Annotated in this window: 174 protein-coding genes, 1 tRNA gene and 9 pseudogenes; 80 read left to right on the forward strand and 104 right to left on the reverse strand. The window is 71.4% G+C overall.

Annotated elements, in window-relative coordinates; translation table 11 throughout:
- Window positions 1–24: 24 nt before the first annotated feature.
- Together ACFZBT_RS12630 and ACFZBT_RS12635 are read right to left on the reverse strand one after the other, a co-directional pair.
- Complete coding sequence (locus tag ACFZBT_RS12630) at window positions 25–1,005, reverse strand: LLM class flavin-dependent oxidoreductase (protein ID WP_391101923.1); 981 nt, start codon at window positions 1,003–1,005, stop codon at window positions 25–27.
- A gap of 49 nt (window positions 1,006–1,054) precedes the next feature.
- Window positions 1,055–1,399 carry a hypothetical protein gene (locus tag ACFZBT_RS12635; RefSeq protein ID WP_391101926.1) on the reverse strand — a complete coding sequence of 115 codons (345 nt, stop codon included), beginning with the start codon at window positions 1,397–1,399 and terminating at the stop codon, window positions 1,055–1,057.
- A 302-nt stretch (window positions 1,400–1,701) separates the two neighbouring features.
- Between ACFZBT_RS12635 and ACFZBT_RS12640 the strand changes: the two genes are divergently transcribed.
- A complete protein-coding gene (locus tag ACFZBT_RS12640; protein ID WP_391101928.1) occupies window positions 1,702–2,706 on the forward strand; it encodes a LuxR C-terminal-related transcriptional regulator in 1,005 nt (334 codons plus the stop codon).
- 99 nt (window positions 2,707–2,805) lie between these two features.
- On the opposite strand, the gene ACFZBT_RS12645 is transcribed toward ACFZBT_RS12640, so the two are convergent.
- Window positions 2,806–3,333 (reverse strand): YbjN domain-containing protein, encoded by a 528-nt coding sequence (locus ACFZBT_RS12645; protein WP_391101930.1) that lies wholly within the window; start codon window positions 3,331–3,333, stop codon window positions 2,806–2,808.
- Between the two features lie 159 nt (window positions 3,334–3,492).
- On the opposite strand from ACFZBT_RS12645, the gene ACFZBT_RS12650 reads away from it, so the two are divergent.
- Entirely contained in the window at window positions 3,493–3,972 is a 480-nt protein-coding gene (locus ACFZBT_RS12650) for a hypothetical protein (protein WP_391101933.1), read from the forward strand.
- A gap of 18 nt (window positions 3,973–3,990) precedes the next feature.
- On the opposite strand, the gene clpB is transcribed toward ACFZBT_RS12650, so the two are convergent.
- On the reverse strand, window positions 3,991–6,588 hold the full coding sequence (gene clpB, locus ACFZBT_RS12655; RefSeq protein WP_391101936.1) for an ATP-dependent chaperone ClpB: 2,598 nt from the start codon (window positions 6,586–6,588) through the stop codon (window positions 3,991–3,993).
- 137 nt (window positions 6,589–6,725) lie between these two features.
- Here clpB and ACFZBT_RS12660 point away from each other — a divergent pair, with 137 nt between their 5' ends.
- On the forward strand, window positions 6,726–7,142 hold the full coding sequence (locus ACFZBT_RS12660; RefSeq protein ID WP_391101938.1) for a TIGR03618 family F420-dependent PPOX class oxidoreductase: 417 nt from the start codon (window positions 6,726–6,728) through the stop codon (window positions 7,140–7,142).
- 189 nt (window positions 7,143–7,331) lie between these two features.
- On the opposite strand, the gene ACFZBT_RS12665 is transcribed toward ACFZBT_RS12660, so the two are convergent.
- Together ACFZBT_RS12665 and ACFZBT_RS12670 are read right to left on the reverse strand one after the other, a co-directional pair.
- Window positions 7,332–7,667 carry a hypothetical protein gene (locus ACFZBT_RS12665; protein ID WP_184594372.1) on the reverse strand — a complete coding sequence of 112 codons (336 nt, stop codon included), beginning with the start codon at window positions 7,665–7,667 and terminating at the stop codon, window positions 7,332–7,334.
- Window positions 7,668–7,669: 2 nt separating this feature from the next.
- On the reverse strand, window positions 7,670–7,852 hold the full coding sequence (locus ACFZBT_RS12670) for a hypothetical protein (protein ID WP_391102329.1): 183 nt from the start codon (window positions 7,850–7,852) through the stop codon (window positions 7,670–7,672).
- A 182-nt stretch (window positions 7,853–8,034) separates the two neighbouring features.
- On the opposite strand from ACFZBT_RS12670, the gene ACFZBT_RS12675 reads away from it, so the two are divergent.
- Window positions 8,035–8,979 (forward strand): helix-turn-helix transcriptional regulator, encoded by a 945-nt coding sequence (locus ACFZBT_RS12675; protein ID WP_391101940.1) that lies wholly within the window; start codon window positions 8,035–8,037, stop codon window positions 8,977–8,979.
- A 27-nt stretch (window positions 8,980–9,006) separates the two neighbouring features.
- Here the strand turns inward: ACFZBT_RS12675 and ACFZBT_RS12680 are convergent, their stop codons facing one another.
- The 7 genes from ACFZBT_RS12680 to ACFZBT_RS12710 all read right to left on the reverse strand — a co-directional run bounded on the left by ACFZBT_RS12680 (window position 9,007) and on the right by ACFZBT_RS12710 (window position 16,938).
- Window positions 9,007–10,044 (reverse strand): LuxR C-terminal-related transcriptional regulator, encoded by a 1,038-nt coding sequence (locus tag ACFZBT_RS12680; protein WP_391101942.1) that lies wholly within the window; start codon window positions 10,042–10,044, stop codon window positions 9,007–9,009.
- Between the two features lie 196 nt (window positions 10,045–10,240).
- On the reverse strand, window positions 10,241–11,350 hold the full coding sequence (locus ACFZBT_RS12685; protein WP_391101945.1) for a substrate-binding domain-containing protein: 1,110 nt from the start codon (window positions 11,348–11,350) through the stop codon (window positions 10,241–10,243).
- 276 nt (window positions 11,351–11,626) lie between these two features.
- The gene (locus ACFZBT_RS12690) at window positions 11,627–12,079 is read right to left on the reverse strand and encodes a heat shock protein transcriptional repressor HspR (protein ID WP_391101948.1); all 453 of its coding nucleotides are present in this window, start codon (window positions 12,077–12,079) and stop codon (window positions 11,627–11,629) included.
- Between the two features lie 5 nt (window positions 12,080–12,084).
- Window positions 12,085–13,272 (reverse strand): molecular chaperone DnaJ, encoded by a 1,188-nt coding sequence (gene dnaJ, locus ACFZBT_RS12695; protein WP_391101951.1) that lies wholly within the window; start codon window positions 13,270–13,272, stop codon window positions 12,085–12,087.
- Window positions 13,273–13,308: 36 nt separating this feature from the next.
- Window positions 13,309–13,959 (reverse strand): nucleotide exchange factor GrpE, encoded by a 651-nt coding sequence (gene grpE, locus ACFZBT_RS12700; RefSeq protein ID WP_391101954.1) that lies wholly within the window; start codon window positions 13,957–13,959, stop codon window positions 13,309–13,311.
- Complete coding sequence (dnaK, locus tag ACFZBT_RS12705) at window positions 13,956–15,806, reverse strand: molecular chaperone DnaK (protein ID WP_391101957.1); 1,851 nt, start codon at window positions 15,804–15,806, stop codon at window positions 13,956–13,958. The genes grpE and dnaK overlap by 4 nt, the downstream gene beginning before the upstream one ends.
- A gap of 94 nt (window positions 15,807–15,900) precedes the next feature.
- Window positions 15,901–16,938, reverse strand: coding sequence for an MraY family glycosyltransferase (locus tag ACFZBT_RS12710; RefSeq protein WP_391101959.1), 1,038 nt, complete (start codon window positions 16,936–16,938; stop codon window positions 15,901–15,903).
- A gap of 275 nt (window positions 16,939–17,213) precedes the next feature.
- Here ACFZBT_RS12710 and ACFZBT_RS12715 point away from each other — a divergent pair, with 275 nt between their 5' ends.
- The 4 genes and pseudogenes from ACFZBT_RS12715 to ACFZBT_RS12730 all read left to right on the forward strand — a co-directional run.
- Entirely contained in the window at window positions 17,214–19,544 is a 2,331-nt protein-coding gene (locus ACFZBT_RS12715; RefSeq protein ID WP_391101962.1) for a heterodisulfide reductase-related iron-sulfur binding cluster, read from the forward strand.
- Window positions 19,545–19,692: 148 nt separating this feature from the next.
- A complete protein-coding gene (locus ACFZBT_RS12720) occupies window positions 19,693–19,914 on the forward strand; it encodes a type II toxin-antitoxin system VapB family antitoxin (protein ID WP_391101964.1) in 222 nt (73 codons plus the stop codon).
- The gene (locus ACFZBT_RS12725) at window positions 19,911–20,321 is read left to right on the forward strand and encodes a PIN domain-containing protein (protein WP_391101966.1); all 411 of its coding nucleotides are present in this window, start codon (window positions 19,911–19,913) and stop codon (window positions 20,319–20,321) included. Before ACFZBT_RS12720 ends, ACFZBT_RS12725 begins: the two co-directional genes overlap by 4 nt.
- A 12-nt stretch (window positions 20,322–20,333) precedes the next feature.
- Window positions 20,334–20,570: pseudogene (locus ACFZBT_RS12730) on the forward strand (UTRA domain-containing protein); the annotation flags it as partial.
- On the opposite strand, the gene ACFZBT_RS12735 reads toward ACFZBT_RS12730, so the two are convergent.
- Window positions 20,537–21,010: a GNAT family N-acetyltransferase gene (locus ACFZBT_RS12735; protein ID WP_391101968.1), complete on the reverse strand. Its 474-nt coding sequence runs from the start codon at window positions 21,008–21,010 to the stop codon at window positions 20,537–20,539. The pseudogene ACFZBT_RS12730 and the gene ACFZBT_RS12735 overlap by 34 nt on opposite strands.
- 173 nt (window positions 21,011–21,183) lie before the next feature.
- Between ACFZBT_RS12735 and ACFZBT_RS12740 the strand changes: the two genes are divergently transcribed.
- Window positions 21,184–21,867 (forward strand): DUF1524 domain-containing protein, encoded by a 684-nt coding sequence (locus tag ACFZBT_RS12740; protein ID WP_391101971.1) that lies wholly within the window; start codon window positions 21,184–21,186, stop codon window positions 21,865–21,867.
- A 66-nt stretch (window positions 21,868–21,933) separates the two neighbouring features.
- On the opposite strand, the gene ACFZBT_RS12745 is transcribed toward ACFZBT_RS12740, so the two are convergent.
- The gene (locus ACFZBT_RS12745) at window positions 21,934–23,022 is read right to left on the reverse strand and encodes a type II CAAX prenyl endopeptidase Rce1 family protein (RefSeq protein WP_391101973.1); all 1,089 of its coding nucleotides are present in this window, start codon (window positions 23,020–23,022) and stop codon (window positions 21,934–21,936) included.
- Window positions 23,023–23,436: 414 nt separating this feature from the next.
- Between ACFZBT_RS12745 and ACFZBT_RS12750 the strand changes: the two genes are divergently transcribed.
- From ACFZBT_RS12750 to ACFZBT_RS12775, 6 genes are all read left to right on the forward strand, one after another.
- On the forward strand, window positions 23,437–24,222 hold the full coding sequence (locus ACFZBT_RS12750) for a hypothetical protein (protein WP_391101975.1): 786 nt from the start codon (window positions 23,437–23,439) through the stop codon (window positions 24,220–24,222).
- Window positions 24,223–24,520: 298 nt separating this feature from the next.
- Window positions 24,521–25,927, forward strand: coding sequence for an FG-GAP-like repeat-containing protein (locus tag ACFZBT_RS12755; RefSeq protein ID WP_391101977.1), 1,407 nt, complete (start codon window positions 24,521–24,523; stop codon window positions 25,925–25,927).
- A gap of 35 nt (window positions 25,928–25,962) precedes the next feature.
- Window positions 25,963–27,384, forward strand: coding sequence for an FG-GAP-like repeat-containing protein (locus tag ACFZBT_RS12760; RefSeq protein ID WP_391101979.1), 1,422 nt, complete (start codon window positions 25,963–25,965; stop codon window positions 27,382–27,384).
- 86 nt (window positions 27,385–27,470) lie between these two features.
- Window positions 27,471–28,919, forward strand: coding sequence for an FG-GAP-like repeat-containing protein (locus ACFZBT_RS12765; RefSeq protein WP_391101982.1), 1,449 nt, complete (start codon window positions 27,471–27,473; stop codon window positions 28,917–28,919).
- A gap of 57 nt (window positions 28,920–28,976) precedes the next feature.
- On the forward strand, window positions 28,977–30,410 hold the full coding sequence (locus ACFZBT_RS12770; RefSeq protein ID WP_391101984.1) for an FG-GAP-like repeat-containing protein: 1,434 nt from the start codon (window positions 28,977–28,979) through the stop codon (window positions 30,408–30,410).
- A gap of 148 nt (window positions 30,411–30,558) precedes the next feature.
- Entirely contained in the window at window positions 30,559–31,599 is a 1,041-nt protein-coding gene (locus ACFZBT_RS12775; RefSeq protein ID WP_391101986.1) for a YIP1 family protein, read from the forward strand.
- Window positions 31,600–31,694: 95 nt separating this feature from the next.
- On the opposite strand, the gene ACFZBT_RS12780 is transcribed toward ACFZBT_RS12775, so the two are convergent.
- Both ACFZBT_RS12780 and dcd read right to left on the reverse strand, forming a co-directional pair.
- Window positions 31,695–32,183, reverse strand: a complete 489-nt coding sequence (locus ACFZBT_RS12780; protein ID WP_391101989.1) for a phosphoribosyltransferase family protein — start codon at window positions 32,181–32,183, stop codon at window positions 31,695–31,697.
- An 11-nt stretch (window positions 32,184–32,194) separates the two neighbouring features.
- A complete protein-coding gene (dcd, locus tag ACFZBT_RS12785; RefSeq protein WP_391101992.1) occupies window positions 32,195–32,770 on the reverse strand; it encodes a dCTP deaminase in 576 nt (191 codons plus the stop codon).
- 550 nt (window positions 32,771–33,320) lie between these two features.
- Between dcd and ACFZBT_RS12790 the strand changes: the two genes are divergently transcribed.
- The 4 genes and pseudogenes from ACFZBT_RS12790 to ACFZBT_RS12805 all read left to right on the forward strand — a co-directional run bounded on the left by ACFZBT_RS12790 (window position 33,321) and on the right by ACFZBT_RS12805 (window position 37,655).
- A tRNA-Gly gene (locus ACFZBT_RS12790) sits at window positions 33,321–33,394 on the forward strand.
- A 253-nt stretch (window positions 33,395–33,647) separates the two neighbouring features.
- A pseudogene (locus ACFZBT_RS12795) lies at window positions 33,648–34,496 on the forward strand (relaxase/mobilization nuclease domain-containing protein); the annotation flags it as partial.
- A gap of 743 nt (window positions 34,497–35,239) precedes the next feature.
- Window positions 35,240–36,355: a DUF5937 family protein gene (locus ACFZBT_RS12800; protein ID WP_391101995.1), complete on the forward strand. Its 1,116-nt coding sequence runs from the start codon at window positions 35,240–35,242 to the stop codon at window positions 36,353–36,355.
- A 52-nt stretch (window positions 36,356–36,407) separates the two neighbouring features.
- Window positions 36,408–37,655, forward strand: a complete 1,248-nt coding sequence (locus tag ACFZBT_RS12805) for an MFS transporter (RefSeq protein ID WP_391101997.1) — start codon at window positions 36,408–36,410, stop codon at window positions 37,653–37,655.
- Window positions 37,656–37,961: 306 nt separating this feature from the next.
- Here ACFZBT_RS12805 and ACFZBT_RS12810 read toward each other — a convergent pair whose 3' ends face one another.
- Window positions 37,962–39,098 (reverse strand): histidine kinase, encoded by a 1,137-nt coding sequence (locus tag ACFZBT_RS12810; protein ID WP_391102000.1) that lies wholly within the window; start codon window positions 39,096–39,098, stop codon window positions 37,962–37,964.
- On the reverse strand, window positions 39,095–39,775 hold the full coding sequence (locus tag ACFZBT_RS12815; protein WP_391102003.1) for a response regulator: 681 nt from the start codon (window positions 39,773–39,775) through the stop codon (window positions 39,095–39,097). The genes ACFZBT_RS12810 and ACFZBT_RS12815 overlap by 4 nt, the downstream gene beginning before the upstream one ends.
- Before the next feature lie 326 nt (window positions 39,776–40,101).
- On the opposite strand from ACFZBT_RS12815, the gene ACFZBT_RS12820 reads away from it, so the two are divergent.
- A complete protein-coding gene (locus ACFZBT_RS12820) occupies window positions 40,102–40,629 on the forward strand; it encodes a hypothetical protein (RefSeq protein ID WP_391102005.1) in 528 nt (175 codons plus the stop codon).
- A gap of 141 nt (window positions 40,630–40,770) precedes the next feature.
- Window positions 40,771–42,054, forward strand: coding sequence for a DUF418 domain-containing protein (locus tag ACFZBT_RS12825; RefSeq protein ID WP_391102008.1), 1,284 nt, complete (start codon window positions 40,771–40,773; stop codon window positions 42,052–42,054).
- 406 nt (window positions 42,055–42,460) lie between these two features.
- Here ACFZBT_RS12825 and ACFZBT_RS12830 read toward each other — a convergent pair whose 3' ends face one another.
- The 11 genes and pseudogenes from ACFZBT_RS12830 to ACFZBT_RS12880 all read right to left on the reverse strand — a co-directional run bounded on the left by ACFZBT_RS12830 (window position 42,461) and on the right by ACFZBT_RS12880 (window position 51,367).
- Window positions 42,461–42,718: a hypothetical protein gene (locus ACFZBT_RS12830; RefSeq protein WP_391102011.1), complete on the reverse strand. Its 258-nt coding sequence runs from the start codon at window positions 42,716–42,718 to the stop codon at window positions 42,461–42,463.
- Window positions 42,719–43,083: 365 nt separating this feature from the next.
- Window positions 43,084–44,889: an ABC transporter transmembrane domain-containing protein gene (locus ACFZBT_RS12835; RefSeq protein ID WP_391102014.1), complete on the reverse strand. Its 1,806-nt coding sequence runs from the start codon at window positions 44,887–44,889 to the stop codon at window positions 43,084–43,086.
- 151 nt (window positions 44,890–45,040) lie between these two features.
- Window positions 45,041–45,223 (reverse strand): hypothetical protein, encoded by a 183-nt coding sequence (locus ACFZBT_RS12840; protein ID WP_391102016.1) that lies wholly within the window; start codon window positions 45,221–45,223, stop codon window positions 45,041–45,043.
- A 102-nt stretch (window positions 45,224–45,325) separates the two neighbouring features.
- Window positions 45,326–45,631, reverse strand: coding sequence for a hypothetical protein (locus ACFZBT_RS12845; protein ID WP_391102018.1), 306 nt, complete (start codon window positions 45,629–45,631; stop codon window positions 45,326–45,328).
- A gap of 293 nt (window positions 45,632–45,924) precedes the next feature.
- Window positions 45,925–46,323 carry a PIN domain-containing protein gene (locus ACFZBT_RS12850; RefSeq protein WP_391102020.1) on the reverse strand — a complete coding sequence of 133 codons (399 nt, stop codon included), beginning with the start codon at window positions 46,321–46,323 and terminating at the stop codon, window positions 45,925–45,927.
- Window positions 46,320–46,601 carry a hypothetical protein gene (locus ACFZBT_RS12855; RefSeq protein WP_360346029.1) on the reverse strand — a complete coding sequence of 94 codons (282 nt, stop codon included), beginning with the start codon at window positions 46,599–46,601 and terminating at the stop codon, window positions 46,320–46,322. The genes ACFZBT_RS12850 and ACFZBT_RS12855 overlap by 4 nt, the downstream gene beginning before the upstream one ends.
- A gap of 640 nt (window positions 46,602–47,241) precedes the next feature.
- Window positions 47,242–47,592, reverse strand: a complete 351-nt coding sequence (locus ACFZBT_RS12860; protein WP_391102022.1) for a helix-turn-helix domain-containing protein — start codon at window positions 47,590–47,592, stop codon at window positions 47,242–47,244.
- Between the two features lie 9 nt (window positions 47,593–47,601).
- Entirely contained in the window at window positions 47,602–48,054 is a 453-nt protein-coding gene (locus ACFZBT_RS12865; protein ID WP_391102024.1) for a type II toxin-antitoxin system RelE/ParE family toxin, read from the reverse strand.
- 758 nt (window positions 48,055–48,812) lie between these two features.
- Window positions 48,813–49,044: pseudogene (locus tag ACFZBT_RS12870) on the reverse strand (hypothetical protein); the annotation flags it as partial.
- A gap of 248 nt (window positions 49,045–49,292) precedes the next feature.
- Window positions 49,293–50,945, reverse strand: a complete 1,653-nt coding sequence (locus tag ACFZBT_RS12875; protein WP_391102027.1) for a caspase family protein — start codon at window positions 50,943–50,945, stop codon at window positions 49,293–49,295.
- Window positions 50,942–51,367, reverse strand: coding sequence for a hypothetical protein (locus ACFZBT_RS12880; RefSeq protein WP_391102331.1), 426 nt, complete (start codon window positions 51,365–51,367; stop codon window positions 50,942–50,944). The genes ACFZBT_RS12875 and ACFZBT_RS12880 overlap by 4 nt, the downstream gene beginning before the upstream one ends.
- Before the next feature lie 121 nt (window positions 51,368–51,488).
- On the opposite strand from ACFZBT_RS12880, the gene ACFZBT_RS12885 reads away from it, so the two are divergent.
- Complete coding sequence (locus tag ACFZBT_RS12885; protein WP_391102029.1) at window positions 51,489–51,665, forward strand: hypothetical protein; 177 nt, start codon at window positions 51,489–51,491, stop codon at window positions 51,663–51,665.
- A gap of 46 nt (window positions 51,666–51,711) precedes the next feature.
- On the forward strand, window positions 51,712–52,179 hold the full coding sequence (locus ACFZBT_RS12890; RefSeq protein WP_391102031.1) for a DUF5990 family protein: 468 nt from the start codon (window positions 51,712–51,714) through the stop codon (window positions 52,177–52,179).
- Between the two features lie 298 nt (window positions 52,180–52,477).
- On the opposite strand, the gene ACFZBT_RS12895 is transcribed toward ACFZBT_RS12890, so the two are convergent.
- From ACFZBT_RS12895 to ACFZBT_RS12910, 4 genes are all read right to left on the reverse strand, one after another.
- A complete protein-coding gene (locus tag ACFZBT_RS12895) occupies window positions 52,478–53,236 on the reverse strand; it encodes an SDR family oxidoreductase (protein ID WP_391102034.1) in 759 nt (252 codons plus the stop codon).
- A gap of 27 nt (window positions 53,237–53,263) precedes the next feature.
- Window positions 53,264–54,610: an MFS transporter gene (locus ACFZBT_RS12900; RefSeq protein WP_391102036.1), complete on the reverse strand. Its 1,347-nt coding sequence runs from the start codon at window positions 54,608–54,610 to the stop codon at window positions 53,264–53,266.
- A 97-nt stretch (window positions 54,611–54,707) separates the two neighbouring features.
- The gene (locus tag ACFZBT_RS12905) at window positions 54,708–55,292 is read right to left on the reverse strand and encodes a TetR family transcriptional regulator (RefSeq protein WP_391102039.1); all 585 of its coding nucleotides are present in this window, start codon (window positions 55,290–55,292) and stop codon (window positions 54,708–54,710) included.
- Between the two features lie 539 nt (window positions 55,293–55,831).
- The gene (locus ACFZBT_RS12910; protein WP_391102041.1) at window positions 55,832–56,710 is read right to left on the reverse strand and encodes an alpha/beta fold hydrolase; all 879 of its coding nucleotides are present in this window, start codon (window positions 56,708–56,710) and stop codon (window positions 55,832–55,834) included.
- A gap of 271 nt (window positions 56,711–56,981) precedes the next feature.
- Here ACFZBT_RS12910 and ACFZBT_RS12915 point away from each other — a divergent pair, with 271 nt between their 5' ends.
- The 4 genes from ACFZBT_RS12915 (at window position 56,982) to ACFZBT_RS12930 (ending at window position 60,663) form a co-directional block, all read left to right on the forward strand.
- A complete protein-coding gene (locus ACFZBT_RS12915) occupies window positions 56,982–57,551 on the forward strand; it encodes a TetR family transcriptional regulator (protein WP_391102043.1) in 570 nt (189 codons plus the stop codon).
- 348 nt (window positions 57,552–57,899) lie between these two features.
- Window positions 57,900–59,024, forward strand: coding sequence for a 4Fe-4S binding protein (locus tag ACFZBT_RS12920; protein WP_391102045.1), 1,125 nt, complete (start codon window positions 57,900–57,902; stop codon window positions 59,022–59,024).
- A gap of 119 nt (window positions 59,025–59,143) precedes the next feature.
- Entirely contained in the window at window positions 59,144–59,713 is a 570-nt protein-coding gene (locus ACFZBT_RS12925) for a TetR family transcriptional regulator (protein WP_391102047.1), read from the forward strand.
- Window positions 59,714–60,309: 596 nt separating this feature from the next.
- The gene (locus ACFZBT_RS12930; RefSeq protein ID WP_391102049.1) at window positions 60,310–60,663 is read left to right on the forward strand and encodes a MerR family transcriptional regulator; all 354 of its coding nucleotides are present in this window, start codon (window positions 60,310–60,312) and stop codon (window positions 60,661–60,663) included.
- 403 nt (window positions 60,664–61,066) lie between these two features.
- Here the strand turns inward: ACFZBT_RS12930 and ACFZBT_RS12935 are convergent, their stop codons facing one another.
- From ACFZBT_RS12935 to ACFZBT_RS12970, 8 genes and pseudogenes are all read right to left on the reverse strand, one after another.
- Entirely contained in the window at window positions 61,067–61,324 is a 258-nt protein-coding gene (locus tag ACFZBT_RS12935; protein ID WP_391102052.1) for an ATP-binding protein, read from the reverse strand.
- Window positions 61,325–61,334: 10 nt separating this feature from the next.
- A pseudogene (locus ACFZBT_RS12940) lies at window positions 61,335–61,682 on the reverse strand (histidine kinase); the annotation flags it as partial.
- Between the two features lie 2 nt (window positions 61,683–61,684).
- Complete coding sequence (locus tag ACFZBT_RS12945; RefSeq protein WP_391102055.1) at window positions 61,685–62,368, reverse strand: response regulator; 684 nt, start codon at window positions 62,366–62,368, stop codon at window positions 61,685–61,687.
- Between the two features lie 89 nt (window positions 62,369–62,457).
- Window positions 62,458–63,093, reverse strand: a complete 636-nt coding sequence (locus ACFZBT_RS12950; protein WP_391102058.1) for a potassium-transporting ATPase subunit C — start codon at window positions 63,091–63,093, stop codon at window positions 62,458–62,460.
- A 5-nt stretch (window positions 63,094–63,098) separates the two neighbouring features.
- On the reverse strand, window positions 63,099–65,222 hold the full coding sequence (kdpB, locus tag ACFZBT_RS12955) for a potassium-transporting ATPase subunit KdpB (protein WP_391102061.1): 2,124 nt from the start codon (window positions 65,220–65,222) through the stop codon (window positions 63,099–63,101).
- Window positions 65,219–66,883, reverse strand: a complete 1,665-nt coding sequence (gene kdpA, locus ACFZBT_RS12960) for a potassium-transporting ATPase subunit KdpA (RefSeq protein ID WP_391102064.1) — start codon at window positions 66,881–66,883, stop codon at window positions 65,219–65,221. Before kdpA ends, kdpB begins: the two co-directional genes overlap by 4 nt.
- An 8-nt stretch (window positions 66,884–66,891) precedes the next feature.
- On the reverse strand, window positions 66,892–66,981 hold the full coding sequence (gene kdpF / locus ACFZBT_RS12965) for a K(+)-transporting ATPase subunit F (protein WP_009326374.1): 90 nt from the start codon (window positions 66,979–66,981) through the stop codon (window positions 66,892–66,894).
- Window positions 66,982–67,286: 305 nt separating this feature from the next.
- Window positions 67,287–67,544, reverse strand: a pseudogene (locus ACFZBT_RS12970) (amino acid permease); the annotation flags it as partial.
- Between the two features lie 154 nt (window positions 67,545–67,698).
- Here ACFZBT_RS12970 and ACFZBT_RS12975 point away from each other — a divergent pair.
- Window positions 67,699–67,997: pseudogene (locus tag ACFZBT_RS12975) on the forward strand (cytochrome P450); the annotation flags it as partial.
- 104 nt (window positions 67,998–68,101) lie between these two features.
- Here ACFZBT_RS12975 and ACFZBT_RS12980 read toward each other — a convergent pair.
- Window positions 68,102–68,857, reverse strand: coding sequence for a helix-turn-helix domain-containing protein (locus ACFZBT_RS12980; RefSeq protein WP_391102068.1), 756 nt, complete (start codon window positions 68,855–68,857; stop codon window positions 68,102–68,104).
- Between the two features lie 224 nt (window positions 68,858–69,081).
- On the opposite strand from ACFZBT_RS12980, the gene ACFZBT_RS12985 reads away from it, so the two are divergent.
- Genes ACFZBT_RS12985 through ACFZBT_RS12995 form a run of 3 tightly spaced genes read left to right on the forward strand, consistent with a single transcriptional unit; the run spans window position 69,082 to window position 71,563 of the window.
- Complete coding sequence (locus ACFZBT_RS12985) at window positions 69,082–69,753, forward strand: DUF4097 family beta strand repeat-containing protein (RefSeq protein WP_391102070.1); 672 nt, start codon at window positions 69,082–69,084, stop codon at window positions 69,751–69,753.
- Between the two features lie 17 nt (window positions 69,754–69,770).
- Window positions 69,771–70,775, forward strand: a complete 1,005-nt coding sequence (locus ACFZBT_RS12990) for an ATP-binding cassette domain-containing protein (protein WP_391102072.1) — start codon at window positions 69,771–69,773, stop codon at window positions 70,773–70,775.
- Window positions 70,772–71,563: an ABC transporter permease gene (locus ACFZBT_RS12995; RefSeq protein ID WP_391102074.1), complete on the forward strand. Its 792-nt coding sequence runs from the start codon at window positions 70,772–70,774 to the stop codon at window positions 71,561–71,563. The genes ACFZBT_RS12990 and ACFZBT_RS12995 overlap by 4 nt, the downstream gene beginning before the upstream one ends.
- Here ACFZBT_RS12995 and ACFZBT_RS13000 read toward each other — a convergent pair.
- Window positions 71,544–71,678, reverse strand: a complete 135-nt coding sequence (locus tag ACFZBT_RS13000) for a hypothetical protein (protein ID WP_391102077.1) — start codon at window positions 71,676–71,678, stop codon at window positions 71,544–71,546. The genes ACFZBT_RS12995 and ACFZBT_RS13000 overlap by 20 nt on opposite strands.
- Window positions 71,679–71,722: 44 nt before the next feature.
- Here ACFZBT_RS13000 and ACFZBT_RS13005 point away from each other — a divergent pair, with 44 nt between their 5' ends.
- Complete coding sequence (locus ACFZBT_RS13005; RefSeq protein ID WP_391102080.1) at window positions 71,723–72,058, forward strand: metalloregulator ArsR/SmtB family transcription factor; 336 nt, start codon at window positions 71,723–71,725, stop codon at window positions 72,056–72,058.
- A complete protein-coding gene (locus ACFZBT_RS13010) occupies window positions 72,058–72,795 on the forward strand; it encodes a cation transporter (RefSeq protein WP_391102082.1) in 738 nt (245 codons plus the stop codon). The genes ACFZBT_RS13005 and ACFZBT_RS13010 overlap by 1 nt, the downstream gene beginning before the upstream one ends.
- Window positions 72,796–72,925: 130 nt before the next feature.
- On the opposite strand, the gene ACFZBT_RS13015 is transcribed toward ACFZBT_RS13010, so the two are convergent.
- The 6 genes from ACFZBT_RS13015 to ACFZBT_RS13040 form a co-directional block, all read right to left on the reverse strand.
- Window positions 72,926–73,618, reverse strand: a complete 693-nt coding sequence (locus ACFZBT_RS13015; RefSeq protein ID WP_391102084.1) for a hypothetical protein — start codon at window positions 73,616–73,618, stop codon at window positions 72,926–72,928.
- A gap of 114 nt (window positions 73,619–73,732) precedes the next feature.
- Window positions 73,733–74,194 (reverse strand): ATP-binding protein, encoded by a 462-nt coding sequence (locus tag ACFZBT_RS13020; RefSeq protein WP_391102086.1) that lies wholly within the window; start codon window positions 74,192–74,194, stop codon window positions 73,733–73,735.
- Window positions 74,195–74,256: 62 nt separating this feature from the next.
- Window positions 74,257–75,105 carry a SigB/SigF/SigG family RNA polymerase sigma factor gene (locus ACFZBT_RS13025; protein WP_391102088.1) on the reverse strand — a complete coding sequence of 283 codons (849 nt, stop codon included), beginning with the start codon at window positions 75,103–75,105 and terminating at the stop codon, window positions 74,257–74,259.
- Between the two features lie 123 nt (window positions 75,106–75,228).
- On the reverse strand, window positions 75,229–75,606 hold the full coding sequence (locus ACFZBT_RS13030; RefSeq protein ID WP_391102091.1) for an STAS domain-containing protein: 378 nt from the start codon (window positions 75,604–75,606) through the stop codon (window positions 75,229–75,231).
- Between the two features lie 22 nt (window positions 75,607–75,628).
- Window positions 75,629–76,738, reverse strand: a complete 1,110-nt coding sequence (locus ACFZBT_RS13035) for a cobalamin-dependent protein (protein WP_391102093.1) — start codon at window positions 76,736–76,738, stop codon at window positions 75,629–75,631.
- Window positions 76,735–78,351, reverse strand: coding sequence for a SpoIIE family protein phosphatase (locus ACFZBT_RS13040; RefSeq protein ID WP_391102096.1), 1,617 nt, complete (start codon window positions 78,349–78,351; stop codon window positions 76,735–76,737). Before ACFZBT_RS13040 ends, ACFZBT_RS13035 begins: the two co-directional genes overlap by 4 nt.
- Before the next feature lie 290 nt (window positions 78,352–78,641).
- Here ACFZBT_RS13040 and ACFZBT_RS13045 point away from each other — a divergent pair, with 290 nt between their 5' ends.
- Window positions 78,642–79,415 (forward strand): polysaccharide deacetylase family protein, encoded by a 774-nt coding sequence (locus ACFZBT_RS13045; RefSeq protein WP_391102098.1) that lies wholly within the window; start codon window positions 78,642–78,644, stop codon window positions 79,413–79,415.
- A gap of 143 nt (window positions 79,416–79,558) precedes the next feature.
- Window positions 79,559–79,912: a hypothetical protein gene (locus tag ACFZBT_RS13050; protein ID WP_391102100.1), complete on the forward strand. Its 354-nt coding sequence runs from the start codon at window positions 79,559–79,561 to the stop codon at window positions 79,910–79,912.
- Window positions 79,913–79,979: 67 nt separating this feature from the next.
- Here the strand turns inward: ACFZBT_RS13050 and ACFZBT_RS13055 are convergent, their stop codons facing one another.
- A complete protein-coding gene (locus ACFZBT_RS13055; RefSeq protein ID WP_391102102.1) occupies window positions 79,980–80,276 on the reverse strand; it encodes a GYD domain-containing protein in 297 nt (98 codons plus the stop codon).
- Window positions 80,277–80,515: 239 nt separating this feature from the next.
- Between ACFZBT_RS13055 and ACFZBT_RS13060 the strand changes: the two are divergent.
- Together ACFZBT_RS13060 and ACFZBT_RS13065 are read left to right on the forward strand one after the other, a co-directional pair.
- Window positions 80,516–80,851, forward strand: a pseudogene (locus ACFZBT_RS13060) (IS607 family transposase); the annotation flags it as partial.
- 648 nt (window positions 80,852–81,499) lie between these two features.
- Complete coding sequence (locus tag ACFZBT_RS13065) at window positions 81,500–81,703, forward strand: hypothetical protein (RefSeq protein WP_391102104.1); 204 nt, start codon at window positions 81,500–81,502, stop codon at window positions 81,701–81,703.
- An 83-nt stretch (window positions 81,704–81,786) separates the two neighbouring features.
- Here the strand turns inward: ACFZBT_RS13065 and ACFZBT_RS13070 are convergent, their stop codons facing one another.
- From ACFZBT_RS13070 to ACFZBT_RS13080, 3 genes are all read right to left on the reverse strand, one after another.
- Window positions 81,787–82,470, reverse strand: a complete 684-nt coding sequence (locus ACFZBT_RS13070; protein WP_391102106.1) for a DUF4232 domain-containing protein — start codon at window positions 82,468–82,470, stop codon at window positions 81,787–81,789.
- Between the two features lie 145 nt (window positions 82,471–82,615).
- The gene (locus tag ACFZBT_RS13075; RefSeq protein ID WP_391102108.1) at window positions 82,616–83,521 is read right to left on the reverse strand and encodes a YhjD/YihY/BrkB family envelope integrity protein; all 906 of its coding nucleotides are present in this window, start codon (window positions 83,519–83,521) and stop codon (window positions 82,616–82,618) included.
- 309 nt (window positions 83,522–83,830) lie between these two features.
- On the reverse strand, window positions 83,831–84,151 hold the full coding sequence (locus ACFZBT_RS13080; protein WP_391102111.1) for a hypothetical protein: 321 nt from the start codon (window positions 84,149–84,151) through the stop codon (window positions 83,831–83,833).
- Window positions 84,152–84,202: 51 nt separating this feature from the next.
- Between ACFZBT_RS13080 and ACFZBT_RS13085 the strand changes: the two genes are divergently transcribed.
- From ACFZBT_RS13085 to ACFZBT_RS13105, 5 genes are read left to right on the forward strand one after another with little or no spacing between them, the layout of a single operon-like run.
- Window positions 84,203–85,495, forward strand: coding sequence for an FAD-dependent oxidoreductase (locus ACFZBT_RS13085; protein ID WP_391102113.1), 1,293 nt, complete (start codon window positions 84,203–84,205; stop codon window positions 85,493–85,495).
- Window positions 85,489–86,274, forward strand: coding sequence for a DUF1365 family protein (locus tag ACFZBT_RS13090; protein WP_391102115.1), 786 nt, complete (start codon window positions 85,489–85,491; stop codon window positions 86,272–86,274). Before ACFZBT_RS13085 ends, ACFZBT_RS13090 begins: the two co-directional genes overlap by 7 nt.
- Window positions 86,271–87,608 (forward strand): class I SAM-dependent methyltransferase, encoded by a 1,338-nt coding sequence (locus ACFZBT_RS13095; RefSeq protein ID WP_391102117.1) that lies wholly within the window; start codon window positions 86,271–86,273, stop codon window positions 87,606–87,608. Before ACFZBT_RS13090 ends, ACFZBT_RS13095 begins: the two co-directional genes overlap by 4 nt.
- Entirely contained in the window at window positions 87,605–88,918 is a 1,314-nt protein-coding gene (locus ACFZBT_RS13100; RefSeq protein ID WP_391102119.1) for a class I SAM-dependent methyltransferase, read from the forward strand. The genes ACFZBT_RS13095 and ACFZBT_RS13100 overlap by 4 nt, the downstream gene beginning before the upstream one ends.
- Entirely contained in the window at window positions 88,915–89,712 is a 798-nt protein-coding gene (locus ACFZBT_RS13105) for a DUF1295 domain-containing protein (RefSeq protein ID WP_391102121.1), read from the forward strand. The genes ACFZBT_RS13100 and ACFZBT_RS13105 overlap by 4 nt, the downstream gene beginning before the upstream one ends.
- Window positions 89,713–89,771: 59 nt before the next feature.
- Here the strand turns inward: ACFZBT_RS13105 and ACFZBT_RS13110 are convergent, their stop codons facing one another.
- Entirely contained in the window at window positions 89,772–89,915 is a 144-nt protein-coding gene (locus tag ACFZBT_RS13110; RefSeq protein ID WP_391102123.1) for a hypothetical protein, read from the reverse strand.
- 96 nt (window positions 89,916–90,011) lie between these two features.
- Here ACFZBT_RS13110 and ACFZBT_RS13115 point away from each other — a divergent pair, with 96 nt between their 5' ends.
- Window positions 90,012–90,680: an alpha/beta fold hydrolase gene (locus ACFZBT_RS13115; RefSeq protein ID WP_391102125.1), complete on the forward strand. Its 669-nt coding sequence runs from the start codon at window positions 90,012–90,014 to the stop codon at window positions 90,678–90,680.
- Window positions 90,681–90,701: 21 nt separating this feature from the next.
- Here ACFZBT_RS13115 and ACFZBT_RS13120 read toward each other — a convergent pair whose 3' ends face one another.
- On the reverse strand, window positions 90,702–91,982 hold the full coding sequence (locus ACFZBT_RS13120) for an MFS transporter (RefSeq protein WP_391102128.1): 1,281 nt from the start codon (window positions 91,980–91,982) through the stop codon (window positions 90,702–90,704).
- Window positions 91,983–92,117: 135 nt separating this feature from the next.
- Window positions 92,118–93,191 (reverse strand): saccharopine dehydrogenase NADP-binding domain-containing protein, encoded by a 1,074-nt coding sequence (locus ACFZBT_RS13125; protein WP_391102130.1) that lies wholly within the window; start codon window positions 93,189–93,191, stop codon window positions 92,118–92,120.
- 166 nt (window positions 93,192–93,357) lie between these two features.
- Here ACFZBT_RS13125 and ACFZBT_RS13130 point away from each other — a divergent pair, with 166 nt between their 5' ends.
- Both ACFZBT_RS13130 and ACFZBT_RS13135 read left to right on the forward strand, forming a co-directional pair.
- Window positions 93,358–94,314 (forward strand): helix-turn-helix domain-containing protein, encoded by a 957-nt coding sequence (locus ACFZBT_RS13130; protein ID WP_391102133.1) that lies wholly within the window; start codon window positions 93,358–93,360, stop codon window positions 94,312–94,314.
- A 77-nt stretch (window positions 94,315–94,391) separates the two neighbouring features.
- Window positions 94,392–96,362 (forward strand): protein-arginine deiminase family protein, encoded by a 1,971-nt coding sequence (locus ACFZBT_RS13135; RefSeq protein WP_391102135.1) that lies wholly within the window; start codon window positions 94,392–94,394, stop codon window positions 96,360–96,362.
- A gap of 320 nt (window positions 96,363–96,682) precedes the next feature.
- On the opposite strand, the gene ACFZBT_RS13140 is transcribed toward ACFZBT_RS13135, so the two are convergent.
- The 4 genes from ACFZBT_RS13140 to ACFZBT_RS13155 all read right to left on the reverse strand — a co-directional run bounded on the left by ACFZBT_RS13140 (window position 96,683) and on the right by ACFZBT_RS13155 (window position 98,514).
- On the reverse strand, window positions 96,683–96,901 hold the full coding sequence (locus ACFZBT_RS13140) for a hypothetical protein (protein WP_391102137.1): 219 nt from the start codon (window positions 96,899–96,901) through the stop codon (window positions 96,683–96,685).
- Window positions 96,902–96,909: 8 nt separating this feature from the next.
- On the reverse strand, window positions 96,910–97,476 hold the full coding sequence (locus ACFZBT_RS13145) for a DUF5994 family protein (RefSeq protein WP_391102139.1): 567 nt from the start codon (window positions 97,474–97,476) through the stop codon (window positions 96,910–96,912).
- Window positions 97,477–97,624: 148 nt separating this feature from the next.
- Window positions 97,625–98,092: a DUF5994 family protein gene (locus tag ACFZBT_RS13150; protein WP_391102141.1), complete on the reverse strand. Its 468-nt coding sequence runs from the start codon at window positions 98,090–98,092 to the stop codon at window positions 97,625–97,627.
- 23 nt (window positions 98,093–98,115) lie between these two features.
- Window positions 98,116–98,514 carry a DUF5994 family protein gene (locus ACFZBT_RS13155; RefSeq protein WP_391102143.1) on the reverse strand — a complete coding sequence of 133 codons (399 nt, stop codon included), beginning with the start codon at window positions 98,512–98,514 and terminating at the stop codon, window positions 98,116–98,118.
- Window positions 98,515–98,832: 318 nt separating this feature from the next.
- Here ACFZBT_RS13155 and ACFZBT_RS13160 point away from each other — a divergent pair, with 318 nt between their 5' ends.
- Window positions 98,833–100,545 carry a SpoIIE family protein phosphatase gene (locus ACFZBT_RS13160; RefSeq protein WP_391102146.1) on the forward strand — a complete coding sequence of 571 codons (1,713 nt, stop codon included), beginning with the start codon at window positions 98,833–98,835 and terminating at the stop codon, window positions 100,543–100,545.
- Between the two features lie 23 nt (window positions 100,546–100,568).
- On the opposite strand, the gene ACFZBT_RS13165 is transcribed toward ACFZBT_RS13160, so the two are convergent.
- The 5 genes from ACFZBT_RS13165 to ACFZBT_RS13185 form a co-directional block, all read right to left on the reverse strand.
- Complete coding sequence (locus ACFZBT_RS13165) at window positions 100,569–101,246, reverse strand: hypothetical protein (protein ID WP_391102149.1); 678 nt, start codon at window positions 101,244–101,246, stop codon at window positions 100,569–100,571.
- A 168-nt stretch (window positions 101,247–101,414) separates the two neighbouring features.
- Window positions 101,415–101,597 (reverse strand): hypothetical protein, encoded by a 183-nt coding sequence (locus tag ACFZBT_RS13170; protein ID WP_391102151.1) that lies wholly within the window; start codon window positions 101,595–101,597, stop codon window positions 101,415–101,417.
- Between the two features lie 188 nt (window positions 101,598–101,785).
- Window positions 101,786–102,481 carry a DJ-1/PfpI family protein gene (locus ACFZBT_RS13175; RefSeq protein ID WP_391102153.1) on the reverse strand — a complete coding sequence of 232 codons (696 nt, stop codon included), beginning with the start codon at window positions 102,479–102,481 and terminating at the stop codon, window positions 101,786–101,788.
- Between the two features lie 294 nt (window positions 102,482–102,775).
- Complete coding sequence (locus ACFZBT_RS13180) at window positions 102,776–103,219, reverse strand: hypothetical protein (RefSeq protein WP_391102155.1); 444 nt, start codon at window positions 103,217–103,219, stop codon at window positions 102,776–102,778.
- Entirely contained in the window at window positions 103,216–103,830 is a 615-nt protein-coding gene (locus ACFZBT_RS13185; RefSeq protein ID WP_391102158.1) for a TetR family transcriptional regulator, read from the reverse strand. Before ACFZBT_RS13185 ends, ACFZBT_RS13180 begins: the two co-directional genes overlap by 4 nt.
- Before the next feature lie 109 nt (window positions 103,831–103,939).
- Here ACFZBT_RS13185 and ACFZBT_RS13190 point away from each other — a divergent pair, with 109 nt between their 5' ends.
- The gene (locus tag ACFZBT_RS13190; protein ID WP_391102160.1) at window positions 103,940–104,959 is read left to right on the forward strand and encodes an aldo/keto reductase; all 1,020 of its coding nucleotides are present in this window, start codon (window positions 103,940–103,942) and stop codon (window positions 104,957–104,959) included.
- Between the two features lie 133 nt (window positions 104,960–105,092).
- Here the strand turns inward: ACFZBT_RS13190 and ACFZBT_RS13195 are convergent, their stop codons facing one another.
- Complete coding sequence (locus ACFZBT_RS13195; RefSeq protein ID WP_391102163.1) at window positions 105,093–106,346, reverse strand: MFS transporter; 1,254 nt, start codon at window positions 106,344–106,346, stop codon at window positions 105,093–105,095.
- 97 nt (window positions 106,347–106,443) lie between these two features.
- Here ACFZBT_RS13195 and ACFZBT_RS13200 point away from each other — a divergent pair, with 97 nt between their 5' ends.
- Entirely contained in the window at window positions 106,444–106,827 is a 384-nt protein-coding gene (locus tag ACFZBT_RS13200; RefSeq protein WP_391102166.1) for an ArsR/SmtB family transcription factor, read from the forward strand.
- A gap of 77 nt (window positions 106,828–106,904) precedes the next feature.
- Here the strand turns inward: ACFZBT_RS13200 and ACFZBT_RS13205 are convergent, their stop codons facing one another.
- Together ACFZBT_RS13205 and ACFZBT_RS13210 are read right to left on the reverse strand one after the other, a co-directional pair.
- Window positions 106,905–109,286: an FtsX-like permease family protein gene (locus ACFZBT_RS13205; protein WP_391102168.1), complete on the reverse strand. Its 2,382-nt coding sequence runs from the start codon at window positions 109,284–109,286 to the stop codon at window positions 106,905–106,907.
- Window positions 109,283–110,059, reverse strand: a complete 777-nt coding sequence (locus tag ACFZBT_RS13210) for an ATP-binding cassette domain-containing protein (RefSeq protein ID WP_391102170.1) — start codon at window positions 110,057–110,059, stop codon at window positions 109,283–109,285. The genes ACFZBT_RS13205 and ACFZBT_RS13210 overlap by 4 nt, the downstream gene beginning before the upstream one ends.
- A gap of 111 nt (window positions 110,060–110,170) precedes the next feature.
- On the opposite strand from ACFZBT_RS13210, the gene ACFZBT_RS13215 reads away from it, so the two are divergent.
- The 6 genes from ACFZBT_RS13215 to ACFZBT_RS13240 all read left to right on the forward strand — a co-directional run bounded on the left by ACFZBT_RS13215 (window position 110,171) and on the right by ACFZBT_RS13240 (window position 115,557).
- Entirely contained in the window at window positions 110,171–111,343 is a 1,173-nt protein-coding gene (locus tag ACFZBT_RS13215) for a histidine kinase (protein ID WP_391102172.1), read from the forward strand.
- A complete protein-coding gene (locus ACFZBT_RS13220; protein ID WP_391102175.1) occupies window positions 111,322–111,981 on the forward strand; it encodes a response regulator in 660 nt (219 codons plus the stop codon). Before ACFZBT_RS13215 ends, ACFZBT_RS13220 begins: the two co-directional genes overlap by 22 nt.
- Window positions 111,982–112,054: 73 nt before the next feature.
- Window positions 112,055–112,375, forward strand: a complete 321-nt coding sequence (locus tag ACFZBT_RS13225; RefSeq protein ID WP_391102177.1) for a GYD domain-containing protein — start codon at window positions 112,055–112,057, stop codon at window positions 112,373–112,375.
- A 31-nt stretch (window positions 112,376–112,406) separates the two neighbouring features.
- Window positions 112,407–113,576, forward strand: coding sequence for a histidine kinase (locus ACFZBT_RS13230; protein WP_391102179.1), 1,170 nt, complete (start codon window positions 112,407–112,409; stop codon window positions 113,574–113,576).
- A complete protein-coding gene (locus tag ACFZBT_RS13235; RefSeq protein ID WP_391102181.1) occupies window positions 113,573–114,286 on the forward strand; it encodes a response regulator in 714 nt (237 codons plus the stop codon). Before ACFZBT_RS13230 ends, ACFZBT_RS13235 begins: the two co-directional genes overlap by 4 nt.
- 95 nt (window positions 114,287–114,381) lie before the next feature.
- Complete coding sequence (locus ACFZBT_RS13240) at window positions 114,382–115,557, forward strand: serine hydrolase (protein WP_391102183.1); 1,176 nt, start codon at window positions 114,382–114,384, stop codon at window positions 115,555–115,557.
- A gap of 10 nt (window positions 115,558–115,567) precedes the next feature.
- Here the strand turns inward: ACFZBT_RS13240 and ACFZBT_RS13245 are convergent, their stop codons facing one another.
- From ACFZBT_RS13245 to ACFZBT_RS13255, 3 genes are all read right to left on the reverse strand, one after another.
- The gene (locus ACFZBT_RS13245; RefSeq protein WP_391102185.1) at window positions 115,568–116,248 is read right to left on the reverse strand and encodes a response regulator; all 681 of its coding nucleotides are present in this window, start codon (window positions 116,246–116,248) and stop codon (window positions 115,568–115,570) included.
- Window positions 116,227–117,480, reverse strand: coding sequence for a histidine kinase (locus ACFZBT_RS13250; RefSeq protein ID WP_391102188.1), 1,254 nt, complete (start codon window positions 117,478–117,480; stop codon window positions 116,227–116,229). Before ACFZBT_RS13250 ends, ACFZBT_RS13245 begins: the two co-directional genes overlap by 22 nt.
- A gap of 107 nt (window positions 117,481–117,587) precedes the next feature.
- Complete coding sequence (locus tag ACFZBT_RS13255; protein WP_391102190.1) at window positions 117,588–119,798, reverse strand: MMPL family transporter; 2,211 nt, start codon at window positions 119,796–119,798, stop codon at window positions 117,588–117,590.
- Between the two features lie 349 nt (window positions 119,799–120,147).
- On the opposite strand from ACFZBT_RS13255, the gene ACFZBT_RS13260 reads away from it, so the two are divergent.
- Together ACFZBT_RS13260 and ACFZBT_RS13265 are read left to right on the forward strand one after the other, a co-directional pair.
- The gene (locus ACFZBT_RS13260) at window positions 120,148–120,351 is read left to right on the forward strand and encodes a cold-shock protein (protein ID WP_003991681.1); all 204 of its coding nucleotides are present in this window, start codon (window positions 120,148–120,150) and stop codon (window positions 120,349–120,351) included.
- Window positions 120,352–120,512: 161 nt separating this feature from the next.
- Window positions 120,513–121,946, forward strand: a complete 1,434-nt coding sequence (locus ACFZBT_RS13265; RefSeq protein WP_391102193.1) for a DEAD/DEAH box helicase — start codon at window positions 120,513–120,515, stop codon at window positions 121,944–121,946.
- A 131-nt stretch (window positions 121,947–122,077) separates the two neighbouring features.
- On the opposite strand, the gene ACFZBT_RS13270 is transcribed toward ACFZBT_RS13265, so the two are convergent.
- The 3 genes from ACFZBT_RS13270 to ACFZBT_RS13280 are packed head-to-tail and all read right to left on the reverse strand — an operon-like array spanning window position 122,078 to window position 126,308.
- Window positions 122,078–123,685: a PQQ-binding-like beta-propeller repeat protein gene (locus tag ACFZBT_RS13270; RefSeq protein WP_391102196.1), complete on the reverse strand. Its 1,608-nt coding sequence runs from the start codon at window positions 123,683–123,685 to the stop codon at window positions 122,078–122,080.
- Window positions 123,682–125,487 carry an FAD-dependent oxidoreductase gene (locus tag ACFZBT_RS13275; RefSeq protein WP_391102198.1) on the reverse strand — a complete coding sequence of 602 codons (1,806 nt, stop codon included), beginning with the start codon at window positions 125,485–125,487 and terminating at the stop codon, window positions 123,682–123,684. Before ACFZBT_RS13275 ends, ACFZBT_RS13270 begins: the two co-directional genes overlap by 4 nt.
- 50 nt (window positions 125,488–125,537) lie before the next feature.
- A complete protein-coding gene (locus ACFZBT_RS13280) occupies window positions 125,538–126,308 on the reverse strand; it encodes a glucose 1-dehydrogenase (RefSeq protein ID WP_391102200.1) in 771 nt (256 codons plus the stop codon).
- A 171-nt stretch (window positions 126,309–126,479) separates the two neighbouring features.
- On the opposite strand from ACFZBT_RS13280, the gene ACFZBT_RS13285 reads away from it, so the two are divergent.
- Together ACFZBT_RS13285 and ACFZBT_RS13290 are read left to right on the forward strand one after the other, a co-directional pair.
- The gene (locus ACFZBT_RS13285) at window positions 126,480–127,148 is read left to right on the forward strand and encodes a TetR family transcriptional regulator (RefSeq protein ID WP_391102203.1); all 669 of its coding nucleotides are present in this window, start codon (window positions 126,480–126,482) and stop codon (window positions 127,146–127,148) included.
- An 89-nt stretch (window positions 127,149–127,237) separates the two neighbouring features.
- Complete coding sequence (locus ACFZBT_RS13290; protein ID WP_391102206.1) at window positions 127,238–127,702, forward strand: nuclear transport factor 2 family protein; 465 nt, start codon at window positions 127,238–127,240, stop codon at window positions 127,700–127,702.
- A 285-nt stretch (window positions 127,703–127,987) separates the two neighbouring features.
- Here the strand turns inward: ACFZBT_RS13290 and ACFZBT_RS13295 are convergent, their stop codons facing one another.
- The gene (locus ACFZBT_RS13295; protein WP_391102209.1) at window positions 127,988–130,045 is read right to left on the reverse strand and encodes a glycoside hydrolase; all 2,058 of its coding nucleotides are present in this window, start codon (window positions 130,043–130,045) and stop codon (window positions 127,988–127,990) included.
- A gap of 299 nt (window positions 130,046–130,344) precedes the next feature.
- On the opposite strand from ACFZBT_RS13295, the gene ACFZBT_RS13300 reads away from it, so the two are divergent.
- Window positions 130,345–131,331, forward strand: coding sequence for a substrate-binding domain-containing protein (locus ACFZBT_RS13300; RefSeq protein ID WP_391102334.1), 987 nt, complete (start codon window positions 130,345–130,347; stop codon window positions 131,329–131,331).
- A 46-nt stretch (window positions 131,332–131,377) separates the two neighbouring features.
- On the opposite strand, the gene ACFZBT_RS13305 is transcribed toward ACFZBT_RS13300, so the two are convergent.
- The gene (locus tag ACFZBT_RS13305; protein ID WP_391102211.1) at window positions 131,378–131,743 is read right to left on the reverse strand and encodes an SgcJ/EcaC family oxidoreductase; all 366 of its coding nucleotides are present in this window, start codon (window positions 131,741–131,743) and stop codon (window positions 131,378–131,380) included.
- A 105-nt stretch (window positions 131,744–131,848) separates the two neighbouring features.
- Here ACFZBT_RS13305 and ACFZBT_RS13310 point away from each other — a divergent pair, with 105 nt between their 5' ends.
- Complete coding sequence (locus ACFZBT_RS13310) at window positions 131,849–132,757, forward strand: LysR substrate-binding domain-containing protein (protein ID WP_391102213.1); 909 nt, start codon at window positions 131,849–131,851, stop codon at window positions 132,755–132,757.
- 49 nt (window positions 132,758–132,806) lie between these two features.
- Here the strand turns inward: ACFZBT_RS13310 and ACFZBT_RS13315 are convergent.
- From ACFZBT_RS13315 to ACFZBT_RS13330, 4 genes and pseudogenes are all read right to left on the reverse strand, one after another.
- Window positions 132,807–133,286 (reverse strand): annotated as a pseudogene (locus ACFZBT_RS13315) (NAD-dependent epimerase/dehydratase family protein).
- Between the two features lie 89 nt (window positions 133,287–133,375).
- Window positions 133,376–134,230: a Scr1 family TA system antitoxin-like transcriptional regulator gene (locus ACFZBT_RS13320; protein WP_391102215.1), complete on the reverse strand. Its 855-nt coding sequence runs from the start codon at window positions 134,228–134,230 to the stop codon at window positions 133,376–133,378.
- 27 nt (window positions 134,231–134,257) lie between these two features.
- Entirely contained in the window at window positions 134,258–134,791 is a 534-nt protein-coding gene (locus ACFZBT_RS13325) for a DUF6879 family protein (RefSeq protein ID WP_391102217.1), read from the reverse strand.
- Window positions 134,757–135,023: a hypothetical protein gene (locus tag ACFZBT_RS13330; protein ID WP_391102219.1), complete on the reverse strand. Its 267-nt coding sequence runs from the start codon at window positions 135,021–135,023 to the stop codon at window positions 134,757–134,759. The genes ACFZBT_RS13325 and ACFZBT_RS13330 overlap by 35 nt, the downstream gene beginning before the upstream one ends.
- Before the next feature lie 195 nt (window positions 135,024–135,218).
- On the opposite strand from ACFZBT_RS13330, the gene ACFZBT_RS13335 reads away from it, so the two are divergent.
- Both ACFZBT_RS13335 and ACFZBT_RS13340 read left to right on the forward strand, forming a co-directional pair.
- Window positions 135,219–135,815, forward strand: coding sequence for a DUF6415 family natural product biosynthesis protein (locus ACFZBT_RS13335; RefSeq protein ID WP_391102222.1), 597 nt, complete (start codon window positions 135,219–135,221; stop codon window positions 135,813–135,815).
- The gene (locus ACFZBT_RS13340) at window positions 135,812–136,189 is read left to right on the forward strand and encodes a hypothetical protein (RefSeq protein WP_391102224.1); all 378 of its coding nucleotides are present in this window, start codon (window positions 135,812–135,814) and stop codon (window positions 136,187–136,189) included. Before ACFZBT_RS13335 ends, ACFZBT_RS13340 begins: the two co-directional genes overlap by 4 nt.
- 6 nt (window positions 136,190–136,195) lie before the next feature.
- Here the strand turns inward: ACFZBT_RS13340 and ACFZBT_RS13345 are convergent, their stop codons facing one another.
- Window positions 136,196–136,693 (reverse strand): MarR family transcriptional regulator, encoded by a 498-nt coding sequence (locus tag ACFZBT_RS13345; RefSeq protein WP_391102226.1) that lies wholly within the window; start codon window positions 136,691–136,693, stop codon window positions 136,196–136,198.
- Window positions 136,694–136,750: 57 nt separating this feature from the next.
- On the opposite strand from ACFZBT_RS13345, the gene pip reads away from it, so the two are divergent.
- Window positions 136,751–137,758 carry a prolyl aminopeptidase gene (pip, locus tag ACFZBT_RS13350; RefSeq protein ID WP_391102228.1) on the forward strand — a complete coding sequence of 336 codons (1,008 nt, stop codon included), beginning with the start codon at window positions 136,751–136,753 and terminating at the stop codon, window positions 137,756–137,758.
- Window positions 137,759–137,773: 15 nt separating this feature from the next.
- On the opposite strand, the gene ACFZBT_RS13355 is transcribed toward pip, so the two are convergent.
- On the reverse strand, window positions 137,774–139,117 hold the full coding sequence (locus ACFZBT_RS13355; protein WP_391102230.1) for a BTAD domain-containing putative transcriptional regulator: 1,344 nt from the start codon (window positions 139,115–139,117) through the stop codon (window positions 137,774–137,776).
- A gap of 52 nt (window positions 139,118–139,169) precedes the next feature.
- Window positions 139,170–139,880 carry an AAA family ATPase gene (locus ACFZBT_RS13360; protein WP_391102233.1) on the reverse strand — a complete coding sequence of 237 codons (711 nt, stop codon included), beginning with the start codon at window positions 139,878–139,880 and terminating at the stop codon, window positions 139,170–139,172.
- 148 nt (window positions 139,881–140,028) lie between these two features.
- On the opposite strand from ACFZBT_RS13360, the gene ACFZBT_RS13365 reads away from it, so the two are divergent.
- Window positions 140,029–140,535 (forward strand): hypothetical protein, encoded by a 507-nt coding sequence (locus ACFZBT_RS13365; RefSeq protein WP_391102236.1) that lies wholly within the window; start codon window positions 140,029–140,031, stop codon window positions 140,533–140,535.
- A gap of 77 nt (window positions 140,536–140,612) precedes the next feature.
- Here the strand turns inward: ACFZBT_RS13365 and ACFZBT_RS13370 are convergent, their stop codons facing one another.
- Window positions 140,613–141,161, reverse strand: coding sequence for a DUF1062 domain-containing protein (locus tag ACFZBT_RS13370; protein ID WP_391102238.1), 549 nt, complete (start codon window positions 141,159–141,161; stop codon window positions 140,613–140,615).
- Window positions 141,162–141,420: 259 nt separating this feature from the next.
- Here ACFZBT_RS13370 and ACFZBT_RS13375 point away from each other — a divergent pair, with 259 nt between their 5' ends.
- The 4 genes from ACFZBT_RS13375 (at window position 141,421) to ACFZBT_RS13390 (ending at window position 146,472) form a co-directional block, all read left to right on the forward strand.
- On the forward strand, window positions 141,421–142,308 hold the full coding sequence (locus tag ACFZBT_RS13375; protein WP_391102240.1) for an amidohydrolase family protein: 888 nt from the start codon (window positions 141,421–141,423) through the stop codon (window positions 142,306–142,308).
- Window positions 142,309–142,430: 122 nt separating this feature from the next.
- Window positions 142,431–144,629 (forward strand): MMPL family transporter, encoded by a 2,199-nt coding sequence (locus ACFZBT_RS13380; protein ID WP_391102243.1) that lies wholly within the window; start codon window positions 142,431–142,433, stop codon window positions 144,627–144,629.
- Between the two features lie 5 nt (window positions 144,630–144,634).
- Window positions 144,635–145,837, forward strand: coding sequence for a histidine kinase (locus ACFZBT_RS13385; protein WP_391102245.1), 1,203 nt, complete (start codon window positions 144,635–144,637; stop codon window positions 145,835–145,837).
- The gene (locus tag ACFZBT_RS13390) at window positions 145,834–146,472 is read left to right on the forward strand and encodes a response regulator (RefSeq protein ID WP_391102247.1); all 639 of its coding nucleotides are present in this window, start codon (window positions 145,834–145,836) and stop codon (window positions 146,470–146,472) included. The genes ACFZBT_RS13385 and ACFZBT_RS13390 overlap by 4 nt, the downstream gene beginning before the upstream one ends.
- Window positions 146,473–146,476: 4 nt before the next feature.
- Here ACFZBT_RS13390 and ACFZBT_RS13395 read toward each other — a convergent pair whose 3' ends face one another.
- From ACFZBT_RS13395 to ACFZBT_RS13410, 4 genes and pseudogenes are all read right to left on the reverse strand, one after another.
- On the reverse strand, window positions 146,477–147,745 hold the full coding sequence (locus ACFZBT_RS13395) for a VWA-like domain-containing protein (protein WP_391102250.1): 1,269 nt from the start codon (window positions 147,743–147,745) through the stop codon (window positions 146,477–146,479).
- Window positions 147,742–148,971 carry an AAA family ATPase gene (locus tag ACFZBT_RS13400; RefSeq protein ID WP_391102253.1) on the reverse strand — a complete coding sequence of 410 codons (1,230 nt, stop codon included), beginning with the start codon at window positions 148,969–148,971 and terminating at the stop codon, window positions 147,742–147,744. Before ACFZBT_RS13400 ends, ACFZBT_RS13395 begins: the two co-directional genes overlap by 4 nt.
- 48 nt (window positions 148,972–149,019) lie before the next feature.
- Window positions 149,020–150,366 (reverse strand): hypothetical protein, encoded by a 1,347-nt coding sequence (locus ACFZBT_RS13405; protein WP_391102255.1) that lies wholly within the window; start codon window positions 150,364–150,366, stop codon window positions 149,020–149,022.
- A gap of 109 nt (window positions 150,367–150,475) precedes the next feature.
- Window positions 150,476–150,713 (reverse strand): annotated as a pseudogene (locus ACFZBT_RS13410) (FAD-dependent oxidoreductase); the annotation flags it as partial.
- A gap of 273 nt (window positions 150,714–150,986) precedes the next feature.
- Between ACFZBT_RS13410 and ACFZBT_RS13415 the strand changes: the two are divergent.
- The 5 genes from ACFZBT_RS13415 (at window position 150,987) to ACFZBT_RS13435 (ending at window position 154,601) form a co-directional block, all read left to right on the forward strand.
- Entirely contained in the window at window positions 150,987–151,379 is a 393-nt protein-coding gene (locus tag ACFZBT_RS13415) for a sortase-dependent protein (protein WP_391102258.1), read from the forward strand.
- Window positions 151,376–151,999 (forward strand): class F sortase, encoded by a 624-nt coding sequence (locus ACFZBT_RS13420; protein WP_391102260.1) that lies wholly within the window; start codon window positions 151,376–151,378, stop codon window positions 151,997–151,999. The genes ACFZBT_RS13415 and ACFZBT_RS13420 overlap by 4 nt, the downstream gene beginning before the upstream one ends.
- Window positions 151,996–152,487, forward strand: coding sequence for a sigma-70 family RNA polymerase sigma factor (locus ACFZBT_RS13425; protein WP_391102262.1), 492 nt, complete (start codon window positions 151,996–151,998; stop codon window positions 152,485–152,487). Before ACFZBT_RS13420 ends, ACFZBT_RS13425 begins: the two co-directional genes overlap by 4 nt.
- Window positions 152,471–152,995, forward strand: a complete 525-nt coding sequence (locus ACFZBT_RS13430) for a hypothetical protein (protein ID WP_391102264.1) — start codon at window positions 152,471–152,473, stop codon at window positions 152,993–152,995. The genes ACFZBT_RS13425 and ACFZBT_RS13430 overlap by 17 nt, the downstream gene beginning before the upstream one ends.
- A gap of 187 nt (window positions 152,996–153,182) precedes the next feature.
- Window positions 153,183–154,601: an alpha/beta fold hydrolase gene (locus tag ACFZBT_RS13435; RefSeq protein ID WP_391102266.1), complete on the forward strand. Its 1,419-nt coding sequence runs from the start codon at window positions 153,183–153,185 to the stop codon at window positions 154,599–154,601.
- Here the strand turns inward: ACFZBT_RS13435 and ACFZBT_RS13440 are convergent.
- The 7 genes from ACFZBT_RS13440 to ACFZBT_RS13470 form a co-directional block, all read right to left on the reverse strand.
- Window positions 154,598–155,278 carry a DUF4328 domain-containing protein gene (locus tag ACFZBT_RS13440; RefSeq protein ID WP_391102336.1) on the reverse strand — a complete coding sequence of 227 codons (681 nt, stop codon included), beginning with the start codon at window positions 155,276–155,278 and terminating at the stop codon, window positions 154,598–154,600. The genes ACFZBT_RS13435 and ACFZBT_RS13440 overlap by 4 nt on opposite strands.
- Before the next feature lie 101 nt (window positions 155,279–155,379).
- Window positions 155,380–155,742, reverse strand: coding sequence for a DUF952 domain-containing protein (locus tag ACFZBT_RS13445; RefSeq protein WP_391102268.1), 363 nt, complete (start codon window positions 155,740–155,742; stop codon window positions 155,380–155,382).
- A 36-nt stretch (window positions 155,743–155,778) separates the two neighbouring features.
- Window positions 155,779–156,711: a class A beta-lactamase gene (gene bla / locus ACFZBT_RS13450; protein WP_391102339.1), complete on the reverse strand. Its 933-nt coding sequence runs from the start codon at window positions 156,709–156,711 to the stop codon at window positions 155,779–155,781.
- 100 nt (window positions 156,712–156,811) lie between these two features.
- Window positions 156,812–158,509: a penicillin-binding transpeptidase domain-containing protein gene (locus tag ACFZBT_RS13455; RefSeq protein WP_391102270.1), complete on the reverse strand. Its 1,698-nt coding sequence runs from the start codon at window positions 158,507–158,509 to the stop codon at window positions 156,812–156,814.
- A 148-nt stretch (window positions 158,510–158,657) separates the two neighbouring features.
- Entirely contained in the window at window positions 158,658–159,224 is a 567-nt protein-coding gene (locus tag ACFZBT_RS13460; RefSeq protein WP_391102273.1) for a TerB family tellurite resistance protein, read from the reverse strand.
- Between the two features lie 216 nt (window positions 159,225–159,440).
- A complete protein-coding gene (locus ACFZBT_RS13465; protein WP_391102275.1) occupies window positions 159,441–161,378 on the reverse strand; it encodes a hypothetical protein in 1,938 nt (645 codons plus the stop codon).
- Window positions 161,379–161,482: 104 nt separating this feature from the next.
- On the reverse strand, window positions 161,483–163,357 hold the full coding sequence (locus tag ACFZBT_RS13470; RefSeq protein ID WP_391102278.1) for an ABC transporter transmembrane domain-containing protein: 1,875 nt from the start codon (window positions 163,355–163,357) through the stop codon (window positions 161,483–161,485).
- Between the two features lie 74 nt (window positions 163,358–163,431).
- On the opposite strand from ACFZBT_RS13470, the gene ACFZBT_RS13475 reads away from it, so the two are divergent.
- A complete protein-coding gene (locus ACFZBT_RS13475) occupies window positions 163,432–164,007 on the forward strand; it encodes a TetR family transcriptional regulator (protein ID WP_391102280.1) in 576 nt (191 codons plus the stop codon).
- Window positions 164,008–164,233: 226 nt separating this feature from the next.
- Window positions 164,234–164,596 (forward strand): DUF1304 family protein, encoded by a 363-nt coding sequence (locus ACFZBT_RS13480; RefSeq protein ID WP_391102283.1) that lies wholly within the window; start codon window positions 164,234–164,236, stop codon window positions 164,594–164,596.
- Window positions 164,597–164,627: 31 nt separating this feature from the next.
- On the opposite strand, the gene ACFZBT_RS13485 is transcribed toward ACFZBT_RS13480, so the two are convergent.
- Window positions 164,628–165,038, reverse strand: coding sequence for a DUF5994 family protein (locus ACFZBT_RS13485; RefSeq protein ID WP_391102286.1), 411 nt, complete (start codon window positions 165,036–165,038; stop codon window positions 164,628–164,630).
- Between the two features lie 146 nt (window positions 165,039–165,184).
- Window positions 165,185–166,036, reverse strand: a complete 852-nt coding sequence (locus ACFZBT_RS13490; RefSeq protein WP_391102289.1) for a hypothetical protein — start codon at window positions 166,034–166,036, stop codon at window positions 165,185–165,187.
- Window positions 166,037–166,163: 127 nt separating this feature from the next.
- Between ACFZBT_RS13490 and ACFZBT_RS13495 the strand changes: the two genes are divergently transcribed.
- Both ACFZBT_RS13495 and ACFZBT_RS13500 read left to right on the forward strand, forming a co-directional pair.
- Window positions 166,164–166,538 carry a DUF6479 family protein gene (locus ACFZBT_RS13495; protein ID WP_391102292.1) on the forward strand — a complete coding sequence of 125 codons (375 nt, stop codon included), beginning with the start codon at window positions 166,164–166,166 and terminating at the stop codon, window positions 166,536–166,538.
- Between the two features lie 5 nt (window positions 166,539–166,543).
- Window positions 166,544–167,035, forward strand: a complete 492-nt coding sequence (locus tag ACFZBT_RS13500; protein ID WP_391102295.1) for a hypothetical protein — start codon at window positions 166,544–166,546, stop codon at window positions 167,033–167,035.
- Window positions 167,036–167,064: 29 nt separating this feature from the next.
- Here ACFZBT_RS13500 and ACFZBT_RS13505 read toward each other — a convergent pair whose 3' ends face one another.
- Window positions 167,065–167,343, reverse strand: coding sequence for a hypothetical protein (locus ACFZBT_RS13505; RefSeq protein WP_391102298.1), 279 nt, complete (start codon window positions 167,341–167,343; stop codon window positions 167,065–167,067).
- 265 nt (window positions 167,344–167,608) lie between these two features.
- On the opposite strand from ACFZBT_RS13505, the gene ACFZBT_RS13510 reads away from it, so the two are divergent.
- A complete protein-coding gene (locus ACFZBT_RS13510; protein ID WP_391102300.1) occupies window positions 167,609–168,565 on the forward strand; it encodes an LAETG motif-containing sortase-dependent surface protein in 957 nt (318 codons plus the stop codon).
- Between the two features lie 86 nt (window positions 168,566–168,651).
- On the opposite strand, the gene ACFZBT_RS13515 is transcribed toward ACFZBT_RS13510, so the two are convergent.
- From ACFZBT_RS13515 to ACFZBT_RS13525, 3 genes are all read right to left on the reverse strand, one after another.
- The gene (locus ACFZBT_RS13515; RefSeq protein WP_391102303.1) at window positions 168,652–170,160 is read right to left on the reverse strand and encodes an ATP-binding protein; all 1,509 of its coding nucleotides are present in this window, start codon (window positions 170,158–170,160) and stop codon (window positions 168,652–168,654) included.
- A gap of 185 nt (window positions 170,161–170,345) precedes the next feature.
- Entirely contained in the window at window positions 170,346–170,642 is a 297-nt protein-coding gene (locus tag ACFZBT_RS13520) for a DUF2975 domain-containing protein (RefSeq protein WP_391102305.1), read from the reverse strand.
- Window positions 170,643–170,911: 269 nt separating this feature from the next.
- On the reverse strand, window positions 170,912–171,868 hold the full coding sequence (locus tag ACFZBT_RS13525; protein ID WP_391102307.1) for a nucleoside hydrolase: 957 nt from the start codon (window positions 171,866–171,868) through the stop codon (window positions 170,912–170,914).
- A 178-nt stretch (window positions 171,869–172,046) separates the two neighbouring features.
- Here ACFZBT_RS13525 and ACFZBT_RS13530 point away from each other — a divergent pair, with 178 nt between their 5' ends.
- Window positions 172,047–172,604, forward strand: a complete 558-nt coding sequence (locus ACFZBT_RS13530) for a pyridoxamine 5'-phosphate oxidase family protein (protein WP_391102309.1) — start codon at window positions 172,047–172,049, stop codon at window positions 172,602–172,604.
- Window positions 172,605–172,608: 4 nt separating this feature from the next.
- On the opposite strand, the gene thrS is transcribed toward ACFZBT_RS13530, so the two are convergent.
- Window positions 172,609–173,838, reverse strand: a complete 1,230-nt coding sequence (thrS, locus tag ACFZBT_RS13535) for a threonine--tRNA ligase (protein WP_391102311.1) — start codon at window positions 173,836–173,838, stop codon at window positions 172,609–172,611.
- Between the two features lie 379 nt (window positions 173,839–174,217).
- Here thrS and ACFZBT_RS13540 point away from each other — a divergent pair, with 379 nt between their 5' ends.
- Complete coding sequence (locus ACFZBT_RS13540; RefSeq protein ID WP_391102314.1) at window positions 174,218–175,012, forward strand: hypothetical protein; 795 nt, start codon at window positions 174,218–174,220, stop codon at window positions 175,010–175,012.
- Window positions 175,013–175,047: 35 nt separating this feature from the next.
- On the opposite strand, the gene ACFZBT_RS13545 is transcribed toward ACFZBT_RS13540, so the two are convergent.
- The gene (locus ACFZBT_RS13545; RefSeq protein ID WP_391102316.1) at window positions 175,048–175,803 is read right to left on the reverse strand and encodes a GAF domain-containing protein; all 756 of its coding nucleotides are present in this window, start codon (window positions 175,801–175,803) and stop codon (window positions 175,048–175,050) included.
- Between the last annotated feature and the right edge of the window lie 256 nt (window positions 175,804–176,059).

Genomic DNA, 176,059 nt, shown 5'->3' on the forward strand with positions numbered 1-176,059 from the left:
CACGAACGGGCGCCGGGCGATCGGTCAGTGCGGTGCCGTCACCGACCGCAGGATCGCCGAGAGGTCCGCGAGCGACTCCTGGGCGCCGAAGAGCTTGTGCACGGCGGTGGTGTTCAGGACGATCTCGTCCACCCCCACCTCTTCGTAGGCCCGGAGCGCCTTGACCACCTGCGGCAGATCGCCGCCCGCGAACGCGCCGGTCTCCACGACACCGCGCGTCACGTCCTCGATCCGCCCCGAACCGACGTCCACACCGGCCCGGCCGAGCATGTCCAGATAGTGCGGGGCCCGCATGTGCGGCGCGTTGCCCGCCAGAGCCAGCCGTTCGGGCGCGGCGCCCTCGCGCCCCTCCTTCTCCAGTCCCACGGGAACCATGGCGACGACCCGGGGCGGTGCCGTCCGTCCCGCCCGCGCCGCGCCCTCGGCCACCGCGGGCAGGATCACGTCCCGCAGATATCCGGGCGGCGTCAGCCAGGTGATCACGACGTCCGCCACCTCGCCCGCCAGCCGGGCCATACCCGGCCGCAGCACGCCCAGGCCCACGTCGACCCTGGGTGCCGCGGCCGGGGCCAGCTGGCCCCGGAAGGTGAAGTGCGGGCCGTCCATGGCGACGGTCTCCCCGTCGAGGAGCCGGCGCACCGCCGTCACGTACTGGCGCGCCACCTGGAGCGGCTTCTCGTACGGCGCTCCGAGGATGTTCTCCTGGAAGGCCCTGGCGCCCGGGCCGAAGCCCGCGATCACCGGTTCCCCGGTGGCCAGGGCCACGGACCGCGCCTGCAGAGCCGCCTCGTACGGGTGGCGCAGCGGCATCAGCGTGACACCGAAGCCGGTCGGGACCCGGAACCCGGCCCCGGCCAGACCGGTGAAGGTCTGGTGGGGCTCCATCACCATGGCCTGTCCCTGCCAGAGGCGGGTCGCCCCGCTCCACCGGACCAGTCCGGCGAAGGGGAGTGCCTGCTCCAGACGGCGGGGCACACAAGGGAGGAGCACGGAGTAGTCGGTCATGGCGTCGGGTTCTCCTGGGTCGTGATGTCGGGCCGGCCGCTGCCGCTGACTACTTCCAGTCGTTGTTGTTCTTCGGCAGCGCGACCGGGCCGGGCAGCAGGTCGCCGATGATCTGGAGCCACGCGCGGGGGTTGATCCCCGGCACGAACGCCGTCCCGTTCCCGTTCCCGCGCTCCGCCGACGCCACGGACGCCGACCCGGTGACCGATGCCGACGCCGCAACCGTCTCCGTCGCCGCGACCGTCTCCGTCGCCGTCCGGCCGCCCGCCGGCTGCTCGGCGGCGAAGGCCGTTCCCTGGCCGGCCAGGGCGATCATCCCCGCGGTCAGCAGGCCGACGACGACGTGTCCACGACGACGGAACGACTGCGTGCTGCGGGACGTGGCGCGGTTCACGGATGTCTCCTCGATGCTCGATGCGGCGTTTTCGTTCTGCGCTGTTCGTGCTTCCTTGCGAGAACGACTCTGCCGTCTGGCGAGGGCCGCCACGAGGTCATTTGCGCGCAGCTTGCTGCACGCGCGGATTCCTCAAGCTGCAGCGACGGCCCTCACACCGCGCCCGCTCGCCGTCACCGAATTGGCTGTGCGATACCAGAACTAAGGGACATATGTTGATAATCCGTCATTGACAGTCGAGTGCGGGCGTTCAAGGATTCCAGGGACCGCATGTGTGATCGATCATCAACAGGGGGAGACACATGGGCAATCCGCTTGCTTTCCTGGGCGTGAACGAGGAAGAGGAACGGCTGTACCGCGCCCTCCTGAGACGCGGCTCGTCCTCGCCCGCGTCCGGCGCCCAGGAGTCCGGTCCGGACTCGCACCCGCCGTTCGAGGAATCGGCTCTGGACCGGCTGGTGGCGTTGGGGATCGCCACCCGGAACACCCAGGGCGCGGTCCGCCCGGTCCCTCCGCCCCGGGCCGTGGACACGTTGATCGACGGCCGGCTGCGCCGCCTGCGGGAGGAGCTGGAGAGCGAGGCCACGCGGCACTCGGTCATCGAGTCCCTGTTCCTGGAGCGCCTGACCGCCCCCTCCTCGCCCCGCGCGGACGCCGCCGACGGCGGCCAGATGATCACGCAGCTGCACGGGATCGAAGCGGTCCGGGAAGCCATCGACGAGCTGACCTTCTTCGCCCGGACCGAGGACCTGACCACGGAGCCGACCGGCATCCTGACCGAGGAGTCGATCGCCGTCTCGCACCCGATCAACATGCGGTTGCTGCGCCGCGGCGTGCGGATGCGCATGATCATGGGGTCCGCGATCATGCAGGACGACACCACTCTCACCTATATGCGCGAGCTGGTCTCGCACGGTGCCGAGGTGCGGATCTCCCACCACCCCATCGAACGCGTGATCATCGTCGACCGGTCGGCCGCGCTGACCCCCATCAACCCCGCGGCCACCTCGGTGGGGGCGCTGCTGGTGCGTGAACCCGGACTGGTGGCCACGCTGGTCACGCTCTTCGAGCGCATGTGGGAGGCCGCGGAGGAACTCCCCGGCGAGGACGCGGACATGCCGTCCGACATCGAACGCGAGATCCTCGCCATGCTCAGGGAAGCCGACAAGGACGAGACCGCGGCGCGCCGCCTCGGGGTGTCCGTACGCACCTACCGCAAGCACCTGGCCACGATCATGCGCCGCCTCGGCGCCGCGAACCGGGTGGAGGCCGCGCTGCTCGCTCACGAGAAGGGCTGGCTGAGCTGAAAAATGCCGGGCTGAAAAGCCGGGCTGAAAAAGCAGACGGCGCGCACAGCACGTACCTGCTCGTACGCGCCGACGCGCCGTGGAGGCCCGCTCGGGGCCCTACTCCTCGTCTTCGGGCTTCTCCGCTTCGTTGATCTCCTCCTCGAGACCGAGCTGCTCGATGAGCCACTTGTCGAACTCGATCGCGGCGCGCACCCAGCTGACGGTCGAGGAGACGAAGTGCTCCAGGCTGACACCCATGCCGATCAGCATCTGGGCCTCGCCGATCAGGCGGACCGTGCCGTCGTCGTGGGTGTGGCTGTAGACCTTGGGCCACAGGGTACGGCGGTTCCAGTCGTCGATGGACTCCAGGATCTGCGGCTTCTGCTCGATCTCATGGGGCCGGTCGTAGAACGTCCGCACGGAGAAGACCTGCTGGTCTCCCTCACCCCGGAACATGAAGTAGGTGCGGAACTGCTCCCACGGCGCCGCGAGGTCTCCCTCGTCGTCGACGACGTACTTGAGCTCCATCTGGTCGAGGAGCTGCTTCACGAGGTCCTGATCCGGGACGACGGGGCCGGCCGGGCCGCCGGGCTGCGGCTCGGGCTGGCCCCCGAAGTTCGGAATCGAGGACGGGTCGATGGTCACCGTGAATTTCCCTTCGTACGGATTCCGCCATCCTCCCCCATGCGGGGAGGGGGGTGGCAAGCCCCGACAGACCCTGTCAGCCCTCGGCTGACACGATCCGGTCAACTGCAACCTCCGGGTACCCCGAACCGTCCTCCTGAGCAGCCGACGGAGGGGGCGATGGCCATGCGGGCACAGGACAGAGGTCATACCCGGTGGGGGCTGGTCCTGCCGTTCATCGCGGTGCCGGTGCTGGTCCTCGGGTTCCTGATCGTCGGCCTCTTCACCTGGGCCCTGACCGACAGGGACGATCCACGCGCGGGCGGCCCGGCGAAGGCGGCCTGCGCCGAGGTGCTGCTGTTCGGCGGTGCCCGGATGCCCGCGAACACCCAGGCGGACCAGTGCGCCGTGCAGCGCGGCATCGACACCGCGTACACAGCGGTGCTGCGGATGCCGCGCGAGGACGTGCGCGGCTGGCTGAGCGAGACGTACCCGGACGCCCCGCGGGTCCGCACGGACGGCTCCTGCGGGGCGCTGTGCCTCGACGTGACCCACGAGGACGGCCTCCCCGGCACGGCCGAGGCGCACGTGGTCCAGGTGAGGGTGGACTACGAGGACGCCGAGACCGCGTCGGTGCGGTTCTCGGCGTTCACGACGTGACCCTCCCGATGTGACCTTCTAGAGCGTCTTGCCCGTCGCCGGCCCCACGATCAAGCCCTCCTCGAAGCGGTCCACCCGGACCGTGTCGCCGTCCTTGATCTCGCCGGAGAGGATCTCCTTGGCCAGGCGGTCACCGATGGCGGACTGGACGAGGCGGCGCAGCGGCCGGGCGCCGTACGCCGGGTCCATGCCCTCCTCGGCGAGCCAGGCCAGGGCCCCGGGCGTGATGTCCAGGGTGAGGCGCCGCTCGGCGAGGCGCTTGGCCAGGCGCTCCAGCTGGAGCTTCGCGATGCGCTCCAGCTCGGGCTTGGTCAGCGCGGCGAAGACGACCAGGTCGTCCAGGCGGTTGAGGAACTCCGGCTTGAAGGAGGTCCGCACCACCTCGAGGACCTGCTCCTTCTTCTCTTCGTCACTGGTGATCGGGTCGACCAGGAACTGGCTGCCCAGGTTCGACGTCAGCACGAGGATCGTGTTGCGGAAGTCGACCGTGCGGCCCTGGCCGTCCGTCAGCCGCCCGTCGTCCAGCACCTGGAGCAGGATGTCGAAGACCTCGGGGTGGGCCTTCTCCACCTCGTCCAGCAGGACGACGGAGTACGGGCGGCGGCGCACCGCCTCGGTGAGCTGGCCGCCCTCCTCGTAGCCGACGTATCCGGGCGGGGCGCCGACGAGGCGGGCCACGCTGTGCTTCTCGCTGTACTCCGACATGTCGATGCGGACCATGGCCCGCTCGTCGTCGAAGAGGAAGTCGGCGAGGGCCTTGGCCAGTTCGGTCTTGCCCACGCCCGTCGGGCCGAGGAAGAGGAACGAGCCGGTGGGCCGGTCGGGGTCGGCGATGCCCGCGCGGGAGCGCCGGACGGCGTCGGACACCGCCCGCACCGCCTCGGTCTGCCCGATGAGGCGCTTGCCGAGCTCGTCCTCCATGCGCAGCAGCTTCTGCGTCTCGCCCTCCAGCAGGCGCCCGGCCGGGATACCGGTCCAGGAGGCGACGACGTCGGCGATGTCGTCGGAGCCGACCTCCTCCTTGACCATGGTGTCCTTGGCGACCTCTTCCTCGGCCTCGGAGGCGGCCTCCAGCTCCTTCTCCAGGGCCGGGATCTCGCCGTAGAGCAGCTTGGAGGCGGTGTCGAAGTCGCCGTCGCGCTGGGCGCGTTCGGCCTGGCCGCGCACCTCGTCGAGGCGTTCCTTCAGCTCACCGACGCGGTTGAGGGACTGCTTCTCCTTCTCCCAGCGGGCGGTGAGGCCGCGCAACTCCTCCTCCTTGTCGGCGAGGTCGCGCCGCAGCTTGTCCAGACGCTCACGGGAGGCCGCGTCGGTCTCCTTGCCGATCGCCAGCTCCTCCATCTTCAACCGGTCGACGGCACGCTGGAGTTCGTCGATCTCGACGGGGGACGAGTCGATCTCCATACGGAGGCGGGAGGCCGCCTCGTCGACGAGGTCGATGGCCTTGTCGGGCAGGAAGCGGGAGGTGATGTACCGGTCGGAGAGCGACGCGGCGGCGACCAGCGCGCTGTCCGCGATCTGCACCTTGTGGTGGGCCTCGTAGCGGCCCTTGAGCCCGCGCAGGATCGCGATCGAGTCCTCGACGGTCGGCTCGGCGACCAGCACCTGCTGGAAGCGGCGCTCCAGTGCGGGGTCCTTCTCGATCCGCTCCCGGTACTCGTCCAGCGTGGTGGCACCCACCATGCGCAGCTCACCGCGCGCCAGCATCGGCTTCAGCATGTTGCCGGCGTCCATGGCGGAGTCGCCGCCCGCTCCGGCCCCGACGACGGTGTGCAGCTCGTCGATGAAGGTGATGATCTGCCCGTCGGAGTCCTTGATCTCGGCCAGGACGGTCTTCAGCCGCTCCTCGAACTCGCCCCGGTACTTCGCCCCGGCGACCATCGCGCCCAGGTCGAGCGCGACGAGCCGCTTGTCCTTCAGCGACTCGGGCACATCGCCCTTCACGATCCGCTGGGCGAGTCCCTCGACGACGGCGGTCTTGCCGACGCCGGGCTCGCCGATCAGCACGGGGTTGTTCTTCGTCCTGCGGCTGAGTACCTGCACGACCCGCCGGATCTCCTGGTCCCGCCCGATGACGGGGTCGAGCTTGCCCTCCCGGGCGGCGGCGGTGAAGTCGGTGCCGAACTTCTCCAGGGCCTTGTACTGCCCCTCGGGGTCGGCCGTGGTCACCCGGCGCTGCCCCCGCGTCTTCTGGAAGGCGGCCTGCAGCTTCTTGGCGTCGGCGCCCTGCTGGGCCAGCACCTCGCCGGCCGCGCCGCCCTTCGCGGCGATGCCGATGAGCAGGTGCTCGGTCGACAGGTACTCGTCGCCGAGCTCCTTGGCGCGGGCCTGCGCGTCGGCGACGACGGCGAGCATCTCGCGGTTGGGCTGGGGCGGCGCCACGGTGGACCCGGTGACGCTGGGCAGACCGGCGAGTACGCGCTCGGCTCCGGCCCGTACGGCCGCCTGGTCGGTGTCGACCGCCGCGAGCAGATCGGTGATGTTCTCGTTGTCCTGGCCCTGGAGCAGCGAGAGCAGCAGGTGGGCGGGGGTGAGGTCGGGGTGCCCCTCGGTCACGGCACGGTTGCTGGCCGCGTTGATCGCGTCCCGGCTCCGGTTGGTCAGCTCGGCGTCCACGTTCGCGTTCTCCTCCTCCTTGCACTGACCCGATCAGCGCACCGACTCACTGCGCTGACTCCATCAGCGTACATAAAGTTGAGTCTATTCCACTCAAGGGCGGATCCGGGAGTACGCGAGCGGCTATGTTCCGGGGCATGGCCACCAAGTACTCCGTCGATCCGGGTGCCCCCGACCAGCCGTACCTCGCCTTCTGGCGGGAACGGTACGTCTGCACCCTGACGACTCCCCGCCCGGACGGCACTCCGCACGTGGTACCCGTCGGTGTCACATACGATCCCGAGGCCCGTCTGGCTCGGGTGATCACGAACAAGGCGAGCGCCAAGGCGCGCCATGTGCTGGCCGCCGGGGAGCGGGGGGCGGCCGTCGCGGTCTGCCAGATGGAGGGCAAGCGGTGGGCCACGCTGGAGGGCCGGGCCTTCGTCCACGCCGAGCCCGACCGGGTCGCGGAGGCGGAACGCCGCTACGCGGAGCGCTACGGCCGGACCCCGTCGCCCAACCCGGCGCGCGTGGTGATCGAGATCGAGCTGACGCGCGCGATGGGGCGAGGGTGAACGAGGTGGGGCGAAGTGAAAATCCACACCGGTGATCGATTGCTTCCGGCCACCGCGTGACCAGGTCGACTCCAGGTCGATTCCAGGAAATGTCCCCCAAAAACTGCAGCGGCGTCACCGTGTTCAGGTCACGGTGACGCCGCTGCGGGGGGAAGCACCTGAGCGATCTGTTACGACGGGGGAATCGCGTCAGGCACTGCGGGGGGTGGCAGAGATGGTCCTCGGGGCAGGAGACTCGGCGTCCACCTGCTCGTGGTCCCTTTGGTCCAGGTTCACAAAGATCATTCCGTACCGTACGGCACATCGCACGGGCTGCGGCGCCCCCCGAGGCCGCCGCAGACACCGGTAAGCCCGTACGTCCTCGTCCTCGTCCCGCGTGACGACCACCGGCTCGCCGAACACGGTCACCATCAACGAGTCACCACTGTGGGGGATGGCGGTGACCAGGTCGATGAAGTGCCAGCCGGAGCGGTAGGCGGTGGCCATCTCTCTGCGGAAGGAGCGGTCGTCGGGTGGAGTGGTCACGGTCAGCTCCCGGAGTCCGCTGCCCCGGAACTCGGCCAACTGCTGTTGCTCGCGCCGTTGGTGTTCACGGCGACAGACGGCCAGCTGCTGTTCGCCCGAACATCGTCCTTCGCATCGGAGAAGCCACTCAGGGTGCCGAGGGCCACAACGGCGGAGAAGGCGGCGACAAGCACCGAGCGAAGCATTCTGTTACGCATAGTCGGCTTCGTCCTCACTTGAAGGTCCCCTTTTCCCCCGTCAGGTACGACGATGGCTTATTCGGGCACGTCATGGCCACACAATCGATGCATCATGTTCCTGCATGTTCAGGACCCTGGGGGGTGGAGATTTGACAGCGAATCGGACTAAGGCGACACATCCCCATGCGATGACCGAGTGGTGCGAGGAGGGCGGCCGTCTGTATGCCGCCGCACTGCGCTCCGGACGCATCGCTCGCGCGGATGCGGAGCCCGCCCCCTGTCTGGTGGAGTTCGCCCTGCTTCATCCGGATCCGGACGACCCGAACTGGCTGCGGCCGGTGCCCCCGGCGGTCGCCCTGTCCCGGCAGCTCAACCCGCTGGAGCAGGAGATAGCCGACCGCCGTCGCCTGGCAACCGGGCTCGCGGAGACCTTTCAGCCGTTCATGGCCCTGGGTACCCAGCTCGCCGCCACCAGTGACGCCATCACTGTGCTCGAAGGCGGCGAACGTATCAACGCCGCGCTCAACATGGCCACCGTCCAGTGCCAGGCGGAGATGCTCACCGTCCAGCCGAGCGACCGGATGTCCGAACGCAGCCTGCTGCGCGGGCTGGAGCGGGACAGGCCGCTGATCGAACGCGGTGTGCGCATCCGCACCCTGTACCAGCACACCGCGCACTACAACCCCGAGCAGCTGGCCTACGCCGCCCAGCTCTCCGATGGCAAGGCGGAGTACCGCACCATCGACGAACTCGTCGAGCGCCTGATCATCTGCGACGAGTCGGTCGCCTTCATCCCCGCCCGCGACGACCAGCAGGTCGCCCTGGAGCTGCGCCACCCCGGCCTGGTCCGCTACCTCATCAAGCTCTTCGAGTACCTGTGGGACCGCTCGGTGCCGCTGAGCACGGGCACCCCGTACGAGAACGCCCGCGGCGGCATCACGGACATCCAGTACTCCATAGCCAAGCTGCTGGTCGAGGGCCACGTCGACGAGGCCATCGCCCGCCGGCTGGGCATGAACGTACGCACCTGCCGCGCTCACATAGCCAAGCTGGCCTCGGCCCTGGGCAGCGGCAGCCGCGCCCAACTCGGGTACCTCATCGCGCAGTCGGGGATCCTGCGGCAGGACCACTGAGAAGGAGGAAGCCCCGGCCCGGACTTCTCATCGGACGCTCGGGGATTCCTGACCGGGAACCCTGAGGGACGCGGCGGAGCGCGGCGGACCGTCGAGTCCCGCCTGGGCGATGCGGACCCCCAGCTGCGTGCGGCTGGCCGCGCCCAGCGTCTCCGACAGCCGTGCGATGTGCGCCCGGCACGTCCGGACGCTTATCCCCAGCCGCTCCGCGATCACCGCGTCCTGGTGGCCCTCCGCCAGCAGCGCCGCGATGGACTGTTCCCGGTGGGAGATGCCCTCGATGCCCGTGTCGGGGAGCGGGGCGGTCAGCGGGATGGCGAGGCGCCACAGCCGCTCGAAGACCGTGACCAGATACTCGACGATCGCCGGGTGCCGCAGCTCCAGGGCCATCGTGCGGTCGGTGTTGGCGGGGACGAAGGCCACCGTCCGGTCGAAGAGGATCAGCCGGTCGATCACCTCGTCGAGCGTGCGGGCCTCCACGGTGTCGCCCATCAGCTCCAGATACGTGAGCAGCCCCTGCCCGTGCCGGGCGACATGCGTGTACAGGTCCCGCATCCGCACTCCGCGGCCGCGCAGCGCCATCGCCCGGTGCAGGCCCTCGGAGAGTTCCGCCTCGCGCCGGATGCCGCCTGGCTGGACCGTGAGCACCTCGGTCGTGCACGCCTCGGTCGCCTCGTCCATCGCGGCCTGGATCCGGGCGAGTCCGTCCAGCACCCGGATCGCCGAGCCCTCCCCCGCCGACGGGGCCGGCCGCACCTGGCGGCCCAGACCCGCGTACCACTCGACGGCCTCCACCGCCGAACCCACCCGCCGCTGACTGGCACTGACCTCGTCGTGCATCCCGCGCAGCAGCCGGGTCATGACCTCCTGCGGTGAGGTCGGCACCAGCCAGTCCATGTCGTCGGGGTCCGGGTGCAGCAGGGCGAGTTCCAGCAGACAGGGCACCGGTTCGGCATCCCCGCGCGGCACGCGGCCCCGCCGTACGGCCCGGGAATACACGCGATCCCCGGCCTCGCACAGTCGGTCAGCACCGTGTGGATGCCCGTCCGTCCCGTGCCCGGCCATCGCCCATCCCACCCCCGGTTCGCCGTCTTCCGCAGCGCAACTATGCGCGGACGGGACCTGCTCCGCAACACGGCTCCCCACGCCGCGACCACCGGAAACCACCGGTACCTACCGGTTTCACCACGGGGGGAAGCGGGCCACAGTCGGAATCGGCCCGTCACAGGGGGACTTCAGGAGGGATCGCTTCAGGACAGGGTCACTTCAGGCCGATCGCCCGGCACGCCGTCTCGTACTTGCTCGTGCAGATGTCCGACAGCTTGTAGATGTCGTCCGCGACCACCGTGTCCTTGATGTTCCCCTTCGTGAGCGCGACCACGGGCACCAGCTGGGCGGGAATGGCCTTGTGGGTGGGGCTGTCGACCTTGTCGCGGGTGAGGGCGGCGAACTGGATGTCCCGGCCCTGGACCTTGGCCACGGCCATCTCGGCCGCGTTCTCGGCCTCCTGCGGGTACGACTTGTACACGCTCATGTACTGCTCGCCCGCGATGATCCGCTGCACCGCCTGGAGCTCCGCGTCCTGCCCGGTGATCGGCGGCAGGTCGGTCACACCCGCGGCCTCCAGCGCCTTGACGATGCCGCCGGCCATGCCGTCGTTGGCGGAGTAGACGGCGGCGATGTCGTCCTTGCCGATGGCCCGGATCGCCTCGGCCATGTTGGCCTCGGCGTTCTCGGGCTTCCAGTCCTTGGTGTCGAAGGACTGCGCGATCGTCACCTTGCCGTTCAGCTCGGACATCGCACCCGCCTTGAACTGCTTGGCGTTCGGGTCGGTCGACGAGCCGTTCATCATGACGATCTTGTCGGAGAGGCTCGCGTCCTCGCCGATGGCCTCCAGCAGGGTGCGCCCCTGGACCTCGCCGACCAGTTCGTTGTCGAAGGAGATGTAGGCGTCGATGGGCCCCTCGGCCAGCCGGTCGTAGGCGATGACCGGGATGCCGGCCTCCTTGGCCTTCTTGACGCCGCTCGCGATGGCCTGCGAGTCGACCGCGTCCAGCAGGATCACGTCGACCCGGTCGTCGATCATCTTCTGCATCTGGCCCGCCTGCGTGTCGGCGTCCGCCTCGGCGTTGGCGTACTCGACGCGGCCCTTGTTGTTGGTGAGGGACTCGACCTTCGTCTTGATGATCGGGTAGTCGAAGTTCTCGTACCGGGTGTTCGCCTTCTCCGGGAGCAGCAGGCCCACCGTGATGTCGTCGCCCTTGGCCGGGCTCGCCGCGTCACTGCTCCCCGTCGCGTTGAGCGCGCCGCATCCGGCGAGCGTGACAGACATCGCGGCCGCGGCCACGGATATGGAGATACGACGACGCATGTCGGGAGCTCACTTCACGTGTGATTCGGACGTGGGCACAGCTTTGTGGCCCATGTGACTGAAAAGCCAACGCGGACGCGGCCCCCAGCGTCAAGCGAAACCACTTAACGAGATGACAACACCACGCTCCGCAGTGGTTGTGAAGACTCTGCGGAATCACCTCCAGGCGATCCGCATGGTCTGATCATTGAAAGGAGAGCCGGGAAACCGGCCCAAGGCACGCGAAAGGGGCCGGGAGTTGCCTCCCGGCCCCTTCCACAGACTGTGGACAGGCGGTCAGTCCGACTGCTGCTGCCGCTTCGGCCGCCACACCACCAGCGCGCTGCTCTGCTGGACCTCCTGGTACGGCACCAGGTCCCGGCGGTACGACGCGTGCACCGCGGCCTCGCGCTGGCGCATCGCCGCCGCCGCGCCCTCAAGGGCGTTCTCCAGTTCGGCCGCACGGGCCTGGAGGGCTGCGACCTGGTTCTCCAGTTCGATGATGCGCTTGATACCGGCCAGGTTGATTCCCTCGTCCTGCGACAACTGCTGGACGGTGCGCAGCAGTTGGATGTCGCGGGCCGAGTAGCGCCGGCCCCGGCCGGCGGTGCGGTCGGGGGACACCAGGCCCAGACGGTCGTACTGGCGCAGGGTCTGGGGGTGCAGGCCGGACAGCTGGGCCGCCACCGAGATGACGTAGACCGGGGTCTCCTCGGTCAGTTCATACGGATTGCGCCGACGACCGTCCATCTGACTCATGCTCCCTTCGCGGCCTGGAACAGATCCGCCCGCGGATCCTCACCCGAAGTCGCCTCGCGATACGCCTCGAGTGCGTCACGAGCCTTCCCCGTCAGGTCCGTCGGAACACTCACCTCGACGGTGACCAGAAGGTCCCCGCGGGTGCCGTCCTTGCGGACCGCGCCCTTGCCCCGGGCGCGCATGGTGCGGCCGCCCGGCGTACCCGGCGGCAGCTTCAGCGTGACGGGCGGGCCGCCCAGCGTCGGCACCCGGACCTCGCCGCCGAGGGCGGCCTCGGCGAAGGTCACCGGGACGGTGACGGTGAGGTTGTCGTCCTTGCGGCCGAACACCGGGTGGGAGTCGACGTGCACGACCACGTACAGGTCGCCCGCCGGGCCGCCCCGCTCACCGGGCGCGCCCTTGCCGCGCAGCCGGATCCGCTGGCCGTCGCTGACGCCCGCGGGGATGCGCACCTGCATGGTCCGCGAGGACTTGGCCCGGCCGCTGCCCTTGCAGACCTCGCAGGCGTGCTCCGCGATCAGGCCGCGGCCCTTGCAGTCGGGGCAGGGGTCGGTCAGGGAGAACCCGCCGCCGCTGCCCCGGGCGACCTGTCCGGTGCCGACGCAGGTCGGGCACACGCGCGGCGTGCCGTTCTTGTCGCCGGTGCCCGAGCAGGCCTTGCAGGGTGACTGCGAGGACATCCGGAGCGGGACCGTCGCGCCCTCGATCGCCTCGGTGAAGCTGAGCGTGACCTCGGACTCGATGTCCTGGCCGCGCCGGGGGTGCGTGCGCGTCCCCGCACCGCCCGCTCCGCCGCGGTTGAACAGGCCCCCGAAGACGTCACCGATCCCGCCGCCGAAGCCGCCGGCTCCCTGTCCCCCGCCCTGGGCGCCGCCTCCGAAGAGGTCGCCCAGGTCGAAGTTGAAGGAACCGCCGCTCCCGCCGGCACCCGGCCGGAAGCCGCCGTTGCCGAAGAGGGCGCGTGCCTCGTCGTACTCCTTGCGCTTCTTGGGGTCGCCGAGAATGTCGTTGGCCTCGGAGATCTCCTTGAAGCGCTCCTCCGCCTTGACGTTTCCCTTGTTGGCGTCCGGGTGGTTCTCGCGGGCGAGCTTCCGGTACGCCTTCTTGATCTCGGCCTCGGTGGCGTCCTTGGGGACGCCGAGGACCTTGTAGTAGTCCTTCTCGATGAAGTCCTTGGTGCTCATCCTCGACGCCCCTCCTTCCTGTCGTCCGATATGACGTCAGCCCTCGTCCGGGCCACCGTTCTCCTTGTCGTCGGCGTCGGCGGACTCGTCCGCCTTGACCGTCTGCGCCCCCGGCTGGGGTTCGGCCACCGCCACCCGCGCGGGGCGGATGGTGCGCTCGCCGATCCGGTACCCGGGCTGCAGAATCGCCACGCACGTCGTCTCGGTGACGTCGGGTGCGTAGCTGTGCATCAGGGCTTCGTGGATCGTCGGGTCGAAGGGCTCGCCCTCCTTGCCGAACTGCTGCAGGCCCATCTTCGCCGCGGTGCTCTCCAGCGACTCGGCGACGGACTTGAAGCCGCCGACCAGTTCGCCGTGCTCCCGCGCGCGGCCGATGTCGTCGAGCACGGGCAGGAGCTCGGTCAGGAGGTTCGCGATGGCGATCTCCTTGACCGCGATCCGGTCGCGCTCGACCCGGCGGCGGTAGTTCTGGAACTCGGCCTGGAGGCGCTGGAGGTCGCCCGTGCGCTCGTTGAGCGCCGTGCGGGCCTGGTCCAGCTGGGCCACCAGGGCCACGTCCTGTCCCGTGTCCCCGGCCGGGGCCGCCGCCTCCTCGGAGGGGGCGGCCTTCGGCTCGGCGTCATCGGAGGTGGCGCCGGAAGGGACGTCGGGCTGCTGCTCGTCGAAGCCCGGGGTCTCCTCCGTCACGCGGCACCGTCCTTCCGGTCCTCGTCGACGATCTCGGCGTCGACGACGTCGTCGTCAGCGGCCTTGGCGCCACCGTCGGCGGCACCCTCGGGCCCGCCGGCGGCCTGCGCGGCGTTGGCGTCCGCGTACATGGCAGAGCCGAGCTTCTGCGAGACGGCCGCGACCTTCTCGGTGGCGGTGCGGATCTCGGCCGAGTCCTCGCCCTTGAGCTTCTCCTTCAGCTCGGCGACGGCTTCCTCGACCTCGGTCTTGATCTCGCCCGGGACCTTGTCCTCGTTGTCCTTGAGGAACTTCTCGGTCTGGTAGACGAGCTGCTCGCCCTGGTTGCGGGACTCGGCGGCCTCGCGGCGCTTGTGGTCCTCCTCCGCGTACTGCTCGGCCTCCTGGCGCATGCGGTCGACCTCGTCCTTCGGCAGCGAGGAGCCGCCGGTGACGGTCATCTTCTGCTCCTTGCCGGTGCCGAGGTCCTTCGCCGTGACGTGCATGATGCCGTTGGCGTCGATGTCGAAGGACACCTCGATCTGCGGGACGCCGCGGGGCGCCGGGGGCAGACCGGTCAGCTCGAACATCCCGAGCTTCTTGTTGTACGCCGCGATCTCGCGCTCGCCCTGGTAGACCTGGATCTGCACGGAGGGCTGGTTGTCCTCGGCGGTGGTGAAGATCTCGGACCGCTTGGTCGGGATCGTCGTGTTCCGCTCGATGAGCTTGGTCATGATGCCGCCCTTGGTCTCGATACCGAGGGACAGCGGGGTGACGTCGAGGAGCAGGACGTCCTTGACCTCGCCCTTGAGGACACCGGCCTGCAGGGCGGCGCCGATGGCGACGACCTCGTCCGGGTTGACGCCCTTGTTGGCGTCCTTGCCGCCGGTCAGGTCCTTGACCAGCTCGGCGACGGCGGGCATACGCGTGGAGCCACCGACGAGAACGACGTGGTCGATCTCGGAGAGGTTGATCCCGGCGTCCTTGATGACGTTGTGGAACGGCGTCTTGCAGCGCTCCAGCAGGTCCGCGGTCAGCTGCTGGAACTGGGCGCGGGTGAGCTTCTCGTCGAGGTGCAGGGGGCCCTCGGCGGAGGCGGTGATGTAGGGCAGGTTGATCGAGGTCTCGGTGGACGAGGACAGCTCGATCTTCGCCTTCTCGGCGGCCTCGCGCAGACGCTGCAGGGCCATCTTGTCCTTGCCCAGGTCCACGCCGTGGCCGGACTGGAACTGCTGGACCAGGTAGTCGACGATGCGCTGGTCCCAGTCGTCACCACCGAGGTGGTTGTCACCGTTGGTGGCCTTCACCTCGACGACGCCGTCGCCGATCTCCAGCAGCGAGACGTCGAACGTACCGCCACCGAGGTCGAAGACCAGGATGGTCTGGTCGTCCTTGTCGAGGCCGTACGCCAGGGCGGCGGCGGTCGGCTCGTTGACGATGCGCAGCACGTTGAGGCCCGCGATCTCGCCGGCCTCCTTCGTGGCCTGACGCTCGGAGTCGTTGAAGTACGCCGGGACGGTGATGACCGCGTCGGTCACCTTCTCGCCCAGGTAGGACTCGGCGTCCCGCTTCAGCTTCTGGAGCACGAAGGCGCTGATCTGCTGCGGGTTGAAGGGCTTCCCGTCGAGCTCGATCTTCCAGTCCGTGCCCATGTGGCGCTTGACGGAGCGGATGGTCCGGTCCACGTTCGTGACCGCCTGGCGCTTGGCCACCTCTCCGACGAGCACTTCACCGTTCTTGGCGAAGGCGACGACGGACGGCGTGGTCCTGGCGCCCTCTGCGTTGGTGATGACGGTGGGCTCGCCGCCCTCCAGAACGCTGACGACGGAGTTAGTCGTGCCCAGGTCGATGCCGACCGCACGTGCCATGGTTGATTCCTCCAGCTGACTTGAGTGGAACGGACTCAAGTGTGCACGACGGCCCCCGACCGGTCAACAGACGTGAGTCGACCGGACTCAACTCTTATCCGTTCCTTACACGCAACGGCGCCCTGACCTGCGGCGACATCTCACGCCGAGGAGCCTTGGGACCTCGGGAGGGGTACACCGAGACGCGTGACACAGCGAGGACGACGACCAGCGCCGTCCCCGCCACCCACCACAAGGCGTCGTCGCCGACCCAGCCGGCGTGCGCGAGTACCCCGACCGCCACCCCCGCCAACGCCCCGGCGCCCAGCAGCAGACTCGCCGCCGGCGCGGTCAGCCCGAGCCGCCGCAGCCGGTGCGCGAGATGGTCGGGGCCGCTGCGCAGAACGGCCCGCCCGGCCATCCGCCGCGACAGCAGCACCAGCCCGGCGTCGGCGCACACCAGGGCGGTCAGCGCGAACAGCACCCCCGCGCTCTCCCCGAGCCCGGACCCGGCCCGCGCGTACACCGCCCCCAGCGCGATCACGAACCCCGCGGGCATGGCCCCGCACGCCCCGAGCCCGACCCGGGCCGGATGCCAGTTGTGCATGAGGAACCCGGTCAGCGCGGCGGCCAGCACGCTCATCAGCACGGCGATCCCGTCCATCACCTCGACCGCCGCGCAGACCCCCACCCCGAAGGCGGTCACGACCCCCACGGCCCCGGCGACCCCGTCGGCGTGATCGACCCCCCGGAACCCCAGGGCCATCCCCGCGACCCACACGACGGCCAGCAGCCCGGTCCCCACCCCCGTCTCCTCGTACGGCACGACGCACGCGGCCGCCACACCCGTCCCGGCGAACAGCACCCGCCGCCGCAGCCGCCACACGTCGTCGACCAGCCCGAGCAGGGCCACCACGCCCCCGGCGACGAGGAGTTCCCGCACTTCGCCCCCGACCGGCACGCCCTCCACCCAGCCGTATGCGCACACCACCCCACCGGTGACCGCGACGACGGCCACACCCCCGGACAGCGGCACCTCCCGCTGCCGCCGCCGGTCGACCAGCCGCGACCAGCGGGCGGGGGCGCGCAGGAGGGCGGCGAGCAGGGCGGTGAGCAGGAGAGCGATGGCGGCGGCAGCGATCCCGTAGAGCACGGATCTAAAGTAGGCGGGACTATGACAATTCGGTACGACTAACACGACGGAATACGTGACCGGATTCCGGCCGGATTCCAGCCGAGCCCCGGCTGGATCCGTACGAGTTCTGAGGCAACCCTCAGCGATTCAGATCACCCCCCACCCGGCTACAGTGCGGCGGAGGATAGGGGTAGTCTCAGACGGACTGCATAAGTTACCGCTTAGTAATTTCGGGAACCCTCTGAAACGGAGAGGGTCCCGACAGAAACCCCTCGCAGGCCCGAGGAGCCCCCATGCAACTCGCCGCGATCATCGTGTCGCTGGTTCTGACCGTGGTCGGCGTCGCGCTGCTCGCACGCGCGATCGGCCAGTTCGTCCGGTATTTCAAGCTGGGCCAGCCGGTCCCCGCCGGTACCCGGACCGACAACCCCTACCAGCGCAGCGTGACCCTGGTGAAGGAGTTCCTCGGCCACACGCGCATGAACCGGTGGGGCATCGTCGGTGTCGCCCACTGGTTCGTCGCCGTCGGCTTCCTGACCCTGCCGCCGACCCTCGCCCAGGCCTTCGGCCAGCTCTTCCAGGCCGACTGGGTGCTGCCGGTCATCGGCACCTTCCTGCCGTTCGAGCTGTACATCGAGTTCATCGGCGTGATGACGATCCTGGGCATCGCGGTGCTCATCGCGATCCGCCTGCTGAACCTGCCGAGCCGCCCGGGCCGCAAGTCCCGCTTCGCCGGCTCCAAGGCCGGCCAGGCGTACTTCGTCGAGTACGTCATCCTCACCATCGGCCTGGCGATCTACGTGCTGCGGGGCCTGGAGGGCGCACTCCACCACGTGGACCACTACGAGGCGTCGTACTTCGCGTCGTACCCGCTGGTTCTGGCCTTCAAGGGACTGAGCGTGAGCGCGCTCCAGAACCTGGTCTACTTCGTCGCGATGATCAAGATCGGCACGTCGTTCGTGTGGATGATCGTCGTCTCGCTCAACACCAACATGGGTGTGGCCTGGCACCGCTTCCTCGCCTTCCCGAACATCTGGTTCAAGCGCGAGGCGAGCGGCGGCACGGCGCTGGGCGCCCTGCAGCCGATGACGTCCGGCGGCAAGCCGATCGACTTCACCGACCCGGGCGACGACGACGTCTTCGGCGTCTCCCAGGTCGAGCAGTACTCGTGGAAGGGCCTGCTGGACTTCTCCACCTGCACCGAGTGCGGCCGCTGCCAGTCGCAGTGCCCCGCCTGGAACACGGGCAAGCCCCTCTCCCCCAAGCTGCTGATCATGTCCCTGCGGGACCACGCGCACGCCAAGGCGCCGTACCTGCTGGCCGGCGGCGGCAAGACGATGGAGGGCGAGGAGAAGGCGTCGGAGGAGCAGCTGGCCGGTGTGCCCGCCGCGGCGCTCGCGGAAGCCGAGCGTCCTCTCGTGGGGTCGCTGGAGGAGAACGGCGTCATCGACCCGGACGTCCTGTGGTCCTGCACCACCTGCGGTGCCTGCGTGGAGCAGTGCCCGGTGGACATCGAGCACGTCGACCACATCGTCGACATGCGCCGCTACCAGGTGATGATCGAGTCGTCCTTCCCGTCCGAGGCGGGCACGATGCTCAAGAACCTGGAGAAGAAGGGCAACCCCTGGGGCCTGGCGAAGAAGCAGCGCCTGGAGTGGCTGAAGGAGCTGGACTTCGAGGTCCCGGTCGTCGGCAAGGACATCGAGGACCTGTCCGAGGTCGAGTACCTGTACTGGGTCGGCTGCGCGGGCGCTCTCGAGGACCGCGCCAAGAAGACGACGAAGGCCTTCGCCGAGCTGCTGAACATCGCGGGCGTCAAGTTCGCCATCATGGGCGGCGACGAGAAGTGCACGGGTGACTCCGCCCGCCGCCTGGGCAACGAGCCGCTGTTCCAGGAACTGGGCATGGAGAACGTCATGGCGCTGAACATGGCGTTCGGCGAGGAGATGGACGACGAGGGCAAGGTGACGCCCGAGTCGGCGAAGCCGAAGTCCGCGAAGAAGATCGTCGCGACCTGCCCGCACTGCCTCAACACGCTCGGCAACGAGTACCCGCAGCTCGGCGGCGACTACGAGGTCATCCACCACACCCAGCTGCTCCAGCACCTCGTCGACGAGGGCAAGCTGATCCCGGTCACGCCGGTCGAGGGCATCATCACGTACCACGACCCGTGCTACCTGGGCCGCCACAACAAGATCTACACGCCCCCGCGCGAGATCATCGCCAGCGTCCCCGGCATCCGCAACGAGGAGATGCACCGCCACAAGGAGCGCGGCTTCTGCTGCGGTGCCGGTGGTGCCCGGATGTGGATGGAAGAGCGCATCGGCAAGCGCATCAACAACGAGCGCGTCGACGAGGCCCTCTCCCTGAACCCCGACATCGTCTCCACGGCCTGCCCGTTCTGCCTCGTCATGCTGACCGACTCGGTCAACGGCAAGAAGAACGACGGCAAGGCCAAGGAGTCCATCACCGTCGTGGACGTGGCCCAGCTCCTGCTGGACTCCGTCAAGACGCCGGTCCCGGCGGAGGCCTCCGACGGCGACGACGACAACGACGACGACGGCGAGCCGCCGGCGGGCACGGCGGACTCGGAGAGCGCGCCGGAGCCGGAGCCGGTGAAGTAACCGTCGTCCGCGGCTGTCCCCGACGCCCCCTGCCCCGAACGGGCGGGGGGCGTCGGTGTCTCATGGCCGGACACTCAGCCGCGGAGGCCGCGAATGTTGGTGCCGTATTCTTCTATGTACATCACCAACATCGTGCGGGAGGTGCCGGATGTCCGTGACCCAGATCGACATCGACGACGACGCTCTGGAACGCGCCATGGCTCTGTCCAGGGTCAGGACCAAGAAGGAGGCGGTCAATCTCGCTCTGCGCTTCTACGCCGAACAGCAGGAGCGCGCGGCGCGCATCAGCCGTCACTTCGAGCGCGCGCGTGAGTGGGGTGCCGTCGAGGACGCCGAGCAGTCGCACCGGGCGGAGAAGCACAGCCGGTGATGTACCTGCTCGACACATCCGGCCTGGTCCGGCTGCTCCGTGACCCGAAACTGCAATCGGCCTGGTACGACGCGATCGATGCCGGGGTCATCGCATCCTGCTACGTGCAACGCGCCGAGTTCTTGTACAGCGCCCGCAACGGGCGCGAGTACAGCGAGATCGCGGAGATGTTCTCCGACATCTACCCCGACGTGGCGGTGCCGAAGAACGCCGGGCGCTGGATCAGTGCGGTGCAACACCGTATGGCCCAGGCCGGGGAGCATCGCAGCGCCTCGGCGGTGGATCTCGTCATCGCCGCCACCGCCGCCCACCACGGCCTGGCCGTCCTCCACGACGATGCCGACTACAGCACGGTCGCCCGATACGCGTCCGACCTGACCGAGCACAACGTCCACGACATCGCCTGAGGAGCCTCGGTCGGCGGTACACCCACGCTCCTACGGCAACTCGGACACACCCTCCACCAGTGCGTGGACCGTGTCTCGGCCCGCGTCCCCACGCAGGAACAGTTCGAAGCCCTGCGCCTCCCCGGCAGCTTGCCCGTCCTGTGCACGCTCCGGGTCGTCCTCGCGGCGGACGGGCGGCCGATCGAGGCGACGTCGATGGTGAAGGCGGGGCATCTCTACGAGGTGCGGTACGAGTTCGTACCGGAGTGATCCAGCCGGAGATCGAACCAGGGGATCGTCTCGCCCGGCAGCAGATACTCGTCGATCTCCACGAATCCGCGCTGCCGTGCGAAGCGGAGGCCGTCCGTGTTGGATGCCAGGACCACTGTCTCGATGACCTCGGCGCCGAGTTCCCTCGCCTGCGCGAGACCACGCTCGTAGAGCTCCGCACCGAAACCCTGGCCACGGTGCTCGGGGAGGACACGAGCGATGACGGTCGCCGCGGGTGCCTCGCTCGTGGGCGGGCGAACCGTCGTGCATCCGATCAAGGTCCCGTCGAGATAGGCGACCTCCAGAACGTGCTGCCGGGACCGTTCGCGCACCTCGTCGAGCGACCGGTGATGCGTGGGGATGACGAGGTTGTGGACGTACTGCCAGTCGTGGACCGCGGCGTCGGCGCCGTCCACCTTCTCTACGCGTAGGCGGGACATCGGGCCAGCAAACCGGGGGTGGCAGGCCTCGTCAACCGGGATATCGGGGTCGACCCAGATACCTCTATCGGGTGGCACATAGAACACCTGCCCGGTGAACCCGCGCCCCCATCTGGCTCATTCGTTCGAGTCGGGCCCCTCGAACGAGGTACGCGCAATCGATTCTGCGATGCGTGATCAGAACCCTCAGGCGGGCCGCGCTCGCGGCCGCACTCGTTGCCCTGCCCCTTCTGGCCTCCAGCCCGGCGCATGCGCATGCGCACAGCCGGGCCGCCGAGCCGCGCACGCTCCCGATGGCGAACGCGGTCGGCATCCTCCCCCTCGCGGATGAGGTGCGCGAGGGCTACCAGCGCACGAGCTTCCGGCACTGGAACGCGGGCCAGAACCCCACCGACGGCTGCAACACGCGCGCGGAGGTGCTCATCTCCGAGGCGGTCGACCCACCCGAGGTCCTGGCCGGCTGCAGGCTCTCCGGCGGGCGGTGGTGGTCGTACTACGACGCCAGGTGGGTGACCGAGGCCTCCGGTCTGGATGTCGACCACATGGTGCCGCTCGCCGAGGCATGGGACTCCGGAGCATCGCAGTGGACCGCCCAGCGGCGTGAGGCGTACGCCAACGACCTCGACGCCCTGACCTCCCTCATCGCCGTCACCGCGGCCTCCAACCGCAGCAAGGCCGACAAGGATCCCGCCGAGTGGCTGCCCCCGGCCGAAGGCGTCACGTGCCGGTACATCTCGGAGTGGGTCGGGACCAAGCTCCGCTGGGGCCTCAGCGCCGACGCCGTCGAGTTCGAGGCGCTCACCCGGCTCGCACAGTCCTGCCCCGACACCGGCGTGACGTACGACCCCGCGCCCTAGCACGGAGCCGTGGCCCCTGCCCCGGCGACGGGGCGGGACCACCGGCCCGGTCGAACGGCCCCGGGGCTACGGCCCTGGAGCGGGCGGTACGTCTCCATGAGGTGCGGTACCGGTCCCCGGCGGGGTCGGGGTGGCGCCGCCCGGGACGCCGTAGGGGTGGCCGGGCACGGCGGCCCCGTACGGCATGGGATACGGCGGGTACGGGGCGTACGGCGCAGGCGGGGCCGACGGCGGCATCGGCGGGGCCAGGCGCTGCGGTTGGTGGCGGCGGGCCAGCCACAGGACGAGCGCCGCGTACAGCAGGGTCGTCGCGACGTCCGCGAGGGCGAGTGGCCAGGGCGAATCGGCCGCGGTCTCGTCGGACGTCAGCCCGTCGACGACCGCGGCGGCAGCGCCGAAGGCCACCAGGTTGTTCAGGACGTGCAGCGCGACCGCCGCCTCCAGGCCACCGGTGCGGATGGTCAGCCAGCCCGCCACCACACCGAAGACCAGCAGTCCGATGAAGCCCCACGTGGTGCCCCAGCCGTGGGCGGCGGCGAACAGCACGGCCTGCGGGAGCACGGCGAACCACGGGGAACGGACGAAGGAACCGACCGCTTGTGTAAGCCAGCCCCGGAAGACGTACTCCTCGGCCGCGGCCTGCACCGGGACGAAGACCGCCAGCACGGCCAGGGACGTGAGGAACGACCCCCAGCCCACCCACACTTGGGACTCCCCCGAGCCGGTCGCTCCGTCAGGCAGGAGGAAGGCGGTCCCCGTCAGCACGGCCACAGGCAGCGCCGCCGCCAGCAGACACCATCCCAGCCAGCGCCACCGCACCCGTCCGGCGACCGACGTCACCGTGCCGGCCGGCCGACGCCCCGGCCACAACACGGCCAGCAACACCAGTGGCAGGGCGATCGCGATGGACGTCAGCTCCATCGCGGTGTTGGCGAGCGGACCGAAGTCGGGTCCCCCATCGGGGAGTTCGGGGACATCGGCGACCGCCCCGAAGACGTAGGTGACGGCTATGAGTAACAGCACGACCATGAGATAGGCGACGCAGAACAGCAGGGTGCCGACCACGGGCCGCCACCAGCGATGACGGCCTGTGCGGCGGTCCATGCGGTGGAAGGGGAAACCGGTGGGGCCGGGCGGCGGCAAGGGTGCTGTCATGATCGACAGCTTCCCAAGGGCACGCCGCCCCAGGCGTCCGCCCGCAGCAGGAGTGACCATTCGGTCTCAGGGTGGATGCTCCCGTGCCACCACAACTGCGCGTCCGGCAGCGCCAATCCCGGCCCCCGGCTGTCCGTCACGCGGAGGGTGTCGCGGGGCGGCGCGCCTCGGTCGCTGACTGCCCCATGCCGTCGGCCTGGGCGAGGAGTTGGGCGCCGGGGAGCATCGTGAAGGCAACAGGCGGGTCAGTGCGTCGTCTCGGCCGGTCCGTTCGAACGGCGGATCGCCGATGGAGAGTTCCGTCGAACGCGCGCGAAGTATGTCCAATAAGCGGCGCAACAACCTAAGATGCGCTGAACCTGCGAGTGATGTGGTGATGGGGTCGGGCCAGGGGGACATATGCGCCATGGGAGCTTGTTCGATGCCGAGTCGTGGGATGGGAGATCCCAGGCCGGCGGCGCAGGCCGCCGGGCAGCGCTCGAGCGAGCGGGGGTGAGCCGTCGTACGACGCTCCGATGGGGAGCGGCGGCCGCGGTCACGGCGAGCACCCTCGGCCTCAGCTCGTGCACGGCTGCGGCACGGGCCGCCGCTTTCAACCCCGCAACCAAGGACTGGCTCACCGAACTGGCTCGCTCCATAGCGGCGATCCAGATCGAAAAGGCCCTCGACAAGGGACTCACGGGAATATGGCAGGCCTGGTCGGAACACACTGAAGAGACCGTCGACGAGGCTGCCGGCGGAGACAAGTACTGGTACGGCACATGGGCCCATTCCGTTCCCCCGGTGGTCATGATCTCCTTGAGTGCGACGAAGCAGGGTGATCCCATGCGGGACCGCCTCGTGGCCTGCGTCAACAACGGAAGGCAGGGCGTCGTTTTCGAAGCCTGGGCCTGGCAGGCGCTGTCGATGTTCTTGCACGAACTCACCCAGGACAAGACAGGCTCCGACCTCGCCATGGTGCAGTCGCTCTGCCTCCTCACCCTGGTGCCGTCGGGCGTGGCCCCGAAATCAGGCGGCAGTCCCGCGGGAACCGTGGACTGGATGGCCTATCAGGCCCGCAACGGAGAGGTGGAGATCACAAGAATCGTCGAGCCGGACGGGTCCTCGAGCGCCATCGTCACGGCCGAGGGCATTCCCGACGCGGACCAGAACCCGGTGAAGAAGAAGTTCACCTTGCCGACCGAGCCGGCCGGCGCTTGAAGTCCGTCGCACGATCCTGAACCGGCTGTCCCTTCTCACGGGCAGCGAGGGGTCCGCGAGCAGCGCCCGGCTGGAGCTGCTCGCCGGGGACGAGCGCCGGGTCTCGGTGGGCGTGCGGTGCCGACCCACCACGTCGCCCCCGCCTCACCCGGCATCCCCGGCCTCGGAAAATAACCGAACTCACGTACAACCCTTACATCCCGCCACGGGTCTCCTGATCGCCGACCCGCGTGAACCGCCGGACGACTACCGGCGAACACGGAAGGTCCGGCTCCCTTCTCAACCCCCGGAGCCCGCCTTGCGCACCCGCACCCTCCTCCTTGCCGCCGGCCTCACCACCGGCCTCCTCACCGTCACCACCCCGGCGACCGCCGCCCCTTCCGGCCTCGCCGGCGACTTCAACGGCGACGGCTACCGCGACGTCGCCATCGGCGCGATGAGCGCCGACGTCGGCTCGGTGCAGAGCGCCGGCGCCGTCGTCGTGCTGTACGGCTCGGCGTCCGGTGTCTCGGCGGCGAAGAAGACCGTGATCACGCAGAACTCCGCGGGCGTCCCCGGCACCGCCGAGTCCGACGACCGCTTCGGCGCCAGCCTCGCCGCCGGTGACCTGGACAAGGACGGCTACTCCGACCTGGTCGTCGGCGCCCAGTACGAGTCCATCGGCGACCGGGACGGCGTCGGCTCGGCCACCGTCATCTGGGGCGGCAAGAACGGCCTGTCCGGCGGCAAGGGCCTCCCCCAGCCGTCGGACCTGTCCGAGTGGGGCGGCTTCTCGTCCGGCGTCGAGACCGGCGACTTCGACGGGGACGGCGCGACGGACGTGACGATCACCGGCCAGAGCCGCACGCGTCTCTACATGGGCCCCTTCAGCCGTACGACCGGCCCCAGGAGCCACTCCAGCATCGGCGAGTTCGGGTCGACGTATGAGGTGTTCGCGGGCGACATGAGCGGGGACGGGGCCGCCGAGCGCGTCTACCCCTTCCTCGTCACCGACGACGAGGGCGGCGAGATCAGCTACCACCGCTGGACCGGCACCAAGTACGCCCGCACCTATCTGCCGACGGCGGACGGCGAGAAGGGCACCATCGCCGACGTCAACGGTGACGGCTACGGCGACATGGTCCTCGGCGACTACCAGGAACCGCGTGCCGAGAAGCCCGGCGGCCACAAGGGCGGCCAGATCACCGTCTGGTACGGCGGCCCCACCGGACCCGACCCGGCGCAGACGCCGACCGTCATCCACCAGGACAGCACGGGCGTGCCCGGAGCCGGCGAGAACGGCGACCTGTTCGGCTCGGCGATCAGCGCCGGGGACGTCAACGGCGACGGCTACGCCGACATCGCGGTCGGCGCCTGGGGCGAGGACCTCGGCTCGGTCGAGGACGGCGGCTCGGTGACCATCCTGTTCGGCTCGGCCTCCGGGCTGAACGGCAAGGGCTCCAAGTCCTACACGCAGGACACCGCCGGCGTGCCCGGCAGCAGCGAGACCATGGACGGCTTCGGCATGTCGGTGCGCCTGGTCGACCTCGACAAGAACGGCAAGGCCGACCTGGTCAGCGGCGCCGGCTACGAGAACGGCTACGGCGCGGCCACCGTCCTGCGCGGCGCCGCCTCCGGCCTGACCACCACCGGATCCAAGTTCCTCTCGGCCCGCGACGTCTCCCTCAAGGGTGGCGCCAACTTCGCCTGGGCCATCGCCCAGTGACGTACCGACGACTTCACAGCGAGGCAGCCACCCCCATGCGGACCCGTCTCTCCGCCGCCGTACTCGCGGCGGCCCTCACTCCGCTCGCCCTCACCCTCTCCGCCCCCGCCGCGCACGCCGCGCCCGCCGCCGCCCCGTACGACTTCAACGGCGACGGCCGCAGGGACCTGGCGATCGGCGCCCCGGGCGCCACGGTCGCCGGGAAGGCGAAGGCGGGTGCCGTGTCCGTCGTCTACGGCAGCGCGAGCGGGCCGAAGACCTCGACGCGCACGCTCCTCACCCAGGACACCGCCGGGATGCCGGGCGCCGCCGAGGCCGACGACGCCTTCGGCTCGGCCCTCGCCTCCGTGGACCTCGACACCGACGGTTACGCCGACCTGCTGGTCGGCACGCCCGGCGAGGACGGCAGCGACACCAACGACGGCACCGTCACCATCGTCTGGGGCTCCAAGTCCGGGCTGTCCGGCGCCCGTTCGCTGTTCAGTTTCTTCAGTACGGACTACGACCGCTACGGCCAGACCCTCGCCGCGGGCGACCTCGACAACGACGGCGACCCGGACGTCGCGGTCGGCTCCACGGGGCCGATCATCCTCTCCCTCGTCGCCGGGCCGATCGGCAGGTCCGGTGAGCACAGCGGTGGTTCGGGAAGCCGCAACGAGGACTGGTCCACGTCGCACGGTGTCACCCACCTGTCCGCGGGCGCCGTCGCCGGCGACGGCCACCCCCGGGTGATCGCGCACGGCCGTGCGAAGGGCACCGACGACGCCGCCACCACCATGGCCGACATGGAGATCAGCAACTACACCGACTGGCTCCAGGACCTGCCCGCCGGGTACGTCTCCGCCGTCGCGGACATCGACAAGGACGGCTACGCCGACATCGCCGTCGGCAACGACCGCGAGACCTCCGCCGACCCGGCCGGCGCGCTCGGCGGCAAGGTCACCGTCGTCTACGGCGGACCGGACGGCCGGGACACCGGCCGCGCCCCGCTCGTCCTCACCCAGGACACCGCCGGTGTGCCCGGCGCCGCCGAGAAGGGCGACCGCTTCGGCAGCGGCGTCTCGCTCGGCGACGTCAACGGCGACGGGTACGCCGACCTGGCCGTGGGCACCGCGGGCGAGAACTCCGCCGCCGGTGCCGTCACCGTGCTGTACGGCTCGGCATCCGGACTGACCACCAAGGGCGCGACGTCGTACACCCAGAACACCGCGGGCGTGCCCGGCGGTTCCGAGAAGGGCGACCGCTTCGGCGAGCGCGTCACGCTCACCGACCACACCGGCGACCGCCGCGCCGACCTGTCCGTCGCCGCGCCGGGCGAGAACGGCGACGGCGCGGTCTGGTCCCTGCGCGGCACGGCGACCGGCCTCACGGCCACCGGCTCGACGAGCTTCGGACCGGGCACGACGGGCATCTCGACGGCCGGGGCGCCGGCGTACGGCACGGCCCTCAACTCCTGATCACCGCTTCGCACAACCGCTCCACACCACACCGCTCCACACAACCGCTCCACACCACACCGCTCCACACCGAAACGGGGACTTCGATGCGCAAGCGCACCCTCCTCCTGGCCACGACCCTCACCACCGGCCTGCTCACGACCGGCCTCTTCACGGCCCTGCCCGCGACGACCGCCACCGCCGCCCCCTCCGGTCTCGCCGGCGACTTCAACGGCGACGGCCACCGCGACCTCGCGATCGCCGCCCCGCTCGGCAAGATCGACGGCAAGGCCGGCGCCGGTTACGTCGCCATCGTCTACGGCACCGCAGGCGGCCTGGACAGCTCCAAGCGCCAGATCATCAGCCAGGCCACTGCCGGCATCCCGGGCGTCCCGGAGTCGTCGGACTCCTTCGGCGACCGGCTGACCACCGGCGACCTCGACGACGACGGCTACACCGACCTGGTCGTGGGCGTGCACGCCGAGCAGATCGGCTCCACCGGCGACTCGGGCGTCCTCACGGTCGTCTGGGGCGGCGCGAGCGGCCTGAAGACCGCGACCGACCTGTCCGCGCCGCTCCCCGAGAACCGCAACGAGCTGGGCTGGTCCGTCGCCACCGGCGACTTCGACGGCGACGGCGACACCGACCTGGCCGCCGCCAACATCGCCCTCCCCGAGCTGAACGTCTTCCAGGGCCCGATCAGCCGCACCGGCAAGGCCACCGGCCTCACCGGCATCGACACCCACACCCAGACCGGCATCAACGCCGACAACCTCGTCGCGGGCGACGTCACCGGCGACGGCCGGTCGGACCTGCTGGTCATGGGCCAGGAGGAGGCCGGCGAGGGCTACCGCACCCGCAGCGTGCTGTACAAGGGCTCCGCGACCGGCCTGACGCCCGGCGGCAAGGCCGCCGGGGGCTACGCCGCCGTCATCGCGGACGTGAACAAGGACGGCTTCGGCGACGTCGTCACCGGCAACTTCATGGAGAAGTCCACGGACGAGCCGAACGGCGGCCCCGGCGGCGCGGTCACCGTCACCTACGGCGCCTCCGGCGGCCTGAGCACCCGCACCCCCACCCGCATCACCCAGGACACCACCGGCGTGCCCGGCGCCGCCGAGCAGAACGACCGCTTCGGCTGGAGCCTGTCGGCCGGCGACACCAACGGCGACGGCTACACCGACATCGCGGTCGGCGTCCCGTACGAGGTCATCGGCACGAAGAAGCAGGCCGGCACCGTCACCGTCCTGCGCGGCTCCGCGTCCGGCCTGACCGGCACCGGCGCCAAGTCCTTCTCCCAGGACACCGCGGGTGTCCCCGGCGCCGTAGAGGCGTACGACTCCTTCGGCTACGCCGTACAGCTCACCGACGCGAGCGGCGACGGGCGCGCGGAGCTGGTCGCGAGCGCCCCGTACGAGAACACCGGCGACGGCGCGGTCTGGCTGCTGAAGTCCACCGCGTCCGGTGTGACCGCCACCGGCTCGAAGTCCTTCGGCGCCGCGACCGTGGGCGGCCCGGCGGCCGACTCGGCCTTCGGCGACGTCCTCAGGGGCTGACACCAGCCGGACCCACCCGCGCCCACTACCACCGGACCTCCGAGGAGGAAACACCCCATGCGCAGGCACACCGCGGCCACCCTCACCGCCGCCGCCCTGCTGACCACCGGCCTCGTCCCGCTCACCTTCGCGGCCCCGGCCGCCGCGGCGGCGGCGAAGTTCGCCGACGACTTCAACGGCGACGGCTACCGCGACCTCGCCTTCGCCGCGCCCTACGCGCCCGTCGGCGGGAAGCGGGACGCCGGCGCCGTCGTCATCACCTACGGCTCCGCGAACGGCATCAGCCCCGCCCGCCGCACGGTCCTCACCCAGGACACGGCCGGCATCCCCGGCACCGCCGAGCAGGGCGACCGCTTCGGCAAGGCCCTCGCCTCCGGCGACCTGAACGCCGACGGGTACGCCGACCTCGTGATCGGCAGCACCGGCGAGGACGTCGGCTCCGACGCCGACGGCGGCTCCGTCACCGTCGTCTGGGGCGGCAAGAGCGGCCTGTCCGGCGGCAAGGGCGTCTCCGACCCGGCGGCGTCGGCCCACGACGAGTACGGCATGTCCCTCGCGGTCGGCGACTTCTCCGGCGACGGCCGCCCGGACGTCGCCGTCGGCAGCACCGGCAGCGACGTCTGGATCCACCAGCACTTCACCAAGGCCTCCGGCTCGACCGCCCGCGACGAACTCGCCACCGGCCTGCGGGGCGGCGCGGGCCTCGCCGGTGCCCAGAGCCTCGCCGCCGGCGACATCGACGGCGACGGCACCGACGACCTGGTCGCCACCGGCAGCGAGGCGTCGACGTACGAGGACGGCGCCATGGTCTTCCTCGGCTCCGCCTCGGGCCTCACCCACCAGGCGTTCCTGAAGAGCGGCGGCTGGGAGCTGGCCGTGGTCGGCGACCTGAACGGCGACGGCTACGGCGACGTCGTCACGGCGGACTACGGCGGCGACACCAAGAGCCTCGGCGGCTCGGTCAGCGTCTACCCCGGCAGCGCCGACGGCGCCCGCACCAGCCCCCAGACCACGATCGACCAGGACACCCCCGGCGTCCCCGGCGCGGACGAGGAGGACGACTGGTTCGGCAACGACCTCTCCATCGCGGACGTCAACGGCGACGGCTACGGCGACCTGGCCGTCGGCACGATCCACGAGGACGTCGGCACCGCGGACATCGCCGGCGGCGTCACGGTCCTGCGCGGCTCGGCCACCGGCCTGACCACCACCGGCGCCCAGTCCTTCACCCAGAACACCGAGGGCGTCCCCGGCACCGCCGAGACGGCCGACCGCTTCGGCGCGTCCCTACGCCTGTCCGACCTCACCGGCGACGGCAAGGCGGATCTCTCCATCGGCTCCGACGGCGAGAACCACCCCTCCGGCTCCGTCTACAGCCTGCGCGGCTCGACCTCGGGCGTGACCACGAAGAACACGATCAGCTTCGGCCCCGGCTCGCTGGGCATGTCGACGACGGACTATCTGAGGCTGGGCCAGGACATGCTGAGCTGACCCCAGCGGTGCGGGGCCCTGGGGCCATGGGGGCTTGGGGCCCTGTGTCCCTGGGGGCCCTGTGTCCCTGGGGGCCCTGTGTCCCTGGCGGCCCTGGGGCAGAACCCTGACAACCCATGAGTTCCTGAAGGGGCTTACCCCTTAAGGGATGTCACAGGTCGGCCGCAAAGCCGGGCCCGGAAGCCCGGGCCCGGCACGCGACCGCCCGGGACCAGGTACGTTCGAAGACGTGGCTGGATTCAGGATCGGACGCGGCCGGAACAACGGCGCTCCTCAGACGCGACCGCATAACCCCCCGCACGGGCAGCAGACGCCGCAGGGACCGTCGTACGGTTACCCGCCGGCGCCGCAGCCGTACCCGCGGCAGCAGCCGTACGGCAACGGCGGCGGCCCCACCTGGCCGCAGGCGAACGCCGGGCCCGGCGGCCCCGGTGGCCCTGGCGGCGGTTACGGCGGCGGCCAGGGCGGCCCCGGCGAGCCGGAGTACTTCGGCGACGGCGCGTACCCGCCCGGCCCCCAGGGCCCGCCGGACCCCTACGCGGCGAACAACCCGGGCCACACCCAGGCCTTCTCGGTCGGCGAGGACCCCTACAACCAGGGCGACACCTACCGCGCCGGCGCGGCGGCACCGCCGTCCGCCCCGGTCGGCCCGCGCCTGCACTGGAAGGCCCTGCTGCGGGGGATCGTCCTCTCCCCCAACCAGACGTTCCTCCAGATGCGCGACTACTCGATGTGGGGCCCGGCCCTCATCGTCACGCTCCTCTACGGCCTGCTCGCGGTCTTCGGCTTCGACGGCGCCCGCGCGGACGCCATAAACGCCACACTGTCGAACGCGGTCCCGATCGTCCTGACGACGGCCGTCGCGATGGCGATCAGCGCCTTCATCCTGGGCGTGGTCACCCACACCCTGGCCCGCCAGCTCGGCGGCGACGGCGCCTGGCAGCCCACGGTCGGCCTGTCCATGCTGATCATGTCCCTCACGGACGCGCCCCGCCTGGTCTTCGCGATGTTCGCGGGCGGTGACGCGACGTTCGTACAGCTCCTGGGCTGGGCCACCTGGATCGCGGGCGGCGCCCTCCTGACCCTCATGGTCAGCCGCTCCCACGACCTGCCCTGGCCGAAGGCGCTGGGCGCGTCGGCGATCCAGCTGATCGCGCTGCTGTCGATCGTGAAGCTGGGCACGGTCTGAGGCCGGACGACTGATCGGCTACAGAGGCTACGAGAAAGGGGCTCCAGGTCGGAGCCCCTTTCTCATTGCGTCTCAGGCGTCTTTCCTATTGCCTCTCAGGCGTCGAGCACCTGCCCGGCGCGCCGCACCACAGGCGGTTCGACACTCCACGGGAAGTTGATCCACTCGTCGGTCCGCTGCCACACGTACTCGCACTTCACGAGCGACTGGGACTTCTCGTAGACCACGGCGCTGCGCACCTCGGCGACGGTGTCGAGGCAGAAGTCGCGGACCAGCTTGAGCGTCTTGCCGGTGTCGGCGACGTCGTCGGTGATCAGCACCTTCTTCTCGGAGAAGTCGATCACGTTCGGCACCGGAGCGAGCATGACGGGCATCTCGAGAGTCGTGCCCACGCCCGTATAGAACTCGACGTTCACCAGATGGATGTTCTTGCAGTCGAGGGCGTAGGCGAGCCCGCCGGCCACGAAGACACCGCCGCGGGCGATGCTGAGGATGACATCGGGCTGGTACCCGTCGTCGGCGATGACCTGCGCGAGCTCGCGCACGGCGACCCCGAACCGCTCGTAGGTGAGGTTCTCCCTCATCTCCGGGCCGCTCACACCTGGGTCCGATGGAAATTGAGGAAGGAGCGGGAGGCGGTCGGCCCCCGCTGCCCCTGGTACCGCGACCCGTACCGCTCGCTGCCGTAGGGGAAGTCGGCGGGCGAGCTGAGCTTGAACATGCACAGCTGCCCGATCTTCATCCCCGGCCAGAGCTTGATCGGCAGGGTGGCGAGGTTGGACAGCTCAAGGGTCACATGCCCGCTGAACCCCGGGTCGATGAAGCCGGCCGTGGAATGCGTGACGAGCCCCAGCCGTCCCAGCGAACTCTTGCCCTCCAGCCGGGAGGCGAGATCGTCGGGCAGTGTGATGACCTCGTACGTACTGGCGAGAACGAACTCCCCCGGGTGCAGGATGAACGGCTCGTCCCCTTCCGGCTCCACGAGCCGGGTCAGATCACTCTGCTCGACGGAGGGGTCGATGTGGGGGTACCGGTGGTTCTCGAACACCCGGAAGTAGCGGTCCAGCCGCACATCGATGCTCGAGGGCTGCACCATCGCGTCGTCAAACGGATCGATACGCACTCGTCCGGCGTCGATCTCGGCCCGGATGTCCTTGTCTGAGAGAAGCACGCCCCGAGGATACGCAAGGCGCGCGGAGCGCCCACAACCGGACGACTCCGCGCGCCTTATGCCCTCTTGCTATGCCTTTGTCCGCTGCTTGCTCCTGCTCGCCGCCGTTCGCTCCGCCCGCTACCGCTTCTGGTAGCTGACGGGCACGACGTTCCGAAGGCGCGTACACCGCGGGCACCGGAGCAGCCGGCCGGGACCGAGTCGCTCGGCCTGCTGCATCGGGAACGAAGCGGTGGTGAACACGTGCCCATCGGCACAACGGACGACGGTGCGCTCCATCAAGTCCAAGAGTCCCTTCCCCAAGAGCCGCGTCTGGCTGGTGCTTGCCTGACGACAAAAGCCACAGTACGGGATCAAAGGAACAGCCTTCGAGGCGGCACTCCGGTCCCGTCCGGACCCTCGCCCACGTCCCCACCGTACGCCCCAACTCCGCTGCCCCGCAGCCGCATCCCACCCCTGAAACGCCCTCAGGCCCCGAGGCATCAACACCCGGGGCCTGACATGGGGTAAAGTGGCGAACGTTCGCACACCGACTCCGTCGGCGTCTTACGCGGGTGTAGTTTAATGGTAGAACATCAGCTTCCCAAGCTGAGAGCGCGAGTTCGATTCTCGTCACCCGCTCCAGAGAGAAACCCCAGGTCAGAGGCTTGGGGTTTTGTTGTTGTCTAGTCCAATTCGAGAGCCACGTGCCCTCCACGTGCCCCAAGTCCAGGTCAGCCCCTCCCCAGGAGCACCTGGGTGCTGGCTGGATCGCTGGAACGCCCGGACGGCGCCTGGCCACACCCTGACACCGTCCAACGGCTGTTGAGCCGTGTGGAGGCGTCCATCGCTGATCTGGACACCGCCATCGCCCAGATCACAGAGGGGCGGTGAGCCTTTGATCCCGAAGATCATCCTCGGTAAGGGGCCACAGGCCACGCGCCGCACCATCGGCTACCTCTTCGGAAAGGGCAGGGCCAACGAGCACGTCGACCCGCACCTGGTGGCCCCCTGGAACGGCTTCGCCCCCGACCCGGCCGCAGCCCTCACCGCGCCCCGAAAGAGGTGGAGGCACAGCTCGCCGCACAGCTCGACCAGCCCGTGAGGATGCTGGGCGACAAGGCACCCAAGTACACCATGTGGCACTGCCCCGTCCGTGCCGCCCCCGAAGAGCCGATCCTCACCGACGACCAGTGGGCCGCCATCGCCCGACGGATCGTGGCCGCCGCCGGTCTCGCCCCCGACGGGGACGATAAAGCGTGCCGCTGGGTGGCGTCCGCCACGCCGACGACCACATCCACATCGCCGCCACCCTCGTACGCCAGGACGGCCGCCGCCCCCAGCGCGACTACGACCAGCGCGCCGTCCAGCGCGAAGCCCGCCAGATCGAAGTCGACTACGGGCTGAGGCGGTTGAAGCCAGGCGACGGCACCGCCGCCAAACGTCCCACCAGCAAGGAGCACTTCAAGGCCAAGCGCCTGGGCCAGGACGCCACTTCCCGCGAGATCCTGCGCCTTCGGGTCCTCCGTGCGATGGCAGCCGCCTCCACCGAGGCCGAGTTCTTCGCCCTTCTGGAGGCCACGGGTGTGACCGTGCGACTGAAGCTGGGTCCTTCCGGCGAATGTTCTACGCCGGTTCCACCCTCGCCGGCGACCTCTCCCTCCCCCAGATTCGGAATCGCCTCGCCACGACCACCCCTGAGCCCGCGACCGTCCGGCCGGGCAACCCCTGGCACCACGCCACCGCCGTGGGGCCAGACACACGATCGAGTCCCCCTCAGCCGCGTATCCGCTTCCTACACCGGCCGCGCAATCACCTTCGCGCCCCTCACTCACAACGGAGAGTCTTGATGACCGAGTCAGACGGCGACACGACCGAGGCCGCCGGCGGCCGGAGGATCGCCGTACTCGGAGAGATGCTGGAGTTGGGAGACGAGTCCGCCGAAGCCCACCGCGAGGTGGGGCGCATGGCCCCGAAAGCGGCGTCGACCTCGGTGTCGCGGTCGGCGGAGATCTCGCTAAGCAACTGGCCCTCTCAGCAGGCGCAGCAGGAGTTCCCGACATCGCACTGGCAGGCGACAACGCCACCGCCACCGCCTACCTTGAATCCATCCTCCGCCCCGGTGACGTCGTACTCGTCAAGGCGTCCCGCGGCGGTCAGCTCTGGCAAATCGCCCAAGCACTCACCGGGCAGCCCGTCACCGGCCTCTGAGTGGCCGCCTGCCTGCTCTGCTGGTTCCCAGGGTGGGCAGCCCAGCGCATGCGGGCCAGTCGTATGACCTCGCAGGGCCAGGGCCACCTTCTCGGAGGTGGCGCGGGCGCGCGGTACGAGCCGCGCTGCGGCCTCGGGGAGCAGGCTCCTTTACGTGTCGGCCGTGATGGTGATCGGCGAGTGGCCGAGCATCTCCTGGATGTCCTTCAGGTCGGCCCCTGCCGCTTGCGGCGCGGCGCGGCTCCCCTCGCGGACGCCGTGAGGCAAGGATGACGGGTCATGACGATCGTGTTCCGGGTCCCGGCCGGCGGTGCGGAGCGGGTGGGGTTCGCCTACTCGCCGACGATGGAAGCCGTACTGAGTCTCCATGTGCTGGTGGAGCCCAAGCACCACCCCGTCCAGCACGGCTGGGTGCGTGCGATGCGCAAGCTGACCCCGGCGCTGAAGCGGGAGATCGAGGCGTTCTCCTACGCGGTGCGCTCGTACTTCCCCGAGTTCCTCTTTCCGCAGCCGATCGGTGGACTGACGGACTTCGAAGACGAACTGGCCGGCTTGCGCGGGGCGGATCCGGAGCTGGTCCGCCTGGAGTTCGCCGTCCCCCTCCTCACGCCCTGGCCGGGCGGCGGCAAGGGCAGGGATCCGCGCGTGCTGGACGAACCGGAGGTACGCGGCCTGTTGCGGGAGCGAGTCGCACGGGAAAGCGACGAAACGATGGCCGCGATGCTCCTCGACGATCCCCGCGCGTTGCTCGAACGGTTCCTGAGCATGCTGGAGCGCTACTGGCGGGAGGCGTTCGAGGAGGAATGGGCACGGCTCGAACCCGAACTCGCCGCCGGCGTCAGCGAGGCCGGACACCAGATCGAGCAGCGCGGCCTGTACGGGATGCTCCGCGGCCTGTGGCCGGAGGTGCGCAGCGATCCGCAGGCCGAACGCTTCTGGCTGGAGCGGCCGCACGACCACGAGGTCGCCATCGGCCCGGACGACACACTCGTCCTCGCCCCCAGCGCCTATGTGTGGCCGCACGTACGCGTCAACTGCGACGGTCCGTGGCCCCTCGGGCTCGTCTTCCCCGTCTCCTCGATCGTCCGGGAAGCCCGCCCGCGGATTCCGCCGACCAGGCTCGTCGGCACACTCCGCGCGCTCGCCGACGACACCCGGCTGCGCGCCCTGCGACTGCTCGCCGAACGCCCACGCAGCACACAGGAGTTGGCCCCACTCGTCGGCGTCAGCGAGGCCGCCCTGTCCAAGCACCTGCGGGTGCTGGCGGACGCGGGCCTGCTGGAGCGCCGCCGCGAGGGCTATTACGTCCTGTACCGGCTTGCGTCCGGCCAAGTGGCGGGCCTGACCCCCAGCCTGGAAAGCTTCCTGCACGGCGATGGCGAGGCGACTGATTAGCCATCTGCCTAATAAGTGGATCAGACCCTCGACGGGACCCGACAGTGGCCGCATGTCACTGCTGAGGGACCGCAACTTCCTGCTTCTCTTCGCCGGCCAGGGCATCTCACGCTTCGGCGACGGCCTGTACACCGCCGCGACCGCCTGGCTGGCCTGGTCACTGACGAAGGACCCCACGGCCGTCGCCGTGGTCAGCGTCTCCGCGTTCGCGCCCGCGTTCGTGGCCACCTTCGTCGTCGCCTCGTACGCCGACCGCCGCGACCGTCGGAAGCTGATGATCGCCACCGACCTGGCCCGGGTCGCCGTGGTGGCCGTGGCTTCGGTCTTGCTCTCCCTCGACCTGCTGAACCTGCCCCTGCTCGTGGCGACCACGGCGTTGCTGGCGCTGATCGGCGCCCCGTTCGCCCCGGCCCGCAACGCCATCGTTCCCCAGATCGTGCCGGACGACCGCCTCCAGCAGGCCAACGGACTGCTGCAAGTCGCCTTCCGGGCCGCCTTCTTCGTCGGCCCGCTCATGCTGGCGCCGCTGCTGGCCTTCGGCTCGCTGCAGTCGGTGCTGGTGGTGAACGGGCTGACCTTCCTGGGCTCGGCGGTCGCCGTGGCAGCCATCCGCGTGACCCGCCCCGCCGCGACCAGCGGGCAGACCGGGCTGTGGTCCGATCTCAGCGCCGGGCTGAGGGCAGTGCGGGCCGCTCCCGATGTACTCGTCGTCATCGTGACCTTTGTGCTCGCCCTCGCCCTGACCAACGGTTTCCTGACCGTCGGGCTGGTCGCGGTCGTGGGACAGGGCGGCCAGTACGGCCTGTTGCTCGGCGTCGCCGGGGTCGCCGAAGTGGTAGGCGCCCTGCTCCTGGCCGGCGTGCGCATCCGCAGACTCGCACTGGCCGCGGTGCTGGCGTGGGCCCTGCTCGGGATCTTCCGGGCTCCGCTGGGAACGGTCACCTCCCCTGCTGTGGCGGCCGTTCTCCTGACCGCCACGGGGCTGGCCTCGGCCCTCACGGACATTCCCTTGATCGCACTGGTGCAGCAGCGCATACCGAGCCATCATCTGGCGAAGGCGCTCGGCCTGTGGGAGGCCGGGGTGGCAGGCGCTCTGGCGATCTCCCCCTTCGTGGCCTCGACCGCCATCACCCTCGCCGGAGTCGAGAACGCCTTCCTGCTCTCGGGAGCCGCCGTTGTCGTCCTGGCCGTGACCGCCACGCTCGCCCTCGCATGCGTCGGCGCACGGCAGCCCGGCCAGGAGCCCTTCGTCACGGCCGAAGGCACGGCAAGCGTCGCGGCGCAGAAGAGACAGTGGTGATCACGGCCAAACCAGAGTGACTGCGCGGATCATCGCTGTGCGCAGGTCAGCTCAGGACGCTGTCACCGCAGCCTGACAACGAGCATGTCGGGGCCATCATCAAGGTGGGGCCCATCAGGCGTTCAGAAGTGGACAACGGACAACGCCGAACCCTGTCCATGACTTCGGCGCGAACGAGCCCGCCAGGCAGCGCCCCCACGGTGAACGCCGCCCTACCCGACGCGACCGCGTCCAGGACGTTTTCCCAGGTCAGCGCCTGTGGTTTGTCGTGTCCTGGCACGCCGATCCGCGTCGGGCGGGTTGTGCTCAGGCGGGCCGGGTGGAGGCCCGTAGTTCGATCTCGTATCCGCCCTGTGGGGTGGGTTCGGCGGTGAGGGTGCCGTTGAGCAGTTCGGCGCGTTCTCTCAGGCCGATCAGGCCGTGCCGGGCGCTGGGCAGGGCGACGGACGGGCGGGTGGGGGCGGTGTTGGTGACGGTGAGGCCGAAGTGCCGCGCGTCATGCCACAGGCGCACCTCTGCGCGGGCGCCCGGGGCGTGCTTGCGGACGTTCGTGAGGGCTTCTTGGACCGTGCGGTAGACGGTGCGTTGGGCGGTTGTGCTGATGCCGGGCGGGAGCTCGCCGGTCAGCGTGGTCTCGATGCCGCTGTTGGCGATCAGTTGCTGGAGGTCGGCGAGGGTGGGCTGGGGGGTGAGTTCGGTTTCCTTGCCGCCGGAGGCGCGCAGCAGGGTGACCATGTGGCGGAGTTCGTCGAGGGTGTTCACGCTCAGGGTGCGGATGGTGCGGGCGGCGTCGCGGGCATCGGGGTCCTTGGCGGCGACCTGCAGGGCTCCGGCCTGTACGGCGATGAGGCTGACCTGGTGGGAGACGACGTCGTGCATCTCGCGGGCCAGTTGGGCGCGTTCGCGGGCGAGGACGGACTGGGCGTGCAGGGCGCGTTCGTGTTCGCGGGCCACTTGGACCTCGACGAGTTGGCGGGCCAGGTCGCGTCTGGCCTGCACGAGCTGGCCGCACAGGATCGGAGCGAAGGCCATGGCCAGCGTGTAGACGAATTCGATGAGCGTCCAGGTCCGGTCGCCGGAAAACGGGTCGCCGGAAAACGTGTCGGACAGGGGCCAGGCGAGGGTGGTCGCCGCCGCGTTCAGCAGGGCGCTGCCGACCAGCAGCGGGCGGTTGCGGGTGCGCGCGGCCAGTGTGTACAGCGCGGCGATCGGCGCGACTCCCACGTCCATGAACAGCAGCATGGGCAGTGTCAGCAGGAAGACGGCGAGCGGAAAGCGCGTGCGCAGGAGCAGTCCGGCGCTGCCGAGGGCGGCGCAGGCCCACATGAGGGGTGTCGCCTCGTCGTCGAGGTTGATCCAGGCGTCGAGCGCGGCGAGCACGACGAGGCCCGCGTCGACGACCCAAGACGGCACCCGCCGCCACAGTGCCCGACCCGCACTCATCCCGCGTTGCCCCGGGCCGTGTCGGGGCCGTCGACGCCGAGCAGTCCGGCCCGCTCCGCGAGGAGAGCCGCCTGGACGCGGCCGGCGACCCGGAGCTTGGTCAGGATCGAGCTGACGTGGTCCTTGACGGTGCCCGCGCTCAGGTGGATGCGGGTGCCGATGTCGGCGTTGGACCGTCCTTCCGCGATCAGGACGAGGACGTCACGTTCGCGGTCGGTGAGCAGGTTCACGCGCGCCACGTCCACGTCCTGAGGCGTGTCCGCCCCCGGATGGCCGCGTAGCAGGGCCCGCGAGGCTTTCGGGGACATCACCACCCCGCCCGCGGCCAGGGTGCGTACGAGTTGGGCGAGCTGTTCGGGTTCGGTGTCCTTGAGCAGGAAGCCCGCGGCTCCCGAGCGCAGCGCGGTCAGGATGTACTCGTCGGTGTCGAAGGTGGTCAGCATGGCCACCGTCGGCGGCTCGGGTAGCGTCTGGATCTCCCTCAGGACGGTCAGGCCGTCCACGTCCGGCATGCGGATGTCGAGGAGCACGACGTCCGGATGCTCGCGCCGGATCGCGTCGGCGGCCTGCGCTCCTTCCGCCGTCGCCACGACCTGGATGCCGTCGGAGGCGTTCAGGATCAGCTCGAACCCGGACCGCACCAGCGCCTCGTCGTCCACCACCACTACCCGGATCACCGGCGTTCCGCCTCACACTCGTCTGCTCTGTCCAGCTTCTCGGCTACCAGTACACCCCCCATCGGGGCGTCCACGTTCCCGTACGGTGATCGCTCGCTGTCGACAGTACGTCCGGCCAGGTGCGCGACGGTGCGGCCGCTGGAGACTCCCGCCACCCGGCAGGCTGGTTCCAGCCGTTCGGGGGGAGCGCTCCGGCCCGTCGGCGGGCGGAGGGGCGAGATCCGGCGGATGGTGTCGGCGGTTCTCGTCCGGTGGGATCGGTCCGTGGGCCCGACCGGGTCTGCCGGCCGTAATCGATTTCCGAACCGTTCGAGGATCACCCAGCCATGCCGGAGTTGTACCTTCGTCAGCCTGTCCGTGCTCTGCGCCGCTGTGCGGCGCAGCCCCATGTGCTGTTCGGGGGCGTGTACGGGGCGGTACTGGCCAGCTCCATGGTGGCCGCCCTGACGGAGCAGGGTGAGACGGCGCCCGCCGACCGGTTCAGCAGCGCCCAGTGGCTCCTGATCACGGCCGCCGCATCGGCCTTGGCGCACGGTTACGCACATCTGATCGCCCTGCGCGGCGATCGGACCCATCACGGTGTGCGCGGCGCGGTGCGGCTGTTGCTGTCCGAGTGGCCGTTGGTGGTGGCGACGGTGCCGACGGTGGTCCTGCTGCTCGGCGCGGGCTGGGGGTGGTGGCCCTCGGCGGGCATCGAGTACGTGGCCTTCGCCGTGAACGTGGTGCTGCTGTTCGCCTGGGGCCTGCTCGCGGCCCGCGCTGCCGGTCGCACGTGGGGCTCCGCTGTGAAGATCGGCACCGTGGACTCGCTGCTCGGGCTCATGGTCGTGGTGGCCAACGCCCTCATAAAGTAGGGCGGTTGGCCGTCCGGGCCCGTCGGCCGACCGGGGCGGCGCTGTTCCGCCGGTCGGCGGGGTGGTCCCGGCCGGTCGGCGGGGTGGTCACCGAAGCCTGCCGGATGGTCCGCCTCCTGACGGCACCGAAGGATTCTGTGTATGACACAGATACAGCCGCCGCAGGAGAGCTCGCCGCCTCGGCCCCGAACCTCGCCCGAGTCCGCCGTGCGGGCCTCGCCCGGCCCCTCGATGGGACGCCTGATCGGGTTGGATCTCGCCCGCGCGCTGGCGGTGTTCGGCATGTACATCGTGCACATCGCCCCGATGCCGTCAGCCGGGAACAACCTCGGCAGCTGGGTGTACTCCCTGGCGGAGGGGCGCTCGTCGGCCCTGTTCGCCACCCTCGCCGGGTTCTCGCTGATGCTGATCGCCGGCCGCCTTGAGCCGAAAACCGGCCTGGCGGGCCGGCAGGCGAAGGCCCGGATCGCGATCCGCGCCGTGATCCTGCTGGCGCTGGGCACCGTGCTGGCGATGGAGTACGGGGACATCATCATCCTCGCCTACTACGGCGTCTACTTCCTCCTCGCGCTGCTCGTGGTGCGACTGAGCGCCAAGACGCTGGCGATCATCGCGGCGGGGATCGCGCTCGTCATGCCGCAGCTCGCGTTCGTTTTGAAGATGTGGCTGAGCGACTCCGTCCAGCAGAGCATCAACGCCTACGACCCGCTCGAGAAGCTCAGCACCGTCGGAGTACTCGATCTGCTGCTCACGGGCCTCTACCCGACGATCACGTGGATGGCGTTCGTGATCGCCGGCATGGCGCTGGCCCGCCTCGACCTGACCGCCGCCACCGTCCAGCGTCGCCTGGCGGCGCTCGGTGCAAGCCTCACCGTGGGCGCCTACGGCCTGGCCACGCTGTTGGGTGGCACGAGCGCGGTGTTGAGCTTCGGGGGAGGCGGAGGGCCGTCCAGCGGCTCCGGAGCGGGGTCCATGGGCAGCGGTTCCGGGGCAGGGTCCATGGGCAGCGGTTCCGGGGCAGGGTCCATGGGCAGCGGGTCCGGCGGGCCCGTGCAGTCGGCCTCGGACCTGCTGGGTGCCGTGTCGCACACCGGCACCACCCTCGACACCATCGGCTGCCTGGGTGTCGCGATCCTCGTGATCGTGGGCGCGACGGTGGCCATCGACCGCCTGCCGCGACTGCGCCGCCTGGCGAAACCGGTCATCGCAGTGGGCACCATGTCCCTGACCACCTACGTCGGCCACTTCCTCGCGCAGTCCGCGTGGCCCGCTTCCGGCGCCGGCACCACGAAGTCCTGGGTACCCGTGCTCACATACATCCTGGGGGCGATCGTGTTCGCCGCGATCTGGTCCCGGTTCTTCCGCCGCGGCCCCCTGGAGTACCTGCTCAACGCAGCCACCAAGCCCGCCAAGTACATCCGGTGAGGTCAGGTCGGGGTGGCCCGCTTCCTGCCCATCCCGGCCTGGTCAGCCGTCCGAGGCCCGCAAGGGGATCACCCTTGCGGGCCTCGGCTGTGGTCCCTGGCCCACTGGTCTCAGCTCCGCCCGGCGCCAACCGGTCGTCCATGGACGCGGTCTGGACAACTGCGGGACATGCGTGGGCCTGGTGTCGGTGCGGCCCGGGGGCAAGGACCGGTGCGGGTCAGGACACGGCGGCCGCAGGTGTGGCTGAGAGCTCAAAGTTCAAAAGGCGCCCGGCCTCGGACGCGGTGCGGTGGATGACCAGCCGTCCAGGGGAGCTCCACAAGCGAACGCCCCAGCGAACGTGAATCGGCAGCCGGGACACCCGCCGACTCCCGTCCGTGCGCGGCCGGGGGCTGCCCTGTGGGTATCAGGCCGCGAGGGCATCGGTTCCTGACGGAGGATCTCCAGTGCTCGGCGGAGGATGCTCCTTGGCCTCCGCTCTGCGTGCGCGCCACCACTCGGTCATCAGGTTGATGCCCGGCCAGGTCGCCCGGATGCGCAGCAGGGCGTCGCGGCGCAGGCGTGCGTACTCCCCGAAATCCTCGTGCGCTGCGAACCGTTGGCCGGTGTGCCGGGTGTCGGCGTCGCCGAGTGGTGCGGGGATCGTGCGCGCGTGCTCAGGCACGGCGCTCGATGGCCTGGAGGAGGGCCGCGAAGGTGGTGCAGGTCGCCGGTTCGCCGATGACCGTCGTGATCCACGCGTCGGCTGCGCGGTCACCGCCGCCATGATCAGCGCCGTGGGAAGGGCGTACCGGGGCGCGGAGTGGGCTGCCGGCCGATGCCGTGCGCATCATGTCGAGCGGGCGGCCGTCCGGCCTGCTCAGCGGGCCTGCTCGCCACGGGCCATGAGCACGGGCATGGGAACTCCCGGGTGAGGGACGGACTGGGCGGGCAGCGAACCGCCGCAGCCGGCCGGCTGCCGGCTGCGCGACGGGGGCAGCCGGTGGATGACGGCCGACGGCACCGGCGAGCCCACAGGTCAGGCCCGTCTCACCCGCGGGGGCGTCCCGCCGAGGTCAGGAGCTGCGTCGCCGCGAGCTGCGCGTACAGCTCATCCTCGGCCACCAGCTCCTCGTGGGTGCCGACCGCGCGGACCTTGCCCGCGTCCATGACGACGATGCGGTCGGCGTCCGTGACGGTCGACAGGCGATGGGCCACCACCAGCACGGTGGTCTCACGTGCGGTCTCGGCGATGACGTCCCGCAGTGCCAGCTCGTTGACGGCGTCGAGCTGCGAGGTCGCCTCGTCCAGGAGCAGCAGCCGGGGCCCGCGCAGCAGCGCGCGGGCGATCGCGATGCGCTGGCGCTCGCCGCCGGACAGTTTCGTGCCGCGGTGCCCGACCGGGGTGTCCAGGCCGTGCGGGAGACGCTCGACGAGGGCGTCGAGCCTGGTCCGGGTGAGGACCTCGCGTATCTCGTCGTCGGTCGCGCCGGGCGCGGCGAAGACCAGATTCTCCCGCAGCGTGCCGGCCAGCACCGGCGCGTCCTGCTCGACGTATCCGATGACGGACCGCAGCTCGGACAGCGGCCACTTCGTCACGTCCTCGCCGTCGACCAGGACACGGCCGCCGGTCGCTTCGTAGAACCGCTCGACGAGCGCGAAGACCGTCGACTTGCCCGCGCCCGAGGGGCCGACGAACGCCGTCATCCCGCCGCCCGGCACCTCGAAGTCCACCCGCTGGTGGATGTCCGGCAACCCGGTCCCGTAGCGGAAGGACACCTCCTCGAAGCGAACCGACGCCGGACGTGGCCGCACCGTCTTGGTCGCCGCGGGCCGCGCCGACCGGTGCCGGTCCTGCTTCTCTGTCGCCAGGCGGTCCACCTGCGCGATCCGGGCGATCGCGGCCGCGCCCTCCTGGTAGTGGGACGCTGCCTCGACCAGCTTGTACACCGGCTCCATCAGGTAGAAGAGGTACAGCAGGAACGCGATGAGCGTGGACACGGGCATGTCACCGGACGCCACCCGCGCCCCGCCGACGGCGAGTACCGCGAGGAACGCCAGCTCGACGGCGAGGTCGTCCGCCGAACCCAGCACGGCCTCCCACTTCGCGCTGCGCACGCCGTGGCGCCACGCCCTGCGTGCCGCCGCCTCGACGCGAGCGGCCTCCCGCTCTTCGGCGCCGGACGCCTTCACCGTGCGGAACGCGCCGAATACCCGCTCCAGGCCCGTGGACATCTCCCCGACAGCCGCCTGCGCACGCTCGGCGGCCTGCCCGATCTTCGGCATCACCAGCGCGGCGGCCACCCCGACGACCGCGACGACTCCGAGCGTGACGCCCAGCAGGACTTCATCGAGGAACGCCATCACCACGACCGCCGCGACCAGCGTCACCGCCCCCGTCGCCGCGGAGACCACCGCCTGGGTGCTGACGGCCCGCAACAGCGTGGTGTCGGAGGTCACCCGGGACATCAGATCGCCCGGCTGCATCCGGTCCACCTCCGTGAGGCGCAGCCGCAGCAACCGTCCGATGAGGCTGCGGCGGGCGGCGAGCACCACCGACTCCGCCGTCCGTTCCAGCACATAGGCACCGAACGCCTCGGCCACCATGCTCAGCAGGACCAGAACGGTCATGGCCAGCAGAATGGTGCCGATCGTGCCACCGGACGAGAGCCGGTCGACCAGCGTCTTCGTGGCCAGCGGCTGCAGCAGCCCTCCGGCGGCCCCTACCAGCGCCAACAGCAGACCGAGCGCGACGGCCCACCGGTGCGGACGGACGTACCCGTACAGCGCCTTGAGCGTCTCGCGGGCGCGCAAGGACTCGGCACCCGTCGCCTCTGGGGCGGATGCGGTGTTCACAGGATTCCTTTCCTACGTGGTCGGCCGCGCACCGCGTCAGCGGTTGCGGGCATCGGCCGGAGGGCCTTGGGGCGCGGAGATCAGGCGTACGACGGCCGGAGAGAGGCCGCCCGTGCAGCAACGCCTGCCAAAGAGATCTGCGATCGTCGGCTCAGTGGACCAGTGAGGCCGCCCGCGAGGCGAAGAGGTGCACCCCTGCTTCGTAGAACTCAGGACGGACGACGAGCAGGACACCGGCGCCCGCCATCAGCGTCAGGCAGAGAGGTTCCAACAACCGGCCTCTGCCAGGCTCGACAGCGGTCTCGGGCTCCTTGTCACGAACGTGCTGTGTCATGCCTTCAGCCTGGACACCCGGCCGCTCGCCGCACATCCGGCGACTGTCGGGTCCTCCCCCGCCGAGTGGCTGGAAAGATCGGCCCGGGGTAGGAGGGGCACATCAACCCTGCAGGGCGACGCCCCGTGAGTCCGGCTCGTCGGCCCCCTTGGAGCCGGGGCCGCCGGCAGCCGACGGGCGCGGGCCGGTCAGGGACCGGGCGATGACCGCCGAGCCGCCGCCGTGGAGCAGCACGCTGCCGAGCACCGTCAGAGTCATGGCGTACCGGGCGGTGTCGGCGTACCGCCCGTCCGGCAGAGCGTTGAACGCGAGCAGGCCGAACACGATGGAGGTGGTGCCGCGTGGTTCGAGCGTGCCGACCATGAGCCGCTCTCGCCAGGTGAACGTGGAGCCGAGGAAGGCGAGCATGATCGGAAGGATGCGCTCGCGGTGAGCGGGGGGGGACGATCGTGTCCTTGAGCGTGGCAGCCGAGCGCGTGGACAGTGTGTGCCCGGTGTGCCGGAGATCCTAGAACCGCGACTGTAGTCGCAAGCAACTGGGCGCCGTGGACACCGAGCCGCCGGGCCCCGGCATGGCGCGAGCGGATCGAGGTTCGGCGCGTGATCCGCATCTGGACCCTCAGCGCTCTCCGCGACGCTCGCGCCGAATGGTGCCGGCGCCGCAGCCAAGGCGCGCGTCGCGTCCAGGGCGGCCTGATGGCTCAGACCTTCTCCGTGCTCACACGTGAATGCTCGGCAGTGAGCAGCCCGATGTCTTCTACATCGGAAGTCAGGATCGTCACCCGGCCGGGATGCTGCAGGGCGGTCGCGCACAGCATGGCGTCGATGGCGTACTTGTGGCCGTGCAGCCCCGCTGCGCGCAGCAAAGCGGCAGCGGATTGCGCGACGGACTGGGTCACCGGCTCGACACTCAGGCGGGACAGGGTCCACTTCAGCGCAGCGTCGTTGATCTTGGGGTGGATCACTTCGACCAGTACGGCGGCAGAGGTGACCACGGGCAGGTCCGCGTCGCGAGCCGCCGTCAGCCACTCGTGGATTTCCCGATCACGCTGTACGGCCTTCGCCAGGCCCTCGCTGTCCAGGACCAAGGCACCGCTCACGCGGCCGCCCCAGCATGTGAAGCGCCACCGGTCAGCCGGGCACGCTTGGCCGCCACGGCCTCGGGGTCGGCCGGGCCGTGCACCTTGTCGAAGTCGGCGATCAGCTCGTCCAGGTTGTCCCGCTCGATCTGCCGCTGAGCCGCCTTCTCCAGGTAGGCCGAGACGCCCCGCTTGCCGACCCGCTCACGGATCGCCTGCAGAGTTCCGGCAGTCAGAGTGACGGAGATACCGCTGGTGGGGCCGTCGCCGGGCAGGAAGTCCACGTCGTCATCAGTCACGCTTCGAGTATGCCATTGAATATGGCATAGCGGGTGGCGGTGCGCGGGATTCAAACGGATGACGGAGAAGGCCAGCACCGGAGGCTGCGGGTGCTGTGCAGCCGCAACGCCGCTTCAGTCAGCTGATCTCCGCACGGGGCTGCCCGTGCGGGGTTGTCCCCGGTGGCGCCGACCTGCCCCTTCTGAGATTCCGTGCCCTCCGCGTGCCCATAAGGGCGGAAAACCACGGCCAACAGCGGTGCAAACCGGCCCACGCGACCACCCCAAGGCACAGCTATCTGCGCTGGTCAGAGCCATGGAGCCCGCGAAAGCGCCGTCGCTTCCCAAGCTGAGAGCGCGAGTTCGATTCTCGTCACCCGCTCCATGATGAAACCCCAGGTCAGCGACCTGGGGTTCGTTGTTTGCCGCTGACTGTTCGGTGCCTTTCGTGCCCTCGTGCACTCGAAGATTGGGCACGCGGAGGGCACGGATGCTTGATTGAGACTGGCCAGTCACCGATTCTCACGCCAGCGCACGCATCTGACCTGCGGTTTCGCGTCAAGTGATACAGGGACGAACAGGTAGAGCCCTCAGCCTGGCGTTCCCCGAGGAACGCGCCGGACGGTGCGTCGCATCAACGCACGGAAAACTTTCAGGCCAACTACGCTGCCGCGCTACCCTGATCACCACTTGCCGGCATCCGCAGCGTGTGATCACCGAAGTCGGCAACCAGGTCCAACCTGCCACCGAGCGCCTCGACGTAACGTGCGATGACGTCGAGAGTGGCGACCTCGCCGTGCTCGATCTGGGATACCCGAGCGATGCTTACACCCATATGGGCAGCCACATCCCTCTGGGCCAACCCATACTGTTTGCGCGCCTCGGCGAGTTGATGCCCCCGGGCTTCCGCCAGCAGTCGACGTGAACCGGCTTCCACCTCGGCGGGATCCACACCGGCCGAGTACAGCTCCTGCTCCAGGGCCTCCCAGTCCTGCGGGATCTTCTTGGGCATGCTCACTCCTCAGTCCTCCGTGTCGCCGGTGTAATCGCGGTAGAGCTGTTCAGCCAGAGGAATGTTGTCGCGGTACCAACGATCCCAGTTTCCCGCCTTGTCACCACCGAGGAGCAGCAGGGCCGAACGAGTCGGATCGAAAGCGAAGATGATCCGGATCTCGGACTGGCCACCCGACCCCGGCCTCAGTTCCTTGAGGTGGTGCAGTTCCGATCCTTTCAGCCGGTCCACAAGAGGACGGCCCAGAGTGGGACCAGCGTCACGCAGTGCGGCAACGGCCTGGGCAACCTGGGAGGCAGAACCGAGATCCTCCTTGATCAGCTGCCGGAACCACTCCGCGTACTCATCGGTGACCTTGATCGCCCAGCTCGACACCGGCCTCCTGAGTTTAAGGTTTTCCTTAAACAGCAGCAAGCTGATCGTGTCGGCGCCGGACTCACTGACAGGGCCCTCATGAACCACCACTCCTGGTGGGAGGTCCTGAATTCCTCACCACACTCAGAAGCTCACGCCATGCGCGAACGACGGCACCGACGTCCATCAGGAGGGCTCGCACCTGGTAGAGCAGCACACGGATGACTAGCAGTCCCACGACGGCGCCACTCCCCGCGATGATCCACTCCATCGGACTGCCTCCTCACCTCGGGCGGCAGGATCCTCACCCCGAGGGCTGAGGTCTGCACCCGGAGAGGTAAATCTCTCGATCTTGAGTCGCGGTCTCGCACTGCGCCCACCGCTTGGGAGACCAGGCTGCCCGTCATGGAGATCAAAGTCTGCAGGGTAAAGGCGGCATTTTGTGATCTTGCAAACCAGGGCAGGAAAGCAGCATTCATGTGCAGTCGCCCCCCCGCAGTGAGACTACGTGTCAACGAGCCCCGAGCACGGAGGAGGCTGTGTAGAGCCACCACTCGTCCACCCCGCCGCGTCGTGCCCATAGCGTGCCCTTCAGAGCGGAGAACCACGGTCAACAGCGGTGCGATCCCGAACTCTCGGACGCAGGCCTGAAGCACAAACGCGCAGGTGAGAAGCCATCCGGCTACCCAAGCGCCGTCGCTTCCCAAGCTGAGAGCGCGAGTTCGATTCTTGACCCGCTCCACGAAGAAGGCCCAGGTCAGAGACCTGGGCCCTTTACTGTCCGGCGCGAGAAGAGCAGCCCATCGGGACCAGGTACGGAGCAGGACTCCAGTTACTGACAGGGCCCTTCACTCCCACCCCGGTCGTCAGAACGAGATCGGCCTGAAGCCCGCGCCGGACGGCCACACGTCGGCCACGTCGAAGAAGACCATCGTCCCGCCGAAGCGGCTTGGCCCGGAGTCCCACGACTCGGCGATCGAGTCGACGAGCAGCAGGCCGCGACCGTGGGCGTCGTTTGGTCTCTGGCTGCCGCATCTGAACGTTCGCAGGGAAGCCCGGGTTGTGCACCTCGATCCGAAGCGACGTCGCAACGCGAAACTCGGCGCACACGGGCGATGAACCTGCGGTAGCGCTCCGCTCCGCCTTGCCTCGTTCCGGAAGGCCGTGCCAATTCGTTCATCAGGGCTGTTACCGCAGCGGTCGAACCACGTTTCGGTACGGTGTGACGGGACGGCCTGGCTTTCCTCAAGGGGCGGACGAGATCGAGGCGGGCCACGGAATCCGGGACCTGCCCGTCGGTCGGCCTGAGATGAGCCGACCGCGTTCGCCCGAGACCGCGTGCGATCTCAGCCCGTCTTCGACTTGTACGCGGCGACCGCGTGATCGTGCACGCGGGCGACCGTCGCACGCTCCTCTTCGGGCCCCGTCGTTAGCAGTACGTGGTAGCGCCCCTCGACGAGCACCACCGTATTCTTCGCGTACACGGACTTCCCTTCCTGCGTGGACCACGTGAACTCCCCTACAGCAGAAGTCTGTTCACCGACCTTGATCGTGCGGATCCCGCTTGACGTGGCCCAGGTCGCATCCCGATAGATCTGCAACTCCGGTTCGTCGTCGCGCTGGTAGGCGACAGGACTCATGGTCGTGGCCGCAGCAGCGTCGCGGCCGGGGACGACGGTGAGCGTGTACGAGCCGTGCGTGTATCGGTACTGCCCAGAGACGTTCTTGCCGTGTGACTGCCAACTCGTCGGCACTTCGGTGCTGAAGTTCGGCCCCTGGGCACGCACGTAGCCGCTGGCCGATGACGCGGCCGGCGTCGTCACCGGTGTCGGTGCGGGCGTCGCAGTTGAATGGGTCGAGCGTCCGTGCGACGGATTGGTGCCGCCCTTTTGGGCGTCATTCTCGAAATACCTGATTCCGAAAGGGGCGACGGCCAGCGGAGCCAGCGCGGTCAGCCAGCCCCAACGCTTCCATGTCCCGGGTGTCGGCTTCCAACGCCTCGGCGTGGAGTCTTCGCCCGCCGTCGATTGCGCCGAGCCCGCGTCTTCCCCCGCAGTTCGGCCTCGCGATTTTCCGTGCAGCAGGTCGATGACGAGCGGTCCGGAAGCGACCTGCCGAGGGCGTGGCTTTCCGTCGGTCTTCGCCGCCCCGAGGCCTCCGTCCATGGCGCCACCTGGTGAGGAAGCCGCAGCGAGGCGTTCTCGGAGCGGAACGTGCGAGGCCGCCGAGGATGTAGGCACGGCCGGTGGTACTGACAGTGCGGCCACCGCACGGTTGCGTACCAGGGCGATGGCGTGACCGGCATTGCGTGCGCGCTGCTGCGGAACCGGTCGGGACTTCGCCTCCAATTCCTGGCGTACGTGCCAGAACACCGTTTCCATCTCCAGCGGATCCGAAGCGCCAGGGATTCCGAACTCCAGGGCTTTCAGGAGCTCGCCGGTGAAGGCGGTATACGTCTCGCCTTCGGGTGCCCAGGCAAGTTTCGTCTCAGCCGAGGCGGTCATCAGGTAAGTGCCCTCGACCATGGCGTGGTTGGCTACGTCGAGCGCTGTGCCCATGTGTCCGACGAGCGCCCGGCCGCTGTAGCAGCAGTCCAATATCACCACCTTGCTCGTGGCCGTACAGGTGTCGACCAACTGCAGGCGCAGGTCTTCATAGGCCACGGCACGGTAGAGGCGCTGAGCGTGTGCATTCGACAGGGCCAGATAGAGCTCACCGTTCGGGGAGACCAGTCCATGCCCCGCGAAATAGACCACCAGGGCGTCTTCCGCCTCGGCTGCGGCATCGTGCACGGCGTCCAGGACCGCGTCCGGGGAAGGCGGGTTCAGCAGAACAGTGCACTGATCGGGACGCCGTAGCCCCCACAGCTCGGGGTCGCCCAGAACCTTCGCCAGACGGTCGACATTGTTCCCCACCGACGGCAGGTCAGGCAGCGTGTCATACCTGTCCACCCCCACGATCACGGCACGGGCTTTCGCCGGGTCGGGCAGTCGCGTCACGGGCTGGTGCCCTCTTCGTCACCGGCCTCCGCCTGTCGCTCTGCTTGGTCGGTCGCGGACGCGGCCCGGAGTGCCTCCACGATGCGCCGGATCGTCTCCTGGGACGCGTCGTCCACTGTGAGGGGCTGGCCTGTGGCCGTGACGGTGATGGTGATCGGTGGCGCGGCCGGACGCGCGGCGCGCCAGGCCGCATAAGACATCGCCAGGTTCAGCGCCGAGAACCCTTGGCTGAGGAACATGTCGATGACCTCGACCGTCCCCATGGTGCCGCCGGGCTTGCCGCACGACACCATTTCCATCGTGGCCTGCCGTCGTACATCGGCATCCAGCCTCAGCCACTTGTGCAGGTCGGACAGGGCCTCCTGCCCTTCGTCGGCAGTCGTCTCGATCCGGATGCGCATGCCTTCCCCCAACCCTTCCATCTCGCCCACGATAGGGAAGGTTGCGCCTCCTGGGAGCCGAAACGCCGATCGACGGGAGCCCGGATCCTGCCCTCTGCAGCACCTTCGGCGAAGATCATCAGGTGATGGCTGGGGTGGCGCCATGCTTCAGTTACCGCCCGGCCGCCCCGAGGACGAAGTCACGAGCAGGGAAGAGCTGGTGGCCTTCATCGCCCAGCTCCGGGACGACTTTGTGGAGCGGGGCGAGCAGTGGGAGAACGCCACCTTGGACCGCTTCTTGGATGCCCTGGCCGCCTGGATCGATGCTTCCCCCGCTTGACCATCGGCGACCGTGCTGCACGGACGATGGCGGGATGATGGACGTCATGCGCATCCGCATCGACGCCGTCGACCTGCCCGGCCTGGCCCGCCCAGCCTCCGTCGACGGCACGGTCCCGCCGTACGGCAACATCCACGTCGCCGTGCAACGCCGCGACCGTCCGGCCGAAGTCCTCGAGCCACAGCCCGGCGACGCAACGTCCGCGACATGGACCCTGGAGTGCACCACGAGCGCTTCGCCGACCGGCACCGAGGTCAAAGGCCCCTACGTGCAGGACCGTCTGGGCCGACGGTTCATCTACCTGTCGTGGGGCACGGTCGACGAGTCGGGCACCTTCACGATGTTCCGCCGCGCCAAGCTCCTGCTCGACGTCATACCCGCCGACGTGCTCGCCGCCGCCGCACGCGACGGGCTGCTGGTCGGACGCCTCGGTCTGACCGACGCGCAGGGCGGGCCCTTGTGCGCGCGAGTCGAGCCTCCGCACATCATCTGGACCGCCGAACGCGCCGACTAGGAGAGGTTGCCCGCCGCCCTTGGCCCCGCAGGGTGCAGGCGCGACCGAGCCCGGACCGCGCGCGATGCCAGGCCCGCACGGAAAGCGGGTCGTGCGCCGTGAGTCCGGCAGGTCGATCTGCTGTTCCCGCCATCCTCCGGAGTTCCACCCTTCAGCCGGGCCTCGGCTTCTCTTTCCACACACCACGACGGGCCAGTTCACGTGCGGCGCCAAGTTGATGCCCCTGTTGATGCCCCTGTCGGCGCTGGTGACCATCGCAGTGTGGCTGTCCTGGTGGCGATGTCGCCCTGAGAACCCGTCAGGCCGATGATCCGCTGTCGACGACCAGGTCGGTGCCCACCACCGCACCGGCCGCGGGCGAGGCGAGGTAGAGCACCGCGGCCGCGACTTCTTCGGCCTCCGCGACCCGGCCCAGCGGGTTCTCCGTCTTCACCCGCTCGGCGCGATCGGCCTCGGTCTCCCCGGGCCGCAGCGACATGGGGGCTGCGGAGGCGCCCGGGCTGACCGCGTTGATACGGATGCCCTGGTGGATGTGGTCGAGGGCGGCGGCACGGGTCAGCGCGGAGACCGCTGCCTTCGAGGTGATGTACGCGGCGGCGTTCGGGATCCGCAGGTGTGCGCCCAGGTTGGAGGAGATGTTCACGATGGTGCCCCCGCCGTTCTCCTTCATGTGCGCGATCTGGTGTTTCATCGCCAGCCAGACGCCGGTGACATTGGTCCGCAGCACCGCGTCCCAGTCCTCCTCGCTCACGTCGCCGACGGGTACGGTGCCTCGGAGTATCCCGGCGTTGTTCACCGCGATGTCCAGTCCGCCGAATCGGGTGACGCTCTCGCGTACGAGGTTCTGGAGCCGGCCGGAGTCGGTCACATCGGCGGTGACGGCGGCGGCCGTGCCGCCGGCCGCCTGGACGAGGCGGACGGTCTCCTCCAGGGAAGCCGCGGTGCGGCCCGCGGCGACCACGGATGCGCCCTCGGCGGCGAAGGCGAGCGCGATCGCACGGCCGAGGCCGGAGCCTGCTCCGGTCACGAGGACGGTCTTGCCGGTGAAGCGGTTCATTGAACGGTGACTCCTTCGAGTGGTGGGCTACTTGGCGCGGTGGCACAGGAGGGCGACGACGGCCAGGGCGGCCCCCGTCATGGCCAGGGACCAGGCGTCGCTGCCGAGCGTCAGCAGGACGGCGAAGAGAACGGTCGGGCCGGTTTCCATCGCGGTGTTCAGCACGCCGCCCGCAAGCCCGGTCTGTCGCTCCGGTACGCCTTGCGTCGCGAGCACGGCGGTTGCCGCGAACGAGGCCGCGGCACCGGCCGGCAGCAGCACGAGGCCGGGCAGCAGTCCTAACGCGTACGAGGTGTGCGGATCGAGCCCGGTGAACGCGAGGAAGGCGAGCCCGACCGCGCCGGTACACAGCCCGGCGGCCGTGACGGTCGGGGCCCCGTACCGGCCGATGAGCGGTCCTGCCGCCCGGCCGGAGGCGATGAGCGTGACGGCGAACGGTGCGAAGGCGGCCGAGGTCTGCAGCGGCGTCCAGTCGCGCGCCTGCTGGAAGTGGAGCGAGAGGACGACAAAGGTCATCGCGGTCCCGCAGGCGCTCAGTGCGGTGGCCGTGAGGGCGAGGGCCCGCCGCCGGTCCAGCAGGAAGCGGGGCGGCAGCAGCGGGTCGCGGGCGCGGCGCTCGGCGTACCAGAAAGCGGTGAGCAGCGCGGTCCCGCCGAGCAGCGGCACGAGCACGCCGGCCGACGACCAGGGGCGGGCGTCGGTGACGACGAGCCCGTAGCTGGCCAGGGTGATCCCGCCGGTGGCGAGCAGAGCACCCGGCAGGTCCAGAGTCCGGTCCCGGCTCGGCGCGGTGTCCGGCAGCAGCCGGGGCGTGAGGGCGAGAGCCGCGACTGCCGCCACGAGCGGTACGGCGAAAGTCCAACGCCAGGAAAACAGCGCCGAGATGACGCCGGAGACCAGATTGCCCGCAGTCGCCCCGAGCACCGACAGACCGCCCCAGGTGGCCATCGCCCTGCCATACGCGGCAGGGGACGGGAAGGAGGCGCGCAGTACGGCCATGGCGGCCGGTGCGACCAGAGCCGCTCCCGCGCCCTGTGCGAGGCGCGCCGCGAGCAACGCCCCGATGCCTGTGGCGAGCGGGGCGGCGGCCGAGGCGGAGGCGAAGAGGACAAGGCCCGCGGTGAGGGCGCGCCGGCCGCCGTAGCGGTCGGCGAGGCGTCCGCCGAAGAGCAGCAGTCCGGCGAAGGTCAATCCGTAGGCGGCACTGAGCAGGATCAAGTCGGCGCGCACCAGGTCGAGTTCGCGTCCGATGAGGGGCAGCGGCACGGCGAGCGCGGACAGCGTGAAGATCAGCGTGATCTGGAGACCGCCGAGGAGAACGAAGGCGTATCGATGCTGCGTGGCGGCGACGCGAGCGGGGCCCGTTACGGCCATACCTCCCCCTAATATTTGACCGATCGATCTAGTATTCGGGCATGCGGAAGGAGCCCGGTGACTCCGGGGGCTCCGGTGGACGTGATGCAGTCCAGATTCAGCCCAGCAGGGCCAGCGCCTGTTCGGCCGCGTCCCGCACCCGGGCGGGATCGTTCGACGCCTTGCCGACGATCCGCACGCCCTGCAACAGGACGAGCAGCATGCGGGCCAGCGCGCGCGGATCCCGGCCCTCGGGCAGTTCCCCCTGAGCCTGGGCCCGCACCAGGGCGGAGTGCAGCAGGGTCTCGACGTGCTCCCAGCTGATCTCGACCCGGCGGGCCGCCGCGGGGTCGTGCGGCGCCAGTTCGGCCGCGGTGTTGGTGATGAAGCAGCCGTTCAGCCGGCCCTCCGAGGACGCGGCCTCCCCGGCGAAGCGGCGCACCACCGCCCGCACCGAAGGCAGCGCGGGGCCCGGCTGGGACAGCTCGGCGAGGAGAAACGGGTCGCGCGCCTCGGAATACCGGTCAAGAGCCTTCAGGTACAGCTCGTGCTTGCTGCCGAAGGTCGCGTAGATGCTGGCGCGGCCGATGCCGAGGTGCTCGACGAGATCCGCCATCGACGTCGCTTCGTAGCCACGCCGCCAGAACAGCTCAAGAGCCGACTGCAGCGCGCCGTCCGGATCGAATTCCTTGGTCCTGGCCACACCGGAGACCCTAGACCTATCAAGAACGATCGGTCAAATAATCACGGCAGACGATCTGCCCGATGCGGAACTTCACCCGGCCCCGGAATCCGGTGCCCCTCGGTGCGCGGCAACGCGATCGCCAGGCGCCGTACGTTCTCCACGGTGACCATGTCTCCCTCCGTGGTGGCAACCTACGCCGCCGGGCCCCGCGACCGGACCGAAGTTGCGCTGACCGGGTATCCATAGCGTGGCTGCTCCAGGCAGCAGGGCCGGCCGAACCCGGCGCTCCGGCCGTCGGGGCAAACTACGGTCAACGGCGGTGCCGAGCAAGGGGGCGACCCACCCAAAGAGGTGACAACTGCCCAGGTCAGAGCCATAGCTCCCGCCCGAGCGGCATCGCTTCCCAAGCTGAGAGCGCGAGTTCGACTCTCGTCACCCGCTCCATGGTGAAACCCCAGGCCGGCCCGGGGTTCGTTGAGCATCCAGTCCAATCCAGGGGCGGCGTGCCCCCCATGCCGTAACTCGAGGCGGCGCGGTCACTTCAGGGGTACTGGCGGTCAGGCCACCGAGTTCAGCAGGTCGGCCAGCACGTCGGGGCGCTCAAGGGCGATGAAGTGGCCTGCCTCGGGGACCTGTGTGAAGTCGGCGGCCGGAAGCAGTTGCTTGTCGGCCTCCCGGTCCGAGGCGCGGGACCAGTCCTTTTCGCCGTAGACGAGGTGGATGGGCGCCTTGATCTCGGGGTAGCGCGAGCGGGCCGCGATGAGGCTGGGCAGGGCCTGGTACACGGCCCGGGCGACGGTCGGGTAGCCGGGGCGCGCGCCCACCTGGAGGAGCTCGTCCACGTAGTCCTCCCGCAGCGCGCTCTTGTCGCCGAGGCCGCTCTGAAGGATCTTGCGCAGGGCGGGCCTGGGCTCGACCCCGGCGATCACGGGGCCCACGCCGGGCGCGAGGACGCCGCCGACCACCACACGGGCGAGAAGGCTCGACCTGGCGATGCCGCCGCGGAAGTCGTAGGTGTTCACCGCGACAACGCGCCGCACCCGCTCCGGGAGATCGGCCGCGGCGGTCAGGGCGAGCACCGCCCCCATGGACTCCCCGGCCAACGTCACGTCATGGAGGTCGAGTTCGGTCAGCAGCCGCTCGACGCCCGCACGCATCGCGGGCTCGTCGTAGGACGCTCCGGGCACGATCTCGGAGTAGCCCATCCCCGGCAGGTCGAGGGCGTACACCGTGTACCGGCCCGCGATCAGCGGGATGAGGTGGCGGAAGTGCTCGGCCTGGGTGCGCACGGTGTGCAGCAGGACCAGGGGGGCACCGGTCCCCGCCTTGAGGTAGCGCAGCGTTCCCTCGCGGCCGTCGGATCCCGCGCGCGGGGCGAGCGTATGAGTGGTGGTCCCCGGAATGTGGATCGTGGGACGTGACTCCTGGCTGGACATCTCGCCGGCTCCTTGCGGGTGAGGGGGTTACCAAACGGCCATGACTCTCTCCGGAGAATGAGGAACCGATCGGTTTCCACCAAGGTAAACCGATCGGTTTCAGCGCGCAAGCCCGGCAGGATGCGCACCGCCGCCGGCACGTCCCCCAGGGCCGCGAGCGCCACGCCGACACCGGTCATCGAAGCGCCACCCGGCCCCTACCGCCCCCTCGCGGCACCCACCCGTAAACCGATCGGTTTCCAACGGGTCGGAATCGAGTTAACCTCGGGATATGACCACCGAAGCAACGCCGAGCTCCCGAGAGCGACTGCTGGAGGCAGCGGCGACACTCACCTACCGAGACGGCGTCAACATCGGCGTCGACGCCCTGTGCAAAGCGGCAGGGGTGTCCAAGCGCTCCATGTACAAGCTGTTCGAGAGCAAGGGCGAACTGCTGGCGGCAAGCCTGGAGGAACGCGCCTCCGCCTATGTGACGGCGCTCCTTCCCGCGGCGGACGACGACCGCCCGCCCCGCGAGCGGATCCTGCACGTCTTCGAACAGGCGGAGGCGCAGGCGGGTGCACCCGACTTCCAGGGCTGCCGGTACCTCGTCGTGCAGATCGAGCTCAAGGACCCGAGCCACCCCGCGAGCCGGGTGGCCCATCGGGTCAAGGAGAACCTGACAGCCTTCTTCCGCGCCGAGGCCGAACAGGGCGGGGCGAGCGACCCGGATCTGCTGGCCCGCCAGCTGATCCTGGTCTTCGACGGCGCCAGCGCCCGTGCGGGAATCAAAGCCGACACGCAGGCCGGGCTCATCACCCCCACCGTGACCGCCCTCCTCGATGCGGCGGACATGCGCTGACGCATCGGCATCGCGGGACGAGCGGCTGCGGCCGGACGACGCGCTTGACGAGAAGCCGCGGCGGGCGATGCGCCCGGCGAGTCACACGCCCCCCCCAGCGACCGTTCGCCCCCCATGGAGCCCCACGCCCGTCGCAGGCCGAGGGTCAGCAGCCCGGCCCGACTCGCGGACCGGGCCGCGATCGGCCGACGATCGATCGCCGACGCCCGCGAGGAATCTGATCGACAGCCCGAAGGAGAGGCTCACCGCTGGGACTTGCGCGCGAAAACCGATCGGTTTACGGTGGTGAAACTGATCGGTTTCTCGCCCGTGGTGGCGAGCCTCGCACCCGCACCCCCAGGAGCACGGATGACTGCCGCGCGCGACACCCAGGGGGGACCCACCCATCCCCCGCTTCCGGCGAAGCTGGCGGCCCACCCGTCGGTACAGGCCGTACTCGCCCGGCGCGGGACCGGCGCCTCGGGTCGCCCGCCCGCGGTGATCGACGCGGCCTGGCTGCGCGAGCTGTGCCTGGCGGCCGGTGCGGACGACGCGGCCGCGGTCAGCCTGGACCACCCCGACCTGGCCGGTGAGCGCGAGTACGCGCAGTCGGCGCTGCCCGGCACCCGGACCCTGATCGCGATGGCGGTCCGGATGAACCGCGACAACTGCCGCTCCCCCGCCCGCAGCGTGGCCAACCAGGAGTTCCACCAGGCCGACGAACAGGCCAACCAAGCCGCCCGCAGCGTCACCCGGTCACTCCAGGACGCCGGCTACCGCGCCCTCAATCCCTCCGTCGGGTTCCCCCAGGAGATGGACCACTTTCCCAGCGAGCGGATCTGGGTGGTGGCGCACAAGACGGTCGCGGTGGCCGCCGGGCTCGGCGTGATGGGTCTGCACCGCAACGTCATCCATCCGAGGTTCGGCAGCTTCATCCTGCTGGTCACCGTCCTGGTGGACGCCGAGGTGAGCGAGTACGGGCAGGCACTGGACTACAACCCGTGCATCGACTGCAAGTTGTGCGTCGCCGCCTGCCCGGTCGGCGCCATCGCCAAGGACGGCGCCTTCGACGCGCTGGCCTGCACCACCCACAACTACCGCGAGTTCATGAGCGGGTTCACCGACTGGGCGCAGACCGTGGCCGACAGCGAGGACGCCGCCGACTACCGCTCCCGGGTCACCGACTCCGAGAGCGCCTCCATGTGGCAGAGCCTGAGCTCGCCCCCCGGCTACAAGTCCGGCTACTGCCTCGCCGTCTGCCCCGCCGGCGAGGACGTCCTGGGCCCGTACCTGGACGACCGCAAGTCGTTCATGGACACCGTGCTGCGGCCGCTCCAGGACAAGAAGGAAACCCTGTACGTCCTGCCGGGCTCCCACGCGCAGGAGTACGCCCAGCGCCGGTTCCCCCACAAGCCCGCCAAGGAAGTCACCGGCGGCTGGCAGCCCCCGACGAGGCGTTCCGCGTCCACCGACCGGGAGACACGCACGTCGTGAGTGGCAGTCGCCCCCTCTACGACCGCAAGGGGCTCCCCCAGGCCGTCACCGAGCGCCCACCGGAAGCACCCGGAAACCGATTGGTTTCCACCTCGTCCGCTCCGGGTTAACCTCACGTCATGAGCACCGGAGTGAAACCGAGCCCCAGGGAGCGCCTGCTGGAGGCGGCGGCCACGCTCACCTACCGGGAGGGCGTCAGTATCGGAGTCGAGGCGCTGTGCAAGGCGGCGGGGGTGTCGAAGCGCTCCATGTATCAGCTGTTCGAGAGCAAGGACGAGCTCCTGGCAGTGAGCCTGAAGGAGCGCGCCTCCGCCCACGTGGCAACTCTCCTGCCGGCGGCGGACGACGACCGGTCGCCCCGCGAGCGGATCCTGCACGTTTTCGAGCAGGTGGAATCGCAGGCAGGGGCGCCCGAGTTCCGGGGCTGCCGGTATCTGGCGGTGCAGGTCGAGCTCAAGGACCAGAGTCACCCGGCGAGCCGCGTGGCTCACCAGGTCAAGGCGAATCTGACGGCCTTCTTCCGCGCCGAGGCCGAGCAGGGCGGGGCGGGCGATCCCGATCTTCTGGCCCGTCAGCTCAGCCTGGTCTTCGACGGCGCGAGCGCCCGCGCGGGAATTCAGGCCGACAACCTGACCGGGCTCGTCGCCCCCACCGTGACCACCTTGCTCGACGCGGCAGGCTTGCGCTGACGCCTCCCCGTTCGGCTTGCGGTCTTCTCGGCATCAGCATCAGCGACAGGGCACGGCTCGCAGCGACAACGGGCGATTCCCTCCCTGGCCGAACTCGCCGTCCACCGCGTCGGTTCCACGCCCGCGCAACGGCTGTCTCTCGGGCCATCCGTTGCTGCAGCCCGGACGCTATCTGTTGCCTCACGAGACGTAAATCTGTTCTTGTCAGAGTAGACATTGAGTTCTGGAGCGGTTAGTCTTTTTCTCGTTGACACCGGTCAAGCGAAGCCCGGCAGACACGAACTGGCGGGTTGCAGTTCAGCGTTACCGAGCAGTACCGCAAGAACCAGTTCACCAAGTTCGGAGAAAGGACGGAGGAGCAGACGCCATCAGGATCGCCCGGTCCGCGAAGCAATCGCCCCGGGTACCGCAGGACCCCGGATTGGAAGGTGGTCTCCGGTCACGCACCGCGATCCCCGCACCCCCCTTCTGCAGGGCTGGTAGCGGAAACAGAAGGTCGGCACAGCATGAGGGCCGACAGATGGTGTTGAATTTCCTTCGGGGCCCTGGTGCCGTACGGCACCAGGGCCCCTCGACGCGTTGCACAACGAGGTGACATGACAGCAGACATCCCCCTCAATGATCGTCTGGGCGACGACGACTACCCCGCGTACACGATGGGGCGGGCCGCCGAGATGCTCGGCACCACCCCGGCCTTCCTCCGGGCCATCGGTGAGGCCCGGCTGATCACGCCCCTGCGCTCGGAGGGCGGACACCGCCGGTACTCCCGCTACCAACTCCGGATCGCGGCGCGCGCCCGCGAGCTCGTCGACAGGGGCACTCCGATCGACGCCGCTTGCCGCATCGTCATCCTCGAGGACCAGCTCGAGGAAGCCCAGCGCATCAACGCCGAGTACCGCCGCCGGGCCGGGCATGAAGCGCTCGACGCTCCCGTTCCCGGTGCCAGCTGATCACGTGGAATCGTGCCGGTCGGCTCGAACGCGTAGTAGGCCCGATCGACCATGAGCCCCGCACGGAAAGCAGGTCGTGCGCCGTGAGTAACGTATCCACCCAAGTCAGCAGGGTGTGGAGGCGCAGCAGGCCGGCGTAGCGGTCGGGCGTGGTCGGGGCCGGTCCCCGCTCCCTCATCCAACGCAAGGCGTACTTGTCGAAGTTGACCGCGCCGGCGTCCCGGTCCCGCCAGTGGGCTGGAGAAGCGCACGCCGGCCCCGCTCTTCCCGTTCTCGGTCTCGGATGAGTACGGCTCGGCGGCCAGGGCCGCACCGAGCTTCTCCGGCTCGTCCATCGGCCCGGAAAGCGTGCCCTCGACCCGCCGGGCAGCACCAGTGATGAGCCGAGGACCGGCCCATGAGCCTAAGAAGCAGCCGTCACCGGGGCATCCGGTTCCGACGGCGGCCGAAGGTCAGCCGCCCTGGGCAGGCTCAGCACCATCGTGAGGCCGCCGCCCGGGGTGTCCTCGGCGTGCAGGGTGCCGCCGATGGCCTCGGCGAAGCCGCGGGCGACCGCCAGACCCAGCCCGACACCGGCGCCGCGCGGGGCGTCGCCGTAGCGCTGGAAGGGTTCGAAGATGCCGTCCTTGGCCTCGTCGGGGACGCCGGGGCCGCGGTCCACGACCCGTACACCCGGCGGCGAGCAGCTCCTCCACGTCCTGCCAGCGCTTGTCGTTGCGGGAGCCGGGGACGTTGGTGTGGGCGAGTTCGTCCACCAGCGCCACCTCGGGGCGGCGGGTGAGGACCGCGTCCACGTCCATCTCCGTGAAGACGGTGCCCGGGTACTCCAGCTCCCTGCGCTCGACCTGCTCCAGGCCGTGCAGCATCACCTCGGTGCGCGGCCGGTGGTGGTGCTCGACGCAGGCGACCACGCAGTCGGTGCCCCGCTCCACGCGGCGGTGCGCCTCGGAGAGCATGGCGTAGGTCTTGCCGACGCCGGCGGCCGCGCCGAGGTAGATCCGGAGCTTGCCGCGTGCCATGGTCATCCTTCGAAGCGGTAGCCCATGCCGGGCTCGGTGATGAGATGGCGGGGGTGGGCGGGATCCGCTTCCAGTTTGCGCCGCAGCTGGGCCATGTAGACCCGCAGGTAGTTGGTCTTGCTGCTCTGGGAGACGCCCCAGACCTCCTGGAGCAGCTGCTTCTGCGTGACCAGTCGCCCGGGGCTGGTGACCAGGATCTCCAGCAGGTGCCACTCGGTGGGCGTGAGGCGTACGTCCTGGCCGGCCTTGGTCACCTTCTTGGCCAGCAGGTCGATGGTGAACCCGGCCGTCTCGACGAGTGTGGTCCCCGGTCCGGGCGCGACCTCCTCGGTGCGGCGGACGGCGGCCCGCAGTCTGGCGAGGAGTTCGTTCATGCTGAACGGCTTGGTGATGTAGTCGTCGGCGCCGACGTCGAGGGCGGCGACCTTCTCCTCGGACGCCTGGCGGGCGGAGAGCACGAGGATGGGAACCCGGGACCAGCCGCGCAGGGCCTTGATGACGTCGACGCCGTCCATGTCGGGCAGCCCCAGGTCGAGCAGGACCACGTCGGGCTGCCGCGCGGCGGCGAGCCGGAGCGCGGTGGCACCGTCCGGGGCCGCGTCGATCCCGTACCGGCGTGCCTGGAGATTGATGACGAGGGCCCGTACGAGCTGCGGATCGTCCTCCACCACCAGCACCCGTGTCATGGGTGATGCCCTTCCTGTCGTACGAGCGGGAGCCGGCGGAACGGGCAGCTTCCCGGACCGCCGGCTCCCCTGTGGAGTGGGTAACGCCATCAGCTCTTGGCCAGGAGGCCCTTGAGCGCGACGTTGAGCTCCAGGACGTTCACCCGGGGCTCGCCCATGAAGCCGAGGGTGCGGCCCTCGGTGTGCTCGTCGACCAGCTTCCGCACCTGCGCGACGGACAGGCCGTTCTTCTCGGCGACCCGGTGGACCTGGAGGTCCGCGTACTGCGGGGAGATGTCCGGGTCGAGTCCGGAGGCGGAGGAGGTGACGGCGTCGGCGGGGACCTGGGCCGGATCGACCTTGTAGTCCGCGGTGGAGTTCTCCTTGACGACCTTGGCCTTGGCCTCCTTCACCCACTTGATCAGCTCGGGGTTGTCGGCGGAACGGTTGGTGGCGCCGGACAGGATCAGCTTGTACTGGGTGTTGACCGAGTTCTCCCCCAGGCCGTTGGCCGGGCGCGGCTGGAAGTAGTCCTGGCTGTATCCCTGTTGGCCGATCAGGGACGAGCCGACGACCTTGCCCGTGTCGTCCTTGATCTCGGAGCCGTTCGCCTTGTCGCCGAACAGGCCCTGGGCGATGCCCGTGACGACCAGCGGGTAGATCACGCCGGTGACCAGGGTCAGCACGAGGAGGGCGCGCAGGCCCGCCCCGAGCAACCGGGCGGTATTGGTTACCGAGTTGTTCATGGCCTTCACCCGATCCCGGGGACGAGAGAGATGAGCAGGTCGATGAGCTTGATCCCGATGAACGGCGCGATCAGCCCGCCGATGCCGTAGATCGTGAGGTTGCGGCGCAGCAGCTTGTCCGCGCTGACGGGCCGGTACTGCACGCCCTTCAGCGACAGCGGCACCAGCGCGATGATGATCAGCGCGTTGAAGATCACGGCCGACAGGATCGCGGAGTCCGGTGAGGACAGGCCCATGATGTTGAGCTTGTCGAGGCCCGGGTAGACCGCCGCGAACAGCGCGGGGATGATCGCGAAGTACTTCGCGACGTCGTTGGCGATGGAGAACGTCGTCAACGCGCCCCGGGTGATGAGGAGTTGCTTGCCGATCTCGACGATCTCGATGAGCTTGGTCGGGTTGGAGTCGAGGTCGACCATGTTGCCGGCCTCCTTGGCGGCCGACGTGCCCGTGTTCATCGCCACGCCGACGTCCGCCTGCGCGAGGGCCGGGGCGTCGTTGGTGCCGTCGCCGGTCATCGCGACCAGCTTGCCGCCCGCCTGCTCGCGCTTGATGAGGGCCATCTTGTCCTCGGGGGTGGCCTCGGCGAGGAAGTCGTCGACGCCGGCCTCCTCGGCGATCGCCTTCGCCGTCAGCGGGTTGTCGCCCGTGATCATGACCGTTTTGATGCCCATGCGACGCAGCTCCTCGAACCGCTCCCGCATGCCGTCCTTGACGACGTCCTTGAGGTGGATGACGCCCAGGACCCGGGCACCGCCGGAGTCCTCCACGGCGACCAGCAGCGGCGTCCCGCCGGCCTCGGAGATCTGGTTGGCGATCCCGTCGGCGTCCGCGGCGACCTCGCCGCCGCGCTCCTGGACCCAGGCGATGACGGAACCGGCCGCGCCCTTGCGGACCTTGCGGCCGTCGACGTCCACGCCCGACATACGGGTCTGGGCGGTGAACTCGATCCACTCGGCGTCCACGAGTTCGCCCTGGTGGCGCTCGCGCAGGCCGTACTTCTCCTTCGCGAGGACGACGATGGAACGCCCCTCGGGCGTCTCGTCGGCCAGCGACGACAGCTGGGCCGCGTCGGCGAGTTCGGCCTCGGTGACACCGCCGGCCGGCACGAACTCGGCGGCCTGGCGGTTGCCGAGGGTGATGGTGCCGGTCTTGTCGAGCAGCAGTGTGGAGACGTCACCGGCGGCCTCGACCGCGCGGCCGGACATCGCCAGCACGTTGCGCTGGACCAGCCGGTCCATGCCCGCGATGCCGATCGCGGACAGGAGCGCGCCGATGGTGGTCGGGATGAGGCACACCAGCAACGCCACCAGCACGACCATCGCCAGGTGGGTGCCCGCGTAGTCGGCGAACGGCGGCAGCGTGGCGCAGGCCAGCAGGAACACGATCGTCAGCGAGGCGAGCAGGATGTTCAGCGCGATCTCGTTGGGCGTCTTCTGCCGTGCCGCGCCCTCGACCAGGTTGATCATCCGGTCGATGAAGGTCTCGCCCGGCTTCGTCGTGATCCTGATGACGATCCGGTCGGACAGCACCTTCGTACCGCCGGTGACCGCCGAACGGTCGCCGCCGGACTCGCGGATGACCGGAGCGGACTCGCCGGTGATGGCCGACTCGTCGACCGACGCGACGCCTTCGACCACATCGCCGTCACCCGGGATGATGTCGTTGGCCTCGCAGACCACCAGGTCACCGATCTTCAGCTCCGTGCCGGGCACCTGCTCCTCGCGCTCGCCCACGAGCCGGCGGGCCAGCGTGTCGGTCTTCGCCTTCCGGAGGGTGTCGGCCTGGGCCTTGCCCCGGCCCTCGGCGACCGCCTCCGCCAGGTTGGCGAAGACCACGGTCAGCCACAGCCAGGCGCTGATCGTCCAGCCGAACCAGTCGCCCGGGTCCTTCAGCGAGAAGAGCGTGGTCAGCACCGAGCCGACGAGGACCACGAACATCACGGGCGACTTGACCATCACTCGCGGGTCGAGCTTGCGGAAGGCGTCGGGCAGCGACTTGACCAGTTGTTTCGGGTCGAAGAGGCCTGCCCCGACACGGCCCTCGGGGGCCTTGTGCCCGGGGGGCGCGTCCTGGTGGGGCGCGAGAGTGGGAGTGGACATGGGGTCCTGCTTCTCTACGTCGGTGGTCATGACGCCAGCCCCTCGGCCAGCGGACCCAGCGCGAGCGCCGGGAAGTACGTCAGACCGGTGATGATCAGGATCGCGCCCACCAGCAGACCGGTGAAGAGCGGCTTCTCGGTGCGCAACGTGCCCGCCGTGACCGGCACCGGCTTCTGCTCGGCGAGCGAACCGGCCAGGGCCAGCACGAACACCATCGGCACGAACCGGCCGAGCAGCATCGCGATGCCGAGCGTGCTGTTGAACCACTGCGTGTCCGCGTTCAGTCCGGCGAACGCCGAGCCGTTGTTGTTGGAGGCGGACGTGTAGGCGTACAGGATCTCGGAGAAGCCGTGCGCGCCGGTGTTGGTCATCGAGTTCGCGGGTGTCGGCAGGGCCATCGCCGCCGCCGTGAACACCAGGACGAGGGCCGGGGTGACGAGGATGTAGCAGGCGGCCAGCTTGATCTCGCGGGTGCCGATCTTCTTGCCCAGGTACTCGGGTGTCCGGCCGACCATCAGGCCGGCGATGAACACCGCGATGACCGCCATGATCAGCATGCCGTACAGGCCGGAGCCGACACCGCCGGGCGCGATCTCGCCCAGCATCATGCCGAGCATGGTGATGCCGCCGCCGAGTCCGGTGAAGGAGGAGTGGAAGGAGTCCACCGCGCCGGTCGAGGTGAGCGTGGTCGACACCGCGAAGATCGAGGAGGCGCCGACGCCGAAGCGGACCTCCTTGCCCTCGTACGCCCCGCCCGCGGCCTGGAGCGCCGGGCCGTGGTGGGCGAACTCGGTCCACATCATCAGGGCGACGAAGCCCAGCCAGATGGTGCCCATCGTGGCGAGGATGGCGTACCCCTGCTTCACCGAACCGACCATGACGCCGAAGGTGCGGGTCAGCGCGAACGGGATGACCAGGATCAGGAAGATCTCGAAGAGGTTCGAGAAGGGGGTGGGGTTCTCGAAGGGGTGGGCGGAGTTGGCGTTGAGGTAGCCGCCACCGTTGGTGCCGATCTCCTTGATGGCCTCCTGCGAGGCGACCGCGCCGCCGTTCCACTGCTGCTGCCCGCCCATGAACTGACCGACCTCGTGGATGCCGGAGAAGTTCTGGATCACGCCGCAGGCCACCAGCACGACCGCCGCGACCGCCGCCAGCGGCACCAGGATCCGTACGACACCGCGCACCAGGTCCGACCAGAAGTTGCCCAGCTCACCGGTGCGGGAGCGCGCGAAGCCGCGCACGAGGGCGACCGCGACCGCGATGCCGACGGCGGCGGAGACGAAGTTCTGCACGGCCAGACCGGCGGTCTGCACGACATGGCCCATGGCCTGTTCGCCGTAGTACGACTGCCAGTTGGTGTTGGTCACGAAGGACACGGCCGTGTTGAACGCCTGGTCCGGGTCGATCGCGGAGAAGCCGAGCGAGCCGGGCAGCACACCTTGGAGCCGCTGCGACAGGTAGAGGAACAGCACACCGGCGACGGAGAAGGCGAGGACGCCCCGCAGATAGGCGGGCCAGCGCATCTCGGTGTCGGGGTTGGCACCGATGCCCTTGTAGATCCACTTCTCGACCCGCCAGTGCCTGTCGGAGGAGTAGACCCTGGCCATGTAGTTGCCGAGGGGGACGTAGGCCAGCGCCAGCGCCGCTATGAGGGCCAGCAGCTGGAGCACGCCGGCGAGTACGGGACCCATGACGTGTCTCAGAACCTCTCCGGGAAGATCAGGGCGAGGACGAGATAGCCCAGCAGGGCGACGGCCACGACCAGGCCGACGACGTTCTCGGCAGTCACAGCTTCGTCACCCCCTTGGCGACGAGAGCCACCAGCGCGAAACCCGCGATCGTGACGACGACGAAGGCCAGATCGGCCATCGCGAACTCCTGGAGTGAGGTTCGGGAAGTACGGACGATTCGAGGAAAGCGCGTCCGTGGCCGGATCCGGTCGCCCGTTGACGGCTCTCATACGGCGGCACCCACGGCTTTGACGGGACCTTGACGCCCCCCGGTCCTGACCGGGGGGTGGCGGCCCGTGGCCGTGCGGAGCGTCACCGTCACAGCAGGCGGAGCGTCACCGTCACAGCAGGCGGAGCGTCACCGTCACAGCAGGCGGAAGCGCAGCCGGCAGATCACCGCGTCCGTCTCCCTCCGTAGGGCATGGGCGACGACGGCACCGCGCTGGTTCTGCAGCAGCCGCTGCCACAGCCGCTCGGGTTCGGTCTCCGGGATCAGGACGGTGATCCGGGTGGCCGGTTCCGCCGCCACCTCACGGACGTACGCGACGATGGAGCGGCCCAGGCTGCGGCGCTCGCAGGCCAGCCCGACCAGCGGCACCCCGGGATCCCATTCCGCCCAGGACGGGCGGCGGGACGGTCATCGGCGCCGCCGTGGGGTCGTGACCCTCATCCGCCGTCGTGGTCGCCGGGGTGGTGCTGGGCGGGCGCGGCGATCTGCTCACCGACGCCCCATTGGAGAGCGTGGTGTTCTCGCTCATCGGCCTGGCGCTGCCGGGGCCGGCACGACGGTCGTCCTGTCGTACCACACCGCCAACCGCGATCCCGAGCGCTACACCGCCCCCCCCACGCGCTCGATCTCCGGCGGCAGGACGGCGGGCACCTGGCCTTCGGCCACGGCATCCACCTGTGCCTGGGCCAGCAGTTGGCCCGTATCGAAATGCGCATCGCGTTCTCCGCGCTGCTCAAGCGCTTCCCCACGCTGCGCCTGGCCGTACCGGCCGAAGAAGTCGGCCTGCGCCCGGAGACCGCGGACATCTACGGCGTGAAGAGCCTCCCTGTCACCTGGGACGCGTGACCGCGAACCGGTGTCGGTGTCGGGGAGCGCTCGCGTACGGTCGCTCCCCACCGGTGCGGCGCCGGCGATCTGGACGGCTCAGGCCGCGATCGTCAGGCCAGCCTCTATCCGCGATCCGAACCCGAGACGGCAGTGTCGCCCGGGTTCTCCTCGGGTTTCGTGTAGAGGACTTCGCGGGCCTGCTCCGCCGCGCGGAGGATGCTCTCGCTGATGAAGTCGCTGAAGCGGGCGATGTTTTCGAGGCGGGCGGCGGCCCGGGTGCCGGGGCCGAGAACACTGACGCCCTGCCGTGCGGTCTCGGCGACCTGGGCGACGCCGCGGGCGCTGGCGATCGTCGACTGGTACCAGACGTCGTCGTCGACGAAGTAGTGCTCGCGGCGTCGTTCGTCGCGCTCCCGGCGGATGAGGCCCTGGTCTTCGAGGAACGCGACCGCCTTGGACACGGACGCCGGGCTGACCTCCAGACGCCGGACGAGTTCGGCCGCGGTGAGGCTGCCCGCGTCGGTGATGAAGAGGCAGGTCAGCACCCGGGCTGTCATCTTCGGAACGCCCTGCCGCATGAAGAGGGTGGTGAACTCCTCCTCGTACTCGCGCACCGCCTCGTCGTCGCGCCCGTGGCCCCGCACCGGCGCCCCCTGCCCTCGGGGCTGGATGCGCTTGCGCCGGTGGGCACGGCGTTCGGTCGCGCGGTGAGCCAAGTCGGCACGGTAGGCGGTGGGGCCGCCGTTGCGCATCACCTCGCGCGTGATCGTCGAAGTGGGTCGGTCGAGACGTCTGGCGATCTCCGCGTAGGCAAGCCCGTCGGCCAGTCCTGAGGCGATCTGCTGACGTTCCTGCTGAGTGAGCCTGCCTCCCGGCACCCCGATCTCCCTTCACGCTGCACCTGACGCCGCCAGCGTAGCGTTCACCCGCACCCCAATGCAACATCAGCTCTCTTAGTGTTGCGTTAGACCTCATCCCATAGCAACGAAAACTGCACCCTGAACTGCATCAATGCAAAATAGATGCAATGACTTAGTTGCTCAATCTTCGAACGCAACGTAGCTTTTCCGTTGTCAGAAACGACGCAGCGAAGGAGAGCACGATGCAGAAGTTCGACACCCCCGCCCCCGTCTCCGCCGTCATCGACATCCCCGCGGGGCTCGTCCGGTTCATTGCCGCGGACCGGGCCGACACCACCGTCGAGGTCCTCCCCGCCGACGCCGCCAAGAGCCGCGACGTGCAGGCGGCCGAGCAGGCCACGGTCGTCTACGCCGACGGCGTCCTGCGGATCGACGCCCCGGCGGCGAAGAAGCAGTACTTCGGCCCGTCCGGATCCGTCGAGGTGACGGTGCAACTGCCCGCCGGCTCCCACATCGAGGCGAAGGCCGCCGCCGCCGGCGTCCGGGGCGTCGGGCGGCTCGGAAACGTCGTCGTCGAGGGCGCGTACGGCCCGGTCAAGCTCGACGAGGCCGCGCTGGTGCGCCTGACCGCCTCGGCCGGTGACATCACGGTCGGCCGCCTCACCGGGCCCGCGGAGATCAGCACCCAGCAGGGCGACATCAACATCACCGAGGCCACCTCCGGCCCGGTCGTGCTGCGCACCGAGATGGGCGACGTGACGGTCTGCGCCGCCCGCGGGGTCTCCGCCTCCTTGGACGCCGGAACCGGTTACGGCCGGATCCACAACGCGCTCCACAACGCCGACGGCGGCGCCGCCGCCCTGACCATCCACGCGACCACCGGCCACGGCGACATCACCGCCCGCAGCCTGTGAAGAAGGAGCCGACCATCATGACCAACCTGGCCATCGCGGCGTACGGGCTGCGCAAGTCCTACGGCGACAAGGTCGTGCTCGACGGCGTCGACCTCGCCGTCCCCGAAGGCACGATCTTCTCCCTGCTCGGTCCGAACGGCGCCGGCAAGACCACCGCCGTCAAGATCCTCTCCACCCTCATCACCGCCGACGCCGGCGAGCTGCACGTCGGTGGCCACGACCTGGCCACCGCCCCGCAGGCGGTACGGGCCGCGATCGGCGTCACCGGGCAGTTCTCCGCAGTCGACGGCCTGATCACCGGCGAGGAGAACATGCTCCTCATGGCCGACCTGCACCACCTGCCCAGAGGGGAGGGGCGGCGGGTGGCCGCCGAACTGCTGGAACGCTTCGACCTCACCGACGCCGCGAAGAAGCCCGCCTCCACCTACTCCGGCGGCATGAAACGCCGCCTCGACCTCGCCATGACCCTCGTCGGGAACCCGCGCATCATCTTCCTCGACGAACCCACCACCGGCCTCGACCCCCGCTCCCGCCACAACATGTGGGGCATCATCCGCCAGCTGGTCTCCGACGGGGCGACCGTCTTCCTCACCACCCAGTACCTGGAAGAGGCCGACGAACTCGCCGACCGCATCGCGGTGCTCAACAACGGCACGATCGCCGCCGAGGGCAGCGCCGAGGAACTCAAACGGCTCATCCCCGGCGGGCATGTGCGGCTGCGCTTCACCGACCCGGATGCCTACCGGTCGGCCGCCTCCGCCCTGCGCGAGGTCACCCTCCCCCACTCTCGGCTGCGCTCGAGCGGGGGGACCCCCATCGACGAGGCACTGGCACTGCAGATTCCGAGCGACGGCAGCCAGCGCGAGTTGCGCTCGATCCTCGACTGGCTCGACACGGCCGGTGTCGAGGCCGACGAGCTGACCGTGCACACCCCCGACCTCGACGATGTGTTCTTCGCCCTGACCAGCACCACCACCGCCCCCACCCACATCCCCGGCCAGCCCAAGGAGAACGCCCGATGAGCTCACTCACCCTCGCCGTGCGCGACTCGTCCACGATGCTGCGCCGCAACCTGCTCCACGCCCGCCGCTATCCCTCGATGACGCTGAACCTGCTGCTCACACCGATCATGCTGCTCCTGCTCTTCGTCTACATCTTCGGCGACGTCATGAGCGCGGGCATCGGCGGCAGCGGCGCCGACCGCTCCGACTACATCGCCTACATCGTCCCGGGCCTGCTGATGATGACCATCGGCAGCACCGTGATCGGCGCCGCCATCGCCGTCTCCATGGACATGACCGAAGGCCTCATCGCCCGCTTCCGGACGATGGCGATCCACCGGGGCTCCCTGCTCATCGGGCACGTCGTCGGCAGCGTCCTGCAGGTCATGGCCAGCCTGGTCCTCGTCAGTGCCGTCGCCGTCGCGATGGGTTTCCGCTCCACCGACGCCACACTCCTGGAATGGATCGCGGCGGTGGGCCTGCTCGCCCTGTTCTCCCTCGCCCTCACCTGGATCGCCGTCGGCATGGGCATGGCCAGCCCGAACCCCGAAGCGGCCAGCAACATGGCCATGCCGCTGATCCTGCTCCCGCTCATCTCCAGCGCCTTCATCCCCGCCGACACCATGCCCGGCTGGTTCCAGCCCATCGCCGAGTACCAGCCCTTCACCCCCGCCATCGAAACCCTGCGCGGCCTGCTCCTCGGCACCGAGATCGGCAACAACGGCTGGATCGCCGTCGCCTGGTGCGTCGGCCTGAGCGCGCTCGGCCACCGCTGGTCCACGGCACAGTTCAACCGCGACCCGAAGTAGCGGCGACCGCCATGACGGCGCGGGCCGCATCCCGCAACTCGTACCGCTCCAGGGCGGCGTACTCCGACACCGCGTCGGCGTAGGCCGCCCTGTTCGTGTTCAGGAGCGCCGACAATTCAAGAACTCCTGAATCCAGGATTCTGTGTACCGTTAGGGCTCATGCTGAGCATCGCCTCCGACATCGACGCCCTCGCACGTTTCGGCCGTGCGCTCGCCGACCCGATCCGCTGCCGCATCCTGCTCGCCCTCCGCGAGGCACCAGCGCACCCGGCCGACCTGGCCGACCGGCTGGAGATCTCCCGCACCCGGTTGTCGAACCACCTCGCCTGCCTGCGCGACTGCGGCATCGTCGTCGCCGTCCCGGAAGGCCGGCGCATGCGCTACGAACTGGCCGACGCCCGCCTCGGCCACGCCCTGGACGACCTGCGCGGCGCGGTCCTCGCCGTCGAGGCCGACCGGACGTGCGCAGCGGCCGACGAGAAGGGATGCCGCTGATGGCGACCTCGATATCCCTGAGCCCCACGGCGAGCAGGCGCACCCAACTGGCCCGTCGCATACGCCTGCTGGTCGCCGCCACGATCACCTACAACGTCATCGAGGCGATCGTCGCCATCACCGCCGGCACCATGGCCTCGTCCACCGCCCTGATCGGCTTCGGCCTGGACTCGGTGATCGAGGTCTCCTCAGCGGCGGCCGTAGCCTGGCAGTTCTCCGCCTCCGATCACGCCGTGCGCGAGGCCCGCGAGAAGACAGCCCTGCGCGTCATCGCGCTCTCCTTCTTCGCCCTGGCCGCGTATGTCACCGTCGACTCCGTCCGCGCCCTGATGGGCTCGGGCGAGGCCGAGCACTCCACGCCCGGCATCGTGCTGGCCGCCCTCTCCCTGGCGATCATGCCGTTCCTGTCCGCCGCCCAGCGCCGCGCCGGACGCGAACTCGGCTCCGCCTCAGCGGTCGCCGATTCCAAGCAGACCCTGCTGTGCACCTACCTCTCGGCGGTCCTCCTCGTCGGTCTGCTCGCCAACTCCCTGTTCGGCTGGAGCTGGGCCGACCCGATCGCAGCCCTGGTGATCGCCGCCGTCGCGGTCAAGGAAGGACGTGAGGCATGGCGCGGTGACAACTGCTGCGCAGTGCCCATGGGAACGACGACGGACAAGGCAGCGAGCCAAAACGACTGCGGCTGCGCCCCGGGTTGCGCCTGCTGCGCCCCTGCCGAGGAGGCGGACGCCCGATGACCGGCTGGGCGCCTGAACGGCTTCCGGCTGCTCTCCGGAGGCTTGCCGGTCCGCTCGCCGTCCCCGGAATCGCCGCCACGCTGATCGCGTAGCGAGCGATGCGTCGCTTCGCCGTCAGAGGCCTGGGTGCTCACAGCGGTTCGGCGGTCTTGCGAGGGTCGTCGGCCGTGATCCGCTCGATGACGCGCCTGGCCTGTTCCTCGGCCGGAACGTCACGGGTGACGGGGAGGTCGTAGGTGAAGCCGGGGCCCTGGGGCGACGTGTCCCGGCGACGCCTGAAGTAGACCTCCACCCCTTCGGGCTCCTCGCGCCTCGGCTCCACCTGGTCCACGACGCAGTCCCAGCGCTCGAACCAGCCGCCGCGCACGAGTTCCTGGGTCACGAACCGGGCGACGGTGTCCACGGGCTCTTCCCATCCGGTGTCCGCGACGGCACGCGTCAGTTCCGCGTCGTACTGAGCGGCATCGAAGTGAACATCCGCGGGGACGGGTACCCGGATGTCGTTCGTGTTCTGCCACGACGACCACACCACCCTGCCGCCCCGGCGGTGGACCGTGACGAAGACGCCTCCGCAGCAGCCCGTGTAGCAGTCGTTGTTGGACAGCTCGACGCGGCGCGGTGCCTCCAGCGCCGCCAACGGCCACTCCTCAGCCGGCCCGAACCACTCTCTGCGGGAGCAGCTCGACACCCCGCCGGGATGGATCTCCGCCAGCACCTCGCGGCCGTCGATCAAGGGGCGCACCTCTGCCCACTGATCGATCGCGAGAGGGTGCGGAATCACATGCCGCAGAGCAAGTGTGCTGATCCGGGTGGGGGTGTTCATGCCATGAATCCTCGCCGACACCGGGTGTGCGCGGGTAGCGCTTATCCGTGCGGCCGGGCTCCGCTCCTTGCCTTCCCCGTGCCCGGCCTCAGCCGGTGCCCGCCCGTCGTTCGCTCACTCGGTGTGCTCCGGAGGGGCCGTGCTCAGGGGCCCGCCCTGGGTGTCCTCGGCTGCGGGCGGCAGGCAGAAGCAGGCGGTGACGGACTTTCCGTAGGGGCAGCGGCGGGCCTCCCAGTCGTCGGCGAGGGCCTCGACCAGGAACATGCCGCGACCGCCGAGGCGGTCGCGGCTGGGTTCGCGGGGTGTGGGCAGGGCGGCGTCGTCGTCGTGCACGGTGGTGTGCAGGCACTGGCCGTCCCAGGTCATCACGAGCCGGGCGGTGGAATGGGCGTGTATGTGTGCGTTGGTCACCAGCTCGGAGATGGCCAGCAGGACATCGTCCATCGTCCGTGAGGAACCGCGGGACCATTCGAGGGTCTCCAGATGCTCGCGCGCCCAGTCGCGTGCCGCCTTGGGGCCGCTGCTCATCGGGATCGAGCGGGCCCAGCCCACTGCCCGTACCGACGCTCGGTCCACCGCGGCTCCTCCTTGGCCGGGATCGTACCCCCGCCGCGCGTGCGACCGGGTCACGCTGAAGCTCAAGCTTGGGTGAGCAGGCCTTCGCGCAGGCGGGCCAGCAGGCGCGAGACCAGGCGCGAGACGTGCATCTGGGAGCAGCCGAGGCGTTCGCCGATCTCCTTCTGGGTGAGTTCCTCGACGAAGCGCCAGTGAAGGATCTGCCGGTCGCGTTCGTCGAGTTCGGCGATCATCGGGGCCAGGGCGTGGAAGTCCTCGACCAGTTCGAGGGCGGTGTCCTCGGTTCCGATGAAGTCGGCCAGGACCGTCTCGCCTTCGTGGCTTGTGCTGATGGCCGCGTCCAGGGAGGAGGAGTTGTAGCCGTTGGACGCCAGACGGGCCTCGGTGACCTCCTCTTCCGGCAGGCACATCAGCTCGGCCAGTTCCCTGGTGGTCGGCGTGCGGCCCAGCCTGCTGCCGAGTTCCTCGGTGGCGCGGGTCAGCTGGGCACGCGCCTCCTGCAGACGCCGGGGCACGTGCACGGCCCAGGAGGTGTCGCGGAAGAACCGCTTGATCTCTCCGACGATGTACGGCACCGCGAAGGAGGTGAACTCGACCTCGCGGGTCAGCTCGAACCGGTCGATGGCCTTGATCAGGCCGATCATGCCGACCTGGACGATGTCCTCCATCTCGCCCGGGCCGCGGCTGCGGAACCGGCCGGCCGCGTAGCGGACGAGGGACATGTTCATCTCGATCAGCGTGTTGCGCGCGTACTGGTACTCGGGTGTCCCCTCCTCCAGTACGGCGAGCTGCTCGAAGAACAGCTTCGACAGCTCACGTGCGTCCTGGGGCGCCACCTTCGAGGGGTCCGCTATGTCCGGCAGGCCCGTGGTGGTCTCAGCGACGGCGACAGCGTGCACGGTTGTCGTCATGATTGTTCTCCCAGTCGGCCGACCCCTGCGGTTGTCGGCCCCGGGCCGACGAAGCGGCGTCTACCCCGTTCCGCGCCGAGCACACACAGGGCTTCGAGAAAAAAGCCCGCGCGCGGCCGCTGTTCAGGTATCCGAGGCGGCTTCCGCGCCATCGGCCCGTTCGGCGGCCGGGGTCGTCAGGTGCTCGTAGGTGCCGGTGAGGTGGAGCAGACGCCGCAACACCGGGCCGGTGTCGTCGAGATGGAACTGGATGCCGTGCTCGTGGGCGGTGCGGTGGATCTGCAACAGGACCGTGAGCCCCATGGAGTCGACCATGCCGAGTTCCCGGCACTCCAGCCGGAGGTGCCGCACCTCGTGATGCGCGCGCAGGGCCTGGAGCACCTGGTCGAGGACGTCGTCTGCGACCTCGTAGTCCAGATCACCGGCGAGGGCCACACGCAGTTCGTGCGGACCGGTGGCGGGCAGAATCCGGACGGTCTCGGTCTGGGGGGAGGAAGGCACGGGCGTTTCCAGCGTCTTGGGGTCAGCGGTGGGCGGCGAGCGTGTCGCGTCCGGCGGCGATGATGCCGCGGGCGCGGGGGAAATCGCGCAGTTGCTCCTCCAGCAGGTCCAGGGCCGGCAGCAAGGAGTGAGCCGGGACGCGGCGGGCGGTCAGGATCTCACCGGTCCAGGTGAGGAAGTGGGTGAAGAGTTCCTCGTCGTCCACGTACAGCGCCGCGGCCAGGAACTCCACGATGTGGGCGAGGTCTTCGGCGGTGCGTTCGCGCTGGTCGTCGTCGTAGTCGCGGAGGGCGGGGAAGCGCTGTTCCAAACCCCGGAGCGTCTCGCGGACCAGGGTGCGGGAGGTCTGGGTGACCAGGGTGTACTCCTGGTCGGACAGGTGCGGCAGGTCGTCGCCCGCCCGGTGGGGTGCCCGGGGCCGGGGCAGGGGGCCGGCGGCGAGCCGGTCGGCGGCCGCGCGTGCTTCGGGCGCCCAGGCGTCGGCGCCCAGTTGACGGGCGTAGCGGCCGTCGGTGCCGAAGGCGAGGCCGCCGACCATGACCGGTGTGCCGACGGCCTGGACGGCGGTGATCGCGGCGTGCGCCATCGGCAGGCGCGTGGAGAGGGCGGCCGACAGGCACACCGCGTCCGCGCCGGTGCGGTGGATGTGGCTGACCAGGTGGGCGGTGGGCACCTGGGCGCCGAGGTAGCCGACCTGCCAGCCGCGCAGCCGCAGCGTCTCGGCGAGCAGGCGAGCGGGCAGCGCGTGCCACTCCTTGTCCACGCAGGCGACGGTCACCCGGCCCTGGAACGTGGCGGGGCGGTCGGCGGACAGGGCGGCGATGACGCGGTCGTTGATGGCGGTGGCGGCGTGTTCCTCGGCGACGCTCATGCGGTTGGCGGCCCACTCGATGCCCACCTTGTGCTGGACCGCGCCGACGACCTCCAGCAGCACCGTCTCCGCGTCCAGCCCGTTCTCCAACGCGTCGCCGACGACGTCGAGGGCGGTGTACTCGTCCGCCGCCCGGACACTGGTCCAGAGCTTGCCGGCCCATGCCTCGGCCCGCTCGTCGCGCCGCGGGGAGGCGAGCCGGGCGCCGACGCGGTGCCGTACGGGCTCGTCGTCGCGGTCCGGGGCGGGGGTGGTCGTCATGCCGTGTACCTGCCAGGAGTCGTGCCGTCCACGGCACTGAGGTGCGCGCCCCGGGGTGCGGTGATGGCGAGGACGGCGATGTCGTCGTGGCGCCCGTCGCCGATCCAGGCGTCGGCCAGCATCTGGATCCGCTCGACGACGGCCTCGGCGGGCATCCCGGCGCACTCGGCGAGCGCCCTCTTGAGGCGCCGCTCCCCGAACATGGCGTCCCCCAGCGGCCCGCCCCTGGCCTCGGTGACGCCGTCGGTGTACAGCAGGCACGTCTCCCCCGGGGCGAGCCGCACCTCGGCGGTACGGGAGGTGATCGTCGGCAGCGCGCCGATCAGGGTGCCGCCGGTGTCGGCCTCCTCCACCGTGCCGTCCCGGCGCACGATCAGCGGTGCGGGGTGGCCGGCGGAGGTCACCCGCAGCACGATGTCGCGCTCCTCCCGGCGGGTGGAGGCGAGCACGAGTGTGGCGAAGCGGATGCTGCCGCTGCCCCGCAGGGCGTTGTTCAGCAGCCGCAGCAGCCTGGCGTGGTCGTCGGCCATGGGCAGCAGGGCCTGCACCGTGTTGCGGATCTTGCCCGTGATCACGGCGGCTTCCAGGCCCTTGCCCGCGACGTCGCCCAGGACGGCGAGGGTCTCGGGGCAGTCCTCGCTCGGCGGGTGGACGTCGTAGAAGTCCCCGCCGATGCGGTCGGTGTCGACGCTGGCCCGGTAGCCGCCGGCGAACTCCACGCCCTCGACCTGACGCAGTGAGGGGGGAAGGAGCTCCCGCATGAGGATGTCGGTGATGGTGTTCTGCTCGGCGTAGAGCCAGGCGGCCGACATCGCCGCGCCGGCCCGGGCGGCGAAGAGTCCGGCGGACGCCTCCTCCGACTCGCTGAAGCACCTCTCCTGCTCCCGGCGCAGCAGCACCAAGGCGCCGGCCGCGACTCCGTGGCCCGGCAGCGGTGTGATCACCAGTGAACCGACCTCACCGAACCCTTCGGGAATCAGCCAGTCGGCCGCCGCGGCGGGGTCTATCCAGCGTGAGGGCACCGGGGGGAAGCCGCGCAGCGCCTCGGCCAGTCCTGGCACCGTCTCGGCCTGGGCGGGGACCGTGGTCCGCGTGATGCGGCCCTCGTGGTCGCAGACGACCGCGGGCAGTTTCCTGGCCCTGGCGGGCGCGATGACCAGCGCGGCATCGGCCAGGTGTTCGGCGGCCAGACGCGCGGTGATCTCCATGCACCGGTCCAGGTTCAGCGACGCGAGCAGGGCCGTCGAGGCTTCGGTGAGGAACCTCGCACGCTCGCGCTCGGCCTCCAGCTCTTCCGTGACCGACCGGTAGGCGGTCTCTTCCACCAGCCACCACGCCGTGCCCGCGCCGGGAAGCACGGACGGGTGTGCGGAGAAGAAGCGACTGCCCACCATGCCGGTGGCCGGGGCGGCGCCGGGAGCACGATGTACGGCGGCGAGCCAGTCGGGCGACGTCAGAGGCTGCCCGGTGCGGGCGTCGGGCAGGAGAGCGGACGCCGCGTCGTTGAGCTCCACCACCTGCCCAGCGTCGTCCACGACCACCACCGGGTACGGGGCGGCGGCCGCGGTCACCACGCTCGTGGCGCCGGTGCGGGAGCGATCCGCTGACGTCATGAACCGGGGCCCGGTACCCGGGCCCTCACCTCACACGACGAAACGTTGTCATCGGGCAAACATCCCTCACGTGTGGGCATCTCTGCAACCGCCCGCCATGCGACCTCCTTCCAGGTCCACATTTTCTTCACCGACGGCAGCGACACACGCAGCTGCGGGTTGTCCGCGGTCTCCCCCGGGATTGTCCGTGCTCGGTAACGGACGGATCCCGTGGCCGCCGCCGCTCGTCATGCCAGTTGGTCGCACGGTGACCGGGCATCGGTGAGGAACTTCGGGAGAGCGGGGCGGACATGGCGCGGCACGGCGGCGGGCGGGGCTGGTACGGCAAGGTGCTCGGGGCGGCGCTCGGGGTGACGATGCTCGCCACCGGCGCGTCGGTGTGGACCGCGCAGGCCGGTGCCACGGACGGCTCGTCGCCGAAGGCGAGCGCGTCGGCCGCGCCCGGCGGCGCCGTCGAGCCGGTGGCGGCGGACATCGCGCACGCCTCGGACAAGGGAGCGCGCGGCGTCAACATCACCATCGACGACGGCCCCGACCCCGTGTGGACCCCTGAAGTGCTCGACGTGCTGCGGGAGTACGGGGTGAAGGCCACGTTCTGCATGGTGGGGACGCAGGCACAGGCCCACCCCGGCCTCGTGAGGAAGGTGGTCGCGGCCGGGCACCGGCTGTGCGACCACTCGGTCTCGCACGACACCACCATGGACAAGAAGTCCCAGGCCTACCAGTCGCGCCAGATCCTCGACGCCGAACGCATGATCACCAAGGCGTCCGGGGGCGTACGGCCGATGTACTACCGGGCGCCCGGCGGTGCCTTCACCCCCTACAGCCGCAAGCTCGCCGCCTCCCGGGGCATGCGCCCGCTGGGCTGGAACGTCGACTCCAAGGACTTCGAGCGGCCGGGCACGGACGCCATGGTCGCCACCGTCGAGCGGGAGCTGCCGAACGGGCCGACGATCCTCTTCCACGACGCGGGCGGCGAACGTTCCCAGACCGTCGAGGCCCTGCGCCGGATTCTCCCCTGGCTCAAGGAGCAGGGTTACTCCTGCGGCTTCCCGGTGCGCTGATATTCGGGTCGTTGTGGATGAGGGTGTAACGCGACAGGGCTCACAGGACGCAGGGATAGGCAGAAGCGGGGCGACGAACCGGTTTGCATTTCGGTGTCCGGGGCGGACGTGCCGACAGGACAACACGTCAGATCGGATTCCTTGTGAGCAACATCGACCCGGCTCCCGGATATCAGACGTACCACCAGCCCACAGGCCCGGAGCGCCCCGTACGCCAGCAGGCCGGCGCCCGGCGCGCGGCCCTGATGATCTGCACGATCGCCGACATCGCCGCGGGTTTCCTCGGCCTCTGGATCCTGCTGTTCCTGCTCGACGCGAACCAGGCGAATGTGTTCGTCGAGTTCGTACGCGGAACGGCGGACTTGCTGGCCTTTTGGTCGCAGGACATTTTCACCATGGACACAGAAGGCCTACGCGTCATCCTCAATTACGGTCTCCCGGCCGTCATGTATTTGCTGATCGGTCACGGAATCGCCGCACGGCTCAACCGGGCCTGACGGCATATGGGGCGTCCCGACCGCCGACCCGGTGAGCACGGCACGGAAGTCGGCGGCCTCGGGCGGCTCAGCCGGCGGCCTTGGCGATGATGCGAGTCATCTCCTCCTGCCCGAAGGCCCGCAGGGTCGTGGTGCGGACGTTGCCCACCCCGCCGAGCTGCAGGAGAGCCGCGGTGGCGGTCTCGTCGTCGGGCGCCTCGACCACGGCCATGAGGTCGTACGGGCCGACGGTCCAGTAGAGGGTCAGAAGCTTCGCGCCGAGCTTCTGGACCCCCGCGGCGAAGGCCTCGGCGCGCTTCGCCGTGTCCTTGTAGTTCCGGATCCCTTGATCGGTCCAGTTCAGCAGCGTGACATACGTCGGCATGATCGTTTCGCCTTCGAGAGGGAACACATCGTGCTACCGATTCTGGACGGAAGCCATGAAACATGCTCAATATGCGCACCCGAAATGAGTAATATGAGCGTGGCCCTCTCGTTCAGGTGATTTTCGTCAAGTAAGCCACTTCGCTGGACTTACCATCCCGTCTCGTGACAGACAGGCAGACCCGGAGCACGACCGACATGGTCGCCCTCGGGGCCGGACCGGCCGGGCTGGGGCTCGCCGTCGCCGAGGTTGTGACCGAGGTCGGATCCGGGCTGAACGGGAAGCGGCGAAAGCTGCACCGTGTTCTGTCGGACCCGGCCGTTGTCGTCATCGTGGTGGAGCATCGCGACCGGCTGGCCCGCTTCGGCGTCGAGTATCTGGAATCGGCGTTGTCGGCTTCCGGCCGGCGCCTGGTGGTGCTCGATCCGCAGGAGACGAGCAGCGACCTGGTCCGGGACATCACCGAAGTCCTCACCTCGATGTGCGCCCGGTTGTACGGGCAGCGGGCGGCGAAGAACCGTGCCGCCCGCGCTATCGCCGAGGCCACCGCCCCGGCGGCGGAGACGACCGGATGAGCGGGGCGGAGCCGGCCGGGAGCGGGAAGGAGAAGCGCCGGGGGTTCGAGGCGCGGCCCGGCTTCCACGTTGTGGGCCACAGGCTCGCCCTCGACCCCAACGTGTCCGCCCTGCGGGCTCTGGCCTCGCATTGTGGGGCGGCGCGGGTCGCCTACAACTGGGCGGTGCGGCATGTACTGGCGAGTTGGTCGCAGCGTGCGGCGGAGGAAAACCACGGCGTCCCCGAAGCAGAGCGCGTTCCGTGGCGGTCGTGGTCGCTGCCGTCGTTGCGGAAGGCGTTCAACGAGGCCAAACACACCGAGACCCGCACCGCCCGGACCCGCAAGGGGACGGGCACGCGGGCGGCTGGCGCAACACCCCGCCAGGGGACGGAAACGAGAGATCGTCGACAGGGCACCAGACGCGAGCAACTCGCACTCTGGTGACACCGTCACGAACCTTCCGGGCGGAAACGCCCGGAATGCTGTGAGTCACTGAGACTCAAAGCAACGGCCGTTCGGGAGTCGTTCGGCGCGAGTTGCCGGCAACTCGCCTCCACGATCGCCCGTTCGAGGGACCGTTGACCTTGTCCGGGGTGCTCAACGGCCGTCCTGGCGGCGGAGAGGCCACTATGAGTGCAAGCAGCAACGAGGACCAGGAGGTACCGCAATGACTGTGGCTCCAACTCGCTCTGTACTGTCCATCGCCCGCCCGCGGGACTGGGCGTCCCTGCTCATCGTCATCGTGATCGTCTATGCGCCCGCGGCGCAGATCCAGGACGTCCTGACCGGTCTGATCGCTCTCTCGGCGGTGCTCGTCTCGGGTTCGGCGGTGCGGGCCTTGTCGGTGCCACAGCCGCGGACGGCCATCTGAGGGCGGGCCGGGCTCGAATCGGCGCCGAAGCAGCGGGCCGGACCACTCAGTGGTCCGGCCCTTTCCCGTGGTTTTCCCGGTGCTCAGCCCGAGAAGGGGACAGCGTCGGCGGGGGACGTGTGCCAACTGGTGACGATCGGCTTGTCGACGATGTAGGAATCGACCTTCAGGGACTCCGGGTTCGGGTCGTCGTTGGAGACGGAGACGATGAGGCTGTCCAGTTCCTTGCCGCCGTCCTCCTTGGTGGTCTTCGGGTTGACGCCGGCGTAGGCGGTGACGCCCGCGCGCAGGGTGATCGGCTGACCCGCGGACTGTTCCGCCGGCGCGGCCTCCGTGCCGTCCGAGCCGAAGGCGACGACCGGCAGTTCGGCGGGGAGGACGCAGGTGATGCCGGACTTGGCCTGGGCCTTGATCAGGAAGTAGCCGCCGGCCTGGGACTCGGAGGTCACGCTCCAGGAGATGTCGTTGGTGCCACAGCTCTGCCCGTAGCCCTTCTTGTCTCCGGACGCGCCGCTGCCGGACGCGTCGCCGCCGCCCGTACCGGACTTGTCCGACGAGGCGCTGCCCGCGGCCCCGCCGCCGGAGGACTTCGAGGTGCCGGAACCGCTGCTGTCGCCGTCGCCGGCCGCCGTCGTGCTCGACTGGCTGGAGGACGCCGCCGGGGAGTCCGACGCCGACGACTCGTCACCGCCCCCGCACGCGGTCATCAGCAGGCCCGAGCCGATCACGGCGGTCACGGCGAGGGCGGTGCGCAGACGACGGTTCATCGCGGAAATCCTCCAAGGAACGACAAATGCGGGACACCAAGTGATCGGTACCGCGCGTTTACGATCATCAAGACGGTCGCTCCGCGGTGCCGGTTCACGCCGTCTCCTGTCCCGGACATCGCTGTCACGCGCCCGTGACACAGCCTCAGCCGCGGCGGCGTGCGGACTCCGGATCGCTCAGTTCGGCCGTGAACTGGGCGCCGGCCAGCAGCGCCAGGTTGGACAGCCACAGCCAGACGAGGAAGACCACGACGCCGGCGAGGGAGCCGTACAGCCTGCTGTAGGTGCTCAGCGCGGAGGCGTAGAGGGCGAAGCCCGCGGAGACGGTGAGCCACAGGGCTGCGGCCAGGGCTCCGCCGGGGAGGCTGTGGCCGCGGGTGCGGGCCGCCCTGGGGCCGGTGTGGAAGACGATGACGACCAGCAGGGCCACCACGCACAGCAGCAGGGGCCAGCGCAGCAGGCTCCAGGTCCACGCGGCCATCGCGCCGAGGCCGAGATAGCGGCCGATGCTCTCGGCGGCGGGGCCGCTCAGCAGCAGGACGAGGGAACCGAGGACGAGCAGACCGAGCAGGGCGAGCGCGGTGAGCAGGATGCGGTGCGCCTTGCGCCAGGGCGAGCGGCTGTCGGCCACCCGGTGCATACGGTGCAGGGCCCGGCGGAAGACGGCGAGGTAGCTGGAGGCGGACCACAGCGCGCTCACGATGCCGCCGAACAGCAGGGTCCAGACGGCCGAACCGTCGTGCAGGGTGCGGGACAGCACGTCGTGCAGCGGGGCACCCGACTGGCCGGGCGCGTAGGCGGTGACGTGCGCGATGAATGCCTCGGCCGTGCCCGGGCTGATCAGGCCGAACGCGATCGCCGTGACCAGCAGGGCGGGCAGCACGGCCAGGATCGCGTAGTAGGTGAGGGCGGCGGCGAAGTCCGACACGTCGTCGTTCCACATCGACACCGGGGTGCGGCGCAGGGCAGCCGCCCAGGGCCGGTCGCCCGGGCGCGGGGCGGTGCCGGCGGCAGGGTCGTGGGCTGCCGGGGAGTGCGGTTCAGCGGACATGGAGGGCCTGCCGTGCGGACGTGCTGAGGCGGACGTGGGTACGGCCACTGTAGGCGGCCGGGGTGACGGGGTGGTGTCGTGCCTCGGGGTTGAGCTGCTCTTACGCGGAGGGCGGGGCGTCGCGCCGGTGGTGCCCTGCCCTCCGCGAGCGGGGCGTCGCGCCGGCGGTGCCCTGCCCTCCGCGAGCGGGGCGTCGCGGCCGTCCCCGAGGGCGACCGGCCGGGTGACGCCCGGGCCGTGGATGCGCAGCCGCCCTTCCGTCGCGTCCGCCTTTGGCACGACGAATGCGGTGTCCATGCGGTAGCCGGGCTACGCGCGGGAGGCGACCGCGTCCCGGCCGCGTGAGCCGCCCAGGACCGGCCCCGGCGCACCGGCCCCGGCGGACGCGGCAGCGGCAGCGGCAGCGGACGCCGCGATCACGAACCCGCGACGCTCCAGGCGACCGGAAAGGGGCGGGTCGGTCCCGGTCCGAGGGCGGATCCGCTCCGGATTCCAGGGCCGCTCCGGCATCCGTACGGCGTCCGCGCCCGGAAGTACCTGGTAGCGGGACGGTGCGGTCCGCTCGCGCGGTGGTTCCGGATGACGCGCGGGTCCACGTCGGAGTCCGGGCCCGTCCGTGCCCGTGGCCATGTCCGTGTCCGTGTCCGTGTCCGTGTCCGTGTCCGACCAGGAGGAGAGGCGATGTCACAGGTGCCGGGGAACGCTGTCCGGGAGCGGCGGCGTACGGCCGTGATCGGCAGCGGGGTGGCGGGGCTGGCCGCCGCGTACGTGCTCGCCCGGGCGCGTCACGTCACGCTGTTCGAGGCCGACGACCGGCTCGGCGGGCACGCCCACACCCACGAACTGGCCTCGCGCGGCGGCGCGACGTACCGCGTCGACTCCGGCTTCATCGTGCACAACCGCCGCACCTACCCGAACCTCCTGCGCCTCTTCGGCGAACTCGGCGTCGCCACGCAGGAGTCGGAGATGAGCATGTCGGTGCGGTGCGAGGGCTGCGGTCTGGAGTACGCCGGGGCCCGCGGCCCCGGCGGGCTGTTCGCCCGGCCCCGCAACGCCCTGCGCGGGGCCTATCTGCGGATGCTCACGGAGGTGCCCGCCTTCCACCGGGCCGCGCGGCGCCACCTCGCGCGCGGGGCGGAGGAGCGGGCCCTCACTCTCGGGGAGTTCCTGGACCATGAGGGCTTCTCGCCATACTTCCGCACCCACTTCATGACCCCGCTCGTGTCGGCGGTGTGGTCCTGCGACGCCGGTATCGCCCAGCGCTACCCGGCCGCCTACCTGTTCCGCTTCCTGGAGCACCACGGGCTGCTCTCGGTGAGCGGTTCCCCGACGTGGCGCACCGTCACCGGCGGCTCCCGCGCGTACGTCGAGCGGGTGGCCGCCCGGCTGGACGAGGTGCGCCTCGCGGCTCCGGTCCGGGCCCTGCGGCGGCATCCCGACGGCGTCAGCCTCACCACGGCCGACGGCACCACACGGTCGTACGACTCGGTGGTCCTCGCGACCCACCCCGACCAGGCCCTGCGGCTGCTGGCCGATGCCACGCCGGAGGAGAAGGAGGTGCTCGGCGCCTTCCGGTACTCCCGCAACAGCGCGCTCCTGCACACCGACACCCGGCTGCTGCCGCGTGCGCGCGGGGCGCGGGCGTCGTGGAACTACCTGATGCCGTCGTGCGGGGCGGGCGCCGACCGGGTGCGGGTCAGCTACGACATGAACCGGCTGCAGCGGCTCGACGCCCCCGAGACGTTCGTCGTCACCCTCGGCGGCGAGGACCGTGTCGATCCCGGCCTGGTGCGGGCCCGCAGTGTCTACGAACACCCCGTCTACACCCCGGAGTCGGTGGCCGCACAGCAGCGGCTGCCCGAACTGAGCGGCCCCGTCACGGCGTTCGCCGGCGCCTATCACGGCTGGGGTTTCCATGAGGACGGCTGCCGGTCCGGGGTGGCGGCCGCCGCGGCGCTGGGGGTGCGATGGTGACGGCGCCCGCGCTCATACCCGTACCGGTGCGGACCCCCGCCCTCTACCGCTGCGTGATCGCCCACGTGCGCACCGCGCCTCTGCGGTACGCCCTGCGCCACCGCACCTACATGTGGCTCGTCGACCCCGACCGGCTCCCGGAACTTCCGTACGTACTGCGTCCGTTGGCGCGCTTCGAGTCGCGCGACCACTTCTTCGGGGAGCACGCCTCCATCCGCGCGGGACTGGACGCCTTCCTGGCCGGCCACGGGGTGCGGCTGGACGGCGGCCGGGTCGTGATGCTCACCCACGCACGGGTCTTCGGGTACGTCTTCAACCCGCTCACCGTCTACTGGTGCCACGGCCCCGACGGCACCCTGCGCTGTGTCGTCGCCGAGGTCCACAACACCTACGGCGAGCGGCACTGCTATCTGCTGCGCCCCGACGCCTCGGGGACGGCGGAGGTGGGCAAGGAGTTCTACGTCTCGCCGTTCTTCCCCGTCGACGGCCGCTACCGCATGCGGCTGCCCGCCCCCGGCGACCGGCTCGACCTCACCGTGCACCTGGAGCGGGAGGGCGGCAGGCCCTTCACCGCGACCGTGCGCGGGGCACGTCACGAAGCCCGTACGGGAACGCTGCTGCGGCTGGCCCTGCACCGGCCCTGGTCCACGCTCGCCGTGTCCGCGGCCATCCGTCTGCACGGCATCCGCCTGTATCTGCGCGGACTGCCCGTCCGGCCCCGGCCCGACCACCGGAACCAGCCCCGACCCGACCACGAGAACAGGGAGAACCCCGCATGACGACAGCCGAGCTCCGACCCGGCGGCACGGAGCGGACCACGGCCGTGCCCGCCGAGGCCGCCGCCTTGCCCGCCGAGGCCCCCGCCACCGCCGCCGCCGAGACCGTGGCCGTGGACGCGGCCCGCTGGCCCGACGTGGCCCGGCCGCCGAAGGCCTCCCGGGCCCGGACCGAGATCACGGCGGCCGTCGTACGCCATGCCCTGCGGGACCTGCCGCTGTGTGTCCGCTTCCCCGACGGCACCTCGCTCGGGCAGGGCGGACCCGTGCTGGACCTCCGCGACCCTCGGGCCTTCCACGCCCGGGTGGGCAGCCACGGCCTGGTCGGCTTCGGCGAGTCGTACATGGCCGGCGAGTGGGACGCGCCCGACCTGGTCGCCGCCCTCACCGTGCTCGCGGCGCGCATGGGCGAGCTGATCCCCGCACCGCTGCAACGGCTGCGCGGACTGTGGGCGCCTCGCCGGCCGGACGTCCAGCGCAACACCCCGGGCGGCTCCCGCACCAACATCAGCAGCCACTACGACCTGTCCAACGACCTCTTCGCGCTGTTCCTCGACGACACCCTCAGCTACTCCTCGGCGCTCTTCCGCGGCTTCCCCGCCGACTGGGACCTGCTCGCCGCCGCCCAGCACCGCAAGATCGACCGGCTCCTCGACCTCGCCGGGGTGCGGGAGGGCACCCGGGTGCTGGAGATCGGCACCGGGTGGGGCGAACTGGCGATCCGCGCCGCCGCGCGCGGCGCGCACGTCACCTCGCTCACCCTCTCCCGCGAACAGGCCGCCCTGGCCCGTGAGCGCGTGGCGGCGGCCGGCCTCGCCGAGCGGGTCTCGGTGGAGCTGTGCGACTACCGCGAGGCACGCGGCACCTACGACGCCGTCCTGAGCGTGGAGATGGTCGAGGCGGTGGGCGCGGAGTTCTGGCCCGTCTACTTCCGCGTCCTCGACGAACGGCTGGCCCCCGGCGGACGCGCCGCCCTCCAGGCCATCACCATGCCCCACGAGCGGATGCTCGCCGCCCGGGACACCTTCACCTGGATCTCCAAGTACGTCTTCCCCGGCGGCCTGATCCCCTCCGTGGAGGCCGTCGCCGCGACCGTGCGCGAGCACACCCGGCTGAGCGTCACCCGCCGGGACGCCTACGGCGCCCACTACGCCGAGACCCTGCGCCTGTGGCGCGAGCGCTTCGCCGGACGCGCGGACGAGGTCGCCGCGCTCGGCTTCGACGAGACGTTCCGCCGGCTGTGGACGTTCTACCTCGCCTACTCCGAGGCCGGATTCCGCTCCGGCTACCTGGACGTGCAGCAGTACCTGCTCACCAAGGAGGCCACGCCCCGATGACTCCCCCCACCACCCTCACCCGGCCCGGCGCCGCCCACCGGCTCGTCTCCGCCGTCGAGACCGTGCTCGGCGGTCCCCTCCCGGTGCGGGTCCGCGCCTGGGACGGCAGCGAGACAGGACCGGACGGCGGCCCGGTGGTCGTCGTACGGTCCCGGCGCGCGCTGCGCCGCCTGCTCTGGCGGCCCGGCGAACTGGGCCTGGCGCAGGCGTACGTCACGGGAGAGCTCGACGTCGAGGGCGGGCTCGGCGACGGGCTGCGCGGCCTGTGGGCCGCCGCGCGGGAGCGGGGACGGCACACGCCCCGGCTGCGCGCCGCCGACCGCGTCCGGGCGGTCGGCACCGCCCTGAGCCTCGGTGCCGTCGGGCCGCCCCCGGCTCCGCCGGCCTCCCAGGCGCGGCTGCGCGGCGGCCTGCACAGCAGGGCCCGCGACCGGGCCGCGATCAGCCACCACTACGACCTGTCCAACGCGTTCTACCGGCTGCTCCTCGACGAGACGATGGCCTACTCGTGCGGCTACTGGGCGAGCGGGGCCCCCGGCTTCACCGCGGCCGACGCCCAGCGCGCCAAGCTGGAGCTGATCTGCCGCAAGCTCGGCCTGGCGCCCGGCGCCCGGCTGCTCGACGTCGGCTGCGGCTGGGGCTCGCTCACCCTGTACGCCGCCGAGCGGCACGAGGCGCGCGTCACCGCGGTGACCCTGGCCCGTGAGCAGGCGGCGTACGTCCGTGCGCGGGTGTACGAGCGAGGTCTTCAGGACCGGGTGGAGGTGGTGTGCCAGGACTACCGGGACATCACGGGCGGCGGCTACGACGCGGTCGCCTCCGTCGAGATGGGCGAGCACGTCGGGGACGCCGAGTACCCGGCCTTCGCCGCCGCCCTGCACCGGCTGGTGCGGCCGCTCGGCCGGGTGCTGGTGCAGCAGATGTCGCGCGGGCGGACGGCGCCCGGGGGCGGTGCCTTCATCGAGGCGTACATCGCGCCCGACATGCACATGCGGCCGGTGGGCGAGACGGCCGGGCTGCTGGAGGGGGCCGGTCTTGAGGTGCGGTCCGTGGAGTCGCTGCGCGAGCACTACGTGCGGACGATCGGCGCCTGGCACCGGACCCTGGAGGAACGCTGGGACGAAGTCGTGGGACTCGTCGGCGAGGAGACCGCCCGGGTGTGGCGGCTGTACCTGGTCGGCGGGGCGCTGGCCTTCGAGGAGCGGCGCATGGGAGTGGACCAGCTGCTCTGCGTACGGCCGACAGCCGAGGGGTGCGGTGGGATGCCCTCGACGCCCGAGGACTGGTACACCGGGCTGGAGGGGCCGTGAACGGATTCGCCTGGGCCGCGTTCGCGACCGGCCTCGCCTGGTCCGCCGGGGCCGCTCTCGCCGTGATGCTGGGGACCTTCGCCGTCGCCGTGCGCAAGGGCGTGCACCGGATCGTCGACGTGGCCTGGGGGCTCGGCTTCACCGCGGTGGCCGTGGCGTCCTTCGCGGCGTCGGCGGGCACCGGTGACCCCGGGCGGCGGATCCTCGTCACCGTGCTGACGGCGGTGTGGGGAATCCGCCTCGCCTGGCACATCGCCCGGCGCGGGCGCGGACACGGCGAGGACCCGCGTTACGAGGAGATGCTGGCGAAGGCTCCCGGCAACCGGAACCTTTACGCGCTGCGGGTCGTGTATCTGCTGCAGGGCGCGCTGGTGTGGCTGGTGTCGCTGCCGGTGCAGGCCGCGCAGTACATCACCGGGCCGATGACGGCGTTCGCCGCCGCGGGCGCCTGTCTGTGGGCGGCCGGCATGTTCTTCGAGGCGGTCGGGGACGCCCAGCTCGCCCGGTTCAAGGCGGATCCGGGGAACAAGGGCCGGATCATGGACCGGGGGCTGTGGCGCTACACCCGCCATCCCAACTACTTCGGGGACTTCTGCGTGTGGTGGGGCCTGTTCCTGATCGCCTGCGACGCGCCCGCCGCGGCGGCGGCCGTCCTCGTGTCGCCGGTGGTCATGAGCCTGCTGCTGACCAAGGGAAGCGGGAAGCGGCTGCTGGAACGGCACATGGCCGAGCGTCCGGGGTATGCCGCGTACGCGGCCCGGACCAGCGGCTTCTTCCCGCTGCCACCCAAGTGAGCGGCGGGCGCGGACGATCGGCCGACGCCAGGGCCCGCCGACGGGCGTGACGCCCGGCGTCACACGGGGAAGGCCATCCCCGCCACCGTCGCCGAGGTGGGCCGCTCGGAGCCGTCCGCCGGCTCGACGGTGATCCCCGTGCCCGACGCCCCGTCCACGGCACCCCGCGTCAGTACGGCCTGATCGGCGCGGCCGGGGTCCATGGGCCCGGCGGATGGCGGCCCACCCGTCCGTCCGCCGTGCCGGCTACGGATGACCCTTGAAGGGAACCCCCGGAAGGGGACATGTGAGGAGCGCCGATGACGGTTCACGATCGGGAGGGCACCCCCGGGGCGCCCGGGACGCCCGGCGCGCAGGCGGCGCTGGTGCCGCGCCGCGTCCCCGGGGCGCCGCGCGCCGCCGTGCTGTTCCTGCACGGCGGCCGGTCCGAGGGCCGGAGCCCGTCCCGGCCCTGGCATCTGGCGGCCCTGCGGATGAGGCCCTTCGTGCGGGCCGTGGCCGCCGCGCTGCCGGACGACGGGGTCTTCCTGGGCGAGGTGCGCTACCGGGTGCGCGGCTGGAACGGCGCCGAGGGCGACGCCCTGCGGGACGTCCGGCGGGCGCTCGACGAGCTCGCGCGCCGCGCCGGCGACGTCCCGGTGGTCCTGGTGGGGCACTCGATGGGGGGTCGCGCGGCCCTGCGCGCCGCGGGCGCGCCGCAGGTCCGGGCGGTGCTGGCGCTGGCGCCCTGGTGCCCGGACGGCGAGCCGGTGAGCCAGTTGCGGGACAAGGACGTCGTCGTGCTCCACGGGGACCGGGACCGCGTCACCGACCCGAGCGCGTCGGTGGCATACGTGGACCGGGCCCGCGCGGCCGGGGCCCGGGCGGACATACGACTCGTGCCGGGCGGTGACCACGCGATGCTCCGGGGCGACACGAACTGGCACCGCCTCGCGGCCTCTACCGTCGTGGGCATGCTCCCGCCCTGACTCGCCCGGCCCGGGGCCCCTTCAGGGCCGTCGCCCGGCCTCGCCCCGCCGCTCGCGCCGTCCGAAGCCGTGGATCAGGGCCACCGCCAGCGCGCTGATCAGCAGCAGCACGCTCATGTACAGGACCACCGGCCAGGGTTCTCCCCCGGCCGCCTCCAGCAGCGCGGCCGCGATGAGGGGTGCGGTGCCGCCCGCCAGCGCCGCCGCCACCTCACGGCTGAGGGCGACTCCGCTGAACCGGGTCCTGGTCGTGAACAGGTCCGCCAGGAAGCCCGCCTGGGCGCCGAGCTGGGCCCCCAGCAGCAGCCCGCTCAGGCCGAACGCGAACCACACCCATCCGGCCTCCCCGGTGTCCAGCAGCCAGAAGAAGGGGAACGCGAACGCCGCCGCGGCGACCATGGCCCAGCCGAGCACCGTCCCGCGGCCGACCGCGTCGCCCAGCGCCCCGGCCACCGGCATCGCCACCGCGCTGCACGCGAAGTAGACCAGCGCGCCGACGAGGGTGACCGTACGGGAGACGCCGAGCCGCTCCGTGAGGTAGGCGAGCGCGAACACCACCGGGATGTAGGCGGCGACGTTCGGCCCGATGCTGCTGACCACCCCGAGGACGAGGGTGCGCGGAGCCCCGCGGGCCAGCTCCACGGCGGGGGCCCGGGCGACTGCGCGCTCCCGCTTGACCTGCTCGAACATCGGGCTCTCGGCCACGCCGACGCGGATGTAGAAGCCGGTCGCCGTGACGAGGAGGGTGACCAGGAAGGGGATACGCCAGCCCCAGTCGAGGAAGTCGTCCCGGGGCAGGGCCGCCACGGCGGCGACGGCCCCGGCCGAGAGCAGCGCGCCGACCGCCGCACCCGCCGGGGGAATGGCGGCGTACCGTCCGCGACGCTCCGGCGTGGCGAACTCGGCCAGGGTCAGGGAGGCCCCCGCGTACTCGGCGCCCGCGCCGAACCCCTGGATCATCCGCAGCACGACGAGCAGCGCTGGCGCCCACGCCCCGGCGGTCGCGTACGTCGGCAGCGCGCCCATCAGGGCACTGGCCAGGCCGACGGTGACCAGCGTGATCACCAGCATCCGTCTGCGGCCCAGCCGGTCCCCGTAGTGCCCGATGACCAGCGCGCCGAGCGGCCGGACGGCGAACCCGACGGCGAACGTGGCGAAGGACGCCAGGGTCGCCGCGACCGGGTCGCCGGGCGGGAAGAACAGCCGGTTCAGGACGAGCGCGCTCATCGTGCTGAACAGGATGAAGCCGTACCACTCCAGCGCGGTGCCGATCGTCGTCGCCAGCACCACGCGCGTCAGCATGGACGGTCTCGACCCGGCCATACGCCGCATATACCGCATACGGCCACTCTCGTCGAGGGTCGCCGCGCGCCCGCCGAACCTCGCCGGGGCCGGGGGCGCATACCCGTCGGACGGACGCGGCGCCCGCCCCGGCCCTCAGGACGCCGACGCCGTCCGCTCCGGGAGCGGGTCGAGGGTGATGTGCGGGGACAGGGCGCGCAGGAAGTCGGGGGCGTCGAAGATCCGGCCGGCGGAGGCGACGCCGAGGGTGCGGGTGCGGGTGCGGCCGGTGAGGACGCGGTGGACGGCCTCCACGGCGAGGGGCGCGGTGACGGCGTAGATGTCCCGGCCGCGAGCCACGGCGCGGCGTTCGCCGTCGCCGCGCCGTACGACCACGTCGACCACGAACGTCTGGTCGGAACGGCCGTCGGCGTCGGCGGCGGTCGGCGCCGGGGTGTCGGGGGCCGAGAGGTCGCCCGCCGCCTCGGTCGCCATGTGGGTGCGCACCTCGGGGACGGAGAGGTGGCTGGGGACGGTGACGACGTCGGCCATCGTGAACTCCCCGACGACCTCCCGGGTGCCCATCGGTTCGGGGAAGGGCCACTTGAGGAGGGTCGTCTCGTCGTCGTGGTACTCCAGCCGCCCGTCCGTGTAGCGGACGCGCCGGCCGGACCGGCGCTCCCGGGAGACCGTGCCCGCGACACGGGTCCCGGGGGTGGGGTGCCAACCGCTCAGCCCATAGGCGATGTTCACCTCGTCGGCCGCCGTCCAGTCCCCCATCGCGGCGGTGGCCAGCAGGTCGCCGAGGCCGCCGTAGAACGCCATCGCGGGGACGACCACGGCTCCCGCCGCGCGGGCGCGGTCCGCGAAGTGCGTGAAGGTGTCGAGGTTGGCCTCGATCTCGGCCGCCACGTCGACGTACGGGATCCCGGCGCGCAGGGCCGCCTCGATCACGGGAGCGGCGGTCACGGCGAAGGGACCGGCGCAGTTGATCACGGCGTCCGCGCCGTCGAGGGCGCGGTCGAGCGCGGCGGGGTCGTCGACCGAGGCCGGCCGGACCTCGGGAGTGCCGGGGAGGGCTGCCGCCAGCGTCCGCAGCTTGCCGGCGTCGCGGCCGGAGAGGACGGGGACGAATCCGCGCGCCCTCAGTTCGGCCACCATGAAGCGCCCCGTGTGTCCGTACGCGCCGAACACCGTCACCGTCCGCCCCGGTCGCATCGCCGATCCCATGACTTCTCCCCCTGCTCGAATGAACCGCTTGCTCGAATGAACCGCTCGCTCGAATGAACCGCTCGAAACGATCCGCCGGCTCCGCTCGACCCGGCGTGACCATCCTGGCGAGGGCGGGCGCACCGCCGTGAGTGTCCGGAACGACGTGCCCCGTACAGTTTCGGACATGACCACTGTCGCGCTCGCCGTCACCGAGGGCATGCTGCACTTCGAACTGTCCCTGGCCTACGAGGTGTTCGGCCCGCCCCCGGCGGCCGTGACCGTCCCCTGGTACGACGTCGAGGTCTGCGGTCCGGACGCCGTGCGCGTCGGCCGGTTCCGGCTGGAGCCCGACCACGGGCTCGACCGGCTCCGGCACGCCGGCACCGTGATCGTGCCCGGCTGGGCGGACGTCGACGTGGACCCGCCCGCCGAACTCGTCGACGCGGTACGCGCGGCCCACGAGGCGGGTGCGCGCGTGGCCTCCCTGTGCACGGGCGCGTTCGTCCTGGCGGCGGCCGGGCTGCTGGACGGGCGGCGCGCGACCACGCACTGGGCCCACACCGAGGTCCTGGCCGGCCTCCATCCGCTCGTCGAGGTCGATCCGGACGTCCTCTACGTGGACAACGGCAGCGTGCTCACCTCCGCCGGCAAGGCCGCCGCGATGGATCTGTGCCTGCACCTCGTCCGCCTCGACCACGGCTCGGCGATCGCCAACGCGGTGGCCCGCCGCCTGGTCGTTCCGCCGCACCGGGCAGGCGGCCAGGCCCAGTTCGTCGCCGCCCCGGTGCCCACCCGGGACGACCATCCGCTCGCCGCGCTGCTCCCCTGGGCGCTGGAGCGCCTCGACCAGCAACTCACCGTGGAGGACCTGGCCCGCCGGGCGCGGATGAGCTCGCGCAACCTGGGCCGCCACTTCAGGGCGGCGACCGGCACCACACCCCTGCGCTGGCTGCTGACCCAACGGATCCGCCGCGCCCAGGAGTTGCTGGAGACCACCGACGACACGGTCGACGCCATCGCGACGGCCACCGGCATGGGTACCGCCACGACACTGCGCCGGCACTTCAACCGGACGGTCGGCGTGCCGCCGGACTCCTACCGCCGGACGTTCCGCTCACGCCACACGGCACCCGAGCGGTAACTGCCCCCTCACAAGCAACGCACAGGCCTTCTTCCGCCTCTTGCACAGCGCCACCCCCCAACCGAGAGGACCGCGCTGTGCGTTCACGTACTCCCATACGTCCACGTCTGATTCCGGCCGGGTCGCTGGTCCTGGCCCTCGCCGCGGCCGGATCCGTGCTGGCCGGCCCGGCCGGCTCCGCCTCCGCCGCCGAGACGCCCGGCCGTGCCGATCTGCGCGCCGACGTGAACCGCGACGGGCGGGTCGATGTCACCGGCGGCAGCGACAAGACCGGCGAGGACAGCTGGTCGGTCGGGCGCGGGGCCGTCTACCTGCCCAACATCGACGACGACACCAAGCGGTGTCCCGTCACCGGGCCGGGCGGCAGACCCCTGTCCGACGCCAAGCTGGCCGCGTGCAACGACGGCACCGACACCAAGGTCAACGGCGCCGCGGACGCCGCCGACCTCGCCCGGGTCCGTTCCGTGCCCCTGCCCGGCCTCCCCGCGAACGCCAAGGGCAGCCTGAAGATCACCACGGGCGGCAAGCACGCACACCTCTTCCTCAAGCGCGCCGGTGCCTGGGTCCTGGTGACTCCGGCGACCCGGCTGACCGCCACCGAGCTGCGGGCCGGCGTGGAGTTCGGCGTCGAGGCCACAGACGTCGTCCGGGACACCGCTAAGTGGGACGGCCGTGCGGTCGTCCGGCTGACGGTGACCTCCGGGCAAAAGTCCACCTCCGACGCCGTGACCCTGCGGGTCGCACCGCTGCTGACCCAGCACCATCTGCAGAACACCCAGCAGGTGATGGTGACCGAGGTCCAGGGCCAGGGCGAGTACAGCCGCCTCCAGCAGAAGTTCGTCGCCGAACTCGGCAAGGAGGTCAAGAAGGCCGGGGTCACCACGCCGCTGGTCAAGTTCACCAAGTACGCCGACCCCTGGGCCCAGGACTTCGTCGAACCGGCCTACGTCAACATGACCGGGCCGGACGGGCAGCCGCAGGTGATGCGCGTGATGCTGCGCTCCGCCCAGCCGGACCGGGACGCGGGCCGCGAGCTGTTCGAGAAGATCCGCGGCAGGGACACCGGCGTCGTGCAGGTGACCGACCCGGCGGAGCCCGACGACTGGTCGCTCAACTCCTTCGGGAACCTGGAGACCATTCCGCCCTACGCGCTGGGCGGGCGCTCCTTCCCGGCCGGGCGCATCATCATGGGCGAGCGCAAGGACAGCGGGGCACGCCCGTCGAAGGTGATGCGGACGATGCTCAAGTCGCAGGGCATGCAGGACCCGCTGCTGCTGGACACCTCCTGGCTGGGCGTCGGGCACGTCGACGAGTTCGTGCAGTTCCTGCCCGCCGACACCCCGCGCGGCTGGCGCATAGGCGTCGCCGACCCGAAGGCGGGCCTGAAGCTGCTGCGCGACGCCAAGCGCGACGGCCACGGCCGGACGAAGATGTTCTCCGTCCCGGGCCGCAGCGGCAGTCCCGCGCCCAAGGAGACCATCGACCAGGCGCTCGCCTCCCGGCACCTGGTGTCCGACAACGAGATGGCGGCCCGGCGCATCGCCGCCAACCTGGAGATCCTCAAGCGCGAGACGGGTGTCACCGACGCCGAGATCGTGCGCGTGCCCGCGCTGTACACCCGTGAGTCGGAGGCCTTCTCCGCCGAGGGGCAGGACGTGCCCGTGCCGCGGCTGACCCGCATGGGCGCCGCGTCCGGCCTCGTGGACAGCCTCCGGGACCGCGGCCAGCAGAAGTGGCTCGCCGAGAACCCGGCCGCCCCGCGTGCGGCGGCTCCGGCGACGGTGACGACCAGCGCGTACGTGCCCGGCGCGGTCAACGGCGTGCTCCTGGGCCGCGACCGCTACCTCGCCCCGCGCCAGTGGGGGCCCGTCATCGCCGGCAAGGACATCTTCACGGAGGCCGTCAACGCCGTCTACACGAAGGTCGGCATGAAGGTGTCGTACATCGACGACTGGTACACGTACCACCTCGGCATGGGCGAGGTGCACTGCGGCACCAACACCCTGCGCGACGCGTCGGCCGCGTGGTGGCGGCTGCCGGTGCGGTAGCGGGTCGGTCCTCGACGCGGACCCGTCCGGGCCTGCTGACCATCGCGGGGGCGCTGTGGTCGGAGGACTGGGACGTGCCCGCGTCGAGGGCGGCGACGGCAGCCGTCTCCTCCTCGGTGAGGGTGTGGGTGAGGGTGAAGTCGAAGACGTCGAGGTCGCAGGAAGTCCAGAAGACCTTCCACCACCCCGAGGTCGGCGTCCTCACCCTCATCGGCCAGAGCATGCGGCTCGAAGGCACCCGGCCAGCGCCTCGGCGTCCGCACCGCCGGCACCGGCACCCCCGACCACGACGCCATGCTCCCCCGCGGCCTGATCGGTTGTCAGCCGTGCCGTGCTTGCTTACGAGCGCGGCGCCTGAGGCCCAGTCGCCCGCGTACCTTGCGCCGGGCCGGCGGAGCCGGTCCCTCGACAGGCATCCCGGTACGGCCGTAGTGGATGGCGGCCATGCGGTCGCCGTGCTGTGAGTTCAGCAGGCGGATGAGGAGGACCCCGACCACGATCATGCCCAGGATCACGGCCACGGTCACGAACGTCGCCACCACCGTCCTCACCTTCCCGTCGGGATGCGTCGACGTGCGGCCGAGTCGCGGGCCTCATGCCCGCCTTCGGAGTCCCAGACCGCTTCCACGGCCCGGTCGGCTTCGCGCAGTGTCCGCAGGCGCTCCGCCTCCTCCGTCAACCGGCTCGCGGTCAGCGTGCCGTGTGGGTCACTCGCGGCGGCCATCAGCCAGGCGGCCGAGTCGGGCGTGGTCTGCGGCGGGACGACCAGGAGGTTCCAGCGGCCCACGTGGTAGGAGAGCAACAGCAGTTCATCGGGGTCCTGCTCGGCCAGGAACCAGCCCACGTTCACCACATGCCCGGCGACGGGCACCTTGCGTGGAACGACCGGCCACCGCGTGGGATTCACCGTGACCCGTGTGATCCGCCCCCACAGCGGATCCAGTACGGCGGCCAGGGCCGGGAGTTCCGCCGCGAGATCGCGGGAGCGGGGCCACCAGGCGCCGTCCAGCAGAGCCGGGGCGGAGCCGACGGGAGCCAGCGACAGACGCGGAGAGGCCGGGGAGAACCGGTCTTCGGCTTCGGTCGTCGGCGGGTGGGAAATGGTCGCAGTCATGACGCGAACCCTGCCCCGGGCCGGTCGCGACCGGCCCGAATATTCGATCGCCGAAAACGACACGAGCCTGGCAGCCGGTGTTCGAAATATCCTCGGTATTTCCAGCGTACTCCTCGAACAGGCCCGACGGACCGTACGGAGGCCCGGCCTATGCGCTGCCGGTGTCGAGAAGGATCCGTTCGGCTCGCGTCACGCTGCCGGCGCGGACGGCTTCGGCCATGGCCGCGCGCGCGGCGTCCGGCGTCGCGTGCGACGGGACCACGAGGAGCGAGAAGAGATCCCGCTCGCCCCGGGTGATGAGGGCGGTGTCGTCACTTGCCGCGAAGGAATCGATGTGGACGACACGGCCGTCGATGGTCATCCGTGTCGGCAGCCCTTCCCAGGCGCCGGCGTCCAGGCCGACACGCGTGACGGGCCCGAGGTACTCGGTCAGTGCGGAGATCAGGCCGGGCAGTTCGGCGGCGATGTCGCGGGAACGCGGCCACCACGCCCCGTCGAGCACGCCCTGCCGGTCATGCGTCGTCTCCAGCCGTACGACAGCCGTCCCGGGGCGGACGGCCTGGTGGACGGCGTCCGGCAGGAGCCTGGTCGTACGGGCGGATGAGGAGTCGGCCATCGCACTCGCCTGCTTCGCTGTCGTCACTCCTGATCGCTCGCGGCGGCCGCCATCAGCGGTTCCGCCGCCTCCTCGGCGGTGTCCGGAGGCACGACCAGCAGGTCCCAGCGTCCCCGGCCGGGGGCGAGCAGGACGGCGGTGTGCGGGGCGGACGCGGCGAGGGCCCTGTGCAGCCGTACGACCTGGTTGAAGACGAGCGTGCGGCCGGGCACCGCCGACCACACCGTCCCGTTGACGGTGACGCTGGTGATCTGGCCCCACGCGCGCGGCAACCCCGCGAGCAGCGACGGAAGTTCCGCGAGCAGATCGTACGAACGGGGCCACCATGCTCCGTCGATGGGCCGGGGCATGTCGCTGCGGGGCGCGAGACGCATCCGGAGGGCGGGCCGGGTGGGAATCTGGGGCTGCAGTGCGGTGGTCATGACGGCTCCTCGGCCTGGATGCGGATGGCGCGGCCGGGGTCACGGGCTGCCCCAGTGGGAACGGGTGAGGTGCTCTGGAGGGAAGGTGCTCGCATGGACTCGCCGGAGACGAGGCGACGGTCCGGGGCCGGTCGATTCCGGCATACGGAAGTACTCGTGGTCTCCACCGTACTCCCACCTGTGCAACAACCGGGACGGTTCGGGACGGTTCGGAATCGGTATCACGTTCACACGGCGGGCACCGCGGCCATTCTGATGCGCCCGGCGGTCTTCGGTGAGAGGCTGCCCTGACTGAGGGGCGGCGTGGTGGAGGGTGCGGTGCCCGGTGTGGACGACGAGGGACGGCCGGGGCCTGCGGCCGGGCCGGGACTCTGGCTGCGGGTCGTCGAGCAGCTGGGCACAGCCCTGATGGTCGTCGACCCGGCCGGACGGATCCGCGCCGTCAACCCGGCCGCCGAGCGGCTGCTGGCCCGTACCGCCACCGCGATGCTCGGTCAGGACGCGCACGAACTGCTGCACCGGGACGCGTCCGGCGGCCCGCTCCGCCGGGAGCGGTGCCCCCTGCTCCAGGCGCTGGCCGAGAGGGCCTCCGCACGCGGGGAGGGCGACCGCTGTCTGCGCGGTGACGGCCACCTGGTCACGATCTCCTGGTCCGCCTCCCCCTTGGCGGACGACGGCTCCTTCGAGGGCATGGCGGTGCTGTTCACCGACCTCACCGGCGACCAGGGGGTGCGTCGGGAACGCGCGGCCTACACGAAGGCCCTGGAGGACCGCACCGAGCGGCTGACGCTGGTCGCGGAGATCACCGACGTCCTGGGGCAGACCCTGGAGACCGACGAGGCCCTCGCCCGGCTGGGCCGCCTGCTGGTGCCCCGCCTCGCCGACTGGGCGGCGGTGGACCTCCTGACCACTTCCGGACAGGTCCACCGGGTCGCGGTGACCGGTCCCGCGGGCCGGGAGGCCGGTCTGGAGGGCAGGCGTGAGCAGCTGCCCGACGCCGGCGAGGCGGACGGCTCACCCCTGGTCCAGGTACTGAGCGGTGGTGATCCCGTCCTGCGGAACGAGGCGGAGAGGGCCACACCGCCCGGCTCCCCCCTGGCCACCGTCCACAGCGACTTCCTGCGGGCGGCGGCCGCGACCTCCGCCCTCACGGTGCCGCTGGGCTCCGGGCAGCGGATCACCGGCGCCCTGACCGTGGTGCGCACCGACCGGGCGCACCCCTTCGACACCGAGGACGTGGCGGTGGTGAGCGACATCGGCCGGCGGGTCGGCCTGGTCATCGACAACGCACGGCGGTTCGGCCGCCAGCGGGCCGTCGCCGAGGCCATGCAGCGCAACCTGCTCGCCCCGCTGCCCCGGCCCGGCCGGCTGCGGCTGGCCGCCCGCTACCAGCCCGCACCGGCCGGCTCCCAGGTCGGCGGCGACTGGTACGACGCGTTCGCGCTGAAGGACGGCACGCTCGCGCTGGTCATCGGCGATGTCGTGGGCCACGACCTGACCGCGGCGGCCGGGATGGCCCAACTGCACGGTGTCCTGCGCTCACTGGCCTGGGACCACATCGGACAGCCCGGCGCCGTCATCGACCGGCTCGACGACGCCATGCCGGCGATCACCACCGTCCCCCTGGCCACGCTCGTCCTCGCCCGGGTCGAAGGCGACCCGCACACCGGCCCGTGGACGCTGCGGTGGACCAGCGCCGGCCATCCGCCGCCGCTGCTCCTCACCCCCGGCAAAGACGCCCGGTACCTCGAAGCCGGACAGGGACTGCTCCTCGGCGCCCGCCTGGGCACCGGCAACCGGCCGAACGCCACGCAGGAACTGCCGCCGGGCTCCACCCTGCTGCTCTACACCGACGGCCTGATCGAGATCCCCGGCAGCGACCTCGACACCGGCCTCGGCCGGCTGCGCCGCCATGCCCTCGCGCTCGCCGACGCACCGCTGGACACGCTGTGCGACCAGTTGCTCGCCCGGATGCCGCCCGGCAGCACCGACGACGTGGCCCTCCTGGCCCTGCGGCTGCCGATGCCGTGACGGCGGTGACGGGGTCGCGGCGCTCAGGTCCCCAGGACCAGGACGCGGACCGGACCCGGGGGCAGGGTGCCCGGGGTGTCGCCTTCGAGACACCGCCACCCCCAGGACCGCAGCGCCTTTACGGTCCCGGCGTCGGAGCGGTTGACCAGCGTGACGCCGACCGTGGCGCCGTGGTCGGTGAGCAGCCGCCGCTGGAGGCGACGGGCGAGGTTCCAGGCGCGGTCCTGGTTCTGCCGGCGCACCCAGGGCTGCACGAGGATCACGCAGACCACGAAGAGCCGCCCGGAGCCCGCGAGACGGAGCAGACTCCTCGGGAGGTAGCCGTCGAAGCCTTCCCACCAGGGCCCGTCGCCGCGTACGGGGAAGCCGTAGGCGCACCCGGTCAGGGCGGTGGTCTCGGCGATCAGCAGCGAGAACCCCGGTCGCCTCGCGTCGGCCGCCAGCCGTCGCAGGAAGGCGCCGCGGGCCTCGTTCCACGCCCACGGGCCGCCGCCTGAGGTGTCCGCGTACAGATCGCCCAGCTCCCCCAGCCGGTCCGTGACCTGACACCGGGTCAGCTCACGGACCCGGGCGCCTTCACGGGGCGAGGAGCCACGCTCCGGCCGCGGCGGACGCGGCCTCAGCGTGTCTCGGCGGTCCGGGACGGCCTGCCGCCCGGGAAGCTCCGTGGTCGTCGGCGCGACCGGAACGTGCACCGTCATCAGGCAAGCCCTGCTCCGGGCACGGGAGGACCCGACCCGGTGTGTCGTCGTCGCCGAGGGCGGCACCGGTGTCGGGGCCGGTGCGCGAAGGGCTCTCGGTACCTCCACGGTACTCCCGGCCGCGCACCCGTCCGCCGGGGCCACGGCCGGGAACCCCGGGTGGTGCGGCTACCTGGAGGCGGCGGTGACGAGGCCGACCAGCCGGACCTGGTGCCCGTCGGGCATCGGGTCCGGGCACTCGGCCGCGAGGGCCGCGGCGGGCCGGCCGGTCCGCGTCTCCCGGGTCAGGATCCGCACCCGGCCGCCGGGCGGGTCCTCGACCAGCCAGGCGTGCAGCGCGTCCAGTCGCACCTCCGGCGTGCCGTCCTGCCTCGCGGTCCCGGACAGGCGGCCGGGGACGCCCTCGGCCGGGGCCCGGAATTCCGACCAGGGTGTCCGGCGGCGGGAAGCCGAAGGTGCCGAAGCGGAACGCGAGGCCGTCCTTCATCCGGGGGCCGTCGCGGTTCGGGGGTGTCCTTCTCGTCAGTGCGGTGTCAGGGTCAGGGAAGCTTCTTGAGCAGTTCGGCGGCGAGCGGAGCGGAGGAGGCCGGGTTCTGGCCGGTGACGACGTTGCGGTCGACCCGGACGTGCGGCGCCCACGGCTCCCCGGTCACGACCGTCAGCCCGGCCTCGGTCAGCCGGTCCTCCAGCAGCCACTTCGCCTTGTCGGCGCTGCCGGCGAGCCGCTCCTCGGTGTTGGTGAAGGCGGTGATCCGGTAGCCGGCGTAGGCGTTGGTGCCGTCCTCCTTCACCGCGGGCAGCAGCGCGGCCGGACCGTGGCAGACCACGCCCACCGGCAGCCCGGACTCCACCGCGCGGGCGAGGAGGCGGCCGGAGTCGGTGTCGACGGCCAGGTCCTCCATCGGGCCGTGGCCGCCGGGGACGTACACCGCGTCGAAGTCGTCGAGACGTACGTCGGCCAGGGTCAGCGGGGTCCGGAACTCCGCGGCGCCCTCCACCACGGCCTTGATCTTCGCGGCGTTCTCCGCGCCGCCCGCGGCCTCCGGCGCCAGGCTGCCCGGGTCGACCGGCGGGACGACGCCGCCCGGAGTGGCCACGGTGATCTCGTGGCCGGCGGCCTTGAACGCCTCATAGGGGGCGACCGCCTCTTCGGCCCAGAAGCCGGTGGGGTGCTTGCTGCCGTCGGCCAGCGTCCAGTGGTCGGAGCCGGTCATCAGGAAAAGGATCTTCGCCATGGGGTGCTCCTACGCGTTCTGAGGGATGGTGGGTCCACGTGGTCCGGCCGCGTCGTCGCTCCGGCGCCGGAACCGGTCTCCATCGGAGTACCCACGGGAGAGCCGATTTCGGCCATCGACACTCCGATGCGTCCCGGCGGCCGCTCCGGCGTCATGGCGAACCGGACGCCCGATGCCACCGGTACCGGCAGGCGGCTACCCGCCCACGCCGATCTGAACCTGGTGGTGACCGGGGGCTGCCAGGACGGCCGGCTCTCGACGTCGGTCTGCGGCTTCCAGACGATCCCACCCGGACTAGGAGTCGTACGGCCCTTCGCCGTGCCCGCCGTCGCAGCGGGCGTTCCTGGGGGTGAGGCGGCGGTAGGCGGCGCGGGCGTGGGCCAGGCGGGCCAGGGCCGTGCCCAGGAGGGCGGCGGCGAACAGGCAGGCCAGCCATGTGGTGTCACGGTGCCCGGCCCAGGTGAGGGTGCCGGCGGGCGGGATGACGAAGCCGTTGAGGAACAGCCAGCAGAGCAGGGCCGTTCCGGGGGCGGCGGTGAAGCGGGCGCCCAGGCCGAGCACGGCGGCCAGCACGGACAGCGCGGGCAGGGCCAACTCCGGACGGTCCGGCCCCACCACGGTGTTGAGGCACGCCACCAGCGCCGGCGCGCCCGCGAAGGCCCCGGCCCAGACCAGCGGGGTCGCCACCGGCTGGGGGACGGGCCTGGCTCCGGCGCCCAGGGGCATCCACTTGATCACGACGCTGTCGCTTCCGCTCCGCCGGCCGGACGGCGCAGTCCCGCGATGAGGAGTCCGACCAGGCGGCGTGCGTCGTAGCGGGGGTCGCTGTCCGCGCCGATGCAGAGGTTTCCCACGCCGCGCATGAGCTCGTACGCCTCGATGCCGGAGTCGATCTCACCCGCGTCGGCCGCGGCGGTGAGCAACTCGGCGCAGACCGGCACGAGTCGGTCGATGAAGTAGGCGTGCAGCGTCTCGAAGCCGGCGTCGTCGGAGTGCAGGGCGGCGGCGAGGCCGTGTTTGGTCACCAGGAAGCCGACGAAGAGGTCGATCCACCGCCGCAGTGCGGCGTGCGGGCTAGCGGCGCTCGCCAGCAGGGCCGGTCCGGCCTCGGCGCAGGCGTCGACCTGGTGCCGGTAGACGGCGATGACGAGGTCCGCCCGGTTGGGGAAGTGGCGGTAGATCGTGCCCACCCCGACACCGGCCCTGGCCGCGATGTCACGCACCGGCGCCTCCACGCCCGACGTGACGAAGACCGCGGCGGCCGCGTCGAGCAGGGCCGCCTTGTTGCGCCGGGCGTCCTTGCGCCGGGACGGTGCCGCGCGCCGTTCGTCCTCGCCACTGCCGTTCACCGCGTCGCTCCTCCTCGGAACTCACTCTTGCAGAAACGGAACAGTGTTCCGTATCGTAGTAAGCGGAACGCTGTTCCGCTTCCCTCATGATGCCAGAGGAGACACGGTCATGCAGTACCGCACCCTGGGCCGCACCGGCGTACAGGTCAGCTCCCTCGCGCTCGGCGCGATGAACTTCGGACGGATCGGGCGCACCACCCAGGACGAGGCCACCGCCCTCGTCGACGCCGCCCTGGAAGCGGGGATCAACCTCATCGACACCGCCGACAGGTACAGCGGTGGCGAGTCCGAGGAGATGGTCGGCAAGGCCATCGCGGGCCGCCGCGAGGACATCGTGCTGGCCACGAAGGCGAGCATGCCGATGAGCGACGAGCGCAACCACCAGGGCGCCTCGCGCCGCTGGCTGGTCACCGCGCTGGAGAGCAGCCTGCGCCGCCTCGGGGTCGACCACGTCGACCTGTTCCAGATCCACCGGTGGGATCCGCGCACCGGAGACGAGGAGACCCTGTCGGCACTCACCGACCTGCAACGCGCGGGGAAGATCAGGTACTTCGGCTCCTCGACCTTCCCCGCGTACCGCATCGTGCAGGCCCAGTGGGCCGCCCGCGAGCGGCAGCTGAGTCCCTACGTCACCGAACAGCCCGGATACTCGGTCCTCCAGCGCGGGATCGAGACCCATGTCCTGCCCGTCACGCAGGAGTACGGGCTCGGCGTGCTGGTGTGGAGCCCGCTCGCCTCGGGCTGGCTGACGGGCGCCGTCCGCGAGGGCCGGGACATCACCACGAACCGCTCGACGTTCATGCCGGAGCGCTTCGACACCTCCCTTCCCGCCAACCGGGCCAGGCTCGACGCCGTCGAGCAACTCGCCGGGGTCGCCGACCAGGCCGGACTGACCATGATCCAGCTGGCACTCGGCTTCGTGACCGCGCATCCCGGCGTGACCAGCGCCCTGATCGGCCCCCGCACGCCGGACCACCTCACCGCGCAACTCGCCGCCGCCGACACCGTGCTCACCGCCGACGTGCTCGACGCGATCGACGCGATCGTCCCGCCCGGCACCGACCTGGCCCCGCACGAGAAGCACGACACCCCGCCCGCGCTGCTCGACCCGTCACTGCGGCGCCGCTGACCGGCCGGGGACGTGTCAGGCGTCCTCGATGGTGATGTAAGGGGTTTTCACCTGCTGGCCCTTGAGATCGAGTAAGTGAGCGCAACTATGTATGAGTGAGTGTCACTGTCAGGGTGTGAATCTGCGTGCGGGTTCAGCTCGGCGCCCGACGTGAGGACGATGTGGTCGTGGCGGGTACGCGGGTCCCGGCCCGGGACCCCCGGCCGTGGCCGAACAGGACGACCGAACCGCCGACGACGGCAAGGCCCATCAGGACTGTTCCGAACAGGGTGGCCCCGGCGGGCAGGCCGACGGCGTCCATCAGATAGCCGGTGGACACCGGCAGCAGCCCGGCCGGGAGGTAACCGCCCACGTTCAGCGCGGCGTTGGCCTCGGCGAGCCGCTGCGGCGGAACGCCGGAGTTGAGCAGCGACAGACCGCCGAGTTGGCCCATGCCCTGGCCGGACCCGGCGAGCAGCGCGGAGGCGACGAGCGGGGCGGCCGACGAGGTGTGCACGGCGACGATCAGGGCGCCCATGCTCAGCGTGGTGCTGATCGCACCGGCGGTCAGGATGGTGCGCCGGGACAGCTTCCGTACGGCGAACTGGACGCAGGTGGCGGCGAGGAACATCACGAACGCCGTGGCTCCGGCGACGATCCGGCTGGCGGTGCCGAGCAGTTCGGTCAGCAGGGTGGGGCCGAGCGACAGCACGAAGGACGTGGCGGTGATGCCGGGTGCGAACACCGCTATGCCCAGGGCGAGATGGACGCCGTTGCCGTGCGGCACACCGGGTACGCGCACCCAGGCGCCCTTCCCGCGGGCGGCGGGACGGCGTACGGGCATGCGCAGCACGGCGAGGACGGCCGTGACCAGCAGGACCGCCTCGACGGCGAAGACGGTCACGGTGGGCGCCGGCAGCGTCTCGGAGAGCAGGCCGGCGAGCAGCGGGCCGAGGCCTGCGCCGAAGACCATCGCGCAGGATGCGAGCAGGGCGGCCAGTCGCCCCCGCTCCGGGCCCGCGACGTCGGTCACGGCGGCCATGCCCGCGGAGACGACGGCGCCGACGGCGATGCCGGTGAACAGCCGGGCGATGATCAGCGCGGTCACGGTCGTGGCGGTCGCGAAGATCGCGCAGGCGGCGAGCGCCAGGGCGAGGGCGGGCAGCAGCACGGGCTTGCGGCCCAGCCGGTCGGAGACCACGCCCGAGACGAGCAGCGAGCCGAGCAGCCCGACGATGTAGAACGCGAAGACGACGGTCAGGGTGCCCTTGGAGAACCCGATGTCGCGCTGCCACAGCACATACAGCGGGGTCGCGGCGTTGGACAGCACGAAGACGGCCGTGACCGGCCACGCCGCCAGCCACACCCACCAGGTGGGGGTACGGGGTGCGGCCTGACTCTCGGACATGGTGGATCCCTCCGGCAAGCTCAGTACGAGTTTTCTCGAACTTAGCATGCAGTACGATGAAACTCGTACAAGCGATTCGGCTGCCAGGGAGCTGCCCATGTCCGCGACGGCTCACGACGTGCCGGCCATCAAGGTGATGCCGGAACCGGAAGACTTGCCGGAGCCGCTGCCCGAGCCGGCGGCGGAGGAACTGCGTCTGGAGGCGGTGCTGGGCGCGCTGAGCGACCCGCTGCGGCTGACGATCGTGCGCAAACTGCTCCTGGAGTCGGAGGCGTTCGACCACTCCTGCGGCTGGTTCGGCCTGGACCGCCCCAAGTCCTCCCTCACCCACCACTTCAAGGCCCTGCGCGAGGCCGGCGTCACCCGCCAACGCCAGTACGGCCTGGAACGCCGCAGCCACGTCCGCGTCACCGACCTCGAAGCCCGCTTCCCCGGCCTGCTGGGCCTGGTGGCGGCATGGGCCCCCGAGACGCCGAGCTGACGCGGGGCGGCCAGGGGTACCACCGCCGAGGGCCGGTAGCGGTTGATCGCAGCACGCCTCACCGCCCTCCCGGCCCGTCACCCCCGCCGCATCCGCCGGAGCGCGGCCCGGGCCGGGAGGACGGTGGCCGCGACGGCTACCAGCAGGCAGCCGGTCACCACGCCCGCGGCCCAGGGCCAGGCCACCGCCAACTCGACCGGCAGGCCCAGTTCCCCGCGCAGACCGTGGACCGTACCGAACAGGGCGGGAGCGGCCACCGCGAGGCCCAGAACCGCGCCCAGGGTGACGACACAGCCCGTCTCGGCCACGAGTGCCAGCAGCACCTGGCGCGGTGTCGCACCGGACAGGCGCAGGACGCGGAAGTCCCGTGTCCGGCCGGCGGTGGCCGCCAGCAGGGTGGAGGCGACGGCGATCATGGTGTAGCCCGCCGTGATGGTCACGAGGATCAGGGTGAAGCGCCGCACCAGCCGGTCCTCCTCGGCGTCGTCCGAGGCCGCGTACGCCGCCACCGACACCTCCTCGGCGCCGAGTCCGGCGGGGAGCGGGGCGCGGGTGGGACCCGTGCGGTAGGCGACGTCGGCCAGCGCCGACGGGTCGTGGGCGCGGACCAGTTCGCGCGGCAGGAACACCTGGTACGGCATCGAATCGTCCACCACGGCGGTCACGCGCGGACGCAGGACACGGCCGTCCTCGAAGGTGAGTACGGCGGTACGGCCCTCCCGCCAGCCGTGCGCGGCGGCCACCGCGGCGGTGACGACGACGGCGTTCCCCCGCGGCACCCGCACCGCGTACGTCCGTTCGAAGTCGGGCGCCACCCCGGCCGCGGACAGGGCCGCCCCGCCCTCACCGCCGTAGACCGTCGTCGACAGCGGCGCCGGGCCCTCGACCCGGGCGACCGCGGCGTCCGACAGGCCCGGCGTCCCCCGTGGCACGACCGCCGCCTCGGCCCGTACGGCCGCTGCCTGCCGGGTGGTATCGGCACTCTGGGTGGTCTGCACGGCGCTGGTGATCAGCACGGCGAAGGCGACGGTCGCCAGCACCGGGGCGATCGTGGCGGACGTGCGGCGCACGGCGGTGATCATGTTCTCGCGTACGAGCACGGCCGTCGCGCCGGGGCGCCGGGCGAGCGGCCGGGTCAGCGCCCCGGTCAGGGGCCCGGCCAACGCCGGCAGGAGGAGGGTCAGTCCGGCCGTCAGGCCCATGGCCGCGCCCAGGGCCAGCAGCACCATGGCATCGGCCCCGGCGAAGGCCGTACCCACCGAGCAGACCGCGCCCACGCCTACCGCCGCCAGCCCTGTGCCCCACCGGCGGCGGGTCATCGGACGGCTGTCCACCGCCGCCTCCCGCATCGCCTCCAGCGGCTTCACCCGGGACGCCCGTCGCGAGGCGGCACCCGCGCCGGCGAGTGCCACCGCCACGCCCAGGGCCCAGGCGGCGGCCGGCACCCACCAGCGGATGCCCACCTCGAACCCCGCCGGCTGGAAACCCGCGTCGACCAGCAGCCCGGTCATCGCGGGCGCGAGCGCCACTCCCGCGATCGCCCCCGCGCCGGCGCCGGCGGCCCCCACCACCAGGGCCTCCCCGTACACCAGCCGCCGCACCTGACGCGGCGTGGCGCCGATCGTGCGCAGCAGACCGAACTCGCGGCGCCGCTGGGCGACGGCGAACGCGAACGTCGAGGACACGTTGAAGACGGTGACGAAAGCGGAGAGCAGCGCCATGGCGGTGAGCACCTGGCCGCCGATCCAGCGGGTCATCTCGTCCTGCCGCGGCGCGAGCGCGTCCCGGGCGGCACCGGTCAGGACCGTGCCGTCGCCGCCGGTGACGCGGCGCGCGGCGTCCGCGACCCGAGTGGTGCCGGTGCCGGGTTCGAGGACCAGGCCGATGGCCCGTACTCCGCCCGACAGTTCGGCGGCCCTGCCGTCGGTGACGTAGTAGCCGGGTCCGGCCATCGTCCCGGACACCGAGAAGCGCTGCGGCCCGCGCGCCGTCAGTACCGTGACCGGGTCACCCGGCCGGTGCCCGAGGGACGCGTCCATGACGATCTCGCCCGCCGTGGCCGGCGGCCTGCCCGCGCTCAGGCCGTACGAGGCGAGCGCCGCGGCCGACCAGGGGTGGCCCTGCCGCTCCCCCGCGCGCTGCTCGCTGTCCGGTGCCTGCGCGTAGAACGACCGGTCGGACACCGCGGCGGCCACGCCCGGCAGTCCGGCGAGCTTCCGCCGCAGCCGCTCGGCGCGCTCCGGTGCCCACGGCGGGTTCTCCGCGAACACCCCGCCGGTTTGCTCCCCCGCCGGGCTCTGCACCAGCACCGGCGCCCCCGCGAGCCGCCGCGGCACACCCGTACCGTCCGACAGCAGGACCAGCGCGCTCATCGTGACGACCGCGACGCCCAGCGCCACGGCCACGAACGACCCCAGGAAGGAGGTCCACCGTTCCCTCGCCGTCGCCAGGCTGATCACGACCGCACCTCCAGGGCCGCCGTCCGCGCCGCGATCGCCTCGGCGCCCTCGGCACCCGGCAGTTCGTCCGCGAGCCGTCCGTCGGCCAGCAGCAGCACCCGGTCCGCGTACGCCGCCGCGGCCGGGTCGTGCGTCACCATCACGACCGTCTGACCACGGCTGTCCACCAGGTCGCGCAGCAGCCGCAGCACGACCCGCGAGGCGGCACTGTCCAGCGCGCCGGTCGGCTCGTCGGCGAAGAGGACGGCGGGCCGCGCGATCACCGCCCGCGCGATGGCGACGCGCTGCTGCTGGCCCCCGGACAGTTCGCTCGGCCGGTGCCCGTGACGGTCGGCGAGCCCGACCGCGGCGAGGGCCGCCCGCACCTCGTCCGCCGCCGGGCGGGACCCCGCGAGTCTCAGGGGCAGTTCGACGTTCTGCGCGGCGGTCAGCGCCGACACCAGGTTGAACGCCTGGAAGACGAACCCGACCCGTTCCCGGCGCAGCACCGTCAGCGCGTTCTCGTCCAGCCCGCCCAGTTCCGTACCGTCGATCAGCACCTCGCCCGCGCTCGGCCGGTCGATGCCCGCCGCGCAGTGCAGCAAGGTGGACTTGCCGGAACCGGAGGGGCCCATGACGGCCGTCATCGTCCCGGCCGCGAAGTCGAGGCTCACGTCGTCGAGGGCGGTGACGCCGCGCTCGCCTGAGCCGTAGCGCTTGGTCACCGACCGGAGCCGGACGGGCGGCGGCACGGTCGAAGTGCCCCGCAGGGAAGTCGTGTTGGCTGTGGTCATGCCTTCCAGACAACGACGGCCGCACCGCCCGGCACATTGCCGCACGGGCTAGAGCCGATACTCCACCTGGCACTACTGCCCGCGCCGCCCCGCGCCGCTACGGTCGACCGCGTGACCACCCCCCGCACCGTCCTGGAGGCCCTCACCCGCAGCCCGTTGGGGTTTCTCCGCACCCGCTGGCCGTGGCGCGCACTGGGGTACCTGCTGTCCGGCGGGACGTTCGCGACCGGTGTCTACCTCGGTGTCGGTGGACTGTTCGGCTCGCCCATCGGCACGGTCGCCAGGGTGCTCTGCGCGGGAGCCGTGCTGGTCTTCGCCGCCGCCCTCGCGGGGCCCCTGGAGCGGCGCCGGCTCGCACTCGTCGACACCGGCGAACGACCGGAGTCCCCGGGCGGTCCACGGGCCGTCGGCTACGGCGTCGTGTCGGTCCTGGCGGTCGGCTGGATGGACCTCGGCGTCGTCCTCGTCTCGCTCGGCATCCCGGGCTTCCTGCTCCTCGCGCCCTTCCAGCCCACCGCAACCACCTGGCAGGCCGTGGCCGGACCCTTCGCGGGTGCCCTGCTGCTGCCCGTGGCCGCGTACCCCGTCGCCGCGTGGGCCGGCGTCCGCGCCGCCGTGACCCGTGCCGTGCTCCTCCCGAAGGACCGCGAACTGCGCGAGGTAGTACGGTCCAGGGCCCGCCTCGTCGACGCCTTCGAGACCGAACGGCGCCGCATCGAGCGCGATCTGCACGACGGTGCCCAGCAGCGCCTCGTCGCCCTCACCGTGAAACTGGGCCTCGCCGGCCTCGACCTGCCGCCCGGCAGCCCGGCGGCGAAAGAGGTCGCCGAGGCCCACGCCCTCGCCAAGGAGGCCCTCACCGAGCTGCGTGAACTGATCCGGGGCATCCATCCGCAGATCCTCACGGAACGCGGACTGCCCGCCGCCGCACGGGACATCGCCGGACGCTGCCCGGTCCCCACGGACCTCGACCTCGACCTCCCCGGCCGCCTGCCGGCCACCGTCGAGCAGACGGCGTACTACGTCACCGCCGAAGCCCTCACCAACATCGCCCGGCACAGCGGCGCCCGCCGATGCCGCGTCACCGCCCGCTGCCACGGCGGTGTGCTCCGCCTCGACATCGAGGACGACGGCTCCGGCGCCGCCGACCCCGCCCGCGGTACGGGCCTGGTCGGCCTCGCCGACCGCGTCGCCGCGGCGGACGGCAGAATGCTCCTGTCCAGCCCGCCCGGCGGGCCCACACTCCTCAGGGCGGAGATCCCGTGCGGCAGTCCCTCCGCATAGTCATCGCGGAGGACGCCGTCCTCCTGCGCGAAGGTCTCGTCCACCTGCTGGAGCGCTTCGGCCACCGGGTCCTCGCCTCCGTGGGCGACGGCCCCGCGCTGCTCGCCGCCGCCCGGGAACACCGGCCGGACCTGGTGATCACCGACGTCCGGATGCCACCCGGCCAGACGGACGAGGGACTGCGCACGGCCCGGCTGCTCCAGGCCGAGCAGCCCGGACTCGCGGTTCTCGTCCTCAGCCAGTACGTGGAGCAGACCTTCGCCGACGAGCTCCTGGACGACCGCCGCGACAGCGTCGGCACGGGCTATCTCCTCAAGGAACGCATCGGCGACGTCGAGGAGTTCGCCGACGCCGTCACCCGCGTGGCCGCCGGGGCGACGGTCGTCGACCCCGAGGTCGTACGCCAGCTCCTCGCCCGCCGCCGCGACCCGGTCGACCGGCTCACGCCCCGCGAACGCGAGGTCCTCTCCCTCATGGCCGAGGGCCGCTCCAACGCGGCGATCGCCCGCCGCCTGGTCGTCACGGACGCCGCCGTCGCGAAGCACATCGCGAGCATCCTCCACAAGCTCGACCTGTCCCCGTCGGCCCCCGACGACCACCGCCGCGTGCTGGCTGTACTGGCCTATCTCCGGGCCTGACCCGTATGGCGCCAACGGGTGAATGGAGGCGTTCCGCGGAGCAGCCCGACGCGGCCCCGGGAAGGCATGCCCCATGCCGAAGTTCCTCATCCAGGCCACATACACCCCCGAAGGCACCAAGGGGCTGCTCAAGGAGGGTGCCAGCGGGCGGCGGGCCGCCGTCGAGCAGGTCGTCACCGGGCTCGGCGGGGACGTCGAGGCCATGTACTACGCCTTCGGGGCGGACGACCTCGTGATGATCGTCGACTTCCCCGACACCGTCTCCATGGCCGCCGTGAGTCTCACCGTCAAGGCCAGCGGTGCCATCCAGACCCGGGCGACCCCGCTGCTCACCCTCGACGAGATCGACGAGGCGACCCGCCGGCAGGTCGCGTTCCGCGCACCTGGAGCGTGAAGCGGGCGTCGGGGCGCATACCTTGTGACGCATGGGGGGCATACGCAGGGACCCGCGAGGGTGGTGGGAGTACGCGCGGACGCTTGCGGCCGCCAATCCGCTCGTCGTCGACATCGGCGTCGCGCTGCTCGTGCAGGGCGCGATGACCATGCCGTTCGTCGTGCCGCGCGCCGCCGGGCTGCCGCCCGCGACCTGGGGCGCGTACGGGCTGAGCACGCTCACCGTGCTGCCCCTGGTCTGGCGGCGGCGCGCCCCCCTCGCCGTGCTGTTCGCGGTGCTGGCCGCGGGCGCGCTGTACGGGCTGGCCGTGGACGGGCCCGGGCAGCCGCTGCCGTACGCCGGGCTCGTGGTCGTGTACACGATTGCCGTGCTGTCGCCCGCGCGCAAGCGGCTCGTGACCGCGGGTGTGCTGCTGGTCGCCGTGCCGGTGGGGGTGTGGCTCAACACGCGGTCCGCACGTGAACTGGCCTTCACCCTCATCGTGTTCACGGCCGCCTACGTCCTCGGACGGCACACCGACGCCCGTCAGCGGGCGCACCGCGTCGAGGCCGAGCGGGCCGCCGCACGCGAACGGGCCCGGATCGCACGGGAGATGCACGACATCCTCTCCCACGCCGTGAGCCTGATGATCGTGCAGGCGGAGGCCGGACCGGTGGCGGTGCGTGCCGCGCCCGAGCGCGCGGAGGCCGCCTTCGACGCCATCTCCGCGACCGGACGGGACGCCATGACACAGCTGCGCCGGATGCTGGGCCTGCTGCGGGAGGGGGACGACGACGGCGCCGCCCCGCGTGAGCCGCAGCCGGGCCTCGCGGAGCTGCCCGCACTCCTCGACCGGGTGCGGGCCGGTGGCCTCGATGTCACGTACGGGACGACGGGAGACGTCCGGCCCGTGCCGGAGGCGGTCGCCGCGACCGTCTTCCGGATCGTCCAGGAGTCCCTGACCAATACCGTCCGGCATGCCGGAGCGCGTACCGTCGCGGTACAACTCACTTACAGGAGCGGTGACTTGGACGTCAAAGTGACCGATGACGGGCGAGGGCCCCAGGGGTCCCGCATCGGCGGCGGGCACGGACTCGTCGGCATCCGCGAGCGGGCCGCGGCGCACGGTGGTACCGCCGTGCTGGGGATGGGCCCGGACGGCCGGGGGTTCGAAGTGCGCGTGACGCTCCCCGTACCCGCCGCCGCGGAGCCGGCACGGTGACGATCCGGGTCGTGGTGGCCGATGACCAGGAGCTGGTGCGCGGCGGATTCGCGATGATCCTGGACGCGCAGCCGGACATCGAGGTCGTCGCGGAGGCGGGCGACGGGGCCGAGGCGGTCGAGGCGGTGCGGCGGCACGCGCCCGACGTGGCGCTGCTCGACATCAGGATGCCGCGCGTGGACGGCATCGAGGCCTGCCGCTCGATCACCGCCCTGGGCGACTGCCGGACCGTGATGCTCACGACCTTCGACTCCGACGAGTACGTGTACGAGGCGCTGCACGCGGGCGCGAGCGGCTTCCTGCTCAAGGACGTGCGGCGGGACGATCTCGTGCACGCCGTACGGGTCGTCGCCCGGGGCGACTCGCTGCTCGCGCCGTCCGTGGCCCGGCGCCTGGTCGAGCAGTACACCCGGCCCGCCGCCGCCCGGCCCCGCCGCCCCGATCCCCGCCTGGACGTGCTGACCGGGCGGGAGCGCGAGACGCTGCTGCTGCTCGCGCGAGGTCTGTCCAACGCCGAGATCGCCGCCGAACTGGTGGTCAGCGACCACACGGTGAAGACGCATGTCGGCAACGTGCTGGCGAAACTGGGGCTGCGGGACCGGATCCAGGCCGTGATCTGCGCGTACGAGACAGGGCTGGTCGCGGCCGGTGATCCCCCGCCCGGGGGATCCGGCCGGGCCGGTTCCTCCCCCGCGTCGGCGAGGAACTGACCCGCCGGAACCGCCCGCGGGGGCGATCCGCTCATCGCCGCCTCTCCGGAGGATGGAGCCGTCCAGAACACCGGTTCCGATCCCCGGAGTTGACCATGATCCGTGCCCGTCTGCTGACCGTCGCCGTGCTCGTCGTGGGAGTCGTGGCGGGGCCGTCGGTCCTCCCGGCCGCCGCCTCCGCCACGGCGGCCCCCGCACCGGCCGCCGTGGTGTCCGCGCAGTCCCCGATCCCCGCCCTGGAAGCCGCCATCGCGGGCCTCCCGACCGCCGACGGGACCGCCGCCCTCGTGCGCGTCGGTGGCAAGGAGGGCAGCTGGCGGGGCAGTTCGGGCGTGCACGACCTGCGGAGCAACCGGCCCGCCGACCCCGCCGCCCGCTTCCGCGCGGGTTCCGTGACCAAGGTCTTCACCGCCGCCGTCGCCCTGCAACTGGCCGAAGAGGGACGGCTGGACCTCGACCGCACCGCCCGCTCCTACCTCCCGGACCTGATCCCGGCGGCGTACGAGGACGTCACCGTCCGGCAGCTCCTCAACCACACGCACGGCATCCCGGCCCCGGACTTCCCCGGCACCACCGTCGAGGAGTGGTACGAGAACCGCCTCCAGGTGCACGACCCCCGCGCCATGGTCCGCTCGGCGACGTCGAAGAAGCCCGAGTTCGCGCCGGGCGAGCGACAGCACTACCTCAACATCGGGTACACGGTCGCCGGGCTGATCGTCGAGCGCGTCACCGGCGACTCGTACGAGGACCAGGTCGCCGAACGGGTGCTCAAGCCTCTGAAGCTGGACGGCACCTCCTACCCGGGGGCGAACCCGCGCATCGTCGGCCCGCACAACCGCGGATACCAGCGGATGCGGCTCGCCGACGGGACGACCGGGCTGCGTGACGTGTCCGTGTGGGGGGTGACGGACGGCTGGGCGGCCGGGGACGTCATCTCGACCACGGCGGACCTGGAACGGTTCACCAAGGCCCTGTTCCAGGGGCGGGTCGTGCGCGGACCGCTGCTGGAGGAGATGTTCACCCTGCCGGAGGTGACCGACTTCAAGACGGGGAAGCCGGCCGCCTACTCCGTCGGGCTCTCCATGACGGAGCTGGGCGGGCGCGAGGTGTGGGGCAAGACGGGCGGGCGCTGGGGCTACAACGCGGCCATCGCCTCCACCCGCAACGGCTCCCGCACCCTCGTCTACAGCGTCAACTCCACCGACGCCAAGGGCCAGGGCATGAACAAGGTCGCCGAGAACATCATGGTGGCGGCCTACGGCAGACCGTAGCCGTCACCCCTCACCCCGCCGGCGGAGTCGCCCGTACCAGCCCCGTCTGGTAGGCGATGACGACCAGTTGCGCCCGGTCGCGGGCGTCCAGCTTGGTCATGGCCCGGTGGATGTGGGTGCGCACGGTCAGCGGGCTGAGGGTCAGGTCCTCGGCGATCTCGGTGTTGGACCGGCCCTCCGCGGCCAGGGCCATCACCTCGCGTTCGCGGACCGTGAGGTCGGCGAGGCGTTCCGGCGGTGCCAGATGGGTGCCGGGGGCGGGGGCCAGCAGGAAGCGGGTGATGAGGGAGCGGGTCGCGGACGGGGAGAGGAGGGACTCGCCGGAGGCCACCGTGCGCAGACCGGTCAGCAGCGTGTCCGCGGTGACGTCCTTGCCGAGGAAGCCGCTGGCACCGGCGCGCAGGGCCTCGGCGACGTAGTCCTCGGTCTCGAAGGTGGTCAGGATGAGGACGCGGGTGGCGGACAGTTCCGGGTCGGCGCAGATCGCCGCGGTGGCGGTGAGGCCGTCGGTGCCGGGCATGCGGATGTCCATGAGGACGATGTCGGGGCGGTGGGCGCGGGTCAGCTCCACCGCCTCCGCGCCGTCGGAGGCCTCGGCGACCACCTCCATGTCCGCGCAGGAGTCGATGAGGATCCGGAACGTGGCCCGCAGCAGGGCCTGGTCGTCGGCTAGCAGAACCCTGATGCCCATGGCCTGGTTCCTTCCTCGGGGTCGGTGGACGGTTGCAGCGGCAGCGCGGTGGTGACCTCGAAGCCGCCCTGGGGGCGGGGGCCCGCGCACAGCTCGCCGCCGATGGAGTGGGCGCGTTCGCGCATGCCCATGACGCCGAAGCCGCGCCCCTGGGCGGGCTCCGGTCTGCCGGGGCCCTCGTTGAGGACCGTGATCAGCAGACGGGAGTGGGTGTATTCGAGGCGGACGTGGGCGGCCTCGGCGGCGGCGTGCTTGGTGACGTTGGTGAGGGCCTCCTGCACGATCCGGAAGGCCGTCAGATCCACGCCCGGTGAGAGCGGCCGCGGCTCCCCCTCCGTGACGACCGTGACCTCCAGGCCCGCCGACTCGCACGCCGCGACCAGCTCGGGCAGCCGGGCCAGGCCCGGGGACGGTTCCAGGCCCGGGGAGCCGGGGACGTCGTCGTTGTCGCGCAGCAGGCCGAGCGTGGCCTTCAGCTCGCGCAGCGCGGAGGACGTGGTGCCGGTCAGGTCGGTGAGGATCTTCTGGGTCTGCTCGGGGTTGGTGAGCGCGAGGTGTGCGGCAGTACCGGCCTGGGCGTTGGCCAGGGCCATGTGGTGGGCGACGACGTCGTGGAGTTCCCGGGCGATGCGCATCCGTTCCTCGGTGACGCGCAGGCGTGCCTCCTCCTCCCGGGTGCGCTCGGCGTGTTCGGCCCGGGCCTGCACGGCCTGGAGATAGGCGCGCCGCAGCCTCGTCATGTTGCCGGCGGCGAGGGGCAGCAGCAGCCAGAAGAACGGGCCGATCGTTCTCAGCAGCAGCGAGAGGTGGTCCATGGAGTCGGAGAACACGGCCGCGACGACCACCGCCAGCGTGGTGGTGACGCCGTAGACGCGGGTGGTCCTACGGTCGGTGAGGGTGGCGAGCCAGTACAGCGCCGCCATGATCGGCGCCAGCAGCAGGGGCGTGAGGAGATAGCCCATCGCGACCGCCGCCACCGTGCAGCTCCCGGCGACGACGAGGACGGTGCGCGGGTGCGTGCGGTGCTTGAGCAGGGCGAGACAGGCCACGCCCATGAGGGCGACGGCGGTCTTGTCCTGGTCCGGCGGGTCGGCGCTGGGCATGGTGAGCGAGCCGCCGAGGGTCGCGCAGCCCATCAGCGCCATGACCAGCGCGAGGTCGACGAGGAACGTGTGGCGTGCCGAGAACTCCTCGAGGCGATCCTGGTAGCGCCGCTCCAGACTGATGTTCATCGGTCTCTCCGGTCGGTGGGCTGTGCACCATCGTGGTCGACTCCGGGCGGGAACGTCCGAGAGGCCGCCCGTGTCCTTCGCCACGGGCGGCCCTGGTGAGGGGGGTGTCAGGTGCGGGCCGGTTCCAGATCGGGCGCGGGGCCGGCAGCCGCTTCCGTCTCGGTCCGACGGCTGAGCGCCTCGCCCTCCACGTCCACCCGGGGCAGCACCCGGTCCAGCCACTTCGGCAGCCACCAGGCCTTGTCGCCGAGCAGGGCGAGCACGGCGGGCACGATCGCCATCCGTACGACGAAGGCGTCGAAGAGGACGGCGGAGGCGAGCCCGAACCCGATCATCTTGATCATGGAGTCGCTCTCGCCGATGAACCCGGCGAAGACGGCGATCATGATCAGGGCCGCGGCCACGACCACCCGCGCGCTGTGCCGGAAGCCGGACGTGACCGCCTGCGCGGGCGACTCGCCGTGGACGTAGGCCTCCCGCATCCGGGAGACGAGGAACACCTCGTAGTCCATCGCGAGGCCGAAGACGATGCCCACCAGGAAGATCGGCATCAGGCTCATGATCGGGCCGGTCTGCTCCACGCCGAGCAGCTCCGCGCCGTGGCCCTGCTGGAAGACCACGACGACCGCGCCGAGCGAGGCCAGCACCGACAGCAGGAAGCCGAGGGCCGCCTTGAGCGGGACGAGCAGCGACCGGAAGACCACCAGCAGCAGCACGATCGCCAGACCGACCACGACGATCAGATACGGGACGAGCGCGGACTGCACCTTCTCGGCGATGTCGATGTTCATCGCGGTGCTGCCGGTCACCTCGTAGCTCGCGCCGGTGCCGGACTCGATGCCGGGCCGCTCGTCCCGGATGGTCGTCACCAGGTTCTTGGTCTTCTCGTCGGTCGGCGCGGTGGACGGCACGACGGAGAAGACGGCGGTGTCGCCGGCGTCGTTGAAACGCGCCGGGGACACGGACACGACGCCCTTCGTGGCGCCGATCTCCTTGGCGATCGAGTCAGCGGCCCCCTTGGGGTCGGCGGCGCCCTTGCCGTCCACGACGATCGTCAGCGGCCCGTTGAAGCCAGGACCGAAGCCCTCGGCGAGCGCGTCGTAGGCCCGGCGCTCGGTGGTGGAGGTGGGCTTGGCCTCGTCGCCGGGCATGCCCAGCTGGAGGTCGGCCGCGGGCAGCGCGAGGGCGCCGAGGCCGACGACCCCGAGGAGCAGGACGGGTATGGGGCGGCGCAGGACGAACCTGGCCCAGCGCGCTCCGCCGTTGGTCTCGGTGCTCTCCTCGATCCGGCCGCTCTTGCGGGCCTTGCGCGGGAGCACCGCGTTCGGCCAGAAGCCGAGGAACGCCGGGACGAGGGTCAGCGCGATCAGCACGGCGACGACGACCGCGCCCGCCGCTGCCAGGCCCATCTTGGTGAGCATCGGGATACCGACCACGGCGAGCCCGGCCAGCGCGATGACGACGGTGAGCCCGGCGAAGACCACCGCGGACCCGGCCGTGCCGACGGCCATGCCGACCGCCTCCTGCGGCGTACCGCCCTTGGCGCGCTCCTCCCGGTAGCGGGAGACCACGAACAGGGCGTAGTCGATGCCCACGGCGAGGCCCAGCATCATCGCCAGGGTGCCGGTGGTGGTGGACAGGCCGAGGGCGGAGGACAGGGCGAGGATCGTGGCCATGCTGACGCCGACGCCGATGACGGCGGTCAGCAGGGGCAGCCCGGCGGCGGCCAGCGAGCCGAAGGTGACGAGCAGCACCACGGCGGCGATCGCGACGCCGATCACCTCCGCCATGCCGCCCGGCCCGCCCTCGGCGGCCAGCGCGGTGCCGCCCGCCTCGACCGTCAGCCCGGCGTCCCGGGCTCCCTCGATGGTGTGCTCCAGCTGGGTCCGGCTGGCGTCGGTGAGGTCGGTGGACTTGACCTTGTAGGTGACGGTCGCGAAGGCGGTCGAGCCGTCCCTGCTGATCGTCTTCGCCTGGAACGGGTCGACGGCGCTCGCGACCTGCGTGCCGTCGCCGAGGCCGGACACGGCCTTCTCGATGGCCTCCTTGTGCTCGGCGGCGGTCACCTTCTCGCCGCCCGGCGCGATGAAGACGACCCTGGCGGTCGCCCCGTCGGCGGTGGCGCCCGGGAAGCGCTGTTCCATGAGGTCGAAGGCCTTCTGGGACTCGATGCCGGGCATCGAGAACTCCTCGTCGACGGCGCCCGGCGCCTTGAGGGCGCCGAGCCCCACGGCGGCCAGGACGGCCGCCCAGACCAGGGCGACGTACCAGCGTCGCCGGAAGGCCAGACGGCCCACTCGATACAGGAAAGTTGCCACGGCAGCAGGTCTCCACATCCGGTGTCGATCGTCCGCCAAGCGTGTCCGTGACATGGCCCCCGCGTCGTCGTGCGGCTGCCGACAATCCGGACTACTGAGAACGCAGTACGACCGGGCCGACGGGTCCGCCTCGGGTACGAGATTCCCGGGCCTCGCGAGTCGACCTGTGCTACCTTGGCTGGCGTTGCAGTTTTGGTTCCCAGAGACTTCGAGTGCTCTATCGACCTTCGTCGACGAGCACTCTTTTTAGTTTCCGAGGTTCTCGGATCTCTCCGAGGGTGATCATTTCGGCGACCCCGAATCCGTAAAGTGCGGATCTCGGGTACTGCCCCTCACTAGGGAGATTCTTATGGCTACCGGCACCGTGAAGTGGTTCAACTCGGAAAAGGGCTTCGGCTTCATCGAGCAGGAGGGTGGCGGCCCGGACGTCTTCGCCCACTACTCGAACATCGCCACCTCGGGCTTCCGTGAGCTCCAGGAAGGCCAGAAGGTCACCTTCGACGTCACGCAGGGCCAGAAGGGCCCGCAGGCCGAGAACATCGTTCCCGCCTGACGCTGACGCGTCCGACGTGATCGGGGCCCGCACCCTTGTGGTGCGGGCCCCGGCATGTCTCATCCCCCAACCGGCTCTTTCTTGCGAATCCTGGTGCGGCCCCCGGAGGCCGCCTGCCCCGGGAATTCCCCGATACGTGCCGCATCGAGGAAGGATCCCCCTTGGATCGCACCGCTCGCAAGAACAACGGACCGGCCCACTCGCGTAAGGCGGGGGGCCGAAACGCGTCCTCCCGTACGGGAGGCGCGGGACGCGGCACCCCCCGGCGTCGTACCGCCCCCGGCGGCGAGTTCGCGCCGCCCGCCACCATCACCCCGGCCCTGCCCGCCGTCGAGGCGTTCGCCGACCTCGACCTGCCCGATCGGCTGCTGACCGCGCTGAAGGGCGAGGGCGTGGTGGAGCCGTTCCCGATCCAGGCGGCGACGCTGCCGAACTCGCTGGCCGGGCGTGACGTCCTGGGCCGCGGGCGCACGGGATCGGGCAAGACCCTCGCCTTCGGTCTCGCCGTGCTGGCCCGGATCGACGGGCAGCGGGCCGAGCCCAAGCAGCCGGTGGCGCTCGTCCTCACGCCCACCAGGGAACTGGCCCAGCAGGTCACCGACGCGCTCACGCCCTACGCCCGCGCGCTGCGCCTGCGGCTCGCGACGGTGGTCGGCGGGATGTCGATCGGCCGCCAGGCGAGCGCGCTGCGCGCCGGTGCCGAGGTCGTCGTCGCGACGCCCGGCCGGCTCAAGGACCTCATAGACCGCGGCGACTGCCGGCTGGACCGGGTCTCGGTCACCGTCCTGGACGAGGCCGACCAGATGACCGACATGGGCTTCATGCCGCAGGTCACGGCCCTGCTCGACCAGGTGCGCCCCGACGGGCAGCGGCTGCTGTTCTCGGCCACCCTGGACCGCAACGTCGACCGTCTGGTGCGTACGTACCTCCACGACCCGGTGGTCCACTCGGTCGACCCGTCCGCGGGCGCCGTCACCACGATGGAGCATCACCTGCTGCACGTGGAGGACGACGACAAGCACGCCACCACGACGGAGATCGCCGCCCGCGACGGACGCGTGATCATGTTCCTGGACACCAAGCACGCCGCCGACCGGCTGGCCAAGAAGCTGCTCGCCGTCGGGGTGCGCGCCTCGGCCCTGCACGGCGGGAAGTCCCAGTCCCAGCGCACCCGGACCCTGGCCCGGTTCAAGGACGGCGAGGTCACGGTCCTGGTGGCCACCAACGTCGCCGCCCGCGGCATCCACGTCGACAACCTCGACCTCGTCGTCAACGTGGACCCGCCCGGCGACCACAAGGACTATCTGCACCGGGGCGGCCGTACCGCCCGGGCCGGCGAGTCGGGCACCGTCGTCACGCTGGTCCTGCCGCACCAGCGGCGCGAGACGGCCCGGCTGATGGCCGACGCCGGCATCACACCGCAGGTCACCCGGGTCCGCTCGGGCGAGTCCGAACTGAGCCGCATCACCGGCGCCCAGGCGCCGTCGGGCGTGCCCGTCGTCCTCACCCCGCCGCCCGCCGAGAACCGCCCCGCCCGCACCGGCGCCTCCTCGCGCGCCCGGCGCAACAGGCCCTCCCGGGGCCGCCGCCGCTGACCCACCGCACGGGGTGGCACATGCCGCCCCGTGTCGCCCCGCGCCGGACACAGCCGCGCCGGGCCGACCAACCGGCGCGCCAGGCACCCCCGGGCATGCCCGTCGGCGGGGCGGACGCCGCGTGACAGGCCCTACGTGTCGCTCCTGGCCGGCGACAGCCGTACCACCGTGCCCTCCCCGTTCGCGGACAGCAGCAGGGAGCCGTCGGGGGCCGCGGTGAGGCCCGCGAAGCGGGGGGCCAGGCCCGGGACCCGGTGGGTGAAGAGGGCGGGGGCCGGGCGGGGGGCGGTGCCCGGAGGGACGCCGACCGCCAGGGACTCAGCCTCGATGCGGGTGGCGCCCGTGGTCGGGGAGACCGACCACAGCCGTCGGTGTTCGGTGTCCACGGTGAAGAGTGCGCCGTCGTGGAAGGCGAGGCCCTGAGGGGCGCCCAGGCCCTCCGCGACCGGCACCGCCCCGCCGTCGTCGAGGCGCAGGACCGCCCCGCGCCGGTCGTCGCTGACGTAGCAGCGCTGCTCGGAGTCGAAGGCCACGTCCACGGGGTGGTCGAGGCCCTCGGCGAGGACGGTCACCGTGTCGGTCCCGTCGATGGCGACGACCCGGCCCGCGCCCGTCTCGGCGACGACCAGGGCGCCGTCGGCCCGGGTCGCGATGCCCAGGGGCTGGTTCAGGCCGTTCGCCCTGAGCCGGGTCGTCCCGGTGGCGGGGTCGTACGTCTGGACGGTGCCGAACTGCGAGGTGGTGTGCAGGAGTTCGCCGTCGGCGGTGACGCCGTGGAAGAAGGGCTGGAGGATCTCCGTCTCGACGTCGCCCGAGCCGCCCTCGTCGGGGTGGTCCGGGCGGGCCAGCCGGTAGTGGTCGGCCGCGTACACCGTGCCGCCGAGGTCGATCGTCACGCCGTAGGGGCCGTCCAGGCCCCGGGGCACGACCGGGCGGGTGCTGCCGTCGGGACGCATCTCCGTGATGCCGCCGCTGGCGAAGCTGGAGACGAACATGCGGTTCTCCGCGTCGAACGCGGCGTTGTCCAGGCCCGTGACCCCGCTGGTGACCAGCGTGCGCGTGCCCGTGCCGTGCAGGTCGACGCGGGTGACGATGCCCTCGGGGCCGCGTGACAGGACGTGGAGGACGCCGCCCAGGTCGAAGCGGACCGCGACCGGGTCGTGCACGTCCTCGGCGACCACCTCGGGCACCCCGCCGTCGGGCGGGACGCGCCAGACCTGCCCGCTGATCATGTGCGGGTAGTAGAGGCAGCCGTCCGGACCCTGCTGCATCGCGTTGCCGAAGGCCAGCCCGTCCGTGAGGACGACCGGGTCGCCGCCGTCGGGGAAGAGCTCCAGCAGCCGGCCGTCCGTCTGCATCTCGTTGACGAAGAGCCGGTCGCCGACGCAGGTGATGCCGTTGGGGACCTTCACCTCCTCGGAGACCAGGCCGTACTCGCCTCCGGGACCGCGGCGCCACACCCGGCCGGGGACCAGGTCGGCGATGTACATCGAGCCGTCCGCCCCGAAGGCCAGGTCGTCGGGCGACTCGACGGGGCTGTCCATCGGGACGACGACCTCGACGTCCCCGGTGGCCGGGTCCACGGCGCTGATCTTCCCGGCGAGGAACTGGGCGACGTACAGCCGCCCGTCCGGGCCGAACGCCACGCCGTTGGAACCCCACAGGGGGTTGGGGGAGTTCAGGCGCCGGGCCTGCCAGTGGGTGCTGCGCACCTCACCGCCGGTGTACCTGCTCGTCACGATCCCAGCACCTCGTCCATGCCGCCCTGAGCGCGCCAGCGTCTGATCAGCTCGTAGAACGCGACCGGCCCGTCGCCGTAGGACTCGCTGCGGGGCCTGGGCATGCCCTCGGCGTTGTAGTAGCCGGGCGTGCACTCGGACTGGAACGTGTACAGGTCCGCCGACTTCTGACGGATCGTGTCGCCCCAGGCGGCCTCCGCCTCGGCCGTCGGCTCCACGCACGGGACCTGGCGCCTGACCGCCTCCGCGATCACCTCGGCGACATGGGTGGCCTGTTCGTCCAGGACGTGCACGTAGTTCACGGAGCTGGCGCTCTGCACGGAGCCGAGCATGAACAGGTTGGGGAAACCCCGGCTGTAGAAGCCGTGCAGGGTCCTCGGACCGGTCTTGCGCCAGGCGTCCAGCAGGGCGGTGCCGTCCCTGCCGTACGCGGGGAGCCGCCCGGACAGCAGCCCGGAGACGCCGACCTCGAAGCCGGTGCCGAAGACGACGCAGTCCACCTCGTACTCCACCCCGCCCACCACGACGGCGTGCTCGGTGACGCGCTCGACGCCGCCGTGGTCGGCCGTGTCGACGAGGGTGACGTTCGGCCGGTTGAAGGTCTCCAGGTACAGGTCGCTGAAGGTGGGCCGCTTGCACATGTAGCGGTACCAGGGCTTGAGCTTCTCGGCCGTCTCCGGGTCCTCGACGATTCTCTCCACCCGGGCCCGCAGCTCGTTCATCTTCTGGAAGTCGGCGATCTCCTCCAGGCGTTCTCGCTCCTCGGGCGTGAGGGCGTCGTAGCTGTTGGTCGGGATGAGCTTCTGCTGGAGGCGGGCGCTGCTCGTCCAGCCGTCGGCGACCAGGTCCTCCTCGGCGCGGCCGCCCGTGACGACGGTGAGGAAGTTGTCCCTGCGCTCCCGGGCCCAGCCGGGCTTCAGGGAGTTCGCCCACTCGGGGTCCGTGGGGCGCTGTCCGCGCACGTCCACGGAGGACGGGGTGCGCTGGAACACGTACAGGTGCCGGGCGTCCCGGCCGAGGTGCGGGACGACCTGGATGGCCGTGGCACCGGTGCCGATGAGGGCCACGCGCTTGTCGGCGAGCCCCGTCAGGCCTCCGTTCGCGTCGCCGCCGGTGTAGTCGTAGTCCCAGCGGCTGGTGTGGAACATGTGCCCCTTGAAGGTCTCGATGCCTTCGATCCCGGGCAGTTTGGGCTGGCTGAGCAGGCCGGTCGCCACGACCACGTGCCGGGCGGTCATCCGGTCGCCGCGGTCGGTGCCGACGACCCACACGGACTCGGCGTCGTCCCAGCGCAGTTCGCTCACCTGCGTCCGGAGGCAGGCGTCGCGGTAGAGGTCGAAGTGCCGTGCGATCGCCTCGGCGTGCTCCCGGATCTCCTCGCCCGGCGCGTACTTCCACTTCGGGACGTAGCCGAGTTCCTCCAGCAGGGGCAGGTAGACGTACGACTCGATGTCGCAGTGAATGCCCGGGTAGCGGTTCCAGTACCAGGTGCCGCCGAAGTCGGCGCCCTTCTCGATGATCTGGATGTCCCGCAGGCCCGCCTGACGCAGCCGGGCGGCGGCGAGCAGACCGCCGAACCCGCCGCCCACGACCACGACCTCGACGTGGTCGCGCAGGGGCTCCCGGGTGAAGCCGGGCTCGGCGTGCGGGTCCTCGTCGAAGTGGCCGAACTCGCCCGCGGTACGGCGGTACTGGCGGTTGCCGTCGGGGCGGATCCGCCGGTCGCGCTCGGCGCGGTAGCGCTCGCGCAGGGCCTCCGGGTCGAAGTCCAGGTCTGGCACGGGGGTGTGGGGGGTGGACATGGGGTCCTCTTCCTCTCGCGGGTGTGCCGTGGGTGAGGGATCGGGTGGGATCAGACGGCTGCCCAGGCGTTGTCCACCGGGAGGATGACGCCGTTGACGCCGCTCGCCGCGTCGGAGGCGAGATAGACGATGGCGGCGGCCTGCTCCTCCGGTGCGCAGACGCGGCCCATGTTGACGAAGTGACGCCCGACGACGGACGGTCCGTGGGCCTCCCGGTCGATGTGGACGTCGGCCGTGATGTCGGTGGCCGTGCCGCCCGGGGCTATGGCGTTGGCGCGGATGCCCTGGTCGCGGTACATCACCGCGAGGGAGCGGGTGAGGCCGAGGACCCCGTGCTTGGAGGCGGTGTACGCCGTCCCGGCCGCGCTGCCCCGCAGCGACGCCTCCGAGGCGGTGTTGACGATGGCGCCGCCGCCCGCGGCGATCATGTGCGGCAGGGCGGCCCGGGTCAGCAGGAACGGGGCGGTGAGGTTGATCCGCAGCACCCGCTCCCACTCGGCGTCGGTGACGTCCGCCGCGGCCGACATGCTGTCCATGACGCCCGCGTTGTTGACCAGGACGTCGATGCCGCCGAAGGTGCCGGTCGCGGCGGCCACGACCGCGTCGGCCACCGCGGCGTCGCTCAGATCGCCCGTGACGGCGACGGCCGTTCCGCCCGCGGACTCGATGGCTTCGACGACGCTCTTGGCGCCCTCCGCGTTCAGGTCGGCGACCACGACCCTCGCTCCCTCCGCGGCGAACCGCAACGCGGTGGCCCGGCCGATGCCGGAGGCGGCTCCGGTGACGATGACGCTCTTGCCCGACAGACCTGTGGCTCCCATGGCGCTCCTCTGCTCGTCGCGTCGCGCGGCGCGATGTGGTGTGGCGTCAGGCACGGTACTGGTTTTTGTCTCAGTGCGACATAAAGACGCGATGCGACAGCAGGGCCTTTCACGCCACTCAGACGTGACGCGACGTAAATTAGAGTGGGTACGGCGAGTCGAGGAGGTCCCATGGCCGGACGAGCAGGTGCTGCCACGGGGCGGCCACCGCTGACGGAGCGACGGCGCGCCGAGACGCGCATGGAGATCGCCGAGGAGGCGGTCCGGCTCTTCGTCGCCCGGGGCGTGGCGGCGGTGACCGCGGAGGACATCGCCTCCGCGTCGGGGGTGTCGACGCGCACGCTGTGGCGGTACTTCCGCTCCAAGGAGGAATGCGTCCGGCCCCTGCTCACCACGGGCCTCGAGGTACTGACCGAGCACCTGCGGGACTGGCGCGGCGAGGGCTCCCTCGCCGAGGCGATCCTGAGCCTGAAGCCCGCCGACGGCATGGGGCCGCGGGCCCGGACACTGCGCGATCTCGTCCGGCTGTGCCGTGACGAGCCGGGGCTGCGGGCCGTCTGGCTGGAGGCGCACTACGACGCGGAGGCCGCGTTCGCCGCGCTGATCGCCGACCGCACGGACCGGCCCGCCGGCGACCTCGCGGTCCGGATGGAGGCGGGCATGCTGAACACCGCCCTGCGCGTCGGCGTGGAGGACTGGGCCCTGCGCTCCGGCCCGGTCGCGGCCCTGTCCCTGGCGAGGACCATCACCGGCGTGCTGCGCATGGCCGCCCACGTCATCGAGACGGAGCCCCCGCTGCCGGCCGGAACCGCGCACGGCGCCGGGGCTGAAGCGCCCTGAGTGGGCGCGGTACCGGTGGGCCAGGTCTCCCTCATCTTCCGTTTCGGGCGGGGCGTTCCGGAAACGGGGCGGGCATGTATCACCGGATCGTGGCAGCGAAGTTGCGCAAGGCGTTTTCCGACATCAACTCCGGAAACTGGCAGTCCATGGTGGACACGCTCGCACCGGAATTCACCTACGTCTTCCACGGAGAGCACGCGCTCTCCGGCGAGCGGCATACCGTCGAAGCCATGAGCCTGTGGTGGCAGCGGGTCTTCCGCCTCGTACCCGACGCGGAGTTCGAGCCACTGGACATCATCATTTCCGGCGGCCCCTGGCTGACGAAGGTCGCCACCCGCGTCCGGATCGCCGGCCCCCTGCCGGACGGCTCCCGCTACGACAACGTGATGACGCAGTTCATGTCTCTCAAGTGGGGGCGTATCACCGAGATCCACACCTTGGAGGACACCGTCGTCCTGCAGCGGGCCCTGGACCGCATCGCCGCCTCCGGCAACGCCGAGGCCCATGCCGAGCCCATCACGGACGCGTCCGCGCGGGCGGCCCGTACGGTGTGACGACGGCCCCGGCCGCCGTGATCAGCCGAAGGCGCCCAGCTGCTTCACGAGGACCCGGAGCCCCCCCCCCCTTTTCTGCGGGACTTCAGCGCGGGAATCCACACGGGAATCCAGCGCGGGAATCCAGCCGGCCGGGACCGGGCCCTCGAAGCCGGTCGGCCTCATGGCCGGGCGGGTGACAGGTCTGGCCCGCGTCCGTACGGCACGACGCCCCCGACCCGGCCACCAGGACGGTGGCGGCGGGCGGGGGCGTCGGCGGCGAATGTGCGGGGCAGGGCAATACAGCTAGTCGGCCGTCACGTCCGTCAGCTTCCAGCGCTGGTTGGACCCGGAGTTCGGCGTCCACACGCCGACGGACGCGCCGTCGTTCGTGGACTGGCCGGAGACGTCCGGGAGTTGACCCGTCGCGGCGTTGACGAGGGTCCAGGTGCCGTCGCCGGTGGTCGACATGATCCACTCGGTGGCCTTGTCGCGACGGCCCTCGTCCGCCTCGGCCACCAGGGCGCCGTTCCGGACGGCCAGCCGCTTGTCCGCGCTCGCCTCGGTGAGGACGTACCGCTTGCGGTTGTCGCTCCCGCGGATCTGCTCCACCGTCCACTCCTGACCGCTCGGGTCGGAAGCGTTCGCGCTCCGGATGACCAGGCCCGTGCCGTTGTCGGCGATGCTGAGGTCCTTGCCGCTCTGGGCGCCGGTCAGGCGGTAGGTGTGGCCCTTGCGCAGCTCCGCCGCGTCCTTCGCGACCCCCGACACGCCCTTGACGAGGAAGGACGTCACGGACTGGGCGGGCACGGTGAGCGTGGCCTGCTTGCCGTTGACGCGGACGGCCTTCTGCTTGTCGAGTTTGCCGTCGGCGCTGGTCACCACGGGGGTGACGGTGGCGCGGGAGGAGACCCGGCCGAACTTGGACAGGTCGAGGGTGACCTCGCGGGCCTCGGCGGTGCTGTTGACGTGGACGACCGTCGCCGCGTCGCCCTTGCGGGAGACCGCCGCCGTGCTGGAGGTGTCGTCCGTCTTGATCAGCCGGTCGCCGGGCTTGATGTAGTGCGTGAAGTTGCGGGCCGTGTCGAACTTGGTGTTCGTGTAGACCGGGCAGGACTCGAGCGTGTCCGTCTTGGTGCAGCTGAACGGGAGCTGGATCTCACCCCAGTTGCCGCCCTTCGCGGACTCGCCGCCCGGCTTCATGTTGTCGTAGTCCTCGACGGGCTGCCAGAACACCCAGGCCTTGGGCTCCAGTTCGCGCAGGTCGTCGACGATGCGCTGGGCGAGGCCCAGCCCTGGCCGCATGTCCGTGAAGCTCTGGCCGTCGCCCCAGTCGCCCTCGACCTCGCTCATCCACAGCGGCTTGTCGGCGGCCTTGGCCAGGTCGCGGACGGTGGTGCGCTGCCCGGTGCCGTAGGTGTGCACGTTCATCTGGTCGACGAGGTCGCGCACCTCCTGCGGGTAGGAGTTCCAGTTCGTGGCGAACGTGCCCGGGTTCGTCTCGTCCATCGCGGATATCTCCGCGCGCGACCTGGACTTCTCCAGGACCGGGGCCAGCGCCCTGATCACCTTCTGCTGCATCTCGGGGCCGATGTGGGCGCCCTCCTGGCGGCCGCCCGTCGGCTCGCCGTCCGGGCCGAGCTTGGTGCCCCAGTAGTTCGTGTTCGGCTCGTTGAACGGGTCCAGCGTGTCGACCTTGATGCCGTGCGCCTTCTCAAGCCGCTCGGTCGCGCCCACCAGGTACTCGGCGAAGTCCTCCACGGACTCCGGCTTGAGCTGGTCCTTGCCCGCGTCGAAGTTGCCGGAGACGTAGCCGCTCTCGGTCATGAACCAGGGCGGGGAGTTGCTGAAGGTCTCCCAGTGGGTGATGTCCTTCTTGATGCGGTCGACCCACCAGCGCTGCGTCTTGTCGGCGTTCTTGTTCCAGTCGCCGGGCTCCTCCGCGTCCCACCAGTCGACGTCCTCGCGGGTCGTGCCCGCCGGCGCCTTCCACCAGCCCTCGACCGCGCCGCCGGCCCGCAGGTAGTCCTTGACATCCGGGGCGTTGCCGCCGCCGATGTTGTAGCGCGCGATGTTCAGCGCGAGGCCCTCGTCACCGAAGAGCAGCTTGTAGAGCTTCTCGCGGATCGCGGGCGGGTAGTCGCCGGTGGCGTTGGCGAACCAGACCAGGCTGGTGCCCCAGCCCTCGAACTTCTCCCCCGAGTAGGAGGGATCGGGCCGGACGGTGACCCCGGCCGCGGCGGCCTGGGACGTCGTCTCGGCGTGCGCGGCGGGCAGGGTGGTGGTGGCCAGGACGGTTCCGGTCGCCAGGGCGGTGACGCCGATGGCCCCGAGGAGCCTTCTCTTACGGGTGCGGTGTGCCATCTCGAGTACTCCAGGGCTCTGGTGCGGTGTGGCGCCTTCTCATACGGTTTCTGCTGATTGCTACTGATTTCCGCTAGGCAATGTTTACGTAAACATCCACTGGCGGGATGTCTACACTGTCCGAATCTCAGGGGTCAAGGAGTCGTTCCGGACCTAAATTTTCGCGCCGGTCGCGCCGGTCGCGCGGCGAGGAGAGCGAGGGTCAGGTGGGCACAGTGGACGGCGAGAGCGAACCCGGGAGCACCGGAGGCACGAGCCGCACGAGAAGGCGTACGGCCCGCCCCCGCCAGGGCGCGTCCATGGCCGACGTCGCCCAGCTCGCCGGCGTCTCCTCCCAGACCGTCTCCCGTGTCTCCAACGGCTTCCCGGGCGTCACCGAGGACACCCGCCGGCAGGTCCTGGACGCCATGCGCGAACTGGGCTACCGCCCCAACAGCGCGGCCCGGGCGCTGCGCCGCGGCGAGTTCCGCACCCTCGGCGTGATCACCTTCTCCCTCTCCACCATGGGCAACATCCGCACCCTGGAGGCCATCGCCACGTCGGCGGCGCAGCACGGCTACGCCGTCACCCTGCTGCCCGTGGCCGTCCCCACCCAGGACGAGGTGAACGGCGCCTTCTCCCGCCTCGGCGAACTCGCCGTGGACGCCGTCATCGTCATCATGGAGATCCATCTCCTCGACGCGGCGACAGTCTCGCTGCCACCGGGTGTGCAGGTCGTCGTGGCCGACTCCGACGCGGGCGACCGCTACACCGTCGTCGACACCGACCAGGCGGGCGGCGCGCGTGACGCCGTACGGCATCTCCTGGACCTCGGCCACGACACGGTGTGGCACCTGGCCGGCCCCGAGGGCTCCTTCGCGGCCCAGCGCCGCGCCAACGCCTGGCGCGGCACCCTCCGGGAGGCGGGCCGGGCGACTCCACCCCTGATCCGCGGCGACTGGTCGGCCGAATCCGGCTACCGGGCCGGTCTGCGACTGGCCGACGAGCCCGACTGCACGGCCGTGTTCGCGGCCAACGACCAGATGGCCCTGGGCCTGCTGCGCGCCCTCCACGAACGCGGCCGCCGGGTCCCCGACGACATCAGCGTCATCGGCTTCGACGACATCCCCGAGTCCGCGTCCTTCCTCCCGCCCCTCACCACGATCCACCAGGACTTCGCGGAGGTGGGGCGGCTGTGCGTGGAGGGGGTGCTCGGCAAACTGCGGGAGGACGGGGCGGAGTTCGGGACGACGTTGGTGCCTACGCGGTTGGTGCGGAGGGAGAGTACGGGGGTGCGGCGGCGGTAGGCCGGGCATCAGCCGGTGGGTCAACTCGGCTCGGCCGAGGACACGTTCAGCCGGTGGGCGGGGTGAACTCGGGCTGGTCGAGGACACGCAGCCAGCTGCCGTCGGACTGGCGTCGGACCACCTGTGCGCGGGCACCCGCCCCGTCCTTCGGCGGGGTCGACGTCAGGGCGATGTCCCCGCTGACCAGCGTCGGCAGGGGCGCTTCCGGCTCGAAGCGGGGGCGGTCGGCCAGCACCTTCTCCCACAGCGCGCGGATCGCGTCCCGCCCCACCGTCCGCTGACCGGGAGGATAGGCCAGCACCGCGTCCTCCTCGTAGAGCGCGGCGACCCCGGCCGCGTCACCGGCGTTGGACCGCTCGACGAACAAGCGGGTGAGGTCCTCGGGCCGCAGGGCCTTCTCGTACTCCGGCATGGCGGGTCTCCTGAACGTCGTCAAGGTCGATTCCTCCCTCCAGCGTGCTCATCCCGCGACCAGAAGTCCAACAGATGGATCTTCTGCAAACTAGAATCCACAGTCATGGAATTGAGGCAGCTCGAATACTTCGTCGCGGTCGCCGAGGAACAGAACTTCACGCGGGCCGCCGAGCGGGTGCACATCAGCCAGTCCGGCGTCAGCGCTCAGATCCGCCAGTTGGAACGTGAGCTCGGTGCCGAGCTGTTCGACCGCTCGGGGCGCGCCGCCACCCTCACCGCGGCCGGCAGGGCGGCGCTCGACCACGCCCGCGCGACCCTCGCGGCGGCCGGGGCGGTGGGCCAGGCGGTCGACGAGGTCACCGACCTGATCCGGGGCCGGCTCACGGTAGGGATGGTCATCGGCTGCAACATCACACCCTTGTTCGACGCGCTCTCCGCGTTCCACCGCGCGCATCCAGGTGTCGAGATCTCCCTGCTGGAGGACAACTCGGACCGGCTCGCCGAGGCGGTGCGCGCAGGCACCGTCGACATGGCACTGGTCGGAACCGCGACGGCCGCACCCGAGGGGCTCGAGGCGCTGACGCTCATCAGCGAGCGGATCGTCGTAGCGGTGGCGGCCGAACACCCCCTGGCGGAACAGCGGCGGGTCGTGCTGGCCGACCTGGTGGCCCACCCGGTCATCTGCATGCCCCCGGGCACCGGCCTGCGCACGCTCTTCGACCGCGCCTGTGCGGCACAGCACCTCCAACCCACCATCGCCCTCCAGGCCAGCGCCGCGGACGCCATCGCGGACCTCGCGGCCCGCGGCCTCGGCGTCGCGGTCCTCAGCGAGTCGATGGCCGCGAGCTACGGCAACCGGATCGTCGCCCGCACCATCGACGACGTGACGGCACCGGCCCTGCTGTCCCTGGTCTGGAAGGGGACGCACGGTCCCGCTGTGCGTGAGCTGCTCGGGCATTGCGGGCGGGCGTTCACCGGGCGGGCCGGTGATCGGACGGGCCTGGGTGAATGAGCCACAGGGACGTACGCACGCGCCGTCACGGCACGCTCCGCAAGCCCGCTCAAGCTCCCATCGCGAGGAACTGGCGGGCACCGCGCAAGACGGTGTGCAGCTTGCGTTGGGTGGAGCGGCTGTCGAGGCGGACGTCGAGGGCCCCGGGAAGCGCGCTGCCGGCCCGCAGGCCAGTGGGCAGTCGGCGGGGGGCGAGCCCGTCGCGCCTGGCGATCAGGGTCCCGAGTTCATGACGGCTCACGGCGTCGGCTCCTGCCAGATGGTGCACACCGTTCGCGTCGGAGGCCGAGTTCCAGCAGGGCTGCGGCCAAGAGGGCGACATGGACGGGGCAGCGAGATGCGGGCCGACTTCAGCCACGACTGCTTCGACCCGCTCGGGATCGCGCAGGTCGAGGGCATGCCACTCGACTCCGGGAACGGTGCCGGGGTGGGTCGCGAAGGTAGCGGCCGTCGCGTGTCCGGCCGCTGCCACTTGGCGCACCGGCTCAGTACCCAGGAACCCGCTACCGCCGATGATCAGAACCGTCATGACGCGACACGGTAGGGGATCCGCGCCCCGCTCCAACGCCGTTGAGAATGAGCGAACCTGATCAAGGCTCGGGGCGGCGTCACAGGAGATCATTGCAGAGCGTCGATGGCCCCCACGATCAGCGCTCGGGCATCCGCTCCGTACACGGCGTCGCCGCGGAGCTGCTCGAAAGCCCGGAGGTACAGGGCGATCTCGGAGGGCTGAGTGATCTTCACTCTGGCCGATACGAGTTCGACGGACACCAGCCGATCGTCGTAGACGTGGAAGGTCTCACGCGGCCACTGGGCCCGGCCGGGTGTGGACATGGGGATGACGCCGAGGGACACCTGGGGCAGTGCTCCGGCGGTGAGCAGGTAGCCCAGTTGGGCAGCCATCTCGTCGGCGCCACAGATCTGGTGGCGCAGGGCATCCTCCTCGACCACGAACACGAAACGGTGCCCTGGCTCGTGGAGGACGCGTGATCGCTCGACGCGGGCGCGGGCGGCTTCGGCACTGTCGTCGACGGGGACATCACGGAAGCGGGCGCTGATTCCGAGGATTCCGGCGGCGTATCCCTCGGTCTGGAGCAGGCCGGGCACCAGCGTCGAGGAGTAGACCCTGAAGAGCTCTGTGTCCTCGAAGAGTCGAGGCTCACTGGTCTGCAAAGCCTTCAGACCGGCCCGCACTTGGGTGCGCCACTCCGTGTACATGGACTCGGCGTGGAGGGACTGGCTGATCAGGGCCTCGGTCTGGTCGATGGCGTCGCACGCCCCGCACCACTTGCGGATGTCCGTGGCGGTGGGCGCCGTACGCGCGTTCTCGATCCGGGAGGTCTTGGCGTGGTGCCACGCGCAACGGTGGGCCAGCTCGGTGACCGTCAGTCCTGCTGTCTTGCGCAGGTCGCGCAGCCGCTGGGCGACTACCTCGCGCGCGGCCTGAGCAGACGAGGAGGGGGAGAGAGTCATGAGCTGGCCTGTCCAGTGCGTGCTGAGTCAGTTGATCTCGTACTCGTCGTGCGGGGCGGCGCGTGCCCACACGGCCTCGAAGGCCTCGGCGCACAGCTTCACCGCCGCCGGATCTTCGGAGACCTCACCACCGGCGGATACTCCGTCGCCAGTGAAGTGGTTCCAGTAGACGGTGTGGTCGTCGAACAGCCAGAAGTCGTTGCCGGGCAGCGCGAGATCGGATGCCCGGCGTCGAGGAAGCCAGCGCACCAGCTCACCGGCGGCGACGTTGGTGAACGTGAAGCTGTGCAGGAACCGGGTGTACTCGCTGACCGGTTCCGACACGATCCGGGCCCGGCGGATCACGACGCCACGCCCAGACGTCTCCTCGACCAGGCTCAGCCAGGGCCGCCACCAGGAGGCCCGGTCGGCGGGATCGTGCCGGTGTCCGCGACGCCACTCGGCGAACGGTCCGGACTCGTAGTCGACGCCGTACGCGTCCCGCATCTCCAGGTGGACGGCGGACCGGGTGGTGCCGGCGAGCAGGTCAGTGAACGCGGGCGGCGGCACGTTCGGCGGCATCGCACGCCTCCCTGATCATCGGCACCATCCTGGCGGGGATGCGGACCACTGCTTCGTTCTCGGGGATGCCGACCGCGTGGCCCGGCACTTCGAACGCGGCAACTTCCGCTTCGAGTGCAGGCGACGGCTTCCACCCCTGGAATACGAGTTCCTTCCTCTCCTCGTCGACCCAGACGGTCGGTGATTCGTGGTCTCCGGTGTTCGGGTCGATGCCGATGAACAGTAGCGGCACGGCTGCCTCCATCAAGATGATGTGCAGGACTGTGCAACAAGCTGACCCACTGCCAGGTCCCGGTCAAGGGCTGCGGATTGCCCTCAGCCGCAGGAGTGACCTCGCATGCACATATGTGCACATCGCTAGTGGGTTCCTGCACCGCGCTTCTAGCGTCTGTCGGCACGACAAGACCCTGCGAGGAGCGTCAACACCATGACCGCTACGGACACGACAACCTGCGCCGCCGCCCCGCCAGACCTCGCGACCCTGCGCGAGACCGCGCAACGAGTGCTGGGCCCGGACTCCGGACCGGACGCCCTTCCACCACCCGCCGACGAGCTGGACACCCTCATCGCCCAACTACGCGGCCACCTCGAGCTGCTCACCCCCGAGGTCGAGCGCATGGCCGGACGACTGCCGGAGGCGAGCGTCGCAGGCCATGGCGCCATGGCCTGCGCCGAGGAGGCCCGAGACGAACTCCGTGCCCCCGACCTCAGCAGCACCGCACCGAGCTGCGGCGTGATGTACGCCCGCAGGCTCGCCCGGGTCCTGAACGCGCTCTGCGCGCACTACGAGCTTCTCGGCACCCTCGGCCCAACGGGCCGGACACCGGAGCAGACCGCGTTCCTGCGTCTGGCCGAGCACTGCGCAAGCTGCCGGACCTGCCGAACCGCGGACGAGACGGGCGCGAACGCCGGGCTCCCCTGCGCGGAAAGCGACCTGCTGTACGGGCAGTACCGACAAGCCCGTGCTCGCCTCACCCCAGCTCGCCTCGGCAGCCATCGGCGGCCGGCGGAGGCTTCGGCGTGACCCCCACCCGTGATTTCCAGGAACTGTGCGAGCGACTGATGCGCACAGCGGAGTCGCCGAGTGCTCGGGCCGCCGTTCAAGCGCTGGCCGAGGAGCGCACGATTCTGGACGTCGCCGCGGCACGGTACGCCCTGAGTGTCGACACCAACGGTGGCGCCATGGCCTGCTTCGAAAGGCTGGCGGGGCGCCAGTACACGCTCGGCCTGGACGAGCAGCAGCGCGCGTTCCTGAGCCTGGTCCTGTCGATGGTGGGCATCGGGCTCACCACCATCGCAGCCGTGCAGGATCTCGACGACCGCCGTCTGCCGATCATCCTCCGGGCGATCCTGCGGCTCGCGGGCAACGACACCATCGCCGTCGGCACTCGCATATAGCCCACTTCATGACGAGCCCATACTCCCCGGGCCCCGATACACCTCCCCCACCCGCTCCCGAAACGGCCGACGCCCCACCGCCTTCGCCACCTCCCTCAACAGCTCCGCAAGCGGCATCGACAACTCCGCGTCCAGCTCCGCCATCGCCGCCGCCGTTGCCTCCCACTCCGCCTCGATCCGCGGTAGCAGAACGCGTGCCTTCGGGGTCAGGTCGATCAGGCGGCGGCGGGCGTCCAGGGGGTCGGGGGTGTGGGTGACCAGGTCCGCGCGGGCCATCTGGGCGGCGGTCTGGCTCGCGGCCGAGTGTGTGACGCCGATCGCCGCCGCCAAGTCGCTCACGGACAGCGGACCTTCGGCCAGGAGGGCGCGTATGACCGGGGAGAAGCGGGGCCGGTACTCGGTGAGGCCCTGTTCCTCGTAGATCTTGGACACGTCACCGTCGAGCAGCTCCAGGACGTGGCGGAGCAGTGTTCCTACGGCGGCCGGATCCGGGATGTCTCTCACCTTGCTAATCTAACAGCGCTGTTACATATCGACGGGGTCGAGGAGAGTACGTCCCACATGACCGAGCTCTATCCACCCGTCGAGCCGTACGACCACGGCATGCTCGACGTCGACGTCGACGTCGACGCCGGTGACGGCGACGGCGACGCCAACCGCGTCTACTGGGAGACCTGCGGAAATCCCGAGGGCAAGCCCGCCCTCGTCCTGCACGGCGGTCCGGGATCCGGGGCGGGGCCGTTCTGGCGGCGGCTGTTCGACCCGGCGGCGTACCGCGTCGTGCTCCTCGACCAGCGCGGGTGCGGGCGGAGCACGCCCGACGCCGCCGATCCGCGGACCTCGCTCGCCGCCAACACCACCCAGCATCTGATCGCGGACATCGAGCGGTTGCGGCGGCACCTCGGCATCGAGGAGTGGCTGGTCCTCGGCGGCTCCTGGGGCGTGACCCTCGCGCTGGCCTACGCCGAGCGGCACCCGGAATCCGTGTCGGAGCTGGTCCTGTTCAGCGTCACGAACACCAGCCGCCGCGAGGTGGAGTGGGTCACGCGGGACATGGGGCGGATCTTCCCCGAGGAGTGGGCCCGGTTCAGGGACGCCGTACCCGAGGGGGAGCACGACGGCAGCCTGGTGGAGGCGTACGCCCGGATGCTCGCCGACCCCGATCCGGCCGTACGGGAGCGGGCGGCGCGCGAGTGGTGCCGCTGGGAGGACGTGCACGTGTCCACGCACCCCGGGCACAAGCCCGATCCCCGTTACGAGGACCCGCACTTCAGGATGCGCTTCGCCCGCCTCGTCACGCACTACTGGCGGCACGCGGCGTTCCTGGAGGACGGGGCCCTGCTGCGCGACGCCGGGAAGCTGGCCGGGATCCCCGGTGTGATGATCCACGGGCGGATGGACATCAGCGGGCCTGCGGACATCGCGTGGCAGCTGGCGCGGGTGTGGCCGGACGCGGAGCTCGTGCTGATCGGCGGGGAGGGGCACGGGTTGTCGGGCGGCACCACGATGGACGCCGTGCTGGCCGCTACGGACCGGTTCCGGCCGGTCGGGAACACGCGCGCCCGCTGACGCCGGCGCCGTCCGTCACCGGACCTCCGAGGTCCGCTTCGCACCGCAGGTCGCCAGACTGCACCACCTCCGCCGCCCGCTCTCGTCGAGGAACAGCCAGCCGCAGTCCGGGCTGGAGCAGGCGCGGACGGTGAAGCGGCGGGCGTCGGCGAGCAGTTCGGCCGCGCTGCGCGCCACCGCGAGGAGGGGCAGGCGCAACCCGGCGGAGGGGGAAGGCCGCCAGCGCCCCAGGCCGTCGTCGCCCCGGGTGAAGACCGAGAGCCGCGCGGCGTCCTCCACCACCCCGGCCACCGCCTTGAAGGCCCGGCCGTCCTGCGGATCGGTCAGGCAGGCGTACAGGTCGGTACGGAACCGCCGGGCCTCGTCGAGCGCGGCGTCGGCCTCGGCGGGATCGCGTACGGCCTGTTCCCGCAGCCGGGCGACCGTCCACTCCTCGATCAGGTCCAGATGCCCGGCCCATACGGCGAGTGCGGCATAGCCCCGCAGCCAGTCCGACCCGGGCAGTGGGTCCCCGCCCCAGCCGGCGTAGGTGTTGCAGAACTCCAGCGCGGGGTGTCCGCTCGTACTCCACGGCAGCCACTGGTCGCCGACCCGTACCGCGTAGACGGGACCGGGTGGCCGGTCCAGCCGGGGGTCGCCACGCAGCATGCGTTCGTGCAGGGTGCGCAGGTCGCGGTTGGGTTCGATGCCGAGTTCGGCCGACAGCAGGGTGCGGGTGCTGTCGTACAGCCGGAGTGCGTCGGCCTGGCGGCCGGTCCGGTACAGGGCGGTCATCCGGGCGGCGACCAGCCGTTCACGCGTCGGGTGCTCGTCGAGCAGTGGTGTCAGGTCCGCGGCGACCCGGTCGTGCAGCCCCATGGCGAGCTGTGCCTCGGCCCGCTGTTCCACGGCGGACAGCCGCAGTTCGGCGAGCCTGCCGCCCAGCCGCGTCCGCAGCCGCTCGTCGGCCACGTCCGCGAGCAGGTCGCCACGCCACAGTCCGAGGGCGTCGTCGTAGCGGCGGATCCGCTCGGCGGGGTCCCCGGCGGCGGCCGCGCGCCCGAGGAGGGCTGTGAACTCCTCCGCGTCGACGCGATGTCGGCCAGGCTCAACGGCGTACCCGTCGTGCCGGGTCCCGACGGTCACCCCGTACGGCTTGAGCGCGGCGCGCAGCCGTCCGACGTAGGTGTGGACCGTGGCGCGGGCGGAGGCGGGCGGGTCGCCGTCCCACAGCAGGTCGATGAGGCGTTCGGTCGCGACGACACGGCCCGCGTGCAGCAGCAGGACCGCCAGCAGGCACCGCTCCTGGCGACGGCTGCCCACCAGGACCGGCCGTCCCTCGTGGCGGGCGGCGAACGGACCGAGCAGCTGGAATTCCATGAGTACCGGGCAGCTTAGGGGCTGATCCGCACAACGCTCCGGGGAGCGCCGCCTACGGTTCGACGATGTGCCGCAGATAGGCGTGCGGGTCGGCGAGGTAGCGGCGCCAGTGGTCCACGACGCCGAGCTCCTGCCAGGCGACTCTGCGCAGGCCGTGTGCGCCGACCTCGACGATGTCCGCGCCCGGCAGGGCGGTCAGCAGCGGGGAGTGCGTGGCGCAGATGACCTGGCCGCCCTCCTTGGCCAACCGGTCGAGGTGTCCGATCAGTTCGAGGCAGGAGGAGAAGGAGAGCGCCGCCTCGGGCTCGTCGAGAACGTAGAGCCCGGCGTGCACGAACTTCCCGCGGAACGCCGCGAGGAATCCCTCGCCGTGGCTGACCGAGTCCGGTGAGAAGCCCTCCCTGCCGAGCGCGTCCAGCGCGGTCTCGGCCCGGAGGAAGAAGCCCTTGCGGGCCGACCAGCTAGTGACCATACGGCGCCCGCGCGAGGCCGCGTCGAACTTGATCCGCTCGCCGAGCGCCGACTTGCCGCGCGGAGAGGCGTAGCGCCAGTCGTGGGAGCCGCCGTAGGAGTCCAGTCCAAACCCTTCCGCCAGGGCCTCGACCAGCGTCGACTTCCCCGAGCCGTTCTCACCGACCAGGAAGGTCACCGGTGCGGTGAAGCGCAGCCCCTCGTCGAGCAGCTGCCGGACGCAGGGCACCGACCAGGGCCAGGTGTCCTCGTCGTACGAGGAGAGGTGGGCGTACGCACGTTCGACAATCACCCGGCCAGTGTCGCCCAGGACGCGGAAGGAACCCCCGTGTCCACGCCGAGGATGGTGAGGCTTTGGTCAGAGGCCGGGGCCAGACTGGCGCACGCCCCGCACGCTCTTGCGGCAAGCCCTCCTTCCACCCCTCCGACCAGGGAGAACCATGCGCCGAACCGCCCTCGTGACGCTCACCCTCGCCGCCGCGCTGCTCGGGACGCAGCCCGCGTCCGCCGAGCCGCACAACGGTTGGGAGCCCTCTCCCTCCGCCCCCTGGGAAGTCGCCGCCGGCGTGCGCTGCGACTTCCCCGTGCACGGCGAGCCCGTCGTGGACGAGGTGGTGCGGCGCGTCCTGAGCACCCACCCCGACGGTTCCGAGCGCCGGGTCGCCTACAAGGGAGACCTGGTCATCCGCGTCACCAACACCGAGACCGGCGCCGCGTACGACGCCGACGCGAGCGGCTCGGCCCTCGTCGAGTACCGGCCCGACGGCTCACAACTCTGGGCCGTGCACGGGCCGGTGCTCGTCGGTGTCGGGGAGGGCCGGGGCACCCTGCCGCGCGGCCTGTACATCGTCGACGGCGTCTACACGATGGACATCAGCGCCACCGGATACAAGGCCGTACATCTCGTCCGGGGGACCACGGACGACCTGTGCGCCCGTATTGACTGAGATGGGGGCCTACGGGGCGGGGCCTCTCCGGCGGATCGTGCCGGACAGGCCCCTGGCGCCCTGGCCCGGGGGACCGCTCAGCGCTTGAGCGTGAAGCTGAAGTCGCCGGAGAGCTTGCCGCTCAGCCGGACCGCCGAGACGACCCTCCCCTCCGCGATCAGCCTCTCGACCTCGGCCCGGGAAAGACCACAGCCCTCAGCGATCAGCCGCACCGGCCGGACCGGGATCCGTGCCGCGAAGTGGACCGTTACGTCGATCACCTCGCGGTCCAGATGATCCGATCCGCCGGTGTCGAGGCGCCAGGCGTCGTCCCAGTCGAGGGCGATGCGATTGCGGCGCCGCACGACAGGATCCTGGAGCAACTCGGCTGCCAGGACGGGGTCGTTGTCGTGCAGCCGGGTCAGCAACCCGGGTGGTACGAAGCGCGCATTCATACGCTCCAGGACCGTGAGCTTCGCCGTTTCCCCGCACGCGGCGCAGAGCACGAGGAGCCAGGCGTCGAGCAGTTTGTGGTGGGCGTTGACACGGAACTTGCCGTTCGCCCGGAAGCGTTCGGACGCGCACGTATGGCAACGGCGTTGGACGAGCGGCAGGCAGGTGGGCATGACCACCCAGTTTTCGAGCACAGAAGTACACCGGTTCCAGTGAGAAATCCGCAGCAAAAGGCAGCGCGGCGCACAAGCGCGACGCGCGACAGATCAGCTCTCGGGAGGTCTCACGCGGTGTACAACGGCACGTCCTTGCTCAGCGACTTGGGTCGGCAGCACGGTAATGGCGCACAGTGGCGCCGCTCTACTGGATTTCGTCCGGCTTCAACGGATCCCTCACGGCCCCTTCGCACAAAGCCCTGGCCCCACCACCCCACCCACCCCGATCGTGAGCACCATGAACGATCACCGTGACGAGGCCGACGAGATCCGCCGCTTCTGGAGCCGCCTCGGGCTCCCCGGCCTCGTCGACGTGCACACGCACTTCATGCCGGAGCGGGTCCTGCGGAAGGTCTGGGAGTACTTCGACGCGCTCGGGCCGCTCACCGGTGGGCTGGAATGGCCGATCACCTATCGGGAGGCGGAAGCCGAACGGGCGGAGATCCTCAGAGGGTTCGGCGTGCGGGCCTTCACCGCGATGCTCTATCCGCACAAGCCCGGGATGGCTCCCTGGCTGAACGGCTGGGCGGTGGACTTCGCGCGGCGTACGCCCGACTGTCTGCACACCGCGACCCTCTTCCCCGAGCCGGGGGTCGAGGCGTACGTCCGTGAGGCCGTGGCGGCAGGGGCGCGGGTGTTCAAGGCGCATGTGCAGGTGGGGGCGTACGACCCGGCCGACGCACTGCTGCGGCCGGCGTGGGGCGTGCTGGCCGAAGCCGGGATCCCCGTGGTGATCCACTGCGGGTCCGGGCCCGCGCCCGGAAAGTACACCGGGCCAGGGCCGATCGCCCGGGTGCTGTCCGACCACCCCCGGCTGCGGCTGATCGTCGCGCACATGGGGATGCCCGAGTACGAGGAGTTCCTCGACCTCGCCGAGCGGTACGAGGAGGTGCGGCTGGACACGACGATGGCGTTCACCGACTTCAGCGAGGGATTCATGCCGTTCCCCCGCCGCGCCCTGCCCCGGCTGGCCGCGCTCGGCGACCGGATCCTGCTCGGCTCCGACTTCCCCAGCATTCCCTATCCGTACGCGCACCAACTCCACGTGCTGGAGCGGCTGGGACTCGGGGAGGACTGGCTGCGGGCCGTGTGCCATGACAACGGGGCGAAGCTCTTCGGCCTTTGAGGGCCGCCCAGGGCCGAGGAGCGTGGGGTTTTCCCCAGGGCCCGGGTCCACCGACCGGTGGACGGCAGGTTCAACCGAGTGCCTCTGTCCGGCAACTGCCCTGCTCAGCAACCCTTTTGGGCATGAACTCATTGACTGTGCGGGTGGCGCGCTGGAGCGCCCGGCACCCCTGGCGGGCGATCGCCGGCTGGCTGGTGTTCGTGGCGCTGTGTCTGGGGGCCGGCGGTGCCGTCGGCACGAACAGTGCGAAGACGGCGGACTACCGGGTCGGGGAGGCGGGGCGGGCCGAGGCCCTCGCCGCCGAGGCCGGGCTGGAGCGCCAGGCCGCCGAGCAGGTGCTGATCTCCGCCCGTGGGGGCGGTGCCCTCGACCAGGGCGCGGCCCGGGCCGCCGCGGACGATCTCACCGACCGGATGCGGCGGCTGCCGGAAGTGGCGGGCGTGGCCGACCCGTTGCTTTCCGAGGATCGCCGGATCCTCATGGTCGAGGTGTCGCTGAAGGGCGAGGAGCGGGACGCGAAGGACAAGGTCGACGCGCTCGCGGCGCAGACCGACGCGGTGCGCGAGGGCCACCCCGGCCTGCTGCTGGAACAGACCGGAAGCCCTTCCGTCAGCAAGGGCGTCGACCAGCAGCGCAGTGACGACCTGGCGCTGTCCGAGGCGATCACCCTGCCCGTCACCCTGCTCACGCTGCTGGTCGTGTTCGGGTCGGTGACCATGGCCGGGGTCCCGTTGCTGCTGGCGCTGTCGTCGATCGCGGCGGCGGTCGGCCTGTCGATGGTCGTCTCGCATGTGTCGCCCGACGCCGGGATCGGGACGAACGTCATCCTGATGATCGGCCTCGCGGTCGGCGTCGACTACACGCTCTTCTATCTCAAGCGCGAGCGGGAGGAACGGGCCCGCTCCGGCGGACGGCTCTCCTCCGAGGCGCTGGTGGAGCTGGCCGCCGCGACCTCGGGCCGGGCGGTGGTGGTCTCCGGGATGGCGGTCGTCGCCTCCACGGCGACCCTGTATCTCGCCTCCGACGTGATCTTCTCCTCCCTCGCGACCGGCACGATCGTGGTGGTCCTGGTGGCTGTGGCGAGTTCGCTGACCGCCCTGCCCGCGCTGCTCGTCAAGCTCGGGCGGCGGGCGGAGCGCCGGGCGCGGCGGCGGGCCGAACGCGGAAAGCCCGTACGCCGGGTGCGGGGTGAGCGGGGCGGCGGCCGCGTGTGGAGCGCCCTGCTGCGTCCCGCGGCCCGGCATCCCCTGGCCACCCTGTGCGTCTCGGTCCTCGCCCTGCTCGCCCTCGTCGTCCCGCTTGCCGGGCTGAAGATCACCGAGATGAGCCGGGACACGCACTCCCGCGACATCCCGGCGATGCGGGTGTACGACCGGCTCAACGAGGCGTTCCCGGAGCAGCGGGTGACCCATCAGGTGGTCGTGCGGGCCGCTGCCTCGCGGTCGGCGGAGGTCGTCGCCGCGCTGAAGGAGGTGGCCGGGCGGGCGGAGGACGACCGGCTGTTCACCGGGGCGTCGCGGATCCGGACCTCTGCCGACGACCGCACCAGCACCCTCGAACTGAAAGTGCCGTACCTCGGCAACTCCGACGAGGCCTACGACTCCCTCGACCGGCTCCGGGACGACTTCCTGCCCGCGACCGTGGGCCGGATCGGCGGCGCCGAGTACGGCGTGAGCGGCGACGTCGCCCGCTACGCCGACTATCCCGCCCACCAGAACGGCAAACTGCCCCTGGTGCTGGGCGCGTTGCTGCTGGTGACGTTCGCGATGACCGTGTACGCCTTCCGCTCGGTCGTGCTCGGGCTGATCGGCGTCGCGCTGAACCTGCTGTCGGCGGCGGCGGCGCTCGGGCTGCTGGTCCTCGTCTTCCAGGGGACCTGGGCCGAGGGGCTGCTGGACTTCACCTCCACCGGGTCGATCGGCTCGCGTGTCCCGCTCTTCCTCTTCGTGATCCTCTTCGGGCTGTCGATGGACTACCAGGTGTTCGTGGTGAGCCGGATCAGGGAGGCCGCGCTCGCGGGCGTGCCCACGCGGCAGGCGGTGCTGGACGGGATCCGTTCCTCGGCGAGCGTGGTGACCAGCGCCGCGGTCGTGATGACGACCGTGTTCGCGAGCTTCGTCTTCCTGCACATCATCGAGATGAAGCAGATCGGGTTCGTGCTGGCGGCGGCCGTGCTGATCGACGCGTTCGTGGTCCGGGTCATGGTCCTGCCGGCGGCGATGCTGCTGCTGGGCGAGTCGAGCTGGTGGCCCTCGCGGCCCACGGCGACGTCGGCCCCGGAGAAAAGCCCCGTCGCTCGTGCGGTGGCCGACGTACGTTGACCCTCATGACCGCTGTCGCCGAGTCCACCGCCGACGCCTTCTGGACCACGTCGCTGCGCCGCTGGAACGCGGTGTGCTGGCTGCTGTTCGCCGTGATGGCCGTCGGACTGGTCGCCATCGACCGGCCCGGCGGAAGCAAGTACGTCGCCCTGGCCCTGCTGGGCGGGGTGGTGGTGTCCTACGCGGTCCTGTACCGCTTTCCGGCCAACCCCGTCATACGACCGCATGTGTATCTGTCGGTGCTGGTGGTCGCGCTGGGCGGGCTGGCGTATCTGCGGGGCAACTACGCGGGGCTGTTCATGGTGACGCTGCCGCACTACTGGCTGTTCGGTCGGACGCCGAGGGCCTCGGTGGTGTTCCTCGGGCTGGCCACGGCCGCGACCCTGGTCGCGAGCGTGCTGCGGCAGGACGGCTGGACCGTGGAGTTCTTCACCGAGACGCTCGTCTCCACGGTGCTCGTCGTCGCCGTGGGGGTGCTGATCGGGCTGTGGGCGCACTCGGTGGTCGGGCAGAGCGCCGAGCGGGCCCGGCTCATCACCGAACTGGAGGAGACCCAGGCCCGGTTGGCCGAGGCGCATCAGCGGCAGGGCGCGGCGGACGAGCGGGAGCGGCTGGCGCGGGACATCCACGACACCCTCGCCCAGGGCTTCGCGTCGATCATCGTGCTCGCCGAGGCGGCCCGGGCCGGGCTCGACTCCGAACCGGCCCGCAGCGCCCAGCAGTTGCGGTCGATCGAGTCCACCGCCCGGGAGAACCTCGCCGAGGCGCGGGAGCTGGTCGGCTCCCCCCAGCGCCCCGGCCAGGCGGCGGGTTCGGTGGCCCAGACCCTGCGCCGCACCCTGGACCGTTTCGCCGAGGACACCGGCCTCACCGTCGACGCCGAACTGGCGGACCTGGAGTGCGACCAGCAGACCCGGATCGCGCTGCTGCGCTGCACCCAGGAGTCGCTGGCCAACGTACGCAAGCACGCCGGTGCCTCCACGGTCGGCGTGGTGCTGGCCCGGCAGCCGGACGGGGTGGAGCTGGAGATCACCGATGACGGGACCGGGTTCGTGGTGGCGGAGTCGTCGGGCTTCGGCCTGGACGGCATGCGCAAACGGCTGGCGGAGCTGGGCGGGAGGCTGACGGTGACGAGTTCGCTGGGGGACGGGACGCGGGTGCTGGCGCTGATACCGCTGACGGCCGAAGCGGGAGAGGCCTCCGCATGAGCGACGGACCGCTGCGCGTCATCGTGGTCGACGACCACACCGTCATGCGGGCCGGAGTGGTGGCCCTGCTCGCCTCCGAGTCCGGCATCGAGATCGTCGGCGAGGCGGGCGACGGCCGCGCGGCCCTCGGCCTCGTCGAGCGCCACGCGCCCGATGTCGCCCTGGTCGACCTGCGGATGCCCGTGCTGGACGGGGTGGCGACCACGGCCGAGATCGTGACGCGCTTCCCCCGCACCCGGGTGCTGATCCTGACGACGTACGACACGGACGCGGAGATCGAGCGCGCGGTGGAGGCCGGGGCCATCGGCTACCTGCTGAAGGACACCACCCGTGAGCAGCTGGCCGACGCCATCCACGCGGCGGCGCGCGGCGAGACGGTGCTCGCGCCCCGGGTCGCCGAACGCCTGGTCGCCCGGATGCGCCAGCCCGCGCAGATCCCGCTCACGGCCCGCGAGGCGGACGTCCTGAACGCGGTCGCGGACGGGCTGACCAACGCCGAGATCGGCCGTCGGCTCGTCATCGCCGAGGCCACTGTGAAGACCCATCTGCTGCGGCTGTTCGCCAAGCTCGACGTCAACGACCGTACGCGGGCGGTGGTGGTGGCGATGGAGAGGGGGCTGTTGCGGCGGCCCTGAGCCGTCACGAGCCGATGTCCACGACCCGGGCCCACTCCGGTGGCGCGTCCGGGACGTACTCCGGGTCGGACTCGCCGTGGTGCTGGTCGTCGTAGGACTGGGCCTCGTAGCCGCGAGGGAAGAGACCCACGACCGTGCGGCACGGAGGCCGGGTGCTCGGCCAGGGCGTCTGGCCGTCGGTGAGGGCCACGATGACGTCCGGGGCGGGGCGGGAGCGCAGCGCGCGGGTGAAGCCGGCGCGGAGGTCCGTGCCGCCGCCGCCCGTCAGGGGGATGCCCTCGGCGCGGCAGAGGCGGCGGGCGAGTCCGGCCGAGGCGTCGCAGGGCACGACGGTGACGAGGTCGCGGCGTCCCCCAACGGCCCGGGCGATTTCGGCGACCTCCAGGAGCGCGCTGCCCAGTTCGGCGTCGCTGACCGAACCGGAGGTGTCGATGATGACCGACACCCGAGGTGGGCGGCGGCGGAGGCTCGGCAGGACGATGCCGGGGAGCGCGGTCGAGCGCCGGGCGGGCCGCCCGTAGGTGTAGTCCTCGCCCGCGCCGGAGCCGGACGCGGCCGAGCGGACCGCCGCGCCCAGCAGCTCCCGCCAGGGCTGGGGTGGGTGGAAGGCCTCCTCGGCCCAGCGCCGCCAGCCCTGCGGGGCGCTGCCCGGGCGGCCGGTGATGCCCTGCGCCACCCGGAAGCGGACCGCGTCCCGCTCCTGCTCGCTCAGGCCGTGCGCGCCGTCCGGGCCGAACTCCCACTCCCGGCCCCGGCCGTCGGCGCCACTGCCGCAGTCCAGCCAGGCCAGGTCCTGCATGCGCGGGCCGATGCTGAACTGCCGGAGGTACTCCTCCATCAACTCGCCCTCCGCCAGCCCCAGATCACCCGGCTCGACGGCTCCCTCGGGGCGGGCGAGGCCGTCGCCGTAGACGTCGTCGTTGATCTCGAAGTCCGCGGCGATGTTCATCCGCAGCCGCTCCCCCGGTCCGCTCAGCCCTCGTTCCCGGGCGACCCGGTCGCTGCGGCCGTGGTGGTCGCGCAGCAGGTGCGACACCTCGTGCACCCACACTCCGGCCAGTTCCTCGACGGGCGTACGGTCCACGAACACCGGTGAGACGTAGCACCGCCAGTGCCGGTCGACGCCCATCGTCGGCACCCGGCGCGACTCCACGACATGCAGGGCGAACAGGGCCGTCGCGAGGTAGGGGCGGACGCGGGCGGCGTGCAGACGGGCCGTGAAGAGCTTGTCCCGGTCGAGGGTGCCGGTCGCGCCGGAGAGGTCCGTCGTCATCGGGCCGCCTTCGACGCGGCCTTGGTCCGGTCCGCCCGCCGCGACAGCGACACCACCCCTGCCAGGCGCTCGATCGCCGCCGGTACGTCCCAGTCCTCCCGGCGCAGGGCGGCGAGCGTGGTCGCGGGGACGACCACGACGTCCGGGGGCCCGCTCTCCACCGCCTTGACCAGCAGGGCCCACGCCGCGTCCCAGCGGGGCCGCTCCGGGCGGCTGCGAACCGCGGCCACTACGGCGTCCAGCGCGGCCTGGCGCAGATCGCCCCGCTCGGGCAACACCGCTCCGGCCGGGTCGGCCAGCAGGGTCTCGGGGTCCGGGAGGTCCATCCGGTCCAGGCTCGCCAGCAGTTCGAGTCCCGGCCCGTCCCCGACGGTGCCCCGGACCAGCAGGGACAGCACGTCACGGGAGGAGCCGGCCGCGGTGGCGAAGGCGATCAGGTGCAGGGTCATCTCCCAGCTGCGGGGCGACGGCCAGGCCCCGCCCCGCCGCGTCTCCCCGCTGGGCAGCCGGTGCACGAGCCCGGGGCGTGCGGCGAGCAGCTCGCACACGGCACGGCGGGCGAAGGCCACGGCGTCCGGCAGCTTCCCGGGGTCGAGCCGGGGCAGGGTCGCCCGGGGCCAGGTCCCGCCGAGGCCCCGGACGACGACGTCGGTGTCGTGCGCCCACTGGAGGTGGACGATGCGGTTGGCGAGCGGCGGGCTCAGTTCCCAGCCGTCGGCGGCCGAGGAACGCGGGTTCGCGGCGGCCACGATCCGCACGCCGGGCGGCAGCCGCAGCGCGCCGATCCGCCGCTCCAGCACGAGCCGGAGCAGGGCGGCCTGGACGGCGGGCGGAGCGGTGGAGAGTTCGTCGAGGAACAGCAGCCCCCGGCCGGCCCGCACCAGGCGTACCGCCCAGTCCGGCGGGGCCAGGGGCACGCCCTGCTCGGCGGGGTCGTCGCCGACGATCGGCAGCCCCGAGAAGTCGGACGGCTCGTGCACGCTCGCGATCACCGTGGTCAGCGGCAGGTCCAGGGCGTCGGCGAGCTGATTCAGGGCGGCCGTCTTGCCGATGCCCGGCTCTCCCCACAGCAGCACGGGCAGGTCAGCGGCCACGGCCAGGGTGAGGGCCTCCAGTTGGGTGTCGGGGCGGGGTTCGGTGGTGGTGTCGCGCAGGAGGGTCAGCAGGTCGGCCGCGATGTCGAGCCGGGCGGTGGTGTCGGCCAGGGGCGTGCCGCGTGTGGGCATGGGTGATCACCTTTGGGTCTGGAGGTTCTGAAAAAGGGCGGGGCCAGGTCACATGTGGCGGGGGTGCGGACCGTGGTCGCGGGAGCGGCGGCGGTCCCAGGGGCGCAGGCTGCCGGGCGCGGGGCCGTCCAGGCCCGCCCGGAACAGCCCGTGGGCGACCCGCCGCCGCGCGGCCGTCTCCAGCGCGTCCCGCAGCGGGCCGTCGCGCAGCACCGCTTCGGGGCCCAGCAGACTCTCCACGGCGGCCAGCGCCCCGGTGACATCGCCGTGCCGGAGGCGTTCGCGCACGCCGACGAGGCAGTCGGGGCGGCGGTGTGCGCGGTCGACGGCCTGGAGACAGGGCAGGGGTGGTCCGCCCAGGGCGGCGAGCAGTTCCTCGCGCCGGATCTCGTCCGGGGTGTGGTCCAGGGCGGCCAGGGCGCCGCCGACCAGGCCGATGGTGTGCCGGGCGCCCCTGCACTCCACCTGCCGTGGATCACCCGCCTGTTCCGGCGCCCTGGAGGTGCCGGTCCGCTCGACCCCCAGCGCCGAGGCGACCAGCGGATGCAGCCGCCCGGGGTCGATCTGCCCGGCCCGGAGCAGCTCCAGGTCGGGCAGCACCCAGGTCGCCGCGTCGGGCAGGACGGGCAGTGCGGGGTCGGGGGCGTGCGACTTCACCACCGGGGTGCCGTCGGACACGTCCAGGACCAGCCGGTCGCGCGCCCCGAGCCGGACACCGACCCTGCCGGTCGGCCGGCCCTCGGCACGCAGCAGGATCTCCGCCTCGGCCGCCCATCGGTCGACCGCGCAGCCATGGCCGTACGGCAGCGGCCCGGGCGCCGGGCGACCGTCCGTGGCGGGAAGATCCGCCCCCGCCCGCACCCGCAGCTCCCCCACCCGGCGGGCATCCCACAGATGCCGATGCAGGTCGAGACGGAACCGTCTGCTGGGACGGGGATGCGGATGGCGCCGGTCGGACGGGTCCGACGCGTCCCACAGGGCGAGGCTGAGCCGCTGACCGGCGCCGGCCCAGGCCGGTGGTGTCCGCACCACGAGCTGCAGCGGTGCGGGGCCCGTGGTGTCGTACCGGGCCAGGCCGATCGTCAGCCCCGGCCGCAGCAGCCCGTCGGGGGCGATCCTCGGCAGGTGCCAGCGCAGCAGGTCGGGCGCCAGGTGACGCAGGTCGGTCCGGAGCCGGGCGGCGAGTTCTCCGCCGTGGGCCCGGGCCACGGCACGTGGCTGGAGGTCTACGTCGATACCGGCGGCGGCGCACGCACCCGCCCAGTCACCGGCCTGCCGCCGGGCGGTCGCGGTCTCGATCATGGAGGGCGGCACGGCGAACTCGCGCACGCGCGGCCAGAAGGAAAGCGGGCCTGAGGGAAGCGGGGTGTCCCCGTTCGCGAGGTCGGTGAGCATCAGCACTCACCTTGCGCGGACGGGACCCCCGATCTGTTCTCGGAGTGAGTCGTCATCGCGACGGATGCTAACGGCCCTCGCTCGCCCGCGCGACGGAATTTCCCACGCCTCACACCACGTGCGACTCCGGCCGGATCCCCGCCCCTGCCCGGAAGCGGTCGGAGCTGAGCGGGCCGACATCGACACAGGGCGTCCGGTCCAGGTACAGGTCGCGCACGATCTCCCCGACCGCCGGGGCCTGGAGGAAGCCGTGGCCGGAGAAGCCGGTGGCATAGAGGAAGTTGACGATCTCGCCGGAGCGGCCGATCAGGGCGTTGGTCGGGGGTGACCTCGTAGAGCCCGGCCATGCTCGTGCCCATCACACCGCCGTCGATGATCACGACGTCGGCGGTGCGGGGGACGGTGGGGAGGACGGGTGAGGAGGTCAACGGGCCATCCCTTCACGGTCCTGCCAGTCCACTACGAGGCACCTGCGAGGTCAACCGTCGGCGCTCGCACACCCGCACCGGACTTTGCCATCTCTTTACAACCTGCCGTGGGCCCGCCTCGTCTCTCCGCACGACCCGTCACCCACCCCGCCGGCCGACCACCGGGCGGGACCGACGAAGGAGAGCGATTCCATGCGCCGAACCGTCCTGAGCGCCCTGGCCCTCGCGGGCACCGCCGTACTGCTGGGCACCGGGCCCGCGTTCGCCGACGGGGGCAAGACCCCGAGCCCGATCCCCTCGGCCACCCCGCCGAGCACCACCCAGCCGGAGGCCGGCGCCGAACCGACCCGGGCTCCGGCCGCGACGGACAGCACCCGCGCCACCCCGAAGCCCGAGCCGACCCGGGCACCGGCCGAGGACCAGGTCTCCGTCCGGCCGGGCGGCGCACCCGACACCGGTGTGACTCCGGCGTCCTCGTCCTCCGGGAGCGACGGAACGGCGATCGGCGCGGGCGCGGCGGCGGCGTTCGCGCTGGGCGGCGGAGCGGTGTTCGTCGTCCGCCGCCGCCGGGCGACCGGGGCATGACCGCGTTCTCCAGGCGCGCGTTCACGACCGCGGCACTGGCGTCGCTGCCGACGGCCCTGCTGACGGCCTGCGGGAGCCACGGCACCACCCCCGGACGACGGCGAAGGCCCCGGGCGGAGCCGGTCAAAGGGGCGCGTCCCCTGGCCCGTTCGGTTCCCGTCCGGCTGCTCGTCCCGGCCATCGGCGTCGACACGCCGGTCATCCGGCTGGGCCTGGCACCGGACGGCACGGTGGAGGTGCCGCCCATCACGGCGGACGACCGGGCGGGCTGGTACCGGCACTCGCCGACCCCCGGCCGGACCGGGCCGTCGGTGATCCTCGGCCATGTCACGGTCGGGGCGTACGGCGACGGCGTCTTCCGCCGGCTCGACCGGCTGCGCCGGGGCGACCGGATCGTGGCGCGCCTGGAGAACGGCACGGCGGCGGAGTTCGCCGTCACGGCCGTACGGACCACCCCGAAAACCGACTTCCCGGCGGACGACGTCTACGGGAACGTGGACCGCCCGGAGCTGCGGCTGATCACGTGCGGCGGAGCGCGTACCGGCGACGGATACGCGGACAACGTGATCGTCTTCGCCGCGCTGAGCGGTACCGAGTCCCCGACCTCTGGAGAGCGTTGAAACGGTCCCGCGAGAAGGCCGCGTCCGAACTGTTCGCGGCCCTCTACCCGCGCCTCGCCGGCTGGTGCCGCCGGCTCGTCGACGACGACGGGACGGCCCACGAGATCGCCTCGGAGGCGTTCACCCGGCTCTGGGCCCGCTGGACGTCCGTGGAGGAGCCCCGCGGCTTCCTCTACGTCACCGCGGCCAACCTCGTCCGGGACCACTGGCGCAAACTGGAGCGCGAGCGCCGGGCCCTGCACCGCGTCACCACGGAAGCCGCCGTACGGCCCCACCCCGAGCAGGCCGACCCCTCGGTGCGGCTGCTCGTCCAGTCGCTCCCGGAACGACTCCGGGTGCCGATCCTCCTCCACTACTACGCTGACATGCCGATCCGGGAGGTGTCCGCGCTGACCGGACGCAAGGAAGGAACCGTCAAGGCCGACCTGCACGCGGCCCGGGAACTGCTCCGCGTCCACCTGAGGAGAAGCCTTGACCACACGCCTTGACGACGACCCGGGTGAGCCGGGGGAGCCGGGCGAGGCCGGGTTCGGCCCGGACGACCCGCTCGCCGTGATCCTGCGCCCCTCCTCCCCCGACTACCTGAGCGCGCCACCCGGCCAGTACGACGCCGTCCGCCGCAGGGCGAGCCGTCGGCGTCTCCTGCGCACCGCGGCCGGAGCCGGCGTGTGCTGTGCGGTGGCCGCCCTCATCGCGCTCCCCCTGCGCTTCACGGCCACGGACCGCCCGGCCTCCCCGACGATCCCGATGGCCCCGCCGCCCGCGACGACGCCCGGTCCCACCCCGCCGTCGTCCCCGGCCCCTTCCCCGACCGCGTCGTCCTCCGTGCCGTCCTCAGTGCCGTCCTCGGAATCCGAGATCCCGGCCCCTGACACGGCCGCCCCGCGCACGGACAACCCCCGCGAAACCACACGCCCCACGGCCGTGTCCCGCACCCCGTCGGCCACACCGACCCCGGCGCGGGACGTCCCGCCGACCGGGCTGAGGGATCAGTAGGGGGCAACCCCGAGTCCCTGTCCGTGCGTTCCCCGGCCCTTCCCTGATTCGGGCCGGAGAGCGTTGTGGTGCGTCCGGGCCTGCTGCCACGCTCCCTCGCATGGCCGACAGGAGGAACTTCGTGCGTTCGTTGTCGAGAGGGTTAGCCGGAGCGCTCGTAGCCGGGGCACTGTTGTCGGGGGGAGGTGTGGCGGAGGCCGATACCCGCACGACCTCGCCGACGGCGATCGACTGGAAGCCCTGCCCCGATCACGAGACGGCCGAGTGCGGGACGCTGCGGCTGCCGGTGGACCGGTCCCGGCCGGAGGGCGAGACGTTCGACCTGGCGGTGGCCCGCCGCAAGGCGACCGACCCGGACCGCAGGGTCGGCGTCCTCCTGGTCAACCCGGGAGGTCCCGGCGACTCCGGCGTCAACTACACGCTGACGCGCGCCGAGGCCCAGCTCAGTGCCGAACTGCGGTCCAGATTCGACGTCGTCGGCTTCGATCCGCGGGGCGTGGGCGGCAGCCGGCCGGTGATGTGCTCGAAGAAGCTGCTGGACGCGCGGCCGTCCGTGTATCCGCGCGACCAGGGGGAGTTCGAGCGGCTGGCGGCCTACAACCGCGAGCTGCGCGAGGACTGCCGCCGCCACACCGGCCCGCTCTTCGACCACGCCGACACGCTGTCCGTCGTCCACGACATGGAGGCCCTGCGCAAGGCACTGGGCGAGCGGAGGATCAGCTTCTTCGGCCACTCCTACGGCACGCTGATCGGCGAGCAGTACGCGGAGCTGTACGGCGACCGGATCCGTGCCATGTCCCTCACCGCGAACGTCGACCACAGCATCACCGGCACCCGGGAGTTCCTCGTCTCCTCGGCGACGTCCGCCGAGGACTCCTGGCGGCAGTTCGTGAAGTGGTGTGACCGTGCTCGCTCGTGCGCCCTGCACGGGCGCGACGTCCCCGCCGTCTGGGACGGACTGCTGGAGCGGGCCGACCGGGGCGGGATCCGGGATCCGGAGCAGCCCGGCCGGACCCTCGACGCGAGCGAGATCGCTCTGCGCGTCTTCAAGATGTTCTACGGACCGGACTGGGCCGAGGCGGCGACGTTCGTGGCGCGACTCGACGCGCAACGGCCGGAGACACCGGCGCCAGGTGAACCGCCGGAGACCGGTCAGCCGTTGAAGGCGGAGCCCTTCGCCGCGGTGTTCTGCCAGGACTGGCGGTTCCGGCCGCGCGACCACCGGGAGTTCGCGCGCCTGACCGCGGCCGAGCGGCAGGCGGCACCGCACATGCGCGGCTCGCCCCGCGTGCACGCCGCGCTGGCCGGGTGCGTCGGCTGGCCGGAGCGGGTGAACAATCCACAGCACGATCTGCGCCTCTCCAAGGCCCCGAAGCTGCTGATGATGCACTCCCGGCATGACCCGGCCAACCCCCTCTCCTGGGCGGCGGAGGTACGCCGCCAGACCCGCGGCAGAGCCGTCCTGCTGACGTACGAGGGCGCGGGACACCGCGTCTACGACCGGAGCGACTGCACCCGCGACGCGATGGACGGCTACCTCGTCGCCCTGAAGGTCCCGCACGACGGCAGCACCTGCGCCGCGGCCGACCCGGCCGACGGGGACTAGGAGTCGGTCCGCGCGACCTCGTCGACGCGCTCCTGCTGTGCCGCGGTGAGGGTGCGGACCATGAGGGCGGCGGTCGCGGCCGCCGCGACGATCACCAGGTCGGCGGCGAGCAGGGGCCAGACGCCGTTGTAGGCGCGGGCGATGACCTCGTCGGTGGAGTCGGCGTAGATCAGGCCGACTCCGCCGGCCAGACCGGCCAGCCACAGGCCCCACCACCAGTTCACGACGGCGGGCAGCCGCCGGTCGGGGAAGACCGACCGGTGGACGTCCGCGACCATGCCCCGGGGTATCCACAGGTTCACGACGGGCACGATCCAGCCCAGGAAGAGCCAGAGGTGGTGGTAGCGCGGCTCCGCGCCCGAGAGGGACCGGGCGTTGTCCCGTAGGCGGTCCAGCCAGAGCAGGAACACGATCGCGCAGACCGCCGTGACGGCGCCGCCCACGGAGTCGACCAGGTGGTAGGAGTTCTCCAGGGCGTTCAGGGGACGGTGGACGCCGTCGCCCTGGTCGGGTGGGCCGGACGCCGGCTCGCCCGCCATGGCGAGCCGGATGTGCCAGACCGCCCGGGCCGCCCAGGCGACTCCGGCGAGGGCGAGAGCGACGACGGCGAGGCGGGCCGCGCCCCGGAGCGGGCGCGGGTCGGAGGCCGGGACGGGGAGCGGGGAATCCTTTTCGATCACCCGGTCATCTTGTCGTACTCGATCACCGGTCGTCCGGTCGCACTCAGTTCGTCGGTTCAGTTCCGTCGGTTCAGTTCCGTCGGTTCAGTCCCGTCGGTTCAGTCCCCTCGGCTCAGTCCCGTCGCCCGGCCCTCCTCGTCCCACCGCACCTCGAGGACGTGGTCGACGGCGTCCCGGTCGAGTGGGCCGAACACGTGCGGGAACAGGACGTCTTCGGCGACTCCGGGCGGCGGGGCCGGGGCCGCCGCCTCGAACTCCACCCGCGCGGTGAGGCGCGCCTCGTCGAGGGCGAGCACCAGCAGGGGCCTGGGTGCGCCCCGGTAGAAGGCGTTGACGACGGCCAGCGTGGTCGGCTCGTCCGGGGAGCAGTGCACGAAGCCCTCCTCGGCGAGGGAGTCGGGCGCGTAACTCGGGCCGGGGGCGGTGTTCCAGACGGTGAGCGGTACGACGTGATAGATCATGGCCCCGTTATAGCCCCCAGCCCCCGTGCAGCCCCGTCACCGTTCCAGGGCGGCGACGGTCCTCCGGGTCGCCTCGGCGATCAGGGCGTCCGAGGGCTCGGCCTCGTAGCCGGGCCGGTCGGTCATGACGGCCAGGACGAGCGGCTCGGTGCGGGGCGGGCGGACCACGGCGATGTCGTTGGCCCTGCCGTAGTTGCCCGTGCCCGTCTTGTCCGCCACGTCCCAGCCCTTGGGGAGCCCGGCCCGGATGCGCCGGGCGCCGACGGGGGTGGCGTTGCGCGAGAGCCAGTCCGTGAGCAGGGCGCGTTCGCCGGCGGGCAGGGCGGTGCCGAGGAGCAGTGCGCGGAAGTCGGTGGCGATCGCCCGGGGGGTGGTGGTGTCGCTGGGGTCGTCGGGTCGTACGTCGTGCAGTTCGGGCTCGTGGTGGTCCATGCGGCTGACCTTGTCGCCGAGTTCGCGCAGATAGGCGGTGAGCTTCGCCGGGCCGCCGAGGTCGCGCAGCAGCAGGTTCCCGGCCGTACCGTCGCTGTACCGGACGGCGGCGTCGCAGAGTTGGCGGAGGGTCATGCCGGTCGCCACGTGCTTACCGGTGACCGGCGACGTGGACTTGAGGTCGGCCTGGGTGTAGGTGACGCGCCGGTCCAGGCCCTTCAGGGAGCGGTGGTGCAGGACCGCCGCCGCGGCCAGTGCCTTGAAGGTCGAGCAGAAGGCGAAGCGCTCGTCGGCGCGGTGGATCACGGTGGCGCCGGTGCCGGTGGCGAGGGCGTAGACGCCGACGCGGGCGCCGTACTCGCGCTCCAGATCCGCCAGGCGTGCACGGCGGACGGGAGGTGCGGGGGCGTGCGGGCCGGTCGTGGAGGTACTGCCCGCCCGGCCGGTGTCCCGCTCCCGGCCCGTGCCGCCCGTGCCGCACGCGGCGAGCGGGAGGAGGGATGCCGCGGCCAGGAAGGCGCGGCGGGACGACGACATAGGAAGCCCGTCGACGGACATAGGGGGCCCGTCGACGGACATACGGGGTGCGGCCTTCACTGGGGCTCCTTCACTCGGGGCTCCTTCACTCGGGGCTCCTTCACTCGGGATCGTCGGAGGCGGCGGCCAGCAGGCTGTGGACGATGGGCCCGGCGGAGCCGCCGCCGGTGCCGCCCTCCTCCACGACGCAGGCCACGGCGACGTTGCCGCGGTGGGCGACGAGCCAGCCGTTGTTGGCCTGCGCGTCGGAGACCTCGGCGGTGCCGGTCTTGGCGCCGATCTCGCCGGGCAGATCGGCGAGGACCTTCGCGGTGCCGCCGGTGACGGTGGCCCGCAGCAGCGCGCGCAGCTCGGTGACGACGTCCCGCGGGAGCGGGGTCGTGTTCGTCCGGTTCTCGTTGCCGTCGGTGAGCGAGGGCTGGTGGAAGGTGCCGGACACGGCCGTCGCGATCACGGACGCCATGAGCAGCGGATTGGCCTGCACCCGGCCCTGCCCGATCATCGAGGCGGCCTTCTCCGTCTCGTCCGTCGGCGCCGGCACCGAGCCGTCGTACGTGGGTGCCCCGACGTGCCATTCCTGGCCCACGCCGAAGTACTTCCGGGCGACATCCCCGAGTTCCCCGTCGTAGAGCCGGTCGCGCAGGCTGATGAACGCGGTGTTGCACGACTCGGTGAAGTCCTTGCGGAAGGTGGCGCCCGGATGCCGGGAGAGCTCCACGTTCTGGAATCGCTTCCCCACCGTGACGTACTGGGGGCAGTCGACCACGTCGTCCGGTTCGACGGCGTGCTTGAGCAGCAGGGCGCTGCTGGTGACGATCTTCCAGGTGGAGCCGGGAGCGTAGGTGCCGGAGAGGGCGCGGTTGAAGCCGGAGGCCGGGGAGTTCGCCACGGCCAGGATCTCGCCGTCGTCGATGCGCAGGGCGACGAGCGCGGCGTTCCTGCCCTCGGCGTGGGCGGCGAGGGCCTGCTCGGCGGCGGACTGCCAGCCGGCGTGCAGGGTCGTGCGGACGGGTCCCCTGTCCCGGACCGTGCGCGCGCCGAAGGTGACCTCCGTGCGCTCGACGTCCCCGGTGGTCCGGTCGACCAGGTGGATCGCCCCGCGCGCGCCGGTCTCCCTGCCGTCGGGGCCGAGCCGGGTCATGAGGGGCGCGAGGGAGGGGAATTCGTCGCCGGACAGGGCCGTCCCCTGGCGGTCGACGACCTCGGGCGGCTCGGACTCCTCCCGTTCGAGGCGGAACTTGTCGGTGCCGCTCAGGCGCGGGTGGACGACGGACAGCGCCCAGTCCACCTTCCAGGTGCCGTCGCTCCGCTGCCGCAGGGGCAGCTTCGACTCGTAGGTCCAGGTGCCCAGGCCGGTGACGGGCATCCGGGCGGTGAACGGGACGGTGACCGTGCCGTCCTCCGCCTCGGTCGCCGCCTTGGCCTTGAGCGCGGGCTTCGTGATCTCCAGTCCGGCGGTGAAGCTGTCCAGCACGCGCTGTGCCGCGCCGGGGCTGGTCGTACGGGCGGCCGCGCTCGGCAGTCGGCCGGCGGCCCAGTCGGCGAGGAACGCGCGGGCCTGATTCCGGGCGGCGGGGTCGGGCCCGGTGTCCCGGGCGAAGGGCCCGAGGCCGGCCGCGTACGCCCCGCCCCCGGCGACGGCCAGCACCACCGCTCCCGCGGCGACGGCCCGTACGGCGTTCCGGCGCGGGCCGCGACTCCGGTTGAATCCGGAGTATCCGGCGTATCCGGTGCGTCTCGCGTACCCCGCGGGTCTGGTGTTCTCGGAATGTCCGGTGTTGTCGGAGAAGGAGTCCATGCGCCGACAACAGCAGCGGTGTGGGCCACCTGTCCAAGACCTCGGTCGGTCCCACGTCGATCCGTACCGGAACTGGTGACGGTTCCTCAGCGGCACGGCGGCCCGAAGGCCACCGCGCCGGTGAGCCGGTTCGCCCATGCGGCAGAGGTCAGAGCTGGAACTCGGCCGGAGACACCCCCAGCGCCGCGCAGGCCTCGCGCAGGACCGTCGCCTCGGCCTGGGAGAAGTGGCCGTCGGCCCCGGCGATGACCATGCCGGTCTGGATCACGGCCCTGGCCTCGGTGGGCTTCTTGGCGGCCTTGGCGATCTCCTGCATCGCCTCCGTCTTGCCGTGCTGGAAGTTCATCGTCAGCTGGTCGACATGCTTGTTGAAGCGCTGGCGCAGCTGCTCCGGCGGGAAGTTCTGCAGCACGTCGTTGCTGAGGATCATCGACTCGACCTGCTGCCGCTCCGAGGGATCCACCTGCCCGTCGGCCGCCGCGACCAGGGCGCACATGGCCATGCTCGCGTCCCGGTACGCACCGCTCTTCAGCTCGTTCTTCAGCGACCCGAGCTGCGTCTTGAACAGCCCGACCAGCTGGGCCTTGCTGCCACCGCCGGACCGCGAACCCGAGCCGTGCCCGCCGGTCGCGCCGTGGCCGCCGGACGTGCCGTGCCCGCTCTGGCCCTGCTGGAAGGCCTTGGCCTGGTCCTTGAGCTTGTCCCACACTGCCATTGAGTCACCTCGGTAATAGTCGGAGTCATCTCGCGAACCCGCTCCCGCGCGCTCACCGGGTCAACGCCCGGCCCGCGGGCAAAGGTTCCGCAAAGCCCACCCTTCCCTCATCTGCCACTTCTCTCACGGCACGCTCACGGCTCTCCCACGGCCGAAACGGCGACTGCCCGCACCCGGTGACCGGGTGCGGGCAGTCGGAGCGACGTGAGGTCACGCTCAGTCGCGCGAGCGGAGCCTCAGGCGCGGGGCGAGGCGGAACGCCGCGAAGCCGGCCGTGGCCAGGCCCGCGGCCGCCGCGAGGAGGAGGCCGACGTTGCCGGCGCCGGTGGAGGCGAGGCTGCCGCCGTTCGTCGAGGTGCCGCCGGTGGTCGTGCCGGTGCCGCCGGTCGTCCCGGAGTCGCTCGCGCCGGGCGAGGGGCTCGGGTCGGCGGAGGGGCTCGGGTCGGTGCTGGGGCTCGGGGAGGGCGAGGCGGATCCGTCGCCGGGACCGGGCTCGTCCGAGCCGTCGCCGGGGACGACCTCGACCGCGAACTGGGCCATGGCGTCACCGGCCGACGCGGCGACGGTGTAGATGCCGGTGCCCTCGCCGGCGGTCAGGGTCGGGGCCGTGGCCCTGCCCATGGCGTCGGTCTTGACGCGGACGACCTGGTCCTCGCCGCCGAAGCGTGGAGCGCCCTCGCCGCCGTCCTCGACCCGGAAGACCACCTCCGTACCGGCTGGCGCCGCCTTGCCCGACTCGACCACCCTGGCGCGCAGCGCCTCGGCGAAGTCCTGCCCCTGCTCGGCCTGCTGCTCGTCACCGTCGGCGACGCTCACGGCGTAGGGCGACTCCTTGACCCGGACGGTGAAGACCGTCGACACGCCCTGGGTCTTCGCCCGGACGGTGAACTCGCCCTCCTTCTCGCTGCCCAGCCCGATCCACGGGGACTGCGCACGCCCCTGGGCGTCGGTCGAGACGACACTCTGGTCGTCGTCCGGGCCGCCGGTGGGGTGGAAGGCCGGCTTGAGGCCGTCCGGGTCCTCGATCGTGAAGGTCACCGAGGTGTCGGCGACCGGCTTGCCGTCCTTGTCCCGGGCCACGACGGCCAGCGGGTCGACGGACCCGCCCGGCTGGGTGATCTGGCCGGTGCCGGAGACCTGCGTGAGCCGGTCGACCGTGGGGGACGACTGCCACTGGAGGACGATGCGGCCGGGGCCTCCGGTGGCGTTGGCGCCGCCCTCGGCCACGCCGGAGCCGGCCGGGCCGGCGGAGGGGGCCCAGTACGGGTCGGTCTTCTCCGGCGCCGCGGCGCCCTTGCCGGCGACGAGCCGGGCGTCGTCCACCCGGGCCGGCTCGGCGTAGCTGGAGCCGCCGCCCCCGCTGCCGGTGGTGCCCTCGGCGGCGGTGCCCTCGGAGGTGGTGCTGTCGCCGCCGGGGAACGTGCCGCTGTCGGCGCCCGTGCCACCGCCGCCGCCCGCGTAGCCGGCACCGCCGCCGCCACCGCCGTACCGGCCCGCGCCACCGGCACCACCCGCGCCGCCCTTGGCGTGGTCGGCGCCCGCGGTGCCCTTGCCGGTGCCCGCACCGCCCTTGGCGCCGGTGGCGCCCTTGCCGCCGCGGTCCTTCCCGGAGGCGTCCTGGCCCGACTCGCCACCGGCGGCGCCCGCCTGGTCATCGGCCCTGTCGCCCCCACCACCGCCACCGCCACCGGCGACGACCAGCGGCGTTCCACCGCTCGTGCGGATGGCGCTGCTGTTGCCGCCCCGCTCGGCGCCGACGGAGCCCGCCTCGCCGCCGAGGGCGTCACCGAAGCGTGGCCCGGCGACGGCGAGGCTCAGCGTCTCGCCGGGCGTGACCTTCAGGGTGCCGCCGACGAAGCCGCCCGCACCGCCCTTCGCAAGGGAGCCGCCGGCACCGCCCTCGCCCCAGACCCGCACGTTCAGCCGCGTCACACCCGACGGCACCTTGAATGCCTGCGCGTCCCTGGCCGCGTCGAACAGGCGGCAGCCGGAGAGGCCCTCCGCAGGCGCGCACGCCGTGCCGTCGGGCACGGCGGCACCGGCGGCCGAGGCCCCCGTCAGCCCCATCCCGCCCGTCACCGCGAGCAGGGTCAACGCGGCCGCGCCGCGCCGGAATTGAGCGCGGCGCGGCGCGACGGCATCGTGATGCTTCAAGAAGACTCCCCCACTTGTCACAAGCTCCCCCCAGGAAGCCCGGAAACGCTCGATCAGAATCGAACAAGACTGGTGGGACAGCTGATCAAACCTGTGGCTGCCGGTCAACCGAGAATGGTTGATTCCGGACAGTCGGCGGGGGCCGCGATACGCAGGGCCTCCACCAGCTCCCGGTACAGCGTGTCCGTGGCGAGCAGCTCCCCGTGGCCGCCCCGGGCGCGGACCCGGCCCGCCTCCATCACCACGATGGTGTCGGCGTCGATCACGGTCGACAGCCGGTGGGCGATCGTGACCACGGCGCCCGTGGCCGCGCGGGCGCGCACGCACTCCTGGACGGCGGCCTCGGTCAGTCCGTCGAGCTGGGCCGTCGCCTCGTCCAGGAGCAGTACGTCCGGCGTGCGCAGCAGGGCTCGGGCCAGGGCGATGCGCTGCCGCTCGCCGCCCGACACGGCCGCGCCGGTCAGGGGCGTGTCGAGGCCGTCGTCCAGGGTGTCGACCTTCTCGGCCAGCCGTACCTCGCGCAGGACCCGGCGCAGCTCCGCGTCGGTCGCGTCGGGCCGGGACAGCAGGAGGTTGTCGCGGATCGTCCCGGGCACGACCGGGGTGTCCTGCTCGACGTACGCCAGCCGCGACCGGATCGCGTCATGGCTGTGGTCGCGGTAGGGGCGGCCGTCCAGCAGCAGGGTGCCGCCGGTCGGCTCCAGGAAGCGCAGCACCAGGGAGAACAGGGTCGTCTTGCCCGCGCCCGAGGGCCCGACGATCGCGGTGTGCCCGTGCCGGGGGATGACCAGATCGACGCCGCGCACCGCCGGTTCGGCGTCGGGGCCGTAGGCCGCGGTGACGTCCCTCAGCTCCAGTACGGGGGTGCCCTGTACCGGGGTGCCCTGTTCGGGGATGCCCTGTTCGGGGGTGCCCTGTTCGGGGGTGTCCTGTTCGGGGGTGCCCTGTACGGCCGCTTCCCGGACGGGGACGTCCCGCACGCCCCCGTCTCCCTCCTCCTCCGAGTCCAGGTCGTCCGTCTCCCGGATCCGCTCCGCCGCCGCGATCCCCGACTGGAGCGCGGTGACGTTCTGGCTGAGTTCGCTGATCGGGTCCATCAGCCCGAACGCGTAGAGCAGGAACGCGATGAGGCTGGAGACCTCCAGGTCCCCCTCGGCGACCCGCCAGGCGCCCACGCCCAGGACCAGGATGATCGCCAGCTGGATGCCGGCCAGCGCGATCGTCCACGCCAGGGCCTCGCGGCGGTTCGCGCGGACGCCGTGCTCGGCGGAGGCACGCGCGTCGGCCACGATGCGCTCGGCCGTGCGCTCCTCGGCCCGGCCGGCCTTCACCGTGCGGATCGCGCGCAGCGCGCCCTCCAGATTGCCGCCGAGCCGTCCGAGGTGGTCCTGGGCGCGCTGCTGCGCGGTCGCGATCCCGGGCATGAGGACGCCGAACAGGACGGCGACCACCACCACCGCCGCCGCGACCGTGCCCAGCAGCACCAGGTCGAGGACGCCCATGAGGACCAGGGTCCCGAGGAGCATGACGACGGCGTTGATCAGGCCGACCGGGGCGCCGGTGGCGGCCTGGTGCAGCAGGACCGTGTCGGAGGTGACGCGGGTGACGAGTTCGCCGGGCGCGCGCCGGGTGACGGCGGGGACGGTGGCCCGCAGGAAGCGCCGCACCATCGACTCACGGGCCCGGAGCACCACCCTCTCCCCGAGCGCGCCGAGCAGCGTCCACTGCCAGTACATGACGGCACTGCCGACCACCAGCAGGACCAGCAGGGCCACCAGCGGCCCCCGCAGCGGGTCCGAACCGCCGAGAGCGTCGAGCACGCCCTTCGTGACCATCGGCGCGGCCAGCCCCATCCCGGACCCCACCAGCGCGAGGACGAGGGCCAGGGCCAGGGAGCGCCGGTGCGGCCGGGCGAACGACCAGAGAATCCGCAGCCGGGGAACGGACACCTTGCGAGACGTGCCTTCCGGAACAGTCATGCCGCCGAGTGGAACATCGGTGTTCCACTACGGTCAAGAGATTTTCATCTCGGAAGACGCGCTACCGTATGCGCATGGTTGAGGAGCGGAGCGGAGCGGCCGAGAGCGGAACCCGGGCACGCACGCGGCGCGCCATCATCGACGCCGCCATCGGCCTGCTGGCCGGCGACTCGACCGCGTCGCTCGGCGACGTCGCCGCGGCGGCGGGGGTGGGGCGTACGACCGTCCACCGCTACTTCCCCGAGCGCTCCGACCTGCTCGCGGCCATCGGCGCGGACGTCCTGGAGAAGATCGCGGCGGCGACCGGGCGTGCCCGGCTCGACGACGGCCCGGCCGCCAAGGCCCTGGAACGGCTCTGCCAGGAGTACTTCGAGCTCGGCGACGGCCTCACGCTGATGTTCGAGACGCCGCAGCTGGTGACCTGGTCGGGCTGGGACGAGGAGACCGCCGCCGACCAGCACTTCCTGCGCACGGTCCGGCGCGGGCACACGGACGGCAGCATCGACTCCGAGCTGGACGAGGAGTGGGTCCGCAACCTGGTCTGGTCCCTGCTGTACTCGGCCTGGGAACACACCCGCACCGCCGGCGCCTCGAAGCACCACGCCATGACGCTGTGCCTGCACACCCTGCGCAAGGCCGTCGCCCCGTAGATCCCGCGGTGCCGGGCAGCGGGAAGGCCGGGCCGGGCTCCCGAGCGGCACACGCGGGGACGCGACGGCCCGGACCGGCCTTCCACTGCCCGAAATCTGCCACTCGGCACCGCCCGCCGCCTCCTGGGGAGGCCCGAACGAGGACGGCGCGGCGGGGTGGTGGAGCGGGGGTGACGGAGCGAGGGTGACGGAGCGAGGGTGACGCAGACCCTGGAATGATGCGTCCATGACGATCCTCGCCACCCTCGCGGTGCTGGCTCTCGCCGCCCTCCACGCCTACATCCTGGTGCTGGAGATGTTCCTGTGGACCACTCCACGGGCCCGCGCCGCCTTCGGCACCACCGCCGAGTTCGCGGCGGAGACCAAGGCCCTCGCCGCCAACCAGGGCCTCTACAACGGCTTCCTCGCGGCCGGTCTGCTGTGGGGCGCGGTGGCGTCCGGCACGGTGGGCTTCCAGGTCTCGGTGTTCTTCCTGGTGTGCGTGGCGGTCGCGGGGGTCTACGGCGCGGCCACCGCCAGCCGGAAGATCCTCTTCGTGCAGACCGTCCCGGCGCTGGCCGCCCTCGCCCTGGTGCTGCTCGCGCACTGAGCGGCGGGGCCGGGCGGCACGCGCCCCAGCCTCACGCGCCCTGCGTGACGGCCCGTTCCATGAGCAGGTCCGCCTCCGCCCGGGCCGTCTCGGGCGGCACCACCAGCAGGTCGTAGCGGCCCCGGCCGAGCGCGAGCAGGCAGACGGTGCGGGGAGCGGGCGAGTCGGTGCGGCCCACGTGCACCGTGCACCCGGCGACGACCATCCGCTCCGGGCAGTCCTGCCAGGTGTCCCCGTGGACCAGGACACTGCTGATACGCCCCCAGGCGCGCGGCAGCACGCCCAGCAGCCCGGTCAGCTCCCGCGCCAGGTCGTCCGAGCGGGGCCACCACGCGCCGTCGATCCGGCGTGCCGTACGGCCGAAACGGGAGGGCTGGGCGAGCCGCAGCCGGACGTCCCGCGGGGCGGGGAGCGGCGGCGGGGACGAGGAGGCGGACGTCATCGGGGCTCCTGCTGCGAACGGGGGGAACGGCGGTGTCGGGGCCAGGACCGTTCAGCCACCGGTTGCGGCATACCCCCGGTTCCTCCACCGTACGCCGCGGGGCGGTGCGGGGACCGGGGCCGACCGCACCACCCGCCGGGTTCCGGTCAGAGACCGTAGCGGTTCTTCAGATGGCGCCAGAAGTCACGCGCCATCCACTTGTCGAACTCGGTGATCTGCGTGGCGCTGCCCGCCTTCATCAGGAAGCAGCACTGGCCGGCCGGCGACCAGTCGTAGAAGTCGTCGAGGCCGAAGGTGTGGCCGACCTCGTGCAGGTAGATGTGGATGTTCTCCTGGTCGAGGGCGCCGGTGAAGTACTCCTGGCCCATGCGCTGGCCCCAGTCGCCGCCCGCCCCGCCGCCGAAGCCCTTGGTCAGCCACAGCGACTGGTCGTAGTGGCGGGCGGCGCCGCCCGGGCACTTCGAGTAGTTGCCGTCCTGGTGGAAGAAGCGGCCGCAGTCCGGGGCGCACTGCGGGGCGCCGGCCCCGTCGAGGACGTTCGTGTAGATGTCGACGGAGTTGTCGGTCCACTGGAGCGTGGAGCGGTTCTTCACGGCCCAGCCGACGATGTTGACCGGGACATTGGTGTACGGCCAGGCGTTGTGCCCCTTGCCGTTCTCGGTCATGGCCGTCATCCACTTGCCGAACTGCTTCTTCAGCGCCGCGTGGATCCGGTCGCGCAGGGCGGCGCTGACCGGGGCGTCGGACTCCCAGCGGACGCAGTAGTTGACGCTGCCCCGGTTGGCCATGACCTGGTCCCAGCCGTAGTTCCGGAAGCCGTACAGGTTCGGGTAGGTCGTCTCCACGTGCCGCCAGACCTCGTTCAGGGGCTGGACGAGGTTCGCGGGCGGGTTCCACTCGTCGGCGGCCTGCGCCTTGCCGTTCGCCATGCCGGGCGTCGCGAAGGCCGCCGCCAGTACGGCGAAGACGGTGATCAGTCGCGCGAGATGTCTGCGCATGGTGATCTCCCTCGTGTGGGGGACGGGGTATCACCGTGAGGTCGCCACCGGCGCGGCAGAGGTTGCCCGGATTCCGCCGACGGACATTCCGGGCGCTTTATCGCAATCCGTCGGCGATACTCGGACTATGAACACGGCCACGTATGAACTGCTGGCGGCGTCGTCGGATCACGCGATCGCCGTGGCCATCGCCTTCGTCTGCGGGCTGATCGTGGCCTGCGCGCTGATCTGGGGCGTACGGGTCGGGATGCGGGTCATGGACAAGGACACCCATCACCCCGGCCCGGAGGAACAGCCACACGTCCCGGACGGCGGGCCGGTCCACGAGATGCGCGAGCGGCGCGAGCCCGACGAGATGCCGATCACGACACAGGACGGCGACCGGATCCTGCCCCACGACCTCCACCACGCGAGCACCAGGACGGGCAAGGACCAGAAACCGCGCCGCTGGTCGCCCGGATCCAGCGGATCCTTCGGCGGCGGCGGCCTGGGACGTACGTGACGCCCATGACCGGCCGCCACCGGACACGCTGGGCGACGGGCGGGGCGGCGATGGCACTCGCCCTGGCCGCCGCGCTCACCGGCTGCGGCGGCGGCTCCGACAGCCCCTCGGACGCCGCGAGCAAGGCGGAGTCGGCGGTCGGGTCGATCGCCTCGGGCGCCTCCGAGGCGGTCGAGTCGGCCACTGCGGAGGCCCAGCGGCGGCTCGACGACATCCAGGACGGCATCGACGTCAAGGGCGACGTGAGGGTCGGCACACCCACCATCGGCTCCGACGGCCGGGCCCGTGCCGAGGTCACCGTCCGCAACACCGACGACTCGGCCCGGTCCTTCGCCGTCCAGGTGAACTTCACCGACGCCGCGGGCGGGCTGGTGGACACGGTCATCGTCACGGTGGACAACGTGCAGGCGGGCCACTCCGCCACGGCCACCGCCCGCGGTACCCACGACGTGTCCGGCGACGTCCGGGCCGAGGTGGCCCGGGCCGTGCGCTACTGACCCGCGCCGGACTCCGTCATCCCTCCGTGTCAGTCCTCCGTCACCGCGATGTCGAGCTGCTCGCTCATGGCGCTGACCCCGTTCAGGGTGGCGACCGCCTGGAGCCGGTTGGCGCCCGGCGGAAGGGCGGGGGCCGGGGTGCGGGCCCAGGTGCCGTCACGGGCGGCGGTGGTCGCGCAGGCCTCGCGGTCGTCCTTGTCACGGACGGTGATCTGGGCGCCCGGGTGCGCGTGGCCGGAGATCTCCGGCCGGGCGGGCAGCGGCACGCCGGACAGCGGACGGGTCAGCGTCGGCCCGGCCAGCCCCACGGTCCGGAATGCCGGAAAAAGGAAACATCGGGGTGGTCGGAGTGATCCATTCCCGCTGTGATGAAAGTGTGATGGGGGAGTAACTCCCTTTGCATATCCGCAGGTTGACAGTGTGCTGCGGCGCCGCCACGATGAGGTCGCACCGTGGCGCATGTGACCAATGAGCCCAGTGCTTCTCAGACCACTCACCCCGGTACGGCCGGCCGCCGCGTGCTGCCCTGCTGCCGTCACCCGGGTTCCGGCATACGCCAAGAAATGGGATCGCATGTCCATAGCGAGACGTGTCATCGCGCGACGCCTGCTGGGGACGGGCGTCGCGGCCCTCGCCCTCTGCGCCGCCTCCGCCCCCACCGCGTTCGCGCACGGTACGCCCGGCGGCGACGGCTGGTCGTCCGGCGGCAGCTACAAGCCCGGGACGGGCGCGGGGACGGAGACCGGCACCGACCGCTGCCAGTTCTCGCTCGACGGCACGAACTTCCACGACTCGGTGAAGGTCGACGACCAGAACCTGAAGCCGACCGAGGACGGCGAGGTCCACATCAAGGTCCGCGCCGCCGGTGACGCGTCCACCTGCACGGCGTCCCTCGCCTCCTACCTCGCCCACGGCGCGACGTTCGCGACCTCCGGCGAGCAGGTGTTCGTCGACTTCGACACGGTGACGGTCAAGCCGGGCGCCACCGACTCGCTCGACATCGCCATCCCGGACAAGGGCTGCTTCGGGCAGATCGACCTGTACCGGGGCGCGGTGAAGTTCGACGGCGAGCTGGACGCGAAGGACGGCTTCGAGCACGGTGAGCTGCCCAAGGGCCCGGACCGCCCGGTCATCAAGGACAAGTTGATCGCGGCCTGGAACGGCGGCACGGAGGACTGCACGAAGACGCCTCCGCCGTCTCAGACTCCGCCCCCGTCCAGCCCGCCCGCCAGCCCCTCGGAGCCGCCGGCCGAGCAGTCGACACCCCCGGCCTCCCCGTCCGAGCCCGCGGAGCCCTCGGAGCCCTCGGCCCCGCCGTCCTCCGACACGGACACGCCCACCCCGTCCGCCTCCGAGTCGACGCCCACCGCCCCCAAGCCGAACGGTGGCGGCGGCGACCTCGCCGAGACCGGCGCGAACGGCAGCACCGGCCCGATCGCCTTCGGCGCGGCGGCCCTGCTGGCGGGCGGCGCGGCCATGATGATCGTCACCCGCCGCCGCACGGCGAAGCGCAACACCTCCGGCGCCTGAGCCAGGGGCCCTTACTCCCCGCCCTGCCGTCACCCCTCCAAGCCCGCGGCAGGGCGGGGTTCGCCGTCAGACGACCTCCGCCAGTTCTAGGGCAGAACAGCCGTCGGCATCGTCCGGCCGTAGAGCTCGTCGAGGCCGATCAACAGGACACCGCCCTGCTCGGCCTCACGGCGCAGGGCATCGCTGAAGCCGGCCGCGCTGAAACACGCAAGCCCGCAACGCGTCGTGTCCATCCCCCGTCCGGCCAGGAGTTCCCTGGCCCGCTCCAGACGTTCCAGATGGTTCGTTCCCATGACGGTTCCCCACTTCGCCTCACCGAGCAGCGCGACCCCGGACCTGCCGCCACCGGAGCCCGGCTCCACCACGGCTACGTCGATCTGGATCTGCCGACGCTCCCTCGAGTCGGTCACCACTCCGCATCCGACCTCGCCCACTGACGTGTCGAGCAGCGAGCGGCCCGGCCCGAGTACGTACTCCCGGCACAGCGCCTCGAAGTGCGGACCGGCCACCTGCGCGGCGAACCGCTCCGCCGACCGTGCCCACACCTCTGCGGCCTGACCGCTCTCGAGGCGGGCCCAGGCCGGACGCATGATGGCCTCGTAGAAGGTGATCAGCGGCTCGGTGATGCGGTACTGCGACTTGCCCGCCCGGAAGACGTCCGCTTCCCGCACCAGCAGGTGGCTGTCCTCCAGGACATTGAGCGGATGCGAGATGTCGACGGACTTACGGCCGATGTAACCGGCGATGCCTCCTCGCGTCGCGTTGCCCTGCGCCACGGCCGCGAGCACCGAGTGGTACAGCGCGGTGTCACGGATGTCCGCCTCCTCGGCGAGCAGATACCGAGCCTCCCGAAAGAGCGGACTGAACGGCGCCAGGACGGTGCGACACACCCAGTCGTCGAAGTCGCCCATATTCGCGGGAACGTCATCGGCCAGGAACTGGCGACGGTAAGCGGGGGTGCCTCCCACGACGGCATGCAGCCGCGCGGCCAATGCGGGCTCGTCGGCGACGCTCCAGAAGTCCGCTGCGGCCCGGTATCCGAAGGGACGTACGACCAGTTCCAGTTGCGCCCGGCCACGCAGGGGTGCGGTGCTGGCCAGCAGCCCGCCCATGACGGACATCGCCGAACCGCACAGGAGCAGCCGCATGCCGCTCTCTTCGACCTGAAAGCGGTCGATCACGCGCTGGATGAGCGAAGGGAGCTCAGGGGCCGCCTTCACCAGGTACGGGAACTCGTCGATGACCACGAGGAACGGGCTTTCCCCCCGCCCGGGAACGGCCAGACCGAAGAGATACGAGATCGCGTCGTCCCATGTGGCGAAGGAGAAGGGCGCCGGCGAACCCACGTGGTCAGCCAGAGCCGCGCTGAACTGGCGGAGGGACTCCGCCTCAGTCCCGGCCGTGGCCCCGAAGTAGAAGCCTCCGCAGTTCTCGACGAGCGCCCGCAGGAGATACGTCTTGCCCATACGTCGCCGACCGCTGACGATCCCGAGCATGGCGTGCGGCAGGGGCCGGTTCACAAAGGAGCTGAGCGCGCCCCATTCGCTCCCGCGATCGTAGACCCGAGACGGCTTGCCCGACCCTGCCCGGCGCATGTGACTCCTTGGAAGTAGATCCACCCCGATAGGAATACAGCCCTAAGGGGTGTACTCCTAACTCTAGGCTCATCCAGCCAGGAAGGCGCCGATGGCGCATTCGGCGCGGGCCCGACACAGAACGGGGAGAACCTCAAGCGCGTTTACGACGACTCCCCAAGCCCGCGGCAGGGCGGGGTCGGCCGTCAGACGACCTCCGCCATCTCGCTCTCCAGGTCGGTTGCCTTGCGCAGCAAGCTCCGCATGACGACCATCAGCATCGCGAAGGCCGTCCCCACGGCGACCCCCGCTGTCGCGGCGACCAGGGCGCTCTCGACGTCCATGCCGTCACCGGGAGAGGGGATCTCGGCGACGGTCAGATGGCCGGCGGCGCCGAGGGCCAGGGCGGTCGCCACGGCCGAGGCGCCGATCATGACGTCGACCCACCGGAAGGCCCGGGGCGTGAAGATCGCGTCCCGCTGCACCTCGTGAGCAGCATCCACACGGCGCCCAGCGCGACCTGCGCACAGACGACCCCGACGATCGCCACGGCCGCATAGGGCGTGGCGAACGGGGCGTAGGGCGGGAACCGGTCGACCTCGTCGGCCGCCGTCGTCGGTATGACCACGAACCGCCCGAAGAGCCCGGCCAGGACGGCGAAGGCGATACGGCCCGGAGTGCGGCGATGAGGAAGCCGTTCATTTATCGCTTCTCGATCGGTATCGATCGAAAGTCAATCGATCTTCGCGTAGCCCCTGTGCCCGCTTCCGCGCTACAGCGTCTCCAGGTACAGGTTGACGTACCGCTCCACGTTCACATCCAACGCCACGTCCACCAGGGGCTGTTCGCGCACGCCCTCGTGGATCTCGGACTCTCCGGGGCGCGGGCGGCGGTCGACGATCGTCTGGCCTCGGGAGGGGCCGGGGGCGAGGACGACCTCGACCGGCAGGGCCTCGGTGGTGATGCCCTTCGGGTCGACGACCGCGCAGATCGCGCCCGCGTCGCCGAGGCCGCCCATGGGCGTGGGGTCGCCGGAGGTCGCCGGGTCGCGGTGGGCGAGCAGTTCACCGGCCAGCCGCAGAGCCGGTTCCGCGCTCGACCGCAGCCGCTGCACCTCCCCCGCCGGCACCAGCACCCGCTTGAAGACGTCCAGGCCGTACATCGTGATCGGCACCCCCGCCGTGAGCAGCACCGCCGCGGCCTCCGGGTCGTGCCACACGTTGAACTCCGCGACCGGCGTGGCGTTCCCGGTCGCCACCGCGCCGCCCATGAACACGATCCGCTCGATGTTGCGGGTCACCTCGGGGTGCGTCCGCAGCAGCAGCGCGATGTTCGTCAGGGGCGCGGTGGGGATGAGCGTGACCGGCCTGGGCGAGGCGAGGATCTCGCGGCGCAGCAGCGTCACCGCGTCCACGTCGACCGGCACCCGGGTCGGCGCGGGCAGCCCCAGATCCCCCATGCCGTCCTGCCCGTGCACATGCCGCGCGGTCCGCACCGGCTCGATCAGCGGCCGCTCGGCGCCCCGGGCCACGGGGATGTCCCCGGCACCGGCCACCTCCAGCACGGTCAGCGTGTTGCGGACGACGCCGTCCACGTCCGTGTTCCCGGCCACGCAGGTGATCGCGCGGACGTCGAGCGCCGGGTGGCGTACGGCGAACAGCAGGGCTAGGGCGTCGTCGACGCCGGTGTCACAGTCGATGATCACCGGGATGGGCTGACCGTCCGTCACGGCGAGGGCTCCTTCCACTGGTCCCGGGCTGGGCTCCGTACCAGCGACCCTACGCGCCCCTCGAACGGGCGAACCGACGCCCGGGCGCACACGGGAAGGACGTAGGGAGACCGCAGGGAAGACGACAGCTGAAGCGGCAGAGACAGCAGAGACAGCAGAGGACGACAGGAGAGACGTCATGCCGGCACCGGGTCCCGCGCAGCAGCCCACCACCGAGCTCGACCCCCGCTACAGCTCCGCCCTCAACCCCCGCCCGGGTGCCGCGGGCGTCACCGCCACCGGGTGGGACGAGGCGCAGCGGCGGATGAGGGCCGCCGAGATCTTCTGGGTGTCCACGGTCCGGCCCGACGGCAGGCTGCACGTCACGCCCGTCATCGCCGCCTGGCACGACGGGGCGCTGTACTTCTCCACCGGCCGGCAGGAGCAGAAGGCGAAGAACCTCGCGCGGGACGCGCACTGCGCGCTGACCACGGGGGCGAACTCCCTCACCGAGGGCTTCGACCTGGTGGTCGAGGGCAGGGCGCGGCCGGTCACCGACCCGGCGCTGCTCGAGGAGGTGATCGCGGCGTTCGAGGAGCAGTACGGGCCGCACATCACCTCCCCCGAGGGCACGTTCCACGGCATCGACGACGCGTTCCGCAGGGGCGACGACATCGTGTACGCGGTGGCCCCGGACACGGCGTACGGCTTCGGGCGGGACGACGGCGTCTACTCCCATACGCGTTGGTCGTTCTGAGCCCCTACGATCCGTCCGGCCCGTCCCACAGGCCGGTGCCTCGGGACGCCACCCGCTCGGCGATCCGCCGCAGCAGGTCGGCGGCGGGGAGGGCGGGGGGCCGGTGGCCGTCTCGCAGGCGCGGTGCCGCGAGGTCCGCCGCGGCCTCCCGTTGTCCGATCACCGCCTGGTACGGGACCAGCCGGGCCGCCCGGACGCGGGCGCCGAGGGTGCCCTGCTCGGGGCCCGCCACCTCGGCGCGCAGGCCGAGTTCGCGGGCGCGGCGGGCGAGGGCGTGGGCGGCGTCCGCCTGCTCCTCCGCGACCGGGAGGACGGTGAGCTGCACGGGCGCCAGCCAGGCCGGGAACGCCCCGCCGTGGGTCTCCAGGAGGTGCGCCACCGCGCGTTCCACGCTGCCGATGACGCTGCGGTGCACCATGACCGGCCGGTGCTTCGCCCCGTCGGCGCCGATGTAGTGCAGGTCGAAGCGTTCGGGCTGGTGGAGGTCGATCTGGACGGTGGACAGGGTGGTCTCACGGCCGGCCGGGTCGGTGATCTGTACGTCGATCTTGGGGCCGTAGAACGCCGCCTCGCCCTCGGCGGCCTCATAGGGGATGCCGGAGCCGTCCAGGACCTCCCGGAGCAGGGCGGTGGCCCGCCGCCACAGCTCCGGGTCGGCCACGTACTTGCCGCCCTCGCCGGGCAGCGAGAGACGGTGGCGGGACGCGCGGATGCCCAGGTCGGCGTAGGCGCGGCCGATCAGCTCCAGCGCGGCCCGCGCCTCCCCGACGGCCTGTTCCAGGGTGCAGAAGATGTGCGCGTCGTTGAGGGTGATGGCCCGCACCCGGGTCAGCCCGCCGAGGACGCCGGACGGCTCCGAGCGGTACATGCCGCCCAACTCGGCCATACGGAGGGGGAGTTCGCGGTAGCTGTGGGAGCGGGAGCGGTAGATGAGGGCGTGGTGGGGGCAGAGGCTGGGGCGCAGCAGGACCTGTTCCGCGCCCAGGTCCATCGGCGGGAACATGTCGTCGCCGTAGTGGTCCCAGTGGCCGGAGATCTCGTACAGCTCGCGTTTGCCGAGGGCGGGCGAGTACACGTGCCGGTAGCCGGCCCGCCGCTCCGCGTCCCGGATGTACTCCTCCAGGGTGTGCCGCACGATCGCCCCGTCAGGCAGCCAGTAGGGCAGCCCGGCGCCCATCAGCGGGTCGGTGTCGAAGAGGTTCAGTTCGCGGCCGAGGCGGCGGTGGTCGTGCATGGTGGTCTCCCTCGGGATCTCCGGGATCCGGGGCGAGCACCGCGCGACGAAGCCCCGGGGCACTCGCCCCGGGGCTTCGGACAGTCGGCTGTCAGCGCGCCGGGACACTCTCCGGCGTCGTCGTGAGGGACGGGAACGGCTGGGCGCGCTGCATGGGCGTGACGGTAACAGGGCGTCGGTGCCCGGGCGACGGGTTTTCCGCCCCGACGCCCCCGGCCCGGCACCCGCACCGCCCGTCCTCACCCGAACAGCCCGTCGCACTGGTGTGCCGACCGTCGCGGTGGTGCCGTATGAGCACGGACCTGATCACAGACCCGTCGCCCCGGAGAGCCCGCCCGCCAGAAGGCGCCTCCAAGAGCCCCGCGCAGGAGGCACCCCGATGACGCACCCTCCGGCCACCGCCCGTGTCCGTGTCCTCCTCGCCTCCGCACTGTCCGTGACCGGACTGCTGACGACGGCCGCGTGTTCCCTCGACAACGAGCCGCGGCCCAGATGGTTCAACCCCTCCGCCCCCGCCACGGCCGTCTCGCCCGCCGGTGAGCAGCCCGCCGGATCCGGGGCCGCGCTCACCGAGGCCCAGGCCCGCGCGGCGCTGATCACCGAGGCCGATCTCGGCGAGCCGTGGGGGCCTACCCGGGGTGCCAGGACCTGGCGGGACGGGCTGCTCAAGGCGACCACGGAGAAGCGGGACTGCCAGCGGCTGCTCGACGCCCTCTACGCCGAGGACCTCTTCGGCCCCCCGACGGGCCCGCACGCGGTGTCCGCGCTCGACGACGCCGACACCGACGCCCAGTTGCGCTACCAGGTCGCCGCCCACCGCCCGGCGGACGTAGACCGCGCCCTCGACTGGATGAAGTCGCTGCCGGGCAAGTGCGGGCAGTTCATGGCCGCGACCACGCGCGGCGGCGTCCAGACGGTGGAGGTCACCAGGATGCCGCTGCCTCCCGTGGGGAACGCACGCCAGGGCCTGCGGGTGACGCTGGCCGGCGAGACGGAGGAGGGGGAGCTGACCTACCTCACCATGGACCTCGCCGCCGCGCGCGTCGGCGAGGAGGCCATCACCGTCACCAACGCCGGGCTCGACGAGGTGCACGCGGAGGTCACGCAGCAGACGGTGCAGCTCGGGGTGCAGCGGCTGACCGACCTCAGGAAGCAGGGCCGGGCGCAGATCTGACGCCCCCGCTCCCCCTCAGTCCCGCTCCGTCCCCCTCAGTCCCGCTCGAAGCGCGTGCGGTGGGCGAGCACGTCGCGGGCCACGTCGAGGGCCGTGCACCCGCGCGCGAACGCGTCCGCCCGCAGCCGCGCGAGCGCGTCGTCCGCGCCGACGCCGAGCTGCGCCATGATCATGCCGACCGCCTGGTAGACCTCGTCGTGGTCCGCGGCCAGCCCGTTCAGCCAGGCCTGCCCGTCCCGCGCCTCGGGCTCGTCCCCACGCGCCAGGGCCGTCAGGGCCAGCGTCATGACACCGGCCACGAGCCGGGCCACATGCAGTTCGCGGGCGGTGAGTCCGCCCGGGCTGTCGCGGTACAGGTCGAGGGTGCCCACATACGCCGCGTCGCTGCCCAGCGGCACCGCGTACACCGCGCGCACCCCGGCCGCCGTCGCCTCCAGGGCGAAGACCGGCCAGCGTCCGGCGTCACGGCCCGCCGCCAGGTCGCAGGCGAGCACGGGCGCACCGGCCTCCACGGCGCTCTGGCAGGGTCCGTCGCCCAGCGTCGCCTGGAGCTGCGCCAGGTGCGCGGCCCGCGCGTCGCTGGCGCTGAGCTGTACGGGCATGCTGTCGCCGCGCAGCGACACGCTCGCGCCGGCCACCGGCAGCAACTCGACCGCGACCTCGCACAACCGCCCCGGAACCTCACCGGGCTCGGCACCCCGCACGCCTTTGGCGATCACATCGGCGGCCCGGATCCCGTCCGGGTCCAGGTCACCACCGGGTTCGTCACCGGGGTCGTCCCTGGACCGCACGACAACCGCCTCCTCCTCCGATCACCCCGGAGGCCTGGCGGCCGGCACCCGCGCGCTCCGACAGACCTCCCGGAATCGTGCCCCGACTACCCGTCACAGATGGCGCGAAACCCCCTCGCTCAGCGCTTCTCGTACGGGTTGTCCGGTTGTGGCAAGGGAGGCTAGGGCCTGTCGTTTGGATCACGCCGCAGACGCGGGGCCTGGCACGCACATCTGCCGCGTTCTCGTCGGTCGCCGACTCCCCCACGCTCGGCTT

Source organism: Streptomyces sp. NPDC008137 (assembly GCF_042957035.1).
In the GTDB taxonomy this organism is placed as follows: domain Bacteria; phylum Actinomycetota; class Actinomycetes; order Streptomycetales; family Streptomycetaceae; genus Streptomyces.

Coding starts and splice junctions, on each gene's coding strand:
- ACFZBT_RS13280 (WP_391102200.1), bottom strand. CDS start 126,308: ATGGGAGCCACAGGTCTGTCGGGCAAGAGCGTCATCGTCACCGGAGCC.
- ACFZBT_RS13530 (WP_391102309.1), top strand. CDS start 172,047: ATGCCGGCACCGGGTCCCGCGCAGCAGCCCACCACCGAGCTCGACCCC.
- ACFZBT_RS13195 (WP_391102163.1), bottom strand. CDS start 106,346: ATGTCCGAGAGTCAGGCCGCACCCCGTACCCCCACCTGGTGGGTGTGG.
- ACFZBT_RS13385 (WP_391102245.1), top strand. CDS start 144,635: ATGACCGCTGTCGCCGAGTCCACCGCCGACGCCTTCTGGACCACGTCG.
- ACFZBT_RS13070 (WP_391102106.1), bottom strand. CDS start 82,470: ATGAACCGTCGTCTGCGCACCGCCCTCGCCGTGACCGCCGTGATCGGC.
- ACFZBT_RS12660 (WP_391101938.1), top strand. CDS start 6,726: ATGGCCACCAAGTACTCCGTCGATCCGGGTGCCCCCGACCAGCCGTAC.
- ACFZBT_RS12805 (WP_391101997.1), top strand. CDS start 36,408: ATGTCACTGCTGAGGGACCGCAACTTCCTGCTTCTCTTCGCCGGCCAG.
- ACFZBT_RS12950 (WP_391102058.1), bottom strand. CDS start 63,093: ATGAACAACTCGGTAACCAATACCGCCCGGTTGCTCGGGGCGGGCCTG.
- ACFZBT_RS12925 (WP_391102047.1), top strand. CDS start 59,144: ATGAGCACCGGAGTGAAACCGAGCCCCAGGGAGCGCCTGCTGGAGGCG.
- ACFZBT_RS13320 (WP_391102215.1), bottom strand. CDS start 134,230: ATGACTCTCTCCCCCTCCTCGTCTGCTCAGGCCGCGCGCGAGGTAGTC.
- ACFZBT_RS12820 (WP_391102005.1), top strand. CDS start 40,102: ATGCCGGAGTTGTACCTTCGTCAGCCTGTCCGTGCTCTGCGCCGCTGT.
- ACFZBT_RS13500 (WP_391102295.1), top strand. CDS start 166,544: ATGACCGGCCGCCACCGGACACGCTGGGCGACGGGCGGGGCGGCGATG.
- ACFZBT_RS13510 (WP_391102300.1), top strand. CDS start 167,609: ATGTCCATAGCGAGACGTGTCATCGCGCGACGCCTGCTGGGGACGGGC.
- ACFZBT_RS13355 (WP_391102230.1), bottom strand. CDS start 139,117: ATGGAATTCCAGCTGCTCGGTCCGTTCGCCGCCCGCCACGAGGGACGG.
- ACFZBT_RS13010 (WP_391102082.1), top strand. CDS start 72,058: ATGGCGACCTCGATATCCCTGAGCCCCACGGCGAGCAGGCGCACCCAA.
- ACFZBT_RS12930 (WP_391102049.1), top strand. CDS start 60,310: ATGACAGCAGACATCCCCCTCAATGATCGTCTGGGCGACGACGACTAC.
- dnaK (WP_391101957.1), bottom strand. CDS start 15,806: ATGGCACGTGCGGTCGGCATCGACCTGGGCACGACTAACTCCGTCGTC.
- ACFZBT_RS13005 (WP_391102080.1), top strand. CDS start 71,723: ATGCTGAGCATCGCCTCCGACATCGACGCCCTCGCACGTTTCGGCCGT.
- ACFZBT_RS13460 (WP_391102273.1), bottom strand. CDS start 159,224: ATGGCAGTGTGGGACAAGCTCAAGGACCAGGCCAAGGCCTTCCAGCAG.
- ACFZBT_RS13025 (WP_391102088.1), bottom strand. CDS start 75,105: ATGACGACAACCGTGCACGCTGTCGCCGTCGCTGAGACCACCACGGGC.
- ACFZBT_RS13400 (WP_391102253.1), bottom strand. CDS start 148,971: ATGCCCACACGCGGCACGCCCCTGGCCGACACCACCGCCCGGCTCGAC.
- ACFZBT_RS12920 (WP_391102045.1), top strand. CDS start 57,900: ATGACTGCCGCGCGCGACACCCAGGGGGGACCCACCCATCCCCCGCTT.
- ACFZBT_RS12720 (WP_391101964.1), top strand. CDS start 19,693: ATGTCCGTGACCCAGATCGACATCGACGACGACGCTCTGGAACGCGCC.
- ACFZBT_RS12910 (WP_391102041.1), bottom strand. CDS start 56,710: ATGTCCAGCCAGGAGTCACGTCCCACGATCCACATTCCGGGGACCACC.
- ACFZBT_RS13480 (WP_391102283.1), top strand. CDS start 164,234: ATGACGATCCTCGCCACCCTCGCGGTGCTGGCTCTCGCCGCCCTCCAC.
- ACFZBT_RS12715 (WP_391101962.1), top strand. CDS start 17,214: ATGCAACTCGCCGCGATCATCGTGTCGCTGGTTCTGACCGTGGTCGGC.
- ACFZBT_RS13245 (WP_391102185.1), bottom strand. CDS start 116,248: ATGGGCATCAGGGTTCTGCTAGCCGACGACCAGGCCCTGCTGCGGGCC.
- ACFZBT_RS12670 (WP_391102329.1), bottom strand. CDS start 7,852: ATGCTTCGCTCGGTGCTTGTCGCCGCCTTCTCCGCCGTTGTGGCCCTC.
- ACFZBT_RS13405 (WP_391102255.1), bottom strand. CDS start 150,366: ATGCTCACCGACCTCGCGAACGGGGACACCCCGCTTCCCTCAGGCCCG.
- ACFZBT_RS13240 (WP_391102183.1), top strand. CDS start 114,382: ATGATCCGTGCCCGTCTGCTGACCGTCGCCGTGCTCGTCGTGGGAGTC.
- ACFZBT_RS13225 (WP_391102177.1), top strand. CDS start 112,055: ATGCCGAAGTTCCTCATCCAGGCCACATACACCCCCGAAGGCACCAAG.
- ACFZBT_RS12775 (WP_391101986.1), top strand. CDS start 30,559: ATGTCACAGGTCGGCCGCAAAGCCGGGCCCGGAAGCCCGGGCCCGGCA.
- ACFZBT_RS12690 (WP_391101948.1), bottom strand. CDS start 12,079: ATGGACGGTCGTCGGCGCAATCCGTATGAACTGACCGAGGAGACCCCG.
- ACFZBT_RS13445 (WP_391102268.1), bottom strand. CDS start 155,742: ATGATCTATCACGTCGTACCGCTCACCGTCTGGAACACCGCCCCCGGC.
- ACFZBT_RS13120 (WP_391102128.1), bottom strand. CDS start 91,982: ATGCTGACGCGCGTGGTGCTGGCGACGACGATCGGCACCGCGCTGGAG.
- ACFZBT_RS13015 (WP_391102084.1), bottom strand. CDS start 73,618: ATGAACACCCCCACCCGGATCAGCACACTTGCTCTGCGGCATGTGATT.
- ACFZBT_RS13490 (WP_391102289.1), bottom strand. CDS start 166,036: ATGCGCAGACATCTCGCGCGACTGATCACCGTCTTCGCCGTACTGGCG.
- ACFZBT_RS13310 (WP_391102213.1), top strand. CDS start 131,849: ATGGAATTGAGGCAGCTCGAATACTTCGTCGCGGTCGCCGAGGAACAG.
- ACFZBT_RS12860 (WP_391102022.1), bottom strand. CDS start 47,592: ATGCCCAAGAAGATCCCGCAGGACTGGGAGGCCCTGGAGCAGGAGCTG.
- ACFZBT_RS12685 (WP_391101945.1), bottom strand. CDS start 11,350: ATGCGTCGTCGTATCTCCATATCCGTGGCCGCGGCCGCGATGTCTGTC.
- ACFZBT_RS13175 (WP_391102153.1), bottom strand. CDS start 102,481: ATGGCGAAGATCCTTTTCCTGATGACCGGCTCCGACCACTGGACGCTG.
- bla (WP_391102339.1), bottom strand. CDS start 156,711: ATGTCGTCGTCCCGCCGCGCCTTCCTGGCCGCGGCATCCCTCCTCCCG.
- ACFZBT_RS12800 (WP_391101995.1), top strand. CDS start 35,240: ATGACGATCGTGTTCCGGGTCCCGGCCGGCGGTGCGGAGCGGGTGGGG.
- ACFZBT_RS12650 (WP_391101933.1), top strand. CDS start 3,493: ATGGCCATGCGGGCACAGGACAGAGGTCATACCCGGTGGGGGCTGGTC.
- ACFZBT_RS12745 (WP_391101973.1), bottom strand. CDS start 23,022: ATGACAGCACCCTTGCCGCCGCCCGGCCCCACCGGTTTCCCCTTCCAC.
- ACFZBT_RS12780 (WP_391101989.1), bottom strand. CDS start 32,183: ATGAGGGAGAACCTCACCTACGAGCGGTTCGGGGTCGCCGTGCGCGAG.
- ACFZBT_RS12990 (WP_391102072.1), top strand. CDS start 69,771: ATGACCAACCTGGCCATCGCGGCGTACGGGCTGCGCAAGTCCTACGGC.
- ACFZBT_RS12985 (WP_391102070.1), top strand. CDS start 69,082: ATGCAGAAGTTCGACACCCCCGCCCCCGTCTCCGCCGTCATCGACATC.
- ACFZBT_RS13275 (WP_391102198.1), bottom strand. CDS start 125,487: ATGTCCACCCCCCACACCCCCGTGCCAGACCTGGACTTCGACCCGGAG.
- ACFZBT_RS13455 (WP_391102270.1), bottom strand. CDS start 158,509: ATGGACTCCTTCTCCGACAACACCGGACATTCCGAGAACACCAGACCC.
- ACFZBT_RS13300 (WP_391102334.1), top strand. CDS start 130,345: ATGGCCGACGTCGCCCAGCTCGCCGGCGTCTCCTCCCAGACCGTCTCC.
- ACFZBT_RS13040 (WP_391102096.1), bottom strand. CDS start 78,351: ATGACGTCAGCGGATCGCTCCCGCACCGGCGCCACGAGCGTGGTGACC.
- ACFZBT_RS13095 (WP_391102117.1), top strand. CDS start 86,271: ATGACGACAGCCGAGCTCCGACCCGGCGGCACGGAGCGGACCACGGCC.
- ACFZBT_RS13125 (WP_391102130.1), bottom strand. CDS start 93,191: ATGGGATCGGCGATGCGACCGGGGCGGACGGTGACGGTGTTCGGCGCG.
- kdpA (WP_391102064.1), bottom strand. CDS start 66,883: ATGGGTCCCGTACTCGCCGGCGTGCTCCAGCTGCTGGCCCTCATAGCG.
- ACFZBT_RS12995 (WP_391102074.1), top strand. CDS start 70,772: ATGAGCTCACTCACCCTCGCCGTGCGCGACTCGTCCACGATGCTGCGC.
- ACFZBT_RS13090 (WP_391102115.1), top strand. CDS start 85,489: ATGGTGACGGCGCCCGCGCTCATACCCGTACCGGTGCGGACCCCCGCC.
- ACFZBT_RS12845 (WP_391102018.1), bottom strand. CDS start 45,631: ATGCTCGCCTTCCTCGGCTCCACGTTCACCTGGCGAGAGCGGCTCATG.
- ACFZBT_RS12675 (WP_391101940.1), top strand. CDS start 8,035: ATGACCGAGTGGTGCGAGGAGGGCGGCCGTCTGTATGCCGCCGCACTG.
- ACFZBT_RS13335 (WP_391102222.1), top strand. CDS start 135,219: ATGACCGCTACGGACACGACAACCTGCGCCGCCGCCCCGCCAGACCTC.
- ACFZBT_RS12880 (WP_391102331.1), bottom strand. CDS start 51,367: ATGGAAGGGTTGGGGGAAGGCATGCGCATCCGGATCGAGACGACTGCC.
- ACFZBT_RS13130 (WP_391102133.1), top strand. CDS start 93,358: ATGACCACTGTCGCGCTCGCCGTCACCGAGGGCATGCTGCACTTCGAA.
- ACFZBT_RS13200 (WP_391102166.1), top strand. CDS start 106,444: ATGTCCGCGACGGCTCACGACGTGCCGGCCATCAAGGTGATGCCGGAA.
- ACFZBT_RS13155 (WP_391102143.1), bottom strand. CDS start 98,514: ATGACCACCGCACTGCAGCCCCAGATTCCCACCCGGCCCGCCCTCCGG.
- ACFZBT_RS12735 (WP_391101968.1), bottom strand. CDS start 21,010: ATGTCCCGCCTACGCGTAGAGAAGGTGGACGGCGCCGACGCCGCGGTC.
- ACFZBT_RS13415 (WP_391102258.1), top strand. CDS start 150,987: ATGCGCCGAACCGTCCTGAGCGCCCTGGCCCTCGCGGGCACCGCCGTA.
- ACFZBT_RS13250 (WP_391102188.1), bottom strand. CDS start 117,480: ATGAACATCAGTCTGGAGCGGCGCTACCAGGATCGCCTCGAGGAGTTC.
- ACFZBT_RS13115 (WP_391102125.1), top strand. CDS start 90,012: ATGACGGTTCACGATCGGGAGGGCACCCCCGGGGCGCCCGGGACGCCC.
- ACFZBT_RS12895 (WP_391102034.1), bottom strand. CDS start 53,236: ATGAACCGCTTCACCGGCAAGACCGTCCTCGTGACCGGAGCAGGCTCC.
- ACFZBT_RS13055 (WP_391102102.1), bottom strand. CDS start 80,276: ATGCCGACGTATGTCACGCTGCTGAACTGGACCGATCAAGGGATCCGG.
- ACFZBT_RS12680 (WP_391101942.1), bottom strand. CDS start 10,044: ATGGCCGGGCACGGGACGGACGGGCATCCACACGGTGCTGACCGACTG.
- ACFZBT_RS13470 (WP_391102278.1), bottom strand. CDS start 163,357: ATGACTGTTCCGGAAGGCACGTCTCGCAAGGTGTCCGTTCCCCGGCTG.
- ACFZBT_RS13285 (WP_391102203.1), top strand. CDS start 126,480: ATGGCCGGACGAGCAGGTGCTGCCACGGGGCGGCCACCGCTGACGGAG.
- ACFZBT_RS13190 (WP_391102160.1), top strand. CDS start 103,940: ATGCAGTACCGCACCCTGGGCCGCACCGGCGTACAGGTCAGCTCCCTC.
- ACFZBT_RS13295 (WP_391102209.1), bottom strand. CDS start 130,045: ATGGCACACCGCACCCGTAAGAGAAGGCTCCTCGGGGCCATCGGCGTC.
- ACFZBT_RS12770 (WP_391101984.1), top strand. CDS start 28,977: ATGCGCAGGCACACCGCGGCCACCCTCACCGCCGCCGCCCTGCTGACC.
- ACFZBT_RS13325 (WP_391102217.1), bottom strand. CDS start 134,791: ATGCCGCCGAACGTGCCGCCGCCCGCGTTCACTGACCTGCTCGCCGGC.
- ACFZBT_RS12810 (WP_391102000.1), bottom strand. CDS start 39,098: ATGAGTGCGGGTCGGGCACTGTGGCGGCGGGTGCCGTCTTGGGTCGTC.
- ACFZBT_RS13375 (WP_391102240.1), top strand. CDS start 141,421: ATGAACGATCACCGTGACGAGGCCGACGAGATCCGCCGCTTCTGGAGC.
- ACFZBT_RS13110 (WP_391102123.1), bottom strand. CDS start 89,915: ATGGACCCCGGCCGCGCCGATCAGGCCGTACTGACGCGGGGTGCCGTG.
- kdpB (WP_391102061.1), bottom strand. CDS start 65,222: ATGACCACCGACGTAGAGAAGCAGGACCCCATGTCCACTCCCACTCTC.
- ACFZBT_RS13395 (WP_391102250.1), bottom strand. CDS start 147,745: ATGACGACGGACCTCTCCGGCGCGACCGGCACCCTCGACCGGGACAAG.
- ACFZBT_RS13210 (WP_391102170.1), bottom strand. CDS start 110,059: ATGACCACAGCCAACACGACTTCCCTGCGGGGCACTTCGACCGTGCCG.
- ACFZBT_RS13475 (WP_391102280.1), top strand. CDS start 163,432: ATGGTTGAGGAGCGGAGCGGAGCGGCCGAGAGCGGAACCCGGGCACGC.
- ACFZBT_RS13305 (WP_391102211.1), bottom strand. CDS start 131,743: ATGCCGGAGTACGAGAAGGCCCTGCGGCCCGAGGACCTCACCCGCTTG.
- ACFZBT_RS12890 (WP_391102031.1), top strand. CDS start 51,712: ATGCGCATCCGCATCGACGCCGTCGACCTGCCCGGCCTGGCCCGCCCA.
- ACFZBT_RS13260 (WP_003991681.1), top strand. CDS start 120,148: ATGGCTACCGGCACCGTGAAGTGGTTCAACTCGGAAAAGGGCTTCGGC.
- ACFZBT_RS13230 (WP_391102179.1), top strand. CDS start 112,407: ATGGGGGGCATACGCAGGGACCCGCGAGGGTGGTGGGAGTACGCGCGG.
- ACFZBT_RS12765 (WP_391101982.1), top strand. CDS start 27,471: ATGCGCAAGCGCACCCTCCTCCTGGCCACGACCCTCACCACCGGCCTG.
- ACFZBT_RS13065 (WP_391102104.1), top strand. CDS start 81,500: ATGACTGTGGCTCCAACTCGCTCTGTACTGTCCATCGCCCGCCCGCGG.
- ACFZBT_RS13540 (WP_391102314.1), top strand. CDS start 174,218: ATGACGCACCCTCCGGCCACCGCCCGTGTCCGTGTCCTCCTCGCCTCC.
- ACFZBT_RS13420 (WP_391102260.1), top strand. CDS start 151,376: ATGACCGCGTTCTCCAGGCGCGCGTTCACGACCGCGGCACTGGCGTCG.
- ACFZBT_RS13035 (WP_391102093.1), bottom strand. CDS start 76,738: ATGACGACCACCCCCGCCCCGGACCGCGACGACGAGCCCGTACGGCAC.
- ACFZBT_RS13380 (WP_391102243.1), top strand. CDS start 142,431: ATGAACTCATTGACTGTGCGGGTGGCGCGCTGGAGCGCCCGGCACCCC.
- ACFZBT_RS12630 (WP_391101923.1), bottom strand. CDS start 1,005: ATGACCGACTACTCCGTGCTCCTCCCTTGTGTGCCCCGCCGTCTGGAG.
- ACFZBT_RS13165 (WP_391102149.1), bottom strand. CDS start 101,246: ATGACGGTGCACGTTCCGGTCGCGCCGACGACCACGGAGCTTCCCGGG.
- ACFZBT_RS13515 (WP_391102303.1), bottom strand. CDS start 170,160: ATGCGCCGGGCAGGGTCGGGCAAGCCGTCTCGGGTCTACGATCGCGGG.
- ACFZBT_RS12760 (WP_391101979.1), top strand. CDS start 25,963: ATGCGGACCCGTCTCTCCGCCGCCGTACTCGCGGCGGCCCTCACTCCG.
- ACFZBT_RS13150 (WP_391102141.1), bottom strand. CDS start 98,092: ATGGCCGACTCCTCATCCGCCCGTACGACCAGGCTCCTGCCGGACGCC.
- ACFZBT_RS13085 (WP_391102113.1), top strand. CDS start 84,203: ATGTCACAGGTGCCGGGGAACGCTGTCCGGGAGCGGCGGCGTACGGCC.
- ACFZBT_RS13045 (WP_391102098.1), top strand. CDS start 78,642: ATGGCGCGGCACGGCGGCGGGCGGGGCTGGTACGGCAAGGTGCTCGGG.
- ACFZBT_RS12915 (WP_391102043.1), top strand. CDS start 56,982: ATGACCACCGAAGCAACGCCGAGCTCCCGAGAGCGACTGCTGGAGGCA.
- ACFZBT_RS12840 (WP_391102016.1), bottom strand. CDS start 45,223: ATGACACAGCACGTTCGTGACAAGGAGCCCGAGACCGCTGTCGAGCCT.
- ACFZBT_RS13145 (WP_391102139.1), bottom strand. CDS start 97,476: ATGACTGCGACCATTTCCCACCCGCCGACGACCGAAGCCGAAGACCGG.
- dnaJ (WP_391101951.1), bottom strand. CDS start 13,272: ATGAGCACCAAGGACTTCATCGAGAAGGACTACTACAAGGTCCTCGGC.
- ACFZBT_RS12825 (WP_391102008.1), top strand. CDS start 40,771: ATGACACAGATACAGCCGCCGCAGGAGAGCTCGCCGCCTCGGCCCCGA.
- ACFZBT_RS12885 (WP_391102029.1), top strand. CDS start 51,489: ATGCTTCAGTTACCGCCCGGCCGCCCCGAGGACGAAGTCACGAGCAGG.
- ACFZBT_RS13080 (WP_391102111.1), bottom strand. CDS start 84,151: ATGGCCACGGGCACGGACGGGCCCGGACTCCGACGTGGACCCGCGCGT.
- pip (WP_391102228.1), top strand. CDS start 136,751: ATGACCGAGCTCTATCCACCCGTCGAGCCGTACGACCACGGCATGCTC.
- ACFZBT_RS13495 (WP_391102292.1), top strand. CDS start 166,164: ATGAACACGGCCACGTATGAACTGCTGGCGGCGTCGTCGGATCACGCG.
- ACFZBT_RS13100 (WP_391102119.1), top strand. CDS start 87,605: ATGACTCCCCCCACCACCCTCACCCGGCCCGGCGCCGCCCACCGGCTC.
- ACFZBT_RS12945 (WP_391102055.1), bottom strand. CDS start 62,368: ATGACACGGGTGCTGGTGGTGGAGGACGATCCGCAGCTCGTACGGGCC.
- ACFZBT_RS13075 (WP_391102108.1), bottom strand. CDS start 83,521: ATGTCCGCTGAACCGCACTCCCCGGCAGCCCACGACCCTGCCGCCGGC.
- ACFZBT_RS13485 (WP_391102286.1), bottom strand. CDS start 165,038: ATGACGTCCGCCTCCTCGTCCCCGCCGCCGCTCCCCGCCCCGCGGGAC.
- ACFZBT_RS12640 (WP_391101928.1), top strand. CDS start 1,702: ATGGGCAATCCGCTTGCTTTCCTGGGCGTGAACGAGGAAGAGGAACGG.
- ACFZBT_RS13390 (WP_391102247.1), top strand. CDS start 145,834: ATGAGCGACGGACCGCTGCGCGTCATCGTGGTCGACGACCACACCGTC.
- ACFZBT_RS12900 (WP_391102036.1), bottom strand. CDS start 54,610: ATGGCCGTAACGGGCCCCGCTCGCGTCGCCGCCACGCAGCATCGATAC.
- thrS (WP_391102311.1), bottom strand. CDS start 173,838: ATGCACGACCACCGCCGCCTCGGCCGCGAACTGAACCTCTTCGACACC.
- ACFZBT_RS13365 (WP_391102236.1), top strand. CDS start 140,029: ATGCGCCGAACCGCCCTCGTGACGCTCACCCTCGCCGCCGCGCTGCTC.